Origin of the sequence: Sorangium sp. So ce119, from assembly GCF_051524405.1 — a bacterium.
GTDB lineage: Bacteria > Myxococcota_A > Polyangia > Polyangiales > Polyangiaceae > Sorangium > Sorangium cellulosum_G.
In genome coordinates this window covers 516,931-747,616 of the sequence record NZ_CP150311.1, presented here as the reverse complement: position 1 = coordinate 747,616, position 230,686 = coordinate 516,931, and the positions used below count along the sequence as shown (strand labels likewise).

The 230,686-nt window shown below is 71.7% G+C and carries 174 protein-coding genes and 2 pseudogenes (2 of these 176 running past the window's edge); 93 read left to right on the top strand and 83 right to left on the bottom strand.

The features are described 5' to 3' along the window. Positions 1–156, top strand: the final stretch of a protein-coding gene (locus WME76_RS47185; RefSeq protein WP_437962773.1) for a hypothetical protein. The gene continues 1,530 nt to the left of window position 1, outside the view; only the last 156 of its 1,686 coding nucleotides appear in the window; its start codon lies beyond the left edge, outside the window; it ends in the stop codon at positions 154–156. Between the two features lie 28 nt (positions 157–184). Here the strand turns inward: WME76_RS47185 and WME76_RS47180 are convergent, their stop codons facing one another. Beyond that, the gene (locus tag WME76_RS47180) at positions 185–3,442 is read right to left on the bottom strand and encodes a protein kinase domain-containing protein (protein ID WP_437962772.1); all 3,258 of its coding nucleotides are present in this window, start codon (positions 3,440–3,442) and stop codon (positions 185–187) included. Positions 3,443–3,811: 369 nt separating this feature from the next. On the opposite strand from WME76_RS47180, the gene WME76_RS47175 reads away from it, so the two are divergent. The 3 genes from WME76_RS47175 to WME76_RS47165 all read left to right on the top strand — a co-directional run bounded on the left by WME76_RS47175 (position 3,812) and on the right by WME76_RS47165 (position 5,658). Beyond that, positions 3,812–4,411: a hypothetical protein gene (locus WME76_RS47175; protein ID WP_437962771.1), complete on the top strand. Its 600-nt coding sequence runs from the start codon at positions 3,812–3,814 to the stop codon at positions 4,409–4,411. A 159-nt stretch (positions 4,412–4,570) separates the two neighbouring features. After that, positions 4,571–5,191, top strand: a complete 621-nt coding sequence (locus WME76_RS47170; protein ID WP_437962770.1) for a TetR/AcrR family transcriptional regulator — start codon at positions 4,571–4,573, stop codon at positions 5,189–5,191. Next, positions 5,188–5,658, top strand: coding sequence for an SRPBCC family protein (locus WME76_RS47165; RefSeq protein ID WP_437962769.1), 471 nt, complete (start codon positions 5,188–5,190; stop codon positions 5,656–5,658). The genes WME76_RS47170 and WME76_RS47165 overlap by 4 nt, the downstream gene beginning before the upstream one ends. A 225-nt stretch (positions 5,659–5,883) precedes the next feature. Here WME76_RS47165 and WME76_RS47160 read toward each other — a convergent pair whose 3' ends face one another. Next, positions 5,884–6,273 carry a hypothetical protein gene (locus tag WME76_RS47160; RefSeq protein ID WP_437962768.1) on the bottom strand — a complete coding sequence of 130 codons (390 nt, stop codon included), beginning with the start codon at positions 6,271–6,273 and terminating at the stop codon, positions 5,884–5,886. Between the two features lie 676 nt (positions 6,274–6,949). Between WME76_RS47160 and WME76_RS47155 the strand changes: the two genes are divergently transcribed. Then, positions 6,950–7,213, top strand: coding sequence for a hypothetical protein (locus WME76_RS47155; RefSeq protein ID WP_437962767.1), 264 nt, complete (start codon positions 6,950–6,952; stop codon positions 7,211–7,213). A 152-nt stretch (positions 7,214–7,365) separates the two neighbouring features. Then, the gene (locus WME76_RS47150) at positions 7,366–8,487 is read left to right on the top strand and encodes a hypothetical protein (RefSeq protein ID WP_437962766.1); all 1,122 of its coding nucleotides are present in this window, start codon (positions 7,366–7,368) and stop codon (positions 8,485–8,487) included. 107 nt (positions 8,488–8,594) lie between these two features. Here the strand turns inward: WME76_RS47150 and WME76_RS47145 are convergent, their stop codons facing one another. The 8 genes from WME76_RS47145 to WME76_RS47110 form a co-directional block, all read right to left on the bottom strand. Then, entirely contained in the window at positions 8,595–9,137 is a 543-nt protein-coding gene (locus WME76_RS47145; protein ID WP_437962765.1) for a DUF4360 domain-containing protein, read from the bottom strand. A 382-nt stretch (positions 9,138–9,519) separates the two neighbouring features. Then, a complete protein-coding gene (locus WME76_RS47140; RefSeq protein WP_437962764.1) occupies positions 9,520–10,146 on the bottom strand; it encodes a DUF1294 domain-containing protein in 627 nt (208 codons plus the stop codon). A 210-nt stretch (positions 10,147–10,356) separates the two neighbouring features. Next, positions 10,357–11,661, bottom strand: a complete 1,305-nt coding sequence (locus tag WME76_RS47135; RefSeq protein ID WP_437962763.1) for a peptidylglycine alpha-amidating monooxygenase — start codon at positions 11,659–11,661, stop codon at positions 10,357–10,359. 1,196 nt (positions 11,662–12,857) lie between these two features. Further along, positions 12,858–13,175, bottom strand: a complete 318-nt coding sequence (locus WME76_RS47130) for a GIY-YIG nuclease family protein (protein WP_437962762.1) — start codon at positions 13,173–13,175, stop codon at positions 12,858–12,860. Next, positions 13,172–15,505: a tetratricopeptide repeat protein gene (locus tag WME76_RS47125; RefSeq protein WP_437962761.1), complete on the bottom strand. Its 2,334-nt coding sequence runs from the start codon at positions 15,503–15,505 to the stop codon at positions 13,172–13,174. Before WME76_RS47125 ends, WME76_RS47130 begins: the two co-directional genes overlap by 4 nt. An 11-nt stretch (positions 15,506–15,516) precedes the next feature. Continuing rightward, on the bottom strand, positions 15,517–16,380 hold the full coding sequence (locus WME76_RS47120; protein WP_437962760.1) for an SDR family oxidoreductase: 864 nt from the start codon (positions 16,378–16,380) through the stop codon (positions 15,517–15,519). Between the two features lie 117 nt (positions 16,381–16,497). Then, the gene (locus WME76_RS47115; protein WP_437962759.1) at positions 16,498–17,304 is read right to left on the bottom strand and encodes an SDR family NAD(P)-dependent oxidoreductase; all 807 of its coding nucleotides are present in this window, start codon (positions 17,302–17,304) and stop codon (positions 16,498–16,500) included. A 132-nt stretch (positions 17,305–17,436) separates the two neighbouring features. Continuing rightward, positions 17,437–17,733, bottom strand: coding sequence for a hypothetical protein (locus WME76_RS47110; RefSeq protein ID WP_437962758.1), 297 nt, complete (start codon positions 17,731–17,733; stop codon positions 17,437–17,439). 438 nt (positions 17,734–18,171) lie between these two features. On the opposite strand from WME76_RS47110, the gene WME76_RS47105 reads away from it, so the two are divergent. The 6 genes from WME76_RS47105 to WME76_RS47080 all read left to right on the top strand — a co-directional run bounded on the left by WME76_RS47105 (position 18,172) and on the right by WME76_RS47080 (position 26,343). After that, entirely contained in the window at positions 18,172–20,445 is a 2,274-nt protein-coding gene (locus tag WME76_RS47105; RefSeq protein ID WP_437962757.1) for a heparinase II/III domain-containing protein, read from the top strand. A 1-nt stretch (position 20,446) separates the two neighbouring features. Then, positions 20,447–21,679, top strand: coding sequence for a glycoside hydrolase family 88/105 protein (locus WME76_RS47100; protein WP_437962756.1), 1,233 nt, complete (start codon positions 20,447–20,449; stop codon positions 21,677–21,679). 290 nt (positions 21,680–21,969) lie between these two features. Continuing rightward, complete coding sequence (locus tag WME76_RS47095; RefSeq protein WP_437962755.1) at positions 21,970–22,755, top strand: ABC transporter ATP-binding protein; 786 nt, start codon at positions 21,970–21,972, stop codon at positions 22,753–22,755. Next, on the top strand, positions 22,752–23,876 hold the full coding sequence (locus WME76_RS47090) for an efflux RND transporter periplasmic adaptor subunit (RefSeq protein ID WP_437962754.1): 1,125 nt from the start codon (positions 22,752–22,754) through the stop codon (positions 23,874–23,876). The genes WME76_RS47095 and WME76_RS47090 overlap by 4 nt, the downstream gene beginning before the upstream one ends. Continuing rightward, on the top strand, positions 23,873–25,099 hold the full coding sequence (locus WME76_RS47085) for an ABC transporter permease (RefSeq protein WP_437962753.1): 1,227 nt from the start codon (positions 23,873–23,875) through the stop codon (positions 25,097–25,099). Before WME76_RS47090 ends, WME76_RS47085 begins: the two co-directional genes overlap by 4 nt. Then, a complete protein-coding gene (locus WME76_RS47080; protein WP_437962752.1) occupies positions 25,096–26,343 on the top strand; it encodes an ABC transporter permease in 1,248 nt (415 codons plus the stop codon). The genes WME76_RS47085 and WME76_RS47080 overlap by 4 nt, the downstream gene beginning before the upstream one ends. Positions 26,344–26,383: 40 nt before the next feature. On the opposite strand, the gene WME76_RS47075 is transcribed toward WME76_RS47080, so the two are convergent. From WME76_RS47075 to WME76_RS47065, 3 genes are all read right to left on the bottom strand, one after another. Continuing rightward, positions 26,384–27,670, bottom strand: coding sequence for an MFS transporter (locus tag WME76_RS47075; RefSeq protein WP_437962751.1), 1,287 nt, complete (start codon positions 27,668–27,670; stop codon positions 26,384–26,386). Positions 27,671–27,904: 234 nt separating this feature from the next. Then, the gene (locus WME76_RS47070; RefSeq protein ID WP_437962750.1) at positions 27,905–28,300 is read right to left on the bottom strand and encodes a PAS domain-containing protein; all 396 of its coding nucleotides are present in this window, start codon (positions 28,298–28,300) and stop codon (positions 27,905–27,907) included. Between the two features lie 124 nt (positions 28,301–28,424). Continuing rightward, complete coding sequence (locus WME76_RS47065) at positions 28,425–28,895, bottom strand: N-acetyltransferase family protein (RefSeq protein WP_437962749.1); 471 nt, start codon at positions 28,893–28,895, stop codon at positions 28,425–28,427. A gap of 89 nt (positions 28,896–28,984) precedes the next feature. Here WME76_RS47065 and WME76_RS47060 point away from each other — a divergent pair, with 89 nt between their 5' ends. Next, positions 28,985–29,668, top strand: coding sequence for a YqiA/YcfP family alpha/beta fold hydrolase (locus WME76_RS47060; protein ID WP_437962748.1), 684 nt, complete (start codon positions 28,985–28,987; stop codon positions 29,666–29,668). 262 nt (positions 29,669–29,930) lie between these two features. After that, positions 29,931–30,722, top strand: a complete 792-nt coding sequence (locus tag WME76_RS47055; RefSeq protein ID WP_437962747.1) for an alpha/beta fold hydrolase — start codon at positions 29,931–29,933, stop codon at positions 30,720–30,722. A 131-nt stretch (positions 30,723–30,853) separates the two neighbouring features. Here the strand turns inward: WME76_RS47055 and WME76_RS47050 are convergent, their stop codons facing one another. Next, the gene (locus WME76_RS47050; protein ID WP_437962746.1) at positions 30,854–31,501 is read right to left on the bottom strand and encodes a hypothetical protein; all 648 of its coding nucleotides are present in this window, start codon (positions 31,499–31,501) and stop codon (positions 30,854–30,856) included. Between the two features lie 198 nt (positions 31,502–31,699). Between WME76_RS47050 and WME76_RS47045 the strand changes: the two genes are divergently transcribed. The 3 genes from WME76_RS47045 to WME76_RS47035 are packed head-to-tail and all read left to right on the top strand — an operon-like array spanning position 31,700 to position 36,232. After that, complete coding sequence (locus WME76_RS47045; protein WP_437962745.1) at positions 31,700–33,190, top strand: protein kinase domain-containing protein; 1,491 nt, start codon at positions 31,700–31,702, stop codon at positions 33,188–33,190. A 55-nt stretch (positions 33,191–33,245) separates the two neighbouring features. Further along, positions 33,246–34,343 (top strand): PEGA domain-containing protein, encoded by a 1,098-nt coding sequence (locus tag WME76_RS47040; protein ID WP_437962744.1) that lies wholly within the window; start codon positions 33,246–33,248, stop codon positions 34,341–34,343. Continuing rightward, complete coding sequence (locus WME76_RS47035; RefSeq protein WP_437962743.1) at positions 34,340–36,232, top strand: hypothetical protein; 1,893 nt, start codon at positions 34,340–34,342, stop codon at positions 36,230–36,232. Before WME76_RS47040 ends, WME76_RS47035 begins: the two co-directional genes overlap by 4 nt. Here the strand turns inward: WME76_RS47035 and WME76_RS47030 are convergent. The 3 genes from WME76_RS47030 to WME76_RS47020 form a co-directional block, all read right to left on the bottom strand. Then, positions 36,150–38,510 (bottom strand): kelch repeat-containing protein, encoded by a 2,361-nt coding sequence (locus tag WME76_RS47030; protein ID WP_437962742.1) that lies wholly within the window; start codon positions 38,508–38,510, stop codon positions 36,150–36,152. The two genes, WME76_RS47035 and WME76_RS47030, sit on opposite strands and share 83 nt — an antisense overlap. 355 nt (positions 38,511–38,865) lie before the next feature. Beyond that, positions 38,866–40,248 carry a DUF1552 domain-containing protein gene (locus WME76_RS47025; protein ID WP_437962741.1) on the bottom strand — a complete coding sequence of 461 codons (1,383 nt, stop codon included), beginning with the start codon at positions 40,246–40,248 and terminating at the stop codon, positions 38,866–38,868. After that, entirely contained in the window at positions 40,248–41,963 is a 1,716-nt protein-coding gene (locus WME76_RS47020) for a DUF1592 domain-containing protein (RefSeq protein ID WP_437962740.1), read from the bottom strand. The genes WME76_RS47025 and WME76_RS47020 overlap by 1 nt, the downstream gene beginning before the upstream one ends. 301 nt (positions 41,964–42,264) lie before the next feature. On the opposite strand from WME76_RS47020, the gene WME76_RS47015 reads away from it, so the two are divergent. The 3 genes from WME76_RS47015 to WME76_RS47005 all read left to right on the top strand — a co-directional run bounded on the left by WME76_RS47015 (position 42,265) and on the right by WME76_RS47005 (position 46,775). Then, positions 42,265–43,176 carry a hypothetical protein gene (locus tag WME76_RS47015; RefSeq protein ID WP_437962739.1) on the top strand — a complete coding sequence of 304 codons (912 nt, stop codon included), beginning with the start codon at positions 42,265–42,267 and terminating at the stop codon, positions 43,174–43,176. After that, positions 43,166–45,190 carry a nucleotide-binding protein gene (locus WME76_RS47010; RefSeq protein WP_437962738.1) on the top strand — a complete coding sequence of 675 codons (2,025 nt, stop codon included), beginning with the start codon at positions 43,166–43,168 and terminating at the stop codon, positions 45,188–45,190. The genes WME76_RS47015 and WME76_RS47010 overlap by 11 nt, the downstream gene beginning before the upstream one ends. A gap of 283 nt (positions 45,191–45,473) precedes the next feature. Then, complete coding sequence (locus tag WME76_RS47005; RefSeq protein WP_437962737.1) at positions 45,474–46,775, top strand: glycosyltransferase family 4 protein; 1,302 nt, start codon at positions 45,474–45,476, stop codon at positions 46,773–46,775. A 58-nt stretch (positions 46,776–46,833) separates the two neighbouring features. On the opposite strand, the gene WME76_RS47000 is transcribed toward WME76_RS47005, so the two are convergent. Further along, complete coding sequence (locus tag WME76_RS47000) at positions 46,834–48,420, bottom strand: serine/threonine-protein kinase (RefSeq protein ID WP_437962736.1); 1,587 nt, start codon at positions 48,418–48,420, stop codon at positions 46,834–46,836. 176 nt (positions 48,421–48,596) lie between these two features. On the opposite strand from WME76_RS47000, the gene WME76_RS46995 reads away from it, so the two are divergent. The 7 genes from WME76_RS46995 to WME76_RS46965 all read left to right on the top strand — a co-directional run bounded on the left by WME76_RS46995 (position 48,597) and on the right by WME76_RS46965 (position 58,293). After that, positions 48,597–49,193 (top strand): DNA-3-methyladenine glycosylase I, encoded by a 597-nt coding sequence (locus tag WME76_RS46995; protein ID WP_437962735.1) that lies wholly within the window; start codon positions 48,597–48,599, stop codon positions 49,191–49,193. Positions 49,194–49,197: 4 nt separating this feature from the next. Further along, positions 49,198–50,199 carry a glycosyltransferase family protein gene (locus WME76_RS46990; protein ID WP_437962734.1) on the top strand — a complete coding sequence of 334 codons (1,002 nt, stop codon included), beginning with the start codon at positions 49,198–49,200 and terminating at the stop codon, positions 50,197–50,199. Positions 50,200–50,495: 296 nt separating this feature from the next. Continuing rightward, on the top strand, positions 50,496–52,085 hold the full coding sequence (locus WME76_RS46985; protein WP_437962733.1) for a glycosyltransferase: 1,590 nt from the start codon (positions 50,496–50,498) through the stop codon (positions 52,083–52,085). Between the two features lie 152 nt (positions 52,086–52,237). Beyond that, entirely contained in the window at positions 52,238–54,871 is a 2,634-nt protein-coding gene (locus tag WME76_RS46980) for an efflux RND transporter permease subunit (protein WP_437962732.1), read from the top strand. Beyond that, on the top strand, positions 54,868–56,079 hold the full coding sequence (locus tag WME76_RS46975; RefSeq protein WP_437962731.1) for a glycosyltransferase: 1,212 nt from the start codon (positions 54,868–54,870) through the stop codon (positions 56,077–56,079). The genes WME76_RS46980 and WME76_RS46975 overlap by 4 nt, the downstream gene beginning before the upstream one ends. A 12-nt stretch (positions 56,080–56,091) precedes the next feature. After that, complete coding sequence (locus WME76_RS46970) at positions 56,092–57,540, top strand: GuaB1 family IMP dehydrogenase-related protein (protein WP_437962730.1); 1,449 nt, start codon at positions 56,092–56,094, stop codon at positions 57,538–57,540. 114 nt (positions 57,541–57,654) lie between these two features. Further along, a complete protein-coding gene (locus WME76_RS46965) occupies positions 57,655–58,293 on the top strand; it encodes a lysophospholipid acyltransferase family protein (RefSeq protein WP_061618836.1) in 639 nt (212 codons plus the stop codon). A 196-nt stretch (positions 58,294–58,489) separates the two neighbouring features. On the opposite strand, the gene WME76_RS46960 is transcribed toward WME76_RS46965, so the two are convergent. After that, a complete protein-coding gene (locus WME76_RS46960) occupies positions 58,490–58,957 on the bottom strand; it encodes a hypothetical protein (protein ID WP_061613539.1) in 468 nt (155 codons plus the stop codon). Between the two features lie 373 nt (positions 58,958–59,330). Between WME76_RS46960 and WME76_RS46955 the strand changes: the two genes are divergently transcribed. Continuing rightward, positions 59,331–59,765 (top strand): hypothetical protein, encoded by a 435-nt coding sequence (locus WME76_RS46955; RefSeq protein WP_437962729.1) that lies wholly within the window; start codon positions 59,331–59,333, stop codon positions 59,763–59,765. Between the two features lie 347 nt (positions 59,766–60,112). Here WME76_RS46955 and WME76_RS46950 read toward each other — a convergent pair whose 3' ends face one another. Further along, a complete protein-coding gene (locus WME76_RS46950) occupies positions 60,113–60,709 on the bottom strand; it encodes a hypothetical protein (protein WP_437962728.1) in 597 nt (198 codons plus the stop codon). Between the two features lie 818 nt (positions 60,710–61,527). Between WME76_RS46950 and WME76_RS46945 the strand changes: the two genes are divergently transcribed. Further along, positions 61,528–63,312, top strand: coding sequence for a carbohydrate binding domain-containing protein (locus tag WME76_RS46945; RefSeq protein WP_437962727.1), 1,785 nt, complete (start codon positions 61,528–61,530; stop codon positions 63,310–63,312). A gap of 25 nt (positions 63,313–63,337) precedes the next feature. Here the strand turns inward: WME76_RS46945 and WME76_RS46940 are convergent, their stop codons facing one another. Further along, complete coding sequence (locus tag WME76_RS46940; protein WP_437962726.1) at positions 63,338–64,543, bottom strand: hypothetical protein; 1,206 nt, start codon at positions 64,541–64,543, stop codon at positions 63,338–63,340. An 877-nt stretch (positions 64,544–65,420) separates the two neighbouring features. Here WME76_RS46940 and WME76_RS46935 point away from each other — a divergent pair. Beyond that, positions 65,421–67,319 (top strand): hypothetical protein, encoded by a 1,899-nt coding sequence (locus WME76_RS46935; RefSeq protein ID WP_437962725.1) that lies wholly within the window; start codon positions 65,421–65,423, stop codon positions 67,317–67,319. Positions 67,320–67,534: 215 nt separating this feature from the next. After that, complete coding sequence (locus tag WME76_RS46930) at positions 67,535–67,819, top strand: transposase zinc-binding domain-containing protein (protein ID WP_437962724.1); 285 nt, start codon at positions 67,535–67,537, stop codon at positions 67,817–67,819. 61 nt (positions 67,820–67,880) lie between these two features. Here the strand turns inward: WME76_RS46930 and WME76_RS46925 are convergent, their stop codons facing one another. Continuing rightward, positions 67,881–69,167, bottom strand: coding sequence for a S1 family peptidase (locus WME76_RS46925; protein WP_437962723.1), 1,287 nt, complete (start codon positions 69,165–69,167; stop codon positions 67,881–67,883). A 413-nt stretch (positions 69,168–69,580) separates the two neighbouring features. On the opposite strand from WME76_RS46925, the gene WME76_RS46920 reads away from it, so the two are divergent. From WME76_RS46920 to WME76_RS46910, 3 genes are all read left to right on the top strand, one after another. After that, the gene (locus tag WME76_RS46920; protein WP_437962722.1) at positions 69,581–70,492 is read left to right on the top strand and encodes a LysR substrate-binding domain-containing protein; all 912 of its coding nucleotides are present in this window, start codon (positions 69,581–69,583) and stop codon (positions 70,490–70,492) included. A gap of 212 nt (positions 70,493–70,704) precedes the next feature. Continuing rightward, a complete protein-coding gene (locus WME76_RS46915) occupies positions 70,705–71,538 on the top strand; it encodes a CmcJ/NvfI family oxidoreductase (RefSeq protein WP_437962721.1) in 834 nt (277 codons plus the stop codon). 21 nt (positions 71,539–71,559) lie between these two features. Next, on the top strand, positions 71,560–72,156 hold the full coding sequence (locus WME76_RS46910; RefSeq protein WP_437962720.1) for a 2-hydroxychromene-2-carboxylate isomerase: 597 nt from the start codon (positions 71,560–71,562) through the stop codon (positions 72,154–72,156). Positions 72,157–72,614: 458 nt separating this feature from the next. Here the strand turns inward: WME76_RS46910 and WME76_RS46905 are convergent, their stop codons facing one another. Beyond that, complete coding sequence (locus tag WME76_RS46905) at positions 72,615–72,962, bottom strand: hypothetical protein (protein ID WP_437962719.1); 348 nt, start codon at positions 72,960–72,962, stop codon at positions 72,615–72,617. On the opposite strand from WME76_RS46905, the gene WME76_RS46900 reads away from it, so the two are divergent. After that, complete coding sequence (locus WME76_RS46900; protein ID WP_437962718.1) at positions 72,961–73,503, top strand: helix-turn-helix domain-containing protein; 543 nt, start codon at positions 72,961–72,963, stop codon at positions 73,501–73,503. The two genes, WME76_RS46905 and WME76_RS46900, sit on opposite strands and share 2 nt — an antisense overlap. 41 nt (positions 73,504–73,544) lie before the next feature. Here WME76_RS46900 and WME76_RS46895 read toward each other — a convergent pair whose 3' ends face one another. Beyond that, positions 73,545–75,053: an FAD-dependent oxidoreductase gene (locus WME76_RS46895; RefSeq protein ID WP_437963031.1), complete on the bottom strand. Its 1,509-nt coding sequence runs from the start codon at positions 75,051–75,053 to the stop codon at positions 73,545–73,547. A gap of 87 nt (positions 75,054–75,140) precedes the next feature. On the opposite strand from WME76_RS46895, the gene WME76_RS46890 reads away from it, so the two are divergent. Continuing rightward, positions 75,141–75,785, top strand: coding sequence for a TetR/AcrR family transcriptional regulator (locus WME76_RS46890; protein WP_437962717.1), 645 nt, complete (start codon positions 75,141–75,143; stop codon positions 75,783–75,785). A 19-nt stretch (positions 75,786–75,804) separates the two neighbouring features. Here WME76_RS46890 and WME76_RS46885 read toward each other — a convergent pair whose 3' ends face one another. Both WME76_RS46885 and WME76_RS46880 read right to left on the bottom strand, forming a co-directional pair. Continuing rightward, positions 75,805–77,196, bottom strand: coding sequence for a hypothetical protein (locus WME76_RS46885; protein ID WP_437962716.1), 1,392 nt, complete (start codon positions 77,194–77,196; stop codon positions 75,805–75,807). A gap of 3 nt (positions 77,197–77,199) precedes the next feature. Then, positions 77,200–79,068, bottom strand: coding sequence for an SMI1/KNR4 family protein (locus tag WME76_RS46880; RefSeq protein WP_437962715.1), 1,869 nt, complete (start codon positions 79,066–79,068; stop codon positions 77,200–77,202). Between the two features lie 295 nt (positions 79,069–79,363). On the opposite strand from WME76_RS46880, the gene WME76_RS46875 reads away from it, so the two are divergent. The 3 genes from WME76_RS46875 (at position 79,364) to WME76_RS46865 (ending at position 81,385) form a co-directional block, all read left to right on the top strand. Beyond that, complete coding sequence (locus WME76_RS46875) at positions 79,364–79,681, top strand: hypothetical protein (protein WP_437962714.1); 318 nt, start codon at positions 79,364–79,366, stop codon at positions 79,679–79,681. 91 nt (positions 79,682–79,772) lie between these two features. After that, complete coding sequence (locus WME76_RS46870) at positions 79,773–80,741, top strand: LysR family transcriptional regulator (RefSeq protein ID WP_437962713.1); 969 nt, start codon at positions 79,773–79,775, stop codon at positions 80,739–80,741. Positions 80,742–80,755: 14 nt separating this feature from the next. After that, positions 80,756–81,385, top strand: coding sequence for a class I SAM-dependent methyltransferase (locus WME76_RS46865; RefSeq protein ID WP_437962712.1), 630 nt, complete (start codon positions 80,756–80,758; stop codon positions 81,383–81,385). Positions 81,386–82,164: 779 nt separating this feature from the next. On the opposite strand, the gene WME76_RS46860 is transcribed toward WME76_RS46865, so the two are convergent. After that, complete coding sequence (locus WME76_RS46860; RefSeq protein ID WP_437962711.1) at positions 82,165–83,004, bottom strand: hypothetical protein; 840 nt, start codon at positions 83,002–83,004, stop codon at positions 82,165–82,167. A gap of 580 nt (positions 83,005–83,584) precedes the next feature. Here WME76_RS46860 and WME76_RS46855 point away from each other — a divergent pair. Further along, positions 83,585–85,204, top strand: coding sequence for a trypsin-like peptidase domain-containing protein (locus WME76_RS46855; protein ID WP_437962710.1), 1,620 nt, complete (start codon positions 83,585–83,587; stop codon positions 85,202–85,204). Positions 85,205–85,458: 254 nt separating this feature from the next. On the opposite strand, the pseudogene WME76_RS46850 reads toward WME76_RS46855, so the two are convergent. The 4 genes and pseudogenes from WME76_RS46850 to WME76_RS46835 form a co-directional block, all read right to left on the bottom strand. Further along, a pseudogene (locus tag WME76_RS46850) lies at positions 85,459–86,079 on the bottom strand (aldo/keto reductase); the annotation flags it as partial. Positions 86,080–86,320: 241 nt separating this feature from the next. Beyond that, positions 86,321–86,452: pseudogene (locus WME76_RS46845) on the bottom strand (short-chain dehydrogenase); the annotation flags it as partial. A 222-nt stretch (positions 86,453–86,674) separates the two neighbouring features. Continuing rightward, a complete protein-coding gene (locus WME76_RS46840; protein WP_437962709.1) occupies positions 86,675–87,502 on the bottom strand; it encodes a transposase in 828 nt (275 codons plus the stop codon). A gap of 277 nt (positions 87,503–87,779) precedes the next feature. After that, complete coding sequence (locus WME76_RS46835; protein WP_436616914.1) at positions 87,780–87,929, bottom strand: hypothetical protein; 150 nt, start codon at positions 87,927–87,929, stop codon at positions 87,780–87,782. A 698-nt stretch (positions 87,930–88,627) separates the two neighbouring features. Here WME76_RS46835 and WME76_RS46830 point away from each other — a divergent pair. Beyond that, positions 88,628–89,266 (top strand): hypothetical protein, encoded by a 639-nt coding sequence (locus WME76_RS46830; RefSeq protein ID WP_437962708.1) that lies wholly within the window; start codon positions 88,628–88,630, stop codon positions 89,264–89,266. 20 nt (positions 89,267–89,286) lie between these two features. Here the strand turns inward: WME76_RS46830 and WME76_RS46825 are convergent, their stop codons facing one another. Further along, the gene (locus WME76_RS46825) at positions 89,287–90,072 is read right to left on the bottom strand and encodes a TIR domain-containing protein (protein ID WP_437962707.1); all 786 of its coding nucleotides are present in this window, start codon (positions 90,070–90,072) and stop codon (positions 89,287–89,289) included. A 49-nt stretch (positions 90,073–90,121) separates the two neighbouring features. Next, positions 90,122–90,478 (bottom strand): helix-turn-helix domain-containing protein, encoded by a 357-nt coding sequence (locus WME76_RS46820; RefSeq protein WP_437962706.1) that lies wholly within the window; start codon positions 90,476–90,478, stop codon positions 90,122–90,124. A gap of 147 nt (positions 90,479–90,625) precedes the next feature. Here WME76_RS46820 and WME76_RS46815 point away from each other — a divergent pair, with 147 nt between their 5' ends. Further along, positions 90,626–91,591 carry a transposase gene (locus WME76_RS46815; protein WP_437962705.1) on the top strand — a complete coding sequence of 322 codons (966 nt, stop codon included), beginning with the start codon at positions 90,626–90,628 and terminating at the stop codon, positions 91,589–91,591. 202 nt (positions 91,592–91,793) lie between these two features. Here the strand turns inward: WME76_RS46815 and WME76_RS46810 are convergent, their stop codons facing one another. Beyond that, positions 91,794–92,621 carry a DUF1552 domain-containing protein gene (locus WME76_RS46810; RefSeq protein WP_437962704.1) on the bottom strand — a complete coding sequence of 276 codons (828 nt, stop codon included), beginning with the start codon at positions 92,619–92,621 and terminating at the stop codon, positions 91,794–91,796. A 746-nt stretch (positions 92,622–93,367) separates the two neighbouring features. Here WME76_RS46810 and WME76_RS46805 point away from each other — a divergent pair. From WME76_RS46805 to WME76_RS46785, 5 genes are all read left to right on the top strand, one after another. Next, a complete protein-coding gene (locus WME76_RS46805) occupies positions 93,368–93,895 on the top strand; it encodes a hypothetical protein (protein ID WP_437962703.1) in 528 nt (175 codons plus the stop codon). A 2-nt stretch (positions 93,896–93,897) separates the two neighbouring features. Next, positions 93,898–94,722, top strand: coding sequence for a hypothetical protein (locus WME76_RS46800; RefSeq protein WP_437962702.1), 825 nt, complete (start codon positions 93,898–93,900; stop codon positions 94,720–94,722). A gap of 307 nt (positions 94,723–95,029) precedes the next feature. Then, entirely contained in the window at positions 95,030–95,401 is a 372-nt protein-coding gene (locus WME76_RS46795; RefSeq protein WP_437962701.1) for a TIR domain-containing protein, read from the top strand. 12 nt (positions 95,402–95,413) lie between these two features. Continuing rightward, entirely contained in the window at positions 95,414–96,406 is a 993-nt protein-coding gene (locus WME76_RS46790) for a caspase family protein (RefSeq protein WP_437962700.1), read from the top strand. Between the two features lie 33 nt (positions 96,407–96,439). Then, entirely contained in the window at positions 96,440–96,697 is a 258-nt protein-coding gene (locus tag WME76_RS46785) for a hypothetical protein (protein ID WP_437962699.1), read from the top strand. Positions 96,698–96,769: 72 nt separating this feature from the next. Here WME76_RS46785 and WME76_RS46780 read toward each other — a convergent pair whose 3' ends face one another. Together WME76_RS46780 and WME76_RS46775 are read right to left on the bottom strand one after the other, a co-directional pair. Continuing rightward, positions 96,770–97,621, bottom strand: coding sequence for an IS630 family transposase (locus WME76_RS46780; protein WP_437962698.1), 852 nt, complete (start codon positions 97,619–97,621; stop codon positions 96,770–96,772). A gap of 359 nt (positions 97,622–97,980) precedes the next feature. Continuing rightward, positions 97,981–99,105, bottom strand: a complete 1,125-nt coding sequence (locus tag WME76_RS46775; protein WP_437962697.1) for an RNA polymerase sigma factor — start codon at positions 99,103–99,105, stop codon at positions 97,981–97,983. A gap of 397 nt (positions 99,106–99,502) precedes the next feature. On the opposite strand from WME76_RS46775, the gene WME76_RS46770 reads away from it, so the two are divergent. From WME76_RS46770 to WME76_RS46760, 3 genes are read left to right on the top strand one after another with little or no spacing between them, the layout of a single operon-like run. Beyond that, positions 99,503–100,495 carry a PEGA domain-containing protein gene (locus WME76_RS46770; RefSeq protein ID WP_437962696.1) on the top strand — a complete coding sequence of 331 codons (993 nt, stop codon included), beginning with the start codon at positions 99,503–99,505 and terminating at the stop codon, positions 100,493–100,495. A gap of 14 nt (positions 100,496–100,509) precedes the next feature. Beyond that, the gene (locus WME76_RS46765; RefSeq protein WP_437962695.1) at positions 100,510–102,117 is read left to right on the top strand and encodes a hypothetical protein; all 1,608 of its coding nucleotides are present in this window, start codon (positions 100,510–100,512) and stop codon (positions 102,115–102,117) included. Positions 102,118–102,154: 37 nt separating this feature from the next. Further along, on the top strand, positions 102,155–103,708 hold the full coding sequence (locus WME76_RS46760; protein ID WP_437962694.1) for a hypothetical protein: 1,554 nt from the start codon (positions 102,155–102,157) through the stop codon (positions 103,706–103,708). 332 nt (positions 103,709–104,040) lie between these two features. On the opposite strand, the gene WME76_RS46755 is transcribed toward WME76_RS46760, so the two are convergent. Both WME76_RS46755 and WME76_RS46750 read right to left on the bottom strand, forming a co-directional pair. Then, on the bottom strand, positions 104,041–104,739 hold the full coding sequence (locus WME76_RS46755) for a double-CXXCG motif protein (RefSeq protein ID WP_437962693.1): 699 nt from the start codon (positions 104,737–104,739) through the stop codon (positions 104,041–104,043). A gap of 5 nt (positions 104,740–104,744) precedes the next feature. Continuing rightward, positions 104,745–111,449 carry an RHS repeat-associated core domain-containing protein gene (locus WME76_RS46750; RefSeq protein ID WP_437962692.1) on the bottom strand — a complete coding sequence of 2,235 codons (6,705 nt, stop codon included), beginning with the start codon at positions 111,447–111,449 and terminating at the stop codon, positions 104,745–104,747. A 1,105-nt stretch (positions 111,450–112,554) separates the two neighbouring features. Here WME76_RS46750 and WME76_RS46745 point away from each other — a divergent pair. The 4 genes from WME76_RS46745 to WME76_RS46730 all read left to right on the top strand — a co-directional run bounded on the left by WME76_RS46745 (position 112,555) and on the right by WME76_RS46730 (position 118,171). After that, entirely contained in the window at positions 112,555–113,082 is a 528-nt protein-coding gene (locus tag WME76_RS46745; protein WP_437962691.1) for a hypothetical protein, read from the top strand. A 439-nt stretch (positions 113,083–113,521) separates the two neighbouring features. Beyond that, complete coding sequence (locus WME76_RS46740) at positions 113,522–114,895, top strand: tyrosine-type recombinase/integrase (RefSeq protein ID WP_437963030.1); 1,374 nt, start codon at positions 113,522–113,524, stop codon at positions 114,893–114,895. Between the two features lie 221 nt (positions 114,896–115,116). Next, positions 115,117–117,237 carry a proprotein convertase P-domain-containing protein gene (locus WME76_RS46735; protein WP_437962690.1) on the top strand — a complete coding sequence of 707 codons (2,121 nt, stop codon included), beginning with the start codon at positions 115,117–115,119 and terminating at the stop codon, positions 117,235–117,237. 157 nt (positions 117,238–117,394) lie between these two features. Further along, positions 117,395–118,171: a ribonuclease HI gene (locus WME76_RS46730; RefSeq protein WP_437962689.1), complete on the top strand. Its 777-nt coding sequence runs from the start codon at positions 117,395–117,397 to the stop codon at positions 118,169–118,171. 160 nt (positions 118,172–118,331) lie between these two features. Here the strand turns inward: WME76_RS46730 and WME76_RS46725 are convergent, their stop codons facing one another. Then, positions 118,332–120,560: an NADP-dependent isocitrate dehydrogenase gene (locus tag WME76_RS46725; protein WP_437962688.1), complete on the bottom strand. Its 2,229-nt coding sequence runs from the start codon at positions 120,558–120,560 to the stop codon at positions 118,332–118,334. A gap of 251 nt (positions 120,561–120,811) precedes the next feature. On the opposite strand from WME76_RS46725, the gene WME76_RS46720 reads away from it, so the two are divergent. Together WME76_RS46720 and WME76_RS46715 are read left to right on the top strand one after the other, a co-directional pair. After that, positions 120,812–121,828: a peptidylprolyl isomerase gene (locus tag WME76_RS46720; protein ID WP_437962687.1), complete on the top strand. Its 1,017-nt coding sequence runs from the start codon at positions 120,812–120,814 to the stop codon at positions 121,826–121,828. A 29-nt stretch (positions 121,829–121,857) separates the two neighbouring features. Beyond that, complete coding sequence (locus WME76_RS46715; protein ID WP_437962686.1) at positions 121,858–122,247, top strand: YkgJ family cysteine cluster protein; 390 nt, start codon at positions 121,858–121,860, stop codon at positions 122,245–122,247. Positions 122,248–122,265: 18 nt separating this feature from the next. On the opposite strand, the gene WME76_RS46710 is transcribed toward WME76_RS46715, so the two are convergent. Together WME76_RS46710 and gpmI are read right to left on the bottom strand one after the other, a co-directional pair. Beyond that, positions 122,266–123,711 (bottom strand): serine/threonine-protein kinase, encoded by a 1,446-nt coding sequence (locus WME76_RS46710; protein ID WP_437962685.1) that lies wholly within the window; start codon positions 123,709–123,711, stop codon positions 122,266–122,268. After that, positions 123,712–125,343 (bottom strand): 2,3-bisphosphoglycerate-independent phosphoglycerate mutase, encoded by a 1,632-nt coding sequence (gene gpmI, locus WME76_RS46705; protein WP_437962684.1) that lies wholly within the window; start codon positions 125,341–125,343, stop codon positions 123,712–123,714. Between the two features lie 116 nt (positions 125,344–125,459). Between gpmI and WME76_RS46700 the strand changes: the two genes are divergently transcribed. Next, the gene (locus tag WME76_RS46700; RefSeq protein WP_437289199.1) at positions 125,460–126,026 is read left to right on the top strand and encodes a Uma2 family endonuclease; all 567 of its coding nucleotides are present in this window, start codon (positions 125,460–125,462) and stop codon (positions 126,024–126,026) included. A 35-nt stretch (positions 126,027–126,061) separates the two neighbouring features. Beyond that, positions 126,062–128,155 (top strand): DUF2169 domain-containing protein, encoded by a 2,094-nt coding sequence (locus tag WME76_RS46695; RefSeq protein WP_437962683.1) that lies wholly within the window; start codon positions 126,062–126,064, stop codon positions 128,153–128,155. Between the two features lie 58 nt (positions 128,156–128,213). On the opposite strand, the gene WME76_RS46690 is transcribed toward WME76_RS46695, so the two are convergent. After that, positions 128,214–128,879: a hypothetical protein gene (locus tag WME76_RS46690; protein WP_437962682.1), complete on the bottom strand. Its 666-nt coding sequence runs from the start codon at positions 128,877–128,879 to the stop codon at positions 128,214–128,216. A gap of 147 nt (positions 128,880–129,026) precedes the next feature. Between WME76_RS46690 and WME76_RS46685 the strand changes: the two genes are divergently transcribed. Then, a complete protein-coding gene (locus WME76_RS46685; RefSeq protein ID WP_437962681.1) occupies positions 129,027–130,190 on the top strand; it encodes a DUF2169 domain-containing protein in 1,164 nt (387 codons plus the stop codon). Here the strand turns inward: WME76_RS46685 and WME76_RS46680 are convergent, their stop codons facing one another. The 4 genes from WME76_RS46680 to WME76_RS46665 are packed head-to-tail and all read right to left on the bottom strand — an operon-like array spanning position 130,191 to position 138,358. Then, on the bottom strand, positions 130,191–130,643 hold the full coding sequence (locus WME76_RS46680) for a hypothetical protein (RefSeq protein ID WP_437962680.1): 453 nt from the start codon (positions 130,641–130,643) through the stop codon (positions 130,191–130,193). A gap of 16 nt (positions 130,644–130,659) precedes the next feature. Continuing rightward, positions 130,660–134,874 carry a DUF6531 domain-containing protein gene (locus WME76_RS46675; protein ID WP_437962679.1) on the bottom strand — a complete coding sequence of 1,405 codons (4,215 nt, stop codon included), beginning with the start codon at positions 134,872–134,874 and terminating at the stop codon, positions 130,660–130,662. Between the two features lie 44 nt (positions 134,875–134,918). Continuing rightward, positions 134,919–135,929: a DUF2169 domain-containing protein gene (locus tag WME76_RS46670; protein WP_437962678.1), complete on the bottom strand. Its 1,011-nt coding sequence runs from the start codon at positions 135,927–135,929 to the stop codon at positions 134,919–134,921. An 8-nt stretch (positions 135,930–135,937) separates the two neighbouring features. Next, the gene (locus tag WME76_RS46665) at positions 135,938–138,358 is read right to left on the bottom strand and encodes a type VI secretion system Vgr family protein (protein WP_437962677.1); all 2,421 of its coding nucleotides are present in this window, start codon (positions 138,356–138,358) and stop codon (positions 135,938–135,940) included. A 152-nt stretch (positions 138,359–138,510) separates the two neighbouring features. On the opposite strand from WME76_RS46665, the gene WME76_RS46660 reads away from it, so the two are divergent. Continuing rightward, positions 138,511–143,796 (top strand): pentapeptide repeat-containing protein, encoded by a 5,286-nt coding sequence (locus WME76_RS46660; protein WP_437962676.1) that lies wholly within the window; start codon positions 138,511–138,513, stop codon positions 143,794–143,796. A 130-nt stretch (positions 143,797–143,926) separates the two neighbouring features. Here WME76_RS46660 and WME76_RS46655 read toward each other — a convergent pair whose 3' ends face one another. From WME76_RS46655 to WME76_RS46640, 4 genes are all read right to left on the bottom strand, one after another. Further along, entirely contained in the window at positions 143,927–145,117 is a 1,191-nt protein-coding gene (locus WME76_RS46655; RefSeq protein WP_437962675.1) for a Kelch repeat-containing protein, read from the bottom strand. A 175-nt stretch (positions 145,118–145,292) separates the two neighbouring features. Then, complete coding sequence (locus WME76_RS46650) at positions 145,293–145,760, bottom strand: hypothetical protein (RefSeq protein WP_437962674.1); 468 nt, start codon at positions 145,758–145,760, stop codon at positions 145,293–145,295. Next, positions 145,757–146,119, bottom strand: coding sequence for a c-type cytochrome (locus WME76_RS46645; protein WP_437962673.1), 363 nt, complete (start codon positions 146,117–146,119; stop codon positions 145,757–145,759). The genes WME76_RS46650 and WME76_RS46645 overlap by 4 nt, the downstream gene beginning before the upstream one ends. A 102-nt stretch (positions 146,120–146,221) precedes the next feature. After that, entirely contained in the window at positions 146,222–146,758 is a 537-nt protein-coding gene (locus tag WME76_RS46640) for an SRPBCC family protein (RefSeq protein ID WP_437962672.1), read from the bottom strand. A 176-nt stretch (positions 146,759–146,934) separates the two neighbouring features. Between WME76_RS46640 and WME76_RS46635 the strand changes: the two genes are divergently transcribed. Next, on the top strand, positions 146,935–147,393 hold the full coding sequence (locus WME76_RS46635) for an NUDIX domain-containing protein (RefSeq protein ID WP_437289211.1): 459 nt from the start codon (positions 146,935–146,937) through the stop codon (positions 147,391–147,393). A gap of 64 nt (positions 147,394–147,457) precedes the next feature. Here the strand turns inward: WME76_RS46635 and WME76_RS46630 are convergent, their stop codons facing one another. Together WME76_RS46630 and WME76_RS46625 are read right to left on the bottom strand one after the other, a co-directional pair. Continuing rightward, positions 147,458–148,018, bottom strand: coding sequence for a hypothetical protein (locus WME76_RS46630; RefSeq protein ID WP_437962671.1), 561 nt, complete (start codon positions 148,016–148,018; stop codon positions 147,458–147,460). A 91-nt stretch (positions 148,019–148,109) separates the two neighbouring features. Beyond that, positions 148,110–148,583, bottom strand: coding sequence for an N-acetyltransferase family protein (locus WME76_RS46625; protein ID WP_437962670.1), 474 nt, complete (start codon positions 148,581–148,583; stop codon positions 148,110–148,112). Between the two features lie 367 nt (positions 148,584–148,950). Between WME76_RS46625 and WME76_RS46620 the strand changes: the two genes are divergently transcribed. Further along, positions 148,951–149,877: a hypothetical protein gene (locus WME76_RS46620; RefSeq protein ID WP_437962669.1), complete on the top strand. Its 927-nt coding sequence runs from the start codon at positions 148,951–148,953 to the stop codon at positions 149,875–149,877. A 172-nt stretch (positions 149,878–150,049) separates the two neighbouring features. On the opposite strand, the gene mdh is transcribed toward WME76_RS46620, so the two are convergent. Next, a complete protein-coding gene (gene mdh, locus WME76_RS46615) occupies positions 150,050–150,991 on the bottom strand; it encodes a malate dehydrogenase (RefSeq protein WP_437962668.1) in 942 nt (313 codons plus the stop codon). 128 nt (positions 150,992–151,119) lie between these two features. Between mdh and WME76_RS46610 the strand changes: the two genes are divergently transcribed. Beyond that, the gene (locus WME76_RS46610) at positions 151,120–152,082 is read left to right on the top strand and encodes a phosphoribosylaminoimidazolesuccinocarboxamide synthase (protein ID WP_437962667.1); all 963 of its coding nucleotides are present in this window, start codon (positions 151,120–151,122) and stop codon (positions 152,080–152,082) included. A gap of 56 nt (positions 152,083–152,138) precedes the next feature. Beyond that, positions 152,139–152,387 carry a phosphoribosylformylglycinamidine synthase subunit PurS gene (gene purS, locus WME76_RS46605; protein ID WP_437962666.1) on the top strand — a complete coding sequence of 83 codons (249 nt, stop codon included), beginning with the start codon at positions 152,139–152,141 and terminating at the stop codon, positions 152,385–152,387. A gap of 25 nt (positions 152,388–152,412) precedes the next feature. Here purS and WME76_RS46600 read toward each other — a convergent pair whose 3' ends face one another. Continuing rightward, on the bottom strand, positions 152,413–153,336 hold the full coding sequence (locus WME76_RS46600) for a hypothetical protein (protein WP_437962665.1): 924 nt from the start codon (positions 153,334–153,336) through the stop codon (positions 152,413–152,415). Between the two features lie 177 nt (positions 153,337–153,513). Beyond that, entirely contained in the window at positions 153,514–154,428 is a 915-nt protein-coding gene (locus tag WME76_RS46595; RefSeq protein WP_437962664.1) for a hypothetical protein, read from the bottom strand. Positions 154,429–154,744: 316 nt separating this feature from the next. On the opposite strand from WME76_RS46595, the gene WME76_RS46590 reads away from it, so the two are divergent. Together WME76_RS46590 and WME76_RS46585 are read left to right on the top strand one after the other, a co-directional pair. Then, positions 154,745–155,848 (top strand): hypothetical protein, encoded by a 1,104-nt coding sequence (locus tag WME76_RS46590; protein ID WP_437962663.1) that lies wholly within the window; start codon positions 154,745–154,747, stop codon positions 155,846–155,848. Between the two features lie 133 nt (positions 155,849–155,981). Continuing rightward, positions 155,982–158,594, top strand: coding sequence for a HEAT repeat domain-containing protein (locus WME76_RS46585; RefSeq protein WP_437962662.1), 2,613 nt, complete (start codon positions 155,982–155,984; stop codon positions 158,592–158,594). Positions 158,595–158,603: 9 nt separating this feature from the next. Here WME76_RS46585 and WME76_RS46580 read toward each other — a convergent pair whose 3' ends face one another. Further along, on the bottom strand, positions 158,604–159,236 hold the full coding sequence (locus tag WME76_RS46580; RefSeq protein ID WP_437963029.1) for a hypothetical protein: 633 nt from the start codon (positions 159,234–159,236) through the stop codon (positions 158,604–158,606). After that, a complete protein-coding gene (locus WME76_RS46575) occupies positions 159,236–160,318 on the bottom strand; it encodes an AAA family ATPase (RefSeq protein WP_437962661.1) in 1,083 nt (360 codons plus the stop codon). Before WME76_RS46575 ends, WME76_RS46580 begins: the two co-directional genes overlap by 1 nt. 43 nt (positions 160,319–160,361) lie before the next feature. On the opposite strand from WME76_RS46575, the gene WME76_RS46570 reads away from it, so the two are divergent. Then, a complete protein-coding gene (locus WME76_RS46570; RefSeq protein ID WP_437962660.1) occupies positions 160,362–160,844 on the top strand; it encodes a hypothetical protein in 483 nt (160 codons plus the stop codon). Here WME76_RS46570 and boxB read toward each other — a convergent pair. Both boxB and boxC read right to left on the bottom strand, forming a co-directional pair. Then, on the bottom strand, positions 160,841–162,280 hold the full coding sequence (gene boxB / locus WME76_RS46565; protein ID WP_437962659.1) for a benzoyl-CoA 2,3-epoxidase subunit BoxB: 1,440 nt from the start codon (positions 162,278–162,280) through the stop codon (positions 160,841–160,843). The two genes, WME76_RS46570 and boxB, sit on opposite strands and share 4 nt — an antisense overlap. Continuing rightward, on the bottom strand, positions 162,277–164,010 hold the full coding sequence (boxC, locus tag WME76_RS46560; protein ID WP_437962658.1) for a 2,3-epoxybenzoyl-CoA dihydrolase: 1,734 nt from the start codon (positions 164,008–164,010) through the stop codon (positions 162,277–162,279). Before boxC ends, boxB begins: the two co-directional genes overlap by 4 nt. A gap of 87 nt (positions 164,011–164,097) precedes the next feature. Between boxC and WME76_RS46555 the strand changes: the two genes are divergently transcribed. Both WME76_RS46555 and WME76_RS46550 read left to right on the top strand, forming a co-directional pair. After that, positions 164,098–165,018: a shikimate kinase gene (locus WME76_RS46555; protein ID WP_437962657.1), complete on the top strand. Its 921-nt coding sequence runs from the start codon at positions 164,098–164,100 to the stop codon at positions 165,016–165,018. 26 nt (positions 165,019–165,044) lie between these two features. Then, positions 165,045–166,727 carry a glycogen synthase gene (locus WME76_RS46550; protein WP_437962656.1) on the top strand — a complete coding sequence of 561 codons (1,683 nt, stop codon included), beginning with the start codon at positions 165,045–165,047 and terminating at the stop codon, positions 166,725–166,727. Positions 166,728–166,845: 118 nt separating this feature from the next. On the opposite strand, the gene WME76_RS46545 is transcribed toward WME76_RS46550, so the two are convergent. After that, positions 166,846–168,102, bottom strand: coding sequence for a DUF3829 domain-containing protein (locus WME76_RS46545; RefSeq protein WP_437962655.1), 1,257 nt, complete (start codon positions 168,100–168,102; stop codon positions 166,846–166,848). A gap of 197 nt (positions 168,103–168,299) precedes the next feature. Here WME76_RS46545 and WME76_RS46540 point away from each other — a divergent pair, with 197 nt between their 5' ends. From WME76_RS46540 to recN, 3 genes are all read left to right on the top strand, one after another. Then, positions 168,300–169,091 carry a hypothetical protein gene (locus tag WME76_RS46540; RefSeq protein WP_437962654.1) on the top strand — a complete coding sequence of 264 codons (792 nt, stop codon included), beginning with the start codon at positions 168,300–168,302 and terminating at the stop codon, positions 169,089–169,091. A 236-nt stretch (positions 169,092–169,327) separates the two neighbouring features. Then, complete coding sequence (locus tag WME76_RS46535) at positions 169,328–171,898, top strand: hypothetical protein (protein ID WP_437962653.1); 2,571 nt, start codon at positions 169,328–169,330, stop codon at positions 171,896–171,898. Positions 171,899–171,932: 34 nt separating this feature from the next. Beyond that, a complete protein-coding gene (gene recN / locus WME76_RS46530; protein WP_437962652.1) occupies positions 171,933–173,630 on the top strand; it encodes a DNA repair protein RecN in 1,698 nt (565 codons plus the stop codon). A gap of 45 nt (positions 173,631–173,675) precedes the next feature. Here recN and WME76_RS46525 read toward each other — a convergent pair whose 3' ends face one another. The 3 genes from WME76_RS46525 to WME76_RS46515 all read right to left on the bottom strand — a co-directional run bounded on the left by WME76_RS46525 (position 173,676) and on the right by WME76_RS46515 (position 176,770). Beyond that, complete coding sequence (locus WME76_RS46525) at positions 173,676–175,166, bottom strand: FAD-dependent thymidylate synthase (protein ID WP_437962651.1); 1,491 nt, start codon at positions 175,164–175,166, stop codon at positions 173,676–173,678. A 195-nt stretch (positions 175,167–175,361) separates the two neighbouring features. Then, positions 175,362–176,180 (bottom strand): type I methionyl aminopeptidase, encoded by an 819-nt coding sequence (gene map / locus WME76_RS46520; protein WP_437289229.1) that lies wholly within the window; start codon positions 176,178–176,180, stop codon positions 175,362–175,364. Beyond that, on the bottom strand, positions 176,177–176,770 hold the full coding sequence (locus WME76_RS46515; protein ID WP_437962650.1) for a cobalamin ABC transporter substrate-binding protein: 594 nt from the start codon (positions 176,768–176,770) through the stop codon (positions 176,177–176,179). The genes map and WME76_RS46515 overlap by 4 nt, the downstream gene beginning before the upstream one ends. A 356-nt stretch (positions 176,771–177,126) precedes the next feature. Here WME76_RS46515 and WME76_RS46510 point away from each other — a divergent pair, with 356 nt between their 5' ends. After that, positions 177,127–177,966, top strand: a complete 840-nt coding sequence (locus WME76_RS46510) for a hypothetical protein (protein ID WP_437962649.1) — start codon at positions 177,127–177,129, stop codon at positions 177,964–177,966. A gap of 178 nt (positions 177,967–178,144) precedes the next feature. Here WME76_RS46510 and WME76_RS46505 read toward each other — a convergent pair whose 3' ends face one another. The 10 genes from WME76_RS46505 to WME76_RS46460 all read right to left on the bottom strand — a co-directional run bounded on the left by WME76_RS46505 (position 178,145) and on the right by WME76_RS46460 (position 185,479). After that, positions 178,145–178,435 carry a NifU family protein gene (locus WME76_RS46505; RefSeq protein ID WP_433934047.1) on the bottom strand — a complete coding sequence of 97 codons (291 nt, stop codon included), beginning with the start codon at positions 178,433–178,435 and terminating at the stop codon, positions 178,145–178,147. 129 nt (positions 178,436–178,564) lie between these two features. Next, on the bottom strand, positions 178,565–179,446 hold the full coding sequence (locus WME76_RS46500) for a hypothetical protein (RefSeq protein WP_437962648.1): 882 nt from the start codon (positions 179,444–179,446) through the stop codon (positions 178,565–178,567). A 53-nt stretch (positions 179,447–179,499) separates the two neighbouring features. Next, complete coding sequence (locus WME76_RS46495; protein ID WP_437962647.1) at positions 179,500–180,924, bottom strand: hypothetical protein; 1,425 nt, start codon at positions 180,922–180,924, stop codon at positions 179,500–179,502. After that, positions 180,921–181,721 (bottom strand): hypothetical protein, encoded by an 801-nt coding sequence (locus WME76_RS46490; RefSeq protein WP_437962646.1) that lies wholly within the window; start codon positions 181,719–181,721, stop codon positions 180,921–180,923. The genes WME76_RS46495 and WME76_RS46490 overlap by 4 nt, the downstream gene beginning before the upstream one ends. A gap of 101 nt (positions 181,722–181,822) precedes the next feature. Next, positions 181,823–182,305 carry a serine/threonine protein kinase gene (locus WME76_RS46485; RefSeq protein WP_437962645.1) on the bottom strand — a complete coding sequence of 161 codons (483 nt, stop codon included), beginning with the start codon at positions 182,303–182,305 and terminating at the stop codon, positions 181,823–181,825. A gap of 14 nt (positions 182,306–182,319) precedes the next feature. Further along, positions 182,320–183,144, bottom strand: a complete 825-nt coding sequence (locus WME76_RS46480) for a DUF4349 domain-containing protein (protein ID WP_437962644.1) — start codon at positions 183,142–183,144, stop codon at positions 182,320–182,322. A gap of 224 nt (positions 183,145–183,368) precedes the next feature. Next, a complete protein-coding gene (locus WME76_RS46475) occupies positions 183,369–183,959 on the bottom strand; it encodes a CDP-alcohol phosphatidyltransferase family protein (protein WP_437962643.1) in 591 nt (196 codons plus the stop codon). A 119-nt stretch (positions 183,960–184,078) separates the two neighbouring features. Beyond that, positions 184,079–184,513 carry a universal stress protein gene (locus tag WME76_RS46470; protein WP_437962642.1) on the bottom strand — a complete coding sequence of 145 codons (435 nt, stop codon included), beginning with the start codon at positions 184,511–184,513 and terminating at the stop codon, positions 184,079–184,081. 244 nt (positions 184,514–184,757) lie between these two features. Then, positions 184,758–185,123, bottom strand: coding sequence for a hypothetical protein (locus WME76_RS46465; RefSeq protein WP_437962641.1), 366 nt, complete (start codon positions 185,121–185,123; stop codon positions 184,758–184,760). Continuing rightward, positions 185,120–185,479: a DUF4398 domain-containing protein gene (locus WME76_RS46460; protein WP_437962640.1), complete on the bottom strand. Its 360-nt coding sequence runs from the start codon at positions 185,477–185,479 to the stop codon at positions 185,120–185,122. Before WME76_RS46460 ends, WME76_RS46465 begins: the two co-directional genes overlap by 4 nt. Positions 185,480–185,762: 283 nt before the next feature. Here WME76_RS46460 and WME76_RS46455 point away from each other — a divergent pair, with 283 nt between their 5' ends. The 7 genes from WME76_RS46455 (at position 185,763) to WME76_RS46425 (ending at position 197,768) form a co-directional block, all read left to right on the top strand. Next, entirely contained in the window at positions 185,763–189,392 is a 3,630-nt protein-coding gene (locus WME76_RS46455; protein ID WP_437962639.1) for a Kelch repeat-containing protein, read from the top strand. 747 nt (positions 189,393–190,139) lie between these two features. Continuing rightward, on the top strand, positions 190,140–191,033 hold the full coding sequence (locus WME76_RS46450) for a hypothetical protein (RefSeq protein ID WP_437962638.1): 894 nt from the start codon (positions 190,140–190,142) through the stop codon (positions 191,031–191,033). A gap of 66 nt (positions 191,034–191,099) precedes the next feature. Beyond that, complete coding sequence (locus WME76_RS46445) at positions 191,100–191,336, top strand: hypothetical protein (RefSeq protein ID WP_437289242.1); 237 nt, start codon at positions 191,100–191,102, stop codon at positions 191,334–191,336. Positions 191,337–191,675: 339 nt separating this feature from the next. After that, positions 191,676–193,460 (top strand): serine/threonine protein kinase, encoded by a 1,785-nt coding sequence (locus WME76_RS46440; RefSeq protein WP_437962637.1) that lies wholly within the window; start codon positions 191,676–191,678, stop codon positions 193,458–193,460. A gap of 111 nt (positions 193,461–193,571) precedes the next feature. Then, a complete protein-coding gene (locus WME76_RS46435) occupies positions 193,572–194,564 on the top strand; it encodes a DUF362 domain-containing protein (protein WP_437962636.1) in 993 nt (330 codons plus the stop codon). 5 nt (positions 194,565–194,569) lie between these two features. After that, the gene (locus WME76_RS46430; RefSeq protein ID WP_437962635.1) at positions 194,570–196,474 is read left to right on the top strand and encodes a 4Fe-4S binding protein; all 1,905 of its coding nucleotides are present in this window, start codon (positions 194,570–194,572) and stop codon (positions 196,472–196,474) included. Positions 196,475–196,526: 52 nt separating this feature from the next. Then, positions 196,527–197,768, top strand: coding sequence for a hypothetical protein (locus WME76_RS46425; protein ID WP_437962634.1), 1,242 nt, complete (start codon positions 196,527–196,529; stop codon positions 197,766–197,768). A gap of 81 nt (positions 197,769–197,849) precedes the next feature. On the opposite strand, the gene WME76_RS46420 is transcribed toward WME76_RS46425, so the two are convergent. Beyond that, a complete protein-coding gene (locus WME76_RS46420; RefSeq protein WP_437962633.1) occupies positions 197,850–199,517 on the bottom strand; it encodes an ABC transporter permease in 1,668 nt (555 codons plus the stop codon). A 199-nt stretch (positions 199,518–199,716) separates the two neighbouring features. On the opposite strand from WME76_RS46420, the gene WME76_RS46415 reads away from it, so the two are divergent. From WME76_RS46415 to WME76_RS46400, 4 genes are all read left to right on the top strand, one after another. Continuing rightward, entirely contained in the window at positions 199,717–201,618 is a 1,902-nt protein-coding gene (locus WME76_RS46415; RefSeq protein WP_437962632.1) for a protein kinase domain-containing protein, read from the top strand. A 52-nt stretch (positions 201,619–201,670) separates the two neighbouring features. After that, a complete protein-coding gene (locus WME76_RS46410) occupies positions 201,671–203,053 on the top strand; it encodes a CCA tRNA nucleotidyltransferase (RefSeq protein WP_437962631.1) in 1,383 nt (460 codons plus the stop codon). 373 nt (positions 203,054–203,426) lie between these two features. After that, a complete protein-coding gene (locus tag WME76_RS46405; RefSeq protein WP_437962630.1) occupies positions 203,427–204,770 on the top strand; it encodes a hypothetical protein in 1,344 nt (447 codons plus the stop codon). 141 nt (positions 204,771–204,911) lie between these two features. Further along, positions 204,912–205,124: a hypothetical protein gene (locus WME76_RS46400; protein WP_233562046.1), complete on the top strand. Its 213-nt coding sequence runs from the start codon at positions 204,912–204,914 to the stop codon at positions 205,122–205,124. 35 nt (positions 205,125–205,159) lie between these two features. Here WME76_RS46400 and WME76_RS46395 read toward each other — a convergent pair whose 3' ends face one another. The 4 genes from WME76_RS46395 to WME76_RS46380 form a co-directional block, all read right to left on the bottom strand. Beyond that, entirely contained in the window at positions 205,160–206,431 is a 1,272-nt protein-coding gene (locus WME76_RS46395; protein WP_437962629.1) for a guanine deaminase, read from the bottom strand. Continuing rightward, positions 206,428–207,054, bottom strand: coding sequence for an SH3 domain-containing protein (locus WME76_RS46390; RefSeq protein WP_437962628.1), 627 nt, complete (start codon positions 207,052–207,054; stop codon positions 206,428–206,430). The genes WME76_RS46395 and WME76_RS46390 overlap by 4 nt, the downstream gene beginning before the upstream one ends. An 80-nt stretch (positions 207,055–207,134) precedes the next feature. Next, positions 207,135–208,226: a formylglycine-generating enzyme family protein gene (locus tag WME76_RS46385; RefSeq protein ID WP_437962627.1), complete on the bottom strand. Its 1,092-nt coding sequence runs from the start codon at positions 208,224–208,226 to the stop codon at positions 207,135–207,137. 17 nt (positions 208,227–208,243) lie between these two features. Continuing rightward, on the bottom strand, positions 208,244–210,667 hold the full coding sequence (locus WME76_RS46380) for a sulfatase-like hydrolase/transferase (RefSeq protein ID WP_437962626.1): 2,424 nt from the start codon (positions 210,665–210,667) through the stop codon (positions 208,244–208,246). Positions 210,668–210,913: 246 nt separating this feature from the next. On the opposite strand from WME76_RS46380, the gene WME76_RS46375 reads away from it, so the two are divergent. The 3 genes from WME76_RS46375 (at position 210,914) to WME76_RS46365 (ending at position 214,564) form a co-directional block, all read left to right on the top strand. Then, positions 210,914–211,501 carry a Uma2 family endonuclease gene (locus WME76_RS46375; protein ID WP_437962625.1) on the top strand — a complete coding sequence of 196 codons (588 nt, stop codon included), beginning with the start codon at positions 210,914–210,916 and terminating at the stop codon, positions 211,499–211,501. A gap of 133 nt (positions 211,502–211,634) precedes the next feature. After that, positions 211,635–213,662 carry a redoxin domain-containing protein gene (locus WME76_RS46370; protein ID WP_437962624.1) on the top strand — a complete coding sequence of 676 codons (2,028 nt, stop codon included), beginning with the start codon at positions 211,635–211,637 and terminating at the stop codon, positions 213,660–213,662. Further along, entirely contained in the window at positions 213,659–214,564 is a 906-nt protein-coding gene (locus tag WME76_RS46365; protein WP_437962623.1) for a hypothetical protein, read from the top strand. The genes WME76_RS46370 and WME76_RS46365 overlap by 4 nt, the downstream gene beginning before the upstream one ends. 78 nt (positions 214,565–214,642) lie before the next feature. On the opposite strand, the gene tsaA is transcribed toward WME76_RS46365, so the two are convergent. Beyond that, the gene (gene tsaA / locus WME76_RS46360) at positions 214,643–215,050 is read right to left on the bottom strand and encodes a tRNA (N6-threonylcarbamoyladenosine(37)-N6)-methyltransferase TrmO (protein ID WP_437962622.1); all 408 of its coding nucleotides are present in this window, start codon (positions 215,048–215,050) and stop codon (positions 214,643–214,645) included. Then, on the bottom strand, positions 215,047–215,682 hold the full coding sequence (locus tag WME76_RS46355; protein ID WP_437962621.1) for a hypothetical protein: 636 nt from the start codon (positions 215,680–215,682) through the stop codon (positions 215,047–215,049). The genes tsaA and WME76_RS46355 overlap by 4 nt, the downstream gene beginning before the upstream one ends. A gap of 594 nt (positions 215,683–216,276) precedes the next feature. Here WME76_RS46355 and trpD point away from each other — a divergent pair. The 5 genes from trpD (at position 216,277) to WME76_RS46330 (ending at position 221,373) form a co-directional block, all read left to right on the top strand. Further along, positions 216,277–217,320 (top strand): anthranilate phosphoribosyltransferase, encoded by a 1,044-nt coding sequence (gene trpD, locus WME76_RS46350; RefSeq protein ID WP_437963028.1) that lies wholly within the window; start codon positions 216,277–216,279, stop codon positions 217,318–217,320. Beyond that, complete coding sequence (trpCF, locus tag WME76_RS46345) at positions 217,313–218,779, top strand: bifunctional indole-3-glycerol-phosphate synthase TrpC/phosphoribosylanthranilate isomerase TrpF (RefSeq protein ID WP_437962620.1); 1,467 nt, start codon at positions 217,313–217,315, stop codon at positions 218,777–218,779. The genes trpD and trpCF overlap by 8 nt, the downstream gene beginning before the upstream one ends. Positions 218,780–218,835: 56 nt before the next feature. Further along, positions 218,836–220,029: a tryptophan synthase subunit beta gene (trpB, locus tag WME76_RS46340; RefSeq protein ID WP_437962619.1), complete on the top strand. Its 1,194-nt coding sequence runs from the start codon at positions 218,836–218,838 to the stop codon at positions 220,027–220,029. A gap of 11 nt (positions 220,030–220,040) precedes the next feature. Next, on the top strand, positions 220,041–220,850 hold the full coding sequence (trpA, locus tag WME76_RS46335; RefSeq protein ID WP_437962618.1) for a tryptophan synthase subunit alpha: 810 nt from the start codon (positions 220,041–220,043) through the stop codon (positions 220,848–220,850). 163 nt (positions 220,851–221,013) lie between these two features. Further along, complete coding sequence (locus WME76_RS46330) at positions 221,014–221,373, top strand: hypothetical protein (protein WP_437962617.1); 360 nt, start codon at positions 221,014–221,016, stop codon at positions 221,371–221,373. Here WME76_RS46330 and WME76_RS46325 read toward each other — a convergent pair. After that, on the bottom strand, positions 221,360–222,097 hold the full coding sequence (locus tag WME76_RS46325; RefSeq protein WP_437962616.1) for a hypothetical protein: 738 nt from the start codon (positions 222,095–222,097) through the stop codon (positions 221,360–221,362). The genes WME76_RS46330 and WME76_RS46325 overlap by 14 nt on opposite strands. 17 nt (positions 222,098–222,114) lie before the next feature. Continuing rightward, positions 222,115–225,615: a POTRA domain-containing protein gene (locus WME76_RS46320; protein ID WP_437962615.1), complete on the bottom strand. Its 3,501-nt coding sequence runs from the start codon at positions 225,613–225,615 to the stop codon at positions 222,115–222,117. Positions 225,616–225,941: 326 nt separating this feature from the next. Between WME76_RS46320 and WME76_RS46315 the strand changes: the two genes are divergently transcribed. Next, entirely contained in the window at positions 225,942–226,745 is an 804-nt protein-coding gene (locus WME76_RS46315; protein WP_437289265.1) for a phosphate/phosphite/phosphonate ABC transporter substrate-binding protein, read from the top strand. Between the two features lie 69 nt (positions 226,746–226,814). Here the strand turns inward: WME76_RS46315 and WME76_RS46310 are convergent, their stop codons facing one another. Further along, positions 226,815–230,686: the 3' portion of a translocation/assembly module TamB domain-containing protein gene (locus tag WME76_RS46310; RefSeq protein ID WP_437962614.1), read on the bottom strand. The gene runs 565 nt beyond the window's last position; only the last 3,872 of its 4,437 coding nucleotides appear in the window; the start codon falls outside the window, past its right edge — the gene reads right to left on this strand; the stop codon is at positions 226,815–226,817.

Sequence of the window (230,686 nt, the reverse complement as noted above, 5' to 3'; positions counted from 1 at the left end):
GGCGAGAGGCTGGACTCGGGCTGCGACGTCCCGCCCCTCACGTCCTCCGGCTGCGTGAAGCTCATCTGCAGCGAGGACCCTTACTGCTGCAGCACGGCCTGGGACGCGCTGTGCGTCGACCAGATCAAGACCGTGTGCGCGAGGGCCTGCGACTGATGGCGGACCGACGCCCACGACCCCCGGCTCACCGCGCCGGCGCCTCGACCAGACGCCGCGCCTCCGCCACCGCGGGCACCGTCTCGTCCGCCACCGACCACGCGTCCAGCACCTGCTTCGCGAGCTCCCGCGCCCGGTCGTCCTCCCCCCGCCGAGCGGCGCGGCGCGCGGCGCGCACCAGCGCGAGGCTCGCCCCGTTGAGCTCCGAGGAGCGATCGGCGATCGCCGCCTCCAGCCGCGCGACGAGCTCGTTCTCCCCCGTGCGCTCGAACGTCTCCACCATCGGCCCGGCGAGCACCTCGACGAACGGCCCCGGCGTCCGGAGGAGGGGCCGGAATGCCCGCGCCGCGCCCGCGAAATCTCCCTTCGCGTAACGCTCGGCGCCCTCGGTGAAGGCGTCCGCGTCCGGGAGCGCGCTGTACGACAGGCGCCCCCGGAGCTCCCGGAACCGCGTGAAGCAGCGGCGGGAGACCGCGGGCGAGGCGTGCGCGCAGATGGCGGGGAGCCGGAGCGGGACGTCGAGGTACGCGCCGTCGAGCGGCGGGGGCTCGGGATCGAGGAACCGCTCCACGATCCGATCGGCGATCTCCTGCGCGCGGCCGAGGACGAGCGCGAGCTGCAGCGCGCGCCAGGCGATCTCGAGGCGCTGCACCCGCAGCCAGCCGGCGTCGTCCGCGGAGACGACCATGGCCCGCCTCGCGCGCGCGAGCGCGGCGCCGAACCGAGCCTCGCTCGCCTCGATGCGCACGAGGAGCAGGTCGCTCCCCACGCGGTGGACCGGATGACCCCCGGTCGCGAGCGCGACAGCGATGCCCCGCGCCTCCTCGCGCGCGCCGGAGGCGAGCAGCGTGTCCGCGAGGGCGCCGGCCACGGACGTGTCGAGCGGCGAGAGGGCATAGGCGCGCCGGGCGTACGCGAGCGCGAGGGCGCTGTCGCCCGGGACCTTCGCCTGAAACAGCCAGCCATAGCTGTTCCAGGGCACCCAGGCCTGCATCGCGCGCAGCGTCGCCCCTGCGCTCGCGGTGCCATACGTCACCGCGAGGAGCTGGAGCCAGGGCGCGCAGCCCTCGCCGATCGGGTTCCTCGGCTCCGCCTGCACCGCGAGCAGGGCCATCTCCGCGGCCCGCCTCGGGTCGGACGATTGAAGGAGGCACGAGAGCGTCGTGGCGAGCGTCGAGCGCCCGAGCGGCGTCGCCTCGCGCCCGAAGCGGCCCTCGAGCTCGGCGATCGTGGCCGGATCGTCCTTGCGCAGCGCCACGTGCTCGACGCGGGCGCGCGCGGCGAGCTCGCCCGACGACGCGGGATCGCCGCGCGGCGGCAGCTCCACCTCCGGAAGCGGAAGGCCGAGCGTGTAGGCGCAGCGGCGCGCCTCGGCGGGCCCCATGTCCCCGAGGTCGGCGCTCCTCGCCGCGACGCGGGAGCACGCGTCCGGGAGACCGCCCGCATTGTTGCTCATGGCCGCGGTGAGGTCGAACAGCGCGAGGGCGCCGCCGACGTCGCGAGCGCGCCAGAGGTCGGCCATGGTGGCGTCGAGGGAGGGCGCCGCCGCGAGCGAGCCCCGCTCGGCGAGCGGATCCATCGCGTCCCGTACGGCCTCGTAGAGGGCGCGCCCGGCGCCCGCGGCGCTGTCGATCTCGGCCCCGTCGGGGCGACGGAGGGTGACCGTGATCCGGAAGCCGGAGCCCTCCCGGGCGACCCCGCCGTCGACGTACGCGGCCGCTCGCCGGTGCGCTTCCGCGATCGCCATCGCGCGTGCGCCGGGGGCGGCGTAGGGATCCTCGGGGAACCGGTCCACGGGCTGCGCCGGGAGCGCCAGGAGCTCGGCGGGGATGAGCGTCCGCCCGGAGGAGCCTCCCAGCAGGACGCGCGCTCGCTCGCAGAAGAGGGACGCCGCGGCGGCGCCCAGCCAGCCGGAGGGCGCGTCGACGCCCGACGCGTCGAAGGGCGGACACGCCAGCACCGAAGACGGCAGCCGCAGGGGCGAGGCGGGAGAGGGCGCGGCCGGGAGGGCAGGTGGCGCGGCGCGCGCGGAGATCTGCCGCTCGAGGACCCATGCGCCGGCGACCGCGAGGAGCACGCCGCCCGTCAGCGCCAGCAGCCCGATCCCCACCTTTCGAGGCCGGCCGGGCGGCGGCTCCGCGCGCAGCGGGGGCGCCGAGGTCCCTGGCGCCGGCTGTCCTCCCGCTCCGACGGGCGCCGCGGGCTCGACCTCCGGCGCCGAACGTGTCGCCGACGAGCCCTCGGGGAACGCCGACTCGGTCTCTCCCGGATCGATCGCCTTCGGTCCGGGTCGCGCCCGGCCGTCCTCGGGGACGCCGTCCGCTTCCGCGGCCGCCATCGTCTCCGCCAGGGACTCGTCCGCGCTGCCGAGGGCCGGACGAGGCAGGCCGAGGCGGGCCATGTCGGCGATCCCGAGCGCGTCGCCGAGCGCGCGCGCCGCCGCGGTCGCCGTGGCGAAGCGCCGGTCCGGATCGACGGCGGTCGCCTGCGCGAACCACGCGTCGAAGCCGCCGGGCAGGAGGACGCCTCTCCTGGCCGCGCGCGCGCTCGCCGGCTCCACCGGGCCATACGCCGCGCTGAGCGCGAAGGCGACGAGGTTGTCCTCTTCCCCTCTCTCGCCGGCCCAGTACGCCTCGCCGACGAGGAAGGTATAGGCCATCATCCCGAGCGCGTGGATGTCCGTCGCCGCCGAGACGCGCCGGCCCCGGAACTGCTCGGGCGCCATGTAGAGCGGCGTCCCCACGGTCTGGGTCGCGCCCGCGCCGGCGGTGCTCTCGGCGACGAGCTTCGCCACGCCGAAATCGAGGATCTTGACGCGGCGCTCGCCGTCCGCGCGCACGCTGAGGAAGAGGTTTGCCGGCTTGAGATCGCGATGGACGATCCCCGCCCGGTGCGTCTCGTCGAGCGCGAGCGCCGTCTGGTGCAGGCACGCGAGCGTCTCCTCGGGCGAGAACCGCCCCACGCGCCGCAGGCACCGGCCGAGCTCCTCGCCGCGGAGCAGCTCCATGACGAGGAACGGCACGCCGGTCGCGTCGTCGACCCCGGCGTCGAAGACCTCCACGATGAACGGGCTCTCGACCTGCGCGGTCACCCGCGCCTCGAGCTCGAACCGCCTCCGGAGCTCGGGGCGCTCGATGATGTGGGAGAGCATCACCTTGAGCGCCGACCGGCGACCGGTCCCGAGGTGACGCGCCTCGTACACCGCGCCCATGGCGCCGGCGGCGAGGCGGCGAACCAGCCGATAACGACCGGCGAAGATCGCCCCCTCGACCACCTTGACGGACATCGCGCGATTCCCTCGGCGGAAGGATACCTTGGCGCTCCTGCCACGGTCCACGCTTTCACGCCGCGACGTCCCCCCACGCCCACCGCCTGCGTCGACGAGCGGAAGGCATCCTACCGTATCGCTGTACCCTGCTGAGCCCGCGGACGAGCGCGGCGTCTGGCAGTCGGGCTGCGCGAGTCAGCAACAGAGATCCCAGCGCGCGGAAGGGCGTATGTATCCCACCGTGTTTCGTCTTTCCGCTGCGTATCGACGGTTGTCCGATCGCTGGTTGAACACTCGCCGCGCGCCCCGCTTGACCTGGCGTGCGCCGCCGCGTAACCATCGCCTTTGGCTCCCGAGTGGAGCGTGGGTTTCCAGGAGGAGATGGTCATGCAGATGTATTATCTGATCCCGCTCGTGTTGATGGCGGCCGGCTTCGCGTACTCGATGTACGCCCGCAAGAAGGCCATGGCCGAGGCCGCCAACATGACCCCGGAGCAGATCGAGCAGGGATTCAGCGACCTGTACGCCTCGTATTACGAGCTCCAGCCCGGCGAGCGCATCATCGGCAACTGGAGCGGAGTCGAGTACCAAGGGCCCGCCGGCACGGCCCGCCGCATCGCCGGCGGAGTCCTCAACGCCGCATCTGCCGCCGTGATCGGCGTCTCCAGCTACGTTCCCAACGTCCACGTCGGCCTCACCGACAGGGGCCGCGTCCTCGTCTCTCGCGAGTACAGCGACTTCGGCAAGCGCGGCAACTACAAGCACCACGCCGCCCTCGATCAGGGCACCCGCGCCTTCAACCAGGACGCGACGTATCCCGGCCAGGACATCGGCTCCCGCCCCGGCAACCCCTTCAACCCTCTCGTGAGCCTCGAGTTCATCCAGCTCCGTTCGCCGAGCGGCGACATATACGAAGCCTGGCTGTCCCCGCAGGGCAGCCGCCCCGGCCAGCACGGGTTCAGCTCGATCTTGCAGTCGCTCGGTTGAGCGCCGCGAGCGGGGCGACGCTGACCAAGCTGCTCATCCCGCTTCACCTGGCCTCCGGCGGCGGAGTCCCCCGAGCCCTCCGCGGTCGCCCGCGCGCACCGTGACGCCGGCGCGCCCGTCGAACTTGACATAGTGTAAACGATGCCTCATGTTGACACCATGTCAAGCAAGGACGGGGAGACCCGCTCCGTGATCCTGGAGGCCGCGCGCCGGCTGGTGACCGAGCCGGGGCGTCGCGGCGTCTCGATGGCGGAGATCGCGTCGGCGGCCGGGGTGTCGCGCCAGGCGGTCTATCTGCACTTCGAGACCAGGACGCAGCTCCTGGTCGCGCTGGTGCGTCACGTCGACGAGGTGCACGGGTTCGCCGACATGGTCCGAAAGTGCGAGCGCGCCCCCGACGCGCGCGCGATCCTCTCCGAGTTCATCGGTGCGTGGGCGGACTACGTCGCCCACATCACCGACGTGGCGCGGGCCATGCGGGCGGCGCGGGCCACGGACGAGGACGCGGAGCTCGCGTGGCGCGACCGCATGCGCGGCTTCACGGGCGTCTGCGCGGGCTTCGTGGCGCGGCTTCAAGCCGAAGGCGCGCTGGCCGACGGATGGTCGGCGTCGGATGCGGCGGACTTCCTGGCCACCATCCTGTCGATCGGGAACTGGCAGGAGCTCATCGAGGAGCGGAGCTGGTCCCGGCCGCGCTACGTCCGCGCGATGCGCCGGAGCGTGGAGCAGAGCCTGCTCAGGCCGATGGAGACCAAGACGGCGCCGAGGAGGCGCTCGTGAGCGGCGCGCAGCCGGAGCTCCTGGCGCAGGGCTCGGTGGATATCGGCCGGCCCCTGCGCGAGACGTTCGCGTACGTGTCCAACATGGAGAACTTCCCGACCTGGTTCCCGGGCGTCGCCGCCATGCGCGAGCTCGACACGCTGGAGCACGGGCAGGTCGGCAAGCGCTACCGGGAGACCCTGCGCATGCCCTTCGGGCGCACCGGCACGGTCGACATCGAGGTGAAGGAGGCGCGCGTCGGGGAGCGTCTGCTGACCGAAGGTGAGGGCTTCCTCCTGCCCCGCATGAGCGTGGACTTCGCGGCGCTCTCCGACGACGAGACGCGCGTCGCGTGGCGCATGGTCAGCCGCAATCAGCGGTGGTGGTTTCGCTGGCTCGTGGTCCCACTCCTGCGCCGCGTGATGCGCGGCCGGGCGCGCGACGGACTGCGCAAGCTGCGCGAGAACCTGGAGCGCGAGCCGTCGTGAACGGCGCCGACGTTTATGCTCCCAGCAGGGGCCCAGCCGCCGACGCTCGAGCTTGGCGAGCTCGCGCCAGCCGACCCGTCGGCCAGGGCCGCCGTGGTCGCCTCGCTCGCCGGCACGCTGAGCCGCGCTGTCGCGCTCCAGGACGACATGGCAGCCCGCGGTGCCGCGCCGCCGCGGGCGGGGTGGGCCCGCGGTGCCGCGCCGCCGCGGGCGGCGCTCTCGTGATCACTGCGCAGCGGGCGGAGGAAGCTTGATGTCCGCAGTGTCGCATGACGTGCAGCCGGGGCCCTCGCCGTTGGGCTGGAGTTCACCGTACGAGACGTCGCGCTCGAAGCTCACGAGCTCGCGCTGCGTGTCGGCGTCGATGATGCTGACCGAATAGACGTCCCCGTCCTCGAGCTCCGTGTCGACGTCCGCCGTGAAACCGATCGAGAGCTCCCACTGCGCGTTGGTCGGGTCGAGGTCGAAGAGCGAGAAGCCGAACCGCCCGCCGTCGACGACGGCGTTCGCGCTGTTGGCAGGGCTCAGCGAATTACCCGGATCCGAGCTGAGCGTCGCTTCCCCGCAGCGCCCGTTCCAGCAGGCCCGGACCTCGATGTGCGCCGACGCGTTCACGGCGAGCCCGATAGGCCCCGAGATACGGACGCCATCCTCGCAGCCGACGTCCGTGCCGTTGCACAACGGACATCCCGCGGTGAGCGCTGCGAGCGCGAGGAGGGCCGTCCCGGCGGCCACAGCGCGCAACACCGCCCGTCCGCGCCAGCTGCCTCCCGCTCGGGTGTCCCCACGCCGCGAGGAGGGCGGCTCGAACTTCCGGATCGCTGCGGCCAAGGTGCCGGTTCCTTTCATGATACCCTCGCTGACGCTGGCGAACGCGCCGTGGGCCGGCCGGACCTCCGATGCGGGGTAAGGCCAGCCGGTTGGTGATGAGCAGGTGTCGAGGATCTCACTCACGCACGAGGCGATCAAGTCAGATGCACGCGCTCGGGGGTGGCCCAGCACGGTTCCAGCAGCGAGGCGCGAAGGTGCGTGGGGTCCAGGCGGAGGGCGGCGTTCGGAGCGCATCGAGCGCGGCGCGCTCCCGCCGCGCTCGGGCGCTCCGCCGCGGCGGCTCGGAGCGCGAGCCCCGCAGGCCAAGGGTGGGGCAAATTCCTCTTCACTTTGGGGCATCGATAGGGCTTCCTGTACGCCGGAGCGCGGACTCGTCGACGCCCACCTCGAGACTCAGACCCCGCGCAAAGTGGCTGTTGCTGTGGACCTGAAACCCTGACCGACAAGACGAGCGCTCGGTATGCTCCTCAGAATCCTCACCGTCCTTTTGCTCGCGCCGCCAACTCTGTTTTCCCTTTACGTCCTCTCGATCGAAGGGGCGAATATGCTGAAGCCGCTGGCGTTCACCTCCACGCTGGCTTCTGCGCTCTACGTCCTTGTCATCAACGTCGTTCGCGTCCGTCGCCCTTCCACGCCGTACCTCGGTTTCTGGATCGTGTTGCCCGTTGGCTCGGCGCTCGTCCTCGCCTGCGTGGTCATGGGTCTCTCCGTCGTCGGTCATTGAAGCGCGTGAACCCGCACGACGAGACGGTCCACTGCCATCACGGCGCGCCGCGCGGCGGACGGGCCGCCAGCGACGGAGGCCGTGCTCCGCGGCTGAGGAGCGTGTACAGTCGGGCTCGGTTTTGCCCCGGCGGGCGCTGGAGGAGGCGATCGATGGCACTGTCGTCCGAGGTGTTGAGCGGCCTTTCGGGGCTCGGGATCGCCGCGCCCACGCGCTGGGACGAGCAGCCGCGCGAGCTCCTGGGCTTGCCCGTGCCGGAGCCGCTGCGCCAGTTTGCGGCCATCGAATGGCCCGAGGGGATCGGGTTCTCCCTCGATCCCCGCGCGGCTGGCCCGGTCGCCGACGAGCCGTGGCTGCGCCGCGTGGAGTTCGCCGGCGTGTGGGCGCCCGACGTGCCCATCCGTCACGCCGACGGGCCCGCGCCGCTCGTGGCCATCGCGACGCCGAACGATGACTGGGCGGTCCTCCGCCTCGATGATCCGGACCCATCGAACCCCACGGTGTACTTCCTCTTGCACGATGATCCGGGGCAGGTGCTCGGTGCGGGGGTGCCGCTCGGTTCGGTGCTCGACGCCTTGTGCCTCCGCGCGAGCGAGGTCGTCTCGCCGCGCGGCCGGGCCGCCCATCCAGACCGCATCCGCTCCCTCCTGTACGAGGAAGCGACCCGGCTCGATGACCTGCGACCGCTCCGGCGGCTCGAGAACCTCGCGCTCGACGGGTGTGAGCTCCCCGATCTCGGGGCCTTGTCGGCCGTTCCCACGCTCCGTCGGCTCTTCGCCACGCATTGCCGGATCGCGGATTGGTCGGGCCTGTCCTTGCTGCCCCACCTCACGGACCTCCATGTCTCCGCGTGCGACCTGACCGAGTTCGGCCCTCTCCTGGACCACCTCCCGGCGCTCGAGCGCGTCACGGTCGCTGGCAACCCGCTGGGCCTGGCGGCTCGGTCCGACGTCGCGCGTCTCCCTGCGCCCGTCGTCTCTCCGCACCCGGACGCGATCGAGATGGAGGTCAACGAGGCGCTCGTCGAGCTCCGCCAGTACCAGATCTACGGCGCGTGCGCCCGCTGGAGCGACGGTTACCTGATCGGCCTGCGGAGCCCACGAGGCTGCCTGATGTGGTATCAGGTCGACGTCGACCGATTCCGCACCGCCCTGAAGGAGCGCCGCCATCCATGGGACATCCGGACGTGGATCGAGGCGTGTCCCATGGTGTTCGACGTCGGCTGGGCCTCTCGCTGGAACGACCTCGGGTTGCGCCCCTGGCTCCACGCCTGACCTCCCGCCGGTCCCCGGGAAGGGTCTTCACTGGGACGTGAGCGGCCTGATCGCAGGGTGACGAGGCCGCGCCAGCGGTCGACGCGACGGCAGGCCCCGGGGTCGGTTCATCGACAGCGGCGCCAGGGGATCAGCCCATCGATATAGTTGAACTCGACGGATGCTCTTCCCGTGCCGCCGACCGTGGCGCGGAGCTGCACGTTGACCGTGGCCGAGGTGGCACCACACGGGGCGCTGCCCGCTTGTCCCCCGGCGGGGATGGAGAGCAGCTCGAACACCCCTTCGACGTCCGTGTCGATGTTCTCGAACGTCCTGGAGGCGCTGGCCGTGCCGGCCAGTGACTGGCTTGCCTGGACCGTGACGACAGCTGCGTCCTCGGTATACACGTCACCGAACACATCCAGGGACGGCGCATCGAACGTGTAGCCCGCCGGGAACGTATAGGTGACCTCGACGTCGCAGGCGACGTCGTACGTGCCAGAGTCGTCGCGGCCCCCGCGAGCGCCATCGAACGTGAGCGCGTACTCCGTGTTGATACCCCCGACCTGCGTATCCATGGCTCCGCAGCCGGAGGCGGTTGCCTTGATCGAGACCTGGCTCGGGTCGGGCACGTCGCCGCCGTCGAGGGCGGCCGGCTGGCCTTCCACCATCTCGACTTCGTCGGAGGTCCCGGCGCACGCGACGCACAGGGAGGAACAAAGCAGCATCGCGAGACACGACCGAACGTGACGGTTCAAGAGCTCGTTGGTAAGTTGGATTCGTCTCATGACGTCCTCTCATGGTAACCGGACAGGCCGGTGCAACATGCAGCTTTGAGCGGGCCCTCGCCCTGGGACGACCCGGAATCGAGGCGTCCGATTCCTCCCGCGGCGACGGCGACAAGGAGAAAAGACATCCAGGTGGCAGTGGAGGTGGAATCGTGCGACGTGGTCGAACCCTCTTCGCACGCGGCCCAGGGCACACAGGACAGCTCGCCTCCCGGAGCCGGGCAGCTCATGCACTTGATGACGCGACGGGGCCCGGCCCTTCAGATTATTTGAAGAAGGGGTGGTTCAGCTGTGTCGTGCCCCGGTCGATCCCCGCACGGGCGCCGGCGCCATGGTCGGAGGCCAGGTAGCCGAGGCCGGCGACGTTCAGCGCCAGCGTCAGCCAGAACACGACGCGAAAGGAGCGCTTGCTGGATTTGTGGCGCAGCAACTGCTGCGCATACAGCGCGCCTGGCCAACCGCCGACCAGCGCCAGCAGGTGCAGGGTCTGCTCCGGCGTGCGCCAGGCGCCGAGCTCGGCGGCGCGCTTGTCCTTGTGATAGACCAGCAGCGTCACCAGGCTGGCGCCGAGGTAGAGCCAGGGCAGCACACGCGGCACCCGCCCCAGGGCGGCCAGCGCTGTCACCAGCGCGAGGAAGGGCAGCGCCACCAGCAGGGCGCGGCTCGCCGGGCCCAGGCTGACCCTGGCGGCGGCCAGCTCGACGTCCTCGGCGCGGACGCGGCCCTGCGCGTCGCGAGCCGCACGATAGCGGACCGTGGCGCCCACCGCGGGGCGCTGGCCGCGCGGCAGCGACGTGATGTGCACAAAGGCCTCGGGGCCGCCGTCGGCCGGCGCGATGAAGCCAAAGCCCTTGTCGTCCAGCCAGCGGACGATTTTTCCGGTGTTGCGCATGGGGTCTTCTTGAAGTACGGGCGCCGGGGCAGCTCGGTGCGGCGGGGCCGTCAGCGGCCCCACCGGGGTCACCGGATGGGGCCGTATTCCGTACACCATCATAACGCGGGCGGCGCGCGCGGTGCTCCTGTTCGCCAGGCTCACGAGCGCTCTCACCGAACGGCGCGCGCCTCCGCCTGGGCACAGGCCGCGCGTCTTGCACGAGCTGGTCTATTTTGTCGTCACACAGGACGCGTCGTCCGTCGGAGCAGTCAACTCTATCTCTTGAGACGGATAGTACATCACGAAATTATAACACATCTCATCCTGCGTCCGCTCCCCGAATTCCACGGCGCTGTTGCCCGGGTTGTCCCACGCGCAACGCGTCCTCACGGTGTCGCCGCCTCGAAGGATGGTATCGTTGTCGTACCAGATCTGGTTGTCGAAGTTCCACGGATCGGCGAGCCCCAGGTTGCTCGGCTCGCTGCCGTCCGTGGGCACCGTGTTGCTCGACAGGTGCTTGCCGAGATTGTGCATGTGCGGCATGACACTGATCACCGAAATCGCCCCCATATCCTGCGGGAACTGGTAATCGCAGCTCACGTCGAGCGAGCCGTGAGGCGGGATGTCGATGTCCTCTGTGCCGAACGAGAAGATGCCGGCGTCGTTGGGGCGGAGCTCCGTCGTCGTGCAGACGTCGAAGCCGGTGCTGTCTTGCTGCCCGTCGAGGCCCTTGATGTTGCTGTAGTGCACCTGGACTACGAAGTGTGCCGTGCCTTCCAGCGGGAAGCCCGCCTCTAGCGGCAGCTCCGTGGCCTCGCCGCCGGGCGCCCAGACGGACAAAAGAGCCCCCTGGATGTCGCCCCCCTCACAGGGCGTGGGCGTCGAGGGAGACGCCTCATCCGCCTTGAAGAGCAGGATATGGTGTACAATGGTGCTGTTGTCGATGCGGGGTGCGATCCCGACGAGGTGTCGTTTCTGGCCGATCTCTACATCGACCCCATAACACATGTACTGGTCCTGGACGCCCTTCGCCATGACGTAAGGCGCGGACGGCGCTAGCAGGACATCCGGTGTGCAGCTCAGGGTCGGAGGGTCGATGGTCCCGCCGCCGCCCGGGTCGACGCACGTGTCTTTACCGGCCGGCATGCCGGCGGCGATCCATTGATCGAAGGTCGCGAGCTCCGCGGCGGTCAGGCGCTCGGTTGGGGGCGGAGGCATGGGGCGCGCGGCGTCGCGGGCGCGTGCGGCGACGAGCTCGTAGACCTTCTTGTTGGGATCGCTCACCGCGGGCGCGACCAGATCGCTCCGGTCGACCAGCGGGAACGGCGCGCCGAACTTCGGGGACGCCCCGTGACAGGTCTGGCACTTCGTGGAGAGGATCTTGGCGACGTCGCACGGCAGCGCTTCCGCGTTGCCGTCCTCCGGACCGGAGCCGGATGAGCCGCTGCTGCCCTTCTCGGCGTCGCCGCACGCGACGACCACGAGAGCGGATAGGAAGGACAGCGCCGAGAACAAATGACGACTACGATTCATGCGAGCTCCTCGGGGAAAAGTGCGACCTGAATCGGCGTTCGAGGGTATCGAGCGCTGATCTGCAGCTCTTTGAAAGGGCGGTCGAAGACCGAGATTCCGAAAGACGCCGTCGAATTGGGTGGAAGAAGAACGCGCGTCGCGAGCTCCCGAGAACAGCGGGAGGCTTGGCGCGTGAGAGCACCGGCGACCCAGGTCTACGGACGGGCCGGCGACCGGGCGTCGGTGCTCCTTCGGTGAGTGCCCGCCCGCTCTGAGATCGTTCAACGGTGCGCTCACGCGGAAGGTATCGAGGCGCTCGCGCGCCAGGAGGCGCGGTGCCGTCTGGTCGAAGCTCGGCTGCGGACCAGGGTCGCGCGCGGGGATCCATCTACGGGGCGCGCCCGAGCCCGCTACTGAGGCTCAGCGGCGTGCTCGGGCCGAACGCGCCGTGGCGCGCCGCCGTCGTGGTGTACGGCCGCGGAGGCGTTGCGGCGGCGAAGGCAGCCCACGACGCCCCGAAGCGGAAGAGGCGCAAGGGCAAGGAGAAGGAGGACGACAACGCGGCGGCGATCCTCGTCGATGGGGGCGCGCGGCGTGACGAGGTGCCCGAGGAGGGCGACGTGCCGCGCTCGGGTCCACGCAGGACCAGCCTCGGCAGCGGCGTGGTGCAGGTCGTCGGCGCGCGTATCGACTGGGCCCGTTTGCTTCGCCGCGTGTACCTCGAAGATGTCCTCGCCTGCCCTTGTGGCGGTCGGCGTCGGGTGATCGCGGACCCAGGAGATAGGTGCGACCCATCTTTTCGTGGAGGCACGTCCACCAGGAGATGGGTGCGACCCATCTTTTCGTGGAGGCACGTCCACCAGGAGATGGGTGCGACCCATCTTTTCGTGGAGGCACGTCCACCAGGAGATGGGTGCGACCCATCTTTTTCTTGGAGGCACGTGCACCGGGAGATGGGTGCCACCCATCTCCCGCGTGGACGACCCATCTCACCCGGATGGGTTCACGGCGTCCCGCCCGCCCCGAACGGGGGCGCCGGGACGGCTTCGGGCTTTCTCGCGCGGGCTCCTCGACGGGATCTCGCGAGCTCGTCGACCCGCTCGACGCCGGGCGCCAGCGGCCGGGCTCCCGCGCCGCGCGGCAAGCAGTGGCTCCGTCCGAGGGCCGGGCAGCTCGCGACGACCTCCCCCCGACCAGAGACGCCCCCGGGCGACGCCCTACGAGGCCCTCTCCTCCCGCGCTCCCCTCGCTCCCGCGCCGCCCCGGCTCACCCCCGCCGCCCCCGCCGCGAGCGCCTCTTTCCCCGCGCGCCCCAGCCGCCGGATCGCCGCCTCCCGCCGCAGCGCCTCCCCCTTGTCGGCCGCCGCCTCCACGTGGACCACCGCCAGCGGCCCCCTCCCGCGCGTGTACCGCGCCCCGCGCCCCGCCGCGTGCTGCGCCAGGCGCGCCTCCACGTCGCGCGCGATGCCCGTGTAGAGCGACCCGTCGCCGCAGCGCAGGATGTACACGTGCCAGCCCGCGGCCACCGCGGTCACTCCTTCGGCCCCTCGTTGTAGCCGCGCGGCCGGTACTTCGGGTCCACGCCGCCGTGCTTCTCGCCGTTGTCGAGCGTATCGACCGCGAGGTACGCGAGCCACGTCCCCGGGTGCTCCTCCGCCATCCGCCGGAGCTCCGCCTCGTACGCCGCGAGCCGCTTCTCGTCGTGCAGGCACTGCAGCGCGAGCGCGACCAGGCTGAGCTCGTTCGGGCCGAGCTCCATCCCGCGCTGGTAGTGCGGGAACGCCTCGTCCGCCCGGTGCATGCGGCACAGCGTGTCGCCCGTGTACACGTGGGCCATCGGCCACTTCGGCGCGAGCTCGACCGCCTTCTCGCTCGCGGCGAGCCGCGCCGGCAGGTCGCCCCGGGCGCCCTTCATCACCGAGTAGTTGAGGTGCGCCTTGGCGCTGTTCGGCACCGCCTCCTTCGTCGCCGCCCAGAACTCGAGGTCGTTCCGGTAGTCCATCGCGTGCCGGTAGGCCTGCACGCACTGGAAGCCGAAGAAGAGCGCGAACAGCGCCGGCGTCACCCACGCCCTCCACGACCAGCGCGTCCGCGGCATCAGGGTCGAGCCCGCGAGCGCCTCGTGCAGCCACGAGAACGCGACGGCGAGGACCAGCGACGAGCCGATCGCCGGGAAGTACCAGAAGCGCTCCGCGCGCACCGTGGGCAGGACGACGGGGATGTTCGAGTGCGGGAAGTAGCTCACCACGACCCAGGTCAGCCCGATCGCCGCGATGCACAGCCCCGCATAGCCCTGGCGCAGCGGCACCCAGACGCTCCGGTCCGCCGTCGCCGGGCAGGGCAGGGGGCGCGTCCCCTCGACGAGCAGCCCGAGGCCGAGCAGCAGCGCGGGCAGGAACGGCAGCGGCCACAGCACGAGCGGCAGCGCCCGGAGCCACGGCACGCGCCCCGCCGGGCGGAGCGCGTGCCAGTCGTACGCCGCGAGCCCCACCGCCGCGGCCGCGAGCAGCGCCCCCGCGATGAGCAGCGACCACCGCCGCGACGTCGCCTGCCCGCCGTCGACGAGGAACGCCGCGCGCACCGAGCGCCGCTCGCGCCGCTCCAGGTGCTCGCGGCGGAGCGCCGCGATCCAGAGCGCGAGCGAGCCGAGGGGGGGCAGCGCCACCATCGCGGCGCCGGCGACGCTCTCGAAGAAGACCAGCCGGTCGGGCGCCGGCTCCTGCGGATACGAGTAGTCGCCGCTCAGCGTCCACGGGAACACGATCTGGGTGAGGCCCCGCCAGTAGACGCGCAGCGCGCCGGCGATCCGGTGCGGCGTGTCCGCGGTGCTGAGCGGGTTGTTGAGCGGATCGCGCGGCAGCGGCGCCTGGTGGAACCAGACGAGCGCGTCGTGCAGCGCGCGCTTCACGAGCGGCGCCCCCTCCGGGAGCGGCGCCGTGAGCTCGGCCGGCATCGGCGCCGGGAACCAGCGCCGCCGGAGCTCGACGTAGAGCACGAACGCCGCCCCCGCGGCGAGCAGCGCGACGAGCGCGCGGACGAGCCGCGCCGGGCGCGTGGGGTGCGTGAGCGGCGCCGCGATGAGCGCGGCGAACGGGATCAGCGGCACGCAGACGAGCGCGCTCTCCTTGGAGAAGAGGCCGAAGAGCACCGCCGCGAACACGGCGAACGGCATCGCCCACGCGGGCAGCGCCAGGGCGGCGAGGGCGGCGATCGCCCCCATGCCCCCGAGCACGTCGGCGATGCCCACGATGCCGCTCACCGCCTCGGTGAGCACCGCGCAGCTGACGAAGATGAGCCCGGCCAGGTAGGCCACCCCCCGCTTGCGCGTGAGCCAGAACGTGACGCACGTGAGCAGCGCGGCGTTCGCCGCGTGGAAGAGGACGTTGTAGAAGTGATGGAAGAACGGCTGCTTCGTGACAGCCCAGATCGTGCGCCAGAGGAAGTTCGGCAGCGGGCGGTACGATCCGACGCTCCGGTCCGGCGCCAGCCCCCAGAAATCGCGGTGGATCGCGTCGATGAAGCGGAGCCCGCCCTTCGCGTTCACGTACGGGTTGGCGAGGAGCGCCTCCTGCTCGTCGAAGATGTAGTTCGTCGACGGGTGGCGCGTGAACAGGATGACGGCGAGCACCGCGAACGGCGCGACAGCGGACAGGAAGCTCGGGTCGAGCGCGAGGAAGTAGCCGCGCACGCGCTGCGCGGCCCTGCCGAGGAGCGACGGCGCCATGGGCGGCCCCGCCGGCTGCTGCGTGGACGGCGGCGCGGACATCGGCGGCGCGGACGGCGGCGACGTCATGGGGTCGACGAGCGCGCCCGAGGCGGACTGCGGCCCGGCCTGCTCGCCGGCGTACGGGGGCGGGGAGTTCACGCCCGGCCCCTTCAGCTCGCGCTCTCCGGAGCGGCGCCCGGCGCGCCCTCCGGCCCGGGGCCCTCCGGCTCGGGGATCACCCAGATGTCGCCCCAGAGCGGCTGTCCGCCGTCGATGCCATAGACAGCGCCGGTGATGAAGTCGTTCTGGTCGCTCGCGAGGAAGACGATGAGCCGCGAGACCTCCTCCGGCGTGCCGGTGCGCTTGAGCGGGGTGGCGCGCCGCGCGAGCTCCAGGAGCTCGTCGCCGTACTGCGCGGTGCCGCTCGACCGGATGTTGTTGCCCGGCGCGACCGCGTTGACGCGGATGCCGAGCGCCGCCCACTCGACGGCGAGCGATCGGGTCAGGTTCTCGACCCCGGCGCGCGCGGCGCCCGTGTGCGCCATGCCCGGGAACCCGCGGGCGACGGACGCGGTGACGTTCACGACGCGGCCGCGCCGCGCCGGGATCATCGCCCGCCGCGCGACCTCGCGCGTCATGAAGAAGGTGCCGTTCAGGTTGTTGCGAACGACCGCCTCCCAGCCCTTCGGGGTCATGTCCGCGGCCGGGCTCGGGAACTGGCCCCCGGCGTTGTTCACGAGCACGTCGACGCGGCCGAAGCGATCCAGGACCTGGCCGACGAAGGCGGCGATCTGCTCCGGCTCGCGGATATCGCAGGGCGCGGCGAGCACCTGGTCGCCGGGGATCCCGTCCGTCTCCAGCGCCTTCGCCGCGGCCTCGAGCTTGTCGGGCTTGCGGCCGCAGACAGCGACCTTCGCGCCGAGGTGCGCGAGCTCGCGGGCGCACGCGAGGCCGATCCCGCTGCCCCCGCCGGTGACGATGGCGACCTGATCTGCGAAGAGTCCTCGGGCGAAGATCGAGCGCACCTGGGTCACGCCCCGCGTTTACAACGGGTCACGTGGCGGCGCCACCAAGCTGCAAGCCCGGCCGGGGCGCGCCCGGCGCCGTCGCGACGGGATCGCGCCCCGGATCGGCGGCGCGGCGCGCTCCGGTCAGAGGTGACGCGTCAGCCGGGGCAGAACCCTCTCGTGGAGCAGCTCGGGGATCGCCCGCTTCGCCCGCCAGAACCAGCGCCCGTCGCGGTGCGGCACGGCGTAGAGGCGGCCGGCGTCGACCGCCTCGATCGCGCGCCGCGCCACGTAATCGGCCTGGAGCCCCTCGCGCCCCATCAGCTTCTCGGCGATCTCCCTCATCTTCGCGTCGACGCCGCGCGCGCGCTCGATGATCTGCGTCCTGAAGAAGGTCGGGCACAGCACCGTGACGCCGACGCCGTGCGGGGCGAGCTCCAGCTTCATCGTCTCGGAGAGGGCGACGACGCCGGCCTTGGTCACGCAGTAGGGGGCGAGCCCGGCCACGGAGATGAAGCCGGCGGCGGAGGCGATGTTCAGGAAATGCCCGCGCTTCTGCTCCTTGAAGCGCGGCGCGAACGCGTGGCACCCGTGGATGACGCCCCAGAGGTTGACGCCCATGACCCACGACCAGTCCTCGAGGGAGGCCTCGCCGACCTGCCCGCCGGCGCAGACGCCCGCGTTGTTCACGACGAGATCGACGCCGCCGAGCGCGCGATCGGCCTCGCCCACGAGCGCCGCGACGTCGTCGCTCCGGCTCACGTCGCAGCGGACGGTGTGCGCCTCGCCCCCGGCGGCGGCGACGAGGCGCGCTGTCTCCCGGGAGCCCTCGTCATCGAGGTCGGCGAGGAGCAGCTTCGCCTGACGGCCCGCGAGCTCGAGGGCGAGCGCGCGACCGAGGCCCGAGGCGGCGCCGGTGATGACGGCGCGGGGTTGCTTGGGGAGGGACATGAGATCGCGCATACCACGGCGGCGGCCGCCTCGATCCGGCCGGCAGCGGAAAACAGCAAGGCGCCAGGCACGCCGAGGGATCTGAGATCCCCCGGCGTACTCGGCGCCTTGTCCGTTCCACCAGCGCTCGCGCTAGGCGCTCCCGCGCGTGCCTCCCTGCTGGCGACCGCCGCTCAGCCGCTGCCCGAGGAGGTGCTTCGCGCGCTCCGCTAGCCGGAGCTCCTCCTGACGCACCTCGTTGAAGAAGGTGGCGAGCTCCTGGTCGCCCTGCTTCTGCGCGTCCTGAACGTACTGCGAGTAGGTCTCCGCGCCCTGGAGAGCATGGTAGAGCACGCTGACCAGGTTGTAGTCCTTGTCGGGGATAACGCTGGTCTCGCTGCGGCCCTGCTGTCCCTGCGTGCCTGCTCCCTGCTTCTGCTCGTTCGCCATTCCAAACCTCCTCGATTCCCCCCAGCGGCGCCCGGGCATTGCAAGGGGGAGGCCGCACCACGGAACGGCCCAACGCGCCGACGATTCCACGCTTGCGGTGCGGCCGCGCCGCGCCGCGCGTCGCGATTTGCCCCAGCAGGCGGACGCTCGCGCAGGATTGCACCAGCTCAGGCGGCCTCGGCCCTGACGCCCGGCGCGCCGCGGCGCGCTCGACGCGGGCCGCGCCGGTGCGCCCCGCGATCTCTTGCTCAGCTCGCCCGACGCAACGGGATCGCCGCTCCGGACGTCAGAGGCGTGATGGCGCCGGGACTGCGTGATGGACGGGCGCGAGGTGATCGCCCCCACGCCCGCGAGACGTCGAGCAGACCCGCGTCGGCGCGAGCTGATACGCTGCCCAGCGCGTCGGCTCCTCCCTTGCCGCCCTCACTCGGTCCCTCCATGCGCTCACGGCTTCACCGCTCGCCTCTCCCGATCTCCCCTCTCCACCGGACGCTCGCGACGCTCGCGACGCTCGCGGCGCTCGCGCTCGCGACCTCCGCCTGCGGCGCGGACGGCGCCGGGCCGAGCGAGCCGCGGGACACCGGCGTCCATCCGCGGCTGCTCGCGCGCCCGGAGCACCGCGAGCTCCTGCGCTCGCGCGTCGATCGCGAGCCCTACGCCTCGATCCTCGAGACCCTGAAGCGCCGCGCCGAGCGCGCGTATGCAGAGGAGCCCGACCCCGGCTCGTGGGACCACCTGGCGAACGGCGACAACGCCTCGACCGCGCAGGCGAACGCCCTCCTCGCCTGGGCCTTTGACGATCGGGCGGCGGCCGACAAGGCGCGCGAGTTCCTGCGCCGCCTCGAGACCGACTGGGACACGAACACCGTCCTCGATATCAACATCCGGATGGCGAAGACCTTGATGGGATACACGAACGCCTGGGATCTCCTCAGCGCGACCCCGTGGCTCCCGGCGGACGAGTCGATCGAGGCCGAGCGCAAGATCACCGAGATCACCGGCCAGCTCTTCGCCAGGTACGTCGAGCAAGACTTCTATCGCGATCTCCTGCTCCGCCCCGCGCAGAACAACCACCCGATCCGGACCGCCGACGCGATCGCCTATGCGGCGCTCGCGTTCCCCGGGCACCCGGCGGCCGGGACGTGGTGGAACTGGTCGATCTCCGAGCTCGACTACCTCTGGGGCGAGAACGGCCAGTACGTGCAGCCCGACGGCGGCGTCTCCGAGGGCCCGTACTACTCCGGGTTTGCCTGGGGGCCGACAGCGGCGCTCTTCATCGCGCTGGACAACGCCCTCGATGGGTCCCTGTCGTTCGCGCGCGACTGCCGCACCCGCTCCGACGAGGACCCCTGGACGGGGCACGGCTGCGTCGACGGCGAACAGGCCACGTTCGAGCCCCCGCTGCGCGGCGGGCTCTTCACGAAGGCGGTCGACTGGTCGCTCACGCTGCGGCTCCCCTGGGGCAACCGTCCTCCGCTCGACGACGGCGTGTTCACCCCGTTCAACGGGAGCTCGCTGCTCACCTCCTTCGGCGGCAGCGGGGCCCATCGCTGGGACTGGGAGCAGAACCGCGAGAGCCCCCACAGCATGGAGTTCGGCATCGACCTCATCGCCCACCACCTCGTCTACGTCGACGACGCGGTGGCCGCCGAGGCGCCGCCGCAGCTCACGCGCTTCTTCCCCGACGCGGGCAACGCGGTGTTCCGCTCGGACTGGGGCGAGGAGGCGCGCTGGCTCCTGCTCGTCGCCGAGCACGGCTCGGCGCGCAAGGCGGTCCACGACCACGTGGACGGCACGTCGTTCTCGCTCGCCGCCTACGGAGAATACCTGTTGATCGACCCCGGCTATTACAAGCCCGACGCGCTCGACAACGCGAAGACAAGCCAGTCGCCGTCGCACAACGTGGTCCTCATCGACGGCAGGTCCGCGCCCGACAAGGGGCTCTTCAACAACTTCGGCGACGCGGACGCCTGGATCCGGAACACCCATGACGGCGACGCGGTCGAGTACGCCGAGGCGCACCAGGACTACCAGGACACGCACGTCGAGCGCTCCGTCGCCTTCGTCGACGGCCGCTACTTCGTCGTCGGCGATCGCCTCGCGACGACGCACCCGGCGGCCCGCGCGCACGCGTGGCGGCTGCACGGCTACGCGGGGCTCACCTCCGGCGGCACCTTCGAGCGCCTCGCCGACGGCGCGCGCTGGGAGCGGACGCGGGCGGGGGTCGAGGTGCGCGTGCAGTCCACGGCGCCTGGGCTCGAGGTCGTGGAGCCGCCGTACACGCCCCTCGCCGCGCCGCACGTGCACGAGTTCGAGCAGGACCGGAAGGCCGCCGACCACGCCGTCATCGACGCGGCCGTCGCGGCCGAGGCGCCGGGGTTCCTGGCGGTGCTCCTGCCGTACAAGGTCGGCGCGGACGCCGGTCCGGACGCGCCCCTCGAGGCGGCGCCGCTCGATGCGGCGCCCGGCGTTGTCGCGTGGCAGATCGAGGGCGACGGCTGGACGGACGTCGCGGTCCTGAGGAGCCAGGGCGCGCCGGGGGAGGTGACGCTGCCCGGCGGGCAGGTCCTCGAGACCGACGCCGAGTTCGTGGTGCTGCGGATCGAGGGCGAGCGGCCGTTCGCGCTGATGGCCCGGGGCACGCAGGTGCTCGTCGACGGCGCCCCCCGGGTCACCGCGCCCGACGCGACGGGCGTCGCCGTGGAGGAGTGAGATGCGGATCGCAGCCCCTCATGCCCCGCCCGCGCTGTCGTCGCGCCTCCGCGCGCTGGCGTCGCGCCCCCGCGCGCTGCTCGCCGTCGCGGCCGCCGCGAGCGCCTTCGCGGCCATGGGCTGCTCGGGCGACCCGGCCGGCTCCGGGGCGTGCACCCCGACCCCGCCGTCCGCGGGCGACGCCTTCGCGCTCGAGCGCGCCCCCGGCTCCGAGAGCGTCGCGCTGGCGCGCGCCGTCGCCGACCGCTGGATCGCCGAGCACCCGGCCGAGTCGCTCCCGTGGGACTGGGGCGAGGGCACGGTCATGCTCGCGCTTGTCGACCTCTACCGGGTCACGCAGCACGTCCCGTACCGCGACTACTACCGGCGCTACATCGACCATCACCTCGAGTACGGCTACGAGATCACGATCAGCGACCGCTGCCCGCCCGCCGTCGCCGCGCTCGCGCTCCACGAGGAGACGTGCGCGGCGCCCTACGGCGCGATCGTCGACGACGCGCTCCGCTACCTCGACGAGGAGGCGCGCCGGACCGAGCAGGGCGGCATCAGCCACCTCGGCGTGTCGCCGCTGTTCGAGCCCACGCTCTGGGTCGACTCGCTGTTCATGTTCGGCAACGTGCTCGTCCGCGCCGGCGAGCGCTCCGGCGACGCGCGGCCGCTCGACGAATTCTCCAATCAATTCCAGATATTCGCCTCGCTCCTCCAGGACGAGCCGGGGCTCTTCCGGCACGCGTACAACTGGGCGGCGCCCCAGGACCCGGACGTGTACTGGGCGCGCGGCAACGCCTGGGTCACGGCGGCCGGCTACGAGTACCTGCGCGTGCGCGCGGCGCGCGGCGAGCGCGACGAGGCGGTGGCCGGGGCGCTCGACCGGCAGGTCGCGGCGGTGCTCGACGCGCAGGACCCGGACACCGGCCTGTGGTGGACGATCATGAACCGCCCCGGCGAGATCTACCTGGAGACGAGCGCGACGGCCCTCTTCGCCGCCGGGCTCGCGCGCGGCCTGCGCCACGGCTTCCTCGACGCCTCGGTGCGCCCCGCGATCGACAGCGCCCTGGCCGGCGTGCGCTCGCGCATCGAGACGGATGGGTCGGGCCGCCCCGTCGTCACCGGCATCTCCGGGCCCACGTCGGTCGGCAAGCTCGAGGACTACGCGGCGGTCGAGCTCCGCGACGACATCTCGTACGGCGTCGGGGCCGTCATCCTGGCGCTCGTCGAGACGTCGGGCCTGTAGCGCCGCGCCTCGTCGCCCGCGGTGCCGCGCCTCGTCGCCCGCGGCGCCGCGCCTCGTCGCCCGCGGAGCCGCGCCTCGTCCGGTCCTCCGGTCGCGGCGCCCGTGCGCTGCGGTTGCTTCGGTGCCGCGCTTCGCTTACGCCTCGGCTCGTCCGCCGGCTGCCGCGGTGCGCTGTCCGGCGCGGCATCAACGACCCGCCCCGAACGTTCAGGTGCGCGTCGCGCGAACCGGGATCATGCGTACGCTGGCCGCCGTCGCGGGCAGCGCGACGGCCACCGCCCCAGAACCCCATGGCTCCACTCGTGAAGCTCGAGGCGATCACCAAGACCTACTGGATGGGCGAGGTGGAGGTGCAGGCGCTCCGCGGGGTCTCCCTGGAGCTCTCCCGGGGCGAGATGGTCGCCATCATGGGCGCCTCGGGGTCGGGCAAGTCGACGACCCTCAACGTCATCGGCACGCTCGACAGGCCCACCGGCGGCCGGTACCTCCTCGACGACGAGCCGGTCGAGGAGCTCGACGAGGTCGAGCTCGCGCGGCTCCGCAACCGGAAGATCGGGTTCGTCTTCCAGTCGTTCAACCTCCTGCCGCGCGACAGCGCCCTCGCCAACGTCGAGCTGCCCATGGTCTACGCCGGCGTCCGCCCGTCCGAGCGGCGGGAGCGGGCCGCGCGCGCCCTCGCCCGCGTCGGCCTCGACGACCGCGCGCACCACCTCCCGAACCAGCTCTCGGGCGGCCAGCAGCAGCGCGTCGCCATCGCCCGCGCCATCGTCAACGAGCCGCCGCTCCTCCTCGCGGACGAGCCGACCGGCGCGCTCGACTCCGCCACCACCCGGCAGGTCATGGAGCTCTTCTGCGCCCTGCACGCGCAGGGGATGACGGTCATCGTCGTCACCCACGACCCGTCCATCGCCGCCTACGCCACCCGCGTCATCACCTTCCGCGACGGCGCCATCGTCGAGGACACCGGCCCCCGCGGGCGGCGCGCCGAGGTGCCGGCGCCGCAGCCCGACCCGGCGCCGCCGTCCGGCCCGCCGTCGCCGCCCGGCCCGCCGGCGCAGCCCGGAGGTGCCTCGTGAGCGCCCGGCCGCGGCGGCGGCGGCTCTGGGCGTGGCTCGTCGGCGCCCTGGCGCTCGCCGGGGTGGGCGCCGGCGCCGTCGCGCTGACCCGCGGCGGCCCCCCGCCCATCGACCCCGCGCTCGTCGTGAGCGCCAGGCGCGGTGACCTCGCGGTCGAGATCCTCGAGACAGGGCGCATCGAGGCCCGCGAGAAGGTCGAGCTGAAGTCCAAGGTCGCCGGCCAGGTCGCCGAGGTGCTCGCCGACGAGGGCGCCCGGGTCGCCAAGGATCAGCTCCTGCTCGTGCTCGACCCCACCGACTACGAGCGCGAGGTCGCCCGCGCCGAGGCCGAGCTCGCCCAGGCCAGGGCCGCCGCGGGCTACGCCCAGCGCGTCGTCACGCGGCGGTCCGCCGGCGTCGAGGCCAGCGTCATCCCGTCGGAGGAGCTCGACCTCGCGAAGCACGAGCTCGCCGCGAAGCAGATCGCCGTCCGGCTCGGCGAGGTCGCGCTGAACGCCGCGAAGGACCGGCTCCGGTACACGAAGATCTCCTCGCCCCTCGACGGCACCGTGATCCAGCGCAACATCGAGCCCGGCGAGGTCGTGACCCCGGGCGTCGAGTCGACCTTCGACGGCAAGGCGCTGCTCACCGTGGCCGACCTCTCGACGCTCATCGTGAAGGTCGACCTCAACCAGATCGACGTCGCCAAGGTCGCGCTCGGCCAGCCGGCGACGCTGACGCTCGACGCCCTGCCCGGCAAGACGTACACGGCCAAGGTCACCAAGATCGCGCCCGCCTCGGTGAAGCTCGAGGACCGCCAGGTCGACGTCTTCCCCGTCGAGGCCGAGCTCCTCCAGGTCGACGAGCTCATCAAGCCCGGCATGACCGCCGACGTGCGCATCCGGCTCGACAGCCGGCCGGGCGTCGTCTCCCTGCCGATCGAGGCCGTCACCGAGGAGAGCGGCAAGCAGATGGTCACGCGCGTCGTCGACGGGCCCGACGGCAAGCAGACCACCGAGAAGGTCGAGGTCGCGCTCGGCGCCCGCAACGACCGCGAGGTCGAGGTCAAGAGCGGCGTCGAGGAGGGGGCCCGCGTGCTCATCAACCCGCCCTCGGCGGCCGAGAACGAGACCAAGATGTGAGGTGGGCCGTCTACCTCGCGATCGCCGCGAAGGCGCTCACGGCGCACAAGCTGCGGTCGCTGCTCACCGTCCTCAGCATCACCCTCGGCGCCTTCGCCATCGTGCTCATGACCTCGCTCGCCGAGGGCGGCCTGCTCACGCTGAGCCGCGGCATCGAGGACCTCGGCGGGGCGCGGCTCATCCTCATCGTCCCGAAGGTGCCGGAGCGCGCCGAGCGCAAGAAGTCGATGTACGTCACCGGCTTCACCCGCAGGGACCGCGACCGGCTCGCGCTCGGCGTCCCGCACGTCGCCGAGCACACGATGTACGCCATGCTCGGCTCGCGCGACGTGACCTCCGACGAGGGCAAGGAGGACCGCACCGACCTCGTCGCCGCCGACAGCAGCTTCCTCCGCGCCTTCCGGATGCGCGTCGGCCGCGGCCGCGCGTTCACCGACGACGAGGACCGCCGCCGCGCCCGGGTCTGCGTCGCCGGCCCCAAGCTCGCCTCGCGGCTCTGGCGCGGCGACCCGATCGGCCGCTGGGTCACGGTCGGCTCCCTGCGCTGCCGCGTCATCGGCGTGCTGGCCGAGAGCGATCGCCTGGGCGTCAACTTCGGCTTCAACTGGGTCGATCTCCTCGTCACGCCGATCGACACCGCCGCCGACGTCGAGCCGACCGTGAGCACCTCGGCGGTCGTCGTCATCAAGACCGACGACCCCCGCAACAACGACCCGGTGAAGCGCATCCTCAACGCGCTCCTGGTCGAGCGCCACCACGGCGTCGACGACTTCACCCTCCTCGATTTCAGCAGCATCATGAAGCAGTTCGAGTCCATGTTCGCGATCATGAAGGCGATCGTCGGCCTCATCGCGGGCGTCGCGCTGCTCATCGGCGGCGTCGGCGTGATGAACATGATGCTCGTCAGCGTGTCCGAGCGCGTGCGCGAGATCGGCATCCGCAAGGCGCTCGGCGCGGCGCCGCGCGACATCAGCGCGCAGTTCCTGTGCGAGGCGGCGCTGCTCTCCGGCTTCGGCGGCCTGCTCGGCGTCCTCGGCGGCGGGCTCACGGCCGAGCTCGCCTCGGCGGTCATCCGCCGCTTCACCCCGGGCTGGGTCGGCGCGGTCTCGGTATCGGCCGTCGTCGCGGCGCTCGTCGTCTCCTCCGGCGTGGGGGTCGTCTTCGGGTGGCTGCCGGCGCGGCGCGCGGGCCGGCTCGACCCGGTGGCGGCGATGCGGCGATGAGGCTCGGCGACCTCCTCCACTCGGCGCGCGCCGTCGTGGCCGACCGCACCCGCGCCGCGCTCACGCTGCTCGGCATCATCATCGGCACCGGCTCGATCGTGCTCCTCGCCTCGCTCCTCGCGGGCGGCGAGGAGGCGCTCCTCCGGGCGAGCCAGCAGGCCGTCGAGGCCGATCTCATCCAGATCCACCCCGCCGAGGTGAGCATCCAGGACCGGCGCCGCACCCGGCGCGACCTCTCGCGGGCGGACGCCCGCGCGCTCGACGCGTCGCGCGCCCTCGGCGGCGCCTCGTCCATGAGCGAGTCGCTGCGCGCGACCGAGGCCCGCGCCGGCGACAAGAAGAAGCGGATCTCGCTGGTGAGCGCCGCGCCCGCGGCCCCCTCGCTCTACGACCTCGAGCTCGCGGCGGGCCGGTTCCTCACGGAGGACGATCTCGCGGATCGGCGGCGCGTGTGCGTCGTCGGCCACGAGGTCTGGGCCGACCTCTTCGGCGGCCCTCCCTCGCGCGCCGTCGGCGGCGAGGCCCTCCACATGACGGCCGACGGGCACGTGTGGACCGTGATCGGCGTGCTGAAGGACCGGCCCATCCTCGGCTCCACGGACAGCACCAACATCTGGAACCGCAAGGTCCTCGTCCCCGAGACCACCTACGACGCGCTGTTCTCGCCGTCGCACAAGACCGACCGCATCTACGTGCGGCAGGATCCGGTCGTCTCGGTGCGCGCGCCGCTCGCAGCGCTCCGCGGCATCATCGACGCGACGCTCCAGCGACGCCACCACGGGGTCAAGAACTTCAAGATCGAGGACAAGGACAGCCACGGCCAGGAGCAGCTCGTCCTCGACATCATCAAGATGCTGCTGCTCAGCACCGGCGTCGTCGCGCTGATCGTCGGGGGCATCAACATCATGAACATCATGCTGGTGACCGTGACCGAGCGGACGCGGGAGATCGGTATTCGCCGCGCTGTCGGCGCCTCGCCCCGCGCGATCCTGCTGCAGTTCCTGTTCGAGGCGGCGGCCGTCTCGCTGCTCGGCGGCGTGCTCGGCGTGCTCGCCGGCGTGGGCCTCTCCTGGCTCGCCGGCGCGCTGCTCGCGAAGCTGGTCGGCCGCTGGGCCTTCCAGGTCGAGGTCTGGTCGATCGTCCTCGGCCTCGGGCTCTCGGCCACGATCGGCGTCCTGTTCGGCTTCTATCCGGCCTGGCGCGCCGCGCGGCTCGACCCGATCGAGGCGCTCCGCACGGAGTAGCGCCGGTCCTGCGGAGGGGGCGGCGGCGCCGGTCGACAGCTCACGTCGCGGCGGCGGCCTCCGGCGTCGCGGGCCTGTCCACGGTCTCGTCGACGTCGCGCTTCGCGTGCGGGAAGCGGTCCATGCGGCTGAGCACGGGGAAGCCGAGGGCCCACAGCGCCGCGACGACGAGGGTGGCGCTGCCGCCGAGGAAGATGGCGGGGAGCAGGCCGAGCCAGCGGGCGCTGAGCCCGGACTCGAACTCGCCGAGCTCGTTGGACGCGCCGATGAACACGGCGTTGACCGCGCTCACGCGCCCTCGGATGGAGTCCGGCGTCTCGAACTGCACGAGGATGTGGCGGATATAGACGCTCACCATGTCGCCGGCGCCGATGAGGGCGAGGGCGAGGAGCGCGACGGCGACGCTCCGGGTCTGCCCGAGGCCGATGGTGGCGAGCCCGAACACCGCGACGCCGCCGAACATCCAGCGGCCCACGTGCCGCGTGATCGGCCGGAAGGCGAGCACCCCCGCGGTGAGCGCGGCGCCCACGGCCGGCGCCGTGCGGAGCATGCCGAGGCCGGTCGGGCCGGCGTGGAGCACGTCGCGCGCGTACGCGGGCAGGAGCGCGACAGCGCCGCCGAACAGCACGGCGAACAGGTCGAGCGAGATCGCGCCGAGCACCGCGGGCCTCGACCACACGAAGCGCAGCCCCTCCAGCACCGTGCTCCACGACGACGGCTCGGAGCGCCGCTCCTGCCGGGTCGTGCGCGTGAGCCCCATGAGCACGAGGGAGGCGAGGAGCAGCGCCGCGACGACCGCGTAAACGACGGTCGTCCCGGCGAGGTAGAGGAGCCCGCCCAGCGTCGGCCCGACGATGACGGCGACGTGGAAGCTCGACGAGCTGATCGCGACCGCCTTGCCGAAGCTGTCCGCCGGCACGAGGTTCATGAGGATCGCCTGCTGCGCCGGCATCATGAAGGCGCGCGCGCTCCCGAACAGCACGAGCACCGCGAACACGGGCCACACGACGCGCAGCCCCGACAGCGTGAACGCGAGCAGCAGCGCGGAGCAGAGCAGCTCGGCGGCGAGGCCGACCGAGATGATGTGGCGCCTGTCGAACCGGTCCGCCACCTGGCCGGCGAAGAGGATGAGGGCAAAGAAGGGCGCGAACTGGGCGAGCCCGATGAGGCCGAGGTCGAACACGTCGCCGGTGAGCGCGTAGACCTGCCAGCCGATCGCGACGCTCTGCACCTGGACCGCGATCGCGGAGAGCAGCCTGGCCGCGAGGTAGAACGCGAAGCTCCGGTGGCGCAGCACGCCGAGCCCGGTGAGGTTGTTGGAGGACATCTGGAGGCCTGGGGCGACCGTTCACGCAACCGTCGTGCCACGACCCGCGGAGCGCGGGGCCGCCCTGGCGGCGCTGGACGCGCGTTCGTGGAGGAGCACCGGCGGACCGCGCCCGGGGAGGCACGGCCGGCGGCCGCTGCTGCTGTGGCAGCACCCCGTGCTGCTCCGCTGCGCCGCCACGAGCAGGGCCGAGGGGAGGGGTTGGCCTGGCGGCGGCTCAACCCATCTGTCGCCTTAGCCGCGGATGATCACCCAGACCGTGTCGTCTTGCTGGAGCGCGGCCGGCTTGTAGAACAGCGAGACGTCCACGTGCCTTGTCTTGTGAGGGAAGTGAAACACGAAGCCGAAGGTGGCGTTGAGCTCGCGTTGCTCGACCCCGACCAGGAAGCGACCGTAGAACTTCTTCACCCGGCTACAGGGCGCGATGTCGGTGAAGAAATTCTTTCCGACGACTTCATGTCGCTTCCGGCGCGCGTGTCGCTCCTCGTACAGGTTGTAGGAGAGCACCGCGCCTTCCCGGTTCAGCCGGATGATCCCGAAGGGCTGCGCGTCGAGGCCGCTCTCGTCGAGGTTGAAGACGCCGATATCGAACTCGAACTCGCTGGTCCTGCACTGCTCCTGCGCATCCATCAGAAACCCTCCGACCGAGCCTGCCCCTGAGAGCTATTCGCCATCGTAGAGGGCGTCCGCGGGCGATCCTATCCGGCGCGACCGCATCGTGCTGTCGGGGGCTGGTACCTCGCGAGCGAGCTCGTCAGCCGTGCGCGAGCCGGGCGAGCGCCTCGCCGGTGAGGCGGTGGACGGTCCACTCGTCCATCGGCATCGCGCCGAGCCTCCGGTAGAAGCCGATCGCGGGCTCGTTCCAGTCGAGCACGGACCACTCGAACCGCCCGCAGCCGCGCTCCACCGCGAGCTTCGCCAGGTGCACGAGGAGGGCCTTGCCGTGGCCTGCTCCGCGGTGCTCGGGCAGCACGAAGAGGTCTTCGAGGTAGATCCCGGGTTTGCCGAGGAAGGTGGAGAAGCTCTGGAAGAAGAGCGCGAAGCCGACCGCGGTCCCCTCCGCCTCGGCGAGGACGACCTCGGCGGCCGGCCTCGGGCCGAAGAGGTTCGCCTCGAGCTCTCTCTCGTCGAAGACGGCCTCGTGCGCGAGCCGCTCGTACTCGGCGAGCATCCGGATGAGGCGGGCGATGGTCGGGATGTCGGCGGCGGTGGCGGGGCGTATCATGGGCTTTCCTGGCGCTTCATACCGCACCGCCCTCCCCGAGCGGAAGGCGCGTACGCGAGGGCGGGATCGTCCTAGGCTCCCGTACCCGCATGACGACGACAACGCCCTCCGCCGCCGGCCCGCGCTGGCTCTACCTGCACGGCTTCGCCTCGGGCCCGAGCTCGACCAAGGGCGTCCAGATCGCCGCGCACCTCGAGCGGCGCGGCGTCGCCGTCGAGCGGCTCGACCTGCGCGTGCCCTCGTTCGAGCGCCTGCGCCTGAGCGCGATGATCGACGCCGTGAAGCGGGCGATCGGCGGCGAGCGAGACCGCGCCGTGCTGATGGGATCGAGCCTCGGGGGGCTCACCGCGTCCCGCGTCGCCGCGGAGGACGCGCGCGTGTGCGCGCTCGTGCTGCTCGCGCCGGCGTTCCGGATCATGGAGCGATGGCGGCAGCGGCTCGGCGAGGAGGGCTTCCGGGCGTGGGAGGAGCGGGGCTGGCTCGAGGTCGACGACCACGCGGAGAAGCGCCGATCCCGGGTGGATTTCGGCTTCGCCGTCGACGCAGCCGAGGTGGATGATCGCTCGGGGGGCTGGCCCGACGTGCGGGTGCCCACGCTCATCGTCCACGGCGTGCACGACGAGGTCGTGGACGTCGCACTGTCGCGCGAGTTCGCGGCGGGGAAGCGGCATGTCCGCCTCGTCGAGGTGGACGACGGCCACGAGCTCGTGGCCTCGATTCCACGCATCCTCCGCGAGGCGGACGACTTCCTGCGCCCTCTCTTCGGGGGCTGACGGGCGCGCGCTGCGCGGCTCACCTCCCGGCGCTCGCCGTGACGGCCACGCCGACAGATGCTGAGCTTCCGTTCAGCGCAGCGCGTCTCATCTCGTCGCGTTGGCGTCGCCGCACCGCGCCGGATCGGCTGTCCCCTCAACAGCCGAGTCGCATTCTAGGCGTGGAGGGCCAAGCTATCAAGTCAAAACGTTTCCGCTTACAGCTCGTCCGCATCCGACCGCGGATTTCCCGCGGCTCGATCGATCGGAGGAGCGAATGGCGATGGAGACAGCGTCCGTTCATCACCACACCGCGCGCACTGCGTCTGTCAACGGCATCGAGATGGCTTACGAGCTTCGCGGCGAAGGGCCGCCGCTCGTGTTGCTCCACGGCTTCACCGGGTCGAGCGGCGACTGGGCTCACGCGTTCGACCTCGCGGCGCTCGGGCGTGATCACACGGTCATCGCCCCCGACCTGCGCGGGCACGGCCGGTCGACCAACCCGGCCGGCTCCCTCACCATTCGCCAGTGCGCCCTCGACGTCTTCGCCCTCCTCGATTCGCTGGGCGTGAAGACCTTCCGCGCCGTGGGCCTCAGCTTCGGCGCCAAGTGCCTCCTGCACCTCGCCGCGCAGCAGCCGGAGCGCGTCGAGTCGATGGTCCTCGTGTCCGCGACGCCGTACTTCCCCGAGCAGGCCAGGGCGATCATGCGCCACATGACCGACGAGGGCCGGTCGGCCGAGGAATGGGAGGAGATGAGGCGCCGCCACAAGCTCGGCGACGCGCAGATCCGGGCGCTGTGGCGGCAGCCGCGGCTCTTCGCGGCGAGCCACGACGACATGAGCTTCACGCCCCCCCACCTGTCGACCATCACGGCGCGGACGATGATCGTGCACGGCGATCGCGATCCCCTCTATCCGGCCGAGATCGCGCTCGAGATGCACCGCGCCATCCCGCGGTCCTGCCTGTGGCTCCTGCCGGACAGCGGGCACGCCCCCATCTTCGGCGCGTGGAAGGAGCCGTTCGCCCGCGCGACGCTCGCGTTCCTGCGCGGCGAGCAGGGAGAGCAGCGGTGATCCGGGAGTGACGCGTCAGGCTCGATCGAGGCGGATCGGAGCTCCTCGATCCCGGTGTTGCTCACCCGAGCGAGCGAGTCGCCCATCGCCTCTCCGCGACCGGGGGCGGCTCGCCCGGCGGCGGACGCCCATCACTCGGCGCAGCGGGTCGCCACGTAGCGGCCGTTCGGGTCCCTGTCGAGGAGCAGGGAGCCCACGTCGGAGAGCTCGAAGGCGACCGAGGTCGCGTCGATCGCCGTGATGGTGATCCTGCCGAACCCCGTGCCGCCGCCGCCGGTGGTCGCCCCCGCGGTGCTGCAATCCGCGCGAAACGACGTCCCGTAGACCGAGAGATCGCCGCTCGCCGTGTCCACCTCGCCCACGACGAACATCGACGCGGGCATGCGGAGCTCCAGCTCCCACCGGTCGCTGCAGGGCGAGTGCGGGGGGGTCGCGTCGGGATCGCTGCAGGACAGGGCCAGGCTGGAGATACGGAAGGTCACGGTCGAGTCGCCGAAGACGATCGCGTTCGCCCCCGGCGTGGCGCCGCCGGAGGTCGTGGGCGCAGGGCCGGCCGACGTCGTGGGCGCAGGGCCGGCCGACGTCGTGGTCGCAGGGTCGGCCGACGTCGGGGGCCAGGGTCCGACCGAGGTGGTCGTCGCGTCAGGGCCGCTCGTGCTGTCCGCGCCGCCTGCGCCGCCCCCGCCGCCGTCCATGATCACCGCGCCGCCGCAAGCGGCCTGAACGAGCAGCGCGAGCGCGCCTGCCGCCGTCGAGAGGGTTCGAGGGGAGAACATCATGGCCGCAGCGTACCGCCCGCCCGCGTCGATTGTGTGCGGTGCGAGCGCCCGCCCGCGGTCGTGACCGGCCCTGGCGCGGCGCTCCATGCGTCGCGGGGGCCGCCTCTGGACGGGGCGGCGCGCGGGTGTGCTACCATCGACCACCGCAGGCGCGGGTGAGGGCCGCCCGCAGGCCGGCGCGCGCAGCGCGGAGCACGGATGAACGCACCCGTCGTCGAAGGAGATGTGATCGCGGGCAAGTACCGGGTCGATCGCGTCCTGGGCCGGGGCGGCATGGGGATGGTGGTCGCGGCCAGCCACCTGTTTCTTCCGCATCGCGTCGCGATCAAGCTCCTGATCTGCGACGACAGCCCGGCGCTGATGCAGCGGTTCCTGCGCGAGGCGCGCGCGGCGGCGCGCCTCAAGGGCGAGCACGTCGTGCGGGTGCTCGACGTCGGCGAGCTCGGGTCGGGCGTCCCGTACATCGTGATGGAGTACCTGGAGGGCGACGATCTCTCCGAGGTGCTCCGCGCCCGCGGCCCGCTCGGCGTCACGGAGGCGGCCGACTACGTCCTTCAGGCCTGCGTGGCCATGGCCGAGGCGCACGCCGCCGGCATCGTGCACCGCGATCTCAAGCCCGCGAACCTGTTCCTCACGGCGGCGCCCGGCGGGGCGAAGCTCATCAAGGTGCTCGATTTCGGGATCTCGAAGGAGCTGCCGGGCAGCGAGGGCGGCGCCGCCGCGCTGACGCAGACGCGGGAGATGCTCGGCTCGCCCGTGTACATGCCGCCGGAGCAGATGCGGTCGTCGCGCTCGGTCGACGCGCGCTCCGACATCTGGGCGCTCGGGGCGATCCTGTACCGGCTGCTCGTCGGCAGGCCGCCGTTCGAGGCGCTGGCGCTCGCCGAGCTCATCCTCATGGTCGCGAGCGCGGAGCCGGTCCCGCCCAGCGCGCTCAGGAGCGACATCCCGCGGGAGCTCGAGCGGGTGATCCTCCACTGCCTGCAGAAGGATCCGGCGCAGCGGCCGCAGACCGTGGCCGACCTGGCGCTCGCGCTGGTGCCCTTCGCGTCGGCGGGCGGGCAGGAGCGCGCCGACCGCGCCGCGCGGATCCTCGCGGCGCCGCCGGAGCCGTCCCGGCCCGGCGCCGCCGCGTCGACGTCGGGGTCCGGGGCGGACAGCAGCCGGAGCGACACGCCCGGTCCGATGGCGAGCCTCCTGCCCACGACGCGCGTGATCGCGCGCACGCCCGCGCAGCCGGCGCCGCGCCGGACGACCCTCCGGGTGGCGCTCGGCGCGGCCGCGATGGCCTCGTCCGCGCTCGCGATCTGGGCGGCGGTCGCGCTGCGCGACGGCGCGCGCGTGCCGGCAGACCGCCCGGCGCAGCAGGCGGCCGCGGTCGTCCCGCCTGCGCCGGTCCCGCACGACAGCGCGGCCCCGCGGCGCGCGGGGCAGCAGGCGGCAGGCGGCGAGGCGAACCTGCCCATCGCGCCGGAGCCGCAGCCCACGGTCCAGGCGGTCGCGCCGCTGCCGTCGGTCTCCCCGGACCTCACGCCGACCGGTGCGGCGGCGCGACCCGCGCCGGCACCGCAGCCGCGCCGCCGCGCCGCCGCGCCCACGAGCGCGCCGAGCGCGGCGCCGGTGTCTGCGCCCCCGAAGGCGCCGTCGCCGCCCGAAGGCTCGAATCCCTTCGAGCTCCAGCTCAAATGAGATAGGGATCACCGGTCTCCGACCGACGGCACCTCTCTCACCGGACGAGGCATCGATGCGTTCACGTAGGCTGGCGACGCGGCTCGTGTCCGCGGTCGCCCTCTCGGCGCTGGCACCGGCCGCCGGCGCGGCTGCGCAGCCGGCGGCCCCTGCGCCCGCCCAGGGCTCGCCGGCGGCCCCTGCGCCCGCCCAGGGCTCGCCGGCGGCCCCTGCGCCCGCCCAGGGCTCGCCGGCGGCCCCTGCGCCCGCCCAGGGCTCGCCGCCGGCCGAGGCGCCTCCGGCGCCGCTCGCCGACACGCTGACCGGGAAGGCGAGGGACGATTACGAGCTCGGCAAGAGGCTCTTTGGCAATGGCGACTTCGCCAACGCGTTCATCAAGTTCCAGCATGCCTACGAGAGCTCGAAGGACGTGCGTCTCCTCTGGAACATGGTCGTCTGCACCTCCAGGATGCACCGGTACCGGCAGGTCCTCACGCTCGTGGAGAAGCTGAAGCAGGAGGACCGCGGCGTCCTGCTCCCGGCCGACTGGGCGAAGATCGCCGACCTCGAGCGGAGCGCCATGAGCGCTGTCGGCAGCCTGGAGTTCGCGGTCAGCGAGCGCGGCGCGGCGGTGACGATCGACGGCGAGCTGATCGGGAAGACGCCGCTCTCGGGCAAGGTGACCGTCGATTCCGGGACGAGGCGCATCCATGTCGTCAAGCCCGGCTTCAAGGAGCACGTCCGCGTGGAGCGGGTGAGCCCTGGAGACGAGCTGCGCCTCGAGGTCCGGCTGGAGCCGCAGGTCCACGCCGGGAGGCTGTCTGTGCTCGCGTCGCCGGGCGACCGGATCGCGCTCGACGGCAAGCCCGTGGGCCAGGGGCGGTGGGAAGGCGCCGTGCCGAGCGGCCGCCACGCGCTGCGGGTGACGGCGCCGGGGATGGTGCCGTACGAGGCGGAGATCGTGATCCAGGACGAGGCGCTGAGCAGCGTGCGCGTCGGCCTGACGCCGGTCGAGCGGACCGGTGGCGTGCCGGTGTGGGCGTGGCTCACCGGCGCCGCGCTGATCGTCGCGGCGGCCGTGGTGGGAGGCCTCCTGATCAAGCCCGAGACGGCGACGCCGATCGGTGGCTCCCTCGGGGACTCGCGCCCGACCGCGTTCGGAGGCCGCTGGTGAGGCGCTGCTCCTGGTCGTTCCTCGGGTCGACGGCGGCGCTCGCGGTCGCCTCGGCGGGGTGCACGGCGCCGGCCCTGGGGGAGCTCATGGTGGCCGTCCAGACGGACATGGCCGTGCCCAAGGACCTCGATCACATCGAGATGGACGTCCTGTCCGACGGCAACCCCGTCCTCGTCAATGATCTCAAGGAGCTCGGCCCGAACCGCTTCCAGCTCCCCGGGACACGGGGGCTCCTGGTCTCCGAGGACCCGAGCCGGGAGATCCGCATCCGCGTGCGGGCGCTGCTGGGCAAGCGGATCCGCGTGGAGCACACGGTGCTCACGACCGTCCCCGAGGACCGCGTGGCGACGCTCTGGGTGCCGCTGCATTTCCTGTGCAGCCTGGACGCGGAAGGAGGCGAGGCGCGCGAGCCCGACGTTGCGGGCGCATGTCCGGACGACCCCGCGTGCGCCGCCGCGGCGTGCGGGGAGCGCCGCGTGAGCGCGGCGAGCCTGCCCGACTACGCGGAGCAGGACGTCCTGCACCACGCCTGCTTCGAGGCGGCGAAGTGCTTCCAGCGCGTGTCTCCGGTCGAGGACGGCGACCTCGATCCGGCAGACTGCACGATCGCGGCGCGCGACGGCGACGTGAACATCGCGATCGCGACCGAGGGAGACGGCGCTTGCGGCGCTGCCGGGTGTTTCGTGCCGCTCGACGCGGAGAGCGACTTCGGCTGGCGCAGGCGCGACGACGGGCGGATCGCGCTCCCGAAGGCGCTCTGCTCGCCCGGGCGGCTGGCCCGGCTCGGCGTGGTCGTCTCACCGGTCACGCCGTCGTGCCCCCCGAAGCAGATCGCCCAGCCGCTCTGCCCTGCGGACGAGGACCGGCCGGTCGTCCTGGCCGCGCGGCAGCGGAGCCCGATCGCCCTGGCGGTGAGCGAGGGCGGCGTGCTCTGGACCGAGCAAGGCACGTTGAGCGATGAACACGAGGCCCTGGAGCCCAACGTCGACGGCGCCGTGAAGCGGGTCGCGCGCGCGGGCGGCCCGCCGGAGACGATCGCGTCGAAGCAGGCCGTGCCACGCCACCTCGCGCTCGGAGAAGGCGACGAGGTCTTCTGGACGAACCGCGGTGTCGCCGGCGCGGCCGCGACGGCGCTGATGCGGTGGAGCCCTGGCGGCGGCAACGCCAGACCCTGGCTGAACGCGGAGCAACTGGGCCATTCGGGCAGCCTGGAGGCGCTCGCGATGGACGGCGAGAGCCTGTTCTGGACGCAGCTCCCCGACGGCGGTGCGCTCGGGCGCGTGGGCTTCGCGATGCTGGACCCGCGGGACGAGCCGGCTCCCGGGACGCTCGCCGATACCCACCGCGCCAATCGCATGGCCGCGGCGAACAACGTCGTTTGCTGGACCGATATCGGCCAGGACAGCGCCGAGAACGACGCCGCGAACGGCTCGGTCCAGTGCAAGAAGAGAAGCTCCTCCGAGATCGTGAGCGTGGGCGCCGGGGAACGGAAGCCGTACGGGGTCGCGCTCGACGCGGAGAACCCGGCGGAGGTGTTCTGGGTGAACTTCGAGGGCGAGGTCGTGCGGGCCTCGCTGGACGGCGCCACGCGCGATGTGATCTTCCGGGACCTCGACGCGCCCGGCCCGTACGGCATCGCGCTCGACGAGCGCCGGGTTTACTGGACCAACCGTATTCAGGGCACGGTGAACGTGCTGCCCCGCGACGCCCCGCCCGGCAGCGCGTGCCGCTCTGGCGCGTGCACGCTGGCCAGGGGGCAGCTCAACCCGGGGGCGATCGCGGTCGACGGCGACGCGATCTACTGGATCAACGAGGGGTCGCCGGTCGTGGGGTCGACGGGCAGGGCCGACGGCGCCGTCGTGAGGCTCGCCAGGCCGCCGCCGCCATGAGCAGCGCGGCGGCCGCGTTGCCGCCTGGCGCCGCCGCGCCGGCCGCCCTGCAGCCGCAGCCGCCGTCGTCGTCCGTCGCGGGGCCTGAGCCCCCGCCGGAGCCCCCGCCGCCCGCGTGCTCCGCGGGGGCCGTGGGCTCCCCGGCGCCCGCGCCGCCCTGCGACGACGACGATGCCTCCGCCCCGTGAATGCAGGCTCCGGCGATGCACACCCCGCCGTCCTCGCACGGCGCGTTGTCCGCCTTGCTCGGCCAAACACACCTGCGGGTCTCCGGATCGCAGGCGCCTTCCTCGTGGCACGCGTCCGTCGCGGGGCAGGTGATCGCCTCGCCGGCGCAGGTCCCTGCTCCGCAGACGTCTTCCGTGGTGCACGGATCGCCGTCATCGCAGGTCGCGCCGTCGTCGTCCGCCGCGACGCAGCTCCCCCCGACGCAGGCGTAGCGCGTGCACGGCCTGTCGTCGCCGCAGGTCGCCGTGTCGTCGTTGGTGCCGGCGCAGGTGCCCGCGTCGCAGGTGTCGCCGCTCGTGCAGTCGTTGCCGTCGTTGCAGGCATTTCCGGTGAGCAGCGAGCACGCGCCGTCGGCGCTCGCGCCGGCCGCCACCGAGCACGCGTCGCAGGCGCCCCCATCACAGGCCGTGTCGCAGCAGACGCCGTCGACGCAGAACCCGCTCTGGCATTCGCACCGGTCCTCGCACGGCTCGCCGGGCCGGCCCAGGGTGAACCGGTCCACGGCGTTGGACTCCTCGCCTGCGTACTCTCCTCCCGTGATCAGCACCGACCCGTCCTGGTCGATGTACGTCGCCTCGTGGAACCCGCGGGCCGCGCTGAGCGGCGCGATCGTGATCCACCGGTCGTCGTCCGGGTCGTAGAGCTCTGCGTCCGCCGTGGCCGAGCTGCTGTTGAGCCGCCCGCCCGCGACGAGCACGCAGCCGTTCGGAAGCAGCGTCGCCGAGTGCGCGTGACGGGTGCCGTGGGCCTGCATCGGCGCGCCGAGCGAGAAGCTGTTCGTCGGAGGATCGTAGATCTCCGTCAGAGGGGAATACCCGACCACGAGGACGCGCCCATCCGGGAGCAGCGTCGCCGTGTGCATGTACCTTTGCGAGCCCTCCATCATCTCCGGACCCGCGGTCCACGTGTCGCTCGCCGGATCGTACAGCTCGGTGCTCCGCAGCCCTGCGCCGCCGCGATAGCCGCCGACGACGAGTACCTCCCCCGTCTCGAGCAGCGTGGCGGTGTGCAGCGTGCGCGGCTGGAGAAGGTGCTCCACCTCCTCGAGCACGCCGGTGCTCGGGTCGTAGCGGAAGACGGTGTCGTAGACCGCGACGTCATCGCGATCGGCCGCGCCGCCTACGATCAGTACATCTCCTGAGTCTTTCCCGAGCCTTGTCGCGGTGTGGCGGTAGAGGGGGGCGGGCCGAGCCGGATCGAGGGGGTGATCCTGATCGATCGTGCCCTGGACCTCCCAGCTCATGGTGCGCGCGTCGTACACCTCGTACGTGGAGTCCGCCCCGTCTCTGTCCCCGCCGATCATGAGGACGCGGTCGCCGTCGAGCGCGATCGCCGCATGGTCGGTGCGGGCCCGCTCCATGGGGCCCGGCGCGGCCGCCGCAGACCACGCGTTCTCCGCGGGATCGTAGAGCTCGGTGCTGTCGAGGATGACGCCGTACGGATTGACCCCTCCCGTGACGAGCACGCGCGTCCCGAGCAGCGCCGCCGCGTGGTGGCTGCGGCGGGTCGCCGTGGTGGGCGGCGGCGGCGACTGCCACGCCGGGTCGACGAGCACCTGCTCGCCCTCCGCATCGACGAACAGCTCGATCCGCCCCCCGCGCGCCGCGAGCTGCGCGCCCACCTCGCGTCCGCCGGCCGCGTACGCCGCCGGCGCCGTCACCCGGAGCCGCACCGCCCCCGTCGCGTCGGCGATCTCGATCGCCCCGCCCCGCTCCGCCAGCGCGCCGCCCTCGACCTCCCACGCCGCCACGGGCGCCGCGCGCTGCACCGCCGCCGCCTCGAGCAGCAGCCACTCCTCGACGCCCCCCGGCGTCGCGGTCCAGAACGAGGCGCCGCCCGCGCGCCGGTAGGCCACCGCGCGATCCGCGAAGATCGCCTCGCCTTCGGCCCCCACCTCGCGCACGCGGAGCGTCGTGCCCCCGTCGAGCGCGAACACGATCGCGTCGCTCCCGTCGCCGGGCAGCCGCGCCACGGCACTCCCGCGGCGCCCCGCGGCGGCTCGCGCCAGCCCACCGTCGCTGCGAATGAAGCCCGGGCCGACGCTCAGCACGGCGGCCGCCTGGTCTGGAAACGCGCCGCGCAGCACTTCGTCGGGCGGCTGATCGGGCCCGGCGCATCCGGCGAGCGGCTGGAGCGAGGCGAGGAGCGCGGAGATGGCGAACAGCGAATGTAGGCTACGGCGGGGCGCTATCATGGCGGATGGGCAAATAGAGTATTCTAGCCCACCCGCTGCCGCCTAGACCCACGCCCGAAATCCGCGCAATCGCTCCTGACGCGCGGATTTCACCGTTTCACGGCGGTCACCGGATCGACGCCGGCGGCCTGACGGAACCCCGGGCGGCTCCACGGCATCCGGCCCGGCGGCTCACTGCGCGCACCCCATGGCGCGCCCTCGATCCACCTCGTCAGCTCGTCAGTCCCGTGAGCGGCCCGGTGCAGTAGTCCGGGTCGCCGAACGACGCGGCGTCGACGCCCATCGCCTGGAGCAGCGAGACGAGCAGGTCGTTGTGCCCGACCTGCTTTTGCTGCGAGACGAAGCGGCCCGTCTTGAAATGGCCGCCGCCGCTCCCGGCGAGCACGTAGGGGATGTTCTGGCGCAGGTGATTGCCGTCGGCGTGCTCGTTCGTCCAGAAGATCACCGTGTTGTCGAAGACCGAGCCGTTCCCCTCCGGCATGCTCTTCAGCTTCGCGATCAGGTACGCGAGCTGCTCGGCGTAGAAGCGGCTGATCATCGTGAGCCGCTTTCGGTTCGCCGGGTCGGCGTAGCCGTTGTGCGCCATCGGGTGGTGGCCCTCGGTGATGTCGGGGCCGAGGAAGCTCAGCACCTTCGTCGTCGCCGAGTTCGTGAACTGGAGGCTCACGACCCGCGTCAGATCGCACGCGAGCGCCATCGCCATGAGATCGAGCTGGAGCCGCGTGATCTCGGGCATGTTCGCGACCTTGTCGGGGTCGACGTCCGGCGTCAGCGCCGGCTCCGCGCACGCCGCGGAGGTCGGGGCCACGCCGCGGTCGAGGCGCGACGCGATGTCCTCCACCGACGCGAGGTGCCCCGCGAGCTTCTCCTGATCCGCGGCGCCGAGCCGCCGCTGCAGCCGCTTGTAGTCGGCGGCCACCTTGTCGAGCACCGCCCGGCGCTGCTCCGTCTTCCGCGTCGTCGCCTCCGGCGCGACGGAGAAGTCCGAGAAGAGCCGGTCGAACGCGGCGTACGGGCTGTTCTCCGGCGGCAGCGGCTGCGCCGGGCCGCGGTACGAGATGCGCGCGCCCACGTTCGCCCCGTAGACGAGCACGCCGAGCTCCAGCGAGAGGAACTTCGTCCTCGTGCCGATGTGGTTCGCGATCTCCTGGTCGACCGAGATGCCGTCGGCCCAGCCGCACGACAGCCCGGCGTCGCCGGGGAAGTCGCCCTCCTGCATCGCGCGCGCGGTCAGGCACTGCCCCGTGCCCTTCTGGTGCGCGTCGCCCGGCCCCACCAGCGCCGAGAGCGCGCTCACGTTGCCGAGGACGAGGAGGTCCTCGTTGTGGTCCTTGAGCGGCGCGAGGATCGGCGACAGCTCCTCGCCGTTCTGGAACTGCGTCGACGACGGCCAGAAGTCCGGCGGGACGGTGCCGTTCGGCGTGTAGAGGACGACGAAGCGCTTCGGGAACTCGGCCCCGAGCGAGGCGCGCCCCGTCTCCTCCGACGGGGCGAACCGCTTCGAGCAGCCCATCACCTCGAGGAACGGCAGCGCGAGCGCCGCGCCGCCGAGGCCCCGGAGCGCGGCGCGGCGGCTGAGTCGGAACGGCTTCATCACGGCTCTCCTTCTGCGGCGCCCTCGGCGCTCGGTGCGACGATCACGCGGCGGTAGCGGAACGCGTCGGTCTGGGTGAGCGCGACCAGCAGCGCCTTGATGTTGTATCCCGACGCCTCGAACGCCTGCGTCGCCTGCGACAGGCTGCAGGCGTCCTCGCCCTGCTCGGCGCGGCCGTGGCCGAAGCGGAACCACTGCTTCACCACGCACGCCCGCACCTGCTCGCTGTCCGCGAGCCGGTGCGCGAGCTCGACCGCCCCGTCGAACGGGCCGTCGACGTCGGTCTGCGTCAGCTCGCCGCTCGCGTCGACCGGGATGCCGTTCTCGGCGTCCCGCCAGCGGCCGAGCGCGTCGTAGTGCTCGAAGCCGAACCCGATCGGATCGAGCAGCGCGTGGCAGCTCCTGCAGCCCGGATCCGAGACGTGCTGCGAGAACTGCTCGCGCGTCGTCTTCGTCGGGTCGACCGTGGGCGGCTCCGGCACGACGTCGGGCGGCGGCGGCGGGATCTGGCAGAGCAGGCTCTGGCGCACCCACCGGCCGCGGTGCACCGGCGACGACCGGTTCGGCTTCGCGTAGAGCGACAGCAGCCCGGCGTGCGTCACGAAGCCGGCGCGCTGCGACGGATCGAGCGCGACCCGCTCGAACGCCTCGCCCCGCGGCCCGCCCTCGACGCCGTAGAACTCGGCGAGCTCCCGGTTCATCATCGAGTAAGGCGCCGTGAACAGCGTGGTCACGCTCGCGTCCTCCTCGAAGATCGCGTGGTCCAGGAACGCCTCGGTCTCGGCCTGGAACAGCGACAAGAGCTCGTCCCGGTACTCGGGGTAGAGCTCCGGATCCTTCCCGCCCGCGGCCACCTCGTCGATCTTCGCGAGCCCGAGCCACTGGCGGTGGAAGTTCTTCACGGCCTCGCGCGCCCGCGGGTCCTCCAGCATGCGCCGCGCCTGCGCCTCGATCTCGGCGGCGGTGCCGAGCGCGCCCCGCTCGGCGGCGGTGAAGAGCGCGTCGTCGGGCATCGTGCCCCAGAGCAGGTACGAGAGCCGCGAGGCGACCTCGTACGAGGTGAGCGGCACGACGTCGCCCTCGACCGGATCGGGCATGCCGAGCTCGACGCGGTACAGGAAGTGCGGCGACTGGAGCATCGCCTGGACGACGAGCGAGAGCCCTGTCGACGCGGCGTCGGGCGCGTCGGCGGGCGCGTCACCGAGCGCGAGCCCGCGCTGGAAGAGCGCCACGAGCTCGTCGACCTCGTCCTCGGCGAGCGGCCGGCGGAACGCCCGCTTGCCCAGCGAGGCGACGAGCGCCGCGATCTCCTCGCGGCAGGCGGCGCCCCCCGCGGCCTCTCGGCACGCGGGCGCCTCGCCGAGCAGCTTGCCGGCCGCGCGCTCCGCGATGCCCTCGGCCGCGGTCATGTACTGCTCGGCGAGCAGCGGGCTCACCACGAGCGCCGCCGCCTGGTTGTTGAAGCCGAGCGACTCCTCTTCCGGCACGAAGCCCCGCGCGGGGCGGCTGTCGTCGCCGAGCAGATCGGCGATCGTGTTGTCGTACTCCACGCGCGTCATCCGTCGGAGCGGCGACTCGCCGGGCTCGATCGCGGTGCACAGCGGGGCGGTCGCCTCGCCGTCTCCGTCGTGCGCGGGCAGATCGCCGAACTGACCTGAGCAGGACGCGAGGAGGAGCAGGCCGATGGGCCAGCGGAGAGCTCGTGGTTCAGCCATGATGCCTCGTCGGCGAGCGCGCGCTGGGGCCGAACGCGGGCGGTTCACCCGCTTCATGCAGCGCGCGGCGCGTGGAGCGCGCCCCCTCGCCATCATGCAGCGAGCGTATTGCAATCCGCTGCTCCGGGATAGGCGCCTCGTGGAAAAAGACGTCGAAGAGACGTCGAATCGAGTGGGAGCTCGGGGCCGATGGGTTCATCCCGTATGCCCGGGTCTTACCGCCGACTCCGGTCGACGCGGACTCCGTCCCTCCAAGGCGGCGCTCGACCGCGGACGCAAAGAGCGCTTATGCTCCCGCCCAATGCAAAGGCGAACGCTCGCCTCTCCTGTCTTGCGCGCCGGTGCTCTGCGCGCCGCGCGCCGCGCGCCGCGCCGCTCGGCGGCCGCGCTGGCCGTCGCTGCGCTCGCGGTCCCGGCGCCCGCGCTCGCCCAGAGCGCCGCGGCGCCCCTCGATGAACGCTCGGAGCGGAAGGAGGGTGACGGTCGTCCGCCGTCCGTCGGCACCGAGCTCTTCAGCGCGGGTGTCGATCTCGAGATCGCCGGTCGCACGCTGTCGTATAGCGATCTGCTCTCCGAGAACCTCCGCACCTACAGCGTGCTCGGCGCGTTCATGCCCTCTGTCCGCGGCGAGCTGTACCCGCTCGCGCGCGGCGCGCTCCCGGTGCTGCGCGACCTCGGCGTCGCGCTCTCGTACGCCCGCGCCGTCGGCCTCGACTCGACGGGCGCCGGGGGAGCGAGCCTGTCGACGTCCTGGAGCCGGCTGCACGCCGGCCTCAAGGGCCGATTCCGTCCAGCGGGACAGCGCGGGCCGGTCCTGTCCGCGACCGGCGGACTCTGCTGGATCGACTTCGATGTGGCGTCGGCGGACGACCCGTCGCGCGACGCCGCCTCGGTCTCTTATGTCACGTTGCGCCTCGGCCTCGACGGACGCGTGCCCGTCGGTCCTGTCGCGCTCGAGGCGGGGGCGGGCTACCAGGCGCCGCTCTCGACGGGCGGGCTCGCGTCGTATTTCCGCGCGCCGAGCGCCGGCGGCGTCGACCTCCGCCTCGCTGTCGCGGTCCCGTTCGCGCCGGGGCTCGAGGCGCGCGCCGGCGCGTCCTACACGCGCTTCTTTTACGATTTCGACTCCGAGCCTGGCGACCCGTACGTCGCGGGCGGGGCGCTCGACCAGCTCTTCGGTGTTCACCTGGGGGTCGCTTATCATGGGTACTGACGTTCGCGAGCGGCGCCCGGCGCGCGCCGCGCTCCGGCTCCGCCGCGGCCTCTGGACGGCGGCCGCGCTCGCCGCGCCGGCGCTGCCGCTGCTGCTCGCGGCCTGTCCGGGGACGATCGAGGACAAGGAGCGGTTCAGGCCGCGCGACGGCGGCCCGGAGGACGTCGCGTGCGCCGACGTGCCGACGGTGTTCGCCGAGCGGTGCGGGGGCGCGAGCTGCCACGGGCCGGGCGAGCCCGCGGCCGCCCTCGACCTCGTCACGCTCGGCGTGGACGCCCGCGTCGCCGGCCGCCCGGCCCAGAGCTGCGCCGGGGTGCTCGCCGACCCCGATCGACCCGAGGAGAGCGTGCTCTACGTGAAGCTCACGGAGGCGCCGTCGTGCGGCGCGCGCATGCCGCTCGGCGCGGCGCCGTACTCGCCCGCCGAGCTCGCGTGCGTCGCCGCCTGGATCGCGGAGCTCACGCCGGCCGCGTGCAGCGGCCCCGACTGCGGCTGCCCCGGCTGCGTGTGCGCGCCGGGCGCGCAGGAGGCGTGTTACACGGGCCCGGACGGGACGCGCGGCGTCGGGCGCTGCGCGGCCGGCGCGCGCACCTGCAACGCCGAGGGCACGTCCTGGGGCCCCTGCGCCGGGGAGGTCCTGCCCGCCTTCGACGCGTGCGACACGCCCGATGACGAGGACTGCGACGGCGTCATGCCCGCCTGCGAGGACGTGTGGAGCCGCGGCTTCGGCGACCCGAACGGCCAGTATGCCCGGTCCGTCGCGTTCGACGCGGACGGCAATGTGCTCGTCGCCGGCCAGCTCGAGGGCACGGTCGACTTCGGCGGGGGCCCGCTCGTCGCGACGGGCTCGGGCGCCGACGCGTTCGTGGCGAAATTCGACAGGTTCGGCACGCACCTCTGGAGCAAGCGGTTCCCGGGCGAGGGCAACCAGTTCGCGATGGCGATCGAGGTCGACCCGAGCGGCGACGTCGTCGTGGCGGGGCGCGCCTTCGGCAGCGTCGACTTCGGCGGCGGCGAGCTCGCGTCGCGCGGGAGCGACGACGTCTTCGTCGCCAGGCTCGACCGCGACGGCGAGCACCTCTGGAGCAGGATCATCGGCGGGACCGGCGCGGATCGCTGCGACCGCATCGCCATCGGCCCGTCGGGCGACGTCCTCGTGGCCGGCGGCTTCCACGGCGACGTCGACTTCGGCGCCGGCGCGCTCGAGAGCGCCGGCATGCGCGACGCCTTCGTCCTCGGGCTCGACCCCGACGACGGCCGCACGCGCTTCGCCGTGCGCGCCGGCGGCCCGGGCGACGACTACGCCCACGCGATCGCGGCGGACGCGACCGGCGATATCGTCGTCGCGGGCCATTTCTCCGGCGCCATCGACCTCGGCGTCGGGCAGCTCGAGAGCGCGGGGCTCTCCGACGTCTTCGTCGCCAGGCTCGGCCCTTCCGGCGACGCCATCTGGAGCGCGCGGTTCGGCGGCGCCGAGGCCGACGAGGCCCACGACGTCGCGGTGCACCAGGCCACGGGCGACGTGGTGCTCACGGGCACGTTCGCGTCGACCATCGACCTCGGCGGCGGACCGCTCGAGAGCGCCGGCGGGCGCGACCTCTTCGTCGCCCGGCTCTCCGGCGCCGGAGAGCACCTGCTCGGCCGGCGCTTCGGCGACGAGGAGGATCAGCTCCTCACCGACTTCGAGACCGGCGCGCGCGCGAGCGCCGCCGTGGACGAGGCCGGCAACGTCCTTCTCGCGGGGCCGCTCTTCGGCTCGGCCGACTTCGGCGGCGGCGCGCTGACGAGCCGCGGCAAGACCGACGTGTACCTGGTCAAGCTCGGCCCCTCGGGCGACCACCTGTTCAGCTCGCTCTTCGGCGACGTCCAGACGCAGGTCGGCCTCGACGTCGCGGCGGGCTCAGGCGCGAGCGTGCTGCTCGCCGGCCGCTTCTACGGCAGCATCAGCTTCGGCCAGGGGCAGCTCTCGGGCGCGGGGCAGGGCGACGCGTTCGTCGCGAAACTTTCGCTGTAGCGCCCCATTGTAAATTTGGCGCTTTGTTGTACAAAAGCGTTGTCCACGGAATCGGCGCAACGGCAGAGCCCGTCCTGCTTGTGCCAATATGCCTCGCCTGAGGCAGCGTGGCCTTCGCTTGCTGTCCATATCGCCTCGATTGCTCCTCTTCTCGCTCGGTTTCCAGCTTCTCCGCGGTGGCACGCTCTCTGCTCGGTGAGGTGCGACCGTGCGGCGAATGCCGCGCACCCCCTATCGGAGAAGGCCTGTCGAGCCAAGCGGGCGAGTCCGGAGGAGCAGAGGTATGCGCATCCTGCTTATCACCAAGATCTTCCCGAACGCGATGAACCCTGGCCAGGCGCCGTTCAACCGGCGCCAGTTCGCGGCGCTGTCGCGTTACTGCGATATCGACGTCTTCGCGACGATCCCCTGGTTCCCCGGGGCCTCCAGGTTCTCCAAGTGGTCAGTCTCGAACGACGCGCCTCGCGAGGAGATCATCGAGGGATTGCCGGTGCGACACCCGCGCTTCCTCTACCTGCCGAAGGTGGCGCCCTACCTGAACGGCCCGCTCTATGCGGCCTCGATGCTCTTCGAGCTCGCGCGGCACCACCCGGCGCCGGACGTCATCGTCGGCTCGTTCGCCTACCCGGACGGCTTCGCCGCGGTGTGCCTGGCGGAGCTGCTCGGCGTCCCCGCGGTCGTCAAGGTGCACGGCTCGGACATCGACGTGCTCTCGCAGCAGCCGGCGGTGAGGCCGGCGCTGGAGTGGGGGCTCCGGCGCGCGACCCGCGTCGTCGCCGTGAGCAAGCAGCTCAAGGAGGGCGTCCACGCGCTCGGCGTGCCGCGCGATCGCATCGACGTGGTGATGAACGGCGTCGATCGCACCATGTTCCGGCCGCGGGACCGGGGCGAGGCCCGCGCTGCCCTGGGCCGCTCACCGGACCGCCGCCTGCTGCTCTACGTCGGTCACCTGCTCCGCGACAAGGGCGCGCTCGACGCGATCGCCGCCTTCGAGCGGCTCGCCCCGGCGCACCCGGACGTCGACCTCGTGCTGGTCGGGAGCGGCGCCGACGAGCAGGCCTGCAAGGCGGCGGCGGAGCGGCTCGGCCATCGCGTGCTGCTCACGGGGCGCCTGCCGCATGACCAGGTGGCGCGCTGGGTCGCCGCGTGCGACGCGCTGGTCCTGCCGAGCCACCACGAGGGGACGCCCAACGTCGTCATCGAGTCGCTCGCGTCCGGCCGCCGCGTCGTCGCGACGAACGTCGGCGGCATCCCCGACGTGCTGAGCAGCCCCGCGCTCGGCGAGCTCGTCGCGCCCGGCGACCTGCCCGCCCTGGCCGAGGCCATGTCGCGCGCGGCCCACGCGCCGTACGATCCCGAGCGGATCGTCTCGCTCGCCGGGTGCAAGGGGTGGGACGAGAGCGCGCGCGCGTTCTACAACTCGATCCTCGCGGCGCGGGGCGAGCGCCCCGTGGCGGTCCCGGCGACGGAGATGCGCCCGGTGCTCCAGCTCGACGGCGCGCCCCCCTCGTCCAGGCGGTGGGCGCCTCCGCCCGCGTCGCGGCGGTTCCCCGAGGCCACGCAGCTCGGCGTCGGCCAGGCCTGATCAGGGCTCGAACCGGGCCTGGGGGAGCGCGGCGCCGCGCGCTCCTCCAGGCCTCTTCTCACGCCGCCGACGCGGCCTTGTCCGGCCGCAGGCGCACGGTGGGCCCAGGGTCCGGGGGCGGCGGCTCGCCGCGCGGCATCGCGGCGCGCGCCGCCCAGAAGCTCCGCGCGTCCTCCGCCGTCCACGGCGGCGTCGGCGCGCACGCGTCGAGCGCCGCCAGGAGCTCGCGCGCGCTCTGGTAGCGGTCGCCGGGCTTCTTGGCGAGGCACCGCATCACGACCTCTTCCAGCTCCGACGAGAGCGGCCACGGCGCGCGGAGCGACGGCGGGATCGGCGGCATCGTCAGGTGCGAATAGACGAGCTTGCCGAAGCTCCGCCCGTCGAAGGGGGCCACCCCGGTCAGCAGGAAATAGAGCGTCACCCCGAGCGAGTAGATGTCGCTGCGCGCGTCGATGGGGCCCGCGGAGATCATCTCCGGGGACATGTAGGTCGGCGTCCCCTTGATCACGCCGACGTCCGTCATGGTCGCGTCTCCCTCGAGGGTCACCTGCTTGGCGATCCCGAAGTCGAGCACCTTGAGCACGTCGTGCTCGTCGCCGACGCGCGTGATGTAGAGGTTGTGCGGCTTGATGTCGCGGTGGATGACGCCCGCGTCGTGCGCCTCCGCCAGCGAGAGGCAGGCCTGCCGCGCGAAGTGCGCGGCGCGGGCGGGGGGCATCGGGCCGTGATCGCGCACGAGGGTGGCGAGATCCGCGCCGGCCAGGTGCTCCATCGCGATGTAGAAGATGCCGTCGCTGCTCGCCCCGAAATCGAAGATCCGGATCGTGTGCGGCGACGTGAGCCGGCTCGTCGCGCGCGCCTCGCGCTCGAAGCTGCGCACCTCGCCCTCCGACTTGCTCTCGCTGCGGAGCAGCTTCAGCGCCACGTCGCGGCGGAGCGACTCGTCCCAGGCGAGCCACACCTCGTTCTGCCCGCCCCGGCCGACCGGCGCCACGAGCCGGTAGCGGCCGAGCTTGCGGGCCTCGTAGACCTGCTGGCGCGCCGACCAGAGGCCGTGGCTCGCCGCCGACACGAGGGTCGCGGTGGCGAGCACGAAGATGTAGTTGCACGCGAAGACCACGAGCGACCGCTGCGACGACCACTGCTCCGCGAGCGCCGGGTCGAGCGACGCCCCCGCGCCCATGATGATCGGGAAGCTGAGCGCCACCGGGAGCGTCATCCGGAGCGAGCGGGTGAAGTGCGTGGGCAGGATCGTCGCGTCGACGAGCATCACGATCGAGAGCCCGTGCATGTAGTTCCAGGTGAGATCCCCGAACTCCAGGGCCATCACCGAGATCAGCCCCCCCGTGCTCCAGACCGCGAAGACGTGCGCCGCGTCGAGCAGCTCGGCCGAGGTCTGCTCGCGCCGGGCGAGGAGGTAGAGCCAGAGCAGGATCACCTCGCCGAGCAGCCGGTAGAGCAAGAGCCGCGCGATCGAGGCGCTCGGGAAGACCGCCACCACAACGAACACGTCGAGCGCCGCGAATGTGGGCCAGGTCACGAGCGCTGTGGGCAGGCCCCGGGCCATCGCGCGGCGCTCTTCGATCGCCTCGGCGCCGCGAAACCCCTGCGATCCCGACGGATGAAAGCTGCTCGAGGCGGTCATGTGCGGCGCGGCCCAGGGGGCATTGGAGCGCTGCGCTGGCGGGGAGTCAAAGCGCACGTCGCGCGATGGTGCGGGCGGGAACGATGGAGAACGATGGGGAGCGACGGGGAACGACGGGGAACGACGGGGAACGACGGGAGGTCACGCGCAGGGGCGGGCTGCTACAGTGGCGCCCGATGCCGGAGCGATGCGCGTGGGTGACCGCCGATCCCGACTACGTCGCCTACCATGACGAGCAGTGGGGCGTGCCGCTGCACGACGACCGGGCGCTCTTCGAGATGCTGATCCTCGAGGGCGCGCAGGCGGGGCTGAGCTGGCTCACCGTGCTGCGCAAGCGGGCGGCGTACCGCGAGGCGTTCGCGGGCTTCGACCCGTCGCGCGTCGCCCGCTTCACGCCGGCGCGCGTCGAGCAGCTCCTCGCGAACCCCGGGATCGTGCGCAACCGGCTCAAGGTCGAGTCGGCGGTCAACAACGCGCGCCGCTTCCTGGAGGTGCAGCGCGAGCACGGCAGCTTCGACGCGTACCTCTGGGGCTTCGTCGGCGGGGCGCCCGTCGTGAACGCCTTCCGGTCGCCCGCGGAGGTCCCCGCGAAGACGGCGATCTCGGACGCGCTCAGCAAGGATCTCGTGCGCCGCGGCTTCAAGTTCGTCGGCTCGACGATCTGCTATGCGCTCATGCAGGCGACCGGGATGGTCAACGATCACCTCGTGAGCTGCTTTCGCCACGGGCAGGTGCTCTCGGGCGCGCGCGGCCGGGGCGCCGCGGGGAGGTAGGCTCGTGGCGAGGATCGGCTACTACGTCCACGGGCGGGGGCGCGGGCACGCGAGCCGCGCGCTCGCGGTCACGCGGGCCCTCCGCGAGCGCGGCCACGAGCTCAGGATCTACGGCGGCGGCCAGGCGGCGGAGCAGCTCGGCGCGCTGCCGGAGCACCGCCCCGTGCGGTACATCGCTCGAGGCCTCGGCGGCGCCGTCGAGGTCCCCCGCCGCGTGGCGAAGGACCTCGTCGAGCAGGCGCGCTTCCGGCCCGACGTCATCGTGAGCGACGGCGATCTCCCCTCGCTGCTCGCCGCGCGCGCGCTCGCGATCCCCGCGATCGCGATCGGCCACGACCTCGTCTTCTCGCGCTGCCGGCTGCCCGAGGGGCTGCCGCGCCTGCGGGTGCTCGCGTGCCGCCAGACGACGTGGGCCTCGAGCCGGGCGCGCCACGCGGTCGCCGTCCACTTCCTGCCCATCGAGCCCGGGACGCCGGGCACCCTCGTCGCGCGCCCGGAGCGCCGGCCGCCGCCCGCGGGCGCCGCGGCCCACGTCGAGGCCGGGGCCGTCGTCTGCTACTTCAGCGAGTACGACGCGCGCGGCATGCTCGAGCGCGTCGCGGGCGCCGGTCGGCGTGTCATCGCGTTCGGCGCCCCCGGCCTCGACGTGCCCGGCGTGCTGGCGCGGCCGTTCGATGCCGGCGCGTTCCTCGCCCACCTCGAGGCCGCATCCGCGGTCGTGACCACCGCCGGCAGCAACGTCCTCGCCGAGTGCGTGCTCGCCGGGAAGCCGGTGCTGGCGCTCCACGACGAGCGCCATCACGAGCAGACGCTCAACGCGCTCCTCGCCGAGCGCGCCGGCGTCGCGGTCGCGAGCTCGTTCTCCGCGTTCACGCCGGCCACCGTGGCGCGCTTCTTCGATCGCGTGCGCGCAGGCGACTTCGCGCGCGTCGACCTCGCGGGCGCGCTCCCTGATGTGCCGTCGGCCGCGCTCGCCATGCTCGACGAGGCGCGCCGGGTCGCCTAGGTGCATCGCCGCGTTCGCACCTCGCGCCGCGGTTGCGTGTGGCGTCCCGGGCACAAGGTTTGCTAAACGTCCGGCGACCCCGCGACCCCGCGACCCGGCGGCGCGGCGACCCGGCGACCTGACGATTCGGACTGAAGAGGCGAGGAATGGGCTGCCGTGGCCAGCAGCAGGCCGCGCTCGAGGGGCGCGGAGAGACACGGCCGCAAGAGGCGCGACACGAACGTCATATCGCCCATCGCGCCGCGCGCGCCGGTCCTTGACGACGGTCTGCGCCGCTTCTCGAAGGAGCAACGAAGATGACCATGGATGCAATTCGGCCGCTCGGTGACCCCCGGAGCGATCGCGCACAGCACGAGGCGATCGCGTCGACGCGCCACATTCCATCGGCGGGATCGGCGCGGGGAGGGCATTCCTTCGCCCGGCCGCACGCGGCGATTCCCGAGAATCCCTTCGCTGCCCTCTCCGGAGCCAACGGGCGGCCGCTCAAGGTCGCCATCCTCAGCGACTTCACGCGCATTCCTTACGCGAACGGGGCGGTCTTCCAGACGCGGGCCCTGTATCGGGCGCTCAACACCTGTGGTCATCAGGCAACACTGATCGGACCCCGGGATCCGGACGCCTCGGCCGACGAGATGCCCCCCGGCACCATCGCCCTGCCCAGCGTGCCGCTGCGCACCTACCCCGGGGTGCACCTGCCGATGCCCCTGGAGTCCTACGTTTTCGATCCGATGCGGTGGGATTTCGACATCTGCTTCGCCCAGACCACGACGCTCCTCGTCGAGTTCGGCATCTGGCTGCGCAAGATGCGCGGCACCCCGCTGCTCTGCGTGAACACGACGCACCTCGCGGCCGCGTACGACGTGCTGCTGCCGGAGCGCATCTCCCGGATCGGCGCGGTCCACACGGTGCTCCACAAGACGCTCCGCGCGCCGATGGAGCGGCTCTTCGTCGACCTCTACAACCAGGGCGACGGGCTCGTCGTGCTGAGCGAGGGTCTGCGCGACTACTGGCGCGACCGGGGCGTGAAGGTGCCGATCCACGTCATCCCGCGGATGGTGCCGGAGGACGTGTTCGATCGCTCGCTCGGCCCCGACCCGTACGCGCCGCTGCTCGAGGAGCGCGGGCTCGACGTGCGCGGCCCGCGCTTCGTCTGCGCCGGGCGGCACACCCGCGAGAAGTCGCAGCACCGCCTCATCCGCATCTTCGCCGAGCACATCGCGCCGAACCACCCGCAGGCGACGCTCACGCTCGTCGGCGACGGGCCGGACAGCGCGGCGTACGCGGCGCTGGCGCGGGAGCTCGGCGTCGCCCGGCGGGTGATCTTCACGGGCGAGGTGCCGTACAGCCGCATCTCGGACTACTACCGCCACGCGACCGCCTTCCTGCACGTGTCGCTGAGCGAGACGTTCGGCAACGTCCTCAGCGAGGCGCTCTGGTGCGGCGCGCCGACGGTCGCGTTCGCGGACGGCATGGGCGTGAGCTCGCAGATCCAGAGCGGCCACAACGGCCTGCTGCTCGAGCCGGGCCGCGGCGCCCTCGCGGAGGACAAGGCGAACGCCGCGTTCGCCAACGCCGCGCTCGCGATCGCGCGGGACCCGGCGGCGGCCGCGCGCCTCGGGGGCGCGGCCGCGCAGCGCGCGCGCGAGCGCTCCTCGCCGATCGTCGTGCAGCGGATGCTCGCGAACGCCTTCGTGAACGCGCGCGAGCACGCGGCGCAGTCCGGCATCCGCCCGCTCGTCGAGGGGCCGAAGGCGCTCCAGTGGCTGGAGACTTTCCGGCACTTCCGCTCCTGGGTGGGCTTCACCGGCGGCCTGTTCGCCTTCGGCCACCTGCGCCCGGCCGCGGCGCCGCGGCCGAAGGGGATCCAGCCGTCGTTCTGCGCTTGATCACGCATGATTTGCCCGTGATTTGCAGTCTTGCGCGCGCTCGCGTGATTCGCGCGTGAGAGGCTGCTCGCCGTCGTTCCACGCGCCGCGCGCGTGGTAAGACCTGCCCCGCGCCGGGCCACTCCCCGGCGCCGGCTCGAGGTGTTCTTCGCATGCTCCTCAGGATGATCGGGACGCTCGTCGACTTCAGCGGGCGGCGTCCCTGGCTCGTGATCGGCCTGGCGATCGCCGCCATGGCAGGGCTGTGGACCTACGCGTCGCGGCTCGAGCTGCGCACGGAGCTCCGGGAGCTCCTGCCGAGCGACAGCCCGGCGTTCATGGCCTACGAGCGCCAGGCGAGGCGCGTCGACGGCGGCGCGCAGCTCATCGTGATCGCGGAGTCGCCCGATCGCGGCGCGAACGAGCGGTTCATCGACGCGCTCTCCGAGCAGCTCGAGGAGCCGCTCCGTCACCACCCCGCCCGCGCGGCGTGCCTCGCGGCGTGCGCCGACGACGCGTGCCGCGCCGCGTGCGGTCCGGAGTCGCTCATCCGCTACATGGAGTCCGGCACGAAGGAGGCGCGCCGCTTCTTCGACGAGAACAAGTGGCTCTACGCGAGCGTCCGCGAGCTCGAGCAGGCGGACGAGGCGATCGAGCTCGAGCTCGCCCTGAGGAGCGGCCTCATCGAGGACCTGGACGCCGGCGAGGCCGGCGGCGCGAGCGGGGGCCAGGCGGCGGGGGCGCCGGCCAAGAAGGGCCTGTCGCTCGACGACACGTGGGCGGAGCTCCAGCGGCGGCTGAAGAAGATCGACGAGTTCCCGAGCGGCTACTTCTCGACGCCCGACGGGCGCATGGTCGCCATCCGCATCGTCTCGCGCAGCGCCGGGATGGGCGATCGCAGCGCGGCCCAGCTCCTCGACGACGTGACCGCGCTGGTCGATCGCCTCGGGCCCGCGCAGTTCCACCCGGACATGCAGGTCGGGTACGCGGGCGACATCCCGAACGCGATCGCCGAGCAGAAGTCGCTCGTCAGCGAGGCGGTGTGGGCGACCGTCATCGCGCTGGTGCTGATCCTCGCGGGCGTGGTCGCCTACTACCGCTCGCCCTGGTCGCTGGTCGTGATCGCCCTGCCCACGGCCTTCGGCGCGAGCGCCGGCTACGCGTTCGCGACGGCGACGTACGGCTACGTCAACACGGTCGGCGCGTTCCTCGGGGCGATCATCGTCGGCAACGGGGTCAACTACCCGATCGTGCTCCTGTCGCGGTACCGCGACTTCCGCGCGCGCGGCATGGCGGCGGACGAGGCGCGGCGCGAGGCGGTCGTCAACGCGTTCCGGGCGGAGCTCGTCGGCGCCTGCGTCGCGGCGATCGCCTACGGGTCGCTCACGATCACGCACTTCCGCGGGTTCAGCCAGTTCGGCACGATCGGCTTCGTCGGGATGCTCGCGGTGTGGGCCTCCATCGTGCCGCTCGTGCCCGCGACGCTCGTCGCGATCGAGCGCGTCCAGGCGAGGCTCCCGCGCTGGCTGCGCGATCCGCCGCCGCGCGTCTCGGAGGAGGGCGCCTCGGGGCCCGCGGCGCGGCTGCTCGCGCGCGCGACGAAGCGGTGGCCGGTCGTGATCCTGGCCGTCGCGCCGATCGTCCTGCTCCTCGCGGCGTGGAAGCTCCCCGCGTACCTGAGGGACCCGTGGGAGTACAACTTCGCGCGGCTCGGCTCGAAGAGCTCGCAGCAGAAGGGCGCGGGGAGCTGGTCGCTCAAGGCGTCCGAGGTCTTCGGCGGCAAGATGAACGTCGCGGGCGCGATGATGCTCGCGGACACGCCCGAGCAGGTGCCGGCCATCAAGGCGCAGATCCTGGCGAACGACGCGGCGGACCCGCAGGGGAAGCTCGTGGCCGACGTCGCGACCATCGCCGACCTCCTCCCCGGCACGCCCGAGGAGCAGCGCCGGAAGATCGAGGTCCTGGAGCAGATCCGGAGCCGCTTGACCCCGCGCGTGATGCGCGCGCTGACCCCGGAGGAGCAGGAGCGCGTCCGGCTCATGAAGCCGCCGGAGACCCTGCGCGTGATCACCCCCCAGGACCTGCCGGACCTCATCCGGCGCAGGTTCGAGGAGAACAACGGCGTCGTGGGCACGGTGTTCTACGTGAAGTACAAGAACGACGTCTCGTTCTCGAACGGCAAGAACCTCCTCCGGATGGCGAACACGACCGGCAACATCGTCCTCCCCGACGGCACGCACGTGGTCACGGCGAGCAGGCCGACGGTGTTCGCCGAGATGATCCGGTCGATGGAGCGCGACGGCCCGCTCGCGACGGCGGCGTCCTTCCTGGCCGTCACGATCGTGGTGGTGCTCGCGACCGGCAGCCTGCTCGGCTCGTTCACGGTGCTGTCGTCCCTCGTGCTCGGCGTCCTCGCGACGGCGGTCGCGATGGCCATGCTCGACGTGAAGATCAACTTCCTGAACTTCATCGCGCTCCCGATCACGTTCGGCATCGGCTGCGAGTACCCGTTCAACGTCTTCGACCGCGCGCGGCTGCTCGGCGGCGACGTGTCGCTCGCGCTGAAGCGCTCGGCCGGGCCGGTGGCGCTCTGCAGCTACACGACCGTGCTCGGCTACGGGTCGCTCGTGTTCGCCGACAACCAGGCGCTGAACTCGTTCGGCTGGGTCGCGGTGAGCGGCGAGATCGCGTGCGTGGCGAGCGCCCTCCTGTTCCTCCCGGCGCTGCTGCACGTGATGAACCGCTCGGGGATGCTGCGGGGCGCGTGGAAGGGCGGCCTCCTCTTTCGCGGGAGCGAGCACTCATGAAGATCCTCGACGTCGCGGAGTTCTTCTCGTCGCGCGGGGGCGGCGTGCGGTCGTACCTCGAGGAGCTCGTGCGCCAGGGCAGCCGGCGCGGCCACGAGGTGGTCGTCGTGGCGCCCGGGCCGCGCGACGAGGAGGTAGCGCTCGAGCGGGGGCGCATCGTGCGGGTCGCCGGCCCGCCGATGCCGTACGACCCGACCTACCACGCCCTCCTCCGGCTCGGCGCGGTGCGCGCGATCATCCGCCGCGAGGCGCCCGACGTGCTGCAGGCGAGCGCGCCGTACACGGCCGCGCTCGTCGTCGCGCGCGAGCGCTCGGTCCCGCTCCGCACGTTCGTGTACCACTCCGATCAGATCAGCACGTACGCCGCGCCGCTGCTCGACCGGCTGCGCCCGCGCGCCGTCGCCCGCGCGCTGGAGGGCGCGCTGTTCGCCTGGCCGCGGGCGCTGTCGCGGCGGTTCGACGCGACGATCGCCCCGGGCACGTTCATCGCGGAGCAGCTCCGAGCGCACGGCTGCGAGCGCGTCCACCGCGTCACGTTCGGCGTGCGGCGCGAGTCGTTCGACCCCTCCCGCGCAGACCCGGCGCTGCGGCGGAGCCTGCTCGGCCGGTTCGCGGACGAGCCGTCGGCCGCGCTGCTCCTCGTCGCGTGCCGGCTCGCCGTCGAGAAGCGGGTCGCGCTCGTGATCGACGCGGCGCGGGAGCTCGCGGCGCGGCGCCCCGTGGCGCTGGCGATCCTGGGCGACGGGCCCGAGCGGGCGCGGCTCGAGCGGCGCGCCGCGGCGCTGCCGCAGGTGAGCTTCCTCGGCTTCGCGAAGGACCGCGCCACCTACGCGGCGCTGCTCGCCAGCGCCGACGTCTTCGTCCACGGGGGCGCCGCCGAGACGTTCGGCTTCGTGCTGGGCGAGGCGCTCTGCTCGGGCCTGCCGCTCGTCGTCCCCGCGGCCGGCGCGGCGATGGACTTCGTGAGCCCCGGCGCCGCCGAGACCTACCCGGCGCGCGCCCCGGCCGCCGAGGTCGCCGCCGCGATCGAGCGGGTGCTGCAGCGCCCCCGGGGCGAGCGCGCCGCCGCGGCCCGCGCCGCGGGCGAGCGGCTGCCCGCAAGCGACGACCACTTCGACGCCCTCTTCGCCCTCTACGCGGACCTGCTCGCGCGCGGGCAGGCCGCCGGCGGCGCGGCGGGACGCTCACGACCGCCCCACCACCCCTGATCGGAGCCGCGCATGCGCTTTCTCCACCCCGAGCGTGACGAGAGCCTGGAACTCGCCCTCGAAGACGTGTTCCTGACCCCCGGGTACTTCGCCGGCGGCTCGCGCCTCGACACCGACCTGCGCCCGACGGACTTCCCCGGCGGCTCGCACCCGATCGTCTCGGCGAACATGAACGCGGTCACCGGCAAGCGGATGGCCGAGACGATGGCCCGGTTCGGCGGGCTCGGCGTGCTGCCGCAGGACATGGATCTCGACACGGTCGAGCGCATCGTCCGGCACATCAAGCGCGCCGATCCGCGGTACGACACGCCGCTCTCGGTCTCCCCGCGGGCGACGCTCCGCGACGTGCACGGCATCATCCGGAAGCGGTCGCACGACATGGTCGTCGTGGTCGACGACGAGCGCCGCCCCATCGGCATCGTCACGCACGCCGACCTGCGCAACCGCGACCAGTACACGCCCGCGTCCGCGCTCATGTCGTCGCGCCTCATCACCATCCAGGCCGGCACGCCGAACCGGACGGCGTTCCTGCTGATGGAGGACGCGCGCGTGAAGGCGGTGCCCGTGCTCGACGGCGACGGCCGGCTCCACGGCGTGCTCACGCGCGACGACGCCGTGCGCCTGGAGCTCCTCAGGCCGACGCTCGACGACGGCGGCGAGCTCATGGTCGCCGCGGCGATCGGCATCTCGGCGCAGGCGGCCCAGAGCGCCGCCAGGCTGCTCGAGATCGGCGTCTCCGCGATCGTGCTCGACACGGCGCACGGCCACCAGCGCCGGATGATCGAGGCGATCCGCGCGGTGCGGGGCGCTGTCGGCGGCGCCGCGCCGCTCGTGGCCGGCAACGTCTGCACGGCGGAGGGCACGCGGGAGCTCATCGAGGCGGGCGCGGACATCGTGAAGGTGAACGTCGGCCCCGGCGCGATGTGCACGACGCGCATGCAGACAGGCGCCGGTCGGCCGACGTTCACCTCGGTGCTCGCGTGCGCCCGCGAGGCCGCCCGCCACGGCAAGCGCGTCTGGGCCGACGGCGGCGTCCGGCACCCGCGCGACGTGGCGCTCTACCTCGCCGCCGGCGCCTCGCGCGTCATGGTCGGGACGACGCTCGCCGGCACGTACGAGAGCCCGGGCGACGTGATGGAGGACCGCGAGGGGCTGCTCTACAAGGAGAACTACGGCATGGCGAGCGCCCGCGCCGTCAGCGAGCGCACCGCCGATCTCGACCCGTTCGAGCGCGCCAAGAAGGTCTTCTTCCGCGAGGGCATCTCGACGTCGCGCATCTACATCCAGGAGGGGCGCGAGAGCGTCGGCGCCATCCTCATCGAGATGATCACGGGGGTGCAGTCGGCGTGCACCTACGCCGGCGCGGCGAACCTCGACGAGCTCCACGAGAAGGCCGTCATCGGGGTGCAGACGCTGTCCGGCTACGGCGAGGGCAAGCCGCACGGGCTGGAACGGCGTTGACGCGGCGTTGACGCGGCGTTGAACGCGACGGGCAGCGCGGCGATGACGGAAAGGTGACGTGACATCCACCCGGGCAGCGACAAATCTCCGGCTGCTTACCGTCCGAGGTCATCCATGCCGAGCGATCCTGCCCCGCGTTTTTCAGCCCCCCGCCGCGCGATTCGCCGGTTCATCGGCCAGACCTGGCTCTCCGTGTTCGGCTGGCGCGTCGAGGGCGTGACGGATCTCCCGCCCAAGGCGGTGCTGATCGCGGCGCCTCACACGTCGAACTGGGATTTCCCGTTCACGCTCGCGGTGAGCTACGTGCTCGACCTCGAGTTCTCCTGGCTCGGCAAGCACACCCTCTTCGAGCCGCCGTTCGGCTGGTTCTTCCGGTGGCTGGACGGCATCCCCGTCGATCGCCGCGACCGGAACAACCTCGTTGCGGCGGTGGTCGACATCCTGAAGCAGCGCGACGAGCTCATTCTCGTCGTCGCGCCCGAGGGCACGCGCTCGCGCACGAAGCGATGGAAGACGGGCTTTTATTACGTGGCGCTCGGCGCCGGCGTCCCGATCATCCTCGGTTATCTCGATTTCCCCCGGAAGCGAGGCGGGATCCTCCACGTCTTCTACCCGACGGGCGATATCGAGGCCGACATGGCGACGATCCGCCGTCTCTACGAGGGCATCGAAGGAAAGCACCCGGGCCGGATGAGCGAGATCACGCTCGGCGCCCGGAGCCCCCAGGCGAACGGGGTAGCGCAGCACCCGTGAGCTCGGGGCCGGCGGCGCCGCGGCGCTGTCGAGCGCGCTGCTGAGGGGCCCGGGCCCTGAGGGACCGGGCCCGCCGCTCGCGGCGCGGGTCGGGCCGCTCGCGGCGCGGGTCGGGCCGCTCGCGGCGCAGGTCGGGCCGCTCGCGGCGCGGGTCGGGCCGCTCGCGGCGCGGGTAGGGCAGCGCCCGGAGACGACGTCAGCGCAGGGAAGGCGCGCGCAGCGACGAGGCGGGCCCCGCCGTGATCCGCTCCGTCAGGGCGCCCGCGAGCGCCCACTCGTACGTCGAGCGATCCGTGTAGACGACGAAGCGGCCGCCCGTGGCGAGGTTGGCGACCGTGACGCCCATGGCGACGAGCCCCGGCCGGACGAGGATATGGACCTCCTTCAGCTTGCCGGGATTCCGCAGGTGCCACGACGTGAGCTTGGCGCGGACGTCGCTGTCATAGCCGGTGCCGAGCTCGAAATCGTCGAACACGATCGGGCGCATGCCCGACTCGATGAGCGTCTCCAGGTGCCTGACCGCCGGCTCGATGAGCTCGAGCGTCGCGTACCCCTCGAAACGCCGCGTCACGACGTCGGACGCGGGCGTGCGAACATCCAGGACCCCCCGCGACGTCGACCAGCGATCGCCCCGCGCTCCGAGCCGTGTGTGTGCCAAATCCATCTCGAATTCGAGACCTTAGTCGATGGGCGGCGCTTCGCCATGCGATCCTTGGGCTCCGCGCCGTCCGCCGATTCCGGGATCCGACCGCGCGCGCAGCCCTCGCCGAGGGCGCGCCGCCCGGCGGCCGGGGCCCGCGCTGTCGCGGCGCCCGGGCAGGGCGAGCGTGCGGCGCCGGCGGGCGAGCGCGCCGCGGCGGCGAGGCCGCGGGCGGGGCAGCCGGCGCCGGCGCGCCCGGTCGCGGTTCCGCGTCGGCGAGCGCCGTCGGCGCGTCGAAAGCGGCTATGATGCCGCCGCTGATTCGCCGCCGGCCGGTGCCGGCGGCTCCGCGAGGCGTTCTCGCCCGCAGCAGAGCGACGAAGGAGGATCTACCCAGATGAGAGGACATGTATCGAAGGTGCTGCGGCTCGCTGTCGTGGCGTTCTCGTGCGCGATGATGGCGGGCTGCGGCGGCCCGCTGCGCTACACGCCGCAGGGCATCGGGAAGGCGCCTGGCGCCGACGCCGTGATCGTGGCCGACGTCAACTTCGACGCGGCCATGACCCGCCTCGACATCACCGCGAAGAACCTCCCGCCGCCGGATCGCCTCGAGGCGACGAGCTCCGCCTACGTCGTCTGGGCGCGCCCGGACAGCAACTCGCCCTGGCAGCGGGTCGGCGCGCTCAACTTCGACGCCGACGACCGCACCGGCAAGCTCAAGGACGTGAGCGTGCCGCTCACCCGGTTCGAGCTCGTCATCAGCCTCGAGAAGGCCAGCAATCCCGGGTCGCCTTCCTCGGAGCTCGTCTTCAAGCAGGACGTCGAATACTGACGAGCTGCGTCTCCGCCGGATAGGTGGCGCTCGGCGGCCACCCTGGCGAGGTACCGGCGGGTGCCTGGCGAGGTACCGGCGGATGCCTGGCGAGGTACCGGCGGATGCCTGGCGAGGTACCGGCGGATGCCTGGCGAGGTACCGGCGGATGCCTGGCGAGGTACCGGCGGATGCCTGGCGAGGTACCGGCGGATGCCTGGCAAGGCATCGCCGGATGCTCCGCGCGGCGGTGCGTGAACCGCGGTCTGGGGTGATCGGACGGCAGCGCTGGGAGGGAGGATGCCTGGCCGGCTGCCGCCGGTGCCAGGGCTCGACGGTGGGGTTACCCGGCGGAGCCCGCGGCGCCGTCAGATGGGCTCGGGCGTCGTCGGCTCAGGCTTCGGCGCCTCGGGCCTCTTCCCCTTGCGCGCTTGCTTGGTCATCGCCCGGAAGTCGTCGAGGACCGGCGCCAGGATGGCGCGGAACGTCGCGTTCTGGCGGGCGATCGTACGCGCCAGATCGAGCGCGGCGAGGCCTGGACCGATGACCATCTCGCCGGTGGCGAGGGCGTCGTCGTCGAGGTGGCGCGCCAGATCCTCGAGCGCGTCGGCGACCTTCTGCTCGGCCACGGCGCGCTTCAGGCGCCGCTCGAGCAGCTCCACCTCGAACCGCTCCGGGTCATCGCCGTCGTCCTGGTCCCCGAGCACGTGGAACGAACGCGCGAGCGCGCCGTCCTTGCCGTCCCTGGGGCGCAGGAGCGCAAACAGCTTGGCCAGCGGAGGCCCCAGCACGCCGAGACTGCGTCCGACGCTGCGCTTGCGCCGGCCCTCCTCGAGCCGCTCGAGACCAGGCCAGAGCAAGCGGATGGCCTCGATGTGATCGAGCGTCTTCTCGACGCGCTGCTCGATCTGGGCAGAGGATAGCTGGTCGACGTCCGTGGGGTCTTGCACAGGTTGCTTGGGCATGAACTGACCTCCTTGGTTGGGCGCGCGCCGAGCGCGGCGCGCGCGGATCCGGGGAAGCTACGTGGAGGTCGCTGTCAGAGGCAATCCGCTCGAGGCGACGGAGATTTGCTCAGCCGCCCGAAGGCGCTTCGCAGCAGAAGGTATCGTCACCCTCGAGATACGGATCGGCGATCCGCGCACCGCCGCTCGCGTCGCACGCGCCCTCTCGGTCCACCACAGCGGTCGCGCCGACGCCGCCCCCGGTGATGCGCCTCGCGTCGATCGGCGCATGCCTTCGTTCATCGCCCCGCGCGGGCCGTGAACGCGAGTTGACAGCCGTCCCATCGAGTCGCTCGCTGCGTCCCCGGCGAGCCTGTCACACGCTCGGCCCAGACGGGCCTCTCTTCACAATCGAACGCCAGATTCAGTCGATGGGTTTTTGTTCAGCGGAGCTTGACGGTCGAGCTCGCATCGAACACTGTTCCGCTCACATCGAGGCTGGCGCTGCCTGGAACGCTCGCCACCGGCTTCGATGGCGCTGCTCGAGTTGAGCCGTGTCTGGCGGGAAGATCGCTCAAGAGGCGCTCTCGCTCAGCGCTGCCAGGAAGAGCAGGAGTACCCGCGGCTGTATCGGCTCATCGCGTCCACGATCGTCGACTCGTGGCCCGATGCAGACGCGTTACGTGTCGACTTCGCCCCAGAAGCGCCGGCCGCTCAGCGGCGGAGGCCGAGGCTCCGCCCGCGGGGTGAGCGCACGTTTCCCGCGTGCGCGCGCCCTGAGCCGGCGATCTCCTCGTTTCAAAGAAGAAGGTTGGTTCATGATGCTGGTTTCCAGGAAGATGAAGTTCAGAAGCCTCGCTGGCGTGCTCGCTGGTGCTGTCGGTCTGGTCGCCGCTCAGGCGTCGGCGGGCGTGGTCGTGGGTAAGCCCACCCCGCACGGCAACACCGCGTACCCCGAAGCCGGGACGACCATGGCGCGGGCAGGGACCTTCACGCTGGTCGGCGCGCTCCAGGAGCACGTGAAGATCAGCGGCGAGGCAGAGCCCACGTTCCCCAGCACGATGCAGGGCGCCGTCTACTTGATGAACGGGACGAGCGCCACGCCCGCGCGTGTTTACCAGTTCCCGGGGGTCGCCCACTTCAACGTCCAGGCCGGGAGCCAGCTCGCCATCTCGAATCGCTTCCTTGCGTTCGCGACGCGAGGCACGAGCTCCTCCACCTCTCCGCTGGCGAACTCCGTGTTCATCGCCCGGAACAGCAACGGCTCATGGGGGGAGTGCCCCCTGGTCAGCGGTCAGCGAAACTGCAACGGGGCGGTGCGCGAGAACGGACAGAACATCAGCCGCGCGCTCACCCGCATCCCGCTCACGCACCCCGCGGACATCAGCTTCAAGGACATCACGCTCGCCCTCTCCGACGACTACCTCGCCATCGGCTACAAGCGACAGAGCGTGCTCGAGATCTACCGCTACAACAGCTCGAACGACACGTGGGCCCTCGAGCTCTCGCTCGACGAGCCGGACGAGCGCTTCACCGGCGCTGCGCTCGCGATCGACGGCGACCTTGTCGCTGTCGCATCGCCGTGGTCCGAGGGGGGCACCGCCGGGGTCGAGCTCGGCTCGGTCCGCATCTTCCGCAGGGACGCCGTCTCCAGCACCTGGAGCTCGGTGGCCATCACGAGCGGCTATTTCTCGACCGGCGCCTTCGGGCGTAGCCTCGCCCTGGACTCCGGGAACCTGGCCGTCACGTCCGGCGCGACATTCCCCGTCAACGGCGTGACCCCGCAGCAGCACCTCTCGTTTTACCGGGTGGCGTCCGACGGCACGATCTCTGCGCGCCAGACGCTGGGAACGGCCTACCCTCACGTGCACCTGGCGCTCGACGGCGACACGCTGGCCAGCACGGTCAGCGATGGCTCCGAGGGCCTCTCGATCTACAAGCGCGCTGCCGCGTCGGGGCAGTGGGCCTACGAGGCCGGTCTGATTCGCGACTTCTACAAGAGCGTCAACAGCTCCAACCTCGGGTACGGCGGGATCGATCCCATCGGCCTCGTAGGGGATGACCTGGCGCTCGGCTGGCGCGCCTTTTCGGGCCTGCTGGGCGGCGTGATCCACGAGAAGGCCAGCCTGGTCGACGCTTGCCGGGATCCTCTCAACCTCGTGAGCAATTGCTCTTTCGACAATGTGACCAACACCGCGCTCGGGGGGAACCAGAGCAGCAGCGGCTGGCAGGTCCTCAACTGGAACGGCGCCTCGTCATGGGCGGACTTCAGCGGCCGCCAGATGCGCATCAACGTGCAGCAGCCCGGCTCCGACATGTGGCACATCCAGGCTCGCACCACGGTCAACCTGCCGCAGGCGGGGCGCTATCTGCTGACGTTCCGCGCCAAGGCGGACGACGTGCGCACGTTCGTGGTGAACCTGGGGCGCAACGGCAACAGCGACAACAACTGGGCGAGCTACGGTCGCGTGACCGCGGCGGCGGGCCCCGAATGGGTCATCTACTCGTTCGAGCTCCCGAGCGTCCCGCAGGATCCCGCGGCGTTCCTCGACTTCAACGTCGGCAACGCCGGGACCGCGGCCGTCACCGTCGATAGCGTGAAGCTCGTCCGTCTGACGCAGTAGACACGTCGCGCGGCCTCCGCAGGGTCTACGGAAACTCGCGCACCTTGACCGCGCGTGTCGTGCCCGGGTAGGCGTCGTTGTAGTGCTCCACCCCATAAAGCAGGATCTCGCCGTCGGGATCTACATAGATCCCGGCCCCTGCATCGAAGGCGCAGTAGCGCTTGCCGCCCGTGGCCGAGCTGCTGCAGGACATGTGTCGGCTCGCCACCTCGGTGAAGCTGGGCACGAAGGTCGCGCTGAGGTCCACGCGCCACAGGTCGACCCAGTCCTCGTCGAACCATTTGTTCCTGTGCGTGCCAGCGACAAAGAGCTGCCCGTCGCACTGGGTCACGAGCTGCAGGCCCTGGTACTCCGCGCCGCCGAAGGGCGTTGAGACGCTCGCCTGAGACACCCAGGTGGAGCTCGGGCTGCCGAAATAGGGCATCGCCGCCTCCGAGGACACGAACACCTCGACGTCGTCCGAGTTGTGGCCGAAGACGAACGCGAGGTAGCGGCCGGAGGAGAGCAGCGTGAGGCTGACCGCGCCCGCGTTGACCGTCTGACCTCGCGTCCGCAAGACCAGCGGGCTCCACTGAGGGTTCAAGGGATTCGACATCCTGGCGATGCGGAAGCCCGCCGTCGCCTGGTCGTCGTTCTTTTCGAATGGCACGATGACGTACTCGCCGTTCACCTGAAGGCCGCCCGAGTGATCGTACGGCATCCCCGAGTCGTCGGCCTGGTAGTGAACGATCGCGTCGCTGCAGGACGGGAGCCGCGAGGGCTGAGCGTTCCGACCCAGCAGCCACGGGTTGTTGCTCAGCGAGCCGAGGCGCACGACCTCGAAGCCCGGGCGCGCGCCCCCCTGAACCGAGGTCGTCACCAGGAGATAGTTGTAGTCACGCGCGAGCCGCTGGACGCCCTGGTGGTGAATGAGCCCGGCGCCCGTCGTGGGCGCATACGCGCTGCAGGCGTCGCTGCCGCTGCGGTACGCCATGACATAGCTCGGGTCGTAGAGCGCGTTGATGCTGCTGGCGGCATCGTTCACGCAGCGGTTCGTGTAGGGGTTCGCGTGGTCCGTGTGGGCCCAGCCCCAGTGGGAGCTCAGCCCCTGGTAGGCCACGCCCACCTCGTCGATCGCTGGCTCGGCTGTGCTCTCCTCCGCCCCACCACAGGCGACGAGAGACAGTACGCCGACTGCTGCTGCTGCGAGCGGCCAGATCCTGGATTTGAGATGGCGACCATCGTTCTTCATGGGTTCCTCGGAGAGGGAGGTGTGCTGGGCGTGCAAGCAGAAGGTCCAGCCAGGTCGTTGACGCTCACCCGTGTTTGCAGCGCTCATGCCAGGGTGGCAGCGCGCGGCGTCCGCCAGCGACTTCCAGGAGGCGTTGAGCCCGATCACCCCCGGGGGAGCAAGCCGACGGCGCGCCCCCGCCAAGCTCCAGCGCTCCTCGGCTGCGCGCAACGAGCCTCACCTGCGCGGATTGAGCAACAACAGCGCAGCGCGCTCCTTCGAGAAGTCGAGATCTCGCTGCCCCTGGCATCTCGTACAGCCATGCTGTAGCTGACGGGACCTGCGGGGCAGCGCCGCCGGGGGAGGCGGTGAAGGATGGTCCGCGGGAGCGGGCCGCGCGCCCGCGGGGTAATGCCGACCCAGCAGCAGAACGCGACCGAAGGTTTCAGTGCGATAGAAAACGTCGCGCTTCGCTGGATCGAAATGTCCGCGACGACACCCCTCCAGGTGTCCAGGCGAGCAAGTCGAGGACGCCACTGCAAATCATCTGAAGGCTCACGCCCCCTGGCGGCATCAATCCCGGTGTGCGGCCCACATCCGGGCGGCGCGCGACTGTCCGTGTGCTGATGCGCGGCGAAAGGAGCATCATGGTCGTTCTTCGCGAGCAGCGTGCAGAGGTCTTCCTCGCCGTGGCGATGGCCACGAGCGCGATCATGCGGTGCTCGAGCCCCCCTGCGGCGGCCCTGGGAGAGGATCCGGATGGGCATCAGGGGCCGGCCATCGACGATGTGGTTGCACATGAGTGAACGCATCGTCGTTTGTTGTGGTTTGAATATTCCATCGGCAGCGCCGATGCTTCCTCTCGCGGTACCACCCCTTCGTCATGGTTGAGTAATCTATGAACCAAGCGCGCTTGATTACCCTTGCGGCCCTGCTCTTGCCTGGACTCGTGTTGAGCGGGGCATGCTCCAGTGAGCCGTCCGATGAACCGAAGGAATCCATTCTGGATCCCGATGGCGAGGAGGCGCCCGCCGACGATGGCGAGGAAGCGACCGCCGACGATGGCGAGGAGACGCCCGCCGATAACGGCGAGGAGACGCCCGCCGACACGTCGCCGGACTGGCAGATGTTCACCTGCCAGGCTTCAGAGTCGCCCATGTTCACGAGCCGCGAGGTCTTGAACATGCGGATCTCTGCCGATTTCACGAAGCTGAACAGCGCGCCCACAAAGGAGGAATCGGGCTCACAGGCCGTGATCGAGCTGAGCGACCAGAGCGGCGCGGCGCCGATCACCGCGAACATCATCGCCCGGGGAGTTTCGCGCTTCAATTGCGGTTTTCGCCCGTTCTCGCTCAAGTTCGAGGAAAAGCAGAAGGACAACATCTTCGCGCACCTCGGCAAGTCGGTGAAGTTCGTCACGCATTGCGGAGACAGGGAGGGCTTGTCCCCCACGCTCAAGGCGGACTCCCTCGAGACCTACGAGCAGCGCTTGCTGATGGAGGACACGGTTTATCAGGTGCTCGATCAGCTGCAGGTGCCCTCGCTCAAGACGCGGCTCGTACGGCTCACCTACCACGACGCGCCGACCGGCAAGGAGGAGACGCACCTCGCGTTCGTGCGCGAGCCCGAGGACGAGATGGCCGAGCGCTGCGGCATGGTGGAGCTGGAAGAGCTGTCCGAGGTCGATACCTCCGAGCTCAAGGTGGACCAGAATGGTCTAGTGTTGCTGAACCTGCTGCACGACTTCGTGATTCAGTACGACGGAATCGACGGGAAGAACCTGGTCACCATGGCCGACGTCGACCGCAAGGCGATACGTTACGCTCCCTACGATTTCGACCTGGTCGGCGTGTCCCGGCCAGACTACGTGGCCAACAAGGGGCGCACGCTCGAGCAGAACCGAGATGCGTTCGCGGACTGGCTGCGGCGCAACCAGAGCCCCACGCTGTTCGCCCAGGTCGGGCTGATGCTGGCTCGAGCCGACCAGATGCAGCGCGCCGTCGAGCAGTCGAACATGAGCGAGGAGAACCACGAGGTCTTCTCCCGCTGGCTCTCGCTTTACCTGGATCTCCTCCGGGATTTTCGCGCGTGCGAGGGGCACACGGACGACCCGTCGCGGCCCCTGTGTCACGTGGAAGACGACCACGGCAACCTCCCCGAGTCGGCCAGCGTGGTCGAGCCCGGCGAATGGACAGCGCGCATCGAGCCGCCCGGCGACGCGGACATGTTCGCCGTCGATCTGCAGGCGAGCACGCTTTACTCCTTCGGTGGCCGCGTGCCTCTCGAGCTCTTCGATGCCCAGCAGAACCTCGTGGCATCGGCCTCGGCGCGGACCGTCTCGTTCAAGCCGAGCCAGACGGGCACATACTACCTCCGAGCTTCGCTGGGGGAGAAGATGGTCTCGTCGCCGCTGTTCCCGCGCCCCGACGATATCGATCGTTACATCTCGTTCTACACGGACGATCACGGGGCGTCCCTGGAGACGGCGACCACGCTGGAGGCCGGCAAGGCCGTCGAGGGCAAGTGGGAGCTGGCCACGGGAGAAGACGAGGATTGGTTCTTGCTGAGCGCAGGCGAGTCGACCAACTTCCACCTCGTGCTGCGGGATTCGGACACTGGCCGCATCGAAGTGAGCCGGCGCGATGCGCCGGCCGACGAGCTCCCCCTCGAGGAATACCTCCTGGAAGGCGACAATGACGTGTCGTCGCTCTTCGAGCAGCCCGGCGAGTACGTGGTCCGGGTCATCCAGATGCTCGGCCTCCGACCCTACGGTTCCTACACCGTGACGCTGGAATAGCCCGGAGCTCCCGGCGCAGGCACGCCGCCGTCGGACGCGCGCGGGCCGGGTCGCCGTCGCCGGGGCGCATCCGAGCCGCTGCGGCGCGCACAGCGAGCCGAGAATCAGCAGCGCCGGGGCGACGCCTGGGCCGAACACGAACCCGCTGAAGCCCGGTACATCCGGGCTATTCGGCGGCGGGAACAGCGTGCCCGCAGGGCCGGTCGTGCCGCGGGATGGACGCACGCTCGGTCCCCGAGTGCCAGAGCCTCAGCCAGGCCAGGTGGATCGCCGAGCGGCAGCAGCGCATCCTGCCGACGCACCACGTCCACGTCGTCTTCGCGCTCCCCGCTTCCCCTCCCTGCAGGCCAGCGGCCGAGCTCCCCGCTTCCTCTTGCTCGCGCTCGCCGTTCATGACCAGCTTCGTAGCATGCAGCGTCGCTGCCGCACCCGTGCGCGGCCCGACGTCCGGCATCACGCCGACAACCCGACCGGGGTGGGGCAACCCGACGTCCTCGTAGAGCGTCTCGCGTCGTGCCTCCCGGGCCAGACCAACGCCCGGACGGACACGTGTGCCCACTCCTACAGGCGCTCGACGAGGAAGCTCGATGTCTTGTCGTCGAAGCCGTGGCTGGCGAGGTTGGCGTCGGCCGTGAAGGTGCGCGACTCGGTCGAATACATGAAGAACGTGTTGTAGAGCGTCACCTTGAAGCCGGCGGGGACGCGGACGGAGCTGATCCGCTTGTCCCAGGGGCCGCCGCCGATGTAGGAGCCGCCGACCCCGTACAGGAGCGCGTCGCCCGAGAAGCCGGCGTGCTCGTGGAGGGCGACAACGTCGAGCTGCGGGTCCGAGGCGTTCGCGACGACGAGGCTCGAGATCACGTCGCTGAAGCCCTCGGCAACGAGGTCCGTGTCCGACGTGAACACGCGCGCCATGAACTCGAAGTTGTGGTGGTAGAAGACCGTGACCCGGAGCCCGGCGGGGACATGGATCGCGCTCGCGCGGTCGTTGCCGATGATGTTCATGTCCGGGAGGTTGTGGCGGCCGAGCCCGAAGCCCTGCGAGACGCCGGAGAAGTCCGAGAGATCGTGGAGCACGACCTCGTCCGCGCCGTGAACGGTGGGGCCGCCGGCGATCGTCGCGTCGATCCACGCGCGGTGGCGCGCGACGTCGACGCCGAGGAGCGACGCGTTCAGATTCGTGCCGTTCTGGCCGCTCGAGGCCGAGAACACGGCGACCTGAAGCCCGTCGACGAACCACGGGCCGCCGGAGTCGCCGCTCCAGCCCGAGCCCGTCACGCCGGTCGCCAGGAGCTCCTCGTCGGAGTACCAGCCATCGATGTGGAGGGTCGCCTTCTTGAGCGACGGCGCCATCACCAGCGGCGTGCCCTCGCTCCCCCAGCCGTAGGCCGTCGCGTCGCTCCCGATCGCTGTCGACGTCGCCGCGGCGAGCTGGACGAACGGGCCATCGGCGTCCTCGGTCAGGTGGAGCAGCGCGATATCGGCCGCGGCCGAGGGCACCTCGACGGCGTCGACAGCGACGCGCCGGCCCTCGCGGTACGTGTTGCTGCCGAAGCGAACCGCCGACGTCTCGCCCTCGTCCGCGATGCAGTGCTGCGCCGTGAGCACCCAGCGCGCCGCGACAAGGGTGCCGGTGCACTGGTAGAAGTCGCCCGTGCTCCCGCGCACGTCGAAGACCTGGACGGCCCAGGGGCTCGCCTCGGCGAGCTCGCCGCCGACGATCTCGGACGCGTGCGACGCGACCGGCTCATCCGGCTCGTCGGCGCCCGAGCAGGCCGTGAAGAGGCCGAACGCGACGCCGGCGCAGACCGCGAGACCCAGCTTATCTACAAGCTCTTTCTTGTTCATTGCACCTCCGCAGCATGACGTCCGGAATGTGCGAGATGCCGGGGGCGATACAAGGCTGGATTCTGGAACGGCCGCGTTCGATGTGTGGAACATCGAGAGGACGCGATTACCTGTTCGATGGCCCGGTACTTGTGCACATCGTCGAGGAGGGTTCGCTCACGGATCGCCGGAGGTCGCGCCGTAGAGCTCGACGTCGTCGATCTCGATGGTGCCCGAGTCGACCTCGCCCTCGCCGAGGAAGCCGTTCGGGCGGATGCCGTTGGCCTGCGGGCCGAAGGAGAGGCCGATGGTCGACCGGAGTTGGTGTGGGCGAAGTCACCACCGTGAGCTACCGTGGCTGCCTCCAACCACCCGCTTGACGGGCGGGCGGCCGTCCCACAATCCTTGACGTCCCCGTCACATGAGCGCTGCGCATGTCACTGCCTCTCGCCCGGCTTCATTCGCTGGATCTCGTCAAGGGCTTCGTCGCCGTCGGCCGGCGCATGAGCATCACCCTCGCCGCCGAGGACCTGTGCCTGACCCAATCTGCCGTCAGCCGCCAGGTGTCGGCCCTGGAAGAGGCGCTTGGCGTGAAGCTGCTGGTGCGCGGCCACCGGTCGATCCGCTTCACGGCCGACGGCGAGAGGTTCTTCAAGGTGGCCGACATGGCAGTGCAACAGCTTCAGGACGCGATGGCGGCGATACACAAGCGCCACGAGAAGCAGCCGGTGACGATCACCGCCAGCATCGGCGTGGTCGGCCTGTGGCTGTTGCCGCGCCTGGGCGCCTTGAACGAAGAGCTGCCGGACGTGGACGTGCGCATCGCCACCAGCAACAAGCTGATGGACCTGCGCGCCGAAGGCGTGGACATCGCCATCCGCTACTGCGCGCCCAGCGCGGCGCCGGAACGCGCGGTGCCCCTGTTCGGAGAGACGCTGGTGCCCGTGGCCCATCCGTCGCTGCACTTGCGCGGCCGGCCGGCGGCCGAGGTGGTCAAGCAGCACGTGCTGCTGGAGCTCGACGAGCCGAAGCAGCCCTGGCTGCAATGGAACGAGAAGCTCAAGCTGATGGGGCTGGAGCGGCTGAAGCCGCGGGGCATCATCCGCTTCAACCAGTATGACCAGCTCATCCATGCCGCTACCAGCGGGCGGGGCGTGGCGCTGGGCCGCTCGGCCCTCGTCGCACCGCTGGTCAAGGCCGGCAGCCTGGAGGCGCTGGGATGGGACCAGGGGCAGTGGACATCGTCCCACCAGTACTGGCTGGTCCAATCCGAGCCCAGCCCCACGCCCGACGTGCAGCGGGTGTGCCAATGGATACGCCGCCAGGCCGCCTCGGACACGTACTGACTTGCGTGCCAGGAATGCGAGTCCGTCCGAAATCTCACTTGAGGCCCATCGCCGGTGAGCTGAAATGGACGTGCGCCGCGCCCCTGCGGTCCATTCACGAGGAGAAGTCCTTGACGTCCATGGCCTCCCTTCCCGCCACGCTTGCCGCCCCAGCGCCCGCCACCTCCCCGCGTGGCCGCCGAGGGCCGGCGTTCACGCCATCTCGCCCGCGTGTGCCCTTCGTGCGCGGCACGGTGGGCTATCTGAAACCGGCAGACGCCCGGCCGGTCATCCACCTGGTTGACACAGGCCCGGAAGTGCCCCGGGAGAACTTCGAGCACGACCTGCGCGAGGTGCCGATCGTCGACGCGCGCCTCGCGCCCGCCCCGCCCCGCATCCACCACGAGGGCTTCGAGCTGTGGGACGCGCCTTCGCGCCTGCACAACTTCCATGATGATGAGGAGGCGCTCCGGGCCGTCTACTACCCGGAATGCGTGGAGCTGGCCTGCGTCGTCACCGGCGCCTCGCGCGGCTTCGTGTTCGACCACCTGCTGCGAGAGCGCGAGGAAGGCCGCCCGCCCCCCCTGACCTTTGGCCGCAGCGGCGCCGCGAGCGCGGCCGGGGCGCTGGGCCGGGTGCACAACGACTACTCGGAGGACAGCGGCCGCAGGCGCCTGCACCTGGTGCTCGACGATCCTGAGGCCGCTGCCGCGGTGCGCCGCTACAGCATCGTCAACATCTGGCGATCCATCGGCGGTGTCGTGAGGGATACCCCGTTGGCGGTGTGCGACGCCACCAGCGTGAACGTGGGTGACCTGGTGCCCGCGGAGCTGCGCTACCCGCGCCGGGTCGGCGAGATCTACCTGGCGCACCACGCGCCCGGCCACCGCTGGGCCTACTTCTCGGAGATGGACACCCACGAGGCGCTGGTCTTCAAGCAGTTTGACTCGCAAGCGAGCGGCACCTCGCGCTTCACGCCCCACGCCGCCTTCGACCTGCCCCACATCCCGAGCGACGCGCCCTTGCGGCGCAGCATCGAAGTGCGCTGCCTGGTGGTCTACGACTGAACGCCACGAACAGGAGAACCCATGACAAGACAGGTCGAGTGCTGGTTCGACTTCGGCAGCAACTACAGCTACATCGCGATCTCGCGGATCACGCCGCTGGCACGGGACGCGCGCGTCGACATCGTCTGGCGCCCGTTCCTGCTGGGCCCGGTCTTCAAGCGCCTGGGATGGGACACCTCGCCCTTCGTGCTGCAGAAGGAAAAGGGCGAATACGCGTTCATGGACACCGCCCGAGCATGCGCCAGATACGGCGTGCCATGGCGCCGCCCCACCACCTTTCCGCGCGCGGCGGTGCACACCATGCGCGTGGCCGCCGCCTTTGCCGAGCAGCCCTGGGTGGGCGACTACTGCCGGCGGGTGATGCAGCTGAACTTCGCCGAGGACAGGGACATCAACACCGACGAGGTGGCGGTGCAGGTCCTCGATGAGCTCGGGCTGGACGGCCGCAAGCACGTGCAAGAGGCCCAGGCAGAGGCGCGCAAGGCAAGGCTCCGGGCGTTCAGCGAAGAGGCCATCCGCCGCAAGATATTCGGCGCGCCCACCTTCTTCGTCGGCGACGAGATGTTCTGGGGCAACGACAGGCTGGAGGATGCGCTGGCCAAGGCAAGCGCCGGGTGACCCCACGCCCGCCGGGCACGCGGGGCCGCGGTGTTCGACGGCAACGAGTGCCGGCCGGCGCCACGCCGATGATAGGGCGGGGTAGCCTGAGACTCAAGCCGTCCTACAAATATGCTATGATTTCCTTCGAATCTCCAGCTCTTCAAGCTCTGCTCGGATCTGGATAGTAATCTTTTCGGAATAACAATAGCGCTCGTCCGACAGTATCTTATGAGTAGCCCTTATGGCCAAATCTAGATCACTGTCAAGGTGTTCGATAGGCCAGATGTAGACGCGGCAAAACTGCAAAACGCAATACACTGCAGCTCTTAGCAAAGCAGTGTTTTCGCCGCAGGCGTCTTCCTGTTCACACAGAAGCAGGGTTGCTCTTATTTGGTCGGGGAAGTGCGTGGAGTGCATCAGGTTGGCGAACCAGTCTGATGCTCTGTCGTTATCCCAGGGATTGTCGCCCCACATCGTCAGGCCGCGAGACGCTCAAGGTTTTCAAAGAGATCGTCTGCGGAAACTTTGATTTCTTCCCTGAATTGCTTGGGAATCTTTTTGTGGCAGCGATCATACCAATCATAGAAAGTGGCTTTGATATCGGGTATATTCAAGCTGGATACGAGGAGCTCTGCCGAGGTTGGGTATCTCTTGGCGAGGTAGAGGAATATGTCCAGGTGTACCAGCAGCGGCTGAGCTGCCCTGTCAGCCGTTTTCATCCACGCTGTGATGCTATTGATCTGTTCGATTGCTAGCTTGAAATAACGTGCGGGCTCCAGGTCTGCTGACTCATTGCCGTCAGGCGCTGCGCTGAAAATTTTCATGAGTTTGATGCTGCTGATCATGCTTTACATGCAGGAGCAGCTCAGTGGCTCCGTAATAGATCGATTCGTTGTCTTTTACAAGTGGGACGCGGTTTCTGCCCGTCGTGTGTGCATGCGCCGAGATCTGCCCCGTCCGCGCAGCGCGTGGGCTCGCGCGGTGACGCGCGCGCGCGAGCTCCTGGATGCGCGGTTCACCGAATCGATCGCGCTCGACGAGCTCGCCGCCCACGCGCGACTCGACAAGTTCCGCCTCTGTCGTGCCTTCCGCGAGGAGGTCGGGCTTCCCCCGCACGCGTACGTGACCTACCGGCGCGTCGGCCTCGCAGGGGCGCTGCTCGCCCGGGGAATCCCTCAGGCGGAGGTCGCTGCGCGCGTGGGGCTCTACGACCAGAGCCAGCTCCACCGGCATTTCAAGCGCATCGCCGGGGTGACGCCGGGGGCGTACGCCCGAGCCGCCCGTCGACTCTTTCTCCTCGACGCGCCGCGCCTCGCCTATGCCTGCCGGATCAGCTTGTCGATCTCCGGCGGGATGCAGCCGTAACCTTCGGCGGCGGCGAGCAAGGCGACCCGCCGTCGCAACGCTCAGCGGAACGCGGCGAGATGGTCCGAGACTGCCGAGGCGTCGCAGGCGTCGGAGATCAGGGCGATGTAGCCGTCGGGACGGATGAGCACGAGGGTGCGCTCCGTCGCGCCGTAGGCGTGGGCGAGATGGCCAGCGGGGTCGGCGATGTCGTCGGGGCCCGCCGGCTGTCCGACGACATGGAGCGTCCTCAGGTCGGAGGCTGAGGCGCCGATCGCAGGCGCGGGCCCGAAGCTCAGCAGCGTGAAGCGCCCGCCGCGCGTCAGCTCGAACAGCCGGCGTTCACCTTCCACCGTGGTCAGCTTCGTCGCGTCGGGGGCGCGGTCGCCGGCGCGGAGCAGGGCCGTCTCGTCGCGGTCGTCGCGCACCAGGGAAGAGCCGCGGTAGTGGATGGCGAGCTGGGTGGTGCTCGCATCGCGGCGGGTGGCGACGTCGTTCCGCTCGAGCACCTGCTGGAGGCGCGCGTTCGAGAGCGCGAGCACGCCGGCTGCGATCGGTCGCCGCTCGGCCTCGTAGCTGTCGAGCAATGCCGGCGAGGCGCCCTTCGCGACCGCCGCCAGCTTCCAGCCGAGGTTGTGCGCGTCCTGGATGCCTGTGTTCATTCCCTGGCCGCCGGCGGGCGGGTGGACGTGCGCCGCGTCGCCGGCGAGGAACACGCGACCCTCGCGATATCTGTCGACGAGGCGGACGTTCGCGCGCCACAGCGACGACCACGTCGGCTCGTGGAGCCGGAGGTCGGTGCGGCCGCTCCGCCGCTCGAGGATCGCCCGCATGTTGGCGAGGCTGAGCTCGGGGTCCTGTCGCGGCGCGACGGCGGCCCCGAACTGGAAGACGTCGGTCGAGGGCAGCGGGCAGAGGCTGAGGGCGCCCTCCTCATGCCACCAGATGCGCCAGGCGTCGCGGTCGAGGCCGTCGACGTCGACGTCGGCGACGATCATCCGCACTTCCTCGCGGGTCTCGCCCTCGAACGCGATGCCGGCCTGCTTGCGGACGATGCTGTGGCCGCCGTCGCAGCCGACCAGCCAGCGCGCGGCGACCGTCTCCGTCGCACCGCCTTTGACGACGACCGCCGACACGCCTTCGTCGGACTGCTCGAAGCTCGCGAGCGCAGCACCGAACTCGACCGCGCCGCCGAGCTCCGCCAGCCGCAGCCGCAGCGCTTCCTCGGTGCGCCATTGGGGCGTGATCAGGCTCGCCGGATAGGGGATGTCGGAGCGACCCTTCAACGTCTCGGGGATGGCGCCGCCCAGCGTCACCCGGCCGTCGGGTGCCGTGGAAAGCATCGGCATCGCCATCCGGCCGTGGGCGATCACGCGATCGACGATGCCGAGATCGTCGAAGACCTCGAGCGTGCGCGGCTGGATGCCCTTGCCGCGCGAGCCGGGCCGCGGGCCGGGGGCGGCCTCGATCAGGCGTAAGGACACGCCGCTGCGGGCGAGCTCGCAGGCCAGCGTCAGCCCGGTCGGGCCGGCGCCGACGATCAGCGCTGCGCACATCTCGGGATCCGTCATCGTCCGTCTCCGGTTGAAGAGAGTGATGGATCTCTTATCATCCGCGGCGTTGATAAGAAATGAAAAATTCTCTAAAGGGTCAGGGCCATGACGACAGGAACGCAAGGGCAAGTCCGCCGCAGACGGCGCGGCCAGCAGCTCGAGGCCGATCTGCTCGACGCGACCTGGGAGGAGCTGGTCCAGGTCGGCTTCGCGAACCTGACCATGGAATCGGTCGCCGCGCGCGCTCGCACGGGGATCGCGGTCCTGTACCGTCGTTGGGCGAACAAGGACGAGCTGGTGTTCGCCGCCATCCAGCACCGCCGAGACGCCAACCCGGTCGCGGTCCCCGACACCGGCGCCCTGCGCAGCGACCTGATCGCCCACCTGACGGCCCTGAGCGACGCCCTTGCCGGCTTCTTCGCCATCGCCGCAGCCGCCGCCTTCTCGGGGTTGCTGGCCGGCACCGGCCTGACCCCCTCGCAGATGCGCGACAGGGTCATGGACACGCAGAAGCCGCGTGTCCGCATCCTCTACCAACGCGCCCACGACCGCGGTGAGGTCAACCTCGAGCGCATTCCCTCCGCCGTGCTCGCCATGCCGTACGACCTCGTGCGACACGACCTGCTCATGGATCTCAAGCCGCTGAAGCCCGCACGCATCCGGTCCATCGTGGACGAGCTCTTCCTGCCCCTCGTACAGAGCTCTGGAGCGCGCGAAGGCAACGCAGCACGTCGCGTTCGGCGTCGATGACGTACCGGTGGAGCGCGGCTCACCGGAGCTTCGAGAGCACGCGGGCGATGCGGGGCTCGGTGAGCGTCGCGCAGGGGAGCTCGACCTCGTAGCGGTCGATGCCCTCGCGGTGGACAGGGAACAAGAACTCCGGAATCCTCTCATGAGAGTGGCCCGGGTAGTGCGGTGTCCGGAGCGCAGGGTAAGACCACCGGATCCGCGGGTGCTCTCGCCCCACGCACTCCACCTCCCACAGGTAGGGCTGCTCCGGCGACGATCGGCGCTCGACGAGGGACGCGCGGTCCGCCTTCGCCGCGGCGAGCAGCGCCTGGAGCTCCGCCGGGATCTCTCGAGGCTCGGCGTCGAAGTCGGCGAGGCTCGGGTCGGAGAACACCCGCACGGCGTGCCTCAAGCGGGCCAGGGCGAACCTGACATCCTCGGGCTGCATCCCTTCCAGCAAGACCTCGGTGCGGGCGAAGAGGACGTCGAACGTCGTCTCGTACAGAACGACACCGCCGACGCTTCGATTCGTCTCTTCCTTGCGCCGCGCGAAGAGCGGATCGGTGCTGTACCCCGCCTTCGGGACGGGGGCGACATCCGCCAGGAGCACCACGTACACCGGCCCGCGCGTCGGCTCGGTGAGCCGCAGGGCGATCGACGGATCTCGCTCGAGCCGCAGCTGCTGGCGTCCGTCGATGTACGTGGGCTCCACCTCGTCGACGATGCGCTGCGCCGCCTTGTAGCGGGAGATCTCCTCGAGGCGCACCTCGAGCGCGGCGAGCTTCGCCACCAGGGCGAAGGGGGCGCCGAAGCGGGGGTGGATGGGAAGATCGCGGCTGCGGTGAGGGGCCAAGCGAATGCGCCCCTCCACCTCCCATTCGACGGTCTGCCCGTCGCTCACCCATGCATCCGCCACGCCCTCGAGGGACGTGAGCATGGGCACCATCGCCTTCCTGCGCAGCGCGTCTTCCTTGACGGCCACATCGCCGTACTCGGCGCGCTCGTCGAGGTGCCCCAGGAAGTCTTCCTCGTTCGCGTCCACGTCGCAAGGGGGATACTCCGGGGATACCCCCAGCACGCGAAAGCCGTCCTCGTTGCGCAAGTGAGGCCAGTAGGCCGGATCGATGCTCACCTCCAGGAAGCCGCCGAAGCGGGTCAGCAGCTCGCGGTGAAGCGGGTGGAGGGGACCGAGCTCATCGTCGAGCCGAACCGCGGCATCGGCGGCATGGCCCCGGCGCACGGACAGGAGCTTCGCGTGCAGCTCCAGCCACGCCTCGAGGGCGGAGATCGCCTGGGATGGGCTCAGCGACGCGCCGGCCGCCGCGATCCCCTCGATCTGGGCCGGCGAAAGGGTGGAGTTCCATGGCATCTGGGCCAGCGGGCGGACGCGCTCCAGGATGGCAGATCCGTCTTCCGTTCTCGGGTCACTCATATTTCACCTGCGCGCGCCGGGGTTCGCCTGCGCCGCCTGCGCGAGCACCGCGCCGACGCTCGTCGCCGGCGTGACGCCGACGGCGCGGCAGAGCGCATCGCTCTGTCGAAAGTAGAGGACACCCCCGCCCAGATCGTCGGCGACGCGGTCGCGGTAGTTGCGCCACACCCGAGCATCGTCGCCGTCGAATCCAAACCCCGTGGTCCCGAGGACCATCACCGAGATGAACGACCTGAGGTCCGCCGCCAGGAGGACCGCTTTCTTGTCGCGCACTCCGACGATCCGGCACCCGTCGCTGAGGGGGGCGTCGGCGCGGACGAACCCGATCTCGACGGGCGTGTAACCCCGGAGAGAAACATCGCGGACGCGCAAGAACAGCCGCACCTGCCCCCACGGCGTGTCGATCGACGCTCGGGAGGCGGAGCTCAGGAGGGCGGTCACGGACGATCCGTCCCAGGGCAGCGAGGCCATGAGCGCGCGGGTGACAGGCCCCTGCTCGCCGCCCGCGTGGTCGGCCCTCGCCTCGAGCTCTGCCTCCTTGCGATCCACCCGCGGCGCCTCGCCCGGGAGGAGTGAGCCGAGGGATTCGTCCGGCGCACGGCGGAGCCCGGTGCCATCGACGTCCCGCTCCAGTTCACGCCTCAAGACGCCTGTGATCTCGGGCGAGAGCGCGGCCAACGGCGTGGTGAACGAGAGCTCGACGCGACGGCCGTCGACCACCGCCCGTGTGAAGCGCTCCATGTCGGCGTTGGCGTCGCCGTCCTTGCGGTCCCGCCCATTGCAGACGGCGGCGAGGAACAGCAAATCCGCGAGCGGCTTGTCGGACTCCACGATATGGCGAGCTCGGATCAGGCCCGCTCCATTCACACCGACGCGCAACGGGAGGCTCGGGGAGCTCGAGAACATCGACGCACGGGCGGACAGCAGGATCTCGCTGCCCTCCCGTGCGAGCGGAGGGGCGCCTTTTCTCGGCTTGGCCACCCACGTGAGCACGTCCGCTACTTCGTCCAGCGTCGGGGAGGCGGGAGGCGCCGGCAGCGGCAGATCGGCGTCGTGGGCCAGCGCGAAGAGAAGGCGCTTCGGCTCGAGTCCCCGGGCCGGAAGGCGGCCCCGGTACCGGTTGCGATCGCCCTGTGCAACACCGCGCACGAAATGGGCTCGGGCGTTCCATTCATTCATCGCCTCGAGGCTCCTGGGCACCGGCTCGGTCCAGAAGACGAACACGCCTGGAGCCTCGCCGTCGTACTCGCGGCCGTCGCCGAAGCGGATCTGGATGAGCACGCCGTCTCGCGGACGCCGGATCACGATCTCGTCGGCGCTCTCGGCCGTCGGCACGACGAGCTCGTCCGGTAGCAGGGCTCGCAGCGCGCCCAGGTAGCCCTGCCTGAAGCGCCGGAGCTCCCTCGCCTTCAGCAAGGGTTTGATGTGACCTTCGAGCTGCTCGCTGACATAGGCATCGAAGGTCCGAGGGTCCTCCTCCACGGAGCCGCGACGGAACGTCTGCGTGCTGCCGTCCGCCGCGAACACAGCGCAGTCGTCCGGGAGCTCGAACATGGAATAGAAAGGGGCGACGGTCCGTGCATCCCGGCCCCACTGCGCGAATTCCGGCTGGAGCGTCTGGGTGGCGGCCACGAGGTCGAGCTCGTCGCCCGGAGCGTGCCCGTAGACGTACAGAGAGGCGAGCTCGCCGTCCTCGTCTTCCACCTTGAGGGCCCCGAACTCGCGCAAGAAAGCCATGTAGTCAGCAGGAAATGCGCATCCGACAGCGGCCTGCAGGGCGGCCACCTGCTCGTCGTTGGCGGGGACACCGGTGCGCACCAGGAACCCCGCCTCGCGCGCCGACTCGACCGCTCGGCTTATCTTCGAAGGCATGAGACGTGACTATCCCAGGCGACGGTCCGTCGCAAGCGTCTCGCCGCCGGCGAGCACCCAGGCGGTTGTCCTGGCCAACTGTGCGCCGGCGGAGCGAGGTGGGGAAGGCCCTGGAGGCACTGTGTATGACTGGCACCGGAGCGTGGACCGCCGGGCGAATCGTCATGGCTGAGCGGCCGCTCACGGAGAGAGCACAGATGCCACAAGACGCAATGAACAGTCCTCGCGCCGCCGATCGGAATTCTGCTTCCATCATGCACAACCAGGAAGCGACGGAGACGATCGCGCCATCATCATGGCGGTGGGGGCTCGCGGCTTCGTCTTCATGGGCGACGTATCCGCCTACGAGGTCACGGGTGTTGACGAGGGCGACACGGTCGAGGTGCGCCGCGTCCCCTGGTGGGACTTCGCCACCGTGATCGATTCCGACAGCATCCCCAATGTCACCGGCTACATCGCCCTGCCGCTCCTGGGGTTCATCGCGCTGATCTACTGGGCGCGCCGGTACACCACGCGCCCCTGGTACGAGAAGGAGAAGCTCATCGAGCGGGTGATCGGCAAGCTGGCCGAGAGCATGGGGGCCGCGCAGGAAGGCCCGCACAATCCCCGGTAGGGGCGCCGTCAGCGCACGTTGAGCGCGCCTTATCTCTAGAGCACGGACGATGAGGCAGCCCTGAGGGCTGTCGCGCGCACGCGCGAGGGGTATGCTGGCGGGCATCGTGGACTGGGATGACGTGCGCCATTTTCTCGCGCTCGCGCGAACGGGCTCCGTTCGCGCGGCGGGCTCGATGCTGGGCGTGAGCCACTCGACCGTGGCGCGGCGGGTCGAGGCCCTCGAGACGCGGCTCGGCGTGAAGCTGTTCGACCGGCACCGCGATGGGTACCTGCTGACGGACGCGGGCAGCGAGATGGTCTCGGGGGCGGAGCGCGTCGAGCGGGAGATGGCCGCGCTGGAGCGCGGCCTCGCCGGGCAAGACGCGCGGCTCGAGGGGCCCGTGCGGGTGACCTGCACCGACCCCTTCATCGCGAAGATCCTCCTCCGCGCCCTGGCCGGCCTCTGCGAGCAGCATCCCGGCATCGAGCTCGAGCTGGACGCCGATGCCAAGAACCTGGATCTGTCGAAGCGCGAGGCCGACATCGCGGTGCGCGCGCTCCTTCCGAGCGCGTCCCCGCCGGAGCACCTGATCGGGCGGCGGCTCGTCCCCATCACCCTCTGCAACTACGTCGCGACCGCGCACGCTGCCCAGCTCGACCCCGAGCGCGGCGCGCGCCCGGCGCGCTGGCTCGGATCCAACCTGCGCAAGATCGCCGAGGAGCTCGTCGCGTCGTCGAGCTATCCCGAGGTTCCGATCTGGGGCACGTTCGAGTCGATGGCGATCATGATGGAGGCCGCACACGCGGGCCTCGGCTTCGTGATGCTACCCACCTACGCCGGCGATCCGGAGCCAGGGCTCCAGCGCCTCGCGAAGCCGGACCTGCGCTACCTCGCCGACTTCTGGCTCCTCAGCCACCGCGACCTCCGGGACAACGCGCGCCTACGGGCCGCGCGCGAGGGCATCACCGCGGCGATGACAGAGCGCGCAGCGCTGTTCCGCGGCGAGGGCGAGGGGTGGCGCGAAACTGCGCCCTTGCGTCACGAACTTGCACCGGGCGCAGACGCGCCGCGTGCATAGAATCGTCGACCACGATGAGCACCGACGCCAAGTTCTGGGACGGCATCGCCGAGAAGTACGCCGCCAAGCCGGTGGGGAACGTCACGGCCTTCGAGCGCAAGAAGGCCATCACCCGCGAGCACGTGCGCGCGGGCTCGACAGTCCTCGAGATCGGCTGCGGCACCGGCTCGCTCGCCCTGGAGATGTCGCCGTTCGCCGGCCACATCCACGCGATGGACCTCTCGTCCGAGATGATCCGCATCGCCAACCAGAAGAAGCAGGTCCAAGGCGCGACCAACGTCACCTTTCGCCAGGGCACGCTCGACGGACGTGCTCCGTATGAGCCCGAGCACTTCGACAGCGCCTGGGCCTACTCCATCCTCCACCTCGTCCCCGATCGGGGGCGCACCCTCAAGACAATCTTCGACCTCCTCAAGCCCGGTGGCTCGTTCATCTCGTCCAACGTCTGCCTCGGCAGCACCTGGGTACCTTACGGCGCGATCATCACGGTACTGCGCTGGTTCGGGAAGGCGCCGGTCGTCCATGTCTACGATCGCGAGACGATCCTCCGCGAGATGCGCGACGTAGGATTCGTCGAGATCGAGGAGAGGGAGGTCGGTGCTGGGGGGATGGTTGCGTTCGTCGTGGCGAAGAAGCCGGGGTAGCGCGCAGCTCGCTGCGACCGAAGATCATGCGACCGGGTTGCCGGCGACACGCGCCGGCGGGCTCAACGCCGCGGCGAGGGAGGCGCACGCGGCGCGCGAGTGCGGGCCATCAACCGCGGGCGCTGCGGCGGCGGAGGGCGCTCCGTTGGGCCACACCGGAGCCGCCCTCCGCGGCGAGACAGGCGGAAACTATCAAAATCGCTGCTGTTTCCGGCGACCGCTCGCAATCGACCGGTTTCTCTGGCGGGACTGTTCTGCGGCGCTGAACCGTCGCGATCCGTCGCATCCCCGAGGATTTGAGGCCCCTCCACGCGCCCCCGACCCCCGGAAAGGCGGCGACTGCCGCCGGAGTTAGACGGACCTACCCTGCGGCGCTGGACAGCATTGGGGCCTTGCGGCGCAGAGCCGATCCGCGAGACTTCCCGTGGGGGGAGATCACAAAAGGCGACGGGCTAGACAGACCTGGTCCGGCGGCTTCGGTTGACCAATCGACTGATAGTTAGACACGGCGGAGAGCTGCCACGGTGACCGACCCTCGACAGACTGATGAGCGTCTTCGTACCTGGCTGCAAAGTCAGCCGGAGCGCGAGCGTCTTTGCGCGGCGCTCTTACCCGCATTTGGTGAGTACCGAGACGTTCGACCACGGCGGCCGCGAGGCGGTCCTGACGGCGGGCGCGATATCGAGGCGGCTCTGGATGGCCACATGGTGTGGGGCGCCGTTGGCTTTCAGGACATGCTGATGACTCTCGTGAATCGCGTGCGCGCGCGGCGCGGAAGTTTAGGCATCCTCGAGGATCCCGCGCTGCTCGACGGCGCTGTGGGCGGGGGCGTTGCGGACGTCGACGTGGATGCCGACGCTGCGCCCCGCGGTGAGGGCGCCATCACGGACGTTGTTCCAGAACGACAACGGCGACCGGTGCGGGACATGGTAGATGCGGAGCTCGCGGGCCGCGGCGTCGCCGCGCGCGCCCCCGGAGGGGGCGTCGCTCAGCAGGACGAGGTGCACGGAGCGCCATTGCGGCGTGAGCTGCACGCTCTTGATGCCCTTCGAGGTCATCTCGACGAGCTCATGCGTGCTGGTCTGCGCGGCCACCGCGTTCAGCACCGCCTCGAGCACGCGCACCTCCTGGGCCGACCGCGCCTTGTCGTTGTAGAGCTCTCGCCGCTCCAGTGCCGCGCCGGCGCGCTCGGCCAGCGCGAGGAGCCGCGCCCAGCGCTCGCCGGAAGGCGCCTGCCCGTCCGGCAGCTCGACGGCGAGCACGCCGATCGTCTGTCCCTGCACGCGCACCGGGGTGAGGACCACGACCGCGCCCGCGGGCACGAGGTGCAGCGCCGACGCCCCCGGCAGGTGCTCGCGGTACCAGTCGGCGGCCGCCATGACCCGAGCGCTGTCCGCGGAGTCATGACTCGAGAGCGTCGCGATCACGGTGGCCGGCCCCGCGCCGCCGACGACCTCCTGCGGGCTCGCCAGCACGCCAGCGAGGCCGACAGAGGCCTTGTAGACCAGCTGCTCCCCGTCCCGGACCAGGAGGCTCCCGCGCTGCGCGGAGGGCACGGTGCCCACGGCGTCGATCACGATATGATGCAGGGTTGCGTGAAGATCGAGACCGGTGACCATGCGCCTTGCGTACCCCCACACCCCACCCCGACGACGGCGCGGCTTCACGCCAGTGGGCGTGATCGGACGGCATCTTGTCAAGGGGTGACCCAGCCGCCTCTGGGCGCCGTTCGCTTCCTCTGCGCGGCGTCCTCCGCGCAGGGCATCCACGCCGGTGATCTGCGGGGTCAGGCATCATGGGAACGTGACGTCCCTCACGTCCGGTTCCTAGCGTACCCGCGTGCCAGCGTGCCAGCGTGCCAGCGTGCCAGCGTGCCAGCGCGACAACTGGCTCCGTGAGGCCGGTCGCCACGGAACGGCGCGGCGGCTACAGCGCTTCGGCAGGCGAACTCCAGCGCAAGTTGCCTGCGCGGGCAGGCTCGCACGAGCGTCGGATCGTGACCGGCTGATCCCATGAAACCGCTGCATGTCGGTCGAGGGGTCACCGGCATGGCGGATGCTTACCAGGCGCGCGCGCTGGACGTCGACAGCATGACGGATCAAGGCGCCCAGGCGTCGGATCCGTGTGCACGCGCCGCGACCGCGCACACCGCGGGAGCGCAAGCCATTGCGCATCCTCGCGCATTGAGGAACAACGACCATGAAGATACTTGCTCATCCTCGAACCTCTCTCTCTCTCTTCCTTCCATTGACCTGCCTTGCAGCGGCGGCTGGCTGCGCCTCCCCTCTGCCCGAGGAGCCCACGGCCGTCGCGACGATGGAGAGCCAGTGCGGCTTCTGGGACCCGCAGGACGTCGAGCTCTACGACGGGACGCTCGGCGTGACCCAGGCGTTCGTGGACCAGCACGAGATGCCCGTGGGCGTCGTGCCCTCGAGGTGCAGCGGAACGCTCATCGCCCGCAACCTCTTCCTTTCAACGGGCAGTTGCTATTACCAGGTGGGCGACACGGTCTCGTTCAACTACCAGGTCGACGCCCAGACGGGGGTGACGAAGGCGGGGGATGAATTCAAGGTGATCGAGGTCGTCGAGCAGCAAGACGACGCCAACTACAATTATTCGTTGGTGCGGCTCGATCTCCCTGCGGCGGACCGCTACGGCACGGCGCGCATCTTCGACCGCGACCCGAGCGGCGGTGAGCTGCTCACGGTCATCGCGCATCCGGATGATGTGGACGGGTTCGCGAAGAGCGTCAGCACCGGATCTGAAGCCGGACTTTCCACCGTGGGTGACAATTGGTTCCAGCATCGGGCGGACACGACGTTCGTAAGCCCCGGGGCCGGCGTGCTCGACAGCGCAGGGCGGCTCATCGGAGTCAACACGGACGGCGGATGCCATCCGGTTTTTCCATTCGGTTCCAATTCAGCATTGAAGATGACCGCGTTGCTCGATCACTCGACGACGCTCCAGAACCTCGGCAGCGATGGCATCTGGTTCTCCAACGGGGACAACACGTTTACCAAGAATAGCCTCACCGTGAGGGGCCATTTCATTCCGTTCACCGGCGACTTCGACGGCGATGGTGATGACGACGTCTTCTGGTACGGGCGAGGCAGCGGCGCCGATTTTATCTGGTGGTCCACCGGCGGAGCCTTTACCGAGCAGAGCGTCACGGTCGGTGGCCTGCATGTCCCGTTCGTCGGCAACTTCGACGGCCAGCACGGAGATGACATCTTCTGGTACGGCCCCGAGGAGAAGGCCGACTATATCTGGTGGTCCGACGGCGACCAGACGTTCACATCGGAGTCGAAGACCGTCTCCGGCGACTACATCCCCGTCGCCGGTGATTTCGATGGTGACGACGACGACGACATCTTCTGGTACGGAAGGAAAGGTCGCGCGGATGGGATCTGGTGGTCCAACGGCGGGAGCTTCACGATGGTCTCTGACACGGTCAGCGGGGACTACTTCCCGATGGCCGGCGACTTCGACGACGATGGCGACGACGACATCTTCTGGTACGCGCCCGGGAGCGCCAGCAGCGGCCTCTGGTGGTCGAACGGCACGTTCTTCAACAAGGTGAGCGTGTCCGTGGGCGGCTACTACATGCCGTTCGTCGGCAACTTCGACGGCCAGCACGGCGACGACATCTTCTGGTACGCGCCCGGGAGCGTCGCCGACGGCATCTGGTCGTCCAACGGGACCGGCTGGTTCTCCTGGAGTGCGCACACGGTGAGCGGCCAGTATCACGGCGTGAGCGGAGATTTCAACAACGATGGGGACAGCGACATCATCTGGTACGGTGGCCCAGCGAAGAATTGATCTGGCATCGTGCCGTGCGCCTGCGGCGAGCCACCGGCCGCGCCTGGCGCGATGCTCCACGGAGAGCGAGCTCCTCCAGCACGGCGGCTAACGCTGCTGCCGAGCACGGCTGATGTGGAGATGCGGCGCCGTGAGCGGCCCTCACCCGGCGCAAGCCGCGCGCCGGCGCGGACTGGAAGCCGCGCGAGGGCGGGGGCTCAGCGCGGCGAGTCGCCGCGGCGGTACTCCGCGGTCACGTCGTCGAGCCGGGAGCCGAGGCCCTCCTCCTGCGCGAGCGGGAGCAGCTCGCGCTCGATCTCGCGGAACAAGAGCGCATAACGCGGCTGCACGGACACGAACCGCGTGAGCCCGCGCACGTCGGCGCGGCCGAGCGCGCGCGCCAGGCGATAGGCCAGGTAGTTGGATACGCCGATGTACCGCGCCTTACCGGAGCGCACCACCGTGTCGAGCGCCTCCAGCGTCTCGTCGATCGGCGTGTCGCGATCGTCGGAGTGGAGCTGATAGAGATCCACGTAATCGGTGCCGAGGCGGCGCAGCGAGGCGTCGATGGCGTCCAGGATGTGCTTGCGCGAGGCGCCCTGATCTCATTCGCTCGGGCCGACGCGGCCGACGCACTTGGTGGCGAGGATGAAGCGGTCGCGCTTGCCCTTGAGCCAGCGGCCGACGATCTCCTCGGTGCGCCCCGCGGTCGGCGGGCCGCCGCCCAGCGGATAGACATCGGCGGTATCGAGGAAGTTGACGCCGGCGGAGGCGGCCTTGTCGAGGATGGCGCGGGAGGTCTCCTCGTCCGTCTGGAAACCGAACGTCATCGTGCCCAGGCACAGGCGAGAAACGGTGAGGCCGGTACGGCCGAGGCGGGTGGTCGGGATGCTCATGGTCTTCCGTGGGTTCTTCGGGGGCTGGCCCGTACAGTTTCAGACAGGGCGGCTCGGAGCGTCAATCGGGCACGCCGAGCGGGGTGAAGCGGTGTGAAGATGAGAGAGATCGGCCGCAGAGGCACAGAGGGAGAGACGGAGAGGGAGAGAAAGATCCCCGTGCTCTCCGTGGCTCTGTGGTCGATCTGGCAAGGGGCCGCGCCGCTCGGCGCGCGAGCCCGTGGCCGGCCGAGCGGGCGAATCAGTAATAGATCGGCCCGACGCTGCCACCGCCGGCGACGACGGCGTCGCCGTTGATCGCGACGCTCCTCGGCGAGGCGAGGAACGTGACGACCCACGCGACCTCGCGCGCGTCGACGATGCGGCCGATGCTCAGCGCGTAGGTAAAAGAAGCCGGATCGCAGCGCGAAGAAGTGTAGCGCAGCAAGCCGAAAGGGTGGGACCGCGAGCTTCGTGATGGCTCGGTCCTGGGTCGAAAGAGCGTGGTCCGGGCGGCGCCGAGCGCGCTACGGGGCGCATCGGCGTGCCGTGGGCACACGTGTCCGTCCGGGCGTTGGTCTGGCCCGGGAGGCGCGTCGCGAGACGCTATGCGGCGTCACCGGGCGCCTTGCGGCGCAGAACGGTGCTCTTCAACGCTCGGGGCTCCGGGTCGCCTGCGGCGCCCTGCGCCCCGAACCCCCAGTACGGCGGGCGCAACGTGGGCGTTGGGAGAGCGTGCTGGGACGTCGGTCGGCTCGCCGAGCGCGGAGAGGAAGCGGGCGATGTTCCTTGGCTCGGTCACCATGGCGACGAGCTTCATCCGCCCCTTGCAAGCTGGGCACTCGAGGACGTCGATCGCAAATGTGCGGCGCAAGAGCTCGGCGCGGTTTGTCGACCGCCCGATAGCCGCCACGCTTGCGTTTCGAAGCGGCGTCTTCGTCCGCCTTCGTAGGCTCTTGTGGCTCCGCAGGGCGCGGTCCGATGCGCTTGCGCGCCAACGTGGGCGACTTGCCGAGGCGAGCACGCCCGCGTACTTGACGGTGTGAAAGCGCGGCGGCGGGACGCTGGCGGCGAGCCGGCACAGCAGCGAGAGCGGATCCATGTCCACCGCGACAGTCCCGTCAGCGAAGGCGCGCTTGAGCGAGAGCCGCACCAGGCCGTCCTGCTGCGGCTGGACGCGCTCCTTTGCGATCGGGGGTCGCAGCACGTAACGCAGCAGCGCCTCCCTCGCCGCGGCATGGTGCGCACCGGCGCGCGTCGCTGCGTGCAAGGTGAAGCCATCGAGCGCAGCGCACAGCGGCTTGTCGTACGCGAGCGCGCTCGGAGAAGACGGCGACAGCCCGCGGAGCCATTGCGGGGCGACGACGTGTGGCGCGGCTCTCGTCCTGAGACGGCGGGGTGCGCGTGCCGCCTCCGCGCCAGCATGCAGGAGCCGCTTCGCCACTCGTTTTCCCACCGCTCCCCGTGGCGTCCGCAGTTCCGCCATGGCGTCGCCATGCAGCAACGCGGCGAGAGGGTCGTCGCCTGCGCACGCCGCCGCGCTTGCCTCCCGGCACAGGCCTGCTGCTTGCCGGCATCACTTTCCGGATGCCTCCGGGGCGCTTCGGCACGCAACCGCCGCGTGCGGGCGATCCCAGGTGAGCCTGCGGGCACTGGCGAGCGGCAAGGCTCCGGCAGCGAGTCGACGCGAGCGGCGGGCTCGACGTTCGGCCCAAGCTTGCTCACCCCTCCGGTGCCACCGGCAGCCCGAGCAGCTGACCGATCGCCTCGTGCACGACCCGGGCTGCCTCCTCATCGCCGAGGGCGACGGCACGGCTCAGGGTGCCGGCGAGCGACGCAACCACGGCGGCCCGAGGCGACGGCTCGACCATCGCGAGCTCTCCGGACCCGAGTCCCCTCGGTTGGGCCGGGGTTGGGTCCATGCCGTTCGAGGGTCTGCGATCGGTCGTCGCTCCCCCTCGAAACCCCGCAAGAAGTGACGGATCGCGACGGTTCGCCCCCGTGGCGGAATCCTGGCGGGACTCTTCCGCGGGGGCGAACCGTCGCGATCCGTCGGATCCTCCGGGGTTACGGGAGCGCGTGACGACGGATCGCACCCCCTCGAGAGGCATGGGCCCAGCCCGGGCCCAATCGCCGAGCCCTGGGCCCGGAGAGCTCGCGACGGTCGATCCCGCGCCTCGAGCCGCCGTGATTGCGTCGCTCGCCGCCACCCTGAGCCGAGCCGTCGCCCTCGGGGACGCGGAGGCAGCCCGGGTCGTGCACGAGGCGATCGGTCAGCTGCTCGGGCTGCCGGTGGCACCGGAGGGGTGAGCAAGCTTGGGCCGAACGTCGAGCCCGCCGCTCGCGTCGACTCGCTGCCGGAGCCTTGCCGCTCGCCAGTGCCCGCAGGCACTACTGGGACCGCCCGCGCGCGGTGGTTGCGTGCCGAAGCGCCCCGGAGGCATCCGGAAAGTGATGCCGGCAAGCAGCAGGCCTGTGCCGGGAGGCAAGCGCGGCGGTACTTATGCGGCTGCAGGAGGGGACCTGTGTGATTCTATCGAGCATCCGGCTCGAGCCCGACGGTCGCCCAGTGAGTAACATCGCCCCGCCCCCGGCCGCCCCCGGCTGGTCCCCCTGGCGCCTGCTCTTCGGCCTGCTCGGCATCCGCCGGCGCCTGCGGCGCTACCTCCTCGCCGGCCTGGAGCGGCGGCGCCGCCCCGCGCCACCCCCGCCCCGCGGCCTCGGCGAACGCCTCTGGGGCTGGGCGGCCATCGCGGCGCACCTCGGCGTCTCCACCCCCACGGCGCAGACCTGGGCGGCGCTGCGGGTCGATCCGCTCCCGGTCCGTCGCCGGCGCGGCACCACGCTCCGCTGGGCCTGGTCGGGCTACCTCGACGACTGGCAGGACCGCCGCCGCGGCATCGGCGAGCGCCTCGAGGGCTGGGAGGCCATCTGCGCGCGCCTCGAGGGCCGCGACCCCACGACGGCCCGCCGGCTCGCCCGGGACGCCGACGACCCGCTACCGGTCCAAGGCGTCGGCACCGGACGGCCATGGGCCTTCGCGACGGCGATCCGCGACTGGGTCCACCGCGCCGACGAGCCCCTGCGTGCCGCACGTTCGGCCCCCGCCGCCCCGGCTCGCGCGGAGGTCGACGCCACCGATGGGCGCCAGCGCCGCGAGGTCGGCATCGCCGTTATCGACGACCAGGCGCGCGCGCTGCTGATGTGACGCCGGCGCGGCTCCCTCGCCTATCTGAACTCACGACGTATCGTTGCTAGAACATCTCCAAAGGTCTCTCTGATGTTACCTTTGGAGTACCTGATTTGCTGAACACCGTCGAGATTCGAGAAAACCTCGACACTGTCTTCCACCAGAACTATCGCCCTACTGAAGCCGAGCCGACCCTGGAAAAGGCCGGTCTCGTGAACGACGTTCTGTCGAGCTCTGAACGTGCCATCCGCTGTCTCGTCTTCTGCGGTGAGCACGAGAAGAGCAAACGAAGCCTCTTGAACCATCTCTTCAAGAATGTCCCTTATGACGTGGCCCGCTCTGGCCCCGGTCTCATAGGCCCTCACCTTAATGCCGTGCTTGTCGACGAGATGATCTTTCAGGTCCCGCCACTGTCCACTGCGGCCATGTCCAACAAAAACAACGAGCTCCGGGTCCAGTTCCTCGGATTTGTATGTGTGAGCAGTTGCCAGACCTCGCTCGAACACATCGAAAACCTGCTCGATCTGCGGTCTAGCATCAGCGGTCACCTCTACCAGCGAAGACGAACCGCCGACTACCTGAACAATGAGCTCGCATCGCTCACACCTGATAACCAGACGTGAGTCCCAGGAGTACCGCCGGTAGTCAGCAAAAAACTCGTCCAGGTTATCGTACGACCACTCAGACCCATCATCATGAGTGATTATGTGCGAGTCTAAGCTCACAATGTCTTTGGATTTGGCCGGTCCGCCACCGCGCTCTATGGCCGTATGGATGGTGTCCGCGGAGAACCGCACAAGTCGATAGCGCTTGCTTTTTCTCATGATCCCTTGGTCGCGTTCGGTAGCGAGTCGAGCCGGGCGCTCGGCTACGCTAGAAGCCGCCGGTGTTGTTCATCTCGCGTTTGCCGCGAAGGACCGTCCGGCGCGAGGCGTCCGCCTTGGGCGCCGCTGCCGCAGCCGGCGAGGCCTGCTCGTTGGCGCTGGCGAGTCGGCCCAGGCGCTCCACGTTCAGGACCGTGTAGGTGTGTTCGAGCGCGTACTGCACGGTGCTCGTCGAGCGCTTCAGCCGCCGTGCGGCCGCGTTCAGGTTCCAGCCCTCCGCCTCGAGGGCTGCGCGCAGCACGCGCTCCCGCATCTCCTCCTTGACGGCCTCGCAGACGTCGAGCGGGTCGTCCGCGTTCAGCGCCGCCGCGGCCAAGGCGTCCAGCATCTTCTTGTCCAGGTTCAAGTCGTCCTCCTGGGAGAGCCGCGCTCTCCCTCGCTACCATGCATATGGCGCCCCGTATGGTAGCGCAACGACAATCGTACGGCAGACCGTAAAAAGACGAGGAGCGCCGCGCGCCGAGGCGCATGCGGCGCGGTCAAGAGCGGCGCGGTGACCGTCGTGCAACGCACGTCCGGCGACATGCGGCTCAATCCGCCTCTGCACGTGGTCTTCCTCGACGGGGCTTATCACAAAGGCGGCACCGAGCTCGTGTGGAACGAGCTCGGTCACCTGCGAACGGGCGAGGTCGGTCAGGTCATAGAGCACGCCGTCGGGCGGATGCTCCGAACCCTCCGGCGGCACGGGCCTCTCGAGATCGAGCACGACGTCGAGGAGGACGACGAGCCCGAGGCCGCGCTCTGTGCCTCCGCCGTCTCGGGACGAGAGCCGCCCGCCGGCCCGCAATGGCTCCGCGGGCTCTCGCCGTCCTCTCCGAGCGCGCTCGCGTACGACAAGCCGCTGTGCGCTGCGCTCGATGGCTTCACCTTGCACGCAGCGACGCGCGCCGGTGCGCACCATGCCGCGGTGAGGGAGGCGCTGCTGCGTTACGTGCTGCGACCCCCGATCGCAAAGGAGCGCGTCGAGCCGCAGCAGGACGGCCTGGTGCGGCTGTCGCGGAGGCGCGCCTTCGCTGACGGGACTGTCGCGGTGGGCATGGATCCGCTCTCGCTCCTGTGCCGCCTCGCGACCAGCGTCCCGCCGCCGCGCTTTCACACCGTCAAGTACGCTGGCGTGCTCGCCTCGGCAAGTCCATGGCGCAAGCGCATCGGACCGCGCCCTGCGAAGCCAGAAGAGCCTACGAAGGCGGACGATGACGCCGCTCCGAAACGCAAGCGTGGCGGCTATCGACCGTGGGCCGAGCTCTTGCGCCGCACATTTGCGATCGATGTCCTCGAGTGCCCAGCTTGCAAGGGGCGGATGAAGCTCGTCGCCATGGTGACCGAGCCAACGAACGTCGCCCGCTTTCTCTCCGCGCTCGGCGAGCCGACCGATGTTCCAGCATGCTCTCCCAACCGGGGGCCACCGTACTGGAAAAGCACCGTTGTGCGCCGCAAGGCGCCCGGTGACGCCGCATAGCGTCTCGCGACGCGCCTCCCGGGCCAGACCAACGCCCGGACGGACACGTGTGCCACGGCACGCCGACGCGCCCCCGCAGCGCGCTCGGCGCCGCCCGGACCACGCTCTTTCGACCCAGGACCGAGCCATCACGACGCTCGCAGTCCCACCCTTTCGGTTTGCTGCGCTGCACTTCCTCGCGCTGCGATCCGGCTTCTTTTACCTACGCGCCCGACTGGCCCAGCCAGGTGAACACCTTCCCCGCCTGCGTCGCGCTCCACTGGATCGACGCGACCCGCGTGAGATCGCAGGCGAGCGCCGTCGCGAGCAGATCGGTCTGCAGCTTCCCGATCGCAGGGAAGCTGTCGTTCGCGTAGACGTCGAGCGCCTCGCCGAGCGCCGGCGGGGCGCACGCGCCGCCGAGGAGCCCCGGCGCGTCGAGGCGCTTCTCGATCTCGTTCACGGCCTCCAGGTGGTGCTCCAGCTTCTGCCGGTCCTCGCCCCCCACCTTGCTCGCCAGGGAGCCGTAGTCCTCCAGGACGCTGCCGAGCACCCGCCGGCGCAGCGCGCGCCGCCGCGCGAGGGCCTCCGGATCGGCGCTGAGGTCGGTGAACAGCCGCTCGAACAGCGCGCGCGGGTCGTCCTCGGGCGGGACCGGCTGTCCGGGACCGAGGTACGAGATGCGCGACGAGACGTTGGCGTACTGGACCTGGACGCCGAGCTCGAGCGACGAGAGCTTCGTTTGCTGTCCGAGCTTCGCGGCGAGGAGCTGATCGACGGAGATCCCTGCGCCCCAGCCGACCCGCGCGGCGGGGTTGCCGGCGTACGGGAACAGCGTTCCCTCCTGGAGCTCCGTGCCGGTGAGGGCCTGGCCGATGCCCTGCTGGTGGGCGTCGCCCGGTCCGTGGTGGGCGGACTCCATGTCGATGCCGTCGAGGACGAGCAGCTTGTCCCGGTAGGGCGAGAGCGGGGCGAGGATCTCTCCGAGTTCGAACGACGTCTCGGTCCCGGTGGGCTGCCAGGCCTCCTTGACCGTGCTTCTGCGCCGCAAGGCGCCCGTTCTGCGCCGCAAGGCGCCCGGTGACGCCGCATAGCGTCTCGCGACGCGCCTCCCGGGCCAGACCAACGCCCGGACGGACACGTGTGCCACGGCACGCCGACGCGCCCCCGCGGCGCGCTCGGCGCCGCCCGGACCACGCTCTTTCGACCCAGGACCGAGCCATCACAACGCTCGCGGTCCCACCCTTTCGGTTTGCTGCGCTACACTTCTTCGCGCTGCGATCCGGCTTCTTTTACCTACGCGCTCGGGCTACATCGACGTTACGCCCTCCAGAACCCGAAGTCGGTCTTCTGCGACGTAGGAGCACGGGCCGACGCGCGTGGCAACGGCGCCGAGCGTACACCCAGGTGTATCGAGGATCTTGCGCATGACGAGCGGAGCCGTGAGGGTCGCGAGCAAGCGCATCTTGTGCGAGCACCTCTGGCACGTTAGGATACCGAATCCCCCACGTTCGCTTCATCATGATGGGCCACTCGACAGTATCTCGATCGTGCGAACAGCTCGCCATGTTCCAGACGCCTCCAGGGCACAACCGAGCTCCTGGTCGGCTCGACGAAAGCGATGGGGTTGTGCGGAGCACGCACGAGCCCCGGCGGTACAGGTACGAGCATCGGCGTGGGCGTCGCCATGGATGCGAGTGCCGGCGCCGAGGACGGCACAGCTGCAGCGGGCAGCAGAGGCGTGGGCGTCATTCGGCCGGTGCAGACAGAAGAGCCGGTACCACGAAGGGAGGGGCCATGAGCGCACGTCTCAGGTATTGGGGGATCGGAAAGCCACTACTGGTCGCGATGATGATTTCGGCGAGCGCTGTCGCCCTCGGTTGCAAGAGCGATCCCGGCGAGCTCAGCGACGAAGAGATCAAGCGGGCCGTGTCCAAAAAGCTCTCCGAAGACTTGGGCAAGGCGAAGCTCTACCAGGAGCTGCGTTCGGAGAGAGCTCCGGCGGAACTGATCTTGGGCTCTGCGAGCGCCTCCGAGATCGCCATGGCCGCGATGTATCTGAACGGCGCGCTAAGCGGGCAGCCGACGCCCGACACGATTCGAATCCTGGATGCCGTCGACACGCTCGTGAAAATCGACAGAATGGAGGCGCTCTTGAGGAGCTGCGACAGCCGCGACGCGTGTGCGAAGAGCCTCAACCTCTACAAGCTTCAGATCGAGGTGTGCGCTCGCTCGGGGACGGCAGTGTGCACCGCGCACCATGACGGCATGCGCGAGGTCCTGGCGAAATACGGTGCCGCGGCGGTCGGGCGTTCGCAGCCATAACTATGGCGACGCTCTTTCAGCTTCTCGGAACGTTGTTGCACTGCATCGGCGCTTTCCTGCTCATGGTAGTCGTCGCCGCGTCAGGTGCGCTTCCGACGCCTCGCGCGGATGGGGTCCCTCTCTGGGTATCCGTCGTATGCGGCATCCTCGGTCTCGCATTCAACATGATCGGAGCGGTGGCCAAGGATCGAGGTCGCCGCCTCGCATTGCCTTCGGTAAACGAATTGCTCGCGCGGGACCATCGCAGGCCGGTCCTCTTGCTGCGTTCCTTCCGTCGTGACAACCAACGCGTCGAACATCACCTGCGTGTCCGCGGCAACCCCATCCTCAACTTCGCGAATCGCGGCTCGGATCTCCTGACCTTCGAGGAAGCAGTGGTCGGTCTGCTGCAAGGGTATGGCCCTGTGATCGCATTGGGACAGCCCCGCGAACCGCTCCCTCCGCTTGGCGCTGCACGCGCCTATGTGCCGGAGAAGCGATGGATGAGAGAAATCGGGGCCTATGCGGCACGAGCGGCGCGCATCGTGGTCATCGCGGACTTCAGCCCGTCTTTGGTCTGGGAAGTCAAAACACTGTCGATGGGCCAGGGACTGTCGAAGATGCTCTTCATCATCCCGCTGCTCACGAGCCAGGAAGCTTCGCGCTGGTACTACGAGTGGGAGGAGCTGCGGCGACAAGCGCCATTTTTGCCGCAGCTCCCTCCCACAGCCATCGCGTTTCGGTTCAACGCGGCCGGGGTCGTCGAGCACCTCGAATGCAAGGCATCGACGCTCGATGACCGATTGGCAGGCATCGCGGCGTTCCTGGCGAAAGCTTGGGCGTCCTGACAGCGGTGACGAGTGAGGCTGCCACATATAGGATCACGGACCGGTGCGCGAGGCAGCGGCACCGAGCGTACACCCAGGCGATGGGGATCCTGCATACGGCGTGTTGCCCCCCGCGACTCGTCCGGTGAACCTACGGTTCCCGTCCGAGATTTCGAAGGCATCCCACCACTTGTCCGAAGACGGGCGAACGTACCACTTGCAATTTCTGGCGCGGAGACGTACTGTATTTCCTTCGGGGGCTGCTACCCGAAGCACGCGGCTGGCCGCGATCATGCGGTAGGTTCATCACGTTCACCGAGGGAACATCATGGCCGACAAGAAGGTTGTCTTCGTCGCATTCGCCATCGAAGACGAGCGTCAGCGCGACTTTCTGAAGGGACAGTCGCTTTCTCCTAGGGCGCCTTATGAGTTCATCGACATGTCGGTGAAGGAGCCCTACGACAAGGACTGGAAGGAGCGGGTCCGGACTCGTATCAAGCGTTCCCATGGAGTTATCGCGCTCATCAGCAAGAACTCACTGACGTCCAGCGGACAAAAGTGGGAGATCCAGTGTGCAAAGGAGGAGAAGAAGTCGGTTCGAGGGATTTGGGCTTACTCAGACGACCGGACCAACGTCGACGGTGTCGCGACCCACGTCTGGAGCGACAAGAACATCAGCGACTTCATTGACTCCCTCTAACAGGCGGCGACGATGCGTAAAGCACTGATCGTAGGGGTTGATCACTACGATGCGATTTCCTCGCTGAGTGGGTGCGTGAACGACGCGCACTCCGTGAGAAGCGTACTTGAACGGCACGCAGATGGCACCATCAACTTCGCCACCCCCAAGATCATGACCGGCACGAGCTCGGTTGATCGGGTTAACAAGTCCACACTGAAGGAAGCCGTTCGCGAGCTTTTCGCTGGTGACTCCGAGATCGCGTTGTTCTACTTCGCAGGCCATGGTTTCGTTGAGGACACAGGAGGCTTCTTGTGCGGGACCGATTGCCGAACCGGCGACGACGGCCTCGCCCTTGCCGAGGTGATGACACTCGCCGGCAAGTCAGTCGCCAAGAATAAGGTCATCATCCTCGATAGCTGCCACAGCGGAATCGCCGGGGGCCGCCCCGAGTCGCAGGCCGTTGCGGAGATCAAAGAAGGAATGACGATCCTTACAGCGTCTACCGCCGATCAGTATGCAATGGAGGTGCCCGGCGGTGGCGCGGGCGTGTTCACTAGTCTTTTCGTGGACGCGCTCGGCGGCGCGGCAGCGAACCTCGTCGGTGACGTCACCCCAGGCAGTGTTTATGCACACATCGACCAGTCTCTCGGGCCCTGGGCCCAGCGACCTGTCTTCAAGACGAACGTGAAGACATTTGTGTCGTTGCGGAAGGCAGCTGCGCCGATTCCACTCGCCGACCTGCAGGCGCTGGCGACGCACTTCCCGCGTCCAGACTACAACCTTCCGCTCGATCCATCCTTCGAGCCGGAACGCTCGGCAGAGCAGCTCGCCGATCCTAACTTCCCACGCCCCGATCCTCGGAAGACTGCTGTGTTCACGGTGTTGCAGAAGTATGCGAAGGTGAATCTTGTGCGACCAGTCGGTGCCCCGCACATGTGGCATGCTGCCATACAAAGCAAATCGTGCGAGCTAACCGTGCTCGGGCAGCACTACCGGAATCTCGTCGCTAACGGCTTGATCTAGGCTGCGTCTATGAATAGATCAGAAATAGATGGAATGCTTGAATCTTTGATTGATGAATTGGCCGCGATCGAACATGAGCGCTGGTCGCATTGGCAACGCTACATGCACAGCAAATGTGAACGTCGACCTGACGGGTCGCTCGTTCTTCCAGCCGAGTTGGTGCGGCGCTGGGATGCGCAATCGTCGACCAGCTACGCCGCCCTGAGCGAGTCCGAGAAGGAGAGCGATCGCGAGCAGGTCCGCCGCTATTTGCCGCTGATCGCCGCTGTGCTAGCCGAGCGCGACAGCTGAGAAGATTGCCGCGCGCTACTCCGTCCATTCTCAACCAAAGCGCCGCCTCTAGTGGACTGTCCTATAAATTTTTCAACATAGTCGCGAAGCATATCGAGCCGCCCAGCGGCGCAGCTTCGGCCGCGTCCAGGACCAGGTAATCGGATGTGCGAGGCGCTCGTTGTACTCCCGCCAACTCGCGTCGAGGTGCTCGATGAGCTGCTGACGACTCTTCCACTCGCCACGCTTGAGGTAGCGCTCGGTGAAGGCCCGCAGCAACAGTTCCGCCTGATTGAGCCAGGAAGCGTGGGGCGGCGTGACGAGCGTACGCACGCGCGGGTCGTGGTGGCGCAGCCATGCCCTCGTCTCATTGGCAGCGTGCGACGAGCCGCCATCCCAGATCAGGTGCACGCGACGTGCGTGCCGATGCTCGTGAAGCACTTCGGGCAGGACGGCGCGAAGATGCTCGCCGTCATTCTTCTCGAGGCACCAGCCCCGCATCTTGCCGGTGTGAACGACAAGCACCACCATGAAGTTCACCGTTCCGTGCCGAATGTACTCGAACTCACGACGCTCAATCTTGCCTGTGCGCATGGGCAAGGTCGGAGATCGGCGCTCAAGCACCTGGATGTTCGGCTTCTCGTCGAGGCAAAGCACGACCTCGCGCCTTTCGGCCAGTTCTGCGGCGTTCTCGTAGCACCAGAGGATCTGGGCGGCGCGCTTGATGAACGCGGGATCAAGCTTCGGCGTCTTCCAGTACCGCGACCGGTGAGGCTGAAGGTCGGCTGCGCGCAGGATCAACGAGACGGTCGAGTGCGAGATCTCCGGTACGATGCCACGCTCCGCTGCTACTTGAGCGAGGGTGCGGGTCGACCAGTGGGTCATGTGCAGACCGAGCCCCGCAGGATCGCAGCAGGCAAGCTTCTCAATGCCAACGCTCTGCACGGGGGCGAAATGTCCGCGGCCGGCCCTCCCGGGGAGCGTCGTGGACGACGTGCACCCCCGACGCCTCGTACCGTCGACAGAGATGCCAGATCGTGGTCCGCTCCACCTCGAGATGGTCCGCCAGGTCCTGCACGACGGTCGCTGGGTCCGCCATGGCCAGTAAGATCCGGGCTCGCCGAGCTACCCGCTGCTCGGCATGCCCATCACGGACGAGCTGCTCAAGGTAGACGGCATCGTCCGGGGACAGATCGATCACGCGCGGCGGGCGCCTTCGCATCCGCGAGGTCTAGCAAACCCGCCACGACTATGTTGAAAGATTTATCGAACAGTCCACTAGCTGCCGAAGGACAGCCGGGGATTCAGCGAATCAGCCGGAGGAGTGCTTCGCGCTCGGCGGCGAGCCGCCCACGGGGGAACTCCCGCGCGTGGGTGTTCAGCAGCCGGAGAGCCTCGACATTGGCCATGGCGTTGCGGGCCTCGATGGCCCTGCGGGCCTGGTCGATCAGGCTCCTCTCGCGCTCGCTGCCAGTCGGTCGAACGGCGCTCGCCGGAGACGCGGACTGGCGATCGCTCGTCGTTGAGGGAACGGGCGTGCTGCTCGCCATCGCCTGCGCGCGCGCGCTTCCTTGCTCCCTCGGCGACGACATCTCGGGCGCGATCGGCGCGGCCGGTGCCGCGGCGCTGTGCGCGCGTTCTCCACCGGCGGGCCCCGCGGCGCTGTGCGCGCCGCCTCGCGCTGAGGACGCCGCAGCCTCCTGCGCAGCGGGCGGGGTAGCAGGGACGCGGACCGCCGCCGCCCCGTACCACGGTTCTAGATCGGGCACGGAGGGCGCTGAGGAGACGAGCGTGCCGGTCAGCAGGACGAGCCCGCCCTGGACGAGGATCCTCACGCCCAGACGGCGCAGCGAAGCCACCGACGACGCGCGACGGTCGAGGCCCAGTGCGAGCGGCACGCAGAGGCTATCGTCCCTTCCCTGAGAGCGCTGCTGTTCCTGCCACCGCTCCCGCCGCACCCTGAGCTCCTTGTGCGCCCGCCAGTGTCGCGTCTTCACCGTGCCCAGCGGCAGTCCCTGCTCGGTGGCGATCTCGGCGAGCGGGACCTCTTGGAGATCGTGCTTGATCACGAGATCCCGGTACTTGGGATCGAGTTGGTCTATCAGCTGGCGCGTGAACTCTTCCCGCTGCCGTCTCCGGAGCAGCTCTTCCGGCGTGGAGCACTCGTCTCGGATCTCACACTCATCGAACGACGTCAGCATCTCGCCGCGGCAGCGTGCGTCACGGACGTGATTGCGCGCCTGGTTGATGGCGATCGTGACGCAGTACGGGGCTGGGTCTCCCCCCAGGTCGAGCCGCTTGTCGGCCTCGAGCCCCCGCAGCAGCGCTTCCTGAGCGACATCCTCGGCGTTTCGCGCCGGCACACCGTGGCGCCGGGCGAGGCGCCGGAAGAGCTCGAGGCCGGGAGAGGCGGTCGCTGGCTTGCCCACGGTAGGCAGCACACTTGAGCCGGTCCAAACGCTTCAAAAAAAAGAACCGACGAGCAACTTTGGTCGGACAATGTGCGCCTAGGTGGCACCATCAACCACACGAAAACGGACCTTAAGGACGGCTGAGCACATTCCGTCATTCCGACGCCAATTCTCGTCCAAACGGCCGAGACGTCGCGGCTTCTGCCGGTTGACGCCGAGCGGCCGGCGTAAGTACCGTCACCGGATGCGTCACATTGCGCATTCACTCTCGATTCTTCTCGCGCTCGGGGCCGCAACAGGCTTCACGAAATCTGCCAGCGCCGATGATGTCCCCTCGAAGGCGCAACAGGCTTCACGAAGTCTGCCAGCGCCGGCGACGTCCCCCCCGAAGGCGAGACCGAGCGACAGTTCATCGGTGAAGGACCATGTTCGCCGTGGTCAGAGAGCGCGCAATGCAGGGCGGTGGATCGAGGCACACGCTGCGTACAAGGCTGCTTTCGAGGCTGCAGACCCGACGACAAGCACCGAACGAGAGCGGGCGGAGATCGCCGGCGAGCTCGGCCTTTGCGAGGTCGCGCTGCACAGGTACCGAGATGCGGCCGAGCACCTTGCCAAGAGCCTCGAACAGCGCGAAGCGCTGCCGGAAGCGCTCGAGCGGCGATTCGAGGCAGGACAGCGCGATGCAAAGAAGCGCGTCGCTACGCTCGTGCTCGCGGTCGATCCGCCCGACGCCGAGGTGCTCATCGACGGCGAGCGCATCGGGCGGACCGCGCGGACCTACACGCTCTTCTTCGAGCCGGGCAACCACATGGTGCGCGCCCGAGCACCGGGCCACGCGGGCGGGTTTCAATCGTTCCTCGCCGTGGCGGGCGCGGAGCACGGAATCACGATGGAGCTGCCCCTTGCGGCGGAGGGCAGTGCCAAGGAGACCGCGCCGGTATCACCGAAGGAAACGCCGGAGGCCCTGAGCTCTTCGCCCGCTGTGCGGGGCCGGCCGCCCAGCCCCTGGACATCCTGGCCAGGCACCCTGCGCATCGCCGGTATCGGGTTGACCGTGGCGACAGGCTCGCTCGGTGCGGTCTTCATGGTTCGCGCGAGGAACGCCGACGGAGACCTGCACGAGCGGAACGCGAGGCTCGACACCGCGGGGGTCTCTCAAGGGGCCTGTCGGGAAACGCCGAAGCCTTCCTCGTGCTCCGAGCTGACGGCTTTACGACGAGAGCGAGATCTCTTCGCCGGGCTCGGAACGGCGATGGTGGTGACGAGCGGTGTGGTGGGCGCTGCGACCCTGGCCTCGTTCTTCACGGACTTCTCGTTTCTGCGGGCTGAACCGACGAAGGCTCGGCTTGCGCTGGTGCCGACGGTGACGCCGGCACAGGCGGGCATCGTGGCGTATGGCGCGTGGTGATCAGGAGCAAGGACATGCCTCTTCTCGAACGGCGACGAATGCGGCTGCTGCTCACCGTGGGCACCCTCTCCACGGTCGGCGTGGGCGGCGTCTCCGGCTGCGCTTACGACGATAGCTGCTATGAAGAACGCCTCTGCCTCACACCACCGAAATCGCTCTGTGACGGCGACCCCGCCACGGCGATGGCGCTCGACGAATGCGGGGTGTTCGTCAGCGAGCAGGGCGACGACACGAGCCCCGGCACGAAGGAAGCGCCGGTCAAGACGCTCCAGCACGCAATCGGGCTCGCCACGCACGGGCCACGCAACGGCCAAGCGGCGACCCGGCGCGTGTACGCTTGCGGCGGGAGATTCAAGGAGGAGATCACGCTGCCCTCGGGGGTCGACCTCTGGGGCGGGCGTCTCTGCGACATCGGCGACGATTGGTCGTATGAGGGGTCGTTCGGCGGACCGAATCACCCGACGATCATCGCTCCGCCGGTGGGGATCCCGCTGCGGGTCATCGCGGGGGACGACGCGACCTCCCGCATCTTCGGCGTGCGCGCCGTGGCGGCGGATGCCTCGGCGCCCGATGGAAAGTCGTCGATCGCGATGATGCTGAGCTCGGGGGCCAGGGCGATCGTGTGGGACAGCAAGATCATCGCGGGCAACGGCAAGGACGGGGAGCCGGGAGAAGACGCGCGCACCGAGCGGGCGACGGACGGCGTGGTGGGGAACGACGGCGCGGACGCCTGCACGGCGGGCGCCGCGAGGGGCGCGCTGCCTGTCGTGACCGTGTGCGACGATGGTACCGAGTCCATCGGCGGCGACGGCGGCGACGGCGGACTCGAGTCGGGGGGTGAAGGTGCGCCGGGGCAGCCGGAGCCGGCGGAGAATCCGGAGGGCAACGGCCGCGCAGGGCTCGGCGCAGACGTCAGGAGATGCGAGGATGGGCGCATGGGCGCACACGGCGCCAACGCCGGTCGTGCGGACGACGCGGTGGGCGTTGGCCACCTCGGCAAGGACGGATGGATCGGCGTCCGGGGGGAGGACGGGAAGCGAGGCGGCACCGGCCAGGGGGGCGGCGGTGGTGGCGGCAGCAAGTCGCGTGGGGACATGGTCGCGTGTCGGTCAGGCGGCCCGCAGGGGGGCGCTGCCGGCGGCTCGGGAGGGAGCGGCGGCTGTGGCGGTCGGGGCGGCTATGGCGGCGGCTATGGCGGGGCGAGTATCGGAATCGTTGCGCTCGACGACACGGACCTGACGATTGGGGCCACCGACGTGATCACGGGCAAAGGCGGCCGTGGCGGTGTGGGCGGCAGAGGCCAACCGGGGGGTGTCGGGCGATTCGGTGGTGACGGCGGAAAGGAAGCTGCCGTCGGCATGTGGAGCGCGTGCAGCGGCGGCGCCGGGGGGAACGGCGGTCGCGGAGGCGATGCCGGCGGCGGGCTGGGAGGCGCATCCATCGGCATCGCCTACGTGGTGCCCAACTTCGCCGTTCGACCCGGAACCACGATCAGCATAGGAGGCGCCGGTCACGGCGGCCTTGCGGGGAACGCCGGCGCCAGTGATGAGGTGGGCCAAGGGAGGCTCGGGCCTGTTGGTCCATTCCATGCGTTCAGCATGGAGAACGAACCGCCCCATTGACTCTTGCCCTGCGAGAGGTCGCCATCGAGGGATGCCCATGAGTCTGAATTCCGCGATCCTGCTGTTCTGTACGCTGACGCTCACCGCGGCCGGTTGTGGGACCGCGCCGAGGGTGGACGACCCTGACGGCGGGCCGCCATGTGACGGTCGAGCGACGTGTGCAGGTGATCCCATCCCCGAGTCGGTCTGCCTGGAGCATCTTGCAGCGGGTCGGGCGACGGACGGCTGCGGCGTGTTCGTCGACTGGTTTTACCTTGGTGATGACGCGAACCCCGGCACGAAGGACAGGCCGGTTCGTTCCCTCCAGCGTGGCATCGAGCTTGCGCGCACCGGCAGCGGTCGCGTGCTCGTCACCTGGGATCCTTTCAACGAGTCCATCACGCTGCCCTCCGGGGTGGATATCTACGGAGGCTTCCAGCCCCTCGAATGGGAACGCACGGAGACGGTGACCCCGGTGCACGGCATGACCAAGCTCGCTCCCGCCTCGCCCGGGCACATCGCGCTCATCGTCGAGCCGGCAGGCGCCGGCGACACGGGGGCTACGGACGGGGTCTCGATCATCGACCACGTGCAAATCATGAGCTCGAAGTATGTCGGGATGATCGTTCTGTCGGGCACCGCGGTGGAGATCATCGGAAGTCAGATCCTGGGCACCCCCGCAGGGCGGGGCCGCGATGGGGAGGAATGGCCCTGGCCGAACCAGGCAGCGACGGGACCCGACGGGCAGTACGGGGGAGACGCGTGCTCGGCGGCCACGGTCCCGGGCGGGGCTGCGGCGGTAAACACCTGCGAAGACGGAATCCCGAGCATCGGTGGCCGAGGCGGTGACGGGTTTCCCGACGGGGCGGGCAACGGCGAGGACGGGCAACCGCGCGTGGAGTCAAAACCGACGTCCGGACGGGGGGGTGGTGGGGACGTGCCAGGCGTCCACTGCGAACCAGGTCAAGTTGCGCTCCACGGCGAGCCGGGCACCGTCGGTGCGTCGGGCAAGGGCCGCGGGCGGATCGACGAGACCGGATGGCACCCCGATAAGGCCGGCGACGGCAGCAGGGGGATGCCGGGCCAAGGCGGCGGCGGAGGCGGCGGGCGGCGGGGCGGGCTCGCGGTGTGCGGCGTGACGTCCAAAGGGGGCGCCGGCGGCGGCTCCGGAGGCGCCGGTGGCTGCGGCGGTCGAGGCGGCCGAGGGGGCGAGAACGGCCAGCCGAGCATCGGGATCGTGGCGCTCCACGCCAAGGTGACGGTGCGCGACAGCGTCATCATCAGCTACGACGGGGGCCCAGGCGGCGACGGCGGGGTGCCGGAGGAAGGCGGCAAAGGCGGTCGAGGCGCGCCAGGCGGCGCTGTGGGGGACGGCACGTGGTCTTGCCAGGGGGCCAGCGGGGGTCTAGGCGGCCCCGGCGGCTACGGCGGCCCCGGGCGCGGCGGCGACTCGATCGGCATCGCCTACCTCGACGAGGACCAGCTCACCTTGGATGGCGTTACCTTCGAGCTAGGGCTGCCGGGCCCAGGCGGCACGAGCTGGGCTTGGTCTGGCGACGTGATCACGGGGGAGGACGGCGTCGCCGTCGAGACGCTTCGCTTCCACGAATAGGTGCGATCTTTAGGTCCTTCGGTGGACGCTGAATCGACGCCAAGCGAGCAATCCAAGTTGCGCCCACTCAGGCCTGTGCATTAAATCGAGTTGTTGAGGACCTAATTGTACGAATTCTCCTGAAAGCGCCCCGCGTTGTCCACGTCCGTCAAGTGCGAGTAGGCGAACCTTGTTCCGCTGTCGCGTTCGGCGATCACATGACCGTGCGTGTCGTGTTCGTAGGCCAGGAGCAACGGCGCCGCGTTGGCCAGCGCAGGCATATGGAATCCAAGACTGCTTGTCCGTTGCTCGGCCATCACGTGAATACGAAACGCTTCTGCGATGCGGGCACATCAACCAACGGGGATTGCCACGAGGTTCGAAAAACTTGCATTGATAACCTTCGCGACACGGTCGGTTACAACGATAATATTGGGATTGTGATCAAGGAGCACAAAATCGGATCCATCCCAGCGCGTTTCGTCAACCGACAGGTCTTTGGGTGAGGGGAATCCACGACGCCCGCATACTTCACAGAGCCGAATGCTGTCACCTGTCGAACCCCGTCGCCACGCACGCCCATGGACAACAAGCTCCCACATTTCGACCTCTCCGCAGTCGGCAGGCAGATCAACATGCGCAAAGGACACGCCGCTGAGTCCCGCTGCTACCAGTGCGTCTCTCACACGGGAGCCAATCCATACCTGGCCAGGGATGGGATGCACGGCGTCTTCCTGGATCGCGGCTGTGCAAGTTCCCATCGGTGGACCCAGCTCGACACCGGGGGTTAGATCATCGGGAGACGCATGCAGCAGATTGGCCCACTCGTCTCGAGCTAGTTTCCAATCCCTCAACGGGAGAAAACGTACCCCGAGGAATTCATCGGCCTTTGACGGCAATGGAATGCGTAGTCGATCGCTGGAGGACCAAGGGCCGCACAGATTACATGATATTCCCGGGATGCGGTAAACTGCCGTCGATATCACAGGGTTGCGAGAGTTGTCTTCTTGATCGGATTGGTATTCCGGGTGCGTCAACTTGAAGAATTGCATTGTGCTCACCTATACGGCACAATCGGCAGACGGTTGAGCCCATACTCATCCATGAGACGTCCGCCAAATTGGTAGATGTCCTTGGCTGTTGCGTTCGGATTCGTCTCGATGAACTCGGCCCATCTCTGGTTGTAGCGTCCTGGTGTGTTCAGTTCGCCCCGACCATGAACACTGCTCAAATGGTGACCCTGGCTTATCTCTACGGTGAATTTGTCGATATCTACACCGCGCGCTTGAAAGAAGGTCTTGAATTTTTGCGGAAATATATGATGCCTCTGGATCTTCACCGGCGCGAGCAGCGCTGCTGGCGTCTGCGGTACTCCCACTGCAGCCGAGGGCGTTCCTTGTGGGCCTGTCGTTCCTGACCCGCTTGACATCAGCGCCTGCGACAGCCCCTGGATCCCCGCCGCGATGTTCCCGACCCCACCGACGACGAGCCCGGTCGACACGGCGATCGCAGGCACACCGATCGCGGCGCCGACTCCGGTGGCGCTCGTGATGCCCCCGAAGATCTCCCCCGTCAAGCCCCCGATCGTGACGGCGAGCCCACCCACGATCTGCCCGATGGCCAGGCCGATCCTGGCTTCCGGCGTCCCATGGGCCAGCACGCCCGCGGCATCCAGCAGCCCATGCCCCACGCCGGCGAATGGAACCGCCCCGAGAAGCAACCCGGCGACGAACCCTCCCTCGATCTGCACATAAGGATTCTGCGACCAGTCGGTCGGCGCCGTGGTCACCGGCTGCGGTACATACCCGGACGCGCTCCCGGTCGTGCTGACGTCGACCGGCGCCGCCGCCGCGCCGACCTCTGCCGCTTCACGCGAGCCTTCTACCTCTTTGAAGAACGGATGGTTGCACTCGAACCCGCCGCAACCCAGTTCGCGCCGCACCTCCGGATCGTTGTGGAACTCCGGATCGACGAAAAGCTCCTGCTCTTCCGGCTCGAACCCGCTCGGATCCACGAAGCTGAGCGGGCTGTTGAGCACGTAGCTGTAAGGGTTCCAGCTCTGCCCGAAGAACATGAAGGAGACGATCGGGTCGGTGGTCAAGAACCGCCCGATCCTGGGATCGTACATCCTGCCCTTCATGTTCACGAGCCCGAGCTCGTCGTCGCTCTCGTGCCCGGTGAACCCCTGCGTCGTCTTGCTGGTGAACGACGCGGGCGCGGGCTCTCCCCACGCAGGGTTTCTTCGCTGCCCGAACGCGTCGTAGCTCCGCCGTTCGACCACGTCGCCGTCCTCGTCGGTGAGCGCATCGACCGAGCCGAGGTGGTCGACGTGCACGTACCGTGTGCCGTCGTCCGAGCCTCCCCGGGTCACGATCGCCACGACCCGCTCCGGCGAGTGGACGTGGTACCGGTGCTCCACGGTGCCCGACGCCGCATCGGTGACCCGCTCGTACAGATCGCCGAAGTAGAGCGTCTCCTTCTCGGGTGTCGTCTTGCGGATCCGCTGCTGATCGCCGTCGTAGGCGAACGTGACCGTGCTCGCGCCCTGCGTGATGCGCTCCGGCAGGTCGAACGGCGTGTAGCGCACGGCCATGCCGCCGGGGCGCGCGATCTGATTTCCGACAGCGTCGTAGCCGAAGCTGCCCGTGACGAGCGCTGCGCCGGTGGCGGCGTGCGGGTGCAACGGGTCATCGTAGGAGAGCGTTCCGACGTCCGATTTGAGGGTGAGATTGCCGTTCGGCGCATGGTCGTAGCGGACCGCGCAAGCCGCCGACGCGCTCTCCACCTCGCTGAAGTACGCGCAGGTCAGCCGCTGGAGCGCGTCGTACCGGAAGCGCTCCGTCGTGTTCCGGCGCTGAAGCGCGTCGGTGCGGCGTGTGAGATTCAGGAGATCGTCATACCCGTAGTCCAGGTCTTGCACCTCGGCCGCGCCGCTCTGCGTCACCACGTGTCCGAGGCGCTGCTTGTCGGCGTGGTAGCTCCGCGTCGTGACCGCGCCGTTGCCGAACACCTCCTCTCGAAAGCGCCCCGCGTCGTCCACGTCTGTCAGGCGCCAATACGCGGCCTTCGTCCGGCTGTCGCGCACCGCGAGCACATGGCCGTGCGCGTCGTGGTCGTGGGCCACGACGAACGACGCCGCGCCGGAAGGCGCAGGATACGTGACCGTATCGATACGGCCGAGACCGTCGTAGCCCAGCTTGGCTCCCAGGGGAGGGCCCTCTCCGTCGATGCGGAGCGTGATCGTCTCGATCTGGCCGAAGCGGGTGTACTCGTACGTCTTGTCGGCATCCGGGCTCGCGAGCGTGTGGAGCTTGCCGATCCCGTGCGCCGCCGTGTCCCAGGTCCACTTCGTTGTCAGTAGCTCGGCGCCGTGACGGTCCACGCGTGTGTCGGGTCGGCCGAGCGCGTCATGGTCCCACGTGGTCTCGCGCCCGAGCGCATCGGTCGACGAGATCAGCTCGCCGAAGCCGTCGTGGATCGAGCGCGTCGTACCCCGATCGGGGTCGTCTAGCTGCCGGACGCGGCCGAACGCGTCGTGCGTCATGCGCGTCACCGCGCCGCCTGGATCGGTGACTGTGTGCAGCATGCCGAACGGGCCGTAACTGTAACGGGTGATCCCGTCGGCTGCATCGGTGATGGACTCGGCTCGCCCCAGCGGATCCTGCGCCGTCACGGTCACGTGGTCGAGCGCGTCGGTGACGCGCACGAGCAAGCCATCGTAGTCCGTCGTCGTGACCGCGTTCCACGGCGTCGTGACGCGCACTTCGCGGCCCACGGCGTCGTGCTCGTAGCGCTCGTACAGCCTCTCGCGCTCGGCCGTATCTTCGCTGACCGGCACCGAGCGCCGCGCGATGTGCTCGCCCAGCGCATCGTACCCGATCTCTTGCATGATGCGCTTCGTCTCGCCCGAGCCCTGCGCCGCTTCCGGCTGGGGCCCGTACCACCACCACCGGATCTGGCGGCCGAGGCTGTCGAACTCGACCGTGTCGTCGGCGCCGCCGGTCGTGGTGCTTCGCTCCATCACGCGCCAGGCGTCCTGGTCCGGGCCACCGTCCTTGGAGCGCGACAGCGCGACCGTCGTGGTGGTGCCGTCCGGGCGCATCTCGACGCCGAGGCGCCCGAAGCCGTCGACTTGCCACTCCGTGACGAGCTGATTCGGATCGACCCGCTTGAGGAGCACGCCGAGCGCGCCGTCGTACTCCACGATCGTCGTGTGCCCGGCCGCATTCACGTAGCTCTCGGGGAACATGCCCTCGTCGTCGAGGTCCGTGCTGGATGTCCGCCGGTGGTCGAAGGCATCCTCCGCCGTGACGCCGGTGATGTTGCCGAAGTCATCACGCGTGTAGGTGAGCTTCAGCTTCGTGTCGGGCAGGCCGTCGTCGCTCTCGGTGGACTCGGTGTCGACCTCGCCGTGGATCGTCGTGGTCCGCGTGAGGGTCCGGCACTGCGATATCCCCGCCGCGGCGCTGCACTCCTTCTGCGTCTCGAGCTGGCTGAGCACCCAGCGCTCGGTGTCGTTCTTGAACGTCCGCGTGACGTTGAACGTGAGATCGACGCCGCTCGTCGAGACCTCCTCGGCGCGCACGTTGCCGAGCTCGTCGAACTCCGTCACCTTCGACACCGAGTCGCGCAGCAGGGTCGCGCCGCCGCCTCCGCCCTCGACCTGCCGTACGTACGTCTCGATCGCGGGCGGCTCGCCGCGCGGGGGCGGATAGATCCCTTGCGCCCGCCTCACCCGGCGCTCGGTCGGCAGCGTGAAGTACGTCGCTCCGTCGTTCGTCGGAACGAGCGTCCGCTTCACGTCGACGAACGAGAGCTCGATCTGCTCCGGCCTGGGCTGGGTGGGCAACCCCGGCGCCCAGTGCCACGTCCGCAGAACGCGCCCTGCGAAGGGGAAGACCTGGAGCTCGTCATCATACGTGACGTGGTCGTAGACATCCATCGTCGCGGCGCCCGTGTCCAGATCGGTGACGATCCGCTCCCCGAACCCGAGGAATCCCCTGCCCAGCCGATGATAGCGCCCGTCGCGGTAGCTGACCTCGAAGCGCCGCTGTCGATCCGCGCCGTTGTTGAGGGCGTATGCGCTGACCACCCGACGAGGTCCCACGACGCAGCGGCGCGGATGGCCGCAGTCGTCCACTGCGCCGGAACGCGCGAGGTTGAGCGGGCTCTCCCGCGCCGGATCCTCCGCGCTGTCGCCCGCCGCTGCCGCCGCGTCGGTCAGGTGCCCGTACGAGATGCTCACGTCGGGCACGAAGCCCGGCTCGGTCGGCTCGTGGGCGTTCATCCCGTCGGAAATCGCGACCAGCAGATCCTGATCGGCCGAGAGGCTCTGGAAGATGGTGAACAGGCCGCCGAGCGTCAGGATCACGTCCTGAGCCCCGTCCCCGTTGATGTCGCCGGTGCGCGGTCCGCGTGGATCGGCGAGGGTGATTGCGTCGCCGAGGCTGGCCTCGAACGGCACCCGCGGGTCGACGAGCGCAAACGGCGGCCCCTCGCGGTCGCCCGTCGCCAGCAGAACGGCCCACGATGGCAGCGCATCGGATCCGCCCAGCAGCATGCCTGGAGGGACGGCCATCAGGAGATCCTGCCGCCCGTCACTATTGAAGTCGAGCGGCACGGCAAACCGGAAAAACGCGTCCTGATCCGGGAAACCCAGCAAATCGCCGAAGCTGAACGCGTTGACGGTCCGGAACGGCGAGGCCACGAAGGTCGGCCCCGTGTTGAAGTAGGTGGTGAGCTGGTGGTGGTTGAAGCCGGATTCGACGGCATCGGGCAGGCCGTCGCCGTTCACGTCGAGAAAGACGACGCGGCCCCCGGATCCCACGACAGGCAGCGCGGTGTCGAACACCTCCCAGCGCTCATCGCCCCGGCGCATGATCGCGTCGTAGCTCGATCCGATGAGGACCGTCCCGTCACCGAACCGCTTCAAGGACGGCACGATGAGATCGATCTTGCTGTCGGCGTCGACGTCGAGCGTGTGGAGCTCCGTATCGCAGGGATAGCCGGTGAGCAGCTCGATCGATTCACCCCTGGGGTCGAATCCCGCGGGCGTCGCGCCGCGCGCAGGTCTCCAGAGGTGGACGGCCCACGCGGGGGAGACCGGGATCGGCGCCTGTCCCTCGCGATCGTGGTCCTCGCACTGGATCAGATCCGGCACGCCATCGCCGTCCAGGTCGGCGAGGTGCATCGACGCGCCGGGGCTGCTCAAGCTGGGCGGCGCAGGCGTGCTCTTGAGCGGAAAGGGCCTGCGGATGCCCGTGTCATGGAGCGCGAAGGTCCAGTTCGGCCGGGACAGGAGCACATGCCACGTGACCTCGGCACCATACACGTCGTGGAGCAGGACGTCCATCCGCCCATCGTCGTCGTAGTCCAGGACGGTCCCGAGCTCGGGCTGAAGCGTGGCCGGGTCGGAGGACCCGATCGGATCGGCGACCGTGGGCCACTCTTCGAGGAAGGCGAGCTCCGCCGGTGCGAGAAAGGACGGCGAGGCGCGGGACCCGAGGTTTCGCGCCGCCAACCACGCGGTGATCGGGTTGCTCGGTGTGCTGAGCGCCGCGACCATGTCCGGAATCACGAGGTCGTCGCGCCCATCGCCGTCGAGGTCGAACACCATCGGACTCGCTCTCTCGGAGACCGGCTCGTCGATGTCCGTCGTGAGCCGCTTGAACCCGGGCTTGGCACGGCTGTACTGGAACCGCGTGGCGGGCTTGCAAACGCCGTCGCTCGCACATTCCTCGACCTGGGTCAGCAGCGTGCGGCTCGTCGCCGGGCTGAGCTCGTAGCGGAACCCGTAGCGCCGGACCAGGGTGTCGCCCGGGCCGAGCATCTGGATCTCCTCGAGGCGAAGCGAGCGCTGGAGCGCCATGCCGCCCGCGTAGCCGGTGCGAATGGCGGCCTGGTCCTTCGTCCCATACACGAAGCGCACCGCCCGCGAGGGCTGGAGCGACGGCGTGCCCTCGAAGCTCGTGTAGCGGATCTCGTCCACCGCGTACTCGGCGGCATGGCCGTCCTCCGCCTCGGCGATACAATACGCGTACGTCATGGCGTTGCCGCGGCCGTCGCGGACCTTGTTCGCGAGCCACGCGCGCGGGACGTCGCCTCGCGCGAGGGGTTTGCTGCCCTCGGTGCGCCCGTACTCGACGACACGGCCGGACGGCAGGTGCGCCTCGAAGAAGAGCGCCTCGGCGGGCGCAGCCTCTTTCGGAGGGTAGTGCCCGACCACCTTGACGAAGGTATCCGGGAACGTCCGGTACTCGATGGTTCCCGGCTCCTCTCCCACGGGGACGAGGCGCTGCCCATCGAGGCAGAGCTTGTCCTCGCCGTCGTACCTCACGCCGCGGATCTCCCCGTCCTGCGCGATGGTGCTCGGACATGGCGTGATCGCGGAGAGCCCTGCGACGGAGAAGCCGGCGCCGAGCACGCCGTCGCCGGCATCGCTGCGATAGACGAGCTGGAGCCGAGGTCCCATGCCCGCGCGGGAGGGCACGGTGGCCAATTCCATCGTGTACACGGCCTCCCCGGTGCTGGAGATCGAGAACGTCCCCGGAAGGGTGCCGGCGGCGACGGTCTCGACGTCCGGCGCGGGGCGGGGCGTCGCAGGGCCGTGTGTGCCCTGGGTCCGGCAGGCGACGAGGCCGGGAGGCGGCTCCAGGGGCGCGCCGCCGAAGATGCACTGGCATCCCCCCTGCGCGAGCACGCAAACGAGAAACATCAAGAGCGGGGTGATCGCCCGGAGAACGCCTCGAAGAACGAACGCCATCGCAGCCTCCCTCGCACCGAGAAGGCCATGGCACGGCAGCCTGAGTCAACCGCTGTTCTGGAGTCGACACCCCTTGCCGATGATGAGCTCAAGGCATCCGTCGGGGCATCTGTGCCCGGCCGGCATGCACGCGCAGCAAGGATTGGGCTGTGTCGATAACGCATTCCGCCGTCCGCGCTGGAGCGCAGCAAGGCGTGATCGATCGGACGGTGCAGCAACATCTTCGCACGCCCATCGCCTTGGGCGCGGCCCTTGCGGTGCTCTCCAGGGTCAACCAGTCCTCGGCGGCACGCGCGCGCCTCTCAGGTCAGGCGCGCAGGTTCACCAGCACAGCGCACTGTGAACGCTCGGACACACGTAGTGTCACTTTGGATGGTCTCCTGTAAACGTCCGGGCACACGTAGTGTCACTTCGCAAGCCGCCAGGGCGGCACGACCGTGGGCAGGGGTCCACCGCCTCCTGGTCGCCCTGGTTCCGTGGGTCCAACCGCCCGACGCGGCGACTCCGGGGGCCTCGTGGATCGCGAACCCCCGCTGCTGACGTCCAACCGCCGACGCGGCCTACCATAGCTGCGGCGGTGAGCCCGTGGGACCCGGGGGGGGCCCGCCGAGGAAGGCGGCCGAGGCGCACCGGGCAGCGCCCTTGGGGGCTGGCTTTGGGAGCCGAAGGCGAGGCGATGACCTCCGAGCGCACTCCGCGGGTCAGCCGGCTGATGTTCTTCTGTACCGAGGTGGCCAGCGCCCTACGCGGCCGCCGCGGACGCGTCACGACGAAATCCTGCTGCTCGTGGCGCGGCCCGGCGCGCGCGGGCGCTGGTCGCGTTCTGGGCGACGCGCCTACCCTGGCGCCCCCTCCGTGTCGCACCCATGCGCGGCGCCGAGGCGGCGCAGAACTACCAAATTGACCCCTTCGCTCCCCCCGCCTTTTCGGCCCCTCAGCGCGGCCTCCACAACACCCATCTCCGCGATGCGACATGGCATTTTCCCCATGCGCGTCTCCGGGTAATTCGAGTCGAGTTACCTGAGGCGCAGAATTACCTTTTCGGGCTCGTGCCGGCGGTGTCGGTCACGGTTGGGCACGAACCCAACACGGATGGAGGTATGGCATGACACGAGCGGCTCTCGCGCGTGTGTCGGCACCGCTCGCTCTTCGTCAGGCTGACAACGGCGTGCGCGCCATCGAAAGAGAGGGCCTGGAGACACCCGCCGGCGGATGGTCGAGCCCGAAGGTGATCAACCAGCCAGCGAGGGCGACGGCAACCGCGACGCTCGCGATCCCGCTCGACGGGCTCACGATCATGGCGCCGCAGCCGGAGATGCTCTCGCAGAAGAACGTCGAAGCGGTCACCGGCGTTCCGGCGCGCGTCTTCCTCGACACGATCCGCGCGCCAGGCTTTCCCCTTCTGATCACGAAACTCGGCAAGTTGCGCTTGGTCCCGCGCGAGGCGTTCGTTGCCTATCTGCGGGCGCTGGCCAGTGAGCCGACCTCGCACCGTACCACAGAGGCGGATGAGCGCACGCGTGTTGCCGCTGTGCTGGCTTCTGCCGGCCTCGAACCCGTCCCATGTCCGCGCACCGACCAGGCGAGCGCTCCTCCCGCACGGACAAGCCGTGCTAGGCTGCCGCCGAAGTAGAGCGGGCCCGCTCGGCGCTGGAACGCTGGACGGGCCCTTGATCGACCCCCGAATCACCGGAGACCGATCCATGACCGACGTACCCCAGCGGCGGGCGCGCGCCAAGCGCTCGGCTTCGTTCCCCAGCTCACCCCTCCCTGCTCCGGCATCGACCGACCGGCGTTCGCGTTCGAGCCGCTCTGGCGGGCGCCCCTCTCCGATAGCGGAGGCAACTACGCCCGTCGCAAACTCGCCGGGCTCGGCGAACACGACGGAGCGCCCGAAGGTGGCCGCGCGCGCCCCCAGCAGGCCAGCAGGAGACAAGCGGGCCAACGGCTCCGGGTCCGTCCGGCTGCGCGGGAAGACGTGGACCGCACGCCTCAGCCTCGGGGAGGCCGGTCGACCCACGTTCTGCTTGCCGACGTGCCGGACCGAGCACGAAGCCAACGCGCGCTTGGAGGTGCTGGCCGACCTCGCCGGGCGCCTGCTTGCAGCCGGGCAGATCGTGCTCGGCATGCCGCTGTTGGAGCAGGCTGCCGCGCGCGAGGGCACCGCGCTCCGTGATGTCCGGCTCGCGATCGACCAGCTGTGCAGGGGCGAAGCGCGCCTCCGCCCGAGCGGGGAAACAACCTTCGCTGAGTTCGCCGAGTTGGTCGTTTCTGGAAGGCTGGCCGAGCAATACCCACTGCATGTGAAACCGCTTCGGCGTCCGGAGCAGTACCGGCATAAGCTGAATCATGTTCTGGAAGTGCTCGGCCCCGTCCCTCTCGCTCGTTTGACGCTCGATCATGCGGATCGCGCGATCTCCATGCTGCCGGGACATCTTGAGGCTTCTTCGCGTCAAGCCATCGCGAAGGTCATTCACCGGATACTCGCGCTCGCGACTTATCCGGCGCGCATCGTCGCCAGCAACCCGCTGCCGCGTGGATGGATTCCCAAGGCGGACGACAATAAGGCCAAAGGCTCTCTCTATCCCGACGAGGATAGGCGCCTCATGGCGGCGGTGGATATTCCACTGTCCTACAGGATCTATTATGGCTTCCTGATTCGTGAGGGAATGCGGGCAGACGAGGCTGGAAGGCTGGAGCCATCCGATCTCGATCTCGAGCGCGGCGCCGTGGTGCTCGACGAGAACAAGACGGATGACCCACGCGCCTGGGCACTCTCACCCGATGTCGTGCGCGCGCTTCGGACTTATTTCGCTATGTGCCCACCGAAGGAGCGTGTCTTCATGGGGCCGAGCGGGCCCCTGCCGGGGCGCAATGGAGCGCAGAACTTTCGAAACCACCTGCGCCGCGCCGGCATCCGTCGCCCTGAGCTGTTCGAGACCACGGACACGAGGCTGAATATCCGCTTGCACGACACCCGCGCGACCTTCATCACCATCAAGCTAGCGAACGGGCGCACCGAGACGTGGATCTCCGATCGGACCGGGCACAAGTCGAGCCGTCAAATCCACCACTACAAGCGCGCGGCGCGCAAGGTCGCTGAGCTCGGCTTGGGCGACTTCGCCCCCCTGGATGAGGCGATCCCCGAGCTCCGAGGTGCGGGCGGGTCGGCCGGAGGAACTCCCCTGTTGGCGCGACCGGATGCCGGGGCGGCGAGCGACGGTGGCTCCTTCGTCGCCGCGCCGTCGAGTCAGGCGCCGACCCCGACCGATGATGCCGCGGGGGGCTCGACAACGGCCGACGCCGCGGCGGAGGGCGGCTCGTTGGGCCCGCGTTGGGCTACGTCGGAGCCGCCCTCGGCGGCGAACCGGCCGGAATGCACCAGAATCATTAAGTTTTCCGGCGACCGCTCCTCTCCGACCGGGAATTCCTGGCGGGATTTCTGACCCAGTACCAGCGATCTCCCGCGTGGACGCCGTGCGAGCCTGTCGAGGCGCCGTCCGGGGCGCCGGCGACGATAAGGACTCTCCTGAGCCGTCTGGCGGCTGGCATCCTCTCGATTCCATATCAGTCTAGTGCGCTGATCATCGACCGCCTGCGTGTCCGTCAGGCTCGAAACGAGCCCTGGAGGGACAGCGCCGTTCCCGCGAAACGCGGAGAGATCGAGGTGCCAGTGCCAGCGGACCTCTCGAGAAGCGCTCCGTTCACGAGGGGCCTGTCGCCGCTCGTCATCGCCGCTGTCGTGACGGCGCACGGCTGCGACCGCCCCGGCAGATCGTCGGGCCCGGACGCCGTCGGCGGCGGGGACGTCGCCAGCGGCGGTGGCGGCGGAGACGTCGCCAGCGGCGGCGGTGGGGGCGGCGGGGGCAGCGGCGGTGACGGCGTGCCTTGCGGCGTGGCGGCGGACTGTCCCGGCGCCGACAGCGAATGTCAGCGGCGCACCTGCGAGGGCGGCCGGTGTGGGCTCGATCCCGCGCCGCGGGGGAGGCCCGCGGCCGAGCAGGTCCCGGGCGACTGCAAGCAGCGCGTCTGTGACGGGCAAGGCGCCGTGATCGAGCTCGATGACGAGCGAGACGCCTTCTCCGACGGGGACCCGTGCTCCGCCGACGTCTGCGTCGCCGGCGCGCCGGAGAACCCGCCGGCGCCGGCGACCACGGTGTGCGGAGAGGCCGACGCGCCTGGAGGGCGTTATTGCGACGGTAGCGGCGCCTGCGTCGAGTGCCTCGCCGCGGGCGATTGCCTGAGCAACGTCTGTGTCGCGAACCGGTGCGTGACGCCCGGCTGCGGCGACGGCGTGATGAACGGGGCCGAGACGGGCGTCGACTGCGGGGGCTCCGCCTGCGTGCCGTGCGCGGATCTCTCGGCCTGTCTCGGCGATGCGGACTGCCAGAGCGGGATATGCAGGGACGGACGGTGCGCGGCGTCCTCGTGCAGCGACGGCGCGAAGAACGGGGCCGAGACGGACGTCGACTGCGGCGGGCCGGCGTGCTCGCCGTGCGCCACCGGCGAGGGGTGCGCCGTGGACGGCGATTGCCTGGGCGACCGGTGCTCGGGGACGACGTGCCTCCCGTCGTGCACCGACGTCGCCCGGAACGGGGCCGAGACGGACGTCGACTGCGGCGGCCCGGCGTGCGTCGGGTGCGCCGCGGGCATGCGCTGCGCGGCCGGGCGCGACTGCCTGAGCGGCGTGTGCAGCGCCGCGGGGACCTGCGCCGCGCCCGCGTGCGGCGACGGCGTCGTCAACGCCGCCGCCGAGGCGTGCGACGACGGCAATGCGAGCAACACCGACGCCTGCCTCAGGACGTGCGCCGCGGCCTCGTGCGGCGACGGGTTCGTGCAGGCCGGCGTCGAGGGCTGCGACGACGGCAACGCGATCACCACCGATGCGTGCCCGGTGGGCTGCGCCCGGGCCGCGTGCGGCGACGGCTTCCTGCGCACCGGCGTCGAGGCGTGCGACGACGGCAACCGGAGGGCCGGCGACGGGTGCAGCCCCGGGTGCGTCGTCGAGGGCTGCGGCGACGGCGCGGTCCGGGCCGGCGAGGAGTGCGACGACGGCGACGCCGACAGCACCGACGGCTGCCCGATCACGTGCCGCGCCGCCCGGTGCGGCGACGGGTTCGTGCGGGCGGGCGTCGAGGGCTGCGACGACGCCAACACGTCGAGCGGCGACGGCTGCAGCGCGACCTGCGTCGTGGAGGCGAGCTACACGTGCCGGGGGACGCCCAGCGCGTGCACCTACGCGAAGGAGCGCAACTGCGGCGACGCGGACGACAACGACCTCGACGGCGACACGGACTGCGATGACCCGGACTGCGCGCTGGGCTGCGAGGACGCCGTGGGGGCCTGCGCGCCCGGGCAGGTGCTGTGGGTGCAATCGTCCACCGACGTTCCCAGGCACGTCGCGGATCGCTCCGTCGCGTCGAGCGTGCTCCCGGTGGCCTCGGTCGGCGCGATCCGGCGCGTGACGCTGGAGCTCGACATCACGCACGCGTTCGACGGAGATCTCGATATCTCGCTGTCGTCCCCCGCGGGCGCGACGGTCGATGTCTCGAGCGACAACGGAGGTTCTGGCGACAACTACCGTGGGACGGTCTTCGACATGGACTGCGCGTCCTCGGTCACGTCCGCGATGGCGCCCTTCCGCGGGTGCTTCCGCCCGGAGGCGTCGTTCGGAGCCTTCCTGTCCGGCCCGGCGAACGGCACGTGGACCCTCCGGGTCGGGGACGACGCCGGCTCCGACGCCGGCACGCTGAACTCGTGGTCTCTCGCCCTCTGCATCGAGCGCTGATCGAGCGCTGACGAGCGTTGAACGAGCGTTGAACGAGCGCCGGCCGCCGGCCGCGCCCATCCGGCCCGGTCCGCCGCGCCCGTCCGGCGTGGTCCGCCGCGCTCGCCGGGCCCGGTCTGCCGTACCCCCGGCCGTCGATCCATGCCAGGGTGCGCGCGTGCCCTGGGTTCGCGCATCGCTTCGAGGTCAAACCGTCTATGCCCGCGCGGACGCCGCCGGCGCCCTGACCGTGGAGGAGGGGGGCGGCGTCGAGATCCGCTACAAGCCGCACGACGGCCGCAAGTACAAGGCGCGGCCGGACAACCTGACCATCGCCGATCCGAAGGTGCTGCCGGACGACACCTGCGGCCCCGCCGAGGCGGTCGTGAAGGCGCGCGCCGGCGAGCAGCCCGAAGGGGCGGGGGGCGCAGGCGCCGCGGCGACGTCCGGGCCGGCGCGCGCGCAGCGCAAGGCGCCGGCGCGGGGGGCGGAGGCCGCCGCGCCCGTGCCGGAGGGGGCCGTCATCGTCTACGCCGACGGCGCGTGCTCGGGGAACCCGGGGCCCGCCGGGCTCGGCGTGGTGATCAACGACGGCGGCCGGCGGATCGAGCTCAGCGAGTACCTCGGCACCGGGACCAACAACATCGCGGAGCTGACGGCCATCCTTCGCGCGCTCGAGGAGGTGGAGCCCGGGCGCCCCATCGTCATCCACACGGACAGCCAGTACTCGATCGGCGTGCTCCAGAAGGGGTGGAAGGCGAAGGCGAACGTCGATCTCATCGCCTCGCTGCGCGAAGCGCTCGACGCGCGGCGGCCGCGCGCGCGCCTCGTGTACGTGCGCGGGCACGCCGGCGTGCTGCTCAACGAGCGCGCCGACGCGCTCGCCCGCGAGGCCGTCCGCGAGCGCGCGTCCCGGCGGATGGTGTACCCCGGATCCGGCGGAGCCAGCGAGTAGCCGGCCGCGAACCTGCGCCGCGTTGCCGGGGCTCCTCCCTTGCTCCCACGTCCACGGTAGGCTCGCGCCGAGAACACCCTCGCCGCGAGCCGGGGCGGCCCGGCGAGACCTCCCGCCGAGCCGCCTGTACACGGGCGGCTCGGCGGGGGCCCCGCGCGGCTCAGGAGAAGCCGTCGATGGCCGCGTTCAGCGTGGCGCTGGGCCGCATCACGGCGAACGTCTTCTGATCGTCGAAGTGGTAGTAGCCACCGAGGTCGACGGCTTTACCCTGCGCGCCGATCAGCTCGCCGTCGATCTTGGACTCGCTGTCCGTCAGGGTCTTGGCGAGCTCGCCGAACCTGGCCGCCAGCTCCTTGTCCTCGGTCTGCTTCGCGAGGGACTGCGCCCAGTAGAGCGCGAGGTAGAAGTGGCTGCCGCGGTTGTCGATCTCGCCGACCTTGCGCGCCGGGCTCTTGTTGTTCTCGAGGAACAGGCCGATCGCCGTGTCCAGCGTCCTGGCGAGCACCTTGGCCTTGGCGTTGTTGGTCTTGTTGGCGAGGTCCTCGATCGAGACCTGCAGCGCCAGGAACTCACCGAGCGAGTCCCAGCGCAGGTAGTTCTCTTTCTGCAGCTGCTGGACGTGCTTCGGCGCCGAGCCGCCGGCGCCGGTCTCGTAGAGGCCGCCACCGGCCAGGAGCGGCACGATGGAGAGCATCTTGGCGCTGGTGCCCAGCTCCAGGATCGGGAACAGATCCGTCAGGTAGTCGCGCAGCACGTTGCCGGTGACGCTGATGGTGTCCTTGCCCTCCTTCATGCGGCCGAGCGTGAACTTCATCGCCTCCACCGGGCTCATGATCGGGAGCTCCAGGCCCTTGGTGTCGTGCTCGGGCAGGTAGGCCTTGACCTTGGCGATCAGGTTCCTGTCGTGGGCGCGGTTCTCGTCGAGCCAGAACACCGCCGGGGAGCCGGTGGCGCGCGCGCGGCTGACGGCCAGCTTGACCCAGTCCTTGATCGCGATGTCCTTCGTCTGGCAGGCGCGGAAGACGTCGCCCGCTTCGACCTTCTGCTCCAGCAGGGCGTTGCCGGAGGCGTCGACGACGCGCACCGTGCCGCTCTCGGCGATCTTGAAGGTCTTGTCGTGTGAGCCGTACTCCTCGGCGGCCTGCGCCATCAGCCCCACGTTCGGCGAGGTGCCCATCGTGCGCGGGTCGAACGCCCCGTGCTGCTTGTGGAACTCGATCGTGGCCTGGTAGATGCCGGCGTAGGAGCGATCGGGGATCGTGAACTTGGCGTCGTAGAGCTTGCCGTCCGTTCCGTACATCTTGCCGCTGGAGCGGATGGCCGCCGGCATCGAGGCGTCGATGATCACGTCCGAGGGCACGTGGAGGTTGGTGATGCCGCGGTCGGAATCGACCATGGCCAGCGTCGGGCGTTGCTCGTAGAGGGCCTTGATGTCGGCCTCGATCTTCGCCTTCTCGTCTGCCGGCAAGCTCTGGATCTTGGTGTACAGGTCGCCGATGCCGTTGTTCGGGTCGAAGCCGACCTGGGCGAGCGTGGCCGCGTGCTTGTCGAGCGCCTCGGCATAAAACACGCTGACGGCGTGCCCGAAGAGGATCGGGTCGCTGACCTTCATCATCGTGGCCTTGAGATGCAGGGAGAACAGCACACCCTGCTTCTTCGCGTCCGCCACCTGCTCGGCGTAGAACGCGCGCAGGGCCCTGGCGCTCATCACGCTGGCGTCGACGACCTCGCCCGCCTGCACCTTGACGCTCGGCTTGAGCACGGTCGTCTTGCCGCCGGCGACGAGCTCGATCTTCAGCTCCTGCGCCTTATCCACCACGACCGACTTCTCGCTGCCGTAGAAGTCGCCGCCCGACATGTGCGCGACGTGGCTCTTCGAGTCACGGCTCCACGCGCCCATCGAGTGCGGGTGCTTCTTGGCGTACTCCTTGACGGCGGGCGAGGCGCGACGATCGCTGTTGCCCTCGCGCAGGACGGGGTTCACGGCGCTGCCGAGCACCTTGGCGTAACGTGCCTTGATCGCCTTCTCCTCCTCCGTCTTCGCCTCGGAGGGGTAGTCCGGCACGGCGTAGCCCTGCTGCTGCAGCTCCTTGATGGCGGCCACGAGCTGCGGGATGGAGGCGCTGATGTTGGGCAGCTTGATGATGTTGGCGTTCGGCGTCTTGGCCAGCTCGCCGAGCTCTGCCAGGTGATCGCCGAGCTTCTGGCCTTCCGTCAGGCGCTCCGGGAAGTTGGCGAGGATGCGGCCCGCCAGCGAGATGTCGCGCGTCTCGACCCGGACCCCGGCGGCCTTCGTGAACGCCTCGACGATCGGGAGGAGCGAATAGGTGGCCAAGGCCGGCGCCTCGTCCGTCTTCGTGTAGATGATGGTAGAATGTTGGGTTTCCACTGTTTCCTCGAGGGTTGAACGTGCCCGCCGGCGCGTGGAGAACGGTTGTCCTTGCGTGGGCTCGCGGAAGGTTGTCGTTGCGGCCGCTTACCGCGCCGGGATCGCTGCGGCAACAGGCTGGGCAGCGGGCGATGCGGCGCGCCGCGGAGCCACGCGCAAGCGTCGCGCAGGGGAGGCGCGACGCGTCATGCGCGGGCCGCGCCGACCGGAAACGCGTGGAACCGGCCGGGGTCCGGTGGTAGAGGCGCTCGATGCGCGCACCGCTTCGCCTCGCCCTCGCCGGGCTTGTCGCCGCCGCTGGCCTCGTCGCCCCGCTCGCCCACGCGGTCGTGAGCGAGCGGATCGTCGCCGTCGTCGGCGACCGCGCCATCCTGCTCTCGGACCTGCGGCAGCGGGCCCGGCCGTTCCTCCTGCAGATCCAGGCGCGGGTCCCGCCGGGCGCGCAGCAGGCGGCGGCCGAGTCGCAGGTCCTCCGCGAGCTCATCCAGAAGATGGTGGACGAGGAGCTCGAGAGCCTGGCCGCCGAGAAGGCCAATATCCGCGTGACCTCCGAGGAGATGGAGAACGCCTTCCGGAACATCGCGGCCGCGGAGCAGACGACGGTCGAGGAGCTGTTCCGGCTGGCGCGCACGACGTCGGGGCTCACCGAGCAGGAGTACCGCGACGAGATCCGCCGCCAGCTCCTCGAGGGGAAGATGCTGCAGCTCCGCGTGAAGGGCCGCGTGCGCCTCACCGAGCAGGACGTGCAGTCCGCCTTCGACCGGCTCGTGCGCGAGGAGCGCCGGCGGCGCGAGTACCACCCGGCGTGGATCGTCCTGCGCATCCTGCCCGGCGCGAGCGCCGAGGCGGTCGCGGAGCGCCGCGCGCTCGCCGCGGCGCTCGCCGACCGCGCGCGGCGGGGTGAGGATTTCGCGGCGCTCGCGCGGCAGTTCTCGGACGACTCCGCGACCCGCGAGGAGGGCGGCGACCTCGGGGTCCGCGCGCCCCAGGGGACGCAGGCCGCGGTGACCGGCCAGCGCGAGGTGATGGCCCCGGAGCTCGAGACAGCGCTGATGGCGATCGAGCCCGGCGAGGTGACCGGGCCGATGCGCGCCGGCGACGCGTTCGTCGTCATGAAGCTCCTGAGTCGCCAGCCGTCCCGCTTCACGACGCTGGAGGCCGCTCGCCCGGAGATCTTGCAGCGGCTGCAGGGGGAGATCCTGCAGAAGGCGAAGCAGAAGTGGCTCGACGAGCTGAAGCGCGGGACGCACGTGGAGGTCCGGCTCTGAGGCGCGCGGGCGCGGGCGGCCGCGGCGAGGTGGTCGTCCCCGAGTGCACGGCGTGCGGCACCTGCTGCTTCTCGACGCTGCCCGAGTACATCCGGGTCTTCGGGTGCGACCACGATCGCATGGACGATCGCGCCCGTCAGCTCACGCATTTCATCGGCAACCGCTGCTACATGCGGGTCGAGGACGGCCGCTGCGCCGCGCTCACGCTCGACGCGGAGCGCGGCCGGTTCCTTTGCTCGATCTACGAGGTGCGGCCCGACTGCTGCCGCGCGCTCGAGCGCGGCAGCGGCGCGTGCCTCGGCGAGCTGCACGAGAAGCGCGAGCGGCCGCTGATCGCGCTCGACGCGCTCCGCCGCCGCGCCAGCGGGGATGTCGGCGCGGGCGGCGACGGCGGCGCGGGGCAGGGCGGCCCCGCGTAGGCGCCGCCCGCCTCGTCCTCAGGGCGAGGCGTCCCTGTCCACCGGCGGCGCGCCCGCGTCGGGCGGGGGGCGATCGATCCGCATGCTCACGTCGAGCGTGACCGTCTGCCCGGCGGAGACGGAGATCGTGCGCTTCTCCTCGGGCGCGTTCGGGTGCCGGAACGTGACGAAGTGTCGCCCGGCCTGGAGCGGGATCGGCCGCGCCATCGGCGTCACGTCGATGAGCTCCCCGTCGACGACGACCTCCGCCCACGGCCTCGCGAGCACCTTCAGGTAGCCGCGCTCCTCCGAGCTCGCGCCGGGCTGCCTCGCCTCGGCGCTGGGCGGCCCGACCGCCTCGTGCTGGCGCAGGCCGAGCTCGATGAGCGCGCCGCCCGCGAGGATCAGCGCGAAGATGCCGGCCAGCCGGCCCACGTCGGGCGCGATCGACGGCGCGTGGCGCCGCTCGGCGGGCGGGCGGACGGACGGCGCGGCCTGGGGCGGCAGCTCGTCCCCGCCGAGCTTCGCCGCCGCGAGCGCCCTCGTGATGAGCGCGCGCGGCGTCGGGTGGCCGCGCTCGGCGAGCTCCTCGGCGAGGGCGTCCGCGACGGCGCGGCCGCTCTCGTAGCGCTGCTCCGGCTCCTTCTCGAGGCACCGGAGCACCACCCGCTCCAGGCCGCGCGACACGTCGGGCACGAGCGCCCGCAGCGGCTGCGGCGGCGCGCTGCGGATGCGGTGCGCGACGGCCCTGCCCTCGGCCCACCGGTCGTCCTCGCGCGGCGCGATGGACGTGCGCGACGCGCGCGACGCGGCGCTCCCTTCCGCCGGCTCCGCCTTCGGCTCGTCGAAGGGGCGCGCGCCGGTGAGCATCTCGAACAGCACCACGCCGAGCGTGAACACGTCCGCCTGCGGGCCTGCGTCGGCCCCGAGGATCTGCTCCGGCGCCATGTAGTCGGGCCGCGCGAACGTGTCGCTCCCCTCGAACGGCTCGGGCAGCGACGGCAGCCGCCCGTCGAACGCCGCCGCGAACTCGAGGATCTTCACGCCGCCCGCGGGCGTGATGACCACGCGCTCGGGGCGCAGCTCGCGGTGCACCACGCCCCGCTCGTGCGCGTGCCCGAGGCCGCGCGCGATCTCCAGCGCGATGGCCGCCGCCGCGCCCTCGTCGAGGCGCCCCGCCCGCGCGCACAGCGCGGCGAGCGTCGGCCCGGAGAGCGGCTCCAGCACGAGCCAGATCCGGTCCTCGTCGCGCTGGAAGTCGTGGATGTCGACGATGTTCGGGTGCCGGATGCGCGCGAGGATCTTCGCCTCGCGCTCCAGGCCGGCCGCGAACGCGCTCGCCGCGGACACCGTGGGCTTCAGCGTCTTGATCAGCGCCGCCCGGCCGAGCTCGGCGTGCTCGGCCCGGTACGTCACGGTGAGCGCCCGCGCCGAGACGGCCTCGCGCAGGATGTACGGGCCGAGCTGCCTCTCCGCCGCGCCCACTTACCGCTGTCGAACGCGGAGCGAGCGCCCCGTCATCGCCGCGGGCTGCGGGATGCCGAGGATCTCGAGCATCGTCGGCGCCACGTCACAGATGCGCCCGCCCGACCGGAGCGCGGCGCCCTGGTCGTGCTGGTTCAGGTAATAGAACGGCACCGGGTTCAGCGTGTGGGCCGTGTGGGGGTTGCCGTGCTCGTCCTTCATCTGCTCGCAGTTGCCGTGGTCCGCGGTGATCATGAGCGCGCCGCCCGCCTCGCGCACGGCGTCCGCGATGTCCCCGAGCCCCTTGTCGACCGCCTCGACGGCGTGGATGGCGGCCTCGAGGATGCCCGTGTGCCCGACCATGTCCGGGTTCGCGAAGTTCACCAGGATGAAGTCGTATTTCCCGCTCTTGATCGCGGCGACGACCTCGCTCGCGACGCCGGCCGCGCTCATCTCGGGCTTCTTGTCGTAGGTGGCGACGTCGCGCGGCGAGGGCACGAGCTTCCTGTCCTCGCCCTGGAACGTCTCCTCGCGCCCGCCGTTGAAGAAGTACGTGACGTGCGCGTACTTCTCGGTCTCCGCGCACCGGAGCTGCGTGAGCCCGGCGCGGGCGATCACCTCGGGGAACGACTCGGTGATCTCGTCCTTGGGGAACGCGACAGGCAGCTTCAGCGCCGCGTCGTACTCGGTCATGCAGCTGTAGCAGTGCTCCTGGAAGGCGTGGACCGGCTTGCCGCGGTCGGTGAGGAACTCCAGCACCTCGGGCGGCAGGTTCTGCCGCGTGAGCATCGCCGAGATCTCGCGCATGCGGTCGGGCCGGAAGTTGACCGAGAGGCCGACCTCCTCCCCCCACCACTCCCACTTCGGCTCCTTCGAGGCGAAGTCCGCCATGAAGTCGCCCTTGATGCCGGTGTAGTCGCCGATGCGGACGGGCTCGACGAACTCGTCCGACTTGCCGAGCGCGTACGACTGCTGGATGGCCTCGAACGGCGTGTCGGCCCGCGGCGCGTCGCCGCGCACGATCGCCGAGTAGGCCTTCATCACGCGGTCCCAGCGCTTGTCGCGGTCCATGGCGTAGTAGCGGCCCGAGATGGTGCCGATGACGCCGACGCCCTCGAGCTCCTGCTGCACCCGCTCGACGTAGCCCCACGCGCTCTTCGGCGGCGTGTCGCGCCCGTCGAGGAACGCGTGCACGACGACCGGGACCTCGTGGAACTTCGCGAGCTTGAACAGCGCGGAGAAGTGCTCGAGCGACGAGTGCACGCCGCCGTCCGACACGAGCCCGAACAGGTGCACCCGGCACTTGCGGTCCTGCGCGATGCGGAACGTCCTGTCGATGATCGGGTTCGAGCCGAGCTTGTTCTCGGCGATCGCGACGTCGATGCGCGAGATGTCCATCAGCGCGATCCGGCCCGCGCCGAAGTTCAGGTGGCCGACCTCGCTGTTGCCCATCTGCCCCACCGGGAGGCCGACGTCTGGGCCGCTCGTCCCGATCAACGTCTTCTGGGCGTCGCGCTTGATCGCGTCGAGGTGCGGCATCGTCGCGAGGGCGATCGCGTTCTGGTCCTTTTCTTCGCGCTCGCCGAATCCGTCGAGGATACAGAGGACGAGCGGGCGGGGGCGTTGACTGGGAGAAGGTGCGGCTTCGCTCATGGCGGCGGAATCTACAACGAAGCCGCGGCGATCGGGGGGGTCGCTCCGGGAATTTCGACCCCCCGGATCTTCGCGACGTGAGCCGCCCTGTACGGCGTGCGTGCTAACATCCGACCATGTCCGACTGCGCTCGTCGCGCTACCTACCAGGATGTGCTTGACACGCCGCCGAACCAGGTGGCCGAGATCCTGAACGGCGTCCTCCACGCGACCCCGCGGCCGTCGCTGTCCTGCCGCAACGTCACGTCGGTCCTCGCCGGCGAGCTCTACCTGCCGTTTCGCCGGGGCATCAAGGGGCCAGGGCGGTGGGCGCTCCTCGTCGAGCCCGAGCTGCACCTCGGCACGGATCCGGACATCGTGATCCCGGACATCGCGGCGTGGCGCCGCGACCGGATGCCGCAGATCCCGATGCGGAACGCGGCCATCTTCCTCGCGCCCGACTGGGTGTGCGAGGTGATCTCGCCGTCCACCGAGGCGCTCGATCGCCGCGACAAGATGGAAATTTACGCGCGCGAGCACGTGGCGCACTACTGGCTCATCGATCCGCGGCTCCGGCTCCTCGAGGTGTACCGCGCCGAGGCCGGGCGGTTCGCGCGCGCGGGCGCGTGGGAGGGCGACGTCACGGTGCGCGCGGCGCCGTTCGACGCGGTGGAGATCGAGCTCGGCGTGCTCTGGCAGGAGTAGCGCGGGACGACCGCCGGGCGAGATAAGCTGGCGGCGTGCACGTCTCCTCGGCCTGCCCGCTCCGCGTCGCGTACCTCGTCTGGCAGCCCCGCCCCGAGGCCGCGGCGCTCACCGTGGTCTGCAAGGCGACCTTCACGCTCGAGCCGGGGCTCTCGCGCCTCGCGCCCTCGCAGGAGCCGACGTGGGAGAAGGACGTCCGCTGGGACGACGACCCGCGGGCGAGCCTCCGGGCAGCGAGCGATCTCGCGCCGTTCAAGCGCCGCGTGGACGTGCTCGTGGTCGGGCACGCCCACGCGCCCCATGGCGACCGGGTGACGTCGCTCGTGACGCGGCTCGCGGTCGGCTCGATCGACAAGCGGATCGAGGTGCACGGGCACCGCGCGTGGACGGCGAACGGGCAGATCACGGCGGCCACGCCGTTCGCGAGGATGTCGCTCCGCTGGGAGCGCGCGGCGAGCGGGCCCGATCGGTGGAACCCGGCGGGCATCCCGCCGAACGCGCCGCCCGACGCGCGCGGGCTCCGGCCTGCGCCGAGCCTGCTGCCGCCGGGCACGGAGCTCCGCAGCCCGGCGGATCCGCTGCCGCCCGTGGGCTTCGGGCCGGTCGCGCCGTCGTGGCCCGAGCGGACCGCGAAGCTGCGCCGGCACGCCGCGACGTTCGGGCATGACAGCTGGGCGGAGCGGCCGCTGCCGGACGACATCGACACCGGCTACTTCAACGCGGCGCCGCCGGACCAGCAGCTCGATCAGCTCCCCGCGGGCGAGCGGATCGTCCTCACCCACCTGCACCCGCGGCACCCGCAGCTCGCGACCGTGCTGGAGGCGGTGATCCCGCACGCGGCGCTGCTCCACGGCGACGCGGGGCCGCAGGAGATGCGCCTGCGCTGCGACACGCTGTGGATCGACGCGGATCGCGGGATCTGCACGCTGACGTGGCGGGGGGCGGTGCCGCTGCGGCACCTGGCGGAGGACGTCACGGTGGTGGTGACCGCGGAGCGGCCGCAAGCGGCGCAGGACGTGGCGGACACGCTGCTGCCGCAGGGCGCGCTCGCGGCGCGCGCCTCCGTGTCGGCGCTGGCCGACACCGCCGCGCCGGAGGTGGAGCCGCGGGGCGGCGCCGCCGCGGTGGAGCCGGAGACGACGCTCGCCCCGATGCTGCGCGCGGCGGGGCCCTCGGACGCGCTGCCGTTCGTGGCGCCCGCCGCGCTGCCCTTCGCGCCGGCGACCCGGGGCGCCGAGGCCGAGGCGCGCAGGCCGCCTGGGCAGCCGGGATCCGAGGGCGCGGGCCGGCTGCCGGCGCCGGCGCCGCCGGCGGCGACCCCGGCGGCGGCCGCGGGCCCTTCGGAGCAGCCGGCGAGCGCCGGGGCGGGCGCCCGCGGCGACGGAGGCGAGGGGCCGGAGACCGCGGCGCCGGGCGCCCTGGCGTCCGACACGTTGCCCTCGGGCCTCGCGCGGGGGCCCGCGGAGCCGCTGCCGTTTCATGCGGCGCCCGCGCGCGTCACGCCGGCTCCACCGCCGTTCCTGGGGCAGCTGCTGGCGAAGCCGGCGGTCGAGGCGGCCCCGGATCGCGCCGAAGCGGCGCGCGCCGAAGCGCCGCGCACCGAAGCGCCGCGCGCCGAAGCGCCGCGCGCCGAAGCGCCGCGCGCCGAAGCGCCGCGCGCCGAAGCGCCGCGCGCCGACGCCCTGCCTTCGCCCGAGTCGGCGGTGCGACCGGAGGACGTCACGGTGGAGCGCTTCGCGGCGATCTCCGCCGAGATCGCCGAGCAGCGCGCGCCGCGCGCGGACGTGCTGCGCGCGCACGGGCTGAGCGAGCGCGCCTGGGCCCCCGTGGAGCGCCACGTCCGCGCCCTGCTGGACAAGGACACGCGCGCCGGCGGCAAGCTGCGCGCGGCGCACGACGCGGCCTACGTCGCGGCGGTCGAGACGTTCCGCGGTCCGATCGGCCTGCCGGAGTACGCGCGCATCGCCGTGGGGCTCGAGCGCGGGATGGCCGGCGAGGTCCTCGACGCGCTCGCGATCCAGCGGGCGGCGCTGATGCCCATCGTGCGGGTGTGGACGAAGAGGGCCGCGGGCCAGATGGCGCTCTCCGCGGAGCTGATGGCGCTGATGGACAAGCTGCGGGCCGAGTGAGCGCGGCGCTCAGCGCTCAGCGCTCAGCGCTCAGCGCTCAGCGCTCAGCGCTCAGCGCTCAGCGCACAACGCGCGGCGAGCGATCGTCCGGCGCTCCCGGCGCGGCGACCTCGCCGGCGCCGAGCGCGGAGGGCTGCCCGGGACCGCCGGTGAGCGCCTGCCGCGCGCGGAACTCCTCCCACGAGAGCGGCATCGGCGGATCCTCGGAGTTGAGCCGCACCCGCTCGCCGACGATGTCGACGTCGTCGTTGGCACGGATCTCCACGCCGCCGGGCGACGCCTCGAGCGTCACCTCGCGGGCCGTGGTGCGCGTGCTCCTGCCGGCCTCGCGCACCACGCTCCCGCGCACCCGCTCGTGCAGGCTCCCGCCCACCTCGACGGCCGCGTCCTGCGCGGCCTGGATCCGCAGCGTGTCGCACGAGAGCGAGAGCGTCTTCGCGGCCGCGATCTCCAGCGACGCGCCCGAGAGCGACAGCACCGGCCCCTCGTCGGTCAGCCGGATCGACACGAGGAGCTGCCCCGCCGCGGCGCGGATCTGGATCCGCTCCTCGGCGCCCTCCTCGGCGATCTCAATGGATCGCCCGGAGGCGAGGGGCACCACCCGGGCGGGCGCCGCGAGCGCCGCGCCGGGCGCAGGCGCGAGGGCAGCAGCGGCGGCCTGCAGCGGGGGATCCTGGGGCGGCAGAGGGTCGGGCGCGTCCGGCACGGACGCAGGGTAGCGCACGGACGGGCGCCGCGCGCGGTCGGCCGCCGGGGCGCGCCGCCCGAGCGCCGGGGCGCGCCGGTTGCGCCGCCGGGGCGCGCCGGCCCTCGCCCTTGCGCGCGCGCGAGGGCAGGGATACCCGTCGAACGCGAGCCTGCAAGGAGCCCGATGAGCGCAGTGGAGGCCTCCCCGCGTGTGACCCAGACCGTGCGGTGCGCGAAGAGCCACGACGGCAAGTTGTGGATGGTCTGCGTGGCCAAGCGCACGTACTCCTTCGCGGGCGGCCGGGTGACGCTCGCGGACGAGCAGGCACCCGTCGTCTTCGAGCCCGACATCGAGGCCGACCCGCACGACCGCTACCGGGCGCTGCGCGACGACATGGACCTGTTCCCGCCGAAGCCGGCCACCGACGTGGTGGTGACGGGCCGGGCGCACGCGCCGGGCAAGGTGCGCGAGCTGATGGTCGGCGTGGCGGTGGGCCGGAGCGCGCGCGTGCTGCGCGTGCTGGGCGAGCGCCGGGTGGAGGTCACGCTCGAGGGGCAGGTGCGCTTCCCGGACCCGGCGCCGTTCGAGAGCGCGCCGCTGTCGTGGGAGCTGGCCTACGGGGGCTACGACGCGTACGCGCACGACGAGCTCGATCCGCCGCTCCGGCGCAACGGGCGGCGGGTGGAGCCGTCGCCGCGCGAGGAGGGCGTCTTCGCGTACCCGCGGAACAAGATCGGGCGCGGCTACTTCCTCGACGTGGACCGGGACCGGGCGGACGGCGAGCTCCTGCCGCAGATCGAGGACCCGGGGGACCCGCTCACGGCGCCGCGCTTCTTCGTGCAGGCGCCGAAGGCCTGGCTGGACGCGCCGGCCTCGGGCGGGCTCGGCTGGGTGGCGCACACGTGGTACCCGCGGATCATGCGGGGGCTCGGCGCGTTCCTGGAGCACGACCCGCCGGCGAAGCCGATCCGGGAGATGGCGTTCGCGGACGGGGAGGACCTCGGGGGGCCGTTCCGGAAGAACGAGGTGCTGCCGCGGTTCGCGCAGGGCGCGGCGCCGGGGCTGGCCACGGAGCGGCTGGGGGGGGACGAGCTCGTGATCCTGAAGTACCTGGTGCAGGGGCAGCCGGAGGTGCAGTTCGCGCTGCCGGGGGAGGCGCCGGGGATGACGGTGCGGCCGCCGGGGTCGCCGAAGATCTTCACGCCGGAGCCGGTGCTGCAGACGGTGCGGATCGACGGGGAGAAGCGGACGGCGTCGCTGACCTGGTGCGGCGCGGTGCGGCTCGTGGCGCCGCTCGCGGAGGAGCAGCTCGAGGAGACGAAGCTCGGGGTGACGTGGGGGCGGTGATCAACCGGCCATCGGGTAGGCGATCCCCTCGATTCGCAGGGTCGACGGGCTGATCCGCAACGTCGACACGCTGTCGATGGCATAGGCCGGAGCGATCAGCTCCTCGATCCGATGGGGGAGCAGGACGTCGAGCACCTCCTGGATCAAGTACGTCGACAGGACGCGCGCCAGGAGCCGCTCGTCGACGCGCAGCAGCTCCTCCTGCGATGGCCAGTGGAGCGCCTGGAGCGCGCGGACCTCCTCCGACTCGGCGTCGTAGGGGAGGTCCTTAATGAGCTCCTCCCGGAGCTGATCGAACTGGCCCCGGATCGCCGCGAGGAATCCGTCGGTCTCGGCCTCGATCCGGCAAGCGTGCGCGGGGAGACCGGGGCAGCCCTGGCCGAAGTTCATCGGCCGGCGGGTGAGCGACCTCGGGTCCGCGGGGTGTCCATCCACGTAGCACCGAAGCTTCATGGGACCTCCTCCAGCATCAGCACGTGATCCTGCCGTCCACGACGCGGCCGTCGGGATGATAGGCGATGTACCCGGACGGGACGAACCGCTCCCCGACGCGGCCCGGGTCCGAGCGGACGCCCTCTCGCATGAAGAACTCCTCCGGGCTCTCGATGACGGGGATGTTGTTGGTCGCGTTCCCCGGGACGATGCGCGTCGTCTCGATGCTCAGCGGGCCCAGCTCGTTGGCCTTGTCGATCACCTTGCCTGCCTGGGCCTTGGAGAGCCCGCCGAAGCCCACGTCAAGGTCGCTGTCCGGCCTGAAATTGCCGCGTATCCTGCTCCCGCCGAAGACCGCGGACGAGTTGCGCTTGAAGGATTCGGTCATGATCAAGCGCGCCTGCTCTTCCGTGAGCCCAGGAATGTTCTTCACGGCGTGATCGATCTGCTCGGGGGTCGGGTTCAGCCCCAGCGTGTCGACAGCCCAGGTCGGCGCCGCGTTGAAGCCGAACTGGTCACCTCCGCCGGCGAGGCCCAGCGGATCCGGGCTGCACCACCTTCCCACCTCCGGGTCGAAGTACCGGAACCTCGTGAGGCAAAGCCCCGTCTCGTCGTCCGCATACTGACCCTGGAGGCGGAACGGCGACGCCACCGCGCGGCCGGTCGAGCGCTCGCGCCCCGTACCGTGGAACGCCTCGGTCTCCCGGCCCCAGGCCGAGTGCGCCGCCGACCAGGCCACCCGCCCGCTCGCGTCGAGCAGCTCCTTGGGCACGCCGACGTGATCGTTGAGGTAGCTGAACACCTCCCCCTGCTCCGCCTGGAGCAGCGGAACGAACGTCCCCGGAGCATGAACGAAGCAGCGGGAGCCATGCTGGCCGTCGATGTCCGCCGCGAGCACGTCCCCATCCCACAGGAAGCGGACCTCGCGCCGCAGGTCGCCGTGGGCGTCGAAGAGCTCCTTCCGCGTCCGTCGCCCGAAGGCGTCGTAGGTGAAGACGACCCGCTCGCCGGAGGGCAACCGCACCTCGCGCAAGCGATCCCGGCAGTCCCATGCATACTCGGTCCGCCTGGACTCCGGCCCATCTCCCGGCTCCACCTTGGCGATCCGCCGCCCCCGCCTGTCGTAGGCATACCGCGCCCGGGCGGTGTGAAGGAGCCTGTCCCCCGGCGCGATCTCCCAGGCTGCGGCCTGCGCGTCGGGCGCGCTCTGCTCGAGGCCCTCCAGCATCATCGACACCGCGCCGGCGGCGTCGTACTCGAAGACCTCGCGGTGTGATCCACGCCGGGCCTCGACGAGCTGCCCGATCTCATCATGGCTGTAGGACGTCGCTCCCCAGCGGCCGTCCTCCACGCGGCTGACGCGGCCCAGGAGGTCGTACTGCCAGCGTCGCTGCACCGCTGCCGTGGGCGCGCCTCCTCCGGGCGCGCGGGCATCGACGCGCTGCTCGACGATGCGATCCATCGCGTCGTACTCGCTCCGGATCGAGAAGCGCCCCTCCGCGTCCCCCCGCGCCCTCTCCCGACCGAGCGCGTCTCGCTCGACGGCGAGCCCATGGCCGTCGTGCTCCACGCGGACGAGATCGTTCAGCGCGTCGTACGCATACCGCGTCGTCGCCCCGCCGGGCATGACGCGCTGCGTGCGGCGCCCGCGCGCGTCGTACCCGTAGCGCAGCGTCCCGCCGCCCTGCGTCTCCGACACGACCAGCCCGAGCCCGTCTCGCTCGAAGCGCGTCGCGACGCGCTCTCCGCCGTGCTCCACCGCCGCGCCGAGCAGCCGCCCGGTGGCGTCGCGCTCGAACAGGATCGACCCGTCTGTCCCGTCCTCTCGGACGACGTTGCCGAGCGGATCGTGAGAGAACGACCGGAAGCTCCCGTCCGGGTAGTCGATCCGGGCGAGGCGCCCGCCGGCCGAGTAGCGGTATCCGAGCACGCGCCCGTCGAAGGTCCTCTCCTCCGTCACCCTCCCTGCGGTGTCGTACGCGAACTCGTAGGCTTCCTGTCTCGGGTTCGTGATGCGCTGGAGCTTCTCCCGCGCGGTGTACTTGAACGACCACGCGCGCCCGTCGGGCTGCTTGAACCGGGTGATCACGCCCGTCCCGGCGTGCTCCATCTCCGTGGTTTGCCCCGCGGCGTCGACGACGCGGCGCACGTTGCCGAGCGCGTCGTAGGCCGTCTGCGTCGCGGTTCCATCGGGATGCTGCACGCCCAGCGGCCGGCCGAGTCGATCATAGGTCACCCTGGTCGTCCTGCCGATCGCGTCCGTCCGCGAGACGGCGCGTCCCAGCCGATCGTGGACGTACACCGTCCTCGCGCCGCGCGCGTCGATCTCCTCGACGACCCGGTGCCTGCCGTCGACCACGAACGACGCGAGCTCCCCCTCATCGCCCCGGATCGCGCGCAGGTGGCCGCGCTCATCGTAGCTCAGCGAATAGCGCTGCTTCGATGGATACACGACGCCGGTCAGCGAGCCGCTGGCGTCATGCTCGTACGCCGTCGTGAGCCCGTGCGGGCCGACGCGCAGGGCCGGTACATCGCCGTCGTACTCCCACTGGGTCACATTCCCGGCCGGATCGATCTCCCGGACCTTGTTGCCCCGCGCGTCGTGTTCGTATCTCGTCGTCTCGCCGGCCCCGTTCGCCTCGGCGGTGACGTACTGATCGGCATCGACCTCGCACGTCCTGAGGACGATCCCGTCCGGCGTCTCCTCGCGCACGACGATCCCGTCCTCGTTCCAGCGCAGGACCCGCGGCTCCTCGTTGCCGGTCAACCAGGTGATCCGCTGCTCCAGGTCGACCCGGAGCTCGACCGTGTGCAGCCCGTCGTCGCCCCAGGTCCTCTTGCACCGGCCGGTCTCGGGGTCATAGGCGTAATGGAAGCTCACGCCGTTCTTCAGCGTGGTCTTCACCATCCGGTGGTCCTCGTCGTAGCCGTACTGCTCGGCGTGCCCGAGCGCGTCCGCCGCGCTCGAGAGCTCACCCATCTTCGTATAGGCGTAGTCGACCCACTGCTCGAGGATGCCCTCGGCCCAGACCTCGAGGCGCGCGATGCGGCCGCCGTGGGTCGCCTTGACGCGGACCTCGCGGCCCGCCGTGTCGACGACGCGGTGGAGCCGCTCTCCTGTGTACTCCAGCGTGATCGCGTTGCCGTGGGGGTCCGTGATCGAGCGGAGCAGCGCTCTGCCCGGCGGCGTGACCGGCGCATAATGGCGCGTGAGGCGCGATGCATGGCTGTAGACCGAGAAGCCGCCGCCCTGCTCGGCGCGCAGCGTCAGCCGGTCCGGCCGGTGGAACGCGCTCTCCCCCGCGCCGACGCGGGGAAAGTAGATGTCGCGCCCCTGCTCGTCCCGGAGCGAGATCCCCTCCTCATCCGACGCGATCCATTGCTCGAGGCTGTGCACCCACCCGCCGCGCCCGAGCGACGTCCGATCGAGCGCGCGGGCCGACGAATAATGACGCTCCCAGACCAGCGGGATCGCGCCGGGCAGCGAGATGTCCACCTTGCTGTCGACGACGGCCCCCGAGGTGGCGTCGACCGGGTGTCCGGTGAAGAAGCATTTCGCGTTCTTCAGCGCCGACGCCGCCTTGCCCTTGAGCGCGCGCGCCCCCTTCGCGAGGGCCTTCCCGGCCCTCCCCATCTGCTTCGTCGCCGCCTTCAGCCCCTTGCCGACGAGGTCCTTCGCCTTCTTGAAGAGCGGCTTCAGCACCTTGCCGCCGAGCTTCAGCAGCAGCCCGCCCGCGAGCTTGGCCGCCCCCTCGAAGAGCAGGTCGAGCACCAGATCGATCGCCAGCGTCACCGCGCCCATCACGAAGTCGCCGAAGGTCGGCGTCGTCTGCACCGTCCCCGGGTTGAGCACCAGCGAGCTCGGCCACCTGCCGATGTCCCAGCAGTCCGCGTTCAGCGAGATGGGCCCGCCGATCACGCAGCAGGTCGCCTTCTCCCCGCAGATCTCCACCGCGCCCCGCGGCAGCCAGCACTTGTGCGAGCCGAAGAGGATGTGCAGCGGCGTCAGCGCGTCCAGCGGATCGGGGACGATCCCGAGGTGCGGCCAGAGGAACTTGGGCTCGTGCTGGTGCGTCACCGAGGGCACGCCGTTGAAGAGCACCGTCGGCTGCTGCCTGTCCCCCAGCGTGAACGGGTGCAGCAGCACCAGCTTCAAGAACTTCATCGGCGCGGGCGGGAAGATGTGGAACCCCTGGTGCATCTCGAGGCCCACGAGCAACCAGCCGTTGATGTCGTGGAAGTTGTGCGCCACGTCCGCTCCTCCTCACCCGACCGGGAAGCTCTCGGTCGCCTCGCTCATTCGACCGGGAAGCCCTCGGTCGCCTCGAGCCGCGCCCGCCGGCGCTCGAACTGCACCAGGCCGTAGCTCACGCTCGCCCGCCAGAGCAGCCGCACCTCGGCGGCCTCCGCGTCGATGTCGACCGCGTCGAGCGCCGGCAAGAGCCGCTCGGATGAGCCGCCCACGGTCACCGTCACCGCCACGGGCGGCGGCGGCGCCTCGAAGATGAGCGCCTCCCCGCCGGGCCGCATCCCGCCGAGCGCGATGCGCGTGCCGGGCGCGATCGCGTCGAACGTCGTCCGCGGCGCCGCCCTGCTCGCGAGCTTGCTCGCGCCGCCCGGATCGAACTGCTGGTCGTGCCACACGTGCACCGCGCGCAGGCCGCCCCAGAGCGGGTATGGAGCGAAGCACACCGGCTCGGGCCGGTCGTCCCAGCGCCGGATGAGCTGCTCCGGGTGCTCGAGCTGCGGCAGCGGCTGATCGACAGCGCGCGCCGCGTCGACAGCGAACCCCTTGCCCTCGAAGTTGTGTGGATACCCGCTCTCGTGCTCCGGCACGAACGCCTCGCCCCCGCCGTCGTCGTCGTCGAGCCGCACCACCCGCGCCGGCTCCTTCACGACGCCGCCGAAGGCGTTCCGCCAGCTCATCTCGACCCGGTCGAACGGGAGCGGCGCGCTCGGCGCGAGCCCGCCGGCGAGCGAGCGCTGCCAGACGCGATGACCGTACGCCACGATCCCCGCGTCGCGCTCGCCGACCCGCAGGACCGCCGTGGCCTCGCGGGCGCGCGTCTCTCTCGGGTACACGAAGCCCGTCGCGCACACCGAGGCGACGCTCTTCTGGAGCATGCCGTCGTGCGGGTACGGCAGCTCCGGGTCGAGCAGGAGCGGCCGCTGCGCGGCCGCCAGGGCGAGCCGACCGCGCGCGATCCGGTAGGTGATCGCGGCCAGGAAGATCGCCGTCACCCGGTCGTCCTGCTCCGCGTTCGGGATCATCGCCGCGGGCAGGGGCGTGTCGTTCGAGAAGCGCATCGCGGCCGTCAGTTCAGCTTGATGACCCCCGCGGTCACCTGGACCATGCCGCCCCCATCCATCTCGATCGGCGAGCCGTTCACGGTGACCTTCCCGCCCTTGATCGCGATCTCGCCGTCCTCGATGACCACCTGGCCGCCCTTGATCAGGATCTGGCCGCCCTTCAGCTCCAGCGTCGACCCGTTCACCTGGAAGAGCGAGGTGTCGACCGTCATGGTGCTCGACGCGTTCACGGCGAGGGTCGTCGACTTGAGCGCCTGCACCCCGTCGGCCTTGATCTCCTGCGACGGCGCCTCGATCTTCTGGCTCGCCGAGGACTTCAGCCCCTGAGGCCCGGTCGCCGCCACGGTCTGCTCCCCGCCGACGTTGATCTTCTGGCTCGCGGCGACGCTCAGCTCGTGGGTCGCCAGGTACGCCGTCGTCTGCGCCCCGGTCACGGCGACGTCCTGGGTGCCGGTGACGGTGAGCTTGTCGTTGCCGGTGACGTCGCCCGTGCGGTTCCCGGTGACCTTCTCGTCCTGGTTGCCGGTGATGCTCGCGCTCTGGTTACCGGTCACGGTGAGGGTCTGGTTCGCCGCGACGCTGAGCGTCTGGTTGGCGCCGATGGTGACGTTCTGGTTGGCGCCCACCGTGGTCGACTCGTTGGCGCCGATGATCTCCGAGTTGTTCCCGCCGACCATGGTGCTCCGGTTCGCGCCGGTCGACTCGTTGCGGTTGCTCCCCACGGAAGAGCCGCTGTTCGACGCGACCTGCTCGCTCCTGTCGTTGCCGACCTCGCTGTTCCAGTTCATCGGCGTGTGCAGCAGGATCTGCTGGCTGCCGGCGGTGTCGTCGAAGCGCAGCTCGTTGTGGGTGCCGCCGCCGGGGCTCGTCATCGTCTTGAAGGTGCTCACGGTGGGCGCGCCGCCCGGCGGGCGGTTCTGGCCGTTGTAGACGCGGCCCACCACGATCGGCCGGTCCGGATCGCCCTCCTCGAAGTCGACGATCGCCTCCACGCCGACCCGCGGGTGGAACACCGCGCCCTCGCCGACCCCGGCGAACACCTGGTTCACGCGCACCCAGCACGACGACGGCTCCTTCGCGAGCCGCTCGCCGTCCTTGTCCCAGTGGAACTTGACGCGCACGCAGCCGATCTCCGCGCCGGGCGGGCCGCCCACGTGGATCTCGGCGCCCTGCGCGGTCGGCTCCGCGGTGACGAACGCCGTCTGCGTGCCCTGCACGCGCGGCTTCGGCGTCACGCGCGCGGGCCGGAACCGCGACTCGGCGACGCTCCCGTTCTTGCCGCGGCGCGCGCACTCGAACCGCGCCGTGAACGGCACGCCCTGCAGCGCGAAGCGCGCCGCGAGCTCCGGCGGCAGCGCGCCCTGCTGCTCGCCGCGCGACTCCACGCGGGTCACCAGGTACTCGCCGTCGTACCGCGACGCCGGGTGATCCAGCGCGAACACGCTCCCCGCGCCGAGCACCCGCGCCGTGCCCTCGCCGACCGCGTAGCTCGCCTCCACGCTCAGCCGATCGAGCTTCGCCTGGGCGAGCGGCCGCCCCTGGTCGGGCGTGTCGGGGTAGCGCCCCGGGTACTCGTGGTCGACGAGGTCCTCGCCGTCCGGCTGACCCGACGTGGACACGGCCATGTCGAGCGCGGGCTTCTTCCAGTTGTAGTCGACAAGCGACACCTTCCTCGGGCGGAGGCGCGCCCCGAGCTTCATCGTCGCGATCTCGCGGCCGAGCACCCCCGGGCCGAGCGGCGCGAACGGGGCGAGGCGGGCCCGGCCGCCGTCCGTGTCGGTGAGGACGAGGAGGCACGCTCCGTCGCCGTGCTCGAAGTGGTAGCTGATGCCCTCCTCCTCGAGCAGCCGCGAGACGAACGCGAGGTCGCTCTCGTTGTACTGCACGCAGTAGGGCCGCGTGGCCACGTCGTCGATGCGCGTGGGGTCCGTCACGCGCCACGCGTAGAGCTCCCGCGCCGGCTGGAAGGTGAGCGCGTCGCCCGTGTCGGGCTGGGCCGTGGCGCCGTCGTCGCGGCGCAGCGACGGGTCGCCCTGGAGCACGGCGTCGATGATCTGGCGCGTCGTCTTCTCGAGGAAGATCCTGCACCGGGTGCGGTGCATCGACCGCGCGAGCGGCGGCGAGAGCACGACGCGGTAGAGCATGCCGTCGTAGATCGGCCCGATCTCCTCTGCCTCGGTGATGATCCCGTGCACCGCGCGGTAGGCCGGCTCGGAGCGCGTTGTCACGCGCAGGGTCGCCCGCGTCCCGATGAGCTCTTCCGGGTCCACCCCGGGGGCCGGCTCGTGGGCGACCAGCACCAGCTCGTAGCGGTAGAGGCTCGAGATCGCCTCGCTGCCCCGGAGCTCGACGACCTGCAGGTGTCGCCAGGGCCCGGCCCCCTCCGAGGCGCCCTCCCACGCGAAGGCGAAGTCGACGTCGCTCACGGTGCCATTCTCCCGGTCAAGGTGGGCTCACCGTACCCTGTCCGGCAGCCGGCTGGAACCGTGCGAGGTCGGGCGCTCGTGCCGACCTGGCCTGGAGCGCGTGCGTCGCGGTCTATTGCGGCGCATCTCGCTCCGGCCGCACCATGTCTGGCGTGGTGAAGGCGCAGGACGACGCAGCGGAGGCGCGGGACGAGGGCAGGGGAGGCGCGGGCGTCGAGCCCCACGGCGGGCCGATCGACGTGCTGGTGGTCACGGCGCTGCAGGACGAGCTCGAGGGCGTGCTCGTGCAGGGCGGCGGCGCAGAGGGGTGGCGCGCCCAGCGGGATCTCGGCGGCTTCCGCTACTACAGGCGCACATTTTCAAGCGCGCAGGGCGGGCCGCTCGCGGTGGCCGCGGCGTGGATCGGCGAGGCGGGGGAGCGCACGGCGGCGATCCGAGGGCAGCAGCTCCTGACCGAGCTCGACCCCGCGTGCCTCGCGATGTGCGGCATCTGCGCGGGCGATCCGGGCAAGGTGGCGCTCGGCGACGTGATCGTGGCCGATCGGCTCTACGGCTTCGATCAGGGCAAGCGCGTCGCGCCGCGGGGCGAGGGCGCGGAGCTCCTCCACGACCTGCGCACCTTCGATCTCGCGGCCACGTGGAAGATGGACGCGGCCTTCCTCGCGCGCGAGCTCGACCTCGCCGCGCTCTCCCGCGAGCGCCCGCCCTCGCGGGAGGCCCAGCAGCGGTGGCTCCTCGAGGCGCTCCACGCGCACGAGACCGAGGGCGGCCCGCCGCCGGTGGCGCACCCGGACCGGCGGCGCGCCTGTCCGGGGTGGACGGCGCGGCTCAAGGAGGCCGTGAAGGACGGGCTCGCCGCGACGAAGGGCGGCGCGCTGCGCCTCACGGACGCCGGGCGGGAGAGGGCGCTGGAGGAGCGGCTGCTCCACCCGGACGGGCCGCCGGCGGATCCGCCGTTGCGCGTGCACGTCGGGGCGATCGCCACGGTGACGGCGGTGACGCAGGACCCCGGCGTCTGGGGCGATCTCCAGCGCGTGGTGCGTGGCACGCTGGGCCTGGACATGGAGGGCGCGGCGATCGGCGATCTCGCGGCGCGCTGTCAGAAGCGGTCGATCTTCATCAAGGCGGTGAGCGATCACGCGGACCTCGCCAAGGACGACGGCTTCCGCGCGTTCGCGTGCCGCGCGTCGGCGGCGGTGCTGCTCGCGTTCCTGCAGGAGCACCTCGATCCGGCGCCCCGGCCCGAGAGCGAGCGCTCGGATCGCGGCGCGCCGGCAGAGATCGTCGTGCGCCGCGCGGAGGATGGCGACTGTGGCGAGCGCGGCGAGCGCGCGTTCGAGGACCGGCACGACGGCTTCCTGCAGCGCATCGAGCGCGTGGCGCTGCTGCGCGCGCCGGGCGCGACGGTGACGCGGCACAGCGCGCCGCCGCCGTTCGCCGGCGTGCTCGAGGTGGCGGCGCGCGACGGCTCGCTCGTCGACATGCGGGTGATCGGCGCCCTGGACCAGCCGATCACGGAGGAGCTCGTCGCGCGCTACGTGACCGACGTCGAGCGCCGGTTCCGGCAGCAAGATCCGCTGCTGCGTTCGACGCTGATCCACGCGGGCCCACAGGCGCCGCCGGAGCTGGCCCAGCGCGCGTGGCGCCGCGGCGTCGCGCTGAAGAGCTTCTCCGAGTACCAGGGGCTCATCGATTTCGACCGGTACCTCGCGCGGCAGACGGACCGGCTCGAGGCGGACCCGATCTACCCGCCGTGGCTCTACGTGGAGCAGCCGGCGGTGGTGAGCCTTGGCGACCATGAAAAGAGCGAGACCGAGAGCGCGCTCGCGTCGCTGTGGGAGCTGCTGGACGCGCCCCGCCGGCGCTTCGTGCTGGTGCTCGGCGACTTCGGCGCGGGCAAGACGTTCCTCCTGCACGAGCTCGCGCGCCGGATGGCGCGGGACAAGCACCCGCTCGTGCCGGTGCTCATCGAGATGAGCCGGCTCGAGAAGCAGCGCTCGCTCAGCGTGCTCGTGGCGCAGCACTTCGCGCTCGCGGACGAGCCGGTCGACCCGCGCGCCTTCAGCTACATGCTGGCCGAGGGCCGTATCGCGCTGCTCTTCGACGGCTTCGACGAGCTCGCCTTGCGGCTGACGTACGACCGGGTGCTCGAGCACTTCGAGACGGTGGTGCAGGCGACCGAGGGCATCGCGAAGGTGGTGGTGACCAGCCGGACGCAGCATTTCCTGGACGACCGGCAGATCAAGCAGGAGCTCGCGCGGCGGGCCGAGCAGGTGCAGGGCTACCGGCTCGTGCGGCTCCAGGGGTTCGGGGAGAAGCAGATCCGGCGATTTCTGGGCAACCTGATCCCCGACCCCGCGGAGGCCGAGGCGCGGTACCGGTTGCTCCACGAGGTCAGGGATCTGCTCGGACTCTCGGAGAACCCGCGGATGCTGGGGTTCATCTCGAGGATCGAGGAGAAAAAGCTCCTCGAGGCCCGGGAGGGGACGGGGGAGATCACCGCGGCCAAGCTGTACGAGCTGCTCGTGGATCAGTGGCTCGACCACGAGCACCACCGCGCCAACCCGCGGGGGGCGCCGCGCGGGATCTCGCGCGGGGCGCTCCGGGGGGCGATGACCGAGCTCGCACGCCTGCTCTGGGACCGGCGGGTGCGCGCGGTCGGGATCGCCGACCTGCCGGAGAGCCTCGTGAAGGGCGTGCAGCCGGCGGACGGGCCGCCGCTGGAGCGGGCGATGGTCGAGTTCCTGATCGGCTCGGGATCGCTGCTCGTGCGGGACGCGGAGGGGGCGTTCTCGTTCGTGCACCGGTCGGTGCTGGAGTGGCTCGTAGCCGAGGCGGCGGCGCGGGAAGTGAAGGGGACGGGCGACAGCGCGGCGCTCGCGGCCGATGAGATGAGCGAGCTGATGGTGGACTTCTTCGTGTCGCTCGCGGGGCGCGAGCGAGCGGCGGCGTGGTCGGCGCGGGTGCTGCACGGGGCGGCCGAGGGGCACGCGAAGGACAACGGGCTGCGGATTGCGCGGTGGCTGGCGAAGGGCGAGGAGGGAGCGGTAGCCGGGGAGGACGAGAACGATGGGGTGGAGGGCGCCGAGCTGGCCGGGCAGGACCTGAGCGGGCAGAACCTCAACCACGCGGACCTGCGCAAGGCCGACCTCACGAAGGCGAACCTCACGAATGCCACGCTCGTCGACGCCAGGCTGGGCGGCGCCTCGCTCGTCTCCGCACGGCTCGGGCGGGCGGATCTGCGCGGCGCCTCGCTGATCGGCGCCGATCTCCGGGGCGCAGACCTGTCGTTCGCCCGTCTCGCGGGCGCCGACCTGACCGGCGTGGAACTCGAGGGCGCGGTGCTCCGCGGCACCAAGCTGGTCGGCGCTCGGGGGGTGGCCATTGCGCCGCACGCGGCTGAGGGGGCGGCACCACCTCGGCCTTCCAGCGCTGACCTGATGTGGATGCTGGCTTCAGCGTGCAATGCGGTGGCCTGGAATCCGTCGGGAGATCTCCTCGCCACGGGCCATCATGACGGCTCAGTCCGGCTCTGGGATGCGGTCTCGGGTCAAGCGATCCGGGGAATGTACGGACACCTCGGCCCGGTGAACAGCGTCGCGCTCAGCGCCGATGGCCGAACGCTGGCTTCGGGGTCGGATGACAGGACCGTGAGGTTGTGGGAGGTCGAGAGCGGTCGAGCCCTCCGCACTTTTGAGGGGCATGACGGCAGAGTGATGTCCGTTGCGTTCAGCCCCGATGGACGAACGCTGGTCTCTGGGTCTTATGACAGGATCGTGAGGTTGTGGGAAGTCGAGAGCGGTCGAGCTCTCGGCGCCTTCGCCGGCCATGGGAAGGGCGTGACGAGCGTTGTGTTCAGCCCCGATGGACGAACGCTGGCCTCCGGGTCTTATGACAAGACCGTGAGGTTGTGGGAGGCCGGAACCGGGCGAGCTCTCCGCGCCTTTGCGGGACATGGCAACGGCGTGATCAGCGCTGTGTTCAGCCCCGATGGGCGAACGCTGGCCTCGGGTGCGGGTGACAGGACCGTGAGGTTGTGGGAGGTCGAGAGCGGTCGAGTCCTCCGCGTCTTCGAGTGGCATGGCGCCAGGGTGACGAGCGTGGCGTTCAGCGCCGATGGGCGGACGCTGGCCTCGGGGTCAGAGGACACGAATGTGAGGTTGTGGGAGGTCGAGAGCGGGCGAGCTCTCCGCGTCTTCGATAACCATTCCGCGTGGGTGGCGAGCGTGGCGTTCAGTGTCGATGATCGCGCGCTGGCCTCGGCTGCGGGGGACGGGACCGTGCGGCTGTGGGAGGTCGAGAGCGGGCGTGTCTTCCGCATCTTCGAGGGCCATGGCACCAGGGTGATGAACGTCGCATTCAGCCCCGATGGGCGAACGCTGGCGTCGGGGGCGGCTGACGGGACAGTGAGGTTGTGGGAGGTCGAGAGCGGTCGATCCCTCCGCGTCTTCGAAGGACACGACGGTTGGGTGAGGAGCGTTGTGTTCAGCCCCGACGGGCGAACGCTGGCCTCGGGCTCGGGCGACAAGACGGTGAGGTTGTGGAGCGTGGAGAGCGGCCGGGTCCTCCACGTCTTCGATGGCCACAGCAGCGGCGCGACGAGCGTTGCATTCAGCCCCGATGGCCGAACGCTGGCGTCGGGAGCAGGTGACGGGATCGTGTGGTGGTGGAAGGTGGAACGCAGGCAAGATGGCCGCGTCATCAAGGGCCATGGCAGTGCCGTGATGGTCGTGGCGTACAGCCCCGATGGCCGGAAGCTGGCTTCAGGAGCGGGTGACAGGAGCGTGAGATTGTGGGACGTCGAGAGCGGGCAAAACCTCCGCGTTTTCGAGGGCCACGGCGATGCGGTGACGAGCGTGGCGTTCAGCCGCGGCGGACGGACGCTGGCCTCGGGATCGGGAGACAGGACCATCAGGTTATGGAACGTCGAAAGCGGGCGAGTCCTTCGCGTCTTCGAGGGCCATGGCAACTGGGTAAGGAGCGTAGCGTTCAGCCCGGATGGTCGAACGCTGGCCTCGGGGTCCGATGATCGGAGCGTGAGGTTGTGGGAGGCGGGAAGCGGGCGAGCCCTCCGCGCTCTCGAGGGCCACAAGGCTTCTGTGCAGAGCGTCGCCTTCAGCCCTGACGGCACGCTCCTCGCCTCTGCCTCCACCGATGGCACCCTCCGCCTCTGGCACGTGGCCACCGGCGGCTGCCTCGCCATCCTGCTGCCCTGCCCCGAGGGCTGGGCCGCCTTCACCCCCGACGGCCGTTACCGGTTCGGCGGTGACATCGCCGGGTCCTTCTGGCACGTGATCGGCCTCTGCCGCTTCGAGCCCGGCGAGCTCGACCCCTATCTGCCGCGCCCCCTTCGCCTCCCCGACGGCGAGCCCCTCATCTCGCTGCCGTCCGCCGGCACGCCGCCCGCGAGCGGCGTGGCACCGGCGGAAGACGCCTGAGTCCAGGCCGACGTGTCATGTCGCGCGCCGGCTGCGCCGCCCCCGGTCGAGGCGCTCCACGATCGGACGGCCGCGCACGAGGCGACGCTGCGCAACCTGCGCTGGCCATGATCGACGACCGAGGCCCGGCTCAGGGGCTGCCCATCGGCCCCGGCGTGTAGACCTCCGCGGTCGGCCAGACCCTCACGGCCTCGTAGCTGCTGCCTCCTGCCACGAGGACCTGACCGGTCGAGAGCCGCGTCGCTGTGTGCCAGTAGGCGGTGGTGCTCATCGAGCCTGCGTCTGTCCAGGTGTTCGTCTCCGGATCGTACAGGTCGGTGCTCGCCAGGGCAGGGGAGCCCTCCTCTTCGAGGCCGTCATAGCTGCCCACCACGAGGACCTTGCCGCCCGGAAGCCGCGTGGCCGTGTGCCAGGCGCGGCCATGGCTCATCGAGCCTGCGTCCGTCCACGTTTCGGCCACCGGATCGTAGACCAGCGCGCTGCTGAAGTAGCGGCCCGTGCGCTCGTTGATGCCGCCCGTCACAAGGACCTTGCCGCTGGGAAGCAGCGCCGCCGCGTGCCCCTCGCGTGGATCGCGCATCGAGCGCCCCGTCCTCCATGTGTTCGTCGCCGGATCGTAGATCCGCGGGTACAAGCCCTCGCTCAGCACCATGACCATCCCGTCCCGGAGCACCGTCACGCTATGAAGGTCGCGGCCGACGCCCGTCGCGTGATCGATCGTCCAGGTGTCCGTCGCCGGATCGTACAGCTCCGTGCCGTTGCCACCGCCCACCACCAGGACCTTGCCGTTCAGGAGCTGCGTCGCGGTGTGGCCGGAACGGGCGACGACCATCGGGCTCACCGCCGTCCAGGTGTCGGTCGCCGGATCGTACAGCTCCGCGCTCGCCTGCGCCTGCTCGAGGGCGTCGTCGCCGCCTGTGACAAGGACCTTGCCGTTCTTGAGGCGCGCCGCGGCGTGCTCGAAGCGGGCGGCGCTCATCGAGGCAGCCGCCGTCCAGGTGTTGGTCGCCGGGCTGTACAGCTCCGCGCTCGCCCAGTAACGCCAGTCGATATCCGCGCCTCGTCCCCCCGTCACGAGCACCTTGCCGTCCGCGAGCAGCGTCGCGGTGTGCAGATGGCGGCCGGAGATCATCGACCCTGCAGGAGCCCAGATCGGACGGGTCCGCAGGGCTTCACCGCTCGCGCCCACGCGCGCCGCTGCAGAGGCCAGCTCCGGCGGCGCGGCGTCGCCCTCACCGACGGCGCAACCGGAGCCCGCCACCGCCGGGAGCAGGATCGCGAGCGGGAGCCACCAGCGTTCGAGATGCGCGACGAGCTGCATCGATCCATGGAACGCCCACGAGCACAGGAGTCAAGCGTCTCCGCTGCGTTCACGGGAGCAGCCGTGACGACCTGAGCGGACGCGCGTGGCGTCCGTGAAGCGGGGACGGCGCGTTGTTGGCGAGCGGTGTGGCTCAGGCGGAAGTCGCGCGGCGCCGGCGACGCCTGGCGGCCTCTCAGGGCAGCCGGAACAGCGGGCGACCGTGGGGCAGGAACGGCCAGGGGATGGCGGCGAGGACGACGAGCAGCGCGAACAGGACGCCGAGCGCCATGCGCCGGTGCTGCGTCGTGGGATCCGCGGCGCGCTTCGCCCGCGCGGAGGCGACGTGGGCGATCACCACCGCCAGGATCATGCCGAAGGCGTGCTCGACGGCGAAGAAGCGCAGCGCGGCGACGGGCATGGAGGCCTTCAGCGCGGCCAGAGAGCTCGGCGTGATCGGGCTGAGCACGACGTAGAGCAGGACGCCGAGGAGGAGCTGGGCGTCGAGCGAGCCGACGAACGCGGCGCCGAGCTTGCGATCGGTCTCGGTCCGCGGCGCGCGCTGGGCCCAGCCCCGGGCCGACCGCACCAGCGCCGCCAGCCCGAGCAGCAGGACGGCCCAGCGCAGCCACGAGTGCAATACGAGAACGATGGAATAGATCATGGTTTCTGCTTCCCGGCCGCGGTGCCGGCCTCGATGATGTACTGCGCCACGTCCGCGAGATCCGACGTGCGCATGCCCCGGAAACTCGGCATCGGGGGCACGTCGGTGCGCTTGCGACCGGGGGTCACGGCCCAGCGGACGATGCCCTCGGGATCCGTCGCATACAGGCTCGCCATCTCGGTGAGCGGGGGGCCGACCAGCTTGGTGGACGGGGCATGGCACGCCGCGCAGTGGGTGGAGAACAGGGCCTTGCCCTGCTCGGCCCGGGGCGAGAGCGCGACGCCCTCGTCGGCGGGAGCGGGCCGCTTGCACGCGGCCACGAGCAGGGGCAGGGCGGCGAGGATCGACGACCATCTCATGCGGGCGGGCCCGAACGTAGCGCGCCGCCGCGCCGGGCGCATGCGACGCGGTGACGCACGGGATGAAATGTCCGCGCCCCGCGCCCCGCGCCCCGCGCGCCGCTAGGCCGCCGCGCGCGCCGCCTTCCAGCCGGCCGCGAACGCCTCGATATGCTCCTTCAGATAGACGCACTCGCGCCGGACGATCCTCGACGCGAACACGTCCTGCATCAGCCTGTCGGCGACCTTCCCCAGGAAGCGGAGGTTGAGCGAGCCGCGCAGCTCGTCGGAGAGGAGCGTCGCGCCGCCGGGCAGCGGCTTCAGGCGGTACTGGGAGGAGTGCGGGAAATTGCTCCTCGGCGCCTCGAGATCGGTCTCGACCCAGCCGATCCCGGTCCCCTCCTCCCAGTGGGTCACCCGCGCGCCGCGCGGCTCCGGGGCGCTCCCGAAGAACGAGTGCTCGATGATCACGCACGTCCCCTTGCCCCGGCGCTGGTCGGTCTCGAAGCGCATCGCCACGTGGAAGTCGTTCACCTTCATCAGGCGATCGAGATCGCTCATCCACGCCCACGCGATCTCGATCGGCGCCTCGATACGGATGCTCTCCTGGATGTACAGCAATGGAACCTCGCTTCTGTACGCCGGAACCGGCGTGGTCACGGTAGCACGCTCGACGACCTGCCCGCCTCGCTCCTCACCCGGGCGGCGCAACACCGACCAGCGCGTCGGGCCGGCACCTCAGCCCCGCCGCCGTGCGCTGGGCCGCCCGGGCGCGAGCGCGCGCATCCTGGGCTCCCTCCCGCGCGCTCCAGGGTAAGCTGTGGGCCGGATTCATCATGTCCCGCTCTCCCATCCCGACCTGGTGCTTCGCCGTGGTGCTGGTGAAGCTCGGCGACCGCTTCCTCCTGGTGCACGAGCGCAAGCACGACCAGCTCTGGTACCTGCCCGCGGGCCGGGCCGAGCCCGGCGAGACGTTCGCGGAGGCGGCGCGCCGCGAGGCGCTCGAGGAGACGGGCGTCCCCGTGAAGCTGCAAGGCATCCTGCGCATCGAGCACAGCCCGAGCTCGCTGCAGGCGCGCTTGCGGGTGATCTTCCTCGCGCGCCCCGCCGACGACACGCCGCCCAAGCGCGAGCCGGACGAGCACTCGCTCGAGGCGCGCTGGGTCACGCTGAAGGAGCTCAGGGCCCTGCCGCTGCGCGGCCCCGACGTCGAGCCGCTCTGCCGCGACGTGCTGGCGGGGGCGCCGGTGTTCCCGCTGTCGCTGCTCGGTCCCGAGGGGGAGCCGCTCCTCTGAGCTGGCGCGTGAGCGGGCGCGCTCTGCGCGAGGGCGTCCCCGGCGACCGGCGCGGCCCCGCCGCTCAGATCTGGCCGCTGGCCTTCCACCGCTCGAAGCAGCGCCCGGTGAGCGTCTCGAGCTCGGCGAACAGCGCGGGCTCGCTCGTCTTGAAGTTGAAGCACGACTTGCCCTGCATGCGCTTCTTGAGCTCCGGGCTCACGTCGCCGAGCAGCTCGGGGTGCGCGTAGACCGGCATGAGGTAGAAGCTCGTATAGGCCCGGCCCGCCCGCGCCGCGCCGAAGAACAGCGGCTTCCCGTTCGGCGCTTTCGTGCGCGTGTCGAGGTAGTAGTTGTCGGGCGTGTCGTGCACGACCACGAGGTCGCGCGCGCGCCGCTGGAGGATGCTCCGCAGCGCCTCGAAGACGCCGGCGTCGCCTCTGGCGACTGCGCCTCTCGTCGCCTGCGCGGCGCCGGCGCCCGTCTTCGGCTTCGCCTTCGTCGCGGCCGCGGGCTTCGCGCCCTTCGTCGCGGCCGCGGGCTTCGCGCCCTTCGTCGCAGGCGCCGCCTTCGTCGCCCTGGCCTTCACGGAGCCAGCGGCCTTCGTGGTCGTCCCCTTCGCCGTCGTCTTCTTCGCAGTGGCCACGTTCGAGCCTCCTGCGCCGAGGGTACACAGCGCGGCCGGCGCTTGCCTATCGCGCTTGCGCGGATCTGCGTGGACGACGCCTCGACTCCGCCTACAGCTTCAGCTTCATCCCCTGGTGGCTCGCCACGAAGCCGAGCCGCTCGTAGAAGCGGTGCGCGCGCAGCCGCGTCTTGTTCGAGGTGAGCTGCACGCGGAAGCACCCCCGCCGCCGCGCCTCGTCGATGGCCCAGCGCATCATCGCCTCGCCGATCCCGCGGCTGCGCAGGCTCGGGTCCACGATCACGTTCTCGACCTGCGCCACCCGCCCTCCGTGGTTGGCCACGTACTGGATGATGGTCAGGTGGAATGCGCCCGCCACGCGCCCCTCGACCTCCGCGACGAGCAGCGCGTTGTCCGGATCCTCGGCGATGGCCGCGAGCGCCTCGCGGTAGCGCGGATCGAGCGGCGGACCGGGGTGGTCTGTCTTCACGTTGCCCTCGTCGGGGATCGAGAAGAGGTGGACGACCGCCGGCAGGTCCGCCTCGACGGCGCGCCGGATGGTGGGTACGAGCAGCGGCTGGCTCACGCCCGCATTCTGCCCCATCGCGCGGCGGCGCCGCGAGGAAACTTCAGGCTCTCGTCCTTCTCTAGGCCTCTGGCATTCTGGTGCCTTCCCCGTGAGTCGTCTGGACACGGCCAGTCGTGCCGTGCAGAGTCACCGCACCACAACGTCGACGCAGAGGACGATGTAGATGCGCGTGATCAATACAGCCGGCATCCCCGCGATCGAGTACCTCAAGACGGATGAGCGCACTCTGCTGGGGCTTTTCAAGGATTTCCGGAAGCACGCGGAGCTCTCGGCTTTCCTGCCAGAAGCTTGTCGCCTGTCCTTGAGGTGGATACGCCTCGGGCCGGAACAGCCGTTCACGACTCGTGAGCTCCCGACGAGAGGCATGCTCGTCGTCACCGACGGCTCCGGCGAGGTCATCGGGGAATCACCCCGGGATATCCAGGCGGGAGACGTCGTGCTCGTCCCTCCCGGCGGGCTGCGCGGGCTCGTGGGCGGAGCGCCAGGCGGGCTCTCCGCGATATCCATTCATTTCGAGGGAGAGGGCGCCCGCTGGGACACGCCGTGCCTGTGCGCGACGCCCGCGCCGGGCGGCCAGGTCGAGGGCCCTTCGGGCGGAGCCGCGCTGGATCGCCTCCTCGAGGAGAACGAGGCCCATGCGCGGGAGTTCGCCGGCAGCCCCCTGATGCAGCTGCTCCGGTCCGAGCGCGCGCGCGGCGACGAGGTGAAGCGGCGGATGCTCGGCGCGCTCCAGATCTGGTCCGACGCGTTCCAGAAGGTGCTCTGCGCCAGGGTCGTGTTCGAGTCGCACCCGGCGGCCAGCGCGATCGCCGAGCGCCACCTGGCCGACGAGGTCGGGCACAACCGCCGGCTCGCGCGGATGCGCGGCCCGTCGCGCTCGCCGTCCTGGGATCGCGGCATCGCCGCGGCGTCGTCCTGGTTCATCGAGCGGATGGGCTCGGCGTCCACCGAGGAGCGCACCGTGCTCGTCCACTTCGTCATCGAGCGCTGCGCCGACATCCTCCTCACCGCCGCCCAGGCGGTCTTCCCCGACGTGGACTATTTCGCCATCCACGCCCAGCTGGACGCCGATCATTTCAGGCTGGGGTACGAGCTACTGAAGAGCTTCCCCGGCCTGGACATCGCCCCGCTCCGCGGCGCGCTCACCGAGGGGTGGCAGATGATGAACATGATCTGCCAGCGCATCAACGACATCGCCGAGGGCAGCGACGCCGCGCTGGATCTGCCGGCGGCCTGCGATCTTGCCGGCGATTCACCGCGCGAGCTCTCGATAGCGCCTGCCGCGGAGTGAGCTGCGCGGGGTCTGTGATGAGGTGAAGAGGGAGAGACGAACCACAGAGGCACAGAGGGCACAGAGGAGAGACAGAGAGGAGATGTTTGTTTTTATTCTCTCTCTCCTCTGTGCCCTCTGTGCCCTCTGTGGTTCATTTTCTCATGCTCCCGGGACGACCCGGGGCGGGGCGCTAGCTCGCGGCCTTGACCACGTCGGTGATGCCCTGGACGCTCTTCGCGCTCTTCGCGAGCATCTCCTTCTCTTCGGCGCTCAGCGGCAGCTCGACGATCTTCTCGACGCCCTTGCCGCCGATGATGACGGGCACGCCCATGTAGATGTCCTTGTAGCCGTACTCGCCGTCCAGGTAGACGGCGGCGGGGAGCAGCCGCTTCTGGTCGAGCAGGTAGCTCTCGGCCATCACGACGGCGCTCGAGGCGGGCGCGTAGTAGGCGCTCGTCCCCATGAGCTGCACGATCTCGCCGCCGCCCTTGCGGGTCCTCGCGATGAGCGCGTCGAGCTTCTCCTTGCTGACGAGCTCGGTCGCGCGCACGCCGTTGATCGTGCACGCCGACGGGATCGGCACCATGTCGTCGCCGTGGCCGCCGAGCACCATCGCGCGCACGTCCTTCACGGACACGTTCGCCTCGCGCGCGAGGAAGAGCTGGAAGCGCGCGCTGTCGAGCACGCCCGCCATGCCGAGCACGCGCTCGCGCGGGAAGCCCGTGCGGCGCTTGAACTCGTACACCATCGCGTCGATCGGGTTCGAGATGACGATCACGAGCGCGTTCGGGCAGTGCTCCTTGGCGCCGTCCGCCACGCTGCGGATGATCGGGAGGTTCGTCGCGACGAGGTCGTCGCGGCTCTGGCCCGGCTTGCGCGGGATGCCGGCCGTGACGATGAGGACGTCGGCGCCGGCGCAGTCGGCCCAGCTCGAGGTCCCCTTGATCGAGGCGTCGTAGCCGAGGACGGCGCCGTTCTGCTCGAGGTCGAGCGCCTTGCCTTTCGCGAAGTCGGCTTTCTGGGGGATGTCGAACAGCACGACGTCCCCGAGCTCCTTGCGCGCGATGAGGGCCGCGAGCTCCCCGCCGATGTTCCCGGCGCCAATGAGGGCGATCTTCTTTCGGTTGGCCATGCGCGGCCCTTTACCACCCCGCCGGCCGGGGACCAACGGGGCTCCCGGGCCGGGCGCGGGGGAGGGAACTCGGCCGGCGCCTTCGAAACCTGTCGACTCGGCCCCGGAGGCCGGGTAAGCCGCGCCCCATGGTCACCGAGGACGATCTGCGCACCGCGCTCGGCAGGGTGCTCGAACGCACCTCGCTCGCGGGCCCCTTCGCCCGCTACGAGGGCAAGGTGCGGGACTGCTACACGACGCCGGACGGCCGGCGCCTGCTCGTCGTCACCGACCGCATCAGCGCCTTCGACCGCGTGCTCGGCACGCTGCCGCTCAAGGGCCAGGTGCTGAACCGGCTCTCGGCCTTCTGGTTCGAGCGCACGCGCGACGTCGCGCCGAACCACATGCTCTCGCAGCCCGACCCGAACGTCCTCGAGGCGATCGAGTGCACGCCGCTGCCGGTCGAGATGGTGGTGCGCGCCTACGTGACGGGCGTGACCTCGACGAGCATCTGGACGCACTACGCCCGCGGCGAGCGCGTCTTCTGCGGCCACCGGCTCCCCGACGGCCTCCGCAAGAACGAGCGCCTGCCGCGGCCCATCCTGACCCCGAGCACCAAGGCGCCGAAGGGCGGCCACGACCTCTCCGCCTCGCGCGACGAGATCCTCGCCCTCGGGACGATCGCGCCGCGCGACTTCGACGCCGCCGCCGAGATCGCGCTCGCGCTCTTCGAGCGCGGCGCGCGCCTCTGCGCGGACCAGGGGCTCATCCTGGTCGACACCAAGTACGAGTTCGGCAAGGACCGGAGCGGGAACATCGTCGTCATCGACGAGATCCACACCCCCGACTCGTCCCGCTTCTGGTTCGCGTCCTCCTACGCCGATCGCTTCGCCGCGGGCGAGGACCCGGAGTCGTTCGACAAGGAGTATGTGCGCCGCTGGCTCGCCGCGCGGGGCTTCCAGGGCGACGGGCCGATCCCGCCGATCCCGGACGAGATCCGGATCGAGGCGTCTCGCCGTTACATCGAGGCGTTCGAGCGGATCACCGGCGCGGCCTTCGTCCCCGATCTCGAGGACCCGGCCGTGCGCATCCCGCGCAACCTGGGAGTGTAGGTGGGCGCGGCCGCGCCCGTGGTAGCGTCGCGCGAAGAGCGCTTGGAGCAAAGCCAGTGAAAGCCGTCGTCACCGTCCGATTGAAGAAAGAGGTCCTTGATCCGCAGGGCGACGCCGTGAAGCGCGCGCTCACCTCGCTCGGGTTCCCGGGCGTCAAGGGCGTGCGCGTGGGCAAGCTGATCGAGATCGAGCTCGAACCGTCGCTCGGCAGCGCGCCCGATCTCGAGGCGCGGCTGAAGAAGATGGCGGACGAGATGCTGGCCAACACGGTCATCGAGGACTACGAGGTCACGCTCGCGCCGTAGCCCGTAGCCGTGGCGCGCGCGCGGCTCAGGCCTCGGGCGCCACGAGCTTCTTCGCCCAGAGGATCGCGTCCTTGCGGGCGCGGCCGACGACGAGGTGGCGCGCCAGCACGGCCGAGCGGCGGAAGCCGTTCGCGAGCAGGGCGGCGCACAGCTCCTGGTCGTCCGCGGGGGCGAAGGTGAACGTGCTCACGGCCTTCTCCTGGACGAGGCGCTCGCAGAGGGCGCCGACCGCCGCCGTGGTGGCGAGCCGCTCCGACTCGTGGCGCGGCGAGCAGAGGATCTCCAGGAACGAGTTGCCGAAGCACGACTGCATCTCCCACGCCGCGTGGAGGCCGAAGCCGCCGCGCGCGGACAGCGCGTAGCCCGTCCGCACCGCGTCGCGCCCGAACGGCTCGAAGCCCGTGAGCGCCCGCCCCGCCCGCTGCGCGGCCGCGACGGCGCGCCGCAGCTCCGGGCCGCTCGCCGGCGCGACCTTGATCGCGGGCAGCGGCCGCCCCTCGCTCTCCCGGAGCAGCCGCCGCGCGCGGGCGATCGTGCGCTCCGCGAGCAGCACCGCCGGTGAGCCCGCCCGGCCCTCGCCCTCGGCGCCGTCCTCGTCGTCGCCCTGCTCGCGCATCCGCGACGACATCTCGGACACGACCGCCCCGAGGATCCACGCGTCGCTGCGCTTGTAGAAGCCGGGGATCGACCCTTCCCGGGCGAACCCGAGGCGCGTCCACGTCGGCACCTCGTCGCGCTCGACGAGGGTGAAGATCTTCTCGACCCCCTCGCGCTTCGCGGCCGACAGGACGAAATTCCGCTTGGATGGGGTCGGCCCCGCGCGGAAGTCGATGATGCGGAGCGTCCGGTGCCGTCGATTGACCAGCAGGCAGAGCGACACAGCGTCGTTCCGGAACAGGAGCTCGTCGACACCGCTGCTCGACGTCGAAGACAGGTTTGTCGCTGCCATACCCCTCGTGCTCGGCGCGGGCGTGATGCCTCGGGTCACGCCGCCATTGCAGACTTGCAAATTGCAAATCTGAAATGCCCCGTAGCAGCCGGCGACGACAGCGTCAACGATCCGGCGGCGCCGTGGAAACCGAGGGAACCGGGGTAGGGGCGCGGTCGCGGGTTGGGCGCGGGCCGTTCAGGGGGGCGTGGCGAGCCGGCTCGCGTCCGCCGCCTTGACCCCGAGCGCCAGGAGCGCCTCCTTGAGCTTGGCGCGCTGGAGGGAGATGCGGGTCGGCATGCCGCCGGAGATCTTGAAGGTCTCGAGGAAGTTCACCCCGCTGTCGAAGCGGGCGGCGAACGTGATGCTGTCGTTGTCGACGACGACCGAGATCGGCGCGCGCTCCTGCCCGATGAGGAGGAGCAGCGTCTTGTCGTACGACCCGCCTCGCTGCGAGGCGTCGACGAGGACCACGCCCGGCTCGACGCGCTCGTAGCGGAGCGCGATCCGGCGGGTCTCGGCCTCCATGGCGGCGAGCTCCGCGCCGGCCTGGTCGATGGGGGTCCAGAGCGACGGGTCGGAGAGGCCTGACGCGAGGTGCCGGACGATGAGGCCGAAGAGGGCCTGATCGCGGGGGCGGGCGCGGAGGGCGCGGTCCATGCGGGTGGCGGCCGGGCCCGGGACGCCGATGCGGGTGTCGATGGCGCGCGCGTCGTCGTCGCAGCCGGGGTACGGCTCGACGCCGCCGCGCATCCACTTGGCGCCGCTGGCGAGGCCGTCGAAGTCGACGTGGCAGACGAGGGTGTCGACGCGCCCGGCGCGGGCGACGACCTCCGGGGTGATCATCTCCGGGCAGGCGCCGTGCTCCGCCTTGGTCGACAGGACGAACCGGGGGTCGCCCGCGAAGCGCGCGTGGTGGGCGCTGTCGTGGTGGTCGACCCAGGCGGCGAGCCGCGGCCCGAGCTCCTGGATGAGCGGGAGCGTGACCGTCTCGAAGCTCTTGCCCCCCGCCTCCGAGGCGAAGGCGATGTCGAGCACGGCGACGTTGCCGCGCAGGTCGCGCGCGCGCGGGAGCTTGCGGGGGGAGGCGAAGGCGAGATCGAATCCGTGCATGGCGTGGCTTCCCGGGGAGTCAGGTACGGTCGAGCCGGGTTGCCTGACGTGTGGCGGCGTGTCGGCGAGCGCCCTGCTCAATACACCCGAAATGCCTGAAGCGCTGCGAGGTAGGACCTTTCTCGGGCGACGCCTGAATGATCCGCTAGGATAATCCGACCAACGGCAGGGACGGCTCGGCGCGCCGGGCGGTCCTGCAGTACGCCGCCGCGCCCGCCGCGCAGGAGGCCGGCGGTTCCAGGGAGACTCGACACGAGGGGACCGCGCGTGCGATCGCCACCAGCGCGGGGCTGCCGGCCTACGTCGGAGGAAGTGGATGAGAAGCGACGTTCTGGGACTTGGTCTTCTGGCTCTTGGGGCGGTGCTCTGCGGCGCGGGGCTCCCGGGCGCGGCGGCCGTCTCCGAGGCGAGGGCAGAGCCCGCTCAGGTGGCGGTCTCGGCCGCACAGGTGACCGGGGCGACCGCGCAGGTGACCGGGGCGACCGCGCAGGCGGTGTCCGGGCCGACCTGCAAGCTGAAGGGGACGGCGCCGGTGAACAAGGGCACCCGGCTCTACGACGCGCCGAGCGGCGGCCGGACGATCGCGAACTTCACCGGCGCGCTGGCGCCGATGACGCTGAGCGCGATCCCGGCGGACCCGGCGTCGGGCCGGGCGAGGCTGAGCACGTCCGACGGCTCGCCGACGCTGCGGCTCGACGGCTACATCGCGCCCACGGACGTCGCGGTGTTCACGACGCGCGACATCCCGGTCATCAGCGGCCACATCTGGATCTCGAGCGCGCAGAAGGTGAAGCTCGTCGCCGCGACGGGCGACTCGCTGCGCGCGGAGCTGTCGATCTCGGGGTCCGAGGGGCAGACGGCGAGGGCCTCGGCCCCGTGCGACGCCTTCGCGCTGCAGCGCGGCGCGCCCATGAAGATGGAGGTCCCCGGCAGCGCCCGCGGCTACCTGATGAAGACGTCGACGATCGAGCTCTTCGACCGCCCGAACGGCGACGTGATCTTCACGCTGAAGATGCTCGAGGGGACGGCCCAGCTCTTCTGGAGCACGGAGGCGAAGGCCGGCTTCGTCCACCTGATGTCGCGGGGCGATCTGACGGTCGACGCCTGGGGGCGGCTCAAGGATCTGGAGCCGCTGAAGAAGGGCGAGCTGATGGACCAGTACATCCCGCCGACGACCGCGGTGGCCGGGGCGCAGCTCGCGCTCGACAAGGCGCCGCCGATCGTGAAGGCCACGAGGGCGATCCCGGTCCGCGCGCGGCGCGACGAGAAGGAGCGGCCGGTGGGCGAGATCGAGGCCGGCGCGGAGATCTACCTGCTCGAGACGGTGGCCGGCTGGACGAACGTGCTCCCGAAGGCGCTCGGCATGACGCCGCCGGACGAGGGCGGCTTCTGGATCCCCGCCGCGGAGACGCCGAAGTAGCGAGGACGCCGCGGCGCGCGGCGGGGCGGGTCGACCGACGCGCCGCAGCGAAGGGTGCGGGCCTCCGTGGCGCCACGCTCGAGGGGTTCAACTCTCGAGCGCACCGCTGCGCGACGCGACTACGATGGCCCACATGAGCAGATCGCGGTTTCGTTCCCGGTGGCTGCGCGCGAGCGTCACGGCTGGCGCGGTCGCGGCCTCGTCGACCTGGCTCGGCGACGCTGCCGCGCAGGGAGCGCCCGTGGTGCTCCCTCAGGCGGCGGGCCAGCAGGCGCTCGCCGTCCGCATCGACGCGCGCGGGATCACCGCCCGCGCCTGTCCCTCGGCGGCGGCGTGCGCGCCCGACGGCGGCAAGGTCCTCGCCGTGCCGCCCGAGGTCGCGCCGCTGCTCGGCGGCGCGCGCGTCGCGCCGGTCGCGCTGGCCGACGGCAAGCGCCTCGCGAAGATCGAGGCGCCCGCCTCGGGCGCGCCGTCCGGCGCGCGGGCGGGCGACGTCGCGAGCGGGTCGTGGGTGATGCTGCTCGCCGCGCCGCTCGCGGGGAAGGGGGCGGAGCCGCTCGTGCTCTGGAGCGGCTGGACCGGCGTCGCCACCGGGGAGCACGGCGAGGGGCGGAGCGACGCCGTGGTCGTGGAGCCGCTCGGCAGCGGCAGCCGCGTGCTCGTCGGGCAGCTCCGCGACGACGTGACGATCTGCGGGCGCCCGGCGCTGGTCGGGGCGAGCGAGGTCGATCCCCGGACGATGACGCTCCTGAAAGGGGCGAGCTTCCAGAACCTCCCGGCCGAGGAGCGGCGCGCGGCGGGCAAGGTGACGGCGGAGCGCCGCGAGGCCGACGCGGCGGCGCCCGGCTTCCGGCTGCTGCGCCCGACCGCGGCCTCGAGCGCGGTCGGCAAGCGCTTCGCGGAGATCGCCGACGGCGACCCGAAGACCGCGTGGTCCGAGGGCAAGGCGGGCGCGGGCCGGGGCGAGTTCGTGTCGTTCTCGTCGGCGGACGAGGTCGGGATCACGGGCTTCGGCCTGCGCATCAAGCCGATCGACGGCGTGGAGGGCGGCGCCGCGCCGCGCACGCTCTTCGTGGCGACGCCCGAGCGGCTCTTCCAGGTGAGCCTCCCCGAGGACGCGTGGGTCAAGGAGTCCGCCGGCTACGAGGTGAAGCTGCCCGAGGAGATCAGGGCCTCGTGCGTCGCCGTCGTCCTCGACGAGGCGTTCGCGCCGCGCGGCGCGCAGGCGGGGGAGCGGGGCTCGCCGTCCGCGCCGGAGGTGCGCGTCACGATCGCCGAGGTCACGGCGCGCACGGCGTTCGACGGGCAGGCCCCCGCGGCGCTCGTCGGCGCGCTCGCGGGCGGCGGCGAGCGCGCCAGGGCGGCCGCGGCGCTGCTCGCGCGCAGCGGGCCGGAGGCGGTCGAGGCGGCGATCGCCGGCTACGACAGGCTCGACCCCGCGGGCAGGCAGCTCGCGGCGGGCGTGATCGACACGGCGCCGTGCGCGGCGCAGATCCCGTTCTTCACCGCGCGGCTCGCGTCCGGCGCGGCGGCGGCCCCGCCGCGGGGCGCCCGCCGCGCCGCGCCGCCCGGGCCCGATCCCGAGCTCCACCACGCGCGCGACCGCATCCGCCGCTGCGGGCGCGCGGCCGCGCCGGCGCTCGCGGAGATCGTGAAGGGCGGCGCGCCCGCGGCCAGGGTGATGGCGGCGCGCGAGCTCGCGCTCGTGGCGCCCGCCGAGGCGGTGCCGGCGCTGCTCGACGCCCTCGCGGCGGCGCGCGGCGCGACGCGGAAGGAGCTCCGGGCCGCGCTCGCGCTGGCGGCGCGCAGCGAGCGGGCGGCGCCCGTGGTCGAGGAGGAGGTGCAGCTCGATCGCCTGCGCGCCCGCCCCGAGGACGCGCAGCTCGACCTGCTCCGCGCGCTCGGGCCGTCGCTCGGGCGGGTGAGGGGCGGCGGCGCGGCGTTCCAGGCGCTCGCCTCTGCGGCGGGCGCCCCCTTCGAGCGGCGCTACCTGCTCCAGGCGCCCGCGGCGGCGCTCGCGCGCGCGGGCGAGGCGCCGGCCGAGGCCTACCTGCGCGCCTCGCTCCGGAAGGACGCGGACGCCCACGTCCGCCTCCGCGCCGCCGAGGTCGCGGCGGACGTGCCGTCGCTCGCGCCGGACCTGCTCGCGGCGGCCTCCGATCCGGACGTGCGCGTGCGCGAGGCGGCGGTCGTGGCGCTCTCGCGCGCCGCCTCCGCCGGGGCGAAGCTGCCGGCCGGCGCGGCCGAGGCGCTCGCGGCGCGGCTCGCCTCGGACCCGTGGACGTTCATCCGCGGCGGCGCTGCGCTCGCGATCGGCGCGATGCCCGCGACGCCGTCGGGAGACAGGGCGCTCGTGGGGGCGCTCGCCGACAGGTCGCCCGAGGTGCGCCGGCACGCGCTCGACGGCCTCGGCGCGCACCGGGCGACGGCGCACATCGAGGCCGTGCGCGACAGGGCGGAGGACAAGGAGGAGGACATCGAGGTGCGCGCCCGGGCGATCCTCGCGCTCGGGGCGATGTGCGACGCGAGCTCGGTCGACCTGTGGACGCGGCTCGCGCTCCAGGCGAAGGCGCCGATGGGCGAGCGCGATCAGCGGCTCGGCTCGGCGGCGCTCGCGGCGCTCGGGGCCGTGCACCCGGCGGATCTGCCCGCGCGCCTCAGGCCGCTCCTCGACAAGGACACGCCGCACGGCCTGCGCGAGACGGCGCGGGCCGCGCTCTCCGCGACGCCGCAGTGCCGCCGGTGAGCGCGCGCGTCACCTCGCGCTGCGGCCTGTCCGCCGCGGCAGCACGGCGCGCGCGCGCGCGATCCACTCCGTGAGCGAGGTGGCGTCCTGGGGGACGGCGTCGAGGTCGGCGTCCTCGACGACGCGCACCATGGCGGCGCCGTCGTCCGGCATCATCCCCTTCGCGGCGAGCATCGCCTGCGCCCTGAGGGGCGAGAGCTCCTCGGTCGCCCTCTCCCCGAGGAGCGCGAGGATCCACCCCGCGAGCGCCGGCACGGCCACGCCGCCGATCACCTCGGGCGGCGCGGACAGGCTCGACGACACGCGACGGATGCCCTCCGCGACCGCCTCGCGGCGCGCCGGATCGCGGTCGATGTCGCGCGAGAACGCGAGCACGTCGCACCCCGCCTCCTTCGCGTCCAGGGCCGCGCCGAGCACGTGGCGCGTGTCCTCGTGGGCCGCGCCGCGCGCGCTGTACTTCCGGATGCTCCTCCACTCGCGGGCGCCGCCGACGACCCACCCGTGCGGCTGGACGCGGGAGAGCAGGGTGAACAGCACGCCGGGGCGCTTGTCGGACTGGAAGGCGGGCGCTCCGGCGCGGCTGCCGAGCTCGTTCTCGCCTTCGCCGACCAGGAAGACCCTGGTCTTCTCGGGCGGCTTCATCACGGCCGCGGGCCTCCTCCGAGCAGCGGCGCCTCGTCCGCGCCGTTGGCGTAGCTGAGCCAGAGCTCGCCCAGCGCGTACACCCTCGCGCGATCCTCGAAGCCCGGCGTGCCCAGGATGCGCGCGGCCTTCATCCCCTGCTCGCCCGCGCGGGTGACCACCGTGACCTCCTCCGGCTGGAGCTCGTTCACCACGAGCGGGCTGTGCGTCGCGAGGAGGACCTGGGTCTTCTCGGAGAGGATGCGCAGGGCGCGCATCACGTCGGCGATGCGCGCGGGGTGGAGCCCGCGCTCGGGCTCCTCGACGAGGAGCAGGGGCGTCGGATCGAGGTGCGGCAGCGCCGCGAAGGCGAGGTAGTAGAGCATGCCCTCGCTCATGAGCGCCGCCGGGACGACGGCGCCGCCCTCGAGCTTCACGCCGATGGCCTTCGTGGTGGGGCTCGGGTTTCCGAGGTGGATGCTCCTCACGCTGGGGAACAGGCGCGTGAGCTCCTCGTTCAGCTCGATGTAGGCCGGCAGGTCGCGGCTGATGATGGCGTCGTAGACGGCCGGCAGGCCGGCGCCGCGCTCGTCGGCGAAGCAGAGCGGCTGCCCGTCGGGGATCAGCGGGTGCGGGGACCGGAGCGCGTCGGGGTCGAGGCGGAGCACCTGGGTTCCGCGCAGGGCCTGGACGATGTCCGGCGCGGGCCGTTCAGGGCCCGTCCCGCCGGTCGTGACATCGTCCTCGTCGGCGTCGTCGAGCAAGGAGGGCGGCTCCAGGTCCCTGGGGAACGACGTGGTGCGCGCCCGCCCCTCGGCGTCGAGCTCCACGCGCCACGTCGTGCTCGCCGCCGACACCTCGAACACCGAGCCGCCCGGGCCTTTGCTCGCGCTCGCCGGGGAGCCGCGCCCGAGCGTGTCGGGCGCCGGCGCCCCGAGCGCCCGCTCGAGCACCGAGGACAGCGTCCGCAGCGCCCGCAGCACGGTGCTCTTGCCGCTGTCGTTGGGCCCGACGAGCGCGTGCAGCGGCGTGAGCTGCAGCGTCGCGTCCTGCACGCACCCGTAGCCCTGGATGCGGAGCTGCTCGACATGGGGTCGGTCCATCGAGGTCGACGCCAGCATACCTGCGCGCTCGCCGGCGACAAACTTGGCCCACCCTCGTCCGCCCCTCTACGCCGCGGACATGCGCCGCCTCTCGCCGATCGCGCTCCTCCTCGTCGCGCTCGCCGTCCCCGTCGCCTTCGGCCTCGGCGCGCGGGACGCCAGCGCCAGCGTCGCGTACGAGTCGCCTTACACCTTCGAGCAGACCTTCGGCACGGCGCTGCGCCTCGTGCGCGTCGATCTCGGCTTCAAGCTCGTCGAGAAGGATCCCGCGAACGGCTACCTGCTCTTCGAGTACCGGAGCCCGGAGAGCGGCAGCCGGGTGACGCAGGGGGCGATCGAGATCGTGAACGGCCGCGCCGGCGTGCACGTCGCCGTGCAGCTCCCCGCGATGCCGCAGTACCACGAGCAGGTGCTCCTCGACGGCCTCGTGAAGAAGCTCGTCGCCGAGCACGGCGACCCGCCGAAGAAGGCGCCCCCGCCGCCCGCCGACGCGGGCGCGCCCTCCCCCGACGCGGGCGCCCCCTAGCCGCAGCGCCGCACGTACTCGAAGTCGACCGGCTTGCCCTTGAGGCCCTTCGTCGGCGCCGCGATCCAGTTCGCCATCTGCTTCGGATCGAACACCGGCCTCTCCATCAGGCTCTTCACATACGCCTCGTCGCCCGCGGTCGGCAGCCACTCGTCGCGCCGGCGCTCCCACGCCTCCTTCGAGATCGGGTTGCCGTCGACGTCGAAGTGGAGCCCCGCGTAGATCCCCGAGCTCCGGTGGAAGCGCCGGCTCGGCAGCCTCAGCCTGAACGAGACGCCGGACTCCTCGATCACCCGGTTCATCTTGTCGATCCCGCGCTGCGAGTCGCTCACGTACTCGTCGCGCAGCACCTCGTTCATCGCGTTCCGGAGCGGCACCTCCTCGCGCCGCCACCCGGACAGCGCGCCCCCGACCGCCGCGATCGGCACCTCCATCGGGTACACGCCCTCGAGCGCCCGGTGATCGCCGTACGACTCCTCCTTCGCGCGGCCCTTCACGCTCGACGCGAAGAACGACGCCGCGTTCGACGAGATCTCCCCGCCGAACAGATCCAGCGACAGCGAGTACCAGAGGTTCAGGTACTTCTGGATCGTCGGCAGATCGATGCCCCCCTCGGCGCGCGCGTCCTCGTTCTTGTTGCGCTTCATCAGCTCACACGTGCGCTGGCAGACGCGGAGCAGCCCCGTCTCGCCGACGAACATGTGGTGCGCCTCCTCGGTCAGCATGAACCGCGTCGTGCGCGACAGCGGATCGAAGCCGCTCTCCGCCAGCGCCAGGAGCTGGTACTTGCCGTCGCGATCCGTGAAGTAGGTGAACATGAAGAACGAGAGCCAGTTCGTGCACGGCTCGTTGAAGGCGCCCAGGATCCGCGGCTTGTCCGGGTCGCCGCTCCGCCGCTCCAGGAGCGCCTCCGCCTCCTCGCGGCCGTCGCGGCCGAAGTGGCTGTGCAGCAGGTACACCATCGCCCAGAGGTGCCGCCCTTCCTCGACGTTCACCTGGAACAGGTTCCGCAGGTCGTAGACGCTCGGGCAGCTCTGGCCGAGCAGCCGCTGCTGCTCCACGCTCGCCGGCTCCGTGTCCCCCTGCGTCACCACCAGCCGGCGCAGCATGTTCCGCAGCTCCCCCGGCACCTCCTGCCACGCCGGCTCGCCCAGGTGATCGCCGAAGCCGATCTTCCGATCGGGCACCGGATCCGCGAGGAAGATGCCCCAGCGGTACTCCGGCATCTTCACGTAGTCGAAGTGCGCCCACCCCTCGTGATCGACGCTGATCGCCGTGCGCAGGTACACGTCGTCCGCCTGGAAGCCCGCGGGCCCTGTCTCCCGCCACCAGTCGATGAACTTCGGCTGCCACGCCTCGAGCGCGCGCTGGAGCTTCCTGTCCGACGCGAGGTCGACGTTGTTCGGGATCCTCTCCGAGTTGATGACTGCGCTCACGTCCGCCTCCAGTCGAATTCGGGGCGCTCCGGGCGCCCGTACACGGTCAGCGCGCCCCGCGGTCCCACCGCGTTGGGGCGCTGGAAGATCCAGTTCTGCCAGGCCGACAGCCGGGAGAAGATCTTCGTCTCCATCGTCTCCGGCCCGCAGAAGCGCAGGCTCGCCTCCATCCCGGTGAGCGCGTCGGGCGACAGGCTCACCCGCTCCTCGATCGCGAGCCGCACCTCGTCGTCCCAGTCCATCGCGTCCGGCGTGAAGGTGCAGAGGCCCTCCTCCAGCGCCTCCTCGGCGGACAGCAGCCCCGTCTTCTCCTTCAGCGCCGCGACGCGCTCCGGCGCGGCAAGGAAGCGCGACGCGAGCCGCGTCAGGCCGTTCGACATCACGAGCGGACCGAAGTTCAGCGCGCTCAGGCCGATCGCCGCGGGCTCCGCGCCGTCCTCCCCCCCGTCCAGCATGTAGGACCGGTCCGCCGCGAGGGCGAGCTCGAACAGGCTCCCCGCGAAGCACGAGCCCGGCTCGATCAGCGCGAACACGCTGCGCGCCGTCAGGTCGAGCCGCTTGAGCACGCGCCGCATGTGGAGCAGGACCTCCTTCACGAACCAGTCGTCCCGGTTCGCCCACAGCGCCTCGTCCGCGGCCCGCACCGCGTCCGGCGAGCCGCTCGTCCTGAGGAGGACGAGGCCCACCGCCGGGTGGTTGAAGCGGAGATCGAGCAGCGCGTCGTCGAGCTCGCGGAACGCGCGCAGCGCCCACAGGTCCGCGCCCGCCCGGCGCATCCCGGCGGCGTCCGACGGCCCGCCGCCGTCCGGCCCGAGCACGCGGATCTCCGCCGTCCGCGCGGCGCGGTCGACTGTCAGCGAGACGTGGTGGTAGGCGCAGGTGGAGACGTCGTCCTTCTCCGCGCGCCGCGCCTCGAGCGGCGCGAGCTTCACCCCGGGCCCCTCCCTGTCCGGCGTCGCCGCCGCGAGCTCGGCGGCGCGCTGCGCCACCGCCTGGTCGAAGCGGCTCTTCGGGATCGCGCGGTCGACGAGGCCCCACTCCTGCGCGCGCTTGCCGCGCACCCCTTCGGCCAGGGTCGAGAAGACGTCCGCGATGTCGCGCCGCACCTTGCGCTTGTCCACGAGCCGCGTGAGCCCCCCCGTCCCCGGGAGCACCGCGAGCAGCGGCGTCTCCGGGAACGACACCGCGCTGCTCCCGTCGTCGCAGAGGAATATCTCCTCGCACGCGAGGGCGAGCTCGTACCCCCCGCCCGAGGCGACGCCGTTCAGCGCCGCGAGGTAGCGCTGCCCGCTCTCGGCGCACGCCTCCTCGAGCGCGAGCCGCGTCTCGTTCGTGAACTTGCAGAAGTTGACCTTGAAGGCGTGCGTCGACGACCCGAGCATGTAGATGTTCGCGCCCGCGCAGAAGATCCGCGGCTGCGCGCTCGTCACGACCACCGCCTTCACCTCGGGGTGCTCGAAGCGCAGCCGCTGCACGATGTCCGCGAGCTCGATGTCGACCGCGAGGTCGTAGCTGTTCAGCTTGAGCTGGTAGCCGGGCCGCATCGGCGCTTCCTCGTCGACGTCCATCGCCACGCGCGCGGTCGCACCCTCGAACGAGAGCTTCCAGTGCCTGTAACGCCCCGGCTCCGTCTCGAAGCGGAGGGGCGCGCCCTCGCCGGACGAGCCCTCGTCCCGGGCTCTGGTCTGCGGCGCTGCCGCCACGGCAGGAGGAGAGGTGGTCGCTTCCATGCCCACGAGCCCACCACCCGGGAGCGCCCTCGTCAAGCACTATAGTGCTTGTTGATTCACGATTCATGAAATATAGTGCAGTACCAGATGCCGCCCCGCGAGCCGAACCGCCAGACAACGCGTGGGCAGGCCGCGCGCGGAGCGCGCGCTGGGCGAGCGCCGGAGGCAGAGGACGTCGCGGACGTCGAGCGCGGCGCGCCGCCGATCCTCGAGCACCTCGCCGGGCGGCTCCGCCAGCGGCGCCAGGAGCTCGCGCTCACCTTGCGCGAGCTCGCCGGGCTCGCCGGGGTCAGCGAGCGCTTCCTTGTGCTGCTCGAGAGCGGCCGAGCGAACGTGTCCGTGGTGCGGCTGGAGGACATCGGCCGCGCCCTGGGCACCTCGGCCGCCGCGCTGCTCTCGGCAGGCGAGCTCGTCGGCGACGGGGCGTCGCGCGGCCTGGCTCCCGGCGAGGCGGAGTTCGGGGCAGGCGGCGCCCTCGTCGCGCTGCTCGGCCTGCGCGGGGCGGGCAAGACCACGATCGGCGGCCGCGCCGCGGCCCGGCTCGGCGTGCCCTTCCGCGAGCTCGACGGCCTCGTCGCCTCGCGCGCGGGCATGAGCCTCGCGGCCCTGTTCGAGATCCACGGGAACGCGTACTACCGGCGGCTGGAGCGCGAGGAGCTCGCGCGGCTCGCCGACGCGCGCGCCCACGGGATCGTCGCCACGGGCGGCGGCCTCGTGACCGATCCGGCGACCTTCGAGCGGCTGAGGCGCTGCGCCGTGACGGTGTGGCTGCGGGCGAAGCCCGAGGACCACTGGCGGCGCGTGGTCGAGCAGGGGGACGCTCGCCCCATGGCCAACCGAGCCGACGCCATGAAGGAGCTCAGGGCGCTCTTCCAGGCCCGGCGCGCGCTCTATGAGCAGGCCGACTTCGTGGTGGACACGTCGGCGCTCGGTCTCGACCGCTCTGTCGATCGCGTGGTCAAGATCGCCCGTGAAGCTGGTAGAAGGGACGCGACGCGCTCGCCGTGATCCGTGGCGCGCCCCCTCCCATGTCCATGCCGCGCCTGAAAATTCTCTTCGTGGTGTCCGAATGCGTCCCCTTCAGCAAGACGGGCGGCCTCGCCGACGTTGCCGGCGCGCTGCCGATCGCGCTCGCCGCAGCCGGCCACGACGTGCGCATCGTCATGCCGGCCTACCGGGTCGCCAAGCGTCACCTCGCCCGCCAGATCGAGGCCGCCGAGCGGAAGCTCGGCGGCAGCCAGACCGTCGCCGCGCCCGCCGTCGCCGCGGCCGAAGCCGGCGCCCCGGCGATCGACGCGGCCGACGCCGCGCTGGCCGCCGCCGCGCCCACGGACGCCGCGCCCACGGACGCCGCGCCCTCCATCGTCGCGGCGCAGGGCGGAGACGGCGCGACGCCGGCCGAGATCTTCACGCCCCACCGCCTGCCGGCGCCGCTCGGCGTGCCGGTCGGCAACGGCGAGGCGTGGACCGGCATCTGGGAGACGTTCATCGATCCCGCGACCCCCGGCGCGCCCGCGCCGCGCGTGTACCTGCTCGAGCACGACGTGCTCTACGACCGCGACGGCATCTACGGCGACGCGCACGGCGAGTTCGGCGACAACCTCGCCCGCTACGCGCTGCTCTCGCGCGGCGCGCTGCAGCTCTGCCACGCGCTCGGCTTCTGGCCGGACGTCGTCCACGTCCACGACTGGCAGTCGGCCCTCGTGCCGCTCTACATCAACGTCCTCGAGCACCGGTCGCCGCTCGCGCGCGCCGCGACCGTGCTGACGATCCACAACCTCGGCTACCAGGGCTGGTTCAACAAGTTCCAGCTCCCCACGACGGGGCTCGGCTGGGACCAGTTCCACAGGTTCTGCCTGGAGGCGCACGACAGCATCAACCTGCTCAAGGCCGGCATCTACAACGCCACGCTCGTCTCCACGGTCTCGCCCCGGTACGCGCAGGAGATCCAGACGTGGGAAGGGGGAGAGGGCCTCGACGGCGTGCTCCGGGATCGCGGCAGCGACGTGATCGGGATCCTCAACGGCATCGACGACTCCATCTGGAACCCCGCGACCGATCCCCACATCGCCGCGACGTTCTCCGCCGAGGACCTGAGCGGCAAGCGCCTCTGCAAGGCGGCGCTCCAGCGCGAGATGGGCCTCGAGGAGCGCCCCGACGTCCCGCTCCTCGGGCTCATCAGCCGCCTGGCGACCCAGAAGGGGATCGACATCCTCGCGGGCGCCCTCGACCACATCCTCTCGCTCGACGTCCAGCTCGTCATCCTGGGCTCCGGCGAGCGCTGGGCCGAGGACCTCTTCTCGCGGATCTCCGGCGCGAGCGACCGCTTCCGCGTCTACGTCGGCATGAACGAGGGGCTCGCCCACCGCATCGAGGCGGGCGCGGACCTCTTCCTGATGCCGTCGCGCTACGAGCCCTGCGGGCTGAACCAGCTCTACAGCCAGCGGTACGGCACGCTGCCGGTCGTGCGCGCCGTCGGCGGCCTCGACGACACCGTCGAGAACAACGTCACCGGCTTCAAGTTCGAGGAGATGTCGTCCATGGCGCTCGGGAACACCGTCGCCTGGGCGGTGCACCTCTACCGCGCCGACCCGGCCTACTTCCGGACGATGCAGCTCCGGGCGATGAAGAAGAACTTCGGCTGGTCGCACGCGGCGCGCCAGTACGAGGCGCTCTACCGCCTCGCCATCTCCCGCCGGACCGGCCGCCAGATCTGATCGCACCCGCGCCTCCCGGAGGAGGCGCGGCGCGCTCGGCGCGCCCCCCGGAGGGACGCGCGCCGCGATCAGCGCGCGCGGGCGGCGCCTCCCTGCCGGGAGCGCCGCCCCGGGCGCGTCACTCCTTCTCCGGCGCGGGCGCGGCCGGCGCGACCGGCTGCGCGGTCCCGGCGGTCTGGGCCTTCTCCGCCTGGGCCTTCGCCATGAGCGAGCGGGAGAGCGCCCGGTGCTTGCCCTCGATCAGCGACACGAAGCCCGTGACGACCGGCAAGAACAGGGAGGGGGAGCTGATCCCCTTGTCCGTCAGCTTGGGCTCCGCCGCCTTCATGTCGCGGAGGAAGTTGTCGAAGGCCGGCACCATGATCTTGGACCACGGGTCGGTCTGGTTCGTCGAGCCGTGGGCCTTGAGCGCCGCCGCGGACGTCTCCAGCTTCTGGAGCGCCGTCTTCACCGCCGCCGGATCGACGTTCTTGCTGGCGAGCATCACCATGAGCGCGCGCGCGTCCTCGAGGGCGGTGATCGCCGCCTTCTGGCCCTCGTCCGCCTTCGAGAGGTCGGGCAGGTGCGACGCGTGCCACGCGGACACCGCGAGGCCGAGCTTGTCGGAGTGCGCGTCGAGCTTCTCGAAGTCGGCGAGCAGCTTCGCGTGGAGCTCCTTGCCCTTGGCGAAGCTGTCCTTCTTGTACTCCTCGCGCTGGTAGTAGTTGGCCGCCGTGGCGATGTTCTTCGCGAGCTCGCTCGCGAACGGCGCGTACTCGGAGAGCGCCGCGTCGACGTCCGGCATGGCCGGCTCCTTCAGGCTGAGGGCGACGGTGCAGGCGCGCGCGTTGCGCTCGTACGGGGCGCGCGCGCCGATGTTGATCGGCCGGCGCTCGTCGGGCTTGCCGGGCGCGCCCTTGGCGCCGGCAGCGGCGCTGCCGCCGGGCGCGGGCGCGGCGGCGGTGGCCGCCTTCGGCGCGGCGGCGCCGGGCGGCAGGGCGGTCGTCTTGGGCGCGGCGGCGCCGGTCGTGGGCGTGGGCGGCTTCGCGGGGAGCAGGCTCTTGGGGTCCCCGGGCTTCGCCTGATCCTCGATGCCGAAGCTCGGGATCTTCTTCTCGCTGGGCTCGTCCTTGCCGAGGCTCGCGAGGTACGCGTCGCGCGCCTGTCTCAGCGAGAGCGTCCCGAAGTAGCAGGCGTCGACGCGGTACTCCTTCATCGACTGCGGGTCGACCTTCGCGATCGGCGACACGGGCGTCCGCAGGTTCGCCTTGCCCTTGTTCGCCGCCGCGGAGCTTGCCGGCTCCGGCTGCGGAGGAGGCGGGTCCTCCTTGCAGCCGGCGGCACCGCTGGCGACGAGCACGAGCGCGATGGAACAGAGAGACCTGACGGAAATCATTCGGAGTGCCTCCTCGGCTGGCGCAGGAACGGGGCGCATCATGCCTAAGCCGGCGGCGCTTGCAACACCGGCCATTGGCGGGAACTTGCGGGCCTGGTCGGGAAAACCCCGGCTCCAGCCCCAAACACCCCGGGTCGCCGGGTTCTTCCAGGCGTCCGCTGTGGCTGATGAAACGATCAGGGTCTAAGGTCCGCGGCGTGAAGCTGAGAAGCCTGACCCTCGATGAGCTGACCATCGACGACGAGCGCTCGTTCCGGCACGTCGCGCTCTACGACGATCTCAAGCAGGCGCTGCGGCGCGACGGGTATCGCTTCCGCGTGCCCGAGGTCGAGGCGAGCTGGGATCGGGTCGTCTTCCTGAACCTGACGTTCTGGAGCCAGAGCGAGCAAGGCGACTTGATCCCCGGCGAGCACATCGCCGCGGACGTCGTCGCGCACGTCGCGTGGCACCACCTCGCCCACCGCGCCCTCACGTCCGCGGGCGCCGGCGCTCCGCCCAGCGCGGAGGCGCTCCTGCTCGCCGAGGCGATCGCGAGCGCGTTCGACCTGTACCTCGTGGGGCGGCTCCTCGGGCACGCGCCGAACGCCGATTTCCTGGCCACGCAGGTCCCCGCGATGGCCGAGGCCGCCGACGCGGCCGGGCTCTCCGACGAGGGCTTCGAGGCGCTCCTGGAGGGCGTCGCCGCGGATCCCGAGCGCGCCTTCGAGGACCTCCGCGCCCTGCTCTTCGACGTGACCACGGCGCTCCTGCCCTGCGATCGCCTGAGCCGCGCGGCCGAGATCCTCGCCGGGTTCGACGCGCACCGCTTCGCGCCGCTCCTGCACCACTACGAGCTGTCGAACTGGATCCTGTCGACCCGCACCCCCGGGGCCCCGCCCGCCCCCGATCCGGCCGTGCGCGCCGTCGACGCGGCGCTGCGGAGCGCGCCGGTCTCGCTGGCGTGGCTGGAGCAGCGCTGGGTGCGCCCGCCCGCGCCCCTCGGGCTGTGATCGCCGCCACGCGCTCCACGCAGGGCGGAAGCGCGGCGGAGGACCGGCCGGAGCTCGGCTGAACATCGGCCGGAAACGTCGGCCGAACGGCGCGGTCGGGCCTCCCTTGAGGGCGGCCGCCCTGGTCGCCAGCGAGAAAGATTGCGCGTCCTGACGAGCTGCGCGATTCTCTTCTCAACGTGCAACTCGCCTGCTCTCTCTGCAGGGCTTACGTGGAGATCGGCGTGGGACGCGAGATGCGTCCGTCTCTGCCGTTTGTCTGCAAGTCCTGCCGCGCGAAGAGCAAGCAGGCGGCGTCCGACAGGGCAGGGGGCACCGACTCGCGCCCTTCCCCCTCGGGCGTCCCGAGCTCGGCGAGCGGACGCGACCGGCGCGAGCCGTCGAGCGAGCCGGAGCGCTCGCGACCCTCGTCCGTGCGCGCGCTGGAGCCGGACCACGGGCTGTCCGGCGACCTCCTGGACGCCGAGTCGACGCTCCCGGGCGCGGGCATCCAGCGCAGGACGGAGCCCGCCGGCGGCCCGCCGCGGCGCGCGGGGTCGGGGCCGGCCGGGCGTGCGCGGGGGCTGACGCTCGCGGAGCGGATCGCGCAGCAGGACCTGGGCGACGAGCCGGGATCCGGCGAGCGGGCGCCCTCGCTGGACGCGCTCGACGTCGCGGCGGAGGCCTCGCTCGAGCACGCGGTGGTGACGCCGGACGGCGGGCTGGGGCGGCGCGAGATCCTGATGCGGTCGCGCACCTTCGCGGGCGCCTCCTGGGATGACGCGCGGCGCAGCGGCTCGGCGCCGCCGACGAGCGTCCGGAGCCCGTCCGCGCTCCCCCCGGCCGACTCCGATCCCGTCTCCATCCAGGACCTCGCGCAGATGCTCTCTCCCGGCGTCGAGCCGCCGTCGCTCTCGTTCGGGTCGGACCCCCCCGAGGACGATCGCGCGAGCCGCCCCGCGCCGGCGCCGGAAGCCGCGCCCAGGCTTCGCTCGGGCGCGCCCGCGCCGGTCCCGGTGCGACCGCCGGCGCGCCGCGAGCACCGCACGCCCACGGCGCGGCCGCGGTCCACGGCCGCCCCGCGCGCGAGCGGCTCCTCCCGGCCCATCATGCCGCCGTCGGAGATGCCGCCGGCGCCGCTGTCCGAGCTCCCGCCGGCGCCGCTCTCCATCGACGAGGGCCGGCCGTCGTCTCACCGCTCGTCGCCCGAGCTCCGCCTCCAGGACGTCCAGGCGATGGCGGCGCTCGCCCCGCAGCCCCTGCCGTCCACGCGGCGCGCCCGGTCCGGCGCCATGCAGCCCGCCGACTCCTCTCCGGCGGACCTCGCCCTGCTGGGATCGCTCACCCCGCCGCCGTCCCCGGGCCCGCCGCCCTTGCCGGGCCCGCCGCCGTTCCCGGGTCCGCCCCCGCTCCCTGCCACGGAAGCGTCGCGGCGCGAGCGCGCGAGGCCGAGGGCCGCGGAGGCGAAGGGCGCCGCCGGGGCGCCTCGCGAGCCGGGGAACAACGACGAGCGGCCCTCGCGCGAGCCGCCGACGCGCGCGAGCAGCGCCCCCAGGGTGGCCTCCCGCGCGAGGGGCGACGGTGACCGCATCAGCCAGCCCGACGTCTTCAGCCAGCCCGACGCCCGAGGGCGCGCCGGCCGGAAGGAGGACTCCGGTCTGATCGACCTGCGCAGCATGGCGCCGCCGCCCAGCGCGGAGGACGGGGAGCGCCGCAACGAGCACCGGGCCGACGAGGAGATCCTGAGCATCAGCGGCGGGCTCTTCGAGGGGGCTGCCGCGGCGCGCAGCTCGTCCCCTTCGTTTCCGGCGCAGTCCATCGATCCCGACCTCATGGCCGCGGACGAGGCCGCGGAGGAGGACGCCGCGTCTGCTTCCGGTGCCGGGCAAGAGACGCCGGTGCGCACCTCGATCACGGCCGCCTCCCTCGTGTCCGAGGGGCTGCGCGCCCTCTCGACGCCGACGTCGCGCCAGTACCTGGCGATCACCGGCTGGGTGGTCGTGGTCTTCGTCGTGTTCGGCGCCGCGCTGTACTTTGCGCAGGCCCGGGGCCGATCGTCCAGCGCCGCGACGGCCCAGGTCGCGCCCGCCGACAGCGCCGGTGCGCTCGCCGCGCCGCCGCCGGACCAGGCGCCGCCGTCGCCCGCCCCCCCTGCTCAGGCGGCGCCGATCGCCGACCGGGAGCCGTCGCTCGACGACGAGCCCGTCGAGGCCCCGCCGGCCGCCGCCTCCGCCGTCGCGGAGCAGCCGCCGTCCGCGCCCGAGCCGAGCGCCGCGCCGCCGCCCGAGCCGGCAGGGACCGCCCTCGCCGCCGCGCCCGAGCCGGCCGCGCCGCCGCCGAGCGCCGCGCCGGCGACCGCCGCGCCGTCGCCGAGCGCCGCGCCGCCGCCCGCCGCGCCGTCGCCGAGCGCCGCGCCCCCCGCGACCGCCCAGCAGGCGAGCGAGAAGCCTCAGGCTGCCGAGAAGCCGGCCCTGGCCGCCGCGCCGAGCGCCCCCGATCGCGCGAAACCTGCGGGAAAGCAGCCGCCTCCCGCGCCGCTCCTTCCGGCGCGGGACGCCCCGGCCCGCTTCGATCCGAACGCGGCCTCGAGCGCCCTCGCGTCCGCGGCGGCGGCCGCCGCCGGGTGCACCGGCGAGGGCCTCACCGGCACAGCCCGCGTGGCCGTCACCTTCGCGACCTCGGGCAAGGCGATGTCGTCGCGCGTGGAAGGGGGCGACCTCGTGGGCACGGCCACGGCCGCGTGCATTGCGAATGCGTTCCGAAATATCTCGGTGCCGCCCTTCGAAGGAATTCCGGTCACCGTCATGAAGCAGGTGAAGATCCGCTGACGACGGGCCGAAAGCTTCCTATCCTCCCGCCGCTGTGCTGGTAGCGCTTCGGGTCAAGAACTTCATTCTGATGGATGCCCTCGAGCTCCGGCTCGAGCCTGGCTTCAACGTGCTCACCGGCGAGACGGGCGCGGGCAAGTCCATCGTCGTCGGCGCGCTCTCGCTGGTCCTCGGCGGCCGCGCGAGCGCGGAGCAGATCCGCCCCGGCGCCGACGAGGCCGAGATCGAGGCGCTCTTCGACGTGCGCAGCTCCGATCGCGCGATGGCGATGCTCGACGCCGCGGGCATCGCGAGCGGCGGCGAGCTCGTGGTCCGCCGCGTCGTCCAGGCGACGGGCCGCTCGCGCGCCTACCTGAACGGCCGCCTCTGCACCGCGGGCGAGCTCCAGGCGCTCGCCCCGGAGCTCGCCGACGTCGCCTCGCAGCACGAGAGCGTCGCGCTCACCGATCCGTCGACGCACCTCGGCTACCTCGATCGCTTCGGCCGCCTCGTGCCGGCGCGCAGCGAGCTCGCGGCGGACGTCGCCGAGCTCGAGGCGCTCACCGCGCAGCTCAGGGCCGCCCGCGAGCTCGAGCGCGGCCGCGGCGAGCGCGAGGCGTTCGTCGCCTTCCAGCTCCAGGCCATCGACGCGCTGTCGCCGCGCCCCGGCGAGCTCGCCGATCTCGCGGCCGAGCGCAACCGGCTCCGCCACGCGGGCCGCCTGCACGACATCACGCGGCGCGCGGCCTCCCGCCTCGACCAGGGCGACGAGGCGATGTGCGACGAGCTCGCGCGCCTCGCCTCCGAGCTCCAGGCCGCCGCGGAGATCGACCCCGCCCTCGACCCTGTCGCCCGCGCGGTCGACGCCTGCTGGACGGAGCTCAGCGAGGCGGCCCGCCAGATCGCCCGCTACGCCGAGCGCGCCGAGGCCGATCCGGATCGCCTCTCCGAGATCGAGGATCGCATGTACCGCCTCGAGGGCCTGCTCCGGCAGCACGGCCCCACGATCGAGGACGTGCTCGCCACGCGCGCGCGCCTCGCCGGTGAGCTCGAGCAGCTCGCGGGCGTCGAGAGCCACGTCGCGGATCTCGAGCGGCGGCGCGACGCCCTGCTCGCCGTCGCCGCCGAGCGCGCCCGCAAGCTCTCGGTGAAGCGGCGCAAGGCCGGCGAGAAGCTCGGCGCCGCGATCTCCGGGGAGCTCGCCGAGCTCGGCATGGGCGGCGCGCGCGTCGTCGTGGACGTCGCGCCGCACGGCGGCGACCGCGCCGAGCTGGTCGTCGACGGCGCCCGCCTCGGCCAGGACGGCATCGACCGCGTCGAGTTCCTCATCTCGCCCAACAAGGGCATCGAGCCTCGCCCCTTGCGCCGCATCGCCTCGGGCGGCGAGCTGTCGCGCGCCCTGCTCGCCCTGAAGCGCGTGCTCGCCGAGTGCGGGCCGGCCGGGCTCTATGTCTTCGACGAGGTCGACAGCGGCGTCGGCGGCGCCGTCGCCGACAAGATCGGGCGCGCGATCGGCGACGTGGCGCGCCACCACCAGGTGCTCTGCATCACCCACCTGGCGCCCATCGCCGCGTTCGCCGACGCGCATTTCGTCGTCGCCAAGGAGAACGCGGGCGGCATCGCCAAGAGCTCGGTCGCGCGCGTCGACAAGAAGGACCGCATCGCCGAGGTGGCGCGCATGCTGTCGGGCGCGAAGGTCACCGGCGCGTCCCTCAAGGCCGCGACGGAGCTCATCGAGGCCGCGCGCCTCTAGACCGCCGCTCTGCGGCGGTCGTGCCCGAGGCGGGGCCGGCGCGGATCAGCTCCGCGCGAGCGCGTAGTCGTTCAGGTCGACGCGGATCATGTCCTTGAGCCACGGGTGCACCGTGATCGCGGTGCGGTAGAGCCCCTGGGCGATGCGCCGGTAGCTCGTGTGCCCCTGCTTCGCCGAGCGGAGCTCGATCACGTGGAAGAGCTCGCGCAGGTTCAGGGTCCAGAGCGTCCTCACGCGGAAGCCGAGCGGCACCGCGTACTGCGCCTCGAGGGGGTAGCGCTCCTCCATGGCGTGCCAGACGTCGCGCGCGGCGAGCATCGCGTCCTGGTAGGCCTCGGCGTGGCCCAGCTCCGAGAGCGCCTGCGGCGTCTCGAAGCCGAGCCGGCAGGTGAGCCGCTGCGTCGCGGGCGTCAGCATCCGGTGGCGCTGCAGATCGCGGTACGCGCCGTAGTCGAGCATCAGCTCGAAGGTCATGCTCGACGCCTCGAACGCGCGCGGCGGGGCGTCGTACGGCCCGCGCTTCGCGCACGCCGCCTGCGCGATGGCGATGAGCTCCGGCAGGGTCGCGCGGCGGAGCGCGTCGCCCAGGTTGTAGGCGTGCACGCCCGGGTCGCTGCCCTCGTACGCCAGCGCCAGCGCGACGCGCTCCAGGGCGTCCTTGTCGTAGCGCACCAGCCGGACGGGCTGGTTGATCACCATCGTCGCGCTCACGCCCTCTTCCGGCGGCGTGTAGACCCGCTTCATCGCCGCGGCGACCGTCGCCTGCAGCTCCTTCCGGAGCTCGTTCGGCGCGGCGTACTTGACCAGCGTCGGGGTCACGGCGAGCGCCGCCGCGTGCATCTCGCGGGCGACCCTGCGCACCTCCTCGAGCGGGTGCGACAGCATCTTCGTGAGCAGGATCTCGAGCGCCCGCGCGTTCGCGGTCAGGCCGATGTTCGTCCGCGTCCCCGCCGGCAGGAGGCCGCGCAGGAGATCGCACGCCTGCGCGCGCAGCGCCCCCTTGTAGGCGCCGTCCGACATCTTCTCGGGCTTCGGCGCGCGCGCGCTCAGCCGCTCGGTCACCTTCGGGACCAGGTCGAGGTACGCCGCGAAGAGCCGCTCGCACGCGGCCCGGTACCTCGCCGCGTGCTCGCCCTCGAGCTCCGGCAGGTCCACGAACGCGTGCTGATCGAACACGACGTAGCGCGTGCTCTTCTCCGTGTAGGAGCCGAGCCGCAGGTCCTCGATCACCTTCGACGCGACGATGCTCACGTTCTCGATCGCGAGGTGCACCACGGCGTGCTCCGCGACCGACGCGTGGCCGTAGCCGACGACCCACTTCTCGTGGAAGCTCCGCGCCTTGTCCGACGCGAACGCGAGCCCGCGCTGCGGCCGATCGTCGGCCTCCGGGGCGACGTCGAGCTCCTCGTCGCCGAGCAGGCGCGCCAGGTTGGTGCGCAGGTCATCGCGGCTGCGCGAGTAGTACGCGAACAGGACGGCGATGACCTCCTCGGGCAGACCCGACAGCGAGAAGACGTCGGCCGTCAGGCTCGACACATACGGCGCGATTCTGGCACGCGACGTTTCGTCCAAGGCCATGGCTGCTTCTACCCCTAATCCTGCGCCGATCGGTCGACAAAACTCGGTTTCCGATCGCCGTCTCCGGTCCACCGCGCCCCCGCTTGGCCGGGGTCGGCCGTCGCGCGCCGCGCTCGCCCGGCGCGGGCGCTCTGACGCGCGGCGCGCTGCGCGTCAGAGCGCTCGCGCCGCGGAGACGGCGAACGGATCGGCGAAGATCTCGCTGTTCGCGAGCGGCCTGCTCCGCCGCGTCAGCACCTCGCAGCCGCTCTTCGTGACGACGATGGTGTGCTCGAACTGCGCCGACAGCGAGCGATCGGCCGTCAGCGCGGTCCACTTGTCTTCCTGGATCTCGACCTCGTAGGTGCCGAGGTTGATCATCGGCTCGATCGTGAAGCACATGCCGGCGCGGAGGCGGGCGCCGCTGCCGTACTTGCCCACGTGCGAGACCTGCGGCGCCTCGTGGAAGCGCCGCCCGATGCCGTGGCCGACGAACGCGCGCACCACCGAGCAGCCCTCGGCCTCGGCGAACTCCTGGATCGCCGCCCCGATGTCGCCGAGGCGCGCCCCGTCCCGGACCTGGGCGATGCCGAGCTGCAGGCTGCGCCGCGACACCTCGGTCACGTGCTTCGCCTCCGGCGAAGGCTTGCCGATGTAGAACGTCGCGGACGTGTCCCCGTAGAAGCCGTTGAAGATCGTGGTGACGTCCACGTTGATGATGTCGCCCGGCTCGAGGACGCGGTCGCACGGGATCCCGTGGCACACCACCTCGTTGATCGAGGTGCACACGCTCTTCGGGAACCCGTGGTAGTTCAGCGGCGCGGGGTAGCCGCCGCGGCGGAGGGTGTCCTCGTGGACGAAGGTGTTGATGTCCTCGGTGGTGATGCCGGCGCGGATCATCTCGCCGACGCCGAGGAGCGTCTCCGCCGCCATCTGCGAGGCGACGCGGAGGGCGTCGACTTCCTTGACCGTCTTGATGCTCACGTTGCTCACGGCGATGACAGCTCCCCGAGGACGACGGCCTCCCTGACGGCCGCGGTGACCTCCGCTGTATCAGGTGAAAGGTGCCAGTGGAACTCCGGCTCGCCTGCCTCGCCGGCGAAGCGTCGGATGAAGGCGATGAAGGTGAGCCCCCGGAGCCGCGCGTCAACCGCCTTCGCGATGCCAAAGGCGCGGCTCGTCGGGCGGATGTGGAGCTCGAACGCCCGGTCCGCCACCCGGGGCGTGGCCAGCGGCGCGTCGACGATGTGGACCCCGAGGTGGTAGGTGCTCTGCTCGCCGATCGAGTCGACCGTCACCGTGCTGACGCGGACCCGCGCGACGACGTCCGCGGTCTGCGCCCGCTCCCGGAGGAACCGGTCGGACCTCGGCGACGGGCCCTCGAGCGAGAAGCCCACGGCGGCGGGCTCGATGTTGTCGTCGAAGACCTCGGGCGCGTGCCCCTCCCAGATCGGCAGGCCGGAGAGCGCATCGACGGACGTCGCGGGGCGCTCCTGATCGGCGACGCAGCCGCCGGCGGGGCCAACCGTCGCCAGCACGGCGAGCGCGAGGCGCAAAGGAGCAACACCGGCGGCGGAAATCATTCCTGGGACCGGAGCTCGTAGCACGTCGGCCCGGTCCTGTCAGGACCTGACCCACATCGGTGACATGCGCTGTCGAAGCCGATTTGTCCCATCCCGTCGCAGCTCGCCCCCTTCATCCCCCCTCGCGTCTCACGCGGCGAGGACCCCTCCGCGGCCCGCTCGGCGCTGCGCTCCATCGATCCGGCCGAGCGATCGTCCAACGGCCCGACGTGGGGTCGACCCCGGTCGGTGCGGGGATCCTATTCTCCTGTCCTACCGCTGGTGCTAGCGTTCCCGGGCTTGCCGGGCGGGGCGTCCTGACTTTTCCGATTGCAGAGCGCGCAGGGACAGGGCCTGCGCCGGCCTGGAGGAAGAACATGAAAGCGAAGAGGCTCCTGGGAGCGGGGTTGGCCGTGGGGTTGGGCCTTGCGGCGATCACGAGCACGGCCGTGGTGGCTGCCCAGCCGAAGGGGGGGAAGGCCGCTGCGGCTCCCGCGCGGCCCGCCGAGACGCCGGCGACGAAGAAGACGATCGCGCTGACCCCTCCAGGCATCCAGTGGGGGATGAGCACCAAGCAGGTCGCGGCGGTCATCGACAAGATGCTCGATGAGGCCTACGTGCCGCGTTACAAGGCGACCTCGCCCGGCGTGAAGATGAGGGCGCTCGACGCCGAGCTCGCCGAGGAGAAGAGCGCGTTCCGCCGCAGCCGCATCGACTTCGGCAAGCTGCCGACCGGCATCGACGCGACGCCGCTGAAGGGCGAGTACACCTACCTCAACAAGGAATCGATGATGACGCTGTCCCGCGAGAGCGGGAAGCGGTACTTCTTCTTCATCCAGGACAAGCTCTGGAAGATCATCGACGAGCACGCGCTCGGCGAGGGCAGCTCGCGCGGCAAGGACTTCACGTCCGCCGTCACCAAGCTCGCGACCGCGTTCGGGTTGCCTGGCCGCGTGACGCCGCCCGACCCGGACAAGGGCCGCTACGTCACCGAGGTCGACTGGAAGGACGCGGCCACGCACTTCCGCGCGATCGAGCGGGGCGATACCGAGATCGCCTTCGCCTACGAGGATCTCGTGACGCTGAGCAGCCTCGAGTCGCTCCGTCCCAACAAGGCCGCCGACGCGAACGCCATCGACCCCTCGGTCGCCTCCGCCATCCGCAAGGACGAGGCGCCCCCCGCTCCCCCGCCCGACAAGGCCGGCAAGAAGAAGTAGCCCCCGCTCTCCCCGAGCCGCCCCCCCGGGCGGCTCGCCCCCTCACCGATCCCCCGAGCGGCGCTCACCCGCACAGGAGACGGGTCCAGATCGGCGTCTTCGGCGCGCAGGCGTACTCCAGTACGCCGAGCACCGAAGACGTCGAGATGGGCCCGTATCCGCAGCGGGTGAGCGCCGCTCAGACGAGCGATGCGCCGTCGGGGACGCGCATGCCGTTGGTGACGACGACGCGCGCCGACGGCGCGACCGCGAGCACCGCCGGCTCGATCACCGCGCGCGCGGTGAGCATCGCCCCGGGGCAGCCCGAGCATGCGCCGGCCAGGTGGAGCGTCAGGTGGTCGGGCTCGACGGCCACGATGTAGAGCTCACCGCCGTCGGCTCGGATGAGCGGCGCGATGACCTCGCGGCAGACCTTGAGAAGCTGATCGATGGAAGCCGGCATGGGGGTGAGCTCGGCAGCGCGAGCCATCGCCGCAGCCTAGCACGGCCTCGCTCGATCGGGCGATGGCCCCGCCGCCGCTCGCCGCCAGGCGCCGGGACCGCGGGGCGCGCCGGGCGCTCGCGTACACACGCCCACGCGCCGGCCCGGCGCTCGCGCTCAGAGCGTCGACACGAGCGCGGCGACGCCCGCGTCCGCCGCGAGCTCCGGCGTGCGCTGCGCGGCGGCGCCGAAGGTGCGACCGGCTATCTCGACCGTGCCGCTCCACGGACCCGAGGCGGTCTTCGCCGGCAGGTCCAGCTTCTCGAGCGCGTCGGTGTTGACATCGGGCGTCACCGGCCCGCCGTACGCCTTCGCGCCCTTCCACGCGAAGACGTAGAGCAGCGGGGTCGACTTCAGCCCGTCGCGCTTGGCGATGTCGGCGATGTCGCGCTTGGCCGCCTCCTGCAGCCGGTACGCGTAGGCGCGGAACGACCAGCCCGTGACGAAGAGGCCCTTGAGCTCCCCGCCGCCCGCCCGGACCGGGTGCGCCGCGACCCACTGGAGATCCGGCCCGTTCCGCACGCCGCGCATCTCCTGCATCTCGCCGAACGCCTCGACGACGCCGCTGCTCGGCTCGAGCACCTTCCTGAGCTCAGGGAACGAGGCCAGGACGGACCTGTTGGCGAGCATGTCCGGATCGGCCTCGCTGCGCAGCACCGTGCCGCTCGGGTCTGCGAACGAGAAGAAGGTGCTCTTCGCGAACTCGAGCTCCTTCACCGAGGCGCGCGCGCCGGCGATCGCCCGCTGGAGCCCGAGCAGGTTCGCGCCCGGGTCGGTGTCCACCAGCGACGCGAGCTTCTGCGAGCCCGCCGGCAGGCCCGTCCGCACCTGGCCGACGTCCTCCGCGATGACGGGCGCGAGCTTGCCGCAGAGCTCCGCGGCGTGCTTCTGCGACGTCTTGCCGTCCTCCTCGCACGCGCCCGCGAGGGAGGCGGCCAGGGCGCAGGCGAGCACGAGCGGCTTGCTTTCGCTTCGAGCGAGGGTTGAAGAGCGCATCATCGAGAACGACTCTCCAGGGGGAGCGGAGTTCCATCGGCCGGGACCATCGCTCCTCAAAGGGTTTCGGGGGTTACAAACACGATCTCGACCCGGGCGTTGCGGGCGCGCTCGCTGCCGCCCGGGTCGACGACCGGGGCCGCGGCTCCGGCGAGGAACGGCGCGATCGGCTGGACGGCGGGAGGGCCCTCGGCGTGCGCGGGGCCGAGGGCGCGGACCACGGCGTCGGCCCGCGCCGCCCATGCGGGCTCTTCCCTGGCGCTGACGTCCCTGTCCGTGTGCACGACCACGGCGACGGGGAACGAGGGGTGCGCCGCGGCGACCCGCGCGAGCTCGCGGAGGCGCGCCTCGCCGGCCTTGGTGAGGGCGTTGCCGGCGAACAGACCGCGGAGCGTGACCACGATGCCGCGGTCGTCGCGGACCGGCGACCACGTGCCCGCGGCAGAGAGCTCCGCGAGGAGGGCGTCGCCGACGCCGGGCGCGCGCGTCACCGGCGTGGCGGCGCGGCGCGCCGCGGTCAGCGCAGCGAGGCAGCCCGCCCGCGCGCGGGAAGCCTGGTCGATCGGCGCCGGGATGGTGCGGCCGGAGCCGACCGTCTCCGCGAGATCCGCGTCGAGCTTCCCGATCGCGTCGGTCGCCTCGTCGAGCTGCGCCACGAGCGCGGCGTTGCCGGGCTGCGCGCTGGTCGACTGGGCGTTGCCGGGCTGCGCGCCGGTCGACTGGGCATTGCCGGGCTGCGCGCTGGCCGGCTGGGCGTTGCCGGGCTGCGCGCCGGTCGCCTGGGCATTGCCGGGCTGCGCGCCGGCGGGCTGGGCGTTGCCGGGCTGCGCGCTGGCCGGCGCGGCGTTGCCGGGCTGCGCGCTGGCCGGTTGGGCATTGCCGGGCTGCGCGCCGGCGGGCACCGCGCTGTCCGCCGGCGCGCCCGCGGGTCGGGTCGGCGCGATCAGGAGGCGCGCCGCGCCGCACAGCAGGCGGGCCTGGAGCGCGAGCGAGCGCGCCGCGGCGAGGCGGGCCTTCTCGCGATCCGGGTCGGCCTTGCCCGAGGGGACCACGGGCTGCGCGTCGCGGGCGACCTTGATCCGCATGTCGAGCGCGTCGAGCTCGGCCGCGACGCGCGCCTGCTCGGCCTCGAGGCTCGCGAGGGACGCCTCGCCGGTCGAGCTCTGCGCCTTCGCCTCCGTCTCGGCCGCCTCGGCCCGGGCCACCCGCGAGAGCGCGTGCGCGTGCGCGTGCGCGGCGACGGCCTGCTCGCCGAGGATCTGCGCCCCGGCCTGATCCTCTCGCTCGTGCGCGGCGAGCGCCTCGCCGCGGAGCTTCTCCGCCCGGGCGAACGCGCCCGGCGCGAGCCGCTTCGACTCCGCCGCGGCCGCCCCGGCGCGGACGTGATCGAGCTCGTCGAGCACCGCGGGCCGCGGGATCGGCGCGCACGCGGCGAGGAGCGCCCCGAGGGCGGCGACGGACGCGAGGCGGCGCGCGCTCACGGCGTGCCCTCCTTGCCCGCCGGAGCCGCCTTGCCGGCGCTCCCGGCGCCCTTCACCCCGGCGCCCTGCGCGGGCGGTTGCGCGCCGCGCGCCTGTCCTGCCCCGGGCTTCCCCGGCGCCGCCCCCCTGGAAGCCGCCTTCTTGCCGGCCTCGATCCGCTGCGCCTCCACGCTGCTCGCCGCCCTGGTCGCCTCGCGCGCCTCGGCTTCGAGCCGCTCCAGCTCCGCTGCGGCGCGGCCCCGCCGCGCCTGCGTCTCTTCCAGCAGCGCGCGCGCCCGCTCCAGCTTCGTCTCGACCTCGCGCGCCCGCCTGGCCGCCTCCACCGCCGCTGCCTCCGCCGCGGCGGCGCGCAGCAGCGTCCTCGCCGTCTCCGCCCACTCGAGGGCCAGCACGTCGAGCCGCCGCGCGTTCGTCGGGTCGCCCGCCGCCCGCGCGCCGTGCGCGCGCTGGAGCGCCTGCTTCGCCTGCGCCGCCGGCTCGGCCACGACCTTGGCGGTGCTCCTCGCCGGCGTCCTGTCGCCGGCGCTCCTGTCACCCGCGGCGGCCTTGTCGCCGGCGGCGCTCTTCTCGCCCTCGCCCGGCGCGGGCGTCTGCGCGACGCGCGCCTCGATCTCGCGGAGGATCTGCATCGCCTTCGCGCCGTCGCCCGGCGGCGGCGCGGGCACCGTCGCGAGCGGCCGCTCTCCCTCGCCGTGCGCCAGGGCGCCGCCGCTGCCGAGCGACGCCGCCAGGGCGAGGAGCATCGCGTGGGTCGACCGGCGTCGCCGCGCGTCGCGGAGCATGGGGCGGGAACGCACGTCCGCCAGGTAGCAAACAGGGCTTCCGCGAGCAAGCGCGGCGGTCTTTCGCCCCTCGCGCTGCGCGGCGGCCGACGGCGCGGCGCGCGCCCAGGCGCGCGTCACTCGGGCAGGAAGTTGCGCACCGCCCAGTCGATCTGCTGCTGGTTCCGGTCGACCAGCTCCTTCCTGCCGCCCGCCTCGTGGAGGAAGACCCGATCTTCGTTGACGAAGACGGTGAGGTAATAAAGGTGCGCCTCCTTCCCCTCGTCGTGCCCGAAGCGCATCTGGACGCCCGGCAGGCCGTTCCGGCTCTTCACGTCGGTCTTGCCGAGCAGCGCGTAGCCGCCGCCCTCCCGCAGCCGCTTCTCGATCACGCGCGACCAGAAGGCGAGGTCGCCCTCCGGATCGTTCTCGAAGGCGCGGATCCCGAGCACCACCCCCTCGGCGGTGGTCGCGCGGTACTCGTCGTCGCCGTAGCGATCGCCGAGGTCGACGAAGCCGGGCGGGGTCGCGGGCACGAAGGGCCGGCCGCAGCCGGGCAGCGCCGCCGCGCCGGCGAGCGCGGCGGCGAGGACGAAGGCGTGGCGAAGGGAGTTCATCATCGGAAGCGCCCAGGTCACAGGTTGAGGAGCCGCGAGAGGCCGAGCTCGTTGAGCCAGTCGATCGGGAGCCGCGGGCCCGACGGCGTGATCGTCTCCGTCGAGCGCGGCTGGAAGGAGACGGTGAGGGTCGAGAACGCGACCCGGTCGCGCAGGTACTTGAGGCGCCCCTCGAGGCGCTCGAGCTCGCCGGCGACGCGCGCGAGCTCGCGCTCGAGCTGGATCGACTCCTCGACCTTCACCGCCTTGTCGAGCAGCTTCTCCAGCCGATCGCGCACGGCCCTCGCGTTGCGGATGCGGATCCCGAGGTCGAGGAACTCCTCGGTGACGTCCTCCGCGACCACGTTGCGCTGGAGCATGTCGCCGAGCCCCTCGAGGCGCTTCAGCGCCTCGTCGAACCGCGCGGCGGGGACGCGGATCGTGATCGTCCGATCGTCGCGGCGGGCGAGGAAGCCGCCGAGCTCCTGCGCGAGCGCCTCGACCTTGCCGAGCGACGCGCCCACCTCGAACACCGCCATCGCGATCTGCGCGGTGTAGATGAGGAGCGGCGCGGGCGACGCGCTCACCGCGGCGGCGGTCTGCGCCGCGCCCTGCGCGGCAGCGCCGGTCGGCGTCGTCGCGGGCTGCGGGGCCGGGCCCGTCGGCGCCGGCCTGGCCGGCCCCGCGGCCTGCGCTGTGGGGCTCGGCGGCGGTGGCGCGGGCATCGCCGCGGGCGGCGGCGCGGCCTTGGCGAACTCCGCGGTGGCCACCGTCGTCTCGAGGTCGACGGACGACGACTCTTCGAACGCGCCGCCCGGGGGCATGCCCGTCGTCGGATCCTGCGTCGGCGTCCCTGTGGCCATGGCCTGCGGCGCGACCATCGCCATCGGCGCGCTCGCGGCGTCGCTCGCTGTGGAGCGGCTGGATGCGCAGGCAGAAGCGCCTGCGAGCAAGGCAAGGAGAGCCCAGGAGGGCAGCGTTCTTCGCATGGTTCCTCGGAGCGTGGAGCCGGTGACAGGCGCAGAACGCGCTGCCTCGGTCGACCTTACACCAGGGCGCAGGCGACGCGCCTCGGGCGAGCGCCGGCCTAGGCGCCGGCCTCGGGCGGGATCTTCGCCGATCCCGGCGCGCGCCGGAGCTGGCGCGCCCAGTACGAGACGCCGGCCGCCGCGCCGGCGCCCGCCGCGGCGGCGAGCATCGGGGGCAGCGCCGCGGGCAGCGCGATCGCGGTGAGGACCGCCGCGAACTGCACCGTCGTGGCGAGCTTGCCCGGGATGTTCGCGCTCGCGGTCGAGAGGCGCGCGCCGCGGAAGCGGCGGCTCAGCGCGATCCAGAGCGCGAGCGGCAGCTCGAGGATCTCGCGGGCGAGCAGCGCCGGGATGCCCCAGAGCGGGAGCACGCCGTTCCGGAGGAGCGCGCCGACCACCGCCAGCGCGAACACCTTGTCGGCGATCGGGTCGACGATCGCGCCCATGCGGGTCACCTGACCGGAGCGGCGGGCCAGCCAGCCGTCCAGCACGTCGGTGATCCCGGCGCAGCAGAGGACGGCGAGGGCGGGGCCGGGGCGCGTGGCCACGAACGGGAACAGCGCCGCGAGCGGCAGCCGGGCCAGGCTCATCAGGTTCGGCGGGAGCGCGAGATCGCGTGCAGACAGGGTCGGCATTGCGAGGAGTCCCATGCGTCGCAGGTGCGCCGCGAAAGCCGGATGGTCCTGGTCCACGTCGAGCGCGGTCGAGCCGGGCCGCGCCCTGGCCGGCAGCAGCGCCGGCCTGACATCCACGAGGCGATCGCGCCGGATCAGCCGGTGACGCGCACGGTGAGCACGGGGACGCTGCTCTTGCGGATCACCTTCTCGGCGACGCTGCCGAGGAAGAGGTGCGAGATCCCCCGGCGGCCGTGCGTGCCCATGACGATCATGGCCGCCCGCTCGTCCTCCGCGGTGGCCAGGATCTCGTTCGCCGGATCGCCGTCGCGCAGGATCGCCCGGAGCCCCCCTGTCTGCGCCGCGAGCTGCTGGACCGCGCGCGACGCGGCGGCGCTCACCTCGGCGTGGAACCCGGGCATCAGCGCCGGCTCGAGCCCGGGGTACGTGTAGACCGGGAGCTGGTAGACGTGCAGCAGCACGACCTCGCGCCCGAGCTTCGCGCCGAGATCCTTCGCGAGCTCGATGGCCTTCATCGAGGCCTCCTCGAAGTCGACGGGGACCAGTATCACGTTCGCGCCTTCCTTCATCGCGCTCTCCTCGCCCGCGGGACCGCGGTGTCCCTTCGATCGTTGCCGCCGCCGGGGCGCTTTCGCCGCCGGCGGAGGCGTGCCGCGCGCATCTTGGATCCAAACATCGGTCGATCCCAGGACAAACTGAGCCGTCGGGCCCGGGTGACGCCCGGGGCGGTACGCCGCGCGCGGCGGCGGCCGCCGCGGTCCGCCGCGGCTCCGGCGGCGCCTCGCCGGGGCGTTTTCGGCGCGTTACGGCGCGTTACGGCGCGTTACGGCGCGTCTGCGGCCTTCGCGCGGCGGTGAGTCGCGCGCGCACGAGCGCGCTCTGGTTTGCGCGCACGAGCGATGAGAGCAGCGAGCACTGCGCCCGCCGCCGCGCCACGTAGGCGGCGTCGCGCGCGGTCGCCGAGCGCGGGCGCTCGCGCTGCTCGCGCTCGGCGACAGCGAGCGCCTCCTCGGCCTGCCTCAGCTCGGCGATCGCGAGCGGCGAGAGCGGGCTCTCCTGCGCCCGCACGACGGCCGCGCGCGCCGTGAGGAGCTCGGGAGGGGGCGCGGCCGCGCTGCTCGCGCAGCCCGCGAGCGTGAGGGCCATCGCGAGCGGGGCAGCGGCGAGCGCGCGGCTCACGGGTCCTTCCCCCCGGCGAGCGTGCTCGCCTGGTCCAGCGTGCGGCCCGCCGCGTCGCGCAGACCTTCCTCCTGCACGAGGAGCTTCGCGAGCTCCGCGTCGACCTCGGCCCTGCGCAGCAGCCAGCGGGCGCCTTCCAGATCGCCCACCGAGATCCGTCGCCGCGCCTGGGCGAGCTCGCTCCTCGCCAGCGCGAGGTGCAGGGCCGCGCGCCGGTCGGCGCTCGCGCCCTCCCGCTCGGCGGCGCGGATGGCGGCCCGCGCGTGGGCGAGCTCGGGCGGCGGCGCCGGCGGCCGGAACGCGGCGCACCCGGCGAGCTCCAGACAGGCGATCACGAGCGCAGTTCTGGCGAGCATTTGCGTGGATTCCCGATCTGGCGGCGCGCCGGTGGAACCGTTGCTCACGGCCGCGCGCCCGGTACCGGGCTGTGCATCACCCAGGCCAGCCGCTCACCCAGGCCAGCCGCTCACCCGGGCCAGCCGGGCCAGCCGGCGCAGCCTCTGCGCGGCGCGCCGTGAATTTCAGGCGGGGCCAGCGCACCCAAGCTCGCCAGGTACCGAGATGCGTACCTGGCGCCTCTCCTCGGGCCCAGCGGGTCGTCGCGCATCTCGCCAAGGGGAGAGAGCGATGGATCTCTACATGGAACAGGCTCGTACGCGCCCTGGGCCACGGCCCTGCGCGGTCCTCGGGCGGGCAGGCGGCGGCCTCCGCGCCGCGCTGCTCGCGCCGACGTTCATCGGCCTCGCGTGGCTCGCCGGGTGCGGCCGGGCGAGCGGGGAGGGGGGCGACCCAGGCGCTCCGCCGCTCGGGGAGGCGCCGCTCGCGGACACGGCGCCCTCCGTCTCGCTCGGGCCCTGGGTCATGGCCGCCCCCATGAACGTCGCGCGCGCGGGCCACACAGCAACGCGCCTGCTCGACGGCAAGGTCCTCGTCGCGGGCGGCCTCTCCATGCAGACCTGGCAACGGCCGGACGAAGCGCTCTCCAGCGCCGTGCTGTACGACCCTGCGACCGACACCTGGACGGCCGCGGCGTCGATGGGCACCGGGCGCGTCCATCATGAAGCGACGCTGCTCGCGAGCGGCGACGTCTTCGTCCGCGGCGGGCACTCCGGCCTCCCGCCGGTCGCCGCTGCAGAGATCTACCGCCATTCCCTGGACCTCTGGACAGCCGTGCCGCCGGAGCCGACCCCGAGGATCGCCTCCAGGATCACACCTCTGGCCGGCGGGAGGGTCCTCGTCACCGGAGGGGTCACGGAGCCTCCCTACAGCCCCCTCTCGAGCTGCGCCATCTACGATCCTGCGCTCGACCTGTGGACCGCCGCGCGTTCCATGAGCCACACGCAGGGGCACCACGCGGCTGCGCCCCTCCCGGACGGCAAGGTCCTCGCGATAGGAGAGGGCACCACCCAGCCCGAGATCTACGACCCGGCGACCGACACATGGACGCCCGGCGCGCCCGTGCCCGCGGCGGTCTGGCGTCCCGACGCCGCGTTGCTTCCGGGCGGCGAGATCCTCGTGACCGGCGGCCTTTACGATGGCTCCTCCCTGGTCGCTCAGGTGTACACCCCGGCGACCGGCGCATGGGCGGACGTGCCGGGGAGAAGCTGGGAGCCACGCATCGGCGTGACGGACCAGCGCACCGTGCTGCTCCCGCACGGCCGCGCCCTTGTGACCGGGGGCATGGTGGTGGATAGCCCCGCCTGCGGCACCGCCACCTGCTGGGAGACGGCGCCCCCGGTTTATACCTTCTTCTACCGGAGCACGGAGGCTTACGACCCGGCGATCCACGCCTGGGCGCCGGGACCGGACATGGCCGTCGGGCGCGGCGCGCACACGGCGACGCTGCTCCTCGACGGCACGGTGCTCGTCACGGGCGGCTATGGATGGGCGGATGATGCGCTGCAGTTCTACGCGCACGACAGCGTCGAGCGGCTCACCGTGGCGGTCGTCGCCGGCGCTCCCGGCGCCCCGTGCGGCTCGTCGCTCGATTGCGGCGGGCGCTCCTGCGTGGACGGCGTGTGCTGCGACAGGCCGTGCGCCGGCGCCTGCGAGGCCTGCTCGGTCGCCGCCGGCGCGGCGCAGGACGGCGTCTGCTCGCCGCTCACCGGGCCGGCCTGCGACGACGGCGACGCGTGCACCGCGGCCGACACGTGCCAGGCGGGCCGCTGCGCCGGCGCGCCCGCGGGCGACGGCGCGCCGTGCGACGACGGCGACGCGTGCACCGCGTCCGACACGTGCCAGGCGGGCCGCTGCGCCGGCGCGCCCGCGGGCGACGGCGCGCCGTGCGACGACGGCGACGCGTGCACGCGGACCGACGCGTGCGAGGCGGGCAGATGCGTCGGCGCGGATCCGATCGCCTGCGCCGGGGCGGACGCCTGTCAGACGCCCTCCTGCGATCCCGCGACGGGCCAGTGCTTGCGCGCGCTCTCGCCGGGCGGCACGCCGTGCAGCGACGGCGACGCCTGCACGCAGGGCGACGCCTGCCAGGGCGGCGCGTGCGTCCCCGGGGCGCCGGTCGTGTGCGAGGCCTCGGCCCAGTGCATGGCCTCTGCCTGCGACGCCGCCACGGGCGCCTGCGTCGAGTCCGCGCACCCCGACGGCCTGCCCTGCGACGACCGCGACCTGTGCACGCTGGGCGATGCCTGCCAGGCAGGCGCCTGCATGCAGGGCGTGCCAAAGATCTGCCACGCGCTCAGCAGCTGCTATGCAGCGGGCGCGTGCGATCGCGGGTTCTGCCCGGGCTCGACCGCCGGGCCTGATGGCGCCTCCTGCCCGGACCCGACGTCGAGCGCCTGGATCCCGGCAGCCCCCGCCGGGGATGCTCTGGTCCCCGGGCACGCGTCCACGCTCCTCCAGGACGGCACCGTGCTCATCACCGGCGGCCAGGCGCGCGCGCCGGACGGGAGCGGGACCGACGTCAGCAGCGCCGTGCGCTACGACCCCGCGAGCGACACGTGGGCGCCGACGGGCGCGATGCTGCGCGCGCGGGCCTACCACGCGGCCGTCCTGCTCCCGGACGGCACCGTGCTCGTGACGGGCGGGATCGCGGCGACCGCAGAGGCGGAGCGCTACGACCCGGCGACGGGCGTCTGGACCTCGGCCGCGCCGATGAACGTGGCGCGCGGATGGCTCGCGGCTGCGCCGCTCTCCGACGGCAAGGTCCTCGTCGCCGGCGGCAGCGCCGGGACCTCCATCGAGAGGAGCGCGGAAGTGTACGATCCCGTCGCGGATACCTGGACGCCCGTGGCCCCGATGAACCGGCCCCGCTCGCGCTTCACGGCAACGACGCTCCTTGACGGCCGGGTCCTCGTGGTCGGCGCCAACGGGCACTACTTCGATGCCGAGGCGTACGACCCGTCGACCGACACCTGGAGCGGCGGATCCATCCCGTACGCGAATACGGACCTGGTGCACTCGGCCACGCTGCTCCCGGACGGCGAGGTCCTCGTGGTGAACAACGGCAAGGGCGGATGGTATCAGGTGCATGTCTACAGCCCATTGACGAACACCTGGAGGAGGGGCCCCAACGCTTATTTCGAGGCCAGCAGCGCCGTGCTCCTCGCCGATGGCAGGGTGCTGGTCACCGGCTACTACAGCGACTATCCCCCGTTCGAGGCCTCTGGCGCTCTGCTGTACGACCCGTCGAGCGAGACCTGGTCGCTGGCTCCCCCGCTCGCGCAGGAGTTCCCAGTCAAACGGGCGGTCCGGCTCGCTGACGGCCGCGTGCTGCTGACCGCCTGCACGCGTGAGGCCGACGACTGCTCGGCGCTGCTGTACGTGCCTGGCGAGGTCTCCCCCGGAGAGGGGGTATGCGCGCGCGGCGTGTGCATGCCCGCGGAGGGAGGCGCTGGTGGCGAGGGGGGCTCCGGCGGCGAGCTCGGCGCCGGAGCTGGCGGCGCCGGAGGCAGCGTGTCGAATGGCGGCGAAGGCGGCGCGGGCGACGCCTCGGGCGCGGGCGGCGCGTCCAGCACAGACGGAGCCGGAGGCAGCGCCTCGGGTGCGGGCGGCGAAGCGGGCGGCGGCACGTCCAGCGCCGGCACCGGGGCCGGAGTGGGCCCCTCGGGCGCGGGCGGCGCCGGCGTCGGGTCCTCCGGCCAGGCCAGCACCGGCGCCTCGACGCCCGAGAGCGACGGCGATGGCGGCGGGTGCAGCACGGCGCGCCTCCCCGGAGGCGCGAGCGGCGCCCCGTGGCTCCTGCTCCTTTCGCTGCTCGGAGCGCGGCGCCGGCCAGCCCGCCGCCCCGCTCCGCGAGCGCGCCTCACGAGGTAAGCCGCCGCATCCCGTCGCGGCGCGCTCGCCGGAGCGCGCCGCGAGCGCCGGCCTCCTCCCCAAACCCTCCCTCGCCAGGCGCTTGCTCTTCCGGGGCACGCGACCTCCGCGACGACCTCTCCTGTCGCCTCTGCCCTTGCGCAAGGGATTGCGTTGTTGCGCATCCGATGACGACGCCCGCGCCCCCCGCTCCCGCCGCGTGTGACCTCTCGTCGCGAGCGACGCCCCGGAATCGACAGCCCTCGTCGCAATAATCCACAAGGACCATCCAGGCGAATCGCCAGCGATGGTCATGCCGCTGTCTGTCGAGCGGCGCCAGGGACATGGGAATGAGGGGCAGGGACGGGGAACAGGCCGACAGGGACAAGCGGCAGCATCGATATCGATCGGCGATGTTCTTCCCAGGGACATGGATATCGTCGCCAGGGACAAGAGGTGAGCCGCCAGGGACGCGCAGAACGCGGCCAGGGACACGTCGTGAAGCGCCAGGGACACGCCGGCGAGTCTTCGCGTGTCCCTGGCGCCGTGTCGTCCAGGCACGGGACGTGGATCCTTGTCGCCCTGCCGCGTGGCTCCCGCGTCTCGCGCGCTTCATGACCCGCTCTGGGCGGTTCGTGGCGCGAGAGCGCGGGAGTCACGGGCTCAGGTCCTTGGGAAGGGGAGTCCGAGCCAGGGCTCTCTCGAATGGATGCCCGGGATTGCCGGGCCGGACGCGACGTCCGGCGCCGCAGCCCAGGGGAGGTCGACATGACGAAGAAGAAGAGCGATATCGAGCAGTGGTCCGACGTCGTGCAGCAGATGAGCGCCGCCGAGCTTCCGGCGCTCACGTTGCCCTTGCACGTGCTCCTCGGGGAGGCGGTGGACGTGGCGAAGTTCTTCGAGAAGCACTGGAAGACCCAGATCGACGCCCAGAAGCGGGTGACCCGCCTGGGCCTCGAGTCGGCGGTGCCGAAGGACAGCAAGAAGGGAGATGCGGCGCGCCTCGGGCCGAGGACGGGGGACGAGATCCTCTCCCTGCAGCGCGCCACGCAGGAGGCGCACACGCGGTATCTGCTGACCGTCGAGACGAACAAGAGCCCGCGCGAGCGGGGGAAGTTCCTGCTCGGCGAGATCTGGGCGACGCTGAGCTTCTACTTCGACGACGGCGTCGAGGACGAGAAGGACCAGATGCTGGCCCGGATCGACGCGGCGCACGCGGCGGATCCCGACACGGCGGACGCGCTGGCGAGCGCGCTGGACGACTACGCGCTCCTCGGGGAGAAGCACCGCGACGCGCTCGACGGGCTCGGCGGCTTCAAGGCGGAGCACCTCGACGAGGCGCGCGCCGTGGCGGCCGAGCTGCGGAGCCGGCCGGCGCAGGCGGAGGCGATCTCCAGGCAAGCGCAGGAGGCCCTGCAGCTCCGCAACAAGCTGGCGGCGCTGCTCGTCGAGCGCATGGGCCTGGTGCGGTCCGCGGCGCGCTTCGTGTTCCGCGGCCAGCCGGAGATCGCGCGCGAGGTGACGAGCGCCTACGAGCGCCGCAAGCGCGCCGCGGCCCGCCGGGCCAAGGCGCAGCCCGGCCCGGCGGCGCCACCCTCACCGGCGTCACCGTCGCCGGCGGCGCCCTCACCGGAGGTGCCTGCCGCGCCCCTCGGGGGCTGAGCCGCGGGCGCTCCTCCCCGACCGCGTGAGCTACCTGGCGCGGGCTCGCGGTGGTACGCTGCCGGTATGAGCGCGCTGCGAGCAAAGGTTCAGGGCGGCCGGCTGGTGCTCGACGAGCCGACGAGCTTTGCCGAGGGCACCGTGATCGATCTCGTCGTCGCCGACAACGACAACCTGGACGAAGACGAGCGGGCTCGCCTCGATGAGGCGCTGGAGAGATCGCTGGCGAGCGCGCGTGAAGGGACGATCGACGCGGACGATCTCCTGGCCGAGATCGCGCGCCTCGAGCCGGCTCGCGGATGAAGCGAGCCCGCATCCGGCTCACGAAAGAGGCAGCCCGCCAGACGAGGGAGCCTCGTCTACTACACCTACGACGCCCGGCGCGAAGAGGTCCTGGTACTGGCCGTCTGGAGCGCCCTCCGCGGGCGATCGCCGCGTCTTGCGGTGGAGTGAGCTGCGCCGCTCTTCTCCGCCCCCGGCCCCGACGCCAGCGGCGTCCGGGTGATCGGCGTCGCTCCAGCGTCGGAGCCCGCAGCCTGACCCTGCATGCCGGGATCCGCGAATAAAATCCCGGCGCCCGCCGTCTCCCGTCTGCCGGCTTTTTTCTCAGCGCGCGACCCTTCCGCTACCCTGGCAACCGCCGTGCCGATCGTCGACCCGAACCTCCGCACCACGATCGTTCACGCGTTCGCCGTCACGGTGGCGGACCCGTCGAGCCTGGTGCGCACAACGTCCCGGGGCGGGACGGACGATCCCGACAGACCCAGCCGCGACCCCTCCATCCTCCCGGACGTCGGCCAGCTCGTCGGCGGGCTCTACCGTCTCGGACGCCTCCTCGGGAAGGGCATGTTCGGCAAGGTGTACGTCGCCCAGCGCATCGACGTCCCCGAGCACCAGGTCGCCCTCAAGCTCATGCCCCGCTCGCTGTACGCGATGCGGAACGTCGAGCGCGAGCTCGTCATGCTCGCCACCGTCGGCCACCCGCACGTCGTCCAGCTCAAGGACCACGGCATGAACGCCGACTACGTGTGGCTCACCATGCCCGTCTACGAGGGCGAGACGCTCGCGCAGCGCCTCGAGCGCAGCCCCCTCGGCATGCGCGAGGCGCACGACATCTTCCTCGCCGTCGCGCGCGGGCTCGAGGCGCTCCACGCCGCGGGGCTCCGGCACCAGGACGTCAAGCCGGACAACATCTTCCTCGCGAAGTTCGCCGGCCGCGTCCACCCCATCCTGCTCGACCTCGGCGTGGCCGCGGAGCGCGAGGCCTCCTTCTGCGCGGGCACCGCGCTCTACGCCTCGCCCGAGCAGATCCGCGCGCTGAACGGCTTCCCCGGCGTCGTGCCGCTGACCGAGAAGATGGACACGTACGGGCTCGCCACGACGCTCCTCTACTCGCTCGTGAACCCCAGGGACTTCCCGGGCGAGTCCGCGCAGACGCGCACCGAGCTGGTCCAGGCCCACGAGATCCGCGCCGACAGGCCGCTCGCCGACAACGCGCTGCCCGACCTCACCGGGCGCCCCCGCCAGCTGTTCCAGGAGGCGCTCAAGCGGTGGCTCGCCATCGACCCGCACGAGCGCCCGACGATGACCCAGCTCGCCGAGGAGCTCGACGTGCTGCTCGAGCCGGAGCGCGAGGCCGAGCGCGAGGCGGAGCGGCTGCGCCTCAAGCAGAAGACGTCGTACCTGCGCGTGCGCATCGCCGCCGGCGCGATGACCCTCATCGGCTGCGCGGTCGTGCTGCTCGGCGTCTCGAAGCGCGAGACCCTGCGGCTCGCGAACGAGCTCGATCGCGCGCGCCAGATGGGGGCCGAGTCGTTCGACAAGCTCGACACCTGCGTCGCGTCCCACCAGATCGCCCAGTCCGACGTGAGCGCGTGCCGCAGCGCTCGCGAGCAGGACCGCGCGGAGTTCAACGAGACGCTCGCCAGCCTCCAGAAGAGCGGCACCGCGACCGAGGCGGAGCACGCGCGCCAGATCCAGTCGCTGCACGCGACCCACGCGGCGCGCCTCAAGACCTCGGAGGATCGCGCCGCGGCCGCGGAGAAGGCGAGCCTCACCGACCGCGAGCGGCTCGCCGAGGCCGAGAAGGCGCGCGCGGCGCTCGTCACCGAGCGCGACGAGGCCAAGGCGCTCGCCGAGCAGCGCGCCGCCGAGCTCGCCGCCGCCACGCAGGCGCGCGCCGCCTGCGACACGGAGCGCGCGAGCTGCATCGCAGAGCGCGACCGCTTGAGGACCGAGGCGGCCGATCCCTACGAGGCGCCGCCCTCGCCGGGGAAACCGCCGGCGACCGCCGCGAGCGGCGGGCCGCCGCAGCCGCCGCAGCCGCCGGCGAGCGCGGGCGCGGGCGCCCCGGCCGCCGCCACGGGCACTCCGGCGGCGCCGGCGAGCCCAGCGAGCTCTGCGCCGTCCACCGCCGCTCCTCCTTGAGCGCCTCCGCTGGAAGGCCGGTGGAGGCGATGGACGTCGCTGTGGCCGGGCCGCCTCTGCTTGTGGCGACAGCCTGGGGAGGCTATCCGTAAGGCCAGGAAGGCGAGGGCCATGGGTGACATCTCTCGACGTGAAATGCTGCGTCGGCTGGGCGCGGCAGGCCTCGTCCTCGGGGGCGCGGGCGGCGTCGCTGCCGCCCGGTGGGACCAAGGCGGCGCCGCCGCCGTCGCGGCGGAGCGCCCGCAGACGCGGGACTACCGGCTCCGCGACGCGCCCGACGGCGTGCCCCAGCTCGTGGTCGCCCGCGCGGGCGCCGAGGCGCTCGCCGAGGGCAGCCCGGACCCGGCCGCCCTGGTCCGCAAGGCCGTCGACGCGCTCGGCGGGATGCGCCGCTTCATCTCGCGCGGCGACGTCGTGGTCGTGAAGCCGAACATCGGCTGGGATCGCACGCCCATCCACGCGGCGAACACCAACCCGAAGGTCGTCGCCGAGGTGGTGCGCCTCGCGTACGACGCCGGCGCCAAGAGCGTCATCGTGACCGACGCCTCGTGCAACGAGCCGAACCGCTGCTTCCAGCGCTCCGGCATCTGGAAGGCCGCGTACGACGTCGGCGCCGAGGTCGTCATCCCTGCGGAGCACCGCTTCCGCGGCATGCGCCTGAAGGGCGAGGTGCTCGACGAGTGGCCCGTCTACACGCCGCTCGTCAACGCGGACAAGGTGATCAACGTCCCGATCGCGAAGCACCACAACCTGTCGAAGTACACCGCCGCGATGAAGAACTGGTACGGCGCGCTCGGCGGGCGGCGCAACCGGCTCCACCAGAACATCGACGTCTCCATCGCCGACCTCGCGACGTTCATCCAGCCGACGCTCACCATCGTGGACGCCGTGCGCGTCCTCATGCGCAACGGCCCGCAGGGCGGGAACGTCGCCGACGCGAAGGACATGCACACGATCATCGCGACGACCGACCAGGTCGCCGCGGACGCGTACGGGTGCCAGCTCATCGGCCGCAAGCCCGAGGAGATCCCGTACCTCAAGATGGGCCACGAGCGGGGCCTGGGCACGATGCACTGGCAGAACCTGCGGCTCGCCGAGGTGTAGTACTCATGGCAAATCCCGACCCGACGCCGGCCCCGCCGGCGCATCGCCCGGCCGCCGCTGCAGCGGCGGCGGCCCCCGCGGCGGCGGCCGCGCCGCCCACGACAGCAGCGGCGCCTCCCGCCGCGGCGGCCACTCGCGTGGCCCCGTGGACCGCGCTGCTGCGCAGGGCGCGCGCGATCGTCCGGCCCGCGCCGAAGCGCCGGTCCGGCTCGGGGCTGCCGGCGCGCAAGACGATCCAGGTGCTCGTCTGGGTGCGCCGCGCCGTGCAGGCGGGCTGCCTCGGGCTGTTCCTCTACTTCCTGTTCCAGACCGGCTTCCGCGGCTCGTTCGCGTCGTCCGAGGCGCGCGTCCGCCTGCCGCTGCCCGTCGAGGGCTTCCTGTTGGCCGACCCGTTCGTCGGCGCGATGACCCTGCTCTCGACGCACACCGTCTACCGGGGCCTGCTCTGGTCGATCGGGATCCTCGCGCTGACGCTCGTCTTCGGGCGCGTGTTCTGCGGCTGGATCTGCCCCTTCGGGACGCTCCACCACTTCTTCGGGTGGATCTTCCCGTCGCGCTACGGCAAGGGCGGCAAGCGCGTCGAGGCGAACAAGACGTACACGCGGCAGCGGGTGAAGTACTACCTCATGTACGCCTTCCTCGCGGCGAGCGCGGCCGGCAGCGTGATCGGCGGGCTGTTCGACCCGATCTGCGTGGCGGTCCGCGCGATCGGCCTCGCCGTCATCCCGGCCGCGCAGTACGTCGCGAGCGTGGTGACCGGCGCCGCGACGGGGACCGGGAGCCGGCCGGTGCAGTTCGCCGCGGACCACGCGCAGGACTTCCTCGCCTCCAGCGTGTGGCAGACGAAGCAGTTCTACTTCCACCAGACGTGGTTCGTCGGGATCCTGTTCGTCGCGATCCTGTTCATGAACCGCTTCATCCCGCGGTTCTGGTGCCGCGTGCTCTGCCCGCTCGGCGCCTTCCTCGGCGTGTTCGCGCGCTTCGCGCTCTTCGGGATGCAGAAGGACCACGCGAAGTGCACCGACTGCAACCTGTGCCTCGTGCACTGCCAGGGCGCCGACTCGCCCCAGGGGGGCGTGAAGTGGCGGCAGGACGAGTGCCACATGTGCCTCAACTGCGAGAACGCGTGCCCCGAGGACGTCATCAAGTTCCGCTTCCTCCCGAACCGGACGAGCGCCCTCGTGAAGCCCGACACGGGCCGCCGCACCGCCCTCGCGACCGCCGCCGCCGGCGCGGTGATGATCCCGACGGCGCGCATCGCCGACGTGCTCGACGCGAACTACGACCACCGGGTCATCCGGCCGCCGGGCTCGGTCGAGGAGCGCGAGTTCCTCGAGCGCTGCATCCGGTGCGCCGAGTGCATGAAGGTCTGCCCGAACAACGCGATCCACCCCGCGTTCTTCGAGGCGGGCGTCGAGGGCCTCTGGACGCCGATCGTCATCCCGCGCATCGGGTACTGCGAGCACTCGTGCGTCCTCTGCGGCGACGTCTGCCCGACCGGCGCGATCCAGAAGATCACCGAGGAGCAGAAGATGGGGATCGGCCAGAAGCCGATCTCGATCGGCACCGCGTTCTACGACCAGGGGCGCTGCCTGCCGTGGTCGATGAGCGTGCCGTGCATCGTCTGCGAGGAGTTCTGCCCGACGTCGCCCAAGGCGATCTGGGTCGAGGAGGTCGACATCCCGAAGCGGGAGCCGGTCGCCGCGGAGCACGGCAAGGAGCCGCCGATGAAGATGGTCCACGTGCAGCGTCCGCACGTCGATCCTTCGCTGTGCATCGGCTGCGGGGCGTGCGAGAAGGTGTGCCCGGTGCAGGACAAGCCGGCGGTCTACGTGACCAGCGTCGGCGAGACCCGCTCGAAGACGAACGTCATCCTTCTCGAGGACACGGACTACAACAAGGCAACTTGACCCGGGCGCGCGCCTGCTCCGCGCGGCGGGATCACGGCAGGAGGCAGCTCGGGTGCGCACGCTTCGCTTCTACGGAACCCTCTCGTTGGCCGCGGCCTCGGCCCTGTGCGGCTGCGGCGAGCCCTTCACGGCGGGCCCCGCGTCCACCTCGTCGACGTCGTCGAGCTCGGGGACCGGCGGCGCCGGCGCCGGGGGAGGCGCCGGCGGCGAGGGCGGCGCCAGCGCGACGTCGTCCAGCACGTCGACCTCGGGAGGGGGCGGCGAGGGCGGCTGCAGCGCCTGCAGGGACGGGGAGTTCTGCACGGCCAGCGAGACCTGCGTGCGCTGCAGCGACCGCGGCGGCGCGCTGTCGTACGGCGCGCTGGAGGAGATCGATGTCGAGGGGACATCGCCGGCGTTCCCGCGCGTGCGCGTCGAGCCCGCTGGGGGAGGCGCAGGGGGCCAGGGCGGCGCGGGTGGGCAGGGCGGCGCGGGCGGTCAGGGCGGCGCGGGTGGGCAGGGCGGCGGAGGCGGCCAGGGCGGCGCCGGCGGGGCAGCGCTGCGGCTCGTCTACGTGGCCGGCTTCGGCTCCGCGAACGACCGGCAGATCGCCTCGGCCACCGGTCTGCCGTGGACCGGGGGCGAGGCCGTCGTGAGCACGCTCGTCAACTCCCCGCAGGCGGAGTCGGGGCCGCTCCTCTTGCCCGTGGACGCGCTCTCGCCGCGCGACGGGTTCCCGCAGGGCTCGCTGCTCCTCGACCGCTTCCTCGCCGGGCCGGGCAGCCCGCGGAATCTGATCGTCGCGGATGCGCTCGAGGCGACCGACGCGGTGACGCTCGACACGTTCAACCAGGACGCGGGGAGCTACTCGGTGGCGGTCGCCCACGCCGCTCGCCCCTACCGGTACTGGTTCATGATCAAGCACCAGGACGACGGGGGGACCACGAGCCGGCTCGTCACCATGCGCGCCCACGACGCGGGGGCGCAGGCGCTCGACATCACCCTGCCGGGCAACTGCCCGGCGCAGGGCGACGACCTCGCCCCGTGGGTGACGCCGGACGGCGGCGTGCTCTTCTTCCAGTCGCTCTACAGCCCGCGCGGCGACTGCGCGGCGGCGTCGGTGCTCCGGAGCTTCTACGTGAAGCTCGGCCCCGACGGGCTCCCGGTGGCCGGGCAGACGGCGAGGATGCTGCTGTCGAACCTGGATCCGTCGCACGCCGTCATGACGCCGTCGCTCTCGCCCGACGAGTGCACGCTGTACCTCGCCTCGGACAAGGACGGGGAGCAGAAGCTCTACTCGGCGTCGCGGCGGTAGCTCCCCCCGCCTCCCGGGGGCCTCCCGGGGGGCCTCTCGGGGGCGTCTCGGGGGCCTCTCGCGGGCCTCTCGGGGGGAAAATCACTGCGAGCGGAAGCCCTCGGCGGGGCGGAGGCGGGCGGCGTAGAGGCTCGGGACGATCGTGGCCGCGAGGCAGATCAGGATGGCGATGGCGCCGGTGATCAGGAACTCCTGCGGGCGCGCCTGCACCGGGAGGCGAGAGATGAAGTACACCTTCGGGTCGAGCGGGAAGCCGTAGACCAGGAGGCCCTTGCACACCACCACGCCGAGCAGGAGGCCGAGCGAGGTGCCGGCGACGCCGATGATGCCGCCCTGGTAGAGGAAGATGCGCAGGATGGCGCCGTCGGTCGCGCCCATCGCCTTCAGGACCGCGATCTCCTTCTTCTTGTCGAGCACCACCATGATCAGCGTCGCGATGACGGTGAACGCGGCGACCACGATGATGAGCGCCAGCACCGCGCTCATGCCGATCTGCTGGATGCGCAGCGCCGTGAAGAGGCCGTGGTTCAGCTCCTCCCAGTCCATCGTGTAATAGAGCCCGTTGCTGAGGAGGTTCGTGATCTCGCGCGCGATGGTGCTGGCGTCGTCGATGTCGTCGACCTTCATCTCGACGCCGGTCACCGTGTCGCCGTGGTCGTAGAAGGCCTGCGTCTCGTAGAGATCGGCGTACGCCAGCTTGGTGTCGTACTGCTCGAAGCCGGCCTCGAAGATCGCGATGACCCGGAACCGCTTGGCGACCGGCGGCTTGATGGCGCCGTTCGAGAACGAGAAGCCGATGGTCGGCGAGGTCACGGTGACGCACTCGCCGAGCTCCAGGGACAGGTTCTTCGCGAGCACGGCGCCGATCACGATGCCCGGCATCCGCGCGATCTGCTCCTTGTCGGCGCAGGGATCGGGATCGACCTCGGGGGGTAGCTCGTCGTCGTCGGGGAGCACGCTGCCGTAGCCGCCCTCCGGCTCGATCGAGCCGCGCGGGGCGCCCGCGGCGACCGCGACCTCGGCGTCGTCCACCTCGTCGCCCGCCGCGCCCTCGTCGGCCCCGGCGTCCGCCGCGCCGTCGAGATCGGCCGCGCTCGGGGCGGGCTCGGCCCCGGCGTCGCGCGCGGCGGCGGCGCGCTCGTCCTCCAGGATGCGCGCCTCGTACGCCTTCAGGAGATCGATCTCGCCGCCGGCGTCCGGCGGCTCGAGCGCGCCGGTCACGCCCGCGTCCGCCTCCACGGCAGGGACTTCCGGCAAGGACGGCGGCGCCGCGCGCTCGGGGGGCTTCGCGCCAGGGCGGCGCAGGCCGGTGAGATCGCCGCCCGGGAGGATGTGGCGCGGCAGGTCGAGCACGGGCGCGCCGGCGCCGTCGGCGCCCACGCCGAGGCTCCTGGCCGGGTCAACCCCCTTCACGAGGACGCCTGTCGCCGTGGCGTCGCCGTGCGTCAGCATCATGGGGTTGATGCTGAACGGCGCGACGCCGATCACGCCGGGCACCTTGGCGACCTGATCCATGATCGAGCGGTACTCCCGGAAATCCGTGGAGTACTTGATCACGAGGACATGGGCGTTGACGCCGAGGACCTTCTCGCGGAACTCCGCCTGGAAACCCCCGGTCACGCTCATCACGGTCGCGAGCGCCGCGACGCCGAGCGCGACCCCGAGGATCGCGAAGATGGTGCCGACCGAGATGAACGCGCGCTTCTTGGAGCCGAGGTATCGCAGCGCGACCTCGATGGGGTAGCTCATCGCGGTGCCCTCCTAGCAGAACGCGGCGCGCGCGGCACGCTGGGCCGCGGCGCGGCCGCCCACGAGACGAGCCCCGCGGGCCGTTGGACTTTCGCGCGCGGCGTTCGCTGGGCCTCGCTTCCCGGACCGAACGCCTGCTAGAATCCAGCCCTGCCGCAGATGGCGGCATGTGGCGTGTACCTCTGCCCGCGAGCCTTTCATGAGCGCCACCAAGAACGAGCACCACACCGCGCGCAGCAGGGTCTTCACCGAGGACGAGAGCGCGCTCGAGGAGGGGCCGGTGTCGCGTCCCACCAGCCCGTCCGTCGGGGTGCGCTCGTCCGGCGTGGCGGCCGCGAGCATGCCGTCCGAAGAGCCCGAGGGCGCCGGCGACGACGTGCAGGTGGACGTGGAGGTCCGCCCGTCGTCGAGGCCCTCCAGGTCGGGCTGGGTCGAGGGGCCGGCGAGCGAGGCGCCGAGCTTCGCCGCGCCGCCGCCGCTGCGCCAGAAGACCCCGCGCTTCGCGCGGCAGAGCGAGCCCGACGCCGACGAGGTCGGCGGGCGCACGAGCGCGGCGCCGGTGAGCGAGGCCGAGCCGTCGCTGGAGATCCCGCCGCCGGACGAGGTCGAGCCGCGCGAGCGGCGGCCGCCCGGCGCCAAGGACCCGTACATCGGGACGACCTTCGACCACCGGTACAAGATCGAGCGGCTGCTCGGCGAGGGTGGGATGGGGTACGTCTACCTCGCCCGCCACAAGGTGATCGACAAGCGCGTGGCCGTGAAGGTGCTGCGCGCGGAGCTCGCGCGGGACCGCGAGATCTTCGAGCGCTTCGTGCAGGAGGCCCGCGCCGCGTCGAGCATCGGCAACCCGCACATCGTCGACATCTCCGACTTCGGCGACCTGCCGGACGGCTCCACGTACTTCGTGATGGAGTACCTGGAGGGCGTGAGCCTGGCGCAGCTCATCGACTCGCCGAACGAGCTGCCGATGGACCGGATCTGCCAGATCGCGCTGCAGCTCTCCGCGGGGCTCGCGGCCGCGCACGAGGCGGGCATCATCCACCGCGATCTCAAGCCGGACAACGTGTTCGTGGTGCCGCGCGGCAGCGATCCGAACTTCGTGAAGATCCTCGACTTCGGGATCGCGAAGGTGTCGACCAGCACGACGACCAAGCTGACGCGCGCGGGCGCGGTGTTCGGGACGCCGCACTACATGTCCCCGGAGCAGGCCGCGGGCGCGCCGATCGATCACCGGACCGACATCTACTCGCTCGGCGTGATGCTCTACGAGCTCGTGAGCCGGCAGCTGCCGTTCAACGCCGACAACTTCATGGGGATCCTGACGCAGCACATGTACAAGGCGCCGGTCCCCATCCGCGCGCTCGTCGGCGGGCCGGACTGCCCGCCCGGGCTCGAGGCGGTGATCCTGAAGTGCCTCTCGAAGAAGCCGGAGTCGCGCTACCAGACGATGAGCGAGCTCCACGAGGACCTCGAGCGCGTGAAGGGCGGCGGGGTGCCGGGCGCTGTCGCGGAGATGATGGCGCGGTCGGGCGGCTTCAACGTGCCGCACGACTACTTCAAGACGTCGAAGGTGATCGTCCCGGCGACGCCGCCGTCGCCCCCGCGCTCGCCGTGGCCGCGCTACGTGTGGGTCGCGGGCGCGGCGGCCGCGGTGGGGATCGTGACGGCGATCTTCGTGATCGGCGGGAGCGGGTCCGCCAGCCACAACGCCGCGCCGCCGCCGAAGCCGGCGGTCACGGAGGCGCCCGCGGCCAGGCCGGCGCCCGAGCCGCCGCCGGTCCCGAAGACGGTGGTCGCGCTGGCCGCGGTGCCGGAGACGGCGGTGGGCTACCGCAACGGCGTGGAGCTGAGGCTGCCGGCGAGCATCGACGTCGAGCAGGGGCAGACGGTCACGATCGACATCCGGGCCGAGGGGTACGTCCCCAGCACGGTGGTGCTCGACGGCACCGAGCCGAGCAAGCTGGTGAAGCTCGTCGAGGTCGACGACAAGGGCGGGCAGAAGGCGAGGCCGGGCGGGGGCAGGCCTCCGGCGACGCCGTCGACGGCCCGCACGCCGAAGGGCTCGGACGTCCGGGATCCCTGGGCCAAAGAGAAGAAGTGAGCGCCCGCGCGGCCCGTGGCCCGCGCTCCGGGCTCCGTGATAAGCCGCGGTGGTGACCCAGGTAGATCACCTCATCACCCTCGTCCCCGAGGACGTGCTCGGCATCTGCCGCCGCCTCCGCGAGCGCGGCAAGCGCGGCTGGATCGTCGGCGGCTGCGTGCGCGACCTGCTCCGCGGCCAGCCCGCGAAGGACTGGGACGTCGCGACCGACGCGCGGCCGGATGAGGTCGTGGCCGCGTTCCGGAAGGTGATCCCGACCGGGATCCAGCACGGGACGGTGACCGTGCTCGTGCGCGGCGTGCCGTACGAGGTCACGACGCTGCGCGGGGACGGGACGTACACCGACGGGCGGCGGCCGGACCGGGTCGAGTTCGTGGACGACATCACGGCCGACCTCGCGCGGCGGGATTTCACCATGAACGCGATCGCGCTCGATCCGGTCGACGGGCACCTGATCGATCCGTTCGGCGGCCGGAAGGACCTCGACGCGAACGTCATCCGCGCGGTGGGGGACCCGAACGAGCGCTTCGCGGAGGACGGGCTGCGGGTGCTGCGCGCGGCGCGCTTCGCGGCGACGCTGGAGGGGTCGATCGAGCCGGAGACGGAGCGGGCCATGGGCACCGCGCGGTCGCACCAGACGTTCCGCTGCGTGAGCGCGGAGCGGGTGCGCGACGAGTGGCTCAAGGCGATGCGCGCGCGCCGGCCGAGCGTGGCGTTCGAGATCATGCGCCGGACGGAGCTGCTCGGGATCACCTGCCCGGAGATGATCGAGTCGGTCGGGTGCGAGCAGAACCGCTGGCACGCGTTCGACGTGTGGGGGCACGCGATGGCCTGCCTCGACGCGTGCAAGCCGGAGCCGATCCTCCGCGTGGCGGCGCTGATGCACGACATCGGCAAGCCGCGGACGCGCGCGTTCTCGGACAAGACGCGCGATTACACGTTCTACGAGCACGAGCGGGTCGGCGCCGAGATGGCCGAGCCGATCCTCGCGCGGCTCCGGTTCTCGAACGACGAGCGGGCGCGGATCGTGGCGCTGATCCGGCACCACCTGATCTGCTACGACGAGACCTGGACGGACGCGGCGGTGCGCCGGTGGCTCAGGCGGGTGAGCCCGGGGCTCGCGCCGGATCTCTACGAGATCGGCGTGGCGGACGCGCTCGGCAAGGGGCGCGACGCGTCCGAGGACATCGCCTCGATAGGGCGTCTCCGGGCGCGCGTGGAGGCGATGCTCGCCGCGGGAGCGGCGCTGTCCGCCAAGGATCTCGCCGTGAACGGGAGTGTGCTGATGAAGGAGCTCGGCATTCCGCCCAGCAAGCTCGTCGGGGAAATCCTGGAGCGCCTTGTCGAGCTCGTCACCGAGGAGCCCGAGGCGAACACGCGCGAGCGCCTGCTCGCGGCGGCGCGCGATCTCGTCGCGTCGAAGGCCTCGTCCTGAGCTTCGCGCTTTGCAGGTAGTCCTTACGTAAGGAGCGCGCGCGGGTGCGCGGCGCTCGTCGCGTGTACCCGAGGGTGGTCTCGCCGGGCCGTCCGGACCCTTTTTGTCGCGCGCCGCGCCCGTCCACCCGCGCGCGGCCATGTCCTCGCTCCTTGGGGGAGCCTGTCCCAGATCGCGAGTCGATCGTCGCAGACAAGGCACAGGGGACGACAACGGTGGTTGGTTGTCTACCTCCGGTCGCATTCAAATAATTCATGCTGATCGCATCCGTGGAGACTTGCCTCTGGTAGCATCCGTCGTTGCGCACTGTTGCGCCCCCCATTGGGAGGTCATTTTGAAGCTCTCGACGAAGAAGCTTGTTGGGCTGGTCGGTTTGGGTTTGCTTGCGTCGGCGGCGGCCATCGGTGGGTGCTCCGGCGGGGGTGGTGGGGCGAGCTCCGGCAACAACGGCTCAGGCAGCGGGAGCGGCAGCGGGAGCGGGAGCGGCGGCGGGAGCGGCGGCGACGATACGACCGCGAGCGGGCTCGGGGACGGCGGCGGCGACTTCACACCACCCGACGCCGGTGGGCTCGACGAGGACACGGCGTGTGTCGCGACCAGCTTGCAGGCCGATTACGAGCAGCGTCCGGCCGACATCATCTTCATCATCGACAACTCCGAGAGCATGACGGAGGAGATCGAGAGCGTTCAGCGGAACATCAACCAGAACTTCGCGTCGATCATCGACAGGAGCGGGATCGATTACCGCGTGATCATGCTCTCGAGGCACGGCAGCTCGTCGCTGGAGCAGTCCGTCTGTATCGAGGCACCGCTCGGCAGCGGGAGCTGCTCGCCGGTGCCGTCGGCGCCGAACTCGAACGCGCCGCATTTCTATCAGTACAACATCGAGGTCGGCAGCCTCGACTCGCTCTGCCTGGCGATCGACACCCTGAAGGGCACGATGCCGCCCCGGGGCGAGACGACGTCTGCCGGGTGGTCGCAATGGCTGCGGCCGGACTCGCTCAAGGTGTTCGTCGAGATCACCGACGATGGGACCAACTGCTCGACGAGGGCGCTCGGCGCCGACAAGATGGCCACCGATGACGGCGATATCACGCTGTACGATCTCGACGACGATCTGCCGGAGAACGAGAACGTCGAGGGGGGCACGAAGTCGGCGGAGGCGTTCGACGCGGCGCTGACGGCGGCCGCGCCGGAGCTCTTCGGGACGCCGAGCGCGCGCAACTACATGTTCTTCAGCTTCGTGGGCATCAAGGAGAACGTGCCGCCGACCGCGCCCTGGCCGCCGGACCAGCCCGCCACCTGGGAGCAGTGCCGCCCCGGCTCGGTCGACCCCGGGACGACGTACCAGCGCCTCAGCGTCATGACCGGCGGGCTGAGATACCCGATCAACCAGTACGATACGTACGACGCCGTGTTCCAGGCGATCGCGGACAGCGTGATCTCGGGCGCCAAGCTGTCGTGCGAGATCGAGGTGCCGAAGGCGCCAGACGGGCACTCGATCGATCTGGACACGGTGCGGATCGAGTACACGCCGAGCAACGGCGGGCAGAAGCAGATCTTCACCCAGGTGAAGAGCCCCGAGGAGTGCAAGGCGATGTCGTTCTACTACGAGGAGGGGCTCATCCAGCTGTGCCCGGACACGTGCTCCATGGCGGTGCAGGACAACTCCGCGAGCATGAACCTGCTCTACGGCTGCTGGGTCGATCCGCTCTGAAGCGAGGGAGCGCTCGCGGGCGGCGTCCGGCGAGCGCCACGCGGCGCCGCGGCGCCCGGCCAACCGGCGGCCTCTTCGGGGGAACGCGGGAGCCGGGCGCCTGCGCCTGCTACCCTGCGCGATAGACAGATGCGGCTCGATATGACGTGCCGTGCCGGCCACGGCGGAAGCGAGGAGCCCGAGGCGTTCACCCTGGGCGAGCGGCGCGTGCGGGTGACGGAGATCCTCGACCGGTGGCCGGGCGTCGATCACCTCTACTTCAAGGTGCGGGGGGACGACGGGGCGCGGTACATCCTGCGGAGAGATTTCGAGATCCTCGTCTGGGAGCTCGAGGTCTACGAGGCAGCCGAGTAGGGGCGGCCCCGGACAGGGGGAGCCGGTTGGTGCGGTCAGGGGTGGATGGGCTTGCCGCGGACGAAGGCGCGCTGGACGGCGGCTGCCTCGGAGGCGAAGACGAGGTGATTCAGGACCTCTGACTCGGAGACGACGTGCTCGGGGAAACGGACGGCGATGAAGTCGGCCTCCTTCCCGGGGTCGAGGCTGCCGATGACGCGGCCCAGGCCGACGGCGTCGGCGGTGCCCTGCGTGGCGACGACGAACAGCTCGGCAGGGGTCAGGCGGTCGCCGAGACAGACGGCGTTGTCGAAGGCGCTCGACATGCTGCGGCGCATGTCGAAGCTGCGGCCCGCGCCGACGTCGCTGCCGAGCGCCACCGGGACCGCGCGGGCGCGCGCGTCGCCGAGGCGCATGCGGCCGCTGCCCAGGAAGAAGTTCGAGTCGGGACAGTGAACGACCGAGGCGCCCGTCTCGGCGATGCGATCCCACTCGCGCGACGAGAGATGAATGCTGTGCGCGAGGAGGGTACGGCCGGTGAGCAGGCCGACGCGATCGTAGACGTCGAGGTAGTCGCGCGCCCAGGGGTGCTCGCGGCGCGTCGCCTCGGCCTCGGCCGGCGTCTCGGCGACGTGCGTCTGCACGAGGAGGCCGTGATCCTGGGCGAGCCGCGCGGCGGCCTCCATCAGGGGACGCGAGCAGCTGGGAGCGAAGCGGGGCGTGATCGCGAACTCGAGCAGGCCGTGGCCCTCGCCGTGCCAGCGCTGCACGAGGTCCCGGGCCGCCGGGATGGCCTCGTCGCGAGGGACACAGAGCGCCTCGGGGCAGTTCTTGTCCATCAGCGTCAGGCCGGCGATGCCGCGCAGGCCGGCGTGCAGCAAGGCGCGGAAGAGCTGGTCGGTCGCCCCGGGGGACGAGCTGGAGAAGACGACGCAGGTGGTCGTGCCCGACGCGCGGAGGCGCGCCGTGAACTCGCCGGCGACGAGGGCAGCGTAGCCGCCGTCACGGAAACGGGCCTCCTCAGGGAAGACGGACCGATCGAGCCAGTCGAGCAGCGCGCCGCTGGCGCTGCCGATGATGCGGGTCTGCGGGAAATGGACGTGCGCGTCGATGAAGCCGGGCATCAACACGGCCGGGCGCAGATCGAGCACCGGGCCGCGGAAGGCGCCGGGGGCGAACGGCAGGACCCGAGCGATGAGGCCGGCCTCGTCGACGACGAGCAACGCGTCGTCCAGGAAGCGGACGGCGGCGCCGCCCGCCGGCGCGGCCGCCGGGGTGAGCAGGCGCCCGCGGTAGGCGCGCGGCGACCGGTGGCTCCGCGCGCTCATCGGACCGCGATCTCGCTCCGGCGCGCCCAGCCCATCATCATGCTTCCCCCCTGGTTCTTGACGACGAGCACCCACCCGCCGGACTCGCGCACGACCATCACGAGCTCGCCGGCGGCGATCGCGCCGACGCGGGCGCCGTCCGGCCGCGGCTCGTCGACGAGCGTGACGCCGCGCGACGCGATGCCGAGCTGGAGGCGCGAAGGGGCGCCGGGCTCGTCGACCTCCTCGTCGAAGCCGGGCGGGTCGTCGTGCGGCGTCCGCGGGTCGTGAGCGCCCGGGTCGTCGTCGTCGAACGGGAAGCGGGGGTGCGCCCGCGAGGCCTCCTCGTCCGGGGAACGACGCTCCAGGAGATGCGCGAACCGGCCGGCGCCCTGCATCGGCGGGCGCTCGCCGGCGAGGGCGCGCAGGAGGAGCGGCGCCGTCGGGAACAGCGCGATGGCGGTGGCGGCGAGCAGCACGAGCCCGGTCAGCCGGTCCAGCCGGCGCGCGGGCGGCGCGGCGGGCGCGTCGCCCGGAGGCGGCTCCGCCAGGGCTGCGGGGCGCGCGCCGGCGTGTCGCGTCGAGGCGCCGCCCGCGTCGACGCGGCCGGGCGAGGCGCCCTGTGCGGCGGAGGAGTCGTCCATCAGCGCAGAGGATACGCGCTGGGGCGAGCCAGGTCGACCGCGCGGCGCCTCGGCGCGAAGCGCCGGCGGGCGCGTGCGTGTCAGCGGAGCTCGCGCGGCAGCGGGGCGGCGGCCGGGTCGCCGGTGACGGCGCGCTCCGCGGGCGCGGCGCGCGCCGCGTCGTGGTCGGCGCAGCAGCGGAAGCCCTGCTGGTAGAACATGTGGTTCTCGTCGTGCGAGCGCGTCGACGGGCGGCAGCGCGTGCGGACCGGGCCCCAGTAGCCGCCCTTCAGGATGGAGGGGCGCTCGCCCTCGCGGACGGAGCGGGTCCACTCGTCGATGTTGCCGGTCATGTCGTGGACGCCGAACGGGCTCCGGCAGCGGGGCTGCGTGCCCGACGGCTTGCCCTGCCAGAGGCGATCCATCTCGGCCATGGCGGCCGGGCCGCCCCGCGGGCGGAGCGCCGTCTCGATGTACGGGCGCCACGGCTGGTCGACGACGCAGGCCTCGGGGTCGCGGACGTAGCCGTAGGGATAGGGGCGCGCCTCCTCGCCCTCGCAGGCGAACGTCCACTCCGCCTCGTCGCAGAGGCGCTTGCCCTCCTCGGCGCAGAGCTCGGCCGCCTCGTAGAACGAGACGAGGATGACCGGATAGACGCCCTTCTGGTTGGGATACTCGTAGCGATCCATGCAGAAGTGCATCGGCTTCGTGTCGAGATCCCTCGACATCAGGAGCCATCGCTCGCGATCGAACTCGGCGCAGCGCTCGGGGTAATCCCGGCTGATCCAGTGCTTGCAGGTGGTCCGCTGCATCTCGTCGATGGTGCGGAGGTCGCCCTGGGCCTTCGGCGTCGGGTCGAGCTTCATGAGGCCGGAGACCTCGACCATGCCCGTCGGACAGACGCCGCGGTTGCCCTCGATCTGGTCGGTCGCGTCGCGCGGCTCGACGGGCGACGACGCGATCTGCCAGTGGCGGTCGCGCACGAGGCGCCACTCGAACCGGAGCCGCCGCGGCAGCGCGCCGGTGATGGCGCCCGCGCTGAGCGTCAGCGGCACCGACGGCGCCCTCGCGAGCCGCACCACGAGCAGCGCGAGCGAGGCGAGGCCCAGGGCGAAGCCGACGGCGATCGCGGCGCGGAGCACCCTCGCGCGGGCAGGCGCGGGCTTCCGCGTCGGATGGGCAGATCTGTGCATGCTCCCTCGCAGTAACTTTACTGCGCGGGCGACTCGAAGGCAGACAACTTTTCTCGGAGGCGCGCGGCGTCGTCGGGGCGCTCGCCGGAGAGGTCGCGGGTCTCGCGGGGGTCGCCCTCGAGATCGAACAGGAAGAGCCGGTCGCGCTTCTTGCGGTGCGCCACGATCAGCTTGAGGTGGCCGTCGACGAGCGCCGAGCGGCGGGCGGTGCGGGCGAACACCGGCCCGCGGGGCGCGCGCTCGGCGCCGGCCGCGATCGCGGCGAGGGAGCTGCCCTCGACGGCCGTGGGCTCGGCGCCGCCGAGGTCGAGGACGGTGGGCGCGATGTCGACGGTGCTCACCGGGTGCGGGTAGCGGCCCGGGGCGGCGCCGGGGAGGGCGACGACGAGCGGGACGCGGATCACCTCCTCGTAGAGCTCGACGCCGTGCCCGACGGGGCCGTGCTCGCCGAGGCCCTCGCCCTGGGCGCCGTGGACGATGATCGCGGTGCGGCCGGCGCGCGGGCCCGCGGCGACGGCGTCGATCAGGGCGCCGAGCTGGCGATCGACGTAGGCGATCTCGCCGTCGTAGGCGGCCGTCCTGCCGGAGCCGAAGCGGATGCCGGGGTGGGCGAGGTAGCGCTCGTGCGCGTCGAAGAGGTGGAGCCAGAGGAAGACCGGCTGGGCGCGTCGGGCGTGGCCGGCGAGCAGCTCGATGGCCTTCTGGACGGCGAGGTGGCCGGTCGCCTCGCGCTCGGGGTGGGCCTCGCCGTAGACGGCCTCGAACCGGTCGAAGCCCTGGTCGAAGCCGCGCTCCTGGCTGATCCACGTGAACGAGCTGACCGCGGCGGTGAGGTAGCCGGCGCGCTTCATGCGCTCCGCGAGGGTGTCGTTCTCGGGCAGCAGCGTGGGCCACGCGCGGCGATCGCGCGCCGCCCGGTTCAGGCGGCGGCCGGTGACGAGGGGCGAGATGGCCCGCTGCATCTCGCTCGAGGCGGCGTAGGCGCGCTCGAACAGCACGCCGCGGGACGCGAGCTCGGCGAGGCGCGGGGTGGTGTCGCGGCCGTAGCCGTAGGCCGACGTGTGATCGGCGCGGACCGTGTCGAGGGTGACGAGGATGACGTCGGGGCGCGTCGGGGCGGACGGGGCAGGGGCCGTGACGGCGGCGGGCGTGACGGCGGCAGGCGTCACGGCGACGGGCGTGACGGCGGCGGGCGTGACGGCGGCAGGCGTCACGGCGGCGGGGGTGGTCCGGGTCAGGACGGCCGGGACGACGGCGCCGCGGTCGTCCCCGGCCGCGGGCGTGGTGGCCGCGGGCGCGTGCGGGGCCGGGGCGGCGGGGGCGGCGGGGGCGGCCGGCGAGGCGCTGGCAGGGGCGCCCGCGAGCGCCCTGGTGGGGCGGGCGGCGTCGCCCTGGGCGCCGTCGCTGCAGTCCTGATCGATGCCGTCGCCCGGGATGTCCTGCGCGCCGTGGTACCGGGTGGGGTCGCCCTCGTCGCAGTCCAGGCCGCCGAAGTGCGAGCCCATGCCGTCGCCGTCGCGGTCGGTCCACCGCTCGAGCGCGACGAAGAGGGTGGCCGCGAGGCCGCCGCCGGCGCGCACGGCCTGGCCGAGCGGGGGGAACGACTCGACGCGCGCGGTCGCGGTCATGAGGACCAGGGCGGCGAGCGGGACGCCCGCGAGGCCGGCGACGCGGCCGACCGCGGCGCTGAGGTCGACGCTGGAGATGAGCGCGGTCGCCACGAGCGCGATGGCGCCGTCGACGATGGCGGCGCGCACGGCGGCGCCCGCGTCGCCGGCGGTGTTGCCCGCGAAGGCGGCGAGGGGCGCGAAGGCGGCGATGAGCGGCAGCACGCCGATGGCGGCGCCGGCGGCGGCGAGGATCCACGGCTTCACGCCGCGGGCGGCGAGGCGGTCGCCGAGGGCGACGAGGCGCTGGGTGAGGAGCGCCGCGGCCGCGACGCCGGCGAGGCCGAGGACGCCGAAGGTGGCGCCGGCGAGGCCGCGGTGGTGGGTCGCGGCCTTGAGGAGGGCGGCGAGGGCGGCGAGCACCGGCAGGGAGACGCCGATCCACAGGGCGACGCGGAGGACGGCGAGGCGCTCGCCGCCGGCGCCGACGATGCCGCGGAAGCCGCGGCCGGCGGCGCGCGAGAGGATGAGCGCGAGCGTGACGAGCGGGAGCAGGACCGCGGTGCCAACGAGGAGCCCGTCGAGGAACGACGCGCCGGCGCGGGCGGTGCGCAGCGCGGTCGGCACGGCGGAGAGCGACGCGACGCCGAGGCCGAGCACGCACGCCTCGCCGAGGCGGGTGGTCCAGGCGCCGTGGCGGGGCGGCGGGGGGGCGGACCGCGCGGGCGGCGCGCCCGGGTGAGGGGGCGGCCCGCTCGGCGATCGCGGCGGGACGCTGTCATGAGCGCCGGCGGCGCTCGGCGGCGGCGGGGGACCTGGTTCGGCGGTGATCATGGGCACACAGGGGGGCGGGCCGCGCGGCGCCTCGCGAGGGCGTGTCGCGCCTGGCCGCGGGGTCGTGCGCCCTGGGGGATGCCCGGGGCCTACCATCGGTCAACGGGGCCGGAAAGTATCCTGCGGGAGCGGATGGGGTAGGGGGCGCCGGAGGCGAGGGAGCGCGCGCCGGGGCTCGAGGTCGCCCGCCGTGGGTGGGGCGCGGCGCTGGCGGGATGCGGGCGGTTACGGCACGATGCAGGGGCCGTGTCGCTCCCCGCGCGCAAGCTCGCCACCATCGCGGATCTGCTGGCCATCCCCGAGGCGCAGCGCTTCCACGAGATCATCGGCGGCGAGCTCGTCCCGAAGGCGATGCCCTCGCCGAAGCACGGCGGCGCCCAGGCGTCGCTCGCCGGGCTCGTGTTCAGGCCGTACAACCGGAGACCGGGAGGTCGCTGGCCCGGGGGCTGGTGGTTCGCCACCGAGGTCGAGGTCCAGCTCGAGGAGCACGAGGTCTACCGTCCGGACGTCGTGGGCTGGCGGCGCGAGCGGCTCCCCGAGCTGCCCGAGAAGACGCCGATCCTCGTGCGGCCCGACTGGGTCTGCGAGGTGCTGAGCCCGTCGAACACGCGCAACGACCTCGTGAAGAAGCAGCGCACGTACCAGCGGTGCCAGGTGCCTCACTACTGGATCGTGGATCCGATGAACGAGGTGCTCACGGTCCATCGCTGGATGCCGGATGGCTATCTGAACGTGCTCACCGCAGAGCGGGGCGAGCGGGTCAGGGCAGAGCCGTTCGATGCGATCGAGTGGTCCGTCGGGGTGCTCTTCGGGGACGACCCGGACGAGGCGTAGCGCTGCGGTTCGGGAGGCGTCGGTAAGCGGGTATCTGCTTGCCCGGCCCCCCCTGGCGAACTCTATCCTCCCCGTGACGCTGCGCGCGGTCGCGCGCGCGCCCGATCTTCGCCTCATTTCAAGGAGCTTTTCGATGACGCAGCCTCGACGTCGCGCCGCTCTCCCCGCGCTGATCCTGCTCGCCTCGTCCGCCTGCGCCGACGATGACCCTGCGAGCGGGGCCGGGCTGTCCTGCGGCCCCGGTACGAAGGAGGTCGATGGCGCCTGTATGCCGGCGGCGACCAGCCCCGATGTCACCTGCGGCGAGGGCACGGAGGAGGTCGACGGCGCGTGCGTGCCGGCGGCGACGAGCCCCGGCCTCACCTGCGGTGAGGGCACGGAGGAAGCCGACGGGCAATGCGTCCCGACCGCGCTCCAGCCCGGCCATTTCCTGAGCCCTCTCGTGCAGCTCCAGAACCTGCACGAGGTCGGGAGCCACACCGATGAGGTGCGCATCCGCGAGGACGGCCTGCTCCTCAACTGCAGCTACACGTTCAACGTCATCGACGCGAAGGACCCGGCCGACATGGAGGTGCTCGCGGGGGGGCTCAAGCACGCGATCCCCGACGATTCCCGCGCACCCGGGTGCAAGCACCTCGCGTGGGACGACAACCTCGTCTTCACCACGCACCTCGGCAACATCCGGAACCCGGCTTTCCTCAGCGGCTGGGACATCAGCGACCCCGAGGCGCCGGTGCAGCTCCACGTCCTGCAGGAGCAGGGGGTCAGCTATGAAGGCGTCGACGTCGCGAACCACAACATCTTCGTGGGGCTGCACGGAAATGGCCTCGGCGTCTACAACTACGACAGCGCGAGCGGGTTCACGCGCGTCGGGAGCCTGGGCGGCTTCACCAATGCGTGGGGCATCGCCGCGCGCGACAACCACGTGTTCGTCGCCGACGGCGTGGACGGGCTCGTCACGGTCGACGCGACGGACCCGACCAAGCCGGTCGAGCTCGGGCGCGTGGCCACCGGCGGCCAGGCCAGGGGCGTCGTCGTCGATGGCGACTTCGCCTATGTGGCGGCGGGGTCGGCGGGCGTCGCCGTGGTCGACATCTCGGACCTCGAGAGCCCGGTCGTGGTCGGCCGCGCCGAGATGCCCGGGACGCCGCTCCGCCTGGCGTACTCCGAGGGCCGCCTCTTCGTCGCCGCGTGGAACGACGTGCGCGTCTACGACGTGTCCACGCCGGCGACGCCGACCTTCGTGGCGGCCGTGCGCATCCCGAGGGAGTTCGAGTACGACGATCCGGATCGCGAGCTCCCGACGATGCGCACCTTCGGCGTCGCCGCGCGAGGGCAGGACGTGTTCATCGGCACCTGGGAGAACCCGTATTCCTACCGCCTCGAGCCGGAGCGCGTCGCCCCCAACATCCGCCTCCCGGAGGCCGCGGCCAGGATCGACTTCGGCCAGGTCGCCGTCGGGGACAGGAAGACCGTCCCGCTCGAGGTCACGAACCAGGGGACGGCGCCGCTCACGCTCGTGGACAGCTGGATCAGCGGCTCGGCCTTCAGCGTCGCGCCGCGCCAGGCCCGGATCCAGCCCGGCGAGACGATCGAGCTCGAGCTGACCTACCTCGCCTCGGCGACGGACCAGGAGATCGGCTATCTGCACGTCGTCTCCGACGACCCCGCGGCCCCGGTGCGCAAGGCTTACCTCGTCGGCAATGCGCCCGGCGTGACCGTCGGCGCGCCGCTGCCCGCGACCGTGGGCACGATGCTGGATGGCACGACCTGGACCTCGGAGGAGTCGTCCGGGAGCGTGCTCTTGCTCACCTACTTTGCCACCTTCTGCCCGGTCTGCGCCAACCACCTGCCGGACACCGAGGAGCGGTTCTGGCGGAAGTACAAGGATCAGGGGCTGCAGATCGTCGCCCTCAACCCGCGGGAGTCGGTCGACCAGATCGGTCAGGTGCAGGCGTACGGCGACAACATCGAGGTCACCTTCCCGCTCGGGCTCGAGGAGACGGCGAGCACCTACGCCGCCGTGACATCCAACTTCCCTGGACCCAACCCGTTCCCGGTCGACGTGATCGTCGGCAAGGACGGCATCGTCCGGTACGCCAGCCACGAATACGATCCGGACGCCATGACGGCGGTGATCGAGCAGGCGCTGGCCGAATGAAGCGCCGCACGCTGCTCGTGCTGGTCGCGGTCGTCGCGTCCGCTTGCGATGGCGGCGGCGGCTCGACCAGCGGGGCGGGGGACGCCGGCGGCGCAACGACGGGCGGCGGCGCTGGAGGCGGAGCCACGGTGGGCGGCGGCGGGGAAGGGGAAGGCGGCGCGGCGACGGGCGGAGGCGGCGCGGCGGGCGGCCTCGGCTCGGGCGGCGCTCCGGCGGGGCCGGGCGTGACCGGCGTGCTCGGGGACGAAGCCGGGCAGCCCATCGGTGGGGTCCCCGTGCTGCTGTGCAACACCAGGGTCTGCTACTCGGACAACACGGCGGCGGACGGCCGCTTCACCTTTCCTTGCGACGCGGAGGTGCCGGTCGATTTCGTGGTGAAATCGATGGAGGACGCGGGGACGACGCCGCGCCGGGGCGTGACCATGTTCCCGCTGCGCTTCCTCGACGCGGTCACCGTCGACGTCGGGTCGCTCTTCGTGCCGGACCTGCCCGCCGGCGCCCTCCTCGGCCCGAACAGCGGCGATCCGCAGGCCCTGGAGGTCGGCGACGGTCTCCAGCTCACCGTGAACCGGGCCGATCTCGCCCCGCCGCCCGGCGCGTCCCTCCACGACATCGCGGCCCGGCGCATCCCGCCGGAGCGCGTGCCGCCGCTCCGCGATCTCGGCGGCGAGGAGATCGTGGCCATCTACGCGCTGTATCCGTTCGCGACGACGAGCGGCTCGCCGATCGCGGTTCAGGCCCCCTCGGATCTGGCGCCCGGGACGCCGGTGCGCTTCCGGACCCTGAGCGAGTACGACGGCGCGCTCTCGGCGCCTGCCGCCGGCGAGGCCGACGGCGCGGTCGTCAGGACGGCGCCGCGCGCCGGGATCGACGAGCTTACATGGCTCGTGATCTCCAGGTAGCGCGGACGCCTCTGGAGCGAGCTCGGCTCGCTGGATCGATGAATCTGCGCCTGTCTCCGTGGCGTGGCGCGACGCGCTTCACCTCAGCACCGGCTTGATGTCGACGACCGGCGTCCCGTCGATGGCCTCGATGGGACCGATGCGCAGGCGGTTCCCTTCGATCGCGCGCACGAAGACGGGATGAAGCCCGAGCGGATTCGGTCTGTCAGGAGATCGCGTCGCGAAGACACCCGTGAGCGGATTGCGCGGGTCGGACCGCGGGTGGACCAGGAAGACGTCGCGGCGTGCCTGGTGAAACCACGTGATGACGATGATCTCGTCGCCGACGGTGAGACCCTGCAGTCCTTCCGCCGCCCACGGGTACACCTCGAGCCAGGCATCGGGCGCTCCCTCCGAACCTTGTCTGGGCGCTTCGCTGCGATCCTTGAGCGCGGAGCAGATCACGCCGATGGGCCGCAGCCGAGCGTCGACCACAGCAACGCTCACGATCGGCGCGCCGGCTCGGCGAGCCAGCGCACCAGCGCGTCGCCCTCGAGGTCGAGCAGCGCGTCCTCGACCTCGCCCGGGCCGAGCGCGCGCGCCCGATCGAGGATCGAGCGCTCCTCCTCGGTGGTGGGGCGCCGCCCGACCCGCCGCGCGAACAGGCGGCCGAGCAGCTCGGCGATCGCCTCCTCACGGCCCTGCAACTGTCCCCTCTGCTCGGCCTCGATGATCATCTCTCCGATGATCGGCGTGCGCCGGAGCAGCCCTTCCTCCATGTCCTCCACCATCGTGATGAGCTCCTTTTGCAGATTGTGCCCCCAGGGGTCGATGGTCGCCAGCACCAGGAACGCCGTGTACAGCTCCGCCCGCTCCTCACCGGTCGTCGCCCGCGCGTGGATCTCGGCGACGACCTCCCGCATCATCTCCGCGGTCGCGTCCCTGGCGAGCGGCGCGAACGCCAGCCAGAGCACGCTGCCGCGCGCCCGGAGCTCGGCGACCGTGCGTTGATAGACCGCGTCGATGCGGAAGTGCGCGCCGCTGAACCGCCGCTCCGGCCAGGGCCAGCGATAAGGGGGCTGCGCGGCGCTGTCGCCGAGTCCGGGCCTGTCGCAGAGAAGCTTTCTTCGAGTGAGCAACTCCAGGACGCCCGGACAGCGGAGGGAGCGCGCCGAGCCTGGTATCCCTCGTCTCACTGCCTTTGACAGCGCGTCTGTCCCGCACACCCGCGTCCCGACCGCGAGGACATCGCCAGACGCTCAGGGCCACAGGGCACCGCCGCACGCAGCCGTGCGCCCCGCGCGCCGCGGACAACTCCGCGCCGCGCCGCGCCGCGCCTCGTCGCCGTCGCCGGAAGACAGGCAGATCCAGCGAAGCGGGAACCGCCGCGAACCCGCTTGACCCCGCGCGCGACCGCAAGCTATGTTTCCCACATGCCCCGCGCGCTCACCGCGTCCTGCGCTCGCTCCGGCTCCGAGGCGCTCGTCCTCGGCGCCGCCGTGCGCGCGGCCGCCGGGCTTCGCTGGTGGCGCTGGTGGTCTACCGCGGCGGGCCCTCACGACGGGTAACGCGCCTCCCTGCGGGGAGGCCGACCTGAAGAGAAGAAAGAGGGCCCGCCGAACAACGGTGGGCCTTTTCGTTTTTGTCCGGTATGCAGGGCGCCGCAGTCCGATGTTCGAATCTCGAGGAGCAGTGTCCGCCGGAACGGCCGTGAACATGAGGAGCGAACCATGATGCATGCAGTGATCGATGCGCTCTGCGCGGGCGTGGACCTCTCCACGGAGCAGACCGAGGCGCTCTTCCGCGACGTCGTCGCGGGGGCGCTGACCGAGATCGAGCTCTCGGCCCTGCTCGTCGCGCTCAAGGCGAAGGGCGAGACCCCCGCCGAGATCGCGGGCGCCGCGCGCGCCCTCCGGGGGGCCTCGGCGCCGTTCGCGCGGCCGGCCTACGCGTACGCCGACTGCTGCGGCACCGGCGGGGACGGGCAGTCCACCGTCAACGTGTCGACAGCCGTCGGCTTCGTCGCCGCCGAAGGGGGGCTGCCGATCGCCAAGCACGGCAATCGCTCGGTCTCGTCCCAGTGCGGCTCCGCCGACGCGCTCGAGGCGCTCGGCGCCCGGCTCGACCCGCCAGCCGAGGTCTCGCGCCGCGCCCTCGACGAGGTCGGCTTCTGCTTCCTCTTCGCGCCGCAGTACCACGCGGGGCTCCGCCACGCGATGCCCGTGCGCCGCGCCCTCAAGGTGCGCACCATCATGAACCTGCTCGGCCCCCTCGTGAACCCGAGCGCGCCGCCCATCCAGGTGATGGGCATCTACGACCCGGAGCTCGTCGTCCCCGCCGCGCGCACGCTCGGGATGCTCGGCTGTCAGTCCGCCCTCGTCGTCCACGGCGGCGGGCTCGACGAGATCGCCCTGCACGCCCCGACCCGCGCGGCCCGGCTCCGCGACGGGGTCGTCGAGGAGCTCACGATCGAGCCGACGGACGCCGGGGTCGCGCCCGCCCCGATCGAGGCGCTCCGCGGCGCCGGCCCGGAGGCCAACGCGGCGTGGCTCCGCAACCTCCTCGCCGGCCGCGGCGAGCCCGCGCACACAGACGCCGTCGCGATCAACGCGGGCGCGCTGCTCTGGATCGGCGGGCGCGCCGACAGCCTGCGCGAGGGGACGGCCGTGGCGCTCGACGCGCTGCGGTCGGGCCGGGCGGGCGAGCGGCTCACGCGCTTCGTGGCGGTGAGCCGGGATGCGGCCCAGGAAGCCCGGAAGGAGGCGCATCATGGCTGAGCAGAGCAATGTCCTCGCGCGCATCGTGGAGCGGAAACGGGCGGACGTCGCCGAGCGCGAGCGGCGGACCCCGCTCGCCGACCTCAGGGCGAAGGCCTCGCCCACGTCGCGGAGCCTGCGGCGCGCGCTGTCCGCGCCGGGCGCGCGGTTCATCCTGGAGTGCAAGAAGGCGTCCCCGTCCGAGGGGCTGATCCGGCCGGACTTCGACCCGCACGCCGTCGCCGCCGCGTACTACGGCGTCGCCGACGCGGTGAGCGTGCTGACCGACGAGCCCTTCTTCCAGGGCAGCTTCGAGATCCTCCAGGCCGTGCGCGCGGTGCTGGACGTCCCGATCCTCTGCAAGGACTTCGTCGTGACGCCCTACCAGGTGGTCGAGGCGCGGGCGCACGGGGCGGACGCGATCCTGCTCATGCTGTCGGTGCTGGACGACGCGACAGCGCTCCTGTGCCTCGGCGCCGCCGAGGCGCTCGGCATGGACTGCCTCGTCGAGGTCCACGACGAGGCGGAGCTCGACCGCGCGCTCGCGCTGCCGGCGCCCGTGATCGGCATCAACAACCGCGATCTGAAGACGCTCAAGGTCGACCTCGCCGTCTCGGAGCGGCTCGCCCCGCGGGTGCCGCGCGACCGGATCGTCATCGCGGAGTCGGGCGTCGAGTCGCGCGCCCACGTGGAGCGGCTCGCGCGCTCGGTCGACGGGTTCCTCGTCGGCACGTCGCTCATGCGCAGCCCCGACATCGCGGACGCCGCGCGCGCGCTCGTGAACGGCCGGGTGAAGGTCTGCGGCCTGACCCGGCCCGGGGACTCGCGCGAGGCGGAGCGGCTCGGCGCCCGCTTCGGCGGCCTCGTCTTCGCCGAGGCGTCGCCGCGGCGGGTGACCCGCGAGCAGGCCGAGGTCGTGGTCGCCACCGCGGCGGGGCTGCCCTTCGCCGGCGTTTTCCTCAATCAACCCGCGGACTTCGTCGCCGACACGGCGCGCGCGCTCGGGCTCCGCGCCGTGCAGCTCCACGGCGACGAGGACGCCGCGTTCGTCGAGGTGCTGCGGCGCGCGCTGCCCGAGGGCTGCGAGGTCTGGAAGGCGGTCCCGATGGCGCCGTCCGGCGAGGCGGCGGGCGCGGCGGGCGACGCCGGCGCGGGCGCCGAGGTCGAGCGCCGCGCCGACCGGCTCGTCTTCGACACGCGCACCGCGGAGGCGCGGGGCGGCACCGGCCGGACGTTCGCCTGGAGCGCGATCGAGGGCCACCCGGCGCGGGCGCGGAGCCTGCTCGCGGGCGGGCTCAACCCGGACAACATCGCCGCGGCGCGCCGGGTGGGGACGTGGGCGCTCGACGTGAGCTCGGGGGTCGAGAGCGCGCCCGGCGCGAAGTGCGCCGACCTGCTCGTGCGGCTGTTCGACAGCGCGCGCGGCCCCTCGCGCCACGACCCCGACCCGGCGGGCCCGGCGGACCGCGCTTCCCCCTGACCGCACTTTCCACGACGCACAACGCACCACGCACATCGACGATCGAGGCAATCACCATGCAGCAAAGCGGTCGCTTTGGCGCCTTCGGCGGCGCCTATGTCCCGGAGATCCTCGTGCCCGCGCTCGAGCAGCTCGAGCGCGCGTACCTGGAGGCGCGCGGCGATCCGTCGTTCGCGGCGGAGTTCAACGCGCTGCTGACGACCTACGCGGGGCGCCCGACGCCGCTCACCCTGTGCCGCAACCTGACCGGCGATCCGCGCGTGAAGGTGTACCTCAAGCGCGAGGACCTGCTCCACGGCGGCGCCCACAAGACGAACCAGGCGCTCGGCCAGGGGCTGCTCGCGCGGCGCATGGGCAAGAAGCGGCTCATCGCCGAGACCGGGGCGGGCCAGCACGGCGTCGCGACGGCGATGATCGGGGCCCTGCTCGGGATGCCCACGCGCATCTACATGGGCGCGAAGGACGTCGAGCGGCAGCGGCTCAACGTCTTCCGGATGCGCCTCATGGGGGCCGAGGTGGTGCCGGTGAGCTCGGGCACGCAGACGCTGAAGGACGCGCTCAACGAGGCGCTGCGCTACTGGACCGAGAGCTACGAGGACACGCACTACCTCATCGGGACGGTCGCGGGGCCGCACCCGTTCCCCACGATCGTGCGCGACTTCCAGTGGGTGATCGGCCGCGAGGCGCGGGCCCAGATCCTGGAGACCGAGGGGCGCCTGCCCGACGCGGTGGTCGCGTGCGTGGGCGGCGGCAGCAACGCGATGGGCATCTTCTCCGAGTTCATCCCGGACAAGGGCGTCGCGCTCGTCGGCGTCGAGCCCGCCGGCCACGGGCTCTCGACCGACAAGCACGGCGCGACGCTCCTCAAGGGTCGCCCGGGCGTGCTGCACGGGTCGGAGACCTACATCCTCCAGGACGAGCACGGGCAGGTCGCCGAGACGCACTCCGTCTCGGCGGGGCTCGACTACCCCGGCGTCGGGCCGGAGCACGCGCACCTCATGACGTCGGGCCGGGCGACCTACGTGGCGGCGACCGATAACGAGGCGCTCGACGCGTTCCAGAAGCTCGCGCGGAGCGAGGGGATCATCCCCGCGTTCGAGTCGGCGCACGCGATCGCGCACGCGCTGAAGATGGCGGCGGAGGCGGCGCAGGCAGGGCGCGAGGCGGTGCTCGTCGTGAACCTGTCGGGGCGCGGAGACAAGGACATGGAGCAGGCGCAGAAGCTGCTCGATCCCGGGAGGTCGACATGAGTCGGGAGGCGATGACGACGCGCTACGATCGCGCATTCGATCGGCTGCGGCAGCGGGGCGAGGGGGCGTTCATCCCGTTCCTGATGCTCGGGGATCCCGACATCGCCACGAGCGCGCGGCTGCTGCGCGCGGCCGTGGAGGGCGGGGCGGACGCGATCGAGGTCGGGATCCCGTTCTCGGATCCGATCGCGGACGGCCCGACGATCCAGGCCGCCGCCGTGCGGGCGCTCGCGGCCGGCGTGCGGCCGGCGGACTGCATCGAGCTCCTCGGTCGGTTCCGGGCGGAGGCGCCGGAGGTGCCGGTCGGCATCCTGACGTACGCGAACCTGGTGAAGCACCGCGATCTCCAAGGCTTCTATGCGTCGGTGGCCGCGGCCGGGGTCGACAGCGTGCTCGTCGCCGACGTGCCCGTGCGGGAGTCGGAGCCCTACGTGGCGGCGGCGCGCGCGGTGGGCGTCGCGCCGGTGCTGATCGCGCCGCTCAACGCGTCGGAGGCGACGCTGCAGCTGCTCGCGGAGCGGTGCGCCGCGTACACCTACTGCGTGACGCGCAAGGGCGTGACCGGGGCCGACGAGCAGCTCCAGCTCAGCCACGGGACGCTCTTCGAGACGCTGCGCCGGTTCGGCGCGCCCCCGGCGATCCTCGGGTTCGGCATCTCGAAGCCCGAGCACGTGCGCGCCGCCCTCGGCGCCGGGGCGTTCGGCGTGGTCAGCGGGTCCGCTGTCGTCCAGCGGGTCGCCGCGAACCTCGGGGATCCCGAGGCGGCCGCGCGCGCCGTCGCGGGCTTCGTCCGGGAGATGAAGGCGGCCACGGCGCGCTGAGCGGCGCTGCCCGCCCCGGTCCACGGGGCGGCTCGCCGCGGTTCACGGGGCGGCTCGCCGCGGGGCGAGCCGCGCTCCCTGCAGCGGCCGCGCGGCTCGCTGCACGCCGCTGTCGCGCGACGGCGGTCCTCGCCAGGATGGCTTTCGCTTCCAGGAGACGCCCATGCGGCTGACCACGAACACGACAGCGCTCCTCGCCGCCGCGGCCCTCGGCGTGGCCTCGGCGCACCTCGAGGCCTCGGCCGGCGCCCTGGCGGAGGCGCTGGGCGCCGGCGGGGCCCCCGCGACCGCGGCCTTCCACCTCGCGGCCGGCCCCGTGTCGATCGCGCTCCACGCGGCCGCGCTGGGCGGCCAGCGCGAAGGGTGGCCGGCGGGCGTCCCCGCCTGCGGCCACCTGGTCCTCGGCGTGGCGCTCCCGGACCTGGGCCTGCACGCCGTGCGCGGCGTGAGCTACGCCGCGCCCCCGCGGTGCGCGTGGCAGGCGAGCGGGGGCCGGCCGCGCGCCAGGATCACGGGCACGTGAGGCCGCACCGCATCTGCGCGAGCGCGATGCAGCTCTCGTCCCAGTCGAACATGCAGCAGTAGCCGTCGCCCTCGGTCGGGTCGCACACGGTCTCGACGCAGCCATTGCACGCGGCGTCGAGCGACTTGCCCGTCTCGCAGAGGTCGTGCGCGCACCCGCAGGCCCGCCCGCAGGCGGTGGCGAGGCCCTCCACGCAGTCGGGGCCCCACGCGCTCATGCAGCACGCCGGGTCCCGCGTGCACAGCGCGGTGACGCACGGGTCGCAGCCGGCGACGAGCGGGTCGCCCTCCTCGCACACGTCGTGGCTGCATTCGTCGCCCGCCGGGCACTCGCCGCAGTCGGTGGCGCACGCATGGCAGGTCTCCCGCGTGGGCTCGCACGTGCCGTCGCCGCAGACCGGCGGGCACACGCCGCAGTCGTCCGCGCACGAGCCGCACGTCTCGGGCGCCTCGCACCGCGCGTCGCCGCACACCGCCGCCCCGCCCGAGCCGGTCGACGCCGCGCCGCCGCCCGTCGCGTCGCCGCCGCCGGCCGTCGCGCCGCCGCCCGCTGCGCCGCCGCCCGCGGTGCCGCTGCCCGCCGCGCCGTGCCCGCCCTGGCCTCCCTCCCCACCGCCGGACGCGGTCCCCGAGCTGCTCGGCGCGGCGCTGTCATCCCCACAGCCGAAGATCGTCAGGACCGATGTCAGGGCGAGCAGCGCACAACCACGGAAAGAACGGTTCATCAGGGGAGCCTCGTCTGTCAGAAGAGCCCGACGGAGAAGTGGAGGGCGCCGTCGATCTCGTTCAGCTCCTCGCGCGGGTCCAGGTTGAAGCCGTAGTCGAAGGCGAGGGGGCCGATGGGGGTGTTCACCCGCAGACCGGCGCCGAGCCCGTAGCGGAGCAGCCGCGGGTCGAGGTTGACGTTCCTCGCCCTGATCCAGAGGTTGCCTGCGTCGAGGAACAGGCCGAGCTGGAGCAGATCGGTCAGCGGAACGCGCAGCTCGGCGCGCGGGTTCACCATGACCGTCCCGCCGCGGGGGATGTCCTCGGTCGAGATGTCGGACCCCTCGCCGACGGCCTTCCTCGCCTCCTCGAGCCCGTCCTCGGGGTACAGCGACTCGGCCAGGTGGGAGCGGAGCGAGTCGACGCCGCCGAGGAAGAACAGGCGATCGGGGTACGTCCCGCTCTCGGCCACGAGCGGCTGGATGTACCCTCCCGACAGGCTCAGCGCGAGGGTGAGCCCCGACCGGCGCGAGAGCGGGATGTAGCCCGACACGCGGCCCGTGAACCGCAGGAAATGGCTCTCGGGGAAGCTCGACTGGGCCTCGCCCGAGTCGAACACGTCGAACGCGTCGACGTGCTCGACCCCGCCGGAGAGGAGGAAGCCGCGCGTCGCGGCGAAGGGGACATCGCGGGTGTCCCAGGACGCGTCCAGCCGCTGCGCCAGGGCGATCGTGCGGCCCTCGGGCATGCGGAGCTGGTCGAGGATGTCTCGCTTGTCGTCGGCCGCTTCGGCCGCTTCGGCCGGGTCGCTGGCGGCGTCGCCCTGGAAGAAGTCGACCGCGTTCAGCTCGGTGGAGACGGCGAGCTGCGCCGTCACGGCGCGCCGCGGCCGGTACGTGAGCGCGGGGATGATCGCCTGCTTCTCGAAGCCGAAGTCGAGCTGGTTGTCGCGCATCTCGACGCCCGACAGCGACAGGCTGACCAGCGGGCCCAGGCCGATGTCCGGGAGCGTGACCGAGACGGTGTTGCGGCGCTCGAGCCGCTGGGTGCCCTGGAGCTGCTCGTAGTGACGGCGCGCCGCGGGGTCCACGATCATGAACTCGAACAGGTAGCTGAGCTGGACGCGCATCGTGAGGCCGACGGCGAGGCCGCCGATGTTGCGGTGCCCGTACTCGAAGGCGGCGCGGACGCCCTCGCCGGTCGAGAACCCGATCTGCGGGTTGAGGTACTGCGGCAGCTGCTCGACCACGTGGACGATGACCCGCTTGTTCTTCTGCGGGACGTCCGGGTCCTCGAGCGAGATCGACACGCTCGAGAACGGCCCGAGCGTCGCGATGCGCTCCTCGCTCAGCCGGGCCTGCGATTGCCGGAACGGGGCGCCCTCGCGCAGCAGCACGCGGCGGAGGATGAGCCGCTCGTCCGTCCGGACGGCCCCCTTGACGACGATGCCGGTGACGAACACCCGATCTCGCTCCGACACGATGAACCGCGCGCGGGCGCGCGTGCGGTCGGGCGACGGCTCGATCGCGGCGCGGACCTCGGCGAACGCGTAGCCGAGATCGCGGTAGGCATCGAGGATGCGCAGCCGCGCGGCGTCGAGGGCGAGCGTCGAGAGCGGCTTGCCGACCTCCAGATCGGCGATGTCGCTGAGCCAGCGCTCGCTGAACGGCCGCTCCTCCGCGCAGAAGGTCCTGTCGCGCTCGCCGATGCCCGTCTGCGCGCAGAAGCCCTTGTTCCCCTCGAAGGCGAGGTCGTAGAGCACCGTCTGCGGGCCGGGGTGGACCGGGATGCGGAGCGTCACCTCGGGGGCGCACGTGACGTGCCGCGCGGGGTCGGGGCGGCAGGTCAGGGCCGCGGGGACGGGCGGCTCGGGGAGGGGGAGGCCGAGCGCGTCGGTGCGGCACTGGGCGGTGACGCGCTCGGCGACGGGCTCGGGGACGCAGGCGCCCGGCGGAGAGCGGCGCGAGCAGGTGGCGCGGAGCACGGAGACGGGGCCGACGACGGCGTTGAGGTAGCCCTTGCTGAAGTAGAGGTCGCGCAGGTGCTTGAGGGCGCGGTCGTAGGTCTCCGGCGCGTACGTCATCGCCGGGATGAGCTCGACGGGGCGCGCCCGGCCGCCGGCGCCGCGGGTCGGGCCGAACAGGTCCGCGACGCCGCGCGGGTCGGGGACCGCGAAGTCGTCGCCGGGCAGGTCCTCCTCGAGGAAGCTCTCGATCTCGCGGCCGAGGTCGTCGGCGCTGAGGTCGCCGGTGAGGCAGGGGAAGACGCGCTTCGTGACGCGCACCTGCTCGTTCTCGCGGACGGTGAAGGTCAGGTAGCGGACCGGATCGTCGGGCTTGCCGCCCAGGGAAGGGGTGACCTCGGCGTCGAGGAAGCCGCGCACGACGTAGAACGAGCGCAGCCGATCGGCGAGGTCGCCCGGCTTGGTGTCGGTCGCCTCGCCGAGGCCGAGCGCGGCCTCGAGGGTGTCGTCGTCGAAGGCGCGGTTGCCGTCGAAGGCGGGGACGATGCGCGCGCCGGGCTCGAGGTAGACGTAGAGGTAGTTGTTCGGGCCGACCGCGAGCACGCGGTGGGAGACCCGGGCGTAGTGAAAGCCGCTCCGGCGGAGCAGCTCGGTCATCTCGCGGTCGGCGTCGGCGAGCGCCGGCTCGTCGACGCGGGCGCCGACGCCGAGGGGGTAGCGCTCCTTGAGCGAGCCGAGCTCGCGCTCGGCGCGCGGCTCCACGACGAAGACGCGCTGCGAGACGAGGCGCGGGGCGCCGGCCTCGACGTCGAGGGCGAGGACGACCTGGGTCGGGTCGTCGGTGTCGACGGCGCGCACCGTGACCGCGGCGGCCGGGTAGCCGTGCTGCGCGTAGAACGCGCGGATGCGGGGGCCGATCTCGGCGAGCGCCGCGGCGGTGATCTCGCCGCCGTCGGCGATGCCGGCGGCCCTGAGGGTGTCCTGCCGGTCGAGGGCGCCGCCGGTGAGCTGGATGGTCGCGACGCGCCGGCGCGGGACGACGACGATCCGGAGCGCGGCGCCGTCGGGCAGCAGGCGCGCCTCGGCCGACGCGCGGGCGAAGTTGCCGGAGGCGAGCAGCTCGCGCATCCCGCGGCGCGCGGCGTCGGGGCTGAGCGGCTCGCCGAGCTCGACGCTGGTCACCGGCGCCACGCTGAGCCAGCGGTCGCCCTGGGCGACGACGTCGATGCGGACGATCGGCTTGCCGACGAGCTCTCCCAGGGCGAGCGGCTCCTGGAGCGACGGCACGTCGGTCGCCTCGGTGCCCGCGTCGCCCGAGGGCGCGGGGCGGGCCTCGACCTGGTCGGCGGCCGGGCCGGCCTGGGGCTGTCCGCCGGGGTTGGCCCCAACCTGGTTGGGGTCGGCCTGCGGCTGTCCGCCGGGGTTGACCCCAACCTGGTTGGCGCCGGGGTTGGCCCCACCGGGGTTGACCCCAACCTGGTTGGGGTTGACCTCAACCTGGTTGGCCTGGCGCGCAGGCGCCTGATCGGCGCGCGCGTCGACGGCGGTCGCGCCGAGCGGCAAAAGGCCGAGCAAGACGGGAATGAGGGTGGAGCGAAGGCGAGCCATCAAGCGCGGAGCGCCGGGGGACGAAATCGAAACGAACCGGCGCCGGCGTGCACGAGGAGCGCAGCGTAGCCCGGTTGGGCGGCCGGTGGGCAAGAGGCCGCCCGCGCGGCGTTCGTGCCGGCGCGTCGTCCCCGCCGCCGCGCGAGGTGCGCGCGGCAACGCGATCCGCGCGGGCTCCAGCCCCCGGCCCGGCCGGGCCGGACCGGATCGCGCTCCGGGGTGTCGATGTGCGAGACGTGGGGCTCTCGGCGGGCGGACCTCGTGCTAGCGTCGCCGCCCGTGCGAGGCACCGGATGAAGGACCTGGCGATGCTGGTCGGCGCCGTGGCGCACGACGCCAAGGTGGTCACGCTGTGGGAGCTCCTGCGCGAGCACTTCCGCGAGCATGGAATCCTGATTGATTTCGCGCTCTTCTCTACCTACGAGCGCCAGGTGGAGTCGCTGGTCCGCGGGCACATCGACGTCGCCTGGGACAGCGCGATGGCGCACGTGCGGGTCAAGCGGCAGACCGAGGGCCGGTCCCGCTCGCTCGCGATGCGCGAGATCGACCGCGACTTCCACAGCAAGCTCCTCGTCCGCCGCGACGCCGCGGTCGGGTCGCTGAGCGACCTCGAGGGCAAGGTGCTCGCGGTCGGGAGCGCCGACTCGGCGCACGCGCGCATCCTCCCGCTCCACTTCCTCCGGCAGGCGGGGGTGGCGGTGGAGAAGATCCAGCTCATGCCGTTCGAGGTGGACGTCGGCAAGCACGGGGACACCGCGACGAGCGAGATCCAGGCGCTCGCGGCGCTGCACGAGGGCAAGGCGCAGGCGGCGGCGGTCGGGGACGCGGTCTGGCTCTCCGAGCAGGCGAACGGCCACATCGACCTCCGGCGGGTCGACGTCCTCTGGACGACGCCGGCCTACGACTTCGCGATGTTCGACGCGCTGCCGGCGCTGCCCGAGGCGAAGGCCGAGGCGTTCCAGCGCGTGCTGCTCGGCATGACCTGGAAGAACCCGAAGCACCGGCGCATCTTCGAGCTCATGGGCCACCGGCAGTGGGTCGTCGGCCGCGACGACCGCTACGGCGCCCTCGACGCGGCGCTCGCGTCGGCCAGCTGATCCTGCGAGCGCCGGGTCGCCGGCGCTCCTCCTGCGAGCGCCGGGCCGCCGGCGCTCCGTCAACCCTCGTCACTCGAACTCCAGCCGCCAGCGGAGGTCGGCGCCCACGTTGCCGAGCGGTGAGCTCGAGGAGGCGTCGTTGGTGTTGTCGTACGACCCCTGCAGGCTCATGCGGTCGCTGAGCTTCACCTCGACGCCCGCGCGCACCTGGCTGCCCTGCGAGAGCCCCGTCGTGACGTTGGCGCGGACCGCGTCCGTGATGCGCTTGCCCTGCGTCACCGTCGGCTCCGGGGCGCCGTTCTTCGACGAGTAGCCGGTGCCGAAGCGGAACTCGTCGATGATCGGCACGATCGTCTTCACCGCCTTGTCGGCGCCCGTCAGCGACGAGAGCGCCTCCAGGCCCATCGTCTCGCCGAGCGACGACACGACGCCCTGGTTGAGCTCGGCGCGCGTCATGCCGAGCGTGAGGAGCAGGACGATGTCCTCCTGGCTGAGCGGCGGATCGCTCGTGAGGTTGAGCCGGAGGTTGTCGGCGTCGCCCTGCGCGTGCAGCTTGATGCGCCACTGCCCGGTCGGGTTCGCGCCGGCGCCGAGGCCCGCGGCCGTGGGCGCCGCCGCCTCCGCGCCGGCGGCCGGGTCGGCCGCGGCGCTGCTGCTCGCCGACGTGTAGCGGCGGTACTCGCTCTCGGCGCGCACGTCGACCTTGGGCGCGATGCGGAACGGGTCGTCGAACCGGACGTAACCCTCCCGGACCTCGAACTCGGTGCTCCGCAGCATGAGCTTCGAGTCGGGCAGGATGCGCAGCGAGCCGCGCGCGCCGAAGCGCTGGTTCGTGCCCGAGAGCGCGAGCCCCGTCGGCGAGACCTCGAGCCGCATGTCCGCGAGATCGTTCGAGAAGCGGAGCGGGTTCGGCGACAGGACCGTGACGTCGAACCGCACCACGTCGGCCGCGGGGTCGTAGGTCTGCACCGCCGTCCGCTGGCGGCCCGTCAGGTCGTCGAGGTCGACGCTCATCAGGATCGGCCGCGTGTAGCTGAACGACGTGAGCGTGATCGTGCCCTTCACCGACGGCAGGTTCTTCTCGCCCGCCTCGTCGTCCTCGACGCCGGGCCGGAAGCTCGCGGAGAGGTTCGCGTTGGCGGTGAGGTTCACGCCCTCCGCGACCGGCAGCTTCACGCCGGTCGCCACGATCGAGGCCTGCGCCGTGCCGAGGGCCAGGCCGCGGACCGGCATGTGCCCGACCGCGGTCACCGTGCCCGAGCCGACCCGCGCGCTCGCCTTCGTCAGGCGCACCTGGTCGCCGCCGATCGCGATCTCCACGTCGATGTCGTCGAGCGACACAGGCAGGCCCACGACGTCGAGCTCGCCCTCCTTGAGCGTCGCCGAGCCCGCGTAGCGCAGCCCCGCGAGCGGCCCTGTCACCTGCACCTCGGCCTGCACCGTGCCCCGCGCGTGCCGGATCTGCGGGATGTCGGCGCTGAGCCGCGACAGGTTCGTCGGGCTCACCCGGATCGCGACGTCGAGGTCCGGCGCGGTGAACACCCGCTTCACCTCGCCGGACGCGGTGAAGGCGGCGGACAGGCGCGAGGCGGTGTGCGCCTCGAGCCGGAGCTCCGGCACCTTCACCGCGTTGCCCGCGAGGCGGATCGGCCCGCTCGGGTTCGTGAGGTTCAGCCCCTGGCCCGCGCGCTCCAGCTTGAGCGCGTCGACCTTCAGCGTGAGCGCCGCCTGCCGGAAATCGGCGAGCGGCAGCCGCTCGATGTCGAGCGAGGCGGTCAGCGTGCCCTTCGGCGGCGCCGCCGAGAACGCGACGCCGGGGATCAGGTTCGCGAGCGTGCCGAGGTCGAGCGCGTCGACGCGCACCTTGCCGTCGACGATCTTGCGCTGCTGGCGCGTGACGCGGAGGCCCTCGAGCGCGACCTGCCCGCCGAACAGCGAGCCGTTCACGACGAACGACCCGTCGGGGAGGTCGCGCTCGTACTCCGCCGGATCGAACGGCGCGCCCTGCGGGTTGCCGCAGATCGGCGTCCTGCCGAGGATCTTCGGCGCCTTGTCGTTCGGCACGATGGTGAGCTCGACGCGCGAGGGGGGCAGGCTCGCGTGCGAGCGGCGGATGCCGACGCGCGAGACGTGGACGTCCGCGAACCCGGCCATCCGGCTCACGGTGCCCCCCAGGTTGGCGACGAGCGACACCGAGCCGTCGACCAGCGACGCCGCCGGCCCGAGCGCGTCCAGCCGCGCGATGGGGAGGCCGCTCGCGATGACGCTCCCCTTGATCGCGCCGCCGTGCTGCACGGACACGCTCGCCAGCACCGAGCCCGTGCCCTTGCGCAGCGACGCCGAGCGGACGTCGAGCCGCATGCCGTCGGCGCCGGCGGCCTGGTCGTCCCAGATCAGGTTGAGGTCGACCTCGCCCTCGTCGAAGCGCTCCTCGAGCAGCTCCACGCCGCTGAGCCGCATCCCGGCGCTCACCGCGAGGTAGCCGCCGCCGCAGCGGTCCTCCGGGCCGCCGAGCGCGAAGTGCGCGCGCGCCGTCCCGCTCGCGGTCGCCTTGTAGGCGGCGAACCGCGGGTCCTTGTCCATGCGGAGCATCTCGAGCAGGTCGCGCGCGGCGAGGTGCGGCGCCTCGCGCGTGTCGACGGTCGCGTCGACCACGACGACGCCCGACGCGCTGTCGAGCGGCCGGCCCTTCGGCAGGTTGCCCGCCGGGTCGAAGTCGATCTTGATCGAGGGGACCCGGACGCGGCTCGCCCCGTGCCGGACGCGCGCGTTCTCGAGCGTCAGGAACAGCGGCTCGAACGCGACCGGCGAGGGCTCGAGGTCGCCGATGGGGAAGCCGGTGAACACGAACTTCTCGATGCCGACCTCGCCCTTGAGCTTCGGGTGCGCGTAGGAGCCGTGCATCGAGGCCTTCATCGTGGCGACGCCGCCGAGCTCGAGCGAGGCGAGGGGCGAGACCTCGGCGAGGTCCACGCGCGAGCCCGGGTGGACCTCGACCCCGAGCTGGTCGTTGAAGCCGAGCGAGACGGTCGTCCGGAGGTGCGAGCTCGGCGTGTCGACCGAGAAGCCCGAGAGCACGACGGCGCTCTGCCGCACCTGGAACGAGCCGCGGAGCGCGGCCTCCTTGACGCCCATCAGGCGCTGGCGCGCAGGGTCCTTGGTCGGCTTGTCGAAGATGTCGAAGCCGCGCGTCTGCACGGCGAGCGGGCCCTCGAGCGAGAGCGGCGACAGCGTGCCGCCGAAGCGATCGAAGCGGCCCTCGTGCAGCGTCCAGGCGACGTGCGCCTGGGGGTGCACGCCGAGATCGCGGAGCAGGCCGGGCAGCTCGATGTTGGCGAGGTCGATCGGCCCGGCCTGGAGCGGCATGCCCTTCTCGAACGGCTTGAGCTCCGCGCTGGAGATCTTCAGCGTCCCGTCGGCCCAGGCGACGTCGGCGTTCGCGAGCTGCACGGCGTCGGGGGTCGTCGAGATCTCGCCGGAGAGCCGCGTCACGAAGATCCTGCCGTCGAGGCCCGGCTGGTCGAGCACGAGGGTGCCCTTCACGCGCGGGAGCGCGAGGCCGAGCGGCGCCGCGGCGGCGTCGTACTCGGCGGCGACGTCGATGGCGAGCGCGCCGGACGCGGGCGGCAGGCTCACGAAGCGGTGCACGATCGGCACCGGCAGGCGCGCGCGCACGCGGCCCTCGATGTGGTGGGGCATGCCGCCGCCCAGGCCGACGGCGCGCAGGGCGCCGAGCTCGAGCTCCACGCGGCGCCAGTCGCCGTCCGGGAGCGCGCAGGGGGGCGCGGTGCCGGGATCCGGGTCGAAGTCGGCGGCGCCCTCCAGGATGAGCCGGCGGACGAGGGCGCGATCGGGCTCGACGCGGACGCGCGTGTCGAAGCGGCAGACGACGTCCTCGTCGACGCTGTCCTCCTCGGCCTCGCGGCCGGGGGCGGCGTGCG

Coding starts and splice junctions, on each gene's coding strand:
- WME76_RS47180 (WP_437962772.1), bottom strand. CDS start 3,442: ATGTCCGTCAAGGTGGTCGAGGGGGCGATCTTCGCCGGTCGTTATCGG.
- WME76_RS47175 (WP_437962771.1), top strand. CDS start 3,812: ATGCAGATGTATTATCTGATCCCGCTCGTGTTGATGGCGGCCGGCTTC.
- WME76_RS47170 (WP_437962770.1), top strand. CDS start 4,571: ATGTCAAGCAAGGACGGGGAGACCCGCTCCGTGATCCTGGAGGCCGCG.
- WME76_RS47155 (WP_437962767.1), top strand. CDS start 6,950: ATGCTCCTCAGAATCCTCACCGTCCTTTTGCTCGCGCCGCCAACTCTG.
- WME76_RS47150 (WP_437962766.1), top strand. CDS start 7,366: ATGGCACTGTCGTCCGAGGTGTTGAGCGGCCTTTCGGGGCTCGGGATC.
- WME76_RS47145 (WP_437962765.1), bottom strand. CDS start 9,137: ATGGTGGAAGGCCAGCCGGCCGCCCTCGACGGCGGCGACGTGCCCGAC.
- WME76_RS47140 (WP_437962764.1), bottom strand. CDS start 10,146: ATGCGCAACACCGGAAAAATCGTCCGCTGGCTGGACGACAAGGGCTTT.
- WME76_RS47135 (WP_437962763.1), bottom strand. CDS start 11,661: ATGAATCGTAGTCGTCATTTGTTCTCGGCGCTGTCCTTCCTATCCGCT.
- WME76_RS47115 (WP_437962759.1), bottom strand. CDS start 17,304: ATGTCCCTCCCCAAGCAACCCCGCGCCGTCATCACCGGCGCCGCCTCG.
- WME76_RS47110 (WP_437962758.1), bottom strand. CDS start 17,733: ATGGCGAACGAGCAGAAGCAGGGAGCAGGCACGCAGGGACAGCAGGGC.
- WME76_RS47105 (WP_437962757.1), top strand. CDS start 18,172: ATGCGCTCACGGCTTCACCGCTCGCCTCTCCCGATCTCCCCTCTCCAC.
- WME76_RS47100 (WP_437962756.1), top strand. CDS start 20,447: ATGCGGATCGCAGCCCCTCATGCCCCGCCCGCGCTGTCGTCGCGCCTC.
- WME76_RS47095 (WP_437962755.1), top strand. CDS start 21,970: ATGGCTCCACTCGTGAAGCTCGAGGCGATCACCAAGACCTACTGGATG.
- WME76_RS47080 (WP_437962752.1), top strand. CDS start 25,096: ATGAGGCTCGGCGACCTCCTCCACTCGGCGCGCGCCGTCGTGGCCGAC.
- WME76_RS47075 (WP_437962751.1), bottom strand. CDS start 27,670: ATGTCCTCCAACAACCTCACCGGGCTCGGCGTGCTGCGCCACCGGAGC.
- WME76_RS47070 (WP_437962750.1), bottom strand. CDS start 28,300: ATGGATGCGCAGGAGCAGTGCAGGACCAGCGAGTTCGAGTTCGATATC.
- WME76_RS47065 (WP_437962749.1), bottom strand. CDS start 28,895: ATGATACGCCCCGCCACCGCCGCCGACATCCCGACCATCGCCCGCCTC.
- WME76_RS47060 (WP_437962748.1), top strand. CDS start 28,985: ATGACGACGACAACGCCCTCCGCCGCCGGCCCGCGCTGGCTCTACCTG.
- WME76_RS47055 (WP_437962747.1), top strand. CDS start 29,931: ATGGAGACAGCGTCCGTTCATCACCACACCGCGCGCACTGCGTCTGTC.
- WME76_RS47050 (WP_437962746.1), bottom strand. CDS start 31,501: ATGATGTTCTCCCCTCGAACCCTCTCGACGGCGGCAGGCGCGCTCGCG.
- WME76_RS47045 (WP_437962745.1), top strand. CDS start 31,700: ATGAACGCACCCGTCGTCGAAGGAGATGTGATCGCGGGCAAGTACCGG.
- WME76_RS47040 (WP_437962744.1), top strand. CDS start 33,246: ATGCGTTCACGTAGGCTGGCGACGCGGCTCGTGTCCGCGGTCGCCCTC.
- WME76_RS47025 (WP_437962741.1), bottom strand. CDS start 40,248: ATGAAGCCGTTCCGACTCAGCCGCCGCGCCGCGCTCCGGGGCCTCGGC.
- WME76_RS47020 (WP_437962740.1), bottom strand. CDS start 41,963: ATGGCTGAACCACGAGCTCTCCGCTGGCCCATCGGCCTGCTCCTCCTC.
- WME76_RS47015 (WP_437962739.1), top strand. CDS start 42,265: ATGCAAAGGCGAACGCTCGCCTCTCCTGTCTTGCGCGCCGGTGCTCTG.
- WME76_RS47010 (WP_437962738.1), top strand. CDS start 43,166: ATGGGTACTGACGTTCGCGAGCGGCGCCCGGCGCGCGCCGCGCTCCGG.
- WME76_RS47005 (WP_437962737.1), top strand. CDS start 45,474: ATGCGCATCCTGCTTATCACCAAGATCTTCCCGAACGCGATGAACCCT.
- WME76_RS47000 (WP_437962736.1), bottom strand. CDS start 48,420: ATGACCGCCTCGAGCAGCTTTCATCCGTCGGGATCGCAGGGGTTTCGC.
- WME76_RS46995 (WP_437962735.1), top strand. CDS start 48,597: ATGCCGGAGCGATGCGCGTGGGTGACCGCCGATCCCGACTACGTCGCC.
- WME76_RS46985 (WP_437962733.1), top strand. CDS start 50,496: ATGACCATGGATGCAATTCGGCCGCTCGGTGACCCCCGGAGCGATCGC.
- WME76_RS46980 (WP_437962732.1), top strand. CDS start 52,238: ATGCTCCTCAGGATGATCGGGACGCTCGTCGACTTCAGCGGGCGGCGT.
- WME76_RS46975 (WP_437962731.1), top strand. CDS start 54,868: ATGAAGATCCTCGACGTCGCGGAGTTCTTCTCGTCGCGCGGGGGCGGC.
- WME76_RS46970 (WP_437962730.1), top strand. CDS start 56,092: ATGCGCTTTCTCCACCCCGAGCGTGACGAGAGCCTGGAACTCGCCCTC.
- WME76_RS46965 (WP_061618836.1), top strand. CDS start 57,655: ATGCCGAGCGATCCTGCCCCGCGTTTTTCAGCCCCCCGCCGCGCGATT.
- WME76_RS46960 (WP_061613539.1), bottom strand. CDS start 58,957: ATGGATTTGGCACACACACGGCTCGGAGCGCGGGGCGATCGCTGGTCG.
- WME76_RS46955 (WP_437962729.1), top strand. CDS start 59,331: ATGAGAGGACATGTATCGAAGGTGCTGCGGCTCGCTGTCGTGGCGTTC.
- WME76_RS46950 (WP_437962728.1), bottom strand. CDS start 60,709: ATGCCCAAGCAACCTGTGCAAGACCCCACGGACGTCGACCAGCTATCC.
- WME76_RS46945 (WP_437962727.1), top strand. CDS start 61,528: ATGAAGTTCAGAAGCCTCGCTGGCGTGCTCGCTGGTGCTGTCGGTCTG.
- WME76_RS46940 (WP_437962726.1), bottom strand. CDS start 64,543: ATGAAGAACGATGGTCGCCATCTCAAATCCAGGATCTGGCCGCTCGCA.
- WME76_RS46935 (WP_437962725.1), top strand. CDS start 65,421: ATGAACCAAGCGCGCTTGATTACCCTTGCGGCCCTGCTCTTGCCTGGA.
- WME76_RS46930 (WP_437962724.1), top strand. CDS start 67,535: ATGGACGCACGCTCGGTCCCCGAGTGCCAGAGCCTCAGCCAGGCCAGG.
- WME76_RS46925 (WP_437962723.1), bottom strand. CDS start 69,167: ATGAACAAGAAAGAGCTTGTAGATAAGCTGGGTCTCGCGGTCTGCGCC.
- WME76_RS46920 (WP_437962722.1), top strand. CDS start 69,581: ATGTCACTGCCTCTCGCCCGGCTTCATTCGCTGGATCTCGTCAAGGGC.
- WME76_RS46910 (WP_437962720.1), top strand. CDS start 71,560: ATGACAAGACAGGTCGAGTGCTGGTTCGACTTCGGCAGCAACTACAGC.
- WME76_RS46900 (WP_437962718.1), top strand. CDS start 72,961: ATGAGTTTGATGCTGCTGATCATGCTTTACATGCAGGAGCAGCTCAGT.
- WME76_RS46905 (WP_437962719.1), bottom strand. CDS start 72,962: ATGAAAATTTTCAGCGCAGCGCCTGACGGCAATGAGTCAGCAGACCTG.
- WME76_RS46895 (WP_437963031.1), bottom strand. CDS start 75,053: ATGACGGATCCCGAGATGTGCGCAGCGCTGATCGTCGGCGCCGGCCCG.
- WME76_RS46890 (WP_437962717.1), top strand. CDS start 75,141: ATGACGACAGGAACGCAAGGGCAAGTCCGCCGCAGACGGCGCGGCCAG.
- WME76_RS46885 (WP_437962716.1), bottom strand. CDS start 77,196: ATGAGTGACCCGAGAACGGAAGACGGATCTGCCATCCTGGAGCGCGTC.
- WME76_RS46880 (WP_437962715.1), bottom strand. CDS start 79,068: ATGCCTTCGAAGATAAGCCGAGCGGTCGAGTCGGCGCGCGAGGCGGGG.
- WME76_RS46875 (WP_437962714.1), top strand. CDS start 79,364: ATGGCGGTGGGGGCTCGCGGCTTCGTCTTCATGGGCGACGTATCCGCC.
- WME76_RS46870 (WP_437962713.1), top strand. CDS start 79,773: ATGCTGGCGGGCATCGTGGACTGGGATGACGTGCGCCATTTTCTCGCG.
- WME76_RS46865 (WP_437962712.1), top strand. CDS start 80,756: ATGAGCACCGACGCCAAGTTCTGGGACGGCATCGCCGAGAAGTACGCC.
- WME76_RS46860 (WP_437962711.1), bottom strand. CDS start 83,004: ATGGTCACCGGTCTCGATCTTCACGCAACCCTGCATCATATCGTGATC.
- WME76_RS46855 (WP_437962710.1), top strand. CDS start 83,585: ATGAAGATACTTGCTCATCCTCGAACCTCTCTCTCTCTCTTCCTTCCA.
- WME76_RS46835 (WP_436616914.1), bottom strand. CDS start 87,929: ATGGTCGAGCCGTCGCCTCGGGCCGCCGTGGTTGCGTCGCTCGCCGGC.
- WME76_RS46825 (WP_437962707.1), bottom strand. CDS start 90,072: ATGAGAAAAAGCAAGCGCTATCGACTTGTGCGGTTCTCCGCGGACACC.
- WME76_RS46805 (WP_437962703.1), top strand. CDS start 93,368: ATGAGCGCACGTCTCAGGTATTGGGGGATCGGAAAGCCACTACTGGTC.
- WME76_RS46800 (WP_437962702.1), top strand. CDS start 93,898: ATGGCGACGCTCTTTCAGCTTCTCGGAACGTTGTTGCACTGCATCGGC.
- WME76_RS46795 (WP_437962701.1), top strand. CDS start 95,030: ATGGCCGACAAGAAGGTTGTCTTCGTCGCATTCGCCATCGAAGACGAG.
- WME76_RS46790 (WP_437962700.1), top strand. CDS start 95,414: ATGCGTAAAGCACTGATCGTAGGGGTTGATCACTACGATGCGATTTCC.
- WME76_RS46785 (WP_437962699.1), top strand. CDS start 96,440: ATGCTTGAATCTTTGATTGATGAATTGGCCGCGATCGAACATGAGCGC.
- WME76_RS46765 (WP_437962695.1), top strand. CDS start 100,510: ATGCCTCTTCTCGAACGGCGACGAATGCGGCTGCTGCTCACCGTGGGC.
- WME76_RS46760 (WP_437962694.1), top strand. CDS start 102,155: ATGAGTCTGAATTCCGCGATCCTGCTGTTCTGTACGCTGACGCTCACC.
- WME76_RS46755 (WP_437962693.1), bottom strand. CDS start 104,739: ATGCAATTCTTCAAGTTGACGCACCCGGAATACCAATCCGATCAAGAA.
- WME76_RS46750 (WP_437962692.1), bottom strand. CDS start 111,449: ATGGCGTTCGTTCTTCGAGGCGTTCTCCGGGCGATCACCCCGCTCTTG.
- WME76_RS46745 (WP_437962691.1), top strand. CDS start 112,555: ATGACACGAGCGGCTCTCGCGCGTGTGTCGGCACCGCTCGCTCTTCGT.
- WME76_RS46720 (WP_437962687.1), top strand. CDS start 120,812: ATGCGCGCACCGCTTCGCCTCGCCCTCGCCGGGCTTGTCGCCGCCGCT.
- gpmI (WP_437962684.1), bottom strand. CDS start 125,343: ATGAGCGAAGCCGCACCTTCTCCCAGTCAACGCCCCCGCCCGCTCGTC.
- WME76_RS46700 (WP_437289199.1), top strand. CDS start 125,460: ATGTCCGACTGCGCTCGTCGCGCTACCTACCAGGATGTGCTTGACACG.
- WME76_RS46685 (WP_437962681.1), top strand. CDS start 129,027: ATGAGCGCAGTGGAGGCCTCCCCGCGTGTGACCCAGACCGTGCGGTGC.
- WME76_RS46680 (WP_437962680.1), bottom strand. CDS start 130,643: ATGAAGCTTCGGTGCTACGTGGATGGACACCCCGCGGACCCGAGGTCG.
- WME76_RS46670 (WP_437962678.1), bottom strand. CDS start 135,929: ATGCGCTTCTCGAACGACACGCCCCTGCCCGCGGCGATGATCCCGAAC.
- WME76_RS46655 (WP_437962675.1), bottom strand. CDS start 145,117: ATGCAGCTCGTCGCGCATCTCGAACGCTGGTGGCTCCCGCTCGCGATC.
- WME76_RS46650 (WP_437962674.1), bottom strand. CDS start 145,760: ATGATCTATTCCATCGTTCTCGTATTGCACTCGTGGCTGCGCTGGGCC.
- WME76_RS46645 (WP_437962673.1), bottom strand. CDS start 146,119: ATGAGATGGTCGTCGATCCTCGCCGCCCTGCCCCTGCTCGTGGCCGCG.
- WME76_RS46635 (WP_437289211.1), top strand. CDS start 146,935: ATGTCCCGCTCTCCCATCCCGACCTGGTGCTTCGCCGTGGTGCTGGTG.
- WME76_RS46620 (WP_437962669.1), top strand. CDS start 148,951: ATGCTCGTCGTCACCGACGGCTCCGGCGAGGTCATCGGGGAATCACCC.
- mdh (WP_437962668.1), bottom strand. CDS start 150,991: ATGGCCAACCGAAAGAAGATCGCCCTCATTGGCGCCGGGAACATCGGC.
- WME76_RS46610 (WP_437962667.1), top strand. CDS start 151,120: ATGGTCACCGAGGACGATCTGCGCACCGCGCTCGGCAGGGTGCTCGAA.
- WME76_RS46600 (WP_437962665.1), bottom strand. CDS start 153,336: ATGGCAGCGACAAACCTGTCTTCGACGTCGAGCAGCGGTGTCGACGAG.
- WME76_RS46595 (WP_437962664.1), bottom strand. CDS start 154,428: ATGCACGGATTCGATCTCGCCTTCGCCTCCCCCCGCAAGCTCCCGCGC.
- WME76_RS46590 (WP_437962663.1), top strand. CDS start 154,745: ATGAGAAGCGACGTTCTGGGACTTGGTCTTCTGGCTCTTGGGGCGGTG.
- WME76_RS46585 (WP_437962662.1), top strand. CDS start 155,982: ATGAGCAGATCGCGGTTTCGTTCCCGGTGGCTGCGCGCGAGCGTCACG.
- WME76_RS46580 (WP_437963029.1), bottom strand. CDS start 159,236: ATGAAGCCGCCCGAGAAGACCAGGGTCTTCCTGGTCGGCGAAGGCGAG.
- WME76_RS46575 (WP_437962661.1), bottom strand. CDS start 160,318: ATGGACCGACCCCATGTCGAGCAGCTCCGCATCCAGGGCTACGGGTGC.
- boxC (WP_437962658.1), bottom strand. CDS start 164,010: ATGGAAGCGACCACCTCTCCTCCTGCCGTGGCGGCAGCGCCGCAGACC.
- WME76_RS46555 (WP_437962657.1), top strand. CDS start 164,098: ATGCCGCCCCGCGAGCCGAACCGCCAGACAACGCGTGGGCAGGCCGCG.
- WME76_RS46550 (WP_437962656.1), top strand. CDS start 165,045: ATGCCGCGCCTGAAAATTCTCTTCGTGGTGTCCGAATGCGTCCCCTTC.
- WME76_RS46545 (WP_437962655.1), bottom strand. CDS start 168,102: ATGATTTCCGTCAGGTCTCTCTGTTCCATCGCGCTCGTGCTCGTCGCC.
- WME76_RS46535 (WP_437962653.1), top strand. CDS start 169,328: ATGCGTCCGTCTCTGCCGTTTGTCTGCAAGTCCTGCCGCGCGAAGAGC.
- WME76_RS46515 (WP_437962650.1), bottom strand. CDS start 176,770: ATGATTTCCGCCGCCGGTGTTGCTCCTTTGCGCCTCGCGCTCGCCGTG.
- WME76_RS46510 (WP_437962649.1), top strand. CDS start 177,127: ATGAAAGCGAAGAGGCTCCTGGGAGCGGGGTTGGCCGTGGGGTTGGGC.
- WME76_RS46505 (WP_433934047.1), bottom strand. CDS start 178,435: ATGGCTCGCGCTGCCGAGCTCACCCCCATGCCGGCTTCCATCGATCAG.
- WME76_RS46500 (WP_437962648.1), bottom strand. CDS start 179,446: ATGATGCGCTCTTCAACCCTCGCTCGAAGCGAAAGCAAGCCGCTCGTG.
- WME76_RS46485 (WP_437962645.1), bottom strand. CDS start 182,305: ATGATGAACTCCCTTCGCCACGCCTTCGTCCTCGCCGCCGCGCTCGCC.
- WME76_RS46480 (WP_437962644.1), bottom strand. CDS start 183,144: ATGGCCACAGGGACGCCGACGCAGGATCCGACGACGGGCATGCCCCCG.
- WME76_RS46475 (WP_437962643.1), bottom strand. CDS start 183,959: ATGGGACTCCTCGCAATGCCGACCCTGTCTGCACGCGATCTCGCGCTC.
- WME76_RS46470 (WP_437962642.1), bottom strand. CDS start 184,513: ATGAAGGAAGGCGCGAACGTGATACTGGTCCCCGTCGACTTCGAGGAG.
- WME76_RS46460 (WP_437962640.1), bottom strand. CDS start 185,479: ATGCTCGCCAGAACTGCGCTCGTGATCGCCTGTCTGGAGCTCGCCGGG.
- WME76_RS46455 (WP_437962639.1), top strand. CDS start 185,763: ATGGAACAGGCTCGTACGCGCCCTGGGCCACGGCCCTGCGCGGTCCTC.
- WME76_RS46450 (WP_437962638.1), top strand. CDS start 190,140: ATGACGAAGAAGAAGAGCGATATCGAGCAGTGGTCCGACGTCGTGCAG.
- WME76_RS46445 (WP_437289242.1), top strand. CDS start 191,100: ATGAGCGCGCTGCGAGCAAAGGTTCAGGGCGGCCGGCTGGTGCTCGAC.
- WME76_RS46435 (WP_437962636.1), top strand. CDS start 193,572: ATGGGTGACATCTCTCGACGTGAAATGCTGCGTCGGCTGGGCGCGGCA.
- WME76_RS46430 (WP_437962635.1), top strand. CDS start 194,570: ATGGCAAATCCCGACCCGACGCCGGCCCCGCCGGCGCATCGCCCGGCC.
- WME76_RS46420 (WP_437962633.1), bottom strand. CDS start 199,517: ATGAGCTACCCCATCGAGGTCGCGCTGCGATACCTCGGCTCCAAGAAG.
- WME76_RS46415 (WP_437962632.1), top strand. CDS start 199,717: ATGAGCGCCACCAAGAACGAGCACCACACCGCGCGCAGCAGGGTCTTC.
- WME76_RS46400 (WP_233562046.1), top strand. CDS start 204,912: ATGACGTGCCGTGCCGGCCACGGCGGAAGCGAGGAGCCCGAGGCGTTC.
- WME76_RS46395 (WP_437962629.1), bottom strand. CDS start 206,431: ATGAGCGCGCGGAGCCACCGGTCGCCGCGCGCCTACCGCGGGCGCCTG.
- WME76_RS46390 (WP_437962628.1), bottom strand. CDS start 207,054: ATGGACGACTCCTCCGCCGCACAGGGCGCCTCGCCCGGCCGCGTCGAC.
- WME76_RS46385 (WP_437962627.1), bottom strand. CDS start 208,226: ATGCACAGATCTGCCCATCCGACGCGGAAGCCCGCGCCTGCCCGCGCG.
- WME76_RS46380 (WP_437962626.1), bottom strand. CDS start 210,667: ATGATCACCGCCGAACCAGGTCCCCCGCCGCCGCCGAGCGCCGCCGGC.
- WME76_RS46370 (WP_437962624.1), top strand. CDS start 211,635: ATGACGCAGCCTCGACGTCGCGCCGCTCTCCCCGCGCTGATCCTGCTC.
- WME76_RS46365 (WP_437962623.1), top strand. CDS start 213,659: ATGAAGCGCCGCACGCTGCTCGTGCTGGTCGCGGTCGTCGCGTCCGCT.
- trpD (WP_437963028.1), top strand. CDS start 216,277: ATGCATGCAGTGATCGATGCGCTCTGCGCGGGCGTGGACCTCTCCACG.
- trpCF (WP_437962620.1), top strand. CDS start 217,313: ATGGCTGAGCAGAGCAATGTCCTCGCGCGCATCGTGGAGCGGAAACGG.
- trpB (WP_437962619.1), top strand. CDS start 218,836: ATGCAGCAAAGCGGTCGCTTTGGCGCCTTCGGCGGCGCCTATGTCCCG.
- trpA (WP_437962618.1), top strand. CDS start 220,041: ATGACGACGCGCTACGATCGCGCATTCGATCGGCTGCGGCAGCGGGGC.
- WME76_RS46330 (WP_437962617.1), top strand. CDS start 221,014: ATGCGGCTGACCACGAACACGACAGCGCTCCTCGCCGCCGCGGCCCTC.
- WME76_RS46325 (WP_437962616.1), bottom strand. CDS start 222,097: ATGAACCGTTCTTTCCGTGGTTGTGCGCTGCTCGCCCTGACATCGGTC.
- WME76_RS46315 (WP_437289265.1), top strand. CDS start 225,942: ATGAAGGACCTGGCGATGCTGGTCGGCGCCGTGGCGCACGACGCCAAG.